Raw genomic sequence first — 162,521 nt, 5'->3', positions numbered from 1 at the left:
CCTTGGTCATGTGTCACCTGATGAGTATGAAAACCAGTTTTTAACTGGAAGCTAGAGGTCTACAAAATCGGGGGAAGATCAAACTGCCACTTTTGCTATTCGTAGGGATAATGACTTTTTGACGGAAAGTCATTGGGATTGGTGCGAAACAATGTGAAATTTAGGTAATGATTTACCAGTCGATTCATCATGTAATTTAATTTTAGGTTTGAAATTGAAGTTAAAAAAACCGGTGAACTAAATGATTCAAGTCGGAAATATCTCAGAAAATGACGTTCTTGAAAGCACGTGATTGGTCCTTAAACGGGCTTTAAAAGAGGCTCCATTAAATAATAAGCCAGTTTCTGAACTAGCTTTTAAGTATGAATTTTTTTTTACCGTTTATTACATAATTAACAAGTTTTTGTATTTCATCGGCATTTACTTCCGAGGGTTCAGAATTTGAGAGGTCAGAATTATTAATTTGATACTGTTCAACGTCGCTTCGATCAATTAATTTTAAGATTTCTCCTGATAATTTACCGTTGTTTCTTTTTCCCCAAACAGATACAACTATAGAGTCATCTTTTTTTAACATACTCTCCGTAATAAAGTGTTTTCTCGATGCTTTTTCTAAAAATAACTTAACGAAATTTAATCGATCTTCATTACTGTCAATATTCTTTATTGCTGTAGTATAACGATCAACCATCTTAAACACTTCTTCATTTGTGCTTAATTGGTTCGTGTTCACTGATTTTTTGGCGTCGATATTATAGATGCAGACATTCTTATTAAAGAGAAATGGTAGAACGCTATATTGATTACCAAACATACTGTCTATAGTTATCGTAGATGATCTACTACAATTAAATGAGTCTTCCACTAACAGAGATAATTTATCTCCTGCACTTTGATAAGCTTGGGCTTGTGTATTAGCCACAGCTAAAACCAAACCAATCACTATAGATGATAGCTTTTTCATTTTATATCCTTATATTTCATTACACTTAATAATTTCAAAATATATACTAAAGCTACTTTATAGTCAAAATGGACTTCCCAGACTTTACTAGACACCCAATGAGTTACATTGTAACTTCAACTAGAGGTGTTTATGAGCAAAGGCAAACGGTATACCCAAGAATTTAAAATTGAAGCAGTTAAGCAAATCACAGAACGTGGTTATTCAGTTGCTGAAGTTTCAGAACGGCTAGATATTTGTACCAAAACGTTATATCACTGGCGCAGCCAGTTATCAGATAAACCAAAACCAGTTAAGTCATCAGATGAACAACTTAGGATCGCTAAACTTGAGGCTGAATTAAAACGCGTCACGGAGGAACGGGACATTCTAAAAAAGGCCGCAAGGTACTTTGCCTGCAACCCCGAGTAAAGTACTGCTTCATCCGAGATCACCAAGATGAATTTTCTGTCAAAGCTATGTGTCGCCTTTTTAAGCTACATCGCAGTGGCTTTTATGCATGAAAAAAGCCCTTAAGTAACAGAGCAATCGAAGATAATCGTTTGCTCAAGCTAATTAAAGCGTTCTATGTGGCTAGTGGTGGTACTTACGGCAGTCCTTGGATACACGCAGATTTACGTGAAGCTGGTGAGCAATGCAGTGTTAATCGAGTAGCTAAGATCATGCGACAGAATAAACTCAAAGCGCAAATAGGCTATAAACGTCGTCATATTAAAGGCGGTAAAACATCTCGTATTGCAGATAACCTGTTAGCTCGCCAATTTAATCCTCCAGCGCCAAATCAAACGTGGGTGAGCGACATTACCTATGTTAGAACCTATGAAGGTTTTTTGTATGTGGCAACAGTCATGGATTTATTTTCTAGGCGCATTGTCGGTTGGTCGATGGATAAAAATATGGATAAGCATTTAGTGATTAGGGCATTGCTCATGGCGGTTTATCAGCGACAACCCAAAGCTGAGGTGATGGTACATAGTGATCAAGGTAGTCAATATGGCAGTGCTGATTACTTAGCATTTATGAAAGAGCACAATCTTGTTCCATCAATGAGCCGAGCAGGAAATTATCATGATAATGCGGTGGCTGAAAGTTTTTTTGCTACGATTAAAAAGCAAATAATTAAACGAAAGATATACTCAACACGTAATGATGCGAAAGCTGAGATATTTAATTTTAGAGAGATGTTTCACAATCCTAAAAAGCGTCACTCACATACAGGCGGTGTTTCACCTACTAAATTTGAGGAAGCATATTTTTCTGAATTACAAACTGTCTAGTGAAATCTGGGAAGTCCAAATAAAGAGAAAAACCCTATCAAATTATCATTTATATTGTCTTTTGTCATCTGGATTTGTTATTTTAGTTGTGTAGTCTCTCATTAAAACATAGAGTTTATGAGCTTGAAGGTTTTCAATGTTTTTTTAATTCATATTAATAGCTATTAGAAAAGAGTTACATGGGCTATATTTTAATGCTCGGGGTATCTTCCTATTGATTTAAAATGCTTGAACGTTTATCACGTTCAAGCTAGCAGTCATTTCAGGACTCGTGCGTGGCAACAGTCGAAGCCCTAGTTGACCTACCTTAGTTTAAAGTACAAAAGCTAGGGTAATCCACCTTGTCGATGTTCTCGATCGACAAAGTTAATCAAAATGTAAACTTGTTTTTAAATAGCTACTATGACTGTAAAGACGGGCTCTGTTCAAAATATGTTGATTAAGAAGCATCTACAATTTCTATATTTTTTATGTCGATTAAGTTTGACGAAGATATTTCAGCTCCACCGAATTCATGCTCTTTTGGCAAAGCAGTTCTATCAATGGCGAGAGTCGAAAAATCGTATAGATTTGTATCAGACAATTGAGAAAGACTAACACTTTGAGTACTCTTAAAAACACTTTCTACACGACCAGGAGACTCAATATCCCAAGTAGTTAACATTGCCTTTATTTTCTTTCTTTGTAAATTCTCTTGTGAGCCGCAGAGATTACAAGGGATGATCGGGTAGTCATTAATCTCTGCTAATTGCGCGATATCTTTCTCTCTGCAATAGGCAAGTGGTCGAATGATGATATTACGTTTGTCGTCACTGAGCAGCTTGGGCGGCATAGCTTTCAACTTTGCATTATTAAACATATTCATAAGCAAGGTTTCAACAATGTCGTCCATATGATGACCTAGGGCTATTTTGGTTGCGCCAATTTTTTCCGCAAAACCATACAATGATCCTCTTCTAAGTCGCGAGCACAAAGAACAGGTTGTTTTCCCTTCAGGAACTTTTTCTTTAACTACAGAATAGGTGTCTTTATCTACAATGTAGTAATCAATACCTTTTTGCTTTAAATAGTTAGGTAGAATTTCTTCAGGGAATCCTGGTTGTTTTTGATCAAGATTGACTGCGACGACTTCGAATTTTATAGGGGCAACATGTTGAAGATGCAACAAGATATCAAGCATTACAAAAGAATCTTTACCTCCGCTTATAGCGGCCATAACTACATCTCCATGCTCAATCATATTATAATCAGCGATGGCTTTACCTACTTTACTCCGCAGTTTCTTTTGTAGTTTATTTATTTTAACTGATTTTTGTTGTTTGTTTTCCAGCACCATATTATTTACCAATATCTTTAGTACGCATACACTGAGAGGGCTATTAATTTGTGCTGCATTATAAAGGTTATTCACGCTTGTGATAAGTAATAATAGTGAGAGTCGTTAAAACATTAGAGGGCGGAGAAAGTGCGCAAAGATATTTAAAGCAAGGTTAAAGTAGTAACCTTGCTTTAAATATATTATTGAATGTTTGAATAAAAAGGTTTATTACATTGCTAATGGGGAGGTATAACCCTCTGGTTTTAAAGCTAATACATCACAATTTAAACCATCAATCACATGTTCAGCGGTATTACCTATTAAAGCGGCTGAAAGCCCTGTACGCCCAATAGTCCCAAGAATTACTAACTCAGCATCTAATGATAATGCTTTATTTTGAATAACATCTTCAGGTAACCCTTCAGATACATGCGTATTGTTAGAGTCTATATTAAATTCTTTAGCATGTGCTGCCATTGCTGTTTGATGATGGTTTAACATCGATTCATTATATTCATTGGCATTAAATTCAGGTATTTCTATGGCTATATTAACGGGGGTACCAGGAAATGAATTTACCAAATGTACGTTTGCATCAATCAATTTTGCTAAGTTGAGGGCTTCTTCTGTGATTATTTTATTAAGTGATATATGTTCTTCTTCGTCACTGCCCACGTTAATTGCAGCTAGAATATTACCATCTTTCGGCCATGAATGATCTTTAACTAATAAAACAGGGCAGGGGCATTTACGCAATATGTGCCAATCTGTTGGGGTAAATATTACGGCTTTAAGTTTGTCATGTTCGTGGGTTCCCTTAATAACAATGTCATAACCTTCGTTTATAACCTGTTCAATGATTGGTTCGAATGGACGATTATGCCAAATAACCTTACTATCGATAATTAACCCTTCGTTATCAACAGCTGCAATTTTTTCAGCAATCCATAATTCACGATCTTTTATGACAGAAGCTCTCATGGCTTCACGTTCTTCACTAGAGAGCATTGTCGTCATCTCATAAGAAAAGTCATATATACTAAGAAAGGCGGTAATTGTCGCATTCGTTTTTTTAGCGAGTTCTATAGAACGTTCGAAGGCTTTTTGATCTTCCGTAGTAGGATCAAATATAGTGAGTATTTTTTGATATTTTTCCATGATTAGCCTCTTAAGTTAAGTTGTCTACTTAATAATAGTGTAGCCCTACAATGATAATGCATCAAAAAAGCATTTAATATTTTGTTTTAAATCAATTAAATAACACTATTAGTAGTCTTTTGTATTAGATGGCTAAATTGCAGCACATTCTCTTAACTTTTCAGCATCAAGTATTTTGATCAATTTTCCCTCGACCTGAATTATGCCACTTTTATGAAACCTATTAAGCAAGCGACTAATGGTTTCTACTGTTAAGCCTATATAATTACCGATATCACTTCGTGTCATTGAGAGCCTAAATTCTGATGATGATAATCCACGAGCATGGTAACGAATGCTTAAAGCGCTGATAAATGTAGCTAAACGTTGTTCTGCATTTTTACGATTAAGTAATGTTAACATTTCTTGATCTGCACGAATTTCTGTACTCATCATTCGTAAGATTTGCTTTTTAAGTTTAGGAACTGAATTTGAAAGATTATCTAGGGTGTCATAAGGTATTTCACATACCATAGAGGTTTCTAGCGCTTTAGCAAAGCTGGGATGAGTTGATGATGCTATTGCGTCAAAACCTAATAAATCACCCGCTAGATGAAACCCTGTAATTTGTTCTTCTCCGTGCTCATCAACAGTAAATGTTTTGAATGTACCAGAACGAATAGCAAATAAAGACTGCATTCTTTCGCCATCTTGAAACAGCTGATCACCTTTATGAATCGGACGTTTACGATCAATTATATTATCAAGTTCTTCTAATTCTTGATCATTTAATGAATATGGTAGGCATAACTCACTGATACTGCAGTTTTGGCAGTGGATATGTTGTTGTCCTGAGCATTGATTAGTAGACATGTTATCCCAGTATAAAAGCAACTAAACTATTTAATAGCGATGTTATTAGAACATCATGTCAGATGCAAATTTTAACGTTACAATCCCATAAATAATTAACAAAAGTGCCATTATTTTTCGGAAATTGTTATTCAATAGTACTGATTTGATTGAAATAGCACCAAATGAAAGAGTCATTAACGCTGGTAATGTACCTAAGCCAAAGAAAAACATAATAATTGCTCCAGATAATAATGATCCGCTTGCTAATGACCATGTTAGAGTAGAATATACTAAACCGCAGGGTAGCCAGCCCCAAATAGCTCCTAAAGCTAAGGCTTGCTTAGGTTTTTCAATAGGGATAAATTTTTTACTTAATGGCGATAGATATTTCCATATACCTTTACCTAACTGTTCAACTTTATTAAGTAACATAAACCATCGCCCAATATAGAGACCTAAGAGAATAAGAAATACACCCGCGATCATTCTTAAAATTGATACAGGAAAGCCAATATTTTTGGCGGCGAGTGACCCTGTTAACCCTGCGATTGCACCAATAAGTGAGTAGGTTGCTATTCTTCCTAGATTGTAAGACAAAATAATTGAGAGTTTATTACTTGCATTTGTTTCTTTATTGACCGCAGAAGATAACATAGTCGTAATGCCGCCACACATTGCTATGCAATGACCTGAGCCAAGAATGCCAATGACGAAGGCTGCAAAAAAATCTATTTCCATTTTTTTAATTAATCCCACTAATAAAAGCGCTAGATTAGCATGTTTTACTTGAGCGTAATCAACTTAATTGTAATTGACTTCTAAGTCATTTATTCATTTGACTCAGATCATTATTTACGTCAGGTAACTAGGATATAAGCTCGTTAAACTTTTATTTTATGACTCAATTTGTGAGTTAACAATGCTATGGAGTAATGTATGTTTAACAAGTCACTTATTAGTTTAGCGATCGTCAGTTTTTGGTTATCAGCAGGTATATCGTTTGCGGGTAATGGCCCTGAAATTTCCGAAAAAACAGAAGCTGAGACTATTGTGGTTATCGGTAAAACGCCGAGAAAAGTACAAGATGTCGTTGGGGCTGTATCTGTTATTAACAGTGAAACTATCGATAGGTTACTAGTACATGATATGGCAAGTCTATTTCGCTATGAAGCGGGTATCAATGTTATAAATTCGGGGAGTCGTTTTGGTGACTCAAACATTGCTATTCGAGGTATTTCAGGTAATCGAGTGACCACTGAAATAGATGGAATTCCTGTTGCAGACCAGTTTAGTGTGGGAAGTTATTCGAATTCTGGTCGTAATACTATAGATCCTGATCTTATCAAACAGGTTGAAATATTACGCGGCCCGGCATCAAGTACCTATGGAAGTGATGCTATCGGTGGTGTAGTTGCTTTTGTGACTAAAAAGCCTGTAGATTTATTAAGTCAAACTGATAGTGAAGTTTATCTTGATATTAAAACTAGTTTTCATTCTATAGATGAAAGTCAGTCAGTGTCATTAAATACTGCTTATGCTTTTGGTCAGTCGAGTGTATTGTTTTCAGGCTCTTTGCGTAAAGGGCATGAGCTTGATAAAAAGCTATCAGGTACACTCGCTAAAGATAGACAAGATAATAAGACAGAGTCGTTTCTTGCTAAGTATTATTATGATATTTCAGATACACAAGAAATTAATATTAGTTATGATTATTTCAACCGTATTACCGAGTCTGATACTCAATCTGTTTTAGGTTTAGAGCGATTTTCGTCAACTACGTCACTGTTGGGTGATGATGAAACTAAACGAACTAACCTTTCAATAAACTATAATTTTATTAGTGAGTTACCATGGGTGGAAGGCGGCAATATTCGTCTTTATGATCAAAAAACACAAACAACACAATTAACTGAAGAAGGGAGAGTCTCTAGAGGTAAGGACTTTTTATACCATCGAGATTTCTTTTATGATCAAGATATACAAGGCTTACGATTTAATTTGTATACAGGTGTTGAATCTAAAGCATTATCACAGCTTATTGGCTACGGTGTTGAATTAAGCCAAAATAAAACAACAGAATCTCGTGATGGTTTACAAACCGATATCACTACAGGGATTTCAACGAACAATATCCTCTCAGAAATATTTCCAGTGAGAGATTTTCCTATTTCTGAAGTTAAAGAAATAGGTATTTATTTGAATGATGAAATCACATTTACAGATTTCCCTATTACTTTTATCCCCGCTATTCGCTACGATAAGTACAAATTAACGCCAAAACCAGATGATATTTATTTAGAAGATAACCCTGCAACAACTGTTGTTAATATTACTGAAGATCGTATTTCACCTAAATTGAGTGTGCTGTACCAACTTAGTGAAGAAAGTAAAGTTTATATTCAATACGTTAAAGGCTTTAGAGCGCCTCCATTTGAAGATGCTAACATTGGCTTAGATATTCCTATGATGAAAATGCGGTCAATACCTAATCCGGATCTTAAGTCTGAAACATCTGATGGTTATGAAATTGGTTTTAGCTATCAAAATGAACAGCATCAATTCGATTTTGTTGCTTTTTATAATGATTACAAAGATTTTATTCAAACTAAGGTTAATTTAGGTTTTGATCCTGCTGTAGGACGTATTATTTTTCAATCTCAAAATATTGATAATACGCAGATTTTTGGTGCTGAAGTAAATTATAAAGGTAAATTTGATCATATGTTTACTGATAATGACAGTATTAATACTTATGTTAGTTTATTTTGGAGTAAAGGAGAGAATAAAGATACTAATCAGCCCATAAATGATATTGACCCTAATACGCTTTTATTAGGAGCTCAGTGGCTAAATAATACGAAAGATCTCTCTATAGCGCTCAATGCTAATATCGTTGGTGCAAAGTCTGATATTGATGATCCAAGCGATGTTTTGGCAAAAACGGCTGGCTATGCTACGTTTGATTTAATTGCTAATATTTATTTTGATAAACAGTTAACCTTATCTGCAGGAATTTATAACTTAACAGATCGTCAATACTGGCAGTGGTCAAATGTAAACGGTTTTGAGGCAACAGACCCATTACTTGAAAGCTTAGTTGCTCCTGGTATTAATGGCTCAGTGCAATTGAAATATATGTGGTAAATATCAACAAAATCACCTTGTTTTAGATAGGTGGTTAGGTGCTATTATTAGATTGAGTTATTAATATAATAATAGAGTAAAATAATTGTACCAAAGACTTAGAGCATCTGTTCTAAGTCTTTTTTCGTTCTGATAATTTCATTTTAATCATAAAAGCATTAGCGTGAACATAAAAAATTTTTTATGCCTAATTTTTACGCTATAGTGATGTTAGCATTCACCTATTGAATGAAAGAGCCATTCTTTCGCAGGGGAATAATTTTAGTTTCATCAATAAAAAGAAATGAATAATGAAAAAACTATTTAAATATTTATTAGTTCTAACTATATTCTTACCTGTTATATCACAAGCAGAAGAAAGCCGCTTATTAAGGCAACCTAGCATTAGCGATAATAACATTACCTTTGTTTATGGTGGTGATATTTGGTTATCTGATTTAAATGGCCAACAGGTTCGTCGAGTTACTAGCACTTCAGCTGTAGAAAGTGATCCTCATTTTTCCCCTGATGGTAAAGTCATTGCTTTCACTTCAAATCGTTCTGGAACCAGTTCTGTTTATACAGTCTCACTAGATGGTAGTGATATTAAGCGATTAACATGGCATGCAAAATCAGCTTACGCGCGAGGTTGGACGCCTGATGGACAATCCGTATTATATGCATCAGCAAGAGAAACTGCCCCTAAAAGTTATCATCGCTTATGGACAGTCCCACGTGATGGTGGTGTGTCACAATTAGTTAGTGAACAGTGGGCATATAATGGCTCGTTTGCTGAAAGTGGTAAACAATTGGTTATAGACCGAATGTCACGCTGGGATGTGGAATGGAGAAATTATCGTGGAGGGCAAAATACACCCTTGGTATTACTTGATTTAACAACATTAAATGAAACCCAAATACCAAGTGACTCTACTATTGATATTGAACCTGTATGGGCAGGTGATACTGTGTATTTTTTATCTGATCGCGACTGGGTTTCCAACGTGTGGTCATATACTCCTAAAAATCACCAAATTAAGCAAATTACCCATTTTAAAAAGAGTGATATAAAGCAACTGGCTTCAAACGGTAAATTATTGGCATTTGAGCAAAATGGTTATTTACATACTTACGATGTAAAAAGTAAAAAACACCAGCAATTAAACATTCAAATTTATGGTGATTTTCCTTGGGCAGAAACTAAATGGCAAGATGTCAGTAAATCAGCAAGTGAAGCATCTTTATCGCCAACAGGGAAAAGAGCGTTATTTTCATCTCGAGGTGAGATCTTTACTGTACCTGTTGAACATGGTTCGACCCGTAATCTCACACAAAGCTCTGATACAGCTGATCGTGCTCCACTTTGGTCACCACAAGGAGATAAAATAGCCTGGTTTTCTGATCAAGGTGAAAAAGGTTACCGTTTGATGTTACAAGATCAAGATGGATTATCTGCGGCAAAAGCAATTTCAATTGGCGAATCAAAAATGGCTTGGGAGCCTACATGGTCACCCGATGGAAAATTTATAGCGTTTGTTGATGATGACGTTCGTATTCGTTTACTTGATTTAACATCTGAGAAAATTATCACTGTAGACGTTGGGGGTAATAACTTAGAAAGGGGGGATAGTGGTTTAGTTTGGTCACCCGACTCTAAATGGTTAGCGTATTCAAAAACGGCTAATAATAGCTTCCGCCAAATTATGATTTGGTCTACTGATAATAATAAGGTTATGCCTTTAACTAATAAATTTGCTGATTCAATATCTCCTAGCTGGGACAAAAGCGGCAAACATATTTATTTCTTAGCAAGTACAGATTACGGCTTAAAAAGTGGTTGGGCTAATACGAGTACCATAGGGGCTAAGTCAGAATATGCGGCATATATTGTTAACTTAACAACAGGTGAAGACTCTCCCTTTATTGCTCGTAGCGATGAAGAAAAAGTTACGGAACCTGAGCATAATAAAGATAAATCTTCAGATAATAGCGATGAGAATGAAAATAAGAACAAAACTGAAAGCATAGCGCCTGTCGTCATAGACTTTAAAGATATTGAGCGTCGTATTATTGCACTACCAATACCAGCCGCAGACTACGAATTTACGATTAATGGACCTGAAGGTTCAGTGTTTATTGCAGAGAGTAATAAAAAAAATCGTTCATTTAAACTTCATAAATTCAGTGTAAAGGATCGCAAAAGTTCACTGTTTATCAGTGATGTTACCTCAGCAAAAATTTCTGCTGACACTAAAAGCCTATTAGTAAAAATCAAAAAATCTTGGCATATTCTTGATACAGGTAAAGAAGAGGCTAAACCAGAAAAAGCACTTAATGTTTCGTTAAAAATGAAACTAGACCGTTTGCAAGAATGGCGTCAAATGTTTGTGGAAGCGTGGCGTTATCAACGTGATTATTTCTATGATCCTAATATGCACGGTCGCGATTGGAACGAAGTGTTTGCTCGATATGAACCACAAGTTGCTCATATAAGACACAGGTCAGATCTTACTTATTTATTAGACCAAGTAAATGGTGAGCTATCTGTTGGACACAGTTTTGTCTTTGGTGGAGATTATCCAGAAGTAGAAAAATCGACAGCGGGTTTATTAGGAGCCAATTTTTCTCCAAGTAAAAAGCATTGGAAAATAGATCGTATTTTTACTACTGAAAGCTGGAATCCAAAATTAAGAGGACCACTTGATCAACCAGGAATGAAAGTAGAAAATGGTCATTACCTTGTTGGCATTAATGGTCAAGAGGTAAGCAGTCACGATAATTTATATCAATACCTTGATGGTACTCTTGGTCAACAAACGGTGCTTTATATTAATGAAACCGATAACTTTAAAGATTCATGGCAAGTTATTGTAGAGCCCATTGCTAATGAGGATTCATTACGACAGCGCGCATGGGTAGAAGATAATCGTCGTTTAGTTGATCAATTGTCTGGTGGAAAGTTAGCTTATGTTTGGGTACCTAATACCTCAACCCCTGGTTTTGTTTCGTTTAATCGCTATTTCTTTGCTCAACAGGATAAACAAGGTGCTGTGATTGATGAACGCTTTAATGGCGGTGGCTTACTTGATGATTATATGGTGGATTTATTGACTAGAAAATTACGAGCAAGTTTAACGAATGAAGTACCTGACGGTCAGCCATTACAATTACCTGCAGGCATAAAAGGCCCTAAAGTGCTTCTGATTAATGAATTAGCTGGTTCAGGTGGTGATTATTTTCCATGGGCATTTCGACAACAAAAAGTAGGCAAGTTAATTGGCGCTAAAACATGGGGAGGATTAGTAAAATCATCAGTCCATTATCGTTTAGTTGATGGGGGAGCTTTAACTGCTCCTGATAATGCTGTATTTGATCCTATCGCCAATGAATGGGTAGGTGAAAATAAAGGTATTGCACCTGATATAAATGTCTATCAAGATGCAAAATCGTTAGCCGAGGGCAAAGATCCACAGCTTGAACGTGCAGTAATAGAATTGCTTGAACAATTGGAAGGTCGTTCATCGAAAGTGATAACCCCTCCTAAATTTTCAACACCAGCGCTTAAACCTTAACTTCGTTTTGCTTATTAAAACGTCGACCAGAATGGTTTGATTGAATCAAGGTATAGAAAGTGAGGAGGTTTACTTTCTGGGGTAATACAAGCGGAAAATATACAGTGGGCTATAACAGCCCACTTTTATTGTATTAATACGTTTAAAAAAACAAAGCAAAATTTCTATGAAACACCCCTGTCGTGGAGGTGTTTACTGTAAGCCTTATCAGTACCATTGATATGATTAATGAGCCATTGAGTTAGAAAGTCGCTAATAATATGCAAGCACTCGTGACCTTCTTTGTTATAGCGTTCTACAAATTGATCTACTTGTTCAATCATATTTTTATGCTGTAGTTTATGAGTCTCTAGTTCCGGATAGTCATTTTCTGCCATTAACTTTTCTTCACGTTCAAAGTGATATTTGGTGTAATTGACTAAATCAGTCAGAGCTTCTTTTTCATAACTTTCACTCATTGCATAATCATAAGCGGTATTAACTTGGTTAAGTAAGTTCAATAGTTTTTTATGATCATTATCAATAGCTTCAATACCAACGCTATATTCATCTTTCCATTTAATAAGCGATTGATTTACTTTTGTTTTGTTATAGAGCATTGGAATAAATATTAGTACCAAAATCAGTATCCAAGAAACAGGATTAGTTAAGCTAGTTAAAAAACCTAAAAATATTGCCACAATAATCAGGCCGATAATGGCTGCATACATTAAAGCCTTAGTACGATTTTTCATTTTAATCCTCCTAAAATAACGTTGACGGAACTAATTATTAATTCGCTAGTATGAATTTATTTTATGCTTTAACTATTTAAAAAAATGTTTAATTTTTCCTTTCTTTGACCTTGATCAAGTTATTTTTTCTTATTAATCAAAAATTTTTAAACATTGATCTGCATCAGTCACATTGCCACGTAATTCAATAATAGTGTCTCCCAACTAGTTAAAGGTTAAATTTTATAAGTCAGTAGTTGAAAGGCTTAATGATTTAATTTGAGTGAAAGTTTCAATCGGTGTTAACGGGTTTAGCACTAAAGTTTTTATAATTAGATAATATTTATAAAACAAGTACTTATCTAGTTATCTTGGTATGTAAAGTAACATCTGGAGAAAACTGATGAAAACAATTAAATATGGTCTTTCAGCGATCAGCTTAGCGATAGGTATAGCTGCTAGTGGTTTTAGTATATCGACCCTAGCAAATGAACCAACATTATCAAAAGCTGATTATGAACAAGCTAAACTACAATATTTTCAACGCTGTGCGGGGTGTCATGGCACGTTGCGTAAAGGTGCTACAGGTAAAAGTTTAGAACCTGAAGAGACATTAAAAAAAGGTCAAACACGGTTAGAAAAAATTATTGCCTATGGTACTGAAGGTGGAATGAATAACTTTGATGATTTATTTACAAAAGAAGAAATAGCTAACTTAGCTACTTTTATTCAAATGACGCCACCAGTTCCGCCAGAAATGTCATTAGAGCAAATGCGTTCACACACAAAAGAATATGTAGCTCCTAAAGACTATCCGAGCAAACCACTACATGGTTTAAATTGGGAAAACTTTTTTGTGGTTATTGAACGTGATGCAGGTAAGGCTGCAATTATTGATGGTGATACTAAGAAAATCGTTACGCATATTGATACGGGTTATGCTGTACATGTCATTAAAGGAACTGAGCACCATAAAGTTGATCATGCTAAAGATGTCGGACGTTTTTGGTACACCATAGGTCGAGACGGGAAAGTGAATAAAATCGATTTATGGCAAACTCCGGATAAAATGTTAGTTGCTGAAACTAAAATGGCTTATGACGCTCGTGATATAGCAGTATCAGGCGATGGTAAATATGTAATTGCTGGAGGTTACTGGCCTGCACATTTCGTTATTATGGACGCTGTTACATTAAACCCATTAAAGGTAGTGTCAACTCGTGGGTATAACACTAAGGGTGAATTTATTAATGAAGCGCGTGTAGCGGCTATTTATACCGCCCCTAATGAATCATCATTCATTGTTGCTGTTAAAGAAACAGGGCAAATGTTACAAGTTGATTACTCTGATTTAGATAACTTAACAATTACGACTATTGCATCAGCTGAATTTTTACATGATGGTTTCTTTGACCCATCTGGCCGTTATTTTCAAATTGCGGCTAACGCCTCTAATAAAATGGTAGTAGTTGATACCAAAGAACGTAAATTGGAAGCAATGATTGATGTTGAATCTTTACCACACCCAGGCCCAGGAGCTAACTGGGTTGATAAAAAGTGTGGTCCGGTTGCTGGTACGACACATTTAGGGGTTGGCTTAGTTTCTGTTTGGGGTAACGATCCTATTGGTCATCCTGATCAAGCATGGAAATTATGTTATGAAGTAGAGACAGATGGCGCTGGTGTCTTTATTCGTACTCATGAAACATCACAATATGTATGGGCTGATCAGTTAAAACACCCTGAGCCAGAAATTCAACAGTCAGTTCAAGTTTTTGATAAAAACACCCATGAAATCGTTAAAACTATTCGTGTAACTGAAGAAGAGGGTAAAGCTGCGCTTCATATGGAATTTAATGATGATGGTAGTGAGGTTTGGGTATCGGTTTGGAATCGAAAAGATGCGAGAAACCCTACAGGGGAAATCGTGGTGTACGATGCTAAAACATTGAAAGAAAAAACACGTATTAAAGGATTAACTACGCCAACAGGCAAGTTCAACGTATTTAATCGTGCGAATCATAAAACTTAGTTTATTCATTTGGTTATGAATATTTAAGTATCGATATTTAAGTGATTTTATTTAAGTACCGATGTGAACATGGTTAATGCCATGTTCACGGTTTTTCTTTTTTGAAAGTAACACGAGTATATTATGGCAAATTCTAAATTCACTAAACCTAGCTTTTGGTCTCGTCGACTTATGTTAGGTACTACAGTTGCCGGAGCAGTCGTTTTCTTCGTAGTAGGAGTTATTTTCTGGGGGGGCTTTAATACGGCAATGGAAGCAACTAATACCTTAGAATTTTGTACTTCTTGTCATGAAATGGAAGATAACGTTTATCAAGAATATAAACCGACTATTCATTTTTCAAATAGAACAGGCGTACGTGCGGAATGTTCTGATTGTCATGTACCAGATCCTTGGGTACATAAAATGGTGCGTAAAGTTCAAGCATCAAAAGAGGTCTTTTACTGGTTAACGGGTAAAATTGATACACCTGAAAAATTCCAAGAGCATCGTTTATCACTTGCTAAAAATGTATGGCAAGCGATGAAAGATACCGATTCACGTGAATGTCGCAATTGTCATAATCTTGAATCGATGAATCCTGAATTTCAAAAACCACGTGCACGTAAACAACATTTAAATGCAATGGAAACTGGGCAAACTTGTATCGATTGTCATAAAGGCATAGCGCATCATAATGTAAGAGATAAATTAACAGATGAAGAGTTAGAAGCTTTAGAGGCGCCTAATCCTAAGTTTATTAGAGAAATTCCTGAAATATATAGTATTGGTTTAGCTAAAATAGAGGCTGAAGAAGCAGAACAAGTTGCAAGGGAAAAGGCAGCAAAAGAAGCTCAGAAAATTGCAGAGCAAGAACGAATAGATGCGGCAGTAGCACAAGCTTTAGCTAATGTAGGAGCAACTAAATCAACTGTTTCTACTCCTGCAACGGTTGAAATACCTTCTACTGTAAGTTCAATTCATGTTGATTGGTCTAAAGCTAATAGCACAGACTTAAACGTATTTTATCCCGGTACGGCATCAATGGAATGGATATTAGGGCGAAATCACGGTGGAAAACGTGCTTTTACTAAAGGTGACCGTTGTATTGCATGTCATGGCGACGAAATTACTGATATTGGTCAAGCAATTGTATCTGGAGAGAGTGATAAAGAGCTTGAGCCTAATATAATTCCAGGGAAACGAGGTAGTTTTCCTGTAACAATTAATGCAACTCATGATAATGAATATATGTATTTACGTTTTAGCTGGTCTGAAGGTCAACATGCTCCAGTTCCTTTTGTTGATGGGGGAAAAATGGATCCTGAACATCCAATGAAATTAGCATTTATGTTGGCAACAGATGATGTTGAGTATGCAGATAGAGCAGGTTGTTGGGCAACATGTCATGCTGATGCTAACTCTATGCCTGATACTCCAGTAAAAGAAACGTTAATAGGTTCAGACCTTGCTAGCAGACTAGATCTCAATAGTGGTGTTACTAAGTATTTAGCTGAAACACGTACAAATATTGAATTGAGAGGGCGTGGAGGTAAAGCATTAGGTGGTTGGGATAAACTCAAAGATGAAAAGGCCATTAATGCCGTATTGAGTAAAAATCAGTTTATGGACCTGTTACGTTATAAATCAGGAGCTGAAACTGTTGAAGATGGCAATATTTCAAAAGAAAGGAATATGCATGGTGGGCAAGGAGCAGAAGTTGAGGCTTCACTTAAAGCAGGTATATGGTCAGTGATCATCAAGCGAAAATTACTCTCCGATAAAATAGGGGATGTGTCAATTGAGGCAGGTAAAGTATATAACTTTGGCTTTGCCATACACGATGATTATTCAAGTGCTCGTTATCATCATGTCTCTTTTGGTTATAAATTAGCATTAGATAATGCTAATGCTGAAATAAATGTTAAAGCCCAATAACGCGTTGATTTATTAAAATTAACTTCCTAGCGTTAATTTTATTTTTAGGCTTTTTGCATAGTCAAAAAGCCTTTTTTTATGAAATGTTTTATCAAGGGGAGGAGGGAGACCTTTATGCTGATTACTCTGAGTAAGGTAAGAGTCATAACTATCAAACGGGTCTGTTTGATTGCTTTATTAATGATTAATTTTCAACTGTCGAGTAAAGAAATTGTGGTGGAAATATTCAAGAAAGAGTTTATTCCTGCCGATGTGAAAATTATTAAGGGAGATACTGTTATTTGGAAAAATATTGAAAAACGCCAGTACCATAATGTTTGGTTTAAGCATTTAACACAAGCAGAGCCAGATTATTTTTTCCCTGGTGAGTCATTTCAAATCACCTTTGATGAACTTGGGAAATATCATTATATTTGCGGGCCCCATCCTAAAATGACAGGGACAGTAACAGTGTTAAGCCCATAGATAATGTTTAACACAAGCCACGTATAAATCATTATCTATACGCATATTTTTCGATATGAATAAAAAAATAAAATGGTTTATTCAATAGCTTGATCCTTATCAAGTAAATGACAGTCTCATTTGCCGGTAAATTAATAAAAGCGTATCTTAACTATCATGTTTAGCAAGCTAAAGAACACTATGACAACTGTAAATATTAAAATATCAAATAGCTCTGAAAGAGAGTTATTTTATCAACAACAAAACAATGAAGTATCACTATTTGAATATGCTTATTCCCATCAACTTCCAGTATTAATTAAAGGACCTACGGGGTGTGGTAAAACTCGCTTTATTACACATATGGCGCAAAAATTAAATAAGCCATTATATACAGTTGCCTGCCATGACGATCTTACGGCTGGCGATTTAGTCGGACGACACCTTATAGGCCCTAATGGCACTTATTGGCAAGATGGGCCATTAACTAAAGCGGTTAGAGAAGGAGGAATTTGCTATTTAGATGAAGTAGTTGAAGCACGAAAAGATACTACTGTTGTATTACATCCTCTTGCTGATGATCGTCGCGTACTTCCACTAGAAAGAACTGGAGAGCTTATAGAGGCGGCTCCTGGCTTTATGTTGGTTGTGTCTTATAATCCCGGTTATCAAAATCTCTTAAAAGGTATGAAACCAAGTACGCGCCAGCGTTTTGTTGCGCTACGCTTTGATTATCCATCGCCGGAGATTGAACAAAATATTATTATTGAGGAAAGCGGTGTAGAACCACACATTGCGTTTAAATTAGTCGAATTGGCTCAAGCATTAAGAAAACTAGAACAGAGTGATTTAGATGAAGTTGCTTCTACTCGTTTATTAATTTATGCAGCCAAAATGATGTCTAGTGGCATGAATCCTATGGAAGTTTGTCGCTGTTGTTTAGCAGAACCTTTAACTGATGATCCTGATACTATTAAAGCGTTAATGGACGTTGCTAGTATTTATTTTTATGAACAATAACAATCTATTAATAAATGATAAAAAATTACCTGGCGATTTGGCTATGTGGTTTTTTATCTTGGCTGAATTAACTGTATTTGCCATGTTCTTTATTGGCTTTGCAATAACTGAATATTTAAACCAACAGTTATTTATTGAAGGAAAAGCTCAGCTTCATACTGCAAGTGGTGTGATTAATACAATTGCATTAATCACTAGTAGTCTTTTTGTTGCTTTGTCTGTGAATGCATTACATCAAAATAAAGTAAAACAAATTGTATGGTATTTAATTTTTGCTTTACTCTTTGCGTTTATTTATTTGTTTGTGAAAAGTTGGGAATATCAATCACTTTTCTTGCAAGGGATTGATATTGAAACTAATACATTTTTCACACTGTACTTTTTAATTACTGCCTTTCATTTTTTACATGTAGTTTTAGGCATGGTTATTTTAATTTTTATGCTGTTAAAGGCTGTAAAAAATGCTTATAAAGAAAACCATTCTGGATTTGAATCAGGCGCATGTTATTGGCACATGGTGGATATGTTATGGATTATTTTATTTCCATTAATTTACGTGATCTAATGAATAGAAAACATGGACTTAGTTATGACTAATACACAGGCGTTAATCAGTTGGGCAATACTTGTTTTTTTGACAGTGTTGTCGGTTTATTTAGGTCAAATAATTCACTCAACTACGCTGTTTAGTGTCTTCATTTTTGCCATTGTTTTTTTTAAAGGTCAGCTAATTACTGATATATTTATGGAGCTTAAATATGCCCCTAGCAGATGGCGAATTATAATGCTTGGTTATGTGTTAATTGTTCCCTCTATTATTTGTGCTATCTATCTGATATAGCTATAAAACTCAAACCATCTCGACATTATTAACCAATAAGTAAGAGGACGCTATGGATAATAACAAAGAACAAAAAAAGCGTTCAGCTATTATTTATCAATCTCTATATTTAATGAATTTATTATTAATTCCGGGGATCGCTTTTTTTATTTTAGTCTGGCAATTTTCAAAAAACCATAAAATAAAGGGCTGGCAACGAATCCATTTATTTAGATCGTTACAACTATCTCTAATTTCAGGTGGTTGTTTAGTTTTAATTCCCTTATTGATTGTTTTATTTAGTGATCATTTTAATTCATTATTAGCATTGCTTTTAGTCTATTTTGTTACTGCTCATGCACTCTTTGTGCTTGTAGGTATGCTTAACCTTTCACGCGCGATGGCGAAAAAACTGCCCCTTTTTTGATCTACATTATATTTACGTTTATTTGTCTAACTAATCGTTACACTCTTTAACAAAGTTGATTTCCATCAAGTAATTTGTCCTATATTGCAGTATATGATTGCGTTGGTTTTATTACTTTTCTAAGGGAAATACCATGTCTGAAAAATTTACAAAAGGTATGGCTCGAAATATTTATTATGGGGGGAGTCTTTTCTTCATTTTGATATTTTTAGGGTTAACTTTTCATACAACTAAAGAGATGCCTAAAAGGGATCATCGACATAATATTACTGAGTCTGTAGAGCGAGGTAAAGAGCTATGGGAAGAAAATAACTGTGTTGGTTGTCATTCATTAATCGGTGAGGGGGCATATTTTGCACCTGAATTAGGTAACGTATATGTTCGCCGAGGTGGTGAAGCAGGCTTCAAGACATTCTTGAATGGTTGGATGAATGCGCAACCATTAAACATTCCAGGTCGTCGTCAAATGCCTAACTTTCATTTAACTGATGATGAAATTAATGATTTAGCAGAGTTTCTGAAGTGGACTTCCGAAATGGATGTAAATGGCTGGCCGCCTAATGATGAGGGTTAATGTGATGAATACTTTGAAATATCAATCACAAGCGGTTGCAAAACCTTATTTTGTGTTTGCTTTAATCCTTTTTGTAGGCCAAATATTATTTGGTTTAATAATGGGACTACAGTATGTTGTTGGCGATTTTTTAGCTGGCGCAATTCCTTTTAACGTTGCACGAATGGTTCATACTAATTTACTGATAGTATGGCTATTATTTGGTTTTATGGGGGCAGCTTATTACTTAGTACCAGAAGAAGCTGAAACAGAACTTTATAGTCCTAAACTTGCAATTATACTCTTTTGGGTATTTGCAGTTGCGGGCGTATTAACTATTTTAGGTTATTTACTTGTCCCATATTCAACATTAGCTGATATAACGCTTAACCATTTATGGCCTACGATGGGACGTGAATTTCTTGAACAACCGACCATTACAAAATTGGGTATTGTTGTTGTTTGCTTAGGTTTCTTATTTAACTTGGGTATGACTATTCTGAAAGGCCGTAAAACCTCAGTTAACATGGTATTGATGACAGGTTTAATTGGCCTTGCATTAATGTTTTTATTCTCTTTCTATAATCCATCTAATCTAGCACTTGATAAATACTTTTGGTGGTTTGTTGTTCATTTATGGGTAGAAGGTGTTTGGGAACTTATTATGGGCGCAATCCTTGCTTTTATATTAATTAAAGTAACAGGGGTAGACCGTGAAGTTATTGAAAAATGGTTATATGTAATTATTGCTATGGCTTTGATTAGTGGTATTTTAGGTACAGGGCATCACTTTTTCTGGCTGGCAACTCCTGCTTACTGGCAATGGATTGGTTCTGTATTTTCTGCATTAGAGCCCTTACCATTTTTTGCTATGGTGTTATTTGCTTTTAATATGGTAAATAGACGTCGTAGAGAGCACCCAAATAAAGCTGCAACACTTTGGGCCTTAGGAACTGCAGTTATGGCATTCTTAGGTGCAGGTGTTTGGGGATTTTTACATACATTATCGCCAGTAAATTTCTATACACATGGTTCACAAATAACCGCTGCACATGGACACATGGCATTTTATGGTGCTTATGCCATGATTGTAATGACTATAATATCATACGCAATGCCTAAAATTAGAGGTATTGGTGAGTGTAATTGTAATCGTGCACAAGTGTGGGAAATGTGGGGATTTTGGTTAATGACCGTTGCAATGGTCTTTATCACTTTATGTTTAACTGGCGCTGGTGTACTACAAGTATGGCTACAACGCTTACCTGAAACAGGAGAAGCACTAAGCTTTATGGTTACGCAAGATAAACTGTCTATTTTCTATTGGTTGCGTGAAGTAGCCGGTGTTGTTTTCCTATTAGGCTTAATTGCTTATTTAACAAGCTTTTTCATTAAGGAGAAAGCAACAGCTTAATCATAACATCCGATGATTAATTTATTAAAGCCGTGGTAGTAATATCGCGGCTTTTTATTGAGGTAACTTATGGAATATAAAAAACACTTTTTGCAAAAAATAGCTAAGATAGTGGGAATTATATGTACGATAACCGCTATTGGTTGTGCTATTTATTTAATGACTATTTTAGATTCTGAAAATAAAGTACTTAAAGGCAGTATAGGCGCAACAACATTTTTCTTTTTTATGCTGGGGCTTGTCTTAAATGTTATAAGTAGTACTAATTTACCGAATTTAAAAATAGATAAAGATGATTTAAAGTGACGAAGATTTATTTGATTCAAATCACATCGTTATCAATTATTCTTTGCTAAATTATTACCATCAAAATAGATAATGCTCATTATGGGTGCTTGGTGATTAATGGAAGAGTGGGTTGGTGGTATTTGGCATAAGTACATTACCAAAAAAGCGAATACGAATTACATACAAGCAAAAGTAGATTTTTCAGATGTAAGTAAGTCTGTAGGCGTTGTATTTCGTGCTATGGGAGGGCATAGTGTTAAACGTATCGAAGCTGCCAGTGCTCGTGATTATTTAGTTCGAAGAACATGGCTGCAAAAAATTGCCGGAGAAAACCAACAAATTAGTTTAGCTTGGCAGGATGAAGAAAGTTTACGCTTACCAGAGTCTCTCGCGGTATTTCCTACTTCAGAATTAAACAGAGAACTTTATATTTGGTTAGCGATCCTCGCGGCTCATCATAAAAAAAGTTTTCAACATTGGGCAATTGATAATCAGCAACTTGTTGTTGATGTTTTGACTCGCTTTCCCGCATTAACTTCGCGTTATCAAAAACTTGCTCAAGCATTTATACAAACGCGTACAGATTACTGTAAACGTCCTCTTGCTGAACAACAAATGGAACAAGCCATTGTGAAAGCGGTTCTTGAACCTGGTTCAGTGAAAGATTTTCCTAGTGTTAATTATGCTCCTCAAGCTGTTTACTTATGGCTATATCCATCAGCACAGTTTAATCCTCAAGTGATGCCTAACTTCGATGAGGAAACAAATACAGAAAGTGAAGAATCAAACAATACGAGTACTAAAAGTCGATCAACGCGTAAAAAAGGTGAGCGGATAGAAGACGGTGAAAGCCGAGATGGTATGATGGTTTTTAGGTTAGAAAGTTTGTTCTCTTGGAGTGAGTTTAGTCAGCTTGACCGGGGGAGTGATGATAGTGATGATGACGATGAAGAAACTCTCAAAGTTGCCGAAGACCTAGATAAAATAACTTTGTCAAAACAGCAACAACAAAAATCAGCAAGTATTAAAATTGACATGGATTTACCGTCAGCTATTGAGGATGATATTCCTTTAGGTGATGGAATTAAACTACCAGAGTGGGATTATAAAAAGGAAGAGTTGATCGCTGAACGTTGTTTATTATTACCTATGTTACCTAAAAATAACGAGGCAACTAAATTACCTATTAAATTACAAAAAACAGCAAAGGTTATACAAGCGCAATTTGAGCAGTTACATAGTGTTCGCTATTGGTTGAAGGGACAAGTACAAGGTGAGGAGCTTGATTTAAATGCTTGGTTAGACTTTTATATTGAGCAACAAAAAGGTTCTACAAAAGAGCACGGGCTTTATCAAAGTTTTAGAGGTAACAATCGTGATATTTCAACATTATTGCTTGCCGATCTATCAATGTCTACTGATGCACACCTTGATAACAACAATAGAGTTATAGATGTTGTTAAAGATAGTATGATGCTATTTGGTGAAGCATTAAATAGCGTTGGAGATAACTTTTCAATGTATGGTTTTTCTTCAATAAGGCGAACGAATGTACGCTTTACAGTATTAAAAAATTTTAGTGAACGCTATAGCGATGTTATACGCGGTCGTCTTCAAGCTATTCGTCCTGGCTATTATACACGCATGGGAGCGGCTATTCGACAAGCAACTAAAATTTTAGACGAGCAAAAGACTACACAGAAATTATTATTAATCCTAACGGATGGTAAACCTAATGACATTGATCATTACGAAGGACGCTTTGGTATAGAAGATACACGGCATGCGATTTCTGAAGCGCATAAACTAGGTATAAAACCTTTCTGTATTACTATTGACCAAGAAGCAGAAGACTACTTACCTTATTTATTTGGCGTCGATGGTTATACAGTTATTCATAAGCCATCACAATTACCGATACGTTTACCACAGCTTTATTATCAGCTAACAAGGCATCAATAATGACAAGTGAAAAAGTTAAGTGTTTATATTGTCAAAGTGTTAATGCAATAACGAAAAGTCATTGTGATCATTGCGGTATGCCATTAGCTAAAAGTCATCCTGAAAGTGCTAATACAAAGATAAAAATGTTTAAACCTATTTATATTGTTATTGTTATTTTTGCTATTATTATGATGTTTTATCTGCCAAGGTAAATAGTTAAGGCTGTGTGTCCTTTTCGTTTTTTTCAGGCTCTGGTTTGTCATCATCAAATAAAATGCTAAGACCTTGTTTTTCTAAATCGTCAAACTGATCTGTTTTTACTGCCCAAAAGAATAAGTAAATGCTTATTGCAATTAATATTATCGCGATTGGAATTAGCACATAAATAATGCTCATTAAATTAACCTTTTTTAAGTAATCTCAGTGAGTTTGTAATCACTAAGATTGAGCTAAATGACATGCCGATAACAGCCATGTAAGGTGTCACATGTCCAGACATAGCAAGTGGTAAGATAATCGCATTATAACCAAAAGCCCAGCTATAATTTTGCCATATTATACGTTTGGTTTTAAAGGCTACATTACGTAGGGTCTTAATTGCTGATAATTTATTATTTAACAAAATAACGTCAGCGCCACTTTTAGCAACATCTGTACCGCCACCCATAGCAAATGATACATGGGCGGCACCAAAAACAGGTGAATCATTTACGCCATCACCTACCATTGCCACCGTATGGGTTTGCTGCTGTTTTAATAATAGTTCCATTTTATCAGCCGCTGATAAAGAGCTATGTACATGATCTACTAATACTTGCTGTTGAATTTTATCACACCCTGACTGGTTATCACCTGATAGCATCATGGTAATTATGTCTTGTGCTTTTAATTGGGCGATTAACGCTTTTGCGTCATCTCTTATTTTATCTTCGATTAATATACTTGCTACAATTTGATCATCTTTCATGAGCAAACAAGGGATGTTTGCGTAATCCTTTAATTGTTCGGGTGGCAGTAGCCATGCAGGCTTACCTATTTTATACAGCGTGTTATTTATTATACCTTCAACACCAGATCCTGATACAACCTTTACATTGTTAGCTTTATAATTAAAATCTCTGTAAGTAGTAAAAGCTTTAGCTATCGGATGTTCTGAATAGCTTTCTAGGGCGGCTGAAATTGCTAACACAGACGTTTTATCTAAATTTTCATCTATGACATTACATTGATAAATTTCAAAATCACCAGAAGTTAATGTGCCAGTTTTATCAAAAGCAATACAGTTTAATTTCGGCACTGTTTCCATTACATGGCCTGATTTTATCATTATACCGTCTTTATTAAGCCGAGTAGTAGCGCAGGTAAGAGCTGTTGGAGTAGCTAAAGATAATGCGCAAGGGCAGGTGGCTACTAATACTGACAGAGTGATCCAGAACGCCTCTTCAGGCAGATGTTGTTGCCAATATAATGCAGTCAAAATTGCGCATAATAAAATGATAGCGACGAAATACTGTGCAATTTTGTCTGAAAGTTTTGCTAATTTAGGCTTATGTGCCTGTGATGTTTCACTCAACCTAATTAGCTGGCTTAAAAATGAATGCTGGCTGTTATGTTTTACTTCTATGGTTATATTACCATCGCCATTAACCGTGCCTGCAAATACGTTATCACCAACCTTTTTATCTACAGGGCGCTGCTCTCCAGAAAGCATAGCTTCATTTAGTTGACTTTGACCATAAATAACAATGCCGTCAGCAGGAACTATTTCACCAGGTTTTACAATAACTAAATCTTGAGCTAGTAGTTTTTTTGCTGCAATAAACTCTTCGTTGTCATTAACGATTTTTGTTGCTGTCATTGGCATAAGTTTTAATAAATTAGCTGAAACTTCGGCGGCACGAGTTCTTGCTCTAAATTCTAGAAATTTACCTATTAATAATAAGAAAGTGAACATGGATACCGATTCAAAATACACTTCACCTTGCTGACTTATTGTTGCCCAAGCACTGGCGGAAAAAGCTAATGAAATTGCGATGGAAACAGGAACGTCCATAGATAAACGTTTAATTTTTAAAGCATTGATAGCCCCAACATAAAAAGGGAATGCACCATAAGTGACAATGGGACTGGTTAACAATAAGCTTGTCCACCTTAAATATATAAGATTATCTGCAGACATATCTGAAAAAGCGCCAAAATAGAGCCCTATAGCAATCATCATTACCTGCATCATTAAAATACCTGCAATACCTAAGCGTTTGATAAATCGCTTAGATTGAATAATATTACGAGCTTCTATTGTACTTGCTTTGAAGGGAAGGGCTTTGTAGCCTATTTTATCTATGGCAGTGAGAATATCACTGAGGTTAATTTTACTGTCTGTCCATTTTACCGTTGCACGTTGTGTCGTTGCATTAACGTTAATTGATATTATACCTTTGAGCTTTTCAAGTTGCATTTCAATAAGCCATGCACAAGCTGCACAGTTTATCCCTTCTATGGTGAGAATAGCTTCTTTATATAAATCTGTTTTAAAAGTAAATTCGTCTTGTAATGTTTCGTCATCAAGCAGTTTTTTTCTTGCTAACTCTTCTGGAATAAGGGCGTCGCCTTTAGGTGCCATATCAGTACGAAAACGATAGTATTCTGTTAAGCCATTAGCAACTATGGTTTCTGCAATTGCTTGACAACCAGTGCAACACATAGGTTGTGCTACTTTATCAATGGTAACCGAAAGCGAAATACCTTTTGGGATCACCTCGCCGCAGTGATAACAACTATCAGACATTAATTTGCTTCTATAGGATCAGGAATTAAATCAATAAATTGAGATTGAGGTAAGGTAATAACATTTTGAATTTTCCAAGTATCTTCAAAGGATGTTAAGGTAATGCGCCATTTTCCCGTAATACTTTCATCAAATTTATGTCTAAAATAGCCGTTACCATCTGGTGTAAGCGCTAGATAAAAATCTTTATCTTCTAGTGTCGGGTGATAAAAATTAACATTAAGTAAAGGGAATTTTTTTTCGATACCTGTAGGTTTGATAATTAATTGGTTATCTTGTAATTGCAGGGCAAATTTCATTCCTAATTTTTGTGCTAATTTAACTTTAGTTAGCTCTAAATTAATGGCTTTACCTTTTTTATAGTAGTCACCTACAACAAGTGCGTCAGGTGCGCTATTAGCTATAATAAATGTTGCAATACCAGCAACAACGGCGGTAAAAGGCAGAATAAATACTAACCATGCCCAAGGTTCTTTATACCAACTATTTTTCATTGTTCACAACTTTTAATTTACGTATTGCCATTATACTTTTTTTCAGTTTACTTTGGCCAATATTTAATAAGGCTTTAGTGAATATTTGTAAGCAAATTTAATTCTTATAAAATAAGGGTAACTTTGCATATTACCTTTATTTTATAATGAACTTCGTTGCTATATATGCATGAAAATAAAGTTTAAATTAAAAAGCCTTATAGTAAACTATAAGGCTTTAAGATAATCGATAAATTTTAATTATCTATTGGTGTGACAGACTATACACATAAGAACTTATTACATGAACTTTCTTATGGCCTAAAATCTCATCCCATGCAGGCATAACACCGGCACGACCGTTACGGATAGACTCTTGAATAACACGCTCTGAGCCACCGTATAACCAAATATTATCAGTTAAGTTAGGTGCGCCAATTGGTAAATTCATTTGATCACTACCTGTTCCGTCCTGACCATGGCATGCACTACACATCGCAAAATTAGCTTTACCTTTAGCAACTGAGCCTTCTTTTGCTTCACGGCCACTTAGGCTAAGTACAAAAGCGGTCATATCTTTAACACCTTGCTCACCACCAAGCATACTTTCCCAACCAATCATTCCTTGGCTATGGCGACCATGCATAATGGTATGCTTAATATCGTAAGGTTTGCCGCCATATAACCAATCGTTATCGGTAAGGTCAGGAAAACCTGTTGTACCCCGTGCATCAGAACCATGACATTGAGAACAATTTTGTAAAAATAAACGTTGTCCTACTTTACGAGCTGTTATCGCTTCTTCGTCACTTGCTGTACCTAAGTCTTCAATATCGCGTTTAGCAAATGCGTCGAATATTGGACCATATTTAGCATCAGCTGACTTTACTTCCATGTCATATTGTACGATTAGGTTATTTTCTTTTGCATACTCGGCTTTAGCTCTAGATTCTTCTAAATTCAGTATACCTTGGTTTGAACTTGTCCAACCAAAAAGGCCTTCCCAGTTACCTAAACCAGGGTATACAAGTAAATAACCAAAGCCCCAAATAATCGTTAATAAGAAAAATGTACTCCACCATTTGGGTAGTGGGTTATTTAATTCTTCTATGCCGTCGAAGTTGTGTCCTGTAGATTCACCTTCTTCAACATCTGCAAAGTTCTTTAAACACATACGTAATAATAGGTAACAACCTAATAATGTACCTAGTGAAAGAACTGATATCCAAATACTCCAGAAGCTAGACATTATTAGTCTCCTGCTTGTTAGTTTCTTCTTTGTGATCTTCTTCAAAAATTGAGTTAGCTGCTTTGTCAAAAGCAGACTTACGTTTTTTACTGTATGACCAGATCACAATGATGATAAAAAGTGTCAAAATTATGAGTGTAATTACGCCTCTTAGCGTCCCGTAATCCATATTATTTCAACGCATGCCCGAGTGATTGCATATAAGCGATCAGGGCTTCCATTTCTGTTTTACCTGCTACTTCTGATTTTGCATTAGCAATATCTTCAGCAGAATATAAAGGTATAGCGTTGCCTTCTTCATCTTTATGGGTTCTATTACGTGTTAAGAAATTAAAGGTCTCTAATTTCTTAGCTGTTAATTCACCATCAAGCTTATTGACATCTAACCATTTAAATGAAGGCATATTTGACTCAGGAACAACAGAACGAGGATCAATTAAATGAGCTCTATGCCAGTCATCACTATAGCGACCACCAACACGGGCTAAATCAGGCCCAGTTCGCTTTGAGCCCCAAAGAAAAGGATGTTCCCACACGGTTTCACCGGCTACTGAATAATGACCATAACGTTCTGTTTCCGCACGGAAAGGGCGGATCATTTGGCTATGACACACATGACAACCTTCGCGAATATAAATGTCACGACCTTCCATTTCTAAAGCGGTATAAGGGCGTAAATTATCGACAGGTGTTGTCGTTGCTTTTTGGAAAAACAATGGAGTTATTTCTACTAAGCCACCGACACTTATTGCCATAATGGTAAGAATAAAGAATAAGCCTACACTTTTTTCGACTTTTTCATGTTTATTTGTCATGGTTCGTCTCCTTAGGCTGTTTCAATTGACTTAAGACTATTGTCTTTAGCATTAATTGTTTTAAACATGTTGTATGCCATTAATAGGAAACCAACAACAACGAATACACCGCCGACAAAGCGGATGAAATAGAAAGGGTATGAGGCTTGTAAGCTTTCAACAAAACTATATGTTAATGTTCCGTCTGTGTTAACTGCACGCCACATTAAGCCTTGCATTACACCTGAAATCCACATAGCGACAATATATAAAACAACCCCTGTTGTGTGTAACCAAAAGTGGGTGTTAATTAGCTTAATACTGTACATACGTTGTTGGTTAAATAGCACCGGAATTAAATGATATAGGGCTCCAATTGATACCATAGCAACCCAACCTAAAGCACCAGAGTGAACGTGACCAACAGTCCAATCAGTATAATGTGATAATGCGTTTACAGATTTGATAGCCATCATAGGGCCTTCAAATGTTGACATACCGTAGAAAGATAAAGAAACAATTAAGAAACGAAGAATTGGATCATGACGAAGTTTATGCCATGCACCAGAAAGAGTCATAATACCGTTAATCATCCCCCCCCATGAAGGTAAGAATAATACGATAGACATTACCATACCTACCGATTGAGCCCAATCAGGTAGAGCTGTGTAATGTAGATGATGTGGTCCAGCCCAAATGTATAATGAAACTAATGCCCAGAAATGAACAATAGATAAACGGTATGAGTAAACAGGACGTTCTGCTTGTTTAGGTACAAAATAGTACATCATACCTAGGAAACCAGCAGTTAATAAGAAGCCTACAGCGTTATGACCATACCACCATTGCATCATTGCATCGATAGCACCAGGATACAGTGAATATGATTTTGTCAATGAAACAGGGATAACCATGCTGTTACCAATATGAAGAACAGCAACGGTAAGTATAAAACCACCAAAGAACCAGTTGGCAACATAAATATGTGATGTTTTGCGCTTAATTAATGTCCCGAAAAAGACAATGGCATAACATACCCAAACCACAGCAATTAAAATATCAATTGGCCATTCAAGCTCAGCATACTCTTTACTTGAGGTATAACCTAAAGGTAAGGTAATTGCCGCCAAAACGATAATTGCTTGCCATCCCCAAAAAGTAAAAGAGGCCAGCTTTCCGCCAAATAACGTAGTTTTACATGTACGTTGTACGACATAATAAGAAGTTGCAAATAGCGCACTTGTACCAAAAGCGAATATTACTGCATTGGTATGAAGTGGACGAAGACGGGAATAGGTTAACCATGGAGTATCAAAGTTTAATGCAGGCCAAATTAATTGAGCCGCAATAATAACACCCACTAGTGTACCTACAATTCCCCATATTACAGTCATGACAGTAAACTGACGTACAACATCGAAGTTGTAGTTTACTGCTGACGCATCATTTTGAGTCATGTTATGGATTCCGCAGTTATAATTATTAATCAATCGAAGGGATCGTTCATTCACTTACCCATACTTTAGTTATAGACTAAATTGATGAGTTTGCATTTTGGTTCTTAACCCCGCGCGAATAATAGTGTTTTATGGCTAAAATGTCACCCGAGAATGTGGTAAAGTTTGTTCTAAATCAAAAAAAAACGTACGTCTGTCTAAAAAAAGCGCAATAAGCAGAAAAATGTTAATAATTCAAGGACCCCAATTGTGAGAGCAAGTGTTTATTTATTGATTGTGGGAGCTTTTCTTTTGTGTATTACGTCATGCTCTAAACCCGATAAAACTGATTCAAAAAACGCTATTTTGCAAAAAATAGAACCCACTTGCTTAGTGAGTCAGTCTGCTTGCAAAATAATGACTCATTTTGGAGAGTTATCAGTGCTTTTTAGCGAAAAAAAGATAACACCTGAAAGTGAGTTTTCTATTTTGGTTGGCAATGACAAATTTAATGAGAATTTTAAAGTTACTGGTTTTATCGAAGGTAAAAGCATGTATATGGGAAAGATCCCTTTGTTTTTTTCAAATGAACAACAATTAGGCTATCACATCGCTCACACTATGTTAGGCAGTTGTTCTGATAAAAAAATGATTTGGGTTATACAGTTAACAGTTGAACCTTTATTAGATAACCAACACAAAGAACACTATAGTATTGAATTTACAAGTATTAGAGAATAGTTGGTAACGTTATCGTTTTTATTGAAATATTAGCTATATAAAAGCCAGACAGCTATTAATATCATAAGGCTACCAGAAATTTTATTTATTAACTTTACGTTATCTTTTTTTACTAAAAGTTTGCCGATTGATTTACCACCACTCGCGTAAATCATCATACAGATAAACTCTGACACCATAATAATGACGACTAAAATAAAAAGTTGAAAAGGTAACGGATAATTACTGTTGATGAATGGTGGTAGCAAAGCCACCATAAACGCCCAACCTTTTGGGTTGGCAATAGCGGTTATATACCCTTGAGAAAATAAAGCACTTTTGCTAACGCTATTACTTAATCGCGATTGTGCTGTAATAGCAAGCTTACCTTTTGAACGCCACATATTTATGCCAATATAAGCAAGATATAGCGCACCTAATAATTTAAACAGTATGAATAATTGAGGTTTAGTGGCTAGTAAGGCTGAAACACCTAAAACAGCTGCTATCGCTACTGTGGCTACACCTAATAATTCTCCATACATCATCCATAATGTTTTTCTTATTCCAATAGACATGCCTAGCGACATAGCAAGTGTCATGCACATGCCAGGAGTAATACTGACGAGAAAAAATGTTGGGATAAAAAGTGTTATTAATGCAAGATCTATCAAAGTGACTACATATATTTAGGCTAATACAATTGATTTTACTTGAATTAGCCTAATAATAAACTGTTTATTTAACTGCCTATAACAATTTATGAATTAACTTTTTATTGGATGCTCAATTAAATGAAATGATGAATTTTCGTTGCCAAAGACCATTAAACTACAATGTTCCCAACTTGAAGGAATGGTCCAAGTATGATTATCCTCAACAGTATATACATGATGTTTATTAGCACAACGAACATCTAATTTATTTAACTCTCCTTTGATATTTGTAATTGAAAATTCATTTCTAACTAACGGGTAATACCAAACCTTTTTATCACTGATATTCGCTTGCACTACAATATTGTCATTATTGTTAATTATGTCATCTATTTTAGCGATAATATCATCAAAACTAGCTAGGTAAGGTTTTGCTACTGCTAGCTCTTTTATTTTATTATAGGTCGTAATTGCGCGACTAAATTGATTTTTTTTGATTTGTATAAAAAATTTTCTGGCAAGTATCTGGTATGAACTTTCAGGGGATATACTTGAGTGATTTGTTGATATTAAATTTAAATGATGTATTTCTAAATCTTCATTAGTGATTTCTTTGGCATAAATGGCGGCTAAATTGTGGTACAAGTTTGACTCACTAAGGTGCATGTTTTTAAGTTTATGTAACTTTTCTAAATTATCCTCTACCTCCTTGTAATCTTTAATTTCTAGGGCTTTAGCTGCTTTTAAATAAATGGTTCTAAATCGTCGTCTAACTCCATTTTCTCCATCTCTACTCATTTTAAAATCCATTTTAACGGTATTGATACATTGTTGAATCGGCTGACCATTTTCTATAGCGGGACTGTATTGCCATTGTTTTACTGCTTTTAAGGATTGCTTATCAAAGTCACTGCTCCCTGAAGACTCAATCACTACCGCATTTGAGACACTCCCATCTTTTTCAACAACAAAACTCATTTTGGTCCACCCCTCTCTTTGCTCTCTAGCGGCGTTAATAGGGTATTTAGGATTAATGCGTTCTATCGGTTCCGGCGCTTTATACGTTGAAATATGTTTAACTGATTGTTTTGCAAAAGCAATAGGAGTACAAAGGCTTGTAAGTGTTAGAGATAATAATAATTTATTGAATGTCATAATAATTCCTTTTATTTTTAGAGATACTATCAAAAATAAAGATTACCAACAAACACATAATAAAGTGCATCCTTACTTGTCTAACGAAACACTAAAGAATATTTAGTTAATCAGTTTATCTGCTAGCTAAATAATTCAGTTATCGTTAATCTGTTAGGAAAATAATATTTAGAAGGAAAATACTTTGACTAAGTTATCAATACTTAATGCCTCACTTTTACTGACGGCAAGTACTTTAGTGAGTGGCTTTGCCATGGCAAATAATTTTGATAAAGCCTATAACTCATTTGATACTACAAAAATTAAAGCAGATATTAAGTTATTATCGTCAGATGAATTTGGAGGTCGAGAACCATCAACACAAGGAGAGACCTTAACTACAAACTTACTTATTAAAGAATTTAAACGTTTAGGCTTAGCACCTGGTAATGGAGATAGTTATACTCAAGCTGTTCCATTAGTAAGTATTACAAGTACAACCACTGAAAACTTAACAATTGGTGATATTGAATTTGAATTCCCTAAAAACTTTGTGGCAAGTTCTAGAAAAATGGACAAGCAGTCTTCACTAAAATCTTCAGATCTTGTGTTTGTGGGGTATGGTATTAATGCGCCTGAATATCAATGGAATGATTATGATAATGTCGATGTTAAAGGTAAAACCGTTGTTATATTAGTTAATGATCCTGGTTATGCAACGCAAGACAGTAAGTTATTTGACGGAAATACGATGACTTATTATGGCCGTTGGACATATAAATATGAGGAAGCGGCTCGACAAGGCGCTGCAGGGGCGATAATCATTCATGAAACTAAACCTGCTAGTTATGGCTGGAACGTTATTGAAAGTAGTTGGACCGGCGCACAATATCATCTACCAGCAAGTGAAGTAAATGAAGCTACGGTTGATGTTGAAATGTGGATCAGTAACGACAAAGCAATAGAATTATTTAAAAAATCAAATCAAGACTTTGAAACATTGAAAAAATCTGCTGCAAATAGGAGTTTTAAAGCAGTCCCTTTAGGTTTATCTGCTAGTGTTTCTGTTGAAAATACGTTTGAAAGATCAAATTCTAATAACGTTATTGCAACCATTAAAGGAAGTGAGAAACCAGATGAACATGTGGTTTATATGGCTCACTGGGATCATTTGGGCAGTACTATTGTTGATGGTAAGCGCGAAATTTATAATGGCGCCCATGATAATGCTACAGGTACCGCGGGGTTAGTTCATATCGCTAATGCATATAAAAAACTAAATAAAGCACCTAAACGTTCGATTACCATAATAGGCGTGACAGCTGAAGAGCAGGGAAGGCTGGGGTCACGTTATTTTGCCAATCATCCAACTATGCCACTTAATAAAATTGTTGGTTTAGTAAACATGGATTCGTTAGATATAACAGGGCTTAAAACCGATGTAACGGTTGTGGGGTATGGTAAATCTGCTTTAGAAGCTTACTTGGCCAAAGCAGCTAAACGCCAAAACCGTACATTAAGCCCAGAATTAACGCCAGAGCGTGGTTATTATTACCGTTCTGACCATTTTAGTTTAGCTAAAAAAGGTGTTCCAGCTTTAAGTGCTGGTGGCGGATCAAAATGGCTTAATGCTGAACAAAAGGCCATCGGTGATAAAGTAAGTGCTATGGTTGCAAAGTGTTACCACCAAACGTGCGATGAATACGATGAAAACTTTGGTTGGGAAGGTATGATAGCTGAATTACAATTGTTTTTTGAGACAGGCTACTTGTTAGCTAACTCTGAAGAATGGCCAAACTGGAACGAAGGTACTGAATTTAAAGCTCTTCGTGACGCTATGATGCAATAAATCTTTTAGTTAGCACCATATCTTTTTACATATAAATGCCCGCTATTTAGCGGGCATTTATATTGGTTCTTAGTCCTTGTTTATAATAAAAGGCTTGAACCTGTGAGACATGCAGATGTGAAAGAGTGCACAATCTAGAGAATTGCCTACTCATAGTATAAGGAATAATGAACTTACAAGATTATAAATGCAAAAAGCCCGCTAAAATAGCGGGCTTTNTACAAGATTATAAATGCAAAAAGCCCGCTAAAATAGCGGGCTTTTATATTGGCTCCCCAAACTGGACTTGAACCAGTGACACACGGATTAACAGTCCGTCGCTCTACCAACTGAGCTATTGGGGAATAAACTTTTTTTACTTCTTATTATAAAAGAAGAGGCTATTGCCTTGTAACCGCATAATATGCCATTACTTAAATGTGGCTCCCCAAACTGGACTTGAACCAGTGACACACGGATTAACAGTCCGTCGCTCTACCAACTGAGCTATTGGGGAATTAAGTTTTCACTTAATGTGCTAGCGAGTGGCTAACGGGGCGGAATATTAAAGGGCTGTTGCGTTACTGTCAACATTAAATTTAGAAAAAAACACTTAATTTGTTCGTTTGCTTATTTTACGCGCAGGGTGAAGCAGAAAACGGCGAGTTTTGTTGTCAAAATATACAAGCAATTGGTAAATCTTGGAATTTTGTAGTTATCCACGATAACTGTGGATAACTTTGTGTATGAATGTGTAACAAATCGTAGTGTTAACCATAAAATGAGGTCTGTAGTCGAGCTGTATAAAAATATAGTATCTGATAAAAGTTTATATTTAACAAATGGTTATTGTGTTTTTGTGTTTTTGTTAAGCAGGTCGGTATAAAAAACAATCAATAAAAAAAATTATAACTATCTCTTGTGAATCTATCTCTAGCGCAATCCCTTTAATTGTTGATTTTAACTGTGATAAGTTAAAAATTAACACTTTGAAAATTAATATTTAAATAGCGACTCTTATCTCGATCTTTTACAATAGATTTGCTTTTATCAAGAAGAAAGAATGTAATGCCCAAGAATGTAAAAAATGAATCCGTAAATTTATTAGTCGATCCTGTCGCTGATACATTGAAGCGAATGACTATTCCTATGATTTATGGCATGTTGCTATTAATGACATTTAATTTGGTCGATACTTTTTTTGTCGGCTTGTTAGGTACTCAACCACTCGCGGCAATAAGCTTTACTTTTCCTATAACATTCACGGTTATCAGCTTAACTATTGGTTTAGGTATTGGTACATCTGCTGTTATTGCTCGTTCATTAGGTCAAGGTGATGATAAAACGGCAAAATGCGCAGGTACATCCGCGCTTATATTAACGGGGATTATTGTTGGCTTGCTATCTTTAGTAGGTTTTATTTATACGGATGAAATATTTACACTCTTAGGTGCAAATGATGCGCTATTACCTTTGATCAGAGATTATATGGATTATTGGTTTTTAGGCAGTATATTTTTAATTGGCCCGATGATTGGTAATTCCATATTAAGATCTTCGGGTGATACCAAAACACCAAGTATCATTATGGGGATTGGTGGAATAGTAAATGCTATTTTAGATCCTATTTTTATTTTTGGTTTTGGGGCTGTCCCTGCTATGGGAATAAAAGGCGCAGCAATTGCTACCTTATGCTCTTGGGCAATAAGTTTAGCTTATGTCTTATATATAGTTGGCTATAAAAAACGTTTAATTCATACAACCTTTGTATTTCTTACCACATTTATAAGATCAAGCCGAACTATTTTAAAAATAGGTTTACCTGCCGCAGGTGCTAATATGTTAACGCCAATTGCTGCTGCAGTTTTAACTGCAATTGTAGCAAAATACGGAGTCGCAGCAGTTGCCGCTTTTGGTGTCGGCTCAAGAATAGAATCTATTGCCTGTTTAGTGTTATTGGCTTTATCTATGACGCTACCACCGTTTATTAGCCAAAATTTTGGTGCTGGAAATATGAAACGTGTTGAGCAAGGGTATATCAGTTCGATAAAATTTGTTCTTGTTTGGCAAATACTTGTTTACTTATTATTGGTTATTTTGGCGCCTTGGATAGCGAATATGTTTACTAGTGAGAAAGCGGTGGCAGATTTGATTAAACTTTTCATCTGGATTTTACCACTTGGCTATGGTTTACAAGGAGTCATAATTTTAACCAATTCATCATTTAATGCCTTACATAAACCTATAACATCGTTAGTATTAAGTATTATTCGCTTATTTGTTTGTTATGTCCCTTTAGCTTATTTAGGTAGTCAATTTTATGGGATAGAAGGCTTTTTTATTGGTGCATTACTAGGCAATATTGTTATGGCATTAATTTCTTATAAAACCTTTATGAAACAGTTTCGTGTTGAAGCATTAAAAGCCGAGGTTACATTATAATGAAAGCTATGGATTTACAGTCAGATTATATTCCTAATGGCGATCAACCTAAAGCTATTGAACAGTTATTAGCTGGAATTAAAGATGGTTTGGCCCATCAGACCTTATTAGGAGTAACCGGTTCAGGTAAAACTTTTACAATGGCTAATGTTATTGCAAAGCTTAATCGACCAACAATGATGCTCGCGCCGAACAAAACTTTAGCCGCTCAATTATACGGCGAAATGAAAGAGTTTTTCCCTAATAATGCGGTAGAGTATTTTGTTTCTTATTACGATTATTATCAACCTGAGGCTTATGTACCAACCACAGACACTTTTATTGAAAAAGATGCTTCCGTAAATGAACATATTGAACAAATGCGCTTATCAGCTACGAAAGCCTTGCTCGAACGTAGAGATGTTATCATTATCGCGTCAGTTTCTGCTATTTATGGTTTAGGAGATCCTGATTCTTATTTAAAAATGATGCTACATCTTCGCCAAGGAGATATTGTCAATCAACGAGATATATTAAGGCGATTGGCTGAACTGCAATACCAACGAAACGATGTTGCATTTCAAAGAGCTACTTATCGGGTCAGGGGCGATGTTATTGATATTTTCCCCGCAGAATCTGATCGCCTTGCTCTTAGAATTGAATTATTTGATGAAGAACTTGAACGTATTAGTGAATTTGACCCATTAACAGGACAAGTAGAGCGAAAGTTAGCGCGAGTTACAGTGTACCCGAAAACGCATTATGCAACGCCTCGTGATAAAATTTTATCTGCTGTCGAGCAAATTAAAGTTGAGTTAAAAGAACGTTCTAAACAATTAAAAGATAATAATAAATTAATTGAAGAACAACGTATTGTGCAGCGCACTCAGTTTGATATCGAGATGATGACTGAATTAGGCTATTGCTCAGGGATTGAAAATTACTCTCGTTATTTATCGGGGAGAAACTCTGGTGAAGCGCCACCAACGCTATTTGATTATTTACCTGATGATGGTTTACTCATTATTGATGAGTCACATGTAACAGTTCCACAAATAGGGGCTATGTATAAAGGTGACCGTTCAAGAAAAGAAAACTTGGTTGAATATGGGTTCAGGTTACCGTCAGCATTAGATAATAGACCGATGAAATTTGATGAGTTTGAGGCATTAGCCCCACAAACCATCTATGTATCGGCGACACCAAGTCAATATGAAATTGATAAATCAGCAGGTGAAGTTGCTGAACAAGTCGTACGACCTACAGGTTTATTAGATCCTATTATAGAGGTTCGCCCTGTTGAAACCCAAGTGGATGACTTACTTTCTGAGATTAAAAAGCGAATAGAAATTGGCGATCGAGTGCTAGCGACAACTTTAACTAAAAGAATGGCGGAAGATTTAACGGATTACCTAGATGAACATGCGATTAAAGCTCGTTACCTACATTCAGATATAGATACGGTTGAGCGTGTTGAAATTATTCGTGATTTTAGATTAGGAAAATTTGATGTTCTTGTTGGTATTAACTTGTTGCGTGAAGGCTTAGATATGCCTGAAGTCTCTTTAGTTGCTATTTTAGATGCAGATAAAGAAGGATTTTTACGGTCTGAACGCTCGCTTATTCAAACAATTGGTCGTGCAGCTAGGAACATTAATGGTCGAGCTATTTTATACGCGGCTAAAATTACAGGATCTATGCGAAAAGCGATTGATGAAACAGAACGAAGAAGAGAAAAACAACATCAATATAATGTAGCTCATAATATCACACCCAAAGGGGTTAAACGTAAAATATCTGATGTGATGGATGTTGGAAGCGAAGTTCCATTAGATAAAGTTGCTGAAAAATCGTTGGAATATCAGCTACTAACAACCCAACAAATTGACGATAAAGTGAAAGAGCTTGAAAAAATAATGATGGATCATGCGCAAAACCTTGAGTTTGAGCAGGCGGCGGCAACACGAGATAAGATAACTAAATTACGTCAACAGCAATTAGTCACATAAGTTAAAAATTTAATGTAGTTCAAACATCGTATATCGCTGAATGATTTCTGCGATAGCGTCACAACTACAGTGCGGTAGGTGGCTTATATCGTTTATGATTTTGTCTTGAATATCCGCAGGAAATAACATTAATTGCTCAAGATATAAATGTGCTTGGGCAGTGTTGTCATCTTTTAAATATTCTTGCAGTCGACTTGCATGGTTTTTCCAAATGGCACTCATAGATAATACTCAAATAAATGAGGAATAGTAATACAAGTATAGTGCATATACTGGTATTCAATAGATATAAAGGCTATTAAAAAAGCCTTTATTATATAGCTTTCTTAAGATAAATGTTTTGTTGTATTGTCTAATAACTCATCCAAACTACTTTTTAAGTTTAGCAACTCAGTTTTTGATAATTCTGTTAAGGTAAATAGTTTAGCTGGTATTAACTTAGCTTTGTTCTTTAAGTGCTTGCCGTGTGCGGTAAGCTCAATAAAAACAGCACGTTCATCTTCATTACTGCGTGTTCGTTTAATTATTTCAAGTTTTTCCATTCGCTTGAGTAAAGGAGATAAAGTCCCTGAATCTAAGTCAAGGTGATTACCTATATCTTTAACTAGTATTGGAGTATTCTGTTGCCACATCACCAGCATGACTAGATATTGTGGATATGTTAATCCTAATTCTTTAAGTAAAGGCGCATACAGCTTTGTTAAGTTTTTATTGAGTTTATATAAACGAAAACAAAGCTGATTATCTAAATGTAATTGTTCGCTCATCTCACACTCACAATAGACTTTCGATCTCAGAAGACATTGCTTCAGGTTTAGTTATTGGCGCAAAACGTTTTACCACGTCCCCATTTTTATTAATTAAAAATTTTGTGAAATTCCATTTAATACTTTCAGTACCTAAAATACCCGGAGCTTCTTTCTTTAGAAATTTATATAAGGGGTGTGCATTTTCACCATTAACCTCAATTTTGCTAAATAAATCAAATTGAATATTAAATTGTAAATCACAAAACGACTTAATATCGCTATTGCTTCCTTTTTCTTGTTGCTTAAATTGATTACATGGGAAGGCGAGAATCTCGAATCCACGTTCTTTATATTCTGAATAGAGTTCTTGAAGTCCTTTATATTGAGAAGTGAAACCACATTCACTGGCGGTATTAACAATAAGAAGGGTCTTGTTTTTATATTTAGATAAATCAATAACTTGCCCACGATAATCATCGGCAGAAAATTGGTAAATAGTATTTTTCATTAGCTGTTCTTTTTAAATTGCTTATAATTTAGTTGTGCACAATATAAAATAATATTGATTCTTATGCAAATTATTAATGAGATTGCGTAGAATAACTTATCAAATTTGTAGTGTGGGGATTTATGAAGAAAGTCGCATTTATTGGCCTTGGGGTTATGGGCTATCCAATGGCAGGTCATTTAGCAAAATCGGGTTATCAAGTCAGTGTGTACAATCGTACAAATGAAAAGGCGAAATCTTGGCAAAATAACTACACAGGTGACGTAGCATTAACGCCCAAAGAGGCTGCTTTACATTGTGAAATTGTGTTTGTTTGTGTCGGTAATGACGATGATGTAAGAGAAGTTGTACTGGGTGAAAATGGCGCCTTAGCTGGCATGAGTAAGAATTCTATACTGGTTGACCATACCACAGCATCTGCTGAACTTGCCCGTGAATTGAATCAATATTGCCAGCAAAAACACATTGGTTTTATCGATGCTCCCGTTTCTGGCGGGCAAGCCGGCGCAGAAAATGGTGTATTAACTGTTATGTGTGGTGGGGAAGAGTCTTATTTTGATAAAATCTCTCCGGTGTTAAGTGCTTATGCTCGGTTTAGTCAGTTAATGGGAGATGTTGGGAGTGGCCAATTATCAAAAATGGTTAATCAAATTTGTTTTACCAATGTGGTTCAAGGATTGGCAGAAGGGTTAAATTTTGCACAAAAAGCAGGCCTTAACACGGATAAATTGATTGAAACTATCTCAAAAGGAGCTGCTGGGTCTTGGCAAATGGATAATAGAGGTAAAACCATGTGCGCTAATGAATTTGATTTTGGATTTGCAGTAGACTGGGTAAGAAAAGATTTAGCCATTGCATTTGCTGAAGCAGAAAAAATTGGTGCAGATTTATCTGTGACTAAAATTCTTGATGGCTATTATGAAGAAATACAAGCTATGGGTGGCAACCGTTGGGACACTTCAAGTTTAATTGCCAGATTAAAAACTAATAAGAGTGAATAATGCATTATTATTCTAGCTATTAAGCCATCGAGAACATGTATTAATGGTTAGTATTTTAATTTAATTTTTGGTCTAAATGATTGGTGTTTACACAAAAAAATTGTGTATTTGTACATATTTACATAAAAATAATAAGAAACACCAAAAAAAAGGATTTTATTTTCATTCATCTATAATGAATAAATACTTAAAAATTTAACTGTTCGGTAAATAAACAGTAGATAAAAAAGCTTGCAACCGCATGAAAGTCAAGGCATGTTATGAAACCTTTCACCCCATCTATAATAAAAATTAAACTGTTAAGGTAATACTTTTTGTATGTCAGAATTAAATCAAATTAAGCCGCCGAGCTTTATCGATTCATTTATTCCCGTAGTTGCTTTAGTCATTATGTTGGCTACCGGTGTAATATATTTTGGTGATAATTCTTCTTTTGGCCCGAACCAAATAGCATTATTAGTAGCAATGGGCATTGCTGTTATTATTGGACTGAAAAACGGTCATAAATGGGCATCAATCGAAAAAGCTATTGTCCATGGGATTTCTATTTCATTAGGGGCAATACTTATTCTTTTGGCTGTTGGTTCATTGATAGGGACGTGGTTACTTAGTGGTACAGTGCCAACTATGGTTTACTATGGATTAAAAATTATTGATCCTAGTTGGTTCTATGCAGCTACTTGTCTTGTTTGTGGTATCGTTGCTATGAGCATTGGTAGTTCATGGACTACGGCAGCAACAGTAGGTGTCGCATTTATTGGTATTGCTACAGGTTTTGAATTATCAACATCTGTTACCGCAGGCGCTGTTATTTCAGGTGCGTATTTTGGTGATAAGTTATCGCCGTTATCTGAAACCACAAATTTAGCCCCAGCTGTAGCTGGAAGTGAATTATTTGATCATATTCGATATATGTTATGGACAACTCTACCTTCAATAACAATTGCTCTTGTCTTATTTTTAATCATTGGATTTAGTCATTCAACGAATACACCTGTTAATACAGATAGTATTGATACGTTAATTAATACGCTTGAGTCTACCTATAAGATTAACCCACTTAATTTAATTCCATTAGCTATATTGTTAACACTGGCTTATAAAAAGGTGCCTGCTTTTCCGGCTGTCGCTATAGGAGCTATTATTGGTGGGATCTGGGCGCTTATTTTTCAACAAGAATTAATTTTAACAATGGCTGCTGAGGGCATTAGTGGTATTAAAGCCTATATCATGGTGGTGTGGTCTGCATTTTTTGACGGTGTTGTTGTTAAAACGGGCAATAGTGAAATTGATGAATTACTAAGCCGTGGCGGTATGTCTAGCATGTTAAATACTATCTGGTTAGTAATGTGTGCATTAAGTTTTGGTGCCGTACTTGAGCACTTGGGTATGCTGAAAAAATTTGTTGAATCTATATTATCAGCGGCTAAATCAACGGGTAGCTTAATTGCAAGTACCGTTGCTACTTGTATAGGGACTAATTTAATTACAGCTGATCAGTATATGGCAATAGTTATGCCTGGACGTATGTATAAAGAAGAATATGAGCGTAGAGGACTTCATCCAACAGTATTAAGTCGAACGTTAGAAGATTCGGGGACCATCACCTCTCCGTTAATACCATGGAATACTTGTGGTGCTTTTATGTTTGGTGCGTTAGCATTAACATCTTATGAATATATTTATTATTGCTTTTTCAACTTAATTAATCCGATCATTGCAATTATCTATGGCTATATTGGCTTTAAAATTAGAAAGATTGGTGATCAGTAATTCCAATTTTAATCATTAATCTCTCTATAAAAAGCCTGCAATAAGTTTTGAATAAAAATATTCATTTCGCCTTATTTCAGGTTTTTTCTTTTTTATTTTTGTAATCATGTTTGAAAGGAACATTTAATGACTGAATTTAATGCTCGCTACTTGAAAGATTATCTCCCAAGCGACTTTTCGATAAATACGATTGATCTGACTTTTGAATTAGATGACAACAAAACTAAAGTCACTAGCGTGATGTCGATTTCTAAGAATACATCCGAAGCAAATAAAATAATACTTAATGGTGAACAGCTTAAGTTAATTGCGGTTTATTATAATGATACCGCATTAAATGCCTCTGAATATCAGGTGGATGATGACAGTTTAAGTTTTTTAATAAAAGATAACGAATGTACGGTTAAAATTGTTACTGAAATTGACCCTGAAAATAATACGTCACTAGAGGGCTTATTCAAATCTGGCGGGGCATTTTGTACTCAATGTGAAGCAGAAGGTTTTAGAAGAATAACTTACTATCTAGATCGCCCAGATGTTATGGCAAAATTTACTACTAAGGTTATTGCTGATAAAAACCTCTACCCGTATTTATTATCAAATGGTAATAAAATTGATAGTGGCGATTTAAATAACAACCGCCACTTTGTTACTTGGGAAGACCCTTTTCTCAAACCCTGTTATCTATTTGCTTTAGTTGCTGGTGATTTTGATTTATTACAAGACAGTTATAAAACCACCTCAGGGCGTGATGTTCGTTTAGAAATTTTTGTTGATAAAGGTAATAAAACCAAAGCTCACCATGCGATGGCATCACTTAAGCATTCAATGCGCTGGGATGAAGACACTTTTGGTTTAGAGTATGATCTTGATATATATATGATTGTTGCTGTTGATTTTTTCAATATGGGAGCAATGGAAAATAAAGGCTTAAATGTTTTTAACAGTAAGTTCGTTTTAGCGGATAAAGAAACGGCCACAGACACTGATTACTTTAATGTCGAAGCTGTTATTGCTCATGAATACTTCCATAATTGGACTGGTAATAGAGTTACCTGTCGTGATTGGTTTCAACTAAGCCTTAAAGAAGGGTTAACTGTTTTCAGAGATCAACAATTTAGTGCCGATATGCATTCAGCTGCTGTGACGAGAATAAAAAATGTTCGAGTAATGCGCGCCCAGCAGTTTTCAGAAGACGCTGGACCAATGTCACACCCAATTCGTCCCGAAAAAGTTGTTGAAATGAATAATTTTTATACCCTAACCGTGTATGAAAAAGGTTCAGAAGTTATTCGTATGCTACATACATTACTTGGGAAAGATAAATTTAGACAAGGTCTTGATTTATATTTTCAGCGCTTTGATGGTCAAGCAGTAACTTGTGATGATTTTGTTACTGCTATGGCTGACGCTGCCAAGATCGATCTTATCTTATTTAAACGTTGGTATAGTCAGTCAGGTACTCCTATCGTAAAAGTAGAAGAGAGTTTTAATACTAATTCCGGTGAATACCAAATTAATCTTAGCCAATTGACTTTACCCACTAAAGATCAAGCAACAAAATATGCTTTGCATATCCCTATCGCAATCGAACTCATTAATAATGAGGGTACTCAAAGTCACTTATTAGAGCTGAAGAGTGATAATCAACAGTGGCGTTTTAGTGGTTTTCACGAAAAACCTACGTTAGGTTTTTTAGCTAATTTTTCAGCACCCGTTAAAGTTGACTTTGAACAAAGCAATAGCGACTTAGCAATTATTATGACAAGTGCAAAGGATAAGTTTTTACGCTGGGATGCTGGTCAGAAACTTTTTAGTAATACTATATCGCAAATTATCACAGATACGAATTATCAGATCCCCGCGGAGTTAATTGACATACTCGCCACACAGTTATGTGATAATAGTGATCCTGCATTAATTGCTGAACAGTTTACGTTACCGAATTTTCATGAACTAGTTGAACAATTTAAACCGATAAATCCAATCAAGTTGGTCGACGCATTAGATAAATTAAAGCTTTTTATTGCTAAGGGCTTAGAAAAGCAATTGTTAAGTATATATCAAGCACTCGCAGATAAACCTTATCTTAATAATGCTCAATCGATTGGAGATCGCGCATTAAAAAATATGTCATTATCCTATCTAGTTCTTTTACCCGAACATCACGACTTAGTTAAACGCCAGTATTTAACTTCAGATAATATGACAGATGCATTAGCCGCACTGCAAAGTTCTGCAACGCAGACAGTTGAATCGTTTGATGCCATGATGGCATCTTTTGAACAACGTTGGGAAAACACAACGTTAGTAATGGATAAATGGTTTAGTTTACAAGCTGCATATAAGGGTAGTAACATATTTGAACGTTTAAAAAACCTTACAGAGCACTCTTTGTTTAGTTTAAAGAACCCTAATCGTGCACGATCGTTAATAGGTGCCTTTGCACAAAATAATTCACGTTATTTTCATTGTGAAACGGGAAGAGGTTATCAATTCTTAGCCGATCAAATTTGTTCATTAAATGCTATTAACCCGCAAGTTGCTTCTCGATTAATTACCGCGTTAATACAATATCAAGACTTTGACGAATACAGACAAAATTTAATGAAATCTCAGTTAGAGCGAATTGCTATTTTGCCAAACTTGTCAAAAGATTTAAAAGAAAAGCTAGACGCAGCTCTATAGATAATTTGTATTATGAAGTACTATTTTTCTATAAATATGACTTCGGAAGAATTCTTCCCTTATTACCAAGGGAAGATTTTAGCTGTCGTCGTTACTACCGATATGGGTATCAAAGTACAATTTCCTGCTATGCACCTCAGAAAGTATTTAACTTCAACAGGTATAAAAGGGCGGTTTTGTCTGGAAACTGTAAATAATAAATTTATTTCCTTAACGAGAATCTTAAATTAGAGTTTATATTCCAAACAGTGGTCAGACCAATGGTTGTGTTAATTAAGAAGACTGTACCTTCAAAGTGTAGGGATATTTATCTTGCAAGCTATGCATAAATGTAGGTTGTGGCGTGGTTTTATGTCTTTGTTTCAAACGGGTGTTTAAAACGAGTTTATGAATTGTGCCATAGTTGGTTTTAATTGCTTTATAAACAAGGCACTCATCTGGTCAGATTAGTGCTTGCACCATAGGCCAAATGATGCAATTATTGCTTTATACCACTATAGTGGATAGTAAGAATTATAATATGATAAAAAACTGTTTCAGGTCTGGGGAGAACATAATGAGACAAAGTCCAATAACAAGATTTATCAAAAAGCCTTTAGCAGCAAGTATTGCAACTGCATTACTTATTTCATCAGTTGGACCAGCATCTGCAGCCAACTTTGAATTAGGCGATTTTGATATAAGCTTCAACTCTACATTTTCAATAGGGGCAAGTTGGCGTACCGAAAACAGAAATTGGGAAGATAATGTTGGTATCTCGAACAATATTAATAATGGTTTCAATTTTTCTCAATACCATCCCGCGCTAAATGCAAATCCAACAAGTGATGTTATTTGGCAAGGTCAGGGCAGTTATTCGAACAATGGTGATTTAGGTAACTTAAATTATGATGCTGGAGATTCTTTCTCTCGCTTATTTAAAGGTACGCATGAATTAGATATTCGTAAAGATAATATTGGCGTATTCCTTCGTGGTATGTATTTTTACGATTTCGAAATGATGGATAGTGATCGCCCTTGGAGCAATGCTATTTCGGGTGAAAAAGTAGATCCATGTAGAGATGATGACGCTAAAGATCAAGTATGTCGTGATATTCGTTTACTTGATGCGTATTTTTATGGTGACTTTGATATTGGAGAAATGCCTTTCTCTGTTCGTATCGGTCAGCAAGTTATTGGTTGGGGGGAAAGTCTTCTTATTTCTCACGGTATTAGTGAGATTAACCCGATTGACGTTGCGAGGCTAAAAGCACCAGGTGCTGAGCTTACCGAAGGCTTTATTCCTTTTGGTGCCGTTTGGGCTTCATTAGGTGTTTCAGAAAACTTTAACATTGAAATGTTTTACCAATATCAATGGGAAAAAACAATTTTGCCTGCACCAGGTAGTTATTTCTCTACTAATGATTTTGCTGGGGACGGCGGTCATTATAATAATATCCAACTTGGTTTTACAGGTAACCCAGATATTGATTTAGACACATTAATCGTTGGTATGAATCAAATTGGTGATATGATGCGCTCTGGTGACCCCGCCACTATGGGGGCTGCAAGTGCCATGTATATGGCTTATCCAACTAAGCTTACATTGAAGGCCCCAGGTGAATCTAATTCAATGGATCCTGAAGATGGTGGGCAATACGGTCTTCGCTTGTCTTGGTATTTACCAGAGTTTAACGAAACTGAAATTAGTCTCTACTATGTAAATTATCATAGTCGTCGTCCATTTTTCTCTGGTAAAACAGCTGATTTTTCCGCTGCAGCAATTGGCGCAGATTTAGCCTTTTTAGCGTCTAACAATATCACAGAAGATAATTATCAAAACTTAGGCACATTTTCTCAAGTAATATTGGCTTACCCTGAAGATATCAAAATGTCGGCATTTAGTTTTAATACAACTATTGCGGATTTTGCGGTATCGGGTGAAGTGAGCTACCGCCAAGATGAACCACTACAAATTGATGATGTTGAATTGTTATTTGCAGCTATGCCTCAGCAATTAGCACACCCTGATTCAGTGAATTATCGACCAGACCTTAATGGCATTTCTCAAATGGACATTTTTGCTCCAGGTGAAACTGCACAAGGTTATATTTTAAGTGATACAGTACAAGCTCAGATGGCATTTACAAGATTTTGGGGCCCTTCATTAGGTGCTGGCCAATTTACTACGGTGTTAGAAGTAGGTGGTATTAATATTAACGATATGCCAGATCAAGATGTTTTACGCTTAAATGGTCCTGGTACGGCAAGGAATGGCGGAATTGAAGGCCTAGAAGGCTTAGAAGTTGCGCTTCAAGGTGGTAGAGAAACCAATCCATTCCCTGATGAATTTGCATGGGGTTATAGAGTGGTTGCCAAGCTAGATTACTCTAATGTGATCTCAGGGGTTAATATGTCCCCAAAACTTATTTTCTCTCACGACGTGAGTGGTATTACACCTGATCCTATTTTCTTATTTGTTGAAGATCGTAAATCACTTTCTGCAGGGGTTACTTTTGATTACCAAAGTCAATGGTCAGCAGATATTACCTATAATAGTTTTTGGGGTGGTGTAGGTACTACAAACCAAATAGAAGATCGTGATTACATCTCATTCAATATAAAATATTCTTTATAAGGGCAGAATCAATGAAAAAAATTACATTATTATCATTTGCAATGTCTTTAGCATTCTCTGGCGCTTCTGTGGCTAAAGTTGATGCCGAGCAAGCAAAAAAGTTATCAAATGAACTTACCCCTATGGGGGCTGTTAGGGCTGGAAATTCTGATGGTTCTATTCCTGAATGGACTGGCGGTATTCAAACAGCACCTAAAGGATATACCGTTGGACAGCATCATATAGATCCGTATCCTGATGATAAAATTAAGTATACTATTACTTCTGCTAATGTTTCAGAATATGAAAAATTGTTAACACCTGGGCAGATTGCATTATTTAAAACGTATCCTGATACCTACAAGATGAACGTATATCAGTCTCGTCGTTCAGCGTCATTTCCAGAGCATGTTTATCAAGCAACTTTAGATAATGCTACGCGTTCAGAATTGATAGAAGAAGGTAATGGTATTACTCAAGCTGCTGTTGGTATTCCTTTTCCTATTCCAGCGAATGGTTTAGAAGCAATTTGGAATCATATTTTACGTTATCGTGGAGAGGCTATAGTTCGTCAAGGTGGACAAGTAACACCTACAGCTTCAGGTAGCTATACTTATGTTGGGTTTGATGATCAGCTAATGTTGCCTTATGGAATTAAAGGTGCTTCACCCGCTGAATTAGAAAAAACAAACATTCTATTTAAATTTAAACAGAAAGTTACAGAGCCTTCTAAATTAGTGGGTACAGCGTTATTGGTACATGAAACTATGGACCAAATTAAAACGCCTCGCCAAGCTTGGATTTATAACAAAGGTATTCGCAGAGCACAAAAAGCACCTACTGTAGCTTATGATGCACCTGGTACTGCAGCTGATGGCTTAAGAACTACTGATGATTTTGATATGTTTAATGGTGCGCCTAATCGATATAATTGGACACTAAAGGGTAAACAAGAGTTATTAATTCCATACAATGACTATCGCTTACACAGTGATAAGCTTAAGTATGATGATGTAATTCGTCCAGGACATATTAATCCTGAACATGTACGATATGAAAGACACCGTGTTTGGGTAGTTGAAGCTAACTTAAAAGATAATACACGTCATATATACAAAAAACGCGTATTCTTTATTGATGAAGATAGCTGGCAAGTTGCTGTAACTGACATTTATGATGAACGTAATGAATTATATCGCGTTGGTGTAGCACATGGATTAAACTATTATGAAGTGCCGACTCAGTGGTCAACGTTAGAAGTTTTCCATGATTTACAATCTAAACGTTATATTGCAATGGGTTTAGATAATGAAGCAAATATGTATGATTTTTCAGCTAAATTGAAAGATGTAGATTTTACTTCAAGAGCATTACAACGAGACAATCGTTAGTTAGTATATTTCATTTGAAATGGCTGACTATTGTCAGCCTTTTTTTATGTGCAGGTATTAGGATCAAGCAGTTGATGATAAAAATTTTCTTACTGGTCGTTTCGATCATTATTTCACAAGGTAGCTACGCAGCTCCATTGTCTACCGAGGCAATTATTTCCCCTTTGGCTAAAGATTCTCTTTTGCTTGATATTGAAAATGTAAATGAACAATTCTTAATAGCTGTCGGTGTACGTGGTCATATACTGCGCTCAACTGATGGCGAGAATTGGCAGCAAATGCCTTCGCCAACACAAACTACGTTAACGTCAGTTACTTTTGTTAATGGCAGACATGGTTGGGCCGTAGGACACGATGCGATAATTTTACATTCGCAAGATGCCGGTCTTACTTGGCAAATACAACATGAGAACCCTCAATTAGAAGTACCATTTTTACATGTACACTTTAAAGATGAAAAGTCAGGGGTAGCTGTTGGATCTTATGGTTTATTTTATCGAACTATTGATGGTGGAAAAACGTGGCAGCAAGAATTTCACTTATCACTATTGATAGAGGAAGACATAGAATATCTTGATGAGTTAAAACGTGAAGATGAGGCTGCGTATTTATCAGAACGCTCAAGAATATTGCCTCACTTTAACCGTTTCTATCAAGATGGACGTACAGCGTATTTAGTTGGAGAGTTAGGTTTAATTGCAAAGAGCAATAATTTTGGTGAAAACTGGGAAAGAATGGAAGATGTATATCACGGCTCATTTTATGATATTAACCGAACACAGAAAGGAAACTTACTCACCGTAGGGCTTAGAGGCAATGTATTTAGAAGTATTTCTAACGGTAATAACTGGGAGAATACACCGATTGAAACAACAGCATTACTAAATAATATAGTGTTGTATCAGGGAGATGTTGTATTTTTGTTAGGTAATAATGGAGTATTACTTAAAAGTGTTGATGATGGTTTAACCTTTACCTTAGACACGCAAGCAGATGGAAAAGCATTATTAGCGGGTGTAATTTTTAAAGAAAAATTGATTGTTGCATCTGAAGTTGGCATTAAAGTGATACAGGTTACCCCATAAATGAGACCAATAGAAAACGTTATTAATCGACTAGAGTTAACAATTTTCAGGCACCGAGTGTTTGTTATTATTTTATTTTTATTGATGTCTGTTTTTTTAGGGTATCAAGCTACGCAAATTAAACTTGATGCTGCTTTTACCAAAAATATACCGTTGAATCACGAGTATATGCAAACATATTTAAAGCATAGAGCTGATTTTGGTGGCGCAAATAATGTATTAATTTCGGTTTGTAATCAAGAAGGTGATATTTTTAATGAAAACTTTTTTACTTCGTTAAAAGGGGTTCATGATAAATTATTTTTTATTCCAGGTGTTGAACGTACTCAGGTAAATTCACTTTTTTCTCCTAGCACTCGTTTCATAGAGGTTGTGGAAGATGGTTTTGCTGGCGGTCCAGTAGTACCTGCAGATTTTGTAGCTGATGAAGCTGGTTTAGCCATAGTTAAAGGAAATATTGAAAAGGCAGGTGTCGTTGGCCGGATAGTGGCCGATAATTATAGCTGCGCAATGGTTAAAGCTGTGTTGATGGAAAATGATCCTGAAACAGGTGAAAAGCTTGATGTTATTGAGATTGCATCAAAACTTGAAAATGATATTAGACAAGAATACGAGAAAGACGGCATAACTGTTCATATCATCGGCTTTAGTAAAATGGTTGGCGATGTAGCTAATGGTGCTAAAGGTGTGGTCACTTTCTTTTTAATTGCGATAGCTATCACTACGGTAATGGTTTATTTATTTTCCAAATCAATCGCGTTAACTATATTACCTATTGCTTGCTCATTAATTGCTGTTATATGGCAATTAGGATTACTTTCAACGATGGGTTTCGGTTTAGATCCTATGTCGATATTAGTACCTTTCTTAGTCTTTGCTATTGGCGTGAGTCATGGGGTGCAAATGATCAATAGTATAGGTAAAAAAGTTGCTTTAGGGTTAAAAAGTAAACAAGCTGCTGAATATGCATTTAGAGTCTTAGCTATACCGGGAGGTATAGCATTGTTGTCTGATACTGTTGGCTTTATCACTTTATTATCAATTGATATTGGTATTATTAGAGAACTCGCTATTGCGGCTTCGCTCGGTGTCGGTATTATTATATTGACAAATCTAATATTATTACCTGTATTAGTTTCTTTCATTAATATCAAGGCAGAAAAGGTTAAAACGCCATCTAAAGCTCAAGCTGCTTATCAAACTAATCAAGAACCAGCTTTATGGCGCTTTATGCAATCGTTCAGTGAGCGTAATGTAGCGGCTGTTGTGTTAGTTGTTGCAGCAATACTTTTTGGCTTAGGTTTTCATTATTCAAAACAATTAAAAATAGGTGAATTACATGCAGGTGCTCCATCTTTGCATGAACACTCACGATATAATCAAGATACTTTTTTAATTACCGATAGATACGCGATTAGTGTTGACTATATGTCAGTAATCGTAGAAACCACAGCGAATGCTTGCACTAATCCAGACGTGTTAAAAACAATGGATAGTTTTCAATGGAAAATGGAAAATATTGCAGGTGTTCAATCTGCAGTTAGCTTACCTTCAGTAATGAAAATTATTAATTCAGGTTATTACGAGGGTAACTTGAAGTGGCGCATTATTTCGCCTAATCAATATGCATTGGCTCAAGCACTTTCTAATATCCCAAGTTCAACCGGTTTATTAAATAATGATTGTAGTGTTATGCCTGTGATTTTATTTTTACAGGACCATAAAGCTGAAACGATTAATAGAGTGGTTGATGCGGCTAAAATAGCTATAGCTGAGCTAAATAATGATTTGGTAACCTTCAAATTAGCTTCTGGCCCTATAGGCGTAATGGCTGCAACCAATGAAGCCGTTGAACAAGCCCAAACGCCAATGATGATATACGTTTATGGTGCTGTTATTATTCTATGTTGGTTAAGTTTTAAGAGCATAAAAGCTGTTGTGTCAGTTGTTGTCCCATTATTTATTGTATCAACCTTAGCACAATGGTTGATGACAGTGCTTGATATTGGTCTAACGGTATCAACATTACCTGTTATTGCGCTGGGTGTTGGTATTGGGGTTGATTATGGTATTTATATCTTATCTACAATGACGCAAAGGCTAAGTGCTGGTGATAATGTTCAGCAAGCTTATTTAGCTGCACTAAAAGAACGTGGCATAGCTGTTCTTATTACAGGTGTAACTTTAGCTATTGGTGTTTCTACGTGGTTTTTCTCTGATTTGAAATTCCAAGTTGATATGGGAATACTTTTAACCTTCATGTTTTTAGTTAATATGCTTGCTGCGGTAACTATTTTGCCTGCAATTGCTGCATTTTTATGGAAAAAACAAAAATAAAAGAAAATAATTTCATGGTTAATTAATGCATAAATAAACAAGAAAATGGCCGTTTGGTCATTTTCTATTTATAAGAAGTGAATAAACACGTGTTTATTTAGATAAATGCCTTATTTTTAAAGCCTTGAACAAAAAATAATCCTCGCAAAAGCCTAAAATTCTTAATAAGATCCCATTTGTAGTCTATTATTTTAGACACTATAAAAATTATACAACAAAATTATTTTAAGTGTTTTATCCAAAAAGGAAAAAGGCATGGCATTAGTAGATGGGTTACCCTCGGTGATATTGTCTAATGTATCACAACTGATAGAGCAAAAAGTACCTACAAAAACAGCTCCATTAGTAAAACAATTTGCAGAATTACTTTATAGAAATATATCAACACTCGACTTAGCACATAGAAATGACAGTGACATGTATGGTGCGACATTAAGTCTATGGAAAGAATTGAATGATCATCAGGTGAATACGCCGGTGATCAAAGTCTTTAACCCTATGGTGTCAAAAAATGGCTGGAAATCTAGTCATACTATTATTGAAATCATCATAGGGGATATGCCTTTTTTAGTTGATTCAATTCGTATTGCTCTTAACCGCTTAAATCTTTCACCGCACTTAATGTTGAATAGCCCAATAAAATTGGTACGCGACAATAAAGGGGCTATATCGCAACTAGCGCCAGCAGCAGATAAAAAGTTTAAAGCAACATCAACTGAAACTGTGTTCTTTATCGAGATCGATCGTCAAAGTGAACAAACGGCACTTGATGAGATAAAAGAAGAACTTGAATCGGTCTTGGGTGACATTTCAATCACTGTTAATGACTGGGAAGCGATGAAAAATCGTTTAGAAGAAGTTATTACTGACAGAACAAAAGCCAAATTACCTTGTGATAAACAAGAAAAAGATGATGGGTTAGAGTTTTTAAAATGGATGTTAAATAACAACTTTACCTTACTTGGTTATCGCTCGTATGATATTAAAACCTTAAAAGGTGATATGGCATTAACATCAAATAATGACACTAGTTTAGGGTTAATGAAGCTATCTTCAGGCACATCAGAGCGTTTAATCTCTAGCTTAACTGAATCAGCCCGCCAGCTAGCACTAGGTGAAAACCTACTTATTTTAACCAAAACCAATTCACGTTCACGCGTACATCGTCCTGTACATCTTGATTATATTGGTGTTAAGCGTTTTGATAGTAAAGGAAAGGTTACTGGAGAAGATCGTTTTGTTGGTTTATTTGGTTCTACATATTACACCAACAGCGCTCTAGATTTACCTCTAATTAATTCAAAAGTATTTGCCGTTTGTGAACTATCAGGATTTGCCGCGGGGACACATGCTTATAAAACACTGATTAATATATTAGAGACTTATCCTCGCGATGAAATCTTGCAAACAAGTATCCAAGACTTATTAAAAAATGTTATGGGTATTTATCAAATGCAAGAGCGTGACTATTCGGGCTTATTTATTCGTCGTGATGTTTTTGATCGTTTTTATTCATGTATGGTTTATGTACCAAGAGAGCGTTATAACACGCTATTACGTATAAAAACACAAGCGTTATTGCAAGAAGCTTTTGGTAGTGATGAACCTGTTGAGTTTACCACTTACTTCTCGGAATCAGCGCAAGCAAGAACCCATTATATTGTTCGTGTTAAAACAACAAAAGCAGATATCAACGTGAAAGAAATTGAAAAAAATCTAAATGAAGCCGCACGTAGCTGGGATGATAAACTCGCTTCTGCATTGAACTCTCACAAAGGTGAGGAAGTTGGTAAAGCGCTTAGTCGCAAATATATCGGTTTCCCACAATCATATAAAGATGAGGTTTTACCTGGATCTGCAATTGTTGATATTGAAAAATTTGAATTATTATCAAAAGACAATAATTTGGAAATGCTTTTCTATCAGCCTCAGGAAGAAGAAGCGGGTAGCCGTTTTGTTAAATTAAAGCTTTTCCACTTAGGTGAACCATTACATCTATCAGATGTTCTTCCAATGTTAGAAAATTTCGGATTGCGTGTTATTGGGGAAAGTCCTTTCGCTATCCGTACATCTGAAGGTGAAACCTACTGGATTTTAGACTTTTCTATGCTTTTAACGGGTAAAGAAGAGTTTAACTTAGAAAAAGTTCAAAGCTTATTTCAAGATGCGTTTGCAAAAGTATGGCAAGGTGAACTTGAAGATGATGGCTTTAACCGCTTAATTCTTGGTGCCGAAGTAGGTGGACGCGAAGTGTCTATCATAAGAGCTTTTGCAAAGTATGAGCGCCAGATTGGTGGTACATTTAGTCAAAGCTATATTGAAGATACCTTTGCAAATTATCCAAGTATTGCACAGCTGTTAATTAAATTGTTTTATGCGCGTTTCGATCCTAGTCGTAAAACGAATAATAAGTTAATACAGAAATTCTTAGATGATATTGAAGCATCATTAGACAAAGTGGCAAACCTTGATGATGATCGAATTATCCGCCGCTTTGCTGAAATGATAAAAGCCACTATTCGTACTAATTATTTCCAACCGTATCCTGATAATACATATAAGTCGTATATTTCATTTAAAATTACGCCAAGAAAAATTTCGGATATGCCTAAACCTATACCGGCGTATGAAATATTTGTTTATTCTCCTCAAGTTGAAGGTGTACATCTGCGAGGAGGTAAAGTAGCCCGTGGTGGTTTACGTTGGTCTGATCGTCGAGAAGATTTCCGAACTGAAGTACTTGGTTTAGTAAAAGCACAACAAGTTAAAAATACCGTAATTGTGCCTGTTGGTGCTAAAGGTGGTTTTGTATGTAAACAGCTACCTAAAGGTGATAGAAATGAGATATTTGAAGCGGGCAAAGAGTGTTACCGTACCTTTATACGAGCATTATTAGATATTACTGATAATATTGTTAATGGTGAAGTAGTTCCTCCTGCTAATGTAGTTCGTCATGACGAGGATGATCCTTATCTTGTTGTTGCCGCGGATAAAGGTACTGCAACTTTCTCTGACATTGCCAATAGTATATCTGATGAATATAACTTCTGGATGGGTGATGCTTTTGCTTCAGGTGGTAGTGTTGGTTACGACCATAAAGGTATGGGAATAACAGCTAGAGGTGCGTGGGAATCTGTTAAACGTCATTTCCGTGAAATGGACATTGACTGTCAAACTACTGATTTCACCTGTATCGGAATAGGTGACATGGCAGGTGATGTATTTGGTAATGGTATGTTGCTATCTAAGCATATCTGCTTACAAGCGGCTTTCAATCATCTTCATATTTTTATTGACCCTACACCAAACTCGGCTAAAACCTATAAAGAACGCGAACGTTTATTTAATTTACCTGGTTGTTCTTGGGAAGATTTTGACTTGTCATTAGTGTCAGAAGGTGGTGGTTTATTCAGTCGTTCAGCGAAGTCTATTGAATTAACACCGCAAATTAAAAAAATGCTAGATACTAAGAAGCAAAGTATGTCGCCGAATGAATTAATTCAATCATTATTGAAAATGAAGGTAGATTTAATTTGGAATGGTGGTATCGGTACTTATGTGAAAGGGGCTAAAGAGTCACATTTAGATGTAGGCGATAGAGCTAACGACAGTCTACGTATTAACGGTTCAGAATTACAGGCTAAAATTGTTGGTGAAGGTGGGAACTTAGGTTTCACTCAACTCGGTCGAATAGAATATGCTGCTAAAGGCGGTCGTATTAATGCTGATTTTGTTGACAACGCTGGCGGTGTAGATTGTTCTGATAACGAAGTAAATATTAAAATATTGTTAAATGGTTTAGTGCAAAATGGTGATTTAACCGTTAAACAACGTAATAAAATATTATACGACATGACCGATGAAGTGGGTGATATCGTTATCGAAGATTGCTATCGACAAACACACTCTATATCAATTACTGCTTTACGTGGTGTTAGCCAACTTAAAGAGCAAACACGCTTTATCAATGAAATTGAGCGTTCTGGTAAACTTGACCGCGCGCTTGAATTTATACCTAATGATGAAGAAATTGCTGAGCGCTTAGCGCAAGGAAAGGGGCTCACTCGACCTGAAATCTCTACTTTGCTCGCTTATTGTAAAATGGTATTAAAAGAAGATTTAGTTTGTCCTGAAATTACAGACAATCCCTATCATAACCAATTGCTAATAGAAGCATTTCCTGAACAATTGCAGAAAAAGTTCAGTACAGAGATGCAAAATCATCCATTACGTGCCGAAATTATTGCAACAAAGCTTGCTAATAAAATTGGTAACGATATGGGCTTTAACTTTGTTAATCGTATGCATGAAGAAACAGGTGCTTCTGTACATGAGATCGCTAATTGCTATTCTATGGCAAGTGCAGTATTCGAAATGTCGGATATTTGGCAAAGAATAAGTGATTTAGATAATAAAATATCGACAATGGTACAGACTGAAATGCTATTTCAGTTACGACGTACTGTAAGAAGAGCTACACGTTGGTTCTTACGCCATCGTAATAAATCACTGGATATTGCACAATCAATTGATTTTTATAGTAAAACATTCAAAGACTTAACTAAGAACTTATCTAAATATATGATTGAAGAGGAATCTGCTCAAATATTACGAGTTGAAGATGACTTAGTAAATGCCGGCGCACCTAAAATGGTTGCTAAACGTATTTCTCAATTAAGTAGCTTATTCTCAGTAATGGATATTGCAGAGTTAGCTGAAGAAGATGGTCGTAGTGTTGGTTTAGTTGCAGATGTGTACTTTAAACTAGGGGCGAAACTTGATTTACATTGGTTCTTAGATCAAATCACTAAGCAACCAGTGTCTAATCATTGGCAAGCTCTTGCTCGTGCTTCATTTAGAGAAGAACTGGATTGGCAACAACGCTCTATGTCTTCAGTAATTTTACGCTGTGACTCAAAAAGTAAAGACGTTAATGCCATGCTAGAAAACTGGTTTGATACGAATGCTCAGCACCTTGAGCGTTGGAAACATATTTTAGATGACTTTAGAATTGGTCAAACACATGAATTTGCGAAATTTTCAGTCGCATTACGTGAATTAATGTTGTTAAGTTTAAACTGCGATCCAACAAAATAAATGATAGAATCCCCACATAAACGTGGGGATTTTTTTGTCTAAAATTTACCTAATTAAAAATTAAATGTTATACCAATATATGTGTTTGGTATTATTGAGGTGTTATGCTTTATTCTGCTATTCGTAAAATTCTTTTCAAACTTGATCCTGAAATAAGTCATGAATTAACGATTAAAAGCCTCAAAAAAACAGGCGCTACACCATTAAACCTTGCATACAAGCAGGACGTGGTTGGAAAACCAGTACAAGTTATGGGCATTCATTTTCCAAATGCTTGTGGTTTAGCGGCTGGGCTAGATAAAAATGGCGAATGCATACGTGCCTTTGAAGCTATGGGCTTCGGCTTTATTGAAGTGGGAACTGTAACACCCAGACCTCAACCAGGTAATGAAAAACCTCGTATATTTAGGCTAACGCAGGCAAATGCTATTATTAACCGAATGGGATTTAATAATAAAGGGGTAGATTATCTTGTAGAGCAAGTACGCAAAGCAAAATATCGTGGAGTACTTGGCATTAATATTGGAAAAAACAAAGATACCCCCGATACTAAAGCAAAAGATGATTACCTATACTGTATGCGTAAAGTCTATAATTTTGCTAGTTATATTACAGTTAATATTTCTTCACCTAATACTCCAGGCTTACGTTCATTACAGTACGGTGAAGCGCTCAATGAATTACTATCTTCGCTTAAAGCAGAACAACTTTCATTAGCTGAACAATATGATAAATACGTTCCTATTACTGTGAAAATAGCCCCTGACTTAACTGCTGAAGAAGTAGACTCTATCGCTCAATGTTTAATTGCCAATGACATTGACGGTGTTATTGCTACTAATACCACTCTTTCACGCGAGGGCGTAGAAGGGCTTGAGCATGGTGACGAGCAAGGTGGTTTAAGTGGCGAACCGGTTAAAGAGAAAAGTACGGTAGTGATTAAGTTATTAGCTAATGCACTTGAAGGGAAGTTGCCTATTATTGGTGTCGGTGGTATCGCTAGTGCGAAAGATGCCCAAGAAAAAATAGATGCGGGCGCGTCTTTAGTTCAGGTATATTCTGGCTTTATTTATAAAGGACCTGAATTGATAAAGGAAGTTGTTTCGGCTATATAATAAGGCGTAATTTTTTACTGTTGCATTGACTGTTAATTGAACAAGGGGTAATCTGTGAGCTGGGTAAAAATTATCCAGTTTTATTTTAATAAGGATTGCTTTAATGAAATATATAATATTCCTATTAAGTACCTTACTGTTTACCACTTATTCTTATGCTGAAAATAAGGCTTGTGTTGATGGTAAAATGTCAATCAACGAATGGATTAATCTAGACGGTACATATTCTGACTATAATACGCCAGCAGTAATATCCAATGGAAATATCTGTTTTATTAAACCCCTTACCGGAGAAAATGTACAGTCATCGTATGAGATTATTTCGTTTATAACATCTCAGCTAACAAAAAATAATCAACGTTCTATTCCTGCTAGTCAGTTACCTAGTTTTTTATCATCTATAACTGATAAATATAATGTTTACCTTGTACATCCATGCCGGATGTTACTAAAACCAACATCAGAGTGTGAAAACTCTGACGAAGTGATTCTAGGTTTTGTCACAAAAAGCCAAAATAACCCTTTGGAAAGCTCTTTTGCTGTTATAAGTACAGATCAATTTATTGAATAGTAAAGTTCTTCGAGCCACTAGACTATGATTTTAGCCAATTAGCGGCATCGGTGAGTTCTTCAAAAAATTTTATTTCTCCCGATATAAACCAAGCGCCCACTTTGGCTAAAGTTTTTTGCCATGATTTGTTGCCATATATTGCAATTTTATTGAATTCATTATTATGTTTTAGCCCTAGTTTAAAGTCGTCCCAAGCGGCTCTTAACTCCCAACCTTCTAGCTCAGTACCGTCAATTAATACGTTAACTTTAGGCTCTTTAACCGAGGCTAATGCTGAATCAATTAAAGGAGTGATTACTTCATAATCAGCATGGGTTAAGGTACCTATAGCTTTTAATGATAAGAAAAATTCACTGTCTATGCGTTCTATACCAATAGATAGACCATGTTTCATACTATTCATATTTGCTCCTTAGTTAGTCCCTAAATTTCTCCACTAGCTTAAATGTAACAATACTAGCATTCACATGCTAACTATTAGTTAATTTGGCTAGGTGCTAATGGCTTATTCGCTTGTAATTTTAATTGTGCTTCGAGTTGCTCAATGCGTTCGAGTAAAATTTGTAACGAAGTATCAACCTGATTAACCGATGTTGCTACTTCCATTTGTTGTTTTTCGCGAGTATTTGCTGTTTGGCTAAGCGTATTAACTTGTTTAGAAAGTGCGGCAACTTCATCTTTAAGTTTCGATGATGAAGCTATTTGTTCAGAAATCGCATTGAGACTAAAGTCAGTGGCTGTTTGTTTTTCCTTAATTTCACTGACAATGCTAGCATTATTTTTCAAATTTTGGCTATTGCTATCGACATTTTTATTTAAAGCGATTGATTGTGAACGAAGTTCTTTTATTTCGCTTTGATTTCTACGCCAAGCACTTGCCCAAAGTTTATCCATTTCTAGCCAAAGTTCATTAGACTTTTCAGTTAATGCTTCTAGTTTTATTTTGAGTGCGACGGTTGATTCACCAATTTCTTCACCAGTTGCAGATAATTGCTGTTCTAGTTGAACTATACGTTGCTCAGCGTCAGCTTGTAGATCTTTTAGTTTAATATTCTCTAGGTAAAACCAATAACTTGCGCCAGCTAAAGCAATATATACTAATGCTAATGCAAACTTATTCGCTAATGATGAACTGTTCTTTATAGCAACGCCCGTATTAACTGGAGTCGAAGTAGGGGAGTTAATCTTTCGCGTATGAGGATGATTAGGTTGCGATGGTGCTTGATCTACATCTGCTGTGAAACTTGAAATTTCGGGTTCAATTCTATTAGTCAAAATACTTTCCTATACAACGATACAAATAAATAGCATCGTTAACTTTAAATCAATTTTGCTTTGGTTTTAACTAAAAATTATAAATAATTTAAAATAAAAAACCGAGAATAGATTTCTATTCTCGGCTTCAATATTTTCTATCGTGAAACTTGAAGAAAATGTTATTTACATTGAGTTATTAATAGCTATCGTTATGCACATTTTGCACTGCACGACCAGAAGGATCTGCCATGTTGGTAAAACTTTCGTCCCAAGCTAATGCTTCTTGAGTACTACATGCAACCGATTTTCCACCAATGACACAATCAGCGGCTGTCGCTAATGGATACTTTTCTTCAAATATACAACGATAAAAGTATCCTTCTTTACTATCAGGAGTATTCACTGGAAATTTAAATGCGGCATTTTCAAGTTGTTGATCCGTAACTTGGCTTTCCACATACGCTTTTAAGCCATCAATCCAAGAGTAACCTACACCGTCTGAAAACTGTTCTTTTTGACGCCATAAAATGTCTTTAGGTAAATAGCCTTCGAATGATTCACGTAAAATAGCTTTCTCCATTTTACCATTGCCACACATTTTATCTTGTGGATTGATGCGCATTGCCACATCCATGAAGTTTTTATCTAAAAAGGGAACTCGGGCTTCGATACCCCATGCAGACATAGACTTGTTGGCTCGTAAACAGTCAAACTTATGCAAACGGTCTAATTTACGTAACAATTCTTCATGAAATTCTTGTGCATTAGGGGCTTTATGAAAATATAAATAACCACCAAATATTTCATCAGCACCTTCACCAGAAAGTACCATTTTAATGCCCATCGCTTTAATTTTACGGGCCATTAAATACATAGGTGTTGATGCACGAATAGTGGTTACATCATAGGTTTCTAAATGATAAATAACCTCTTTAAGGGCATCGATACCTTCTTGCTCGGTAAAAATAACACTGTGATGTATTGTGCCAATACTATCCGCCACTGTTTGTGCTGCAACTAAGTCAGGAGAGCCAGCCAAACCACAAGCGAAAGAGTGAACTTTAGGCCACCAAGCTTCAGCTAAGTCGTTATCTTCTATACGACGTGAAGCAAACTTTTGTGTAATAGCTGATATTAACGAAGAATCTAGACCACCTGAAAGTAAAACGCCATAAGGTACATCAGTCATTAAATGGCTTTTTACCGAGTCTTCTAGGGCTTCGCGTAATTTAGTTTTATTAGTGTGGTTATCTTTAATTGCTGAAAACTTTTGCCAGTTACGTTGGTAGTATTTTTTAAGTTCACCTACGCGGCTATCAAGAATATGCCCGGGAGGGAATTCTGTAACTGTTTTACATACCGGCATTAAAGCTTTCATTTCTGAGGCTACGTAGAAGTTACCTTCATCGTCATACCCGGTGTATAAGGGAATAATACCGATATGGTCACGAGCAATTAAATAACTATTGTCAGTTTCATTGTATAAACAAAAAGCAAACATGCCTTGTAATTTATCAACAAAATCGACTCCGTACTCTTCATACAAAGGTAAAATTACTTCGCAATCAGAACCCGTTTGAAATTCATAATCTACATTTAGGTTACTAGCCAATGTTTTATGGTTGTATATCTCACCATTCACAGCAAGTACATGTGTTTTAGCTTTATTATAAAGAGGTTGGGCGCCATGTTCAGTATCAACAATAGATAAACGTTCATGCACTAAAATAGCATGTTCATTGTTGTATATACCTGACCAATCAGGACCACGGTGACGTAATAAGCGAGAACATTCTAGTGCTTTTGGGCGTAAAGCTTCAGCACCTGTTTTTATATCTAAAATTCCAAAAATCGAACACATTGAAGCGCTACTCCATTTTGTTATTGGTTAGTGAATCAGGATCACCAACAGGGTTACAGTTTGTATTTTTACAAATATCGCATTTGTTATTTCGGCGAGAGGGTTTGATGACTTTCACTAAAACTACAGGTAAGCATGATTATAAGTTTCGAATGCTTACATTTGTTAATGTGCCATTATTTTGAGAAAAATCAACAACTATTTCGACTTTCATTAGTTAAATTAGCTATAAGCTAACCTATCAAGACTAATGGGGACGATTTGTTGATTCTTAAATGGTTAACTTTTGCTCTTGCAAGGCAAAATAGGGGGTAGCTCTTGTGTTAAACATTACAATCTAATAAGTTAATCATACCACCATTTAACTGATTCATTATTTTATGCCGATCACTTTACAATTAACTCAAAAAGTTAACTTTGGACTTTTAAGTACAATTTTAGCAAAAAAAACAAATCAATTTTATAAAGAAGTATTATTAATTCAAATATTATTATTGCTATGTTTATTACTGATTTCTCCTTTTTCTAATGCCAGAGACCTAACTCAAATTACAGTAGAAGAATTACGAATAAGCAAGGCTCAAAAAGCAATGCCTGAAGTGTTTGATAAATTAAACAATCGTTATCAGCAATTTAAACAACAAATAACTTCTGCTCGAAATTATACTGCGTTAACACAGTTAATAATTCGTCACGGTCATGGCTTATGGCAAGATGCCGTCGTAGATTTTTCTCAACAAGCACAAATGGATGATCGCTCACTCTATTGGACTCGTTTACAAATGTTATCAGCTTTGCGTAAATCACAATTATTTGGTGATTTATTACCTATGCAGCAACAAAGCTTGGTATGGAAGTTTGAATTAATGTCGCGAGGACAACAAGATATAAAATTCGATAAAGGTGCCGCTAAGAAAATTTTAATTACCGGCTTTGATCCATTCTTTTTAGATAAAAATATTGATCAAAGTAACCCTTCAGGTATTACCGCACTGGCTTTTGATGATTTAACGATTAGCCTAGATGGAGTAACCGCTGAAGTTGAAAGTGTCATTTTTCCTGTTAGGTTTGCTGATTTTGATCAAGGCATTGTTGAAACATTATTACAACCTTATATGAAAAAAGTCGATATGATTGTCACCATTAGCATGGGACGAGAAAATTTCGATTTAGAGCGTTATCCCGCTCGACGCCGAAGTGCAAATGCACCCGATAATTTAAATATTTATACAGGGGCAACCGCTTCAAATCCACTTATACCATTATACAAAGGTTTACCTATTGAAGGTGCGGAGTTTGTAGAATTTAGCTTACCTGTTAACGCTATGAAGAAGGCACAAGGTCCATTCAAAGTAAATGATAACCGGAAAGTCAGCACGTTAAGTGGTAATGTTAATTTGGCTCAAAGTCTAGATGAGCTTAAGTCAGAAACTTCAGTAACAGGCTCTGGGGGAGGTTACTTATCTAATGAAGTATCGTATCGTAGTATTTTATTACGTGATAGCTATAACCCGCTGTTGCCAGTAGGCCATATTCATACACCGCGTATTAAGGCTTTTGCTCCCGAGGTATCAGAAAAAATAACATTACAGATAAAACAAATGCTAACGTTGGCTATAGCTGAAATTTAATTGGTATCTGTTTATAAATCGACATTAAAAAAGGTGCCAATTGGCACCTTTTTTAATGGATTAGATAATTGATGTTTTATATATTATTTGTTACATCAATAGACAGTTTAAGTCGTTGTCCTGGCTGTAAATACTTATTTCTATTGAGCTTATTCCAACGTTCTATGTCTTTAATACTGACATTAAATTTGTCAGCAATACGAGCAAATGAATCACCTTTGCGGACTCGATAAGTAATATTACGCATAACAGGGTTTTCATTTAACTGTGTAGTAATACTACTTTTTTCCACTTTACCTTTCTGCCAAACCACGAGTTTTTGGCCGAGTTTAAGTGTGTCACGTGGCGCCATAGCATTCCATTTTGCTAGGCTTCGATAATCAACATTATAAGTTCGGCTAATATCCCATAACGTATCGCCAGATTTAACAATATGGTATGACTTTGTTTTTCCTTGTTGGTTTTTGTTTTGTTTTGCTGCCAAACGTTGTGCTTGAGATAAAATATAAGTATCTGCTGATTGAGAAGCAACAGGTATAAGTAAGTGTTTTCCTTCCCTTATTTGAGTGCCACGAATATTATTGACCTGCTTAATGACACCAATATCGGTATTAAACTTCTTTGCAATTGCGCCCAAGCTATCACCTCGACGAATTTGATAACGTTGCCATGAAAGACGGTCTTTCGCACTTAATTTTTCTAATCCAAGTTTAAATTGTTCTACTTTAGTGTTTGGAATAACTAAATAGTGTGGGCCTTGAGGATCGGTTGCCCAGCGGTTATAACCTGGATTTAAATGTTGTAATTCTTTTAATGATAATTGTGCGAGTTCTGCCGCTTTTGCTAAATCAATTTGAGAGCCAATATCAACTTGGCTGATCACGCTGGTATTATGCAATTCGTATAATTTAACGCCGAATGTTTCTGGTCGTTTTACTAAATCTACTAAAGCGAGTAATTTCGGCACGTAAGCCCGTGTTTCTTTAGGTAAATCTAAAGACCAAAAATCGGTGGGCATATTACGTTGAGCATTTTTTCTAACAGCGCGTTTGACTCGACCTTCTCCTGAATTATAAGCAGCAAGTGCTAATAACCAATCGCCGTCAAAGTATTTATGTAAGTATTTTAAGTAGCGAATAGCACCTTTTGTAGAGGCGACTACGTCACGACGTCCGTCATACCACCAGTTTTGTTTCATACCAAAACGAGTACCAGTACCAGGAACAAATTGCCACATACCGGAAGCTCGGCCGTGTGAATAAGCAAATGGGTCAAATGCGCTTTCCACAATAGGTAATAATGCCATTTCAATAGGAATATTATTAGCTTCTAGTTCTTCTACAATAAAGTGTAAAAAAGGCTCTGCGCGTTTGGCTACTCTATCTAAGTAGGCTTGGTTTTTATTAAACCAGTCACGTTGTACTATCACTCGTCTATTTTGAGGAACATCAAAGGTTATTTTATCTCTAATACGTTGCCAAAGATCGTCTGTTACATAAGTTTCATTTTCAGCAAGCGTTATCTCTACATCATCAACAGGGTGAATTATTTCAAGAGTGCCATCAGTAGCATCTAATGCCTCGCTAATATCAATAGGAGAAGCAATTTCTTCTTGGCCAATGTGTGTATTGGTTGCATTAGTTGCTGCTACATTATCTTGTGTTAATTGGCATCCTGATAAAGTAAGGATAGTGATCAGAGAAAAAGATAAATACTTCATATAATAATATTCAATTTAATTTGGCCAACAGTGTTACTTATTTATGACGACTATTCAACAGTAGTCGCAGCTTGTCTTTAAAAATTATTTTTCCATTCGCGTATTACTGTAAACGATTCAAGGCCTGGCTTAACTGGCTTTCCTGAATATTCTTGAGCACTCGTGACAATAGTTTGGTTATCAGATCGTAAAAATGGATTAATTAAACATTCTGTTGCGATGGTGCTGGGTAACGTAATTTTATTCTGTTCTCGTAATGTACGAACATGATTGTAATAATCAATTAAATCAACATTATCCGGTTCAACAGTTAATGCAAAAGTTAAATTAGCTAATGTATATTCGTGAGTACAATACACGCGAGTTTGCGCGGGTAAATTACTCAATTTAGCCAATGACTGCAGCATTTGTTGCGGTGTACCTTCAAAAAGGCGGCCACAACCACCAGAGAATAATGTATCACCACAAAATAATATATCCTCACAAAAATAAGCAATATGCCCATTAGTATGTCCAGGTACATCAATTATAGAAAAAGTTAAGTCGAACATTTCTAATAAGACATTGTGACCTTCACTTAATTTTATATCGCTACAGTTTTCAGCTTCTAAAGCGGGACCATAAACAGTTAAAGGCCATTGCTGTTGTTGACAATAAGTGCGCAACTCTTCTACGCCACCTATATGGTCATTATGGTGATGCGTAATTAAAATACTATGTAGTTGTAAATTATGTTTTTTTATATAATCGATGCAAACTGCAGCATCACCAGGATCAACTAATACTAACAGATTATTTTTTTGAGAAGTAAGCGCCCAAATATAATTGTCTGAAAAGGCTTTTATCGGGTTAATCTTTATTAGATTGTTGGAATTAGTTGGCACTGCATTATATCCTCAATATACTGACACTATAACAGTATACTAATTTTTTATTTTGATGAAACCAGCATTAGCATTTAGACAGCCTCATTATCCAAGTTCGTGGAAAGATCTACCCAATGGGGAATTAGTACTTGATCATATAGATCAGGCGCTAGCCCCTTGGTGGTCAAAATTTTTTGGCTATCATTTACTTAAAATAGGTGCCTTAAGCGGTAATATAGATACCAGTTTGTCATCAATAAAACACCAAATAACATTAGCTGAACCTAAACATAAGGCAGACATTTCAGCAGATATTGATGATTTACCTTTATTAGAGCACAGTGTTGATGTGTGTCTACTTAGCCACGCACTAGAGTTTTCATTGGATCCACATCATGTTATTCGTGAAGCTAATCGGGTATTAATACCTAACGGTTATTTAGTGATTACTGGGTTTAATCCATTCAGTTTAGTCGCGTTAAATAAGCTTATGCCTTATCGGCGTGAACAATCACCATGGAATGAACGTTTTTTTTCTGCAATGCGCGTTAAAGACTGGCTTCATTTGATGGGGTATGAAATTTTGGATGATCAAAAGTTTTTACACTCAACATTAACGGGTAATATAAGCCAAGGTATTATTGCTAGAAATTGGCGCAAGTTTGCCAGCCGCTACTTACCTAATTTAGGCTCTGTTTATGTTATTGTCGCTAAAAAAAGGGTATTGCCATTAACGCCTATAAAACCCAAGTGGAAACTTAGAACAAAACTTGAAACTATTAATGTATCCACGATGAATTCATCCTCTAGAAATAGTATGGGCAAAACCAATAAACACTAATGGAAGTAAAATGTTAACTAACGATTTTGAAAAGCAGCTCAATCAATTATTAAAGCCAGAACAAATCAAAGATTTTTGTCCTAATGGCTTACAAGTTGAGGGTAAGAATGAAATAAAAAAAGTGATCACTGGCGTTACCGCTACTCAAGCATTAATCGAAAAAGCGATTGAAGAAAAGGCTGATGCAATTGTAGTGCATCACGGTTATTTTTGGAAAAATGAATCCTATGTGATTCGAGGTATGAAATATCAAAGAATTAAAGCGTTAATTGACAATGGTATTAATTTATTTGCTTACCATTTACCTTTAGATATTCATCCTGTTTTAGGAAATAATGCGCAATTAGCTAAACTATTAGGGATAGAAGTGACTGGACCTTTAGAACAAGGCAACCCATTAAGTGTGGCTATTGTAGGTCAACTTTCAACTGCCAGTAGCGGTGGAGCCTTTGCTCAGCATATCACCACGCAATTATCACGTGAATGCTTACACATCGCACCACCTTCAAATAAACCTATTAAGACCGTTGCTTGGTGCACCGGTGGTGGTCAAGGTTATATAGAGCAAGCTGCAGAACTTGGTATTGACGCATTTATTACTGGTGAAGCTTCAGAACAAACCACCCATGTAGCAAAAGAAATGGATATTCATTTTTTTGCTGCTGGTCATCATGCAACTGAGCGTTATGGCGCTAAAGCAATAGCGGATTACATTAACGAAAACATGCCTCTAGAAGCCAAGTTTATTGATATTGATAATCCGGTTTAAAGCTAGCTTCAAAAGTAATAGTGGTTAAAACAACGTTTTTAGCCACTGAACTAATTGACCAACATATTCATACCATGCGCGGGTTGTTTGCGCTAAACTTTTCGTGTTAGGCACATAATATCCCCAGCCTTTTTCATCATGGAAACCTTTAACCCAAGGACTAGCAGGTGCAGCAATCGCATTAACACCTTGTTGGTTAAAATAAGACATTGCTCTAGGCATATGATCTGCATTGGTCACTAGCACAACGTTTTTACCTTTTACTCTAGGGGCAATGAGTTCAGCTTCTTCCTCTGTATCCTTAGCAAAAGGCTCAACTAATATTTTCGAATTATTCACACCCAGTAATAAGGCAGCTTGTTTCACTTTTTCGGCATTAGCAACCACATCATCATGAGCAGCTCCTGAGGTAATTAGCGTTGCTTCTGGATGAATATTTAATATACGTATACCTTCAATTAATCGCTCTAATGAACAAGCTTTTAATTGTGATGTTATTGGCATTGTATTATCTGTTCTATGGCCACAGCCTAAAATTATAATGTAATCGACAGGTGCTTTTGAATGTGTAAATGCTGAGTATTGTGTTTCTATTGGTCTCATTATCCGATCTGAAATTGGTGATAATGAGATGGTTAATAGCAGTATAAAACCGGCAATTAAACACTTAAAACTCATAGCAGGTTTTTTCCGAAATAAAATAAGTGCAACCAATAATAATAATAGAGCAACAGAAAGTGGCATTATCATAGCTGTTACTACTTTTTTTAAGAAGAATAAGTCCATAAGTCTCTAATTAATATGAGTGAATTTTAAATTTAATAAAGTGGCTTAATAATAAGCTAGGCCTATTATAATGAATTTTATAAAAGTATTAGACATATTATCTATTCATAATGAAACAATATATTTCTTTTACTAATCGTAAGATATTCACTCTTAAATTGTGTAGTTAGTGTTCTTGGTGTATAAAATAAATACAATAATAACAAATTAATGGAATGTAAAATGATAGAACGAAAGAATGATTTTAAAGTGATCTTTCTAAGTTTATTAGTTTTTTTAGGAATTTTTAGTGCTTCAATATTTGCTGAAGAATCAAGCGAGGCTTTTTCTCTTAAAGTGGCTAGCGACCTTAAAAAGAAACATAACCCAATGGATACTTTTAATCTGTGGATGAAACTTAAATCAGGTAAAGCGACTTCGACGTATAGTTTTGAAGACGCTATAAAGTTGATTAAAGCAACGCCCGAATATGACATATTACATAAAAGTGCGTCGGCTTCTCCTTACACTTTAGCGCAGTTAAGAAAATCAATGGATGAGCATATTGAAGTAAAAGAAGAGTCAGATAAGAAAGCTTGGGAACAAGCTGTAGAGCCTATAAGCATGTATGGACGGCAATTAGCTTTAAAAGATGCACTAAATTTGACATGTGACTTATCTTATTTACAGCGATTTAAAGAGGACAATACTTGGTTTGTTACTGGGCAATGGAGAGAGTATGGTAAGTATGGATTAGATGAGTTGTTCGATCCGGTTTACCTACATAGGTTTTGTTATGAAGACTTATTTCCAAAGCTCAAAGAAATATATGATAAACAAGAAACACAAGAAGCGCTTGAGCTGGCGGTTAAAAAATATGTATCTAGAGCGCCGCTCTCAGGGAGTGCAACATGTAAAGGTTGTGAACCTATGCGTATGCTTTCAGATAGATTATGGGTTCCTAAAGGACAAAAATATTTTGAAGATAGAATTAAAGAGTTCAAAACGTTAGCACTAAAAAAAGCTTCACCTATTCAACAACCCTCGGTAACGCCCGAACCTGCAAGAACAAATAAGGCTACCGAAACAAAGGTTTCAAATAACAGTACAGATTTAAGTGGATGTCAAACAGGGAGTGGTAACAATAGTTTATTAAATGCTCTAGAAAAGCGCTGTTCTTATGATTTATCAACTCGTGATCAACAGTTTTTATTTGGCTTTGTACAATACTTTATTGATGGTTGTAAAAATGTATCAATTTACCCAGAAAATAGAACTAAGATTTACAACTTTAAAATGAATCAAACATATACAGGGGGAATAACAAATTATAGTGGTTCGTTAGACGATGCAGCCATGGATCCACTTAAAAGTGGTGGTGTGATGAATGCGGGGGTTAAAGCGGGTGAAGCTATTGGTTGTAATGCTCGTGGGGAAAAAATGTTAAATAATGTTCCTTATATTTTAGAGCAAGCAACAAAGTCTAAAGCAGGGGAGCCTAACTTTGTTAAAGAATGTGTAAGTTATTATAATGGAAAGTTTGATTATGATGAAAGAAAGTGTAAATGTGTTGCAGATATAATGATGACTGTAATGCCAGGCATTCACCAAACCTCTTTTTCTCCAGAACTATTTAAAGAAAGTATAAAACGAAGTCCGTTTCTATCAATGAGAATAATGGGAACATGTAAAGCTTTTAACTTTTAGTCTTTAATTTTTAAATACGTAGATAAATTAAATACACTTTTACCCAATTTAAACGGTGAAAGTGTATTTTTTTTAGCTATAAAAATTTTCAATAACAAAAGTAATTTACATGGCTTTTTGTATGTTTATGCCCTTTATTAATTACGACTAAAAATTAATTATAACCAGCCATCTAAAAGTCTATTGATATTAGCTAAATTTTCAGGCTTAATAGCCGTGCTTATCATTAGAACAAATACTCAAATATACTGTTTCTAAGTGGCATTAATTTAGTAAAAAAATGACTAAATTATAACCATGTTAAGCACCAGAAGAGGTGCGTTGGCCAGGTAGTTATCGTGAGGAACCACAATTCCAATGACTGATAATGAGGGGGACTAACGCCGAGGATAATAGTACAGGTGGAGTACTTATTGTTCGGTCACTAAGGTTGAATCCTTAGGATTGTCACCTCTACTTAATTGACTTAAGTAGAATAGGGTGGAGAGCTTCTGGCTGAAAAGACAAGTTCGTACCTTAGCGTATACCTTTCCACTCAGTCATGCTCTTCCTTGTAGTTTAATCGCTAGAATTCATGAATTATTTTAGCTTAGGGAGACTTTATCCATGTCAAAATTAACCGTTGCCAAGTTTGGCGGTACTAGTGTTGCAGATCATCAAGCGATGTTACGCTGCGCGAGTATTATAAAAAATGATCCAAGTAATCGTTTAGTTGTTGTTTCTGCCAGTGCAGGCGTAACTAATTTATTAGTGCGTTTAACTCAAAGTAAAGTTGCTCTACCAGAGCAAGCTGAAATAATTGAAGCGATCAGAAAAATTCAGTTTAACATCACCCAACACCTAAACTGTAAAGATGAACTTAATCATAGTATCAATAATTTACTGGATGAATTAACTACTTATGCGCAAGTGCAATCAACAAGTGCATGTAGTCGAATAGCTGATGCTATTTTATCTTTTGGTGAGCAAATGAGCTCACGAATTTTTGCGCAAGTTTTGCAATCGATTGGAGTTGATGGACATTACTTTGATGTACGTAATGTGATGAAAACCAATAGTTTATATGGTAAAGCTGTTGTGAATACGGTTGAGTTACATCAAAACTGTCAACAACAACTTGCGCCTTTATTAACAAAACAAGTTATTGTTACTCAGGGCTTTATCGGTCAAGATGAAGATCAATACACGACAACATTGGGGCGTGGAGGTTCAGACTACAGTGCCGCGTTACTTGCTGAAGCACTTGATGCCGACGATTTAGCTATTTGGACGGATGTTGTTGGTATTTTTACTACCGATCCAAGAATTACAGATCAAGCGCGTTCTATTAAAGAAATTAGTTTTGGAGAAGCTGCTGAAATGGCAACTTTCGGAGCTAAAATTTTACATCCAGCAACTTTAATACCTGCCATGCGTCATAACATTCCTGTATTTGTTGGCTCAAGTAAAGAGCCAGATAAAGGAGGGACTAAAATTCAACAAAAAGTTGATTCAGCACCAACCTACCGCTCTATTGCGCTTAGGCGAGAACAAACCTTAGTGACGGTTAAAAGCCCAGCAATGTTACATGCAAGTGGTTTTTTAGCAAAGGTATTTAATGTATTAGCTAAGCATGAACTTAGTGTTGACTTGATTACCACTAGTGAAATAAGTGTCGCGATGACGTTTGATAACCCGACAGGCTCAACACAGGCATTACTTAATTCAACAGTAGTTCAAGAATTAGAGCAACTTTGTGAAGTAACAGTAGAGCATGGCCTATCGTTAGTTGCTGTAATTGGCAATAAAATGCAGAAAACTAATGGCGTTGGAAGTCGTATTTTCGACACAATTGATGGGATTAATGTACGGATGATTTGTCATGGCGCGAGTGAACACAACTTATGTTTCTTGGTTGATGAACATCAAGCAAACCAAACGGTTGAGAAGCTACATAGCGCTTTGTTTGCTTAATTGGGCATCTATTCTATTTTGTCGATTGGCCTTTGCCGCCAGGGATGGCGGTAGTAGAGTAATGCAGGCGCAATTACCGATAAGGATAATAATCGACGGTTAACTGTTTGTCGGCATAAATATCGACTTACAGTTAACAGTCGGTTTATTCGTATTCAATCGGGTCAACGGCGTTATTGTCTCTAAATGCTTCCAAACGTTCTTCACAAGCACCACATTTTCCACAGGCTTTTTCTCGACCGTTATAACATGTCCAAGTATTGCTGTAGTCTAAATTCATGGCTAAACCATCGGTTAAAATAGCGGTTTTAGAAACATTTAAGTATGGGCTGAAAATCTCTACTGCTTCATAGTTAGCTATTTGGCAAACATCATTCATTTTTTCAACAAATTCAGGTCGGCAATCAGGATAAATTGCATGATCACCAGAATGCGCGCCGTAATATACTTGAGTAGCACCCACCGAAACCGCATAAGCTACCGCTAAGGAAATAAGGATCATGTTACGATTAGGCACTATGGTTGACTTCATGTTTTCAGCTTCATAATGGCCTTCAGGAATGTCTATATCGTCGGTCAACGATGAGCCGGCTAACAGTTGATTGATTGCTGATATATCAATTACTTTATGATTAACATTGAGTTGTTCACAGACTTTACTCGCACATTTTAATTCTTTTACATGGCGTTGGCCGTAGTCAAATGAAAGTGCGAACACTTCTTTACCGTCTTTTAATGCACGGTTGAGCACGGTAAATGAATCCATGCCACCAGAAAAAATAACAACAACTTTGTTAGTCATTTGTAGGCTCTCTTAGGTATAATAAATAACGCGCGCATTTTACGTTAAATTACCCAGGCAATAAAGCAAAGCATTCAATTATGACAGTTAAGTATAAAATTAATGAGTTATTTCAAACCATTCAAGGTGAGGGGGCCTTTACCGGACAACCTTCAATTTTTATTCGTCTACAAGGCTGTCCTGTTGGTTGCTCATGGTGCGATACTAAACATACATGGGAAATAGATCCCTCACTTGTTATTTCAAGTACAGATCTACTCAATAAAAAACAAGAATCTGAACATTGGTCGCAACTAAGTGCTGATGATATGGTTAAGTTATTTAAGCTACAAAATTACAGTGCGAGACACATAGTAATTACTGGCGGAGAGCCTTGTATGGTTGATTTAACGCCATTATGCGATACCTTTGAATCGCTAGGTTATTCATGTCAAATAGAAACCTCTGGTACTTTTGAAATAAAAACGAGTAAAAATTGCTGGGTGACTGTTTCCCCTAAAGTAAACATGAAAGGGGGGTATGCTATTTTAAACAGCGCCATGCAACGCGCTAACGAGATAAAACACCCTGTAGCAACAGAACAACATGTGGACGACTTAAAAGCATTGTTGAGCGAACATAATATTACCGATAAACCTATTTACTTACAGCCTATTAGTCAAAAACAACGGGCGACTGAGCTTGCCATTCAAACCTGTATTGAAAATAACTGGCGATTATCAATACAAGTCCATAAATATATTGGCATTGAATAACTTAAACATATGCTTTAGCCTGTTAACAGACTCTATCAACTTGAAGGATGCAGGTGATGAATAAGAAAAAAGCGTTTTGGACAATGTGGGTAACTGCTACGTTATTTATCATTTGGTTTTTCTTTGTTATAGGGGAGTTAAAGCAAATGGATTTGGGTAAATCAATAATTCTCACTATAGTTCTTTTGCTCGTTGCTATTCCAATATATTTTTGGATAAAAGATCATCATGATTTTGAATAATTAACGATAATCTGTTTCTATAAGCTTGAGCTATGCCTTCGGAAAGCTCATAGTAATAGTTACGCCTTGTGGATTATGATGATTCGAGGCTTTAATTTTCCCTTGATGAAACTGACAAATTAGGCGGGCGATATATAAACCTAAACCTAAGTGAGGTTGGGTATCTTTACTATTTTCTCTAACAGATACCATAGAATCAAATAAGCGCTCATGCATCTGCTCAGGTAATAACATACCGTTATTGCTAATATGAACCACTATTTCTTTTGCATGATCTTCTGTCGTAATAAAAATTTGTTGGTCCGTAGTAAATTCAGCGGCATTAGCAATAACCTTATCAAAAAGTTGCGCAATATGTTCTGGTGAACCATTCATAATGAGAGCTTTATCACTTGCATTAAAATGGAAATTTATTGTGTTATACACTTGCTGGTAGCCTTGAATGCATCCGTTTAATACTTGATTGAAATCGAAATTCACCCGTTCACTACTTATTAGCATTTGCTCTATTCGTGTTGCTTCACTCATACTGGTTAAAATCGCATTTAGCCTCGAAATGCCACCTTGAGCGCGGTCAATATACTGTTGGCTCTGTTGTGGAATATTATGTAAAGATAAGTTTTCAAGTGAAGTTCTAACAACCGCGATTGGTGTACGTAATTCGTGTGACAATCTAGATGACATGCCTTCTAGGTATTGATTATATTGGCTTAAACGGTTGACCACTTGGGAGAAACTACGAGAAAGATCGCCTATCTCGTCATTAGCCGTTGAAGCCGTAATGTTAGCGGTAATGCGACCATTTTCATCTATTGCATGCTCTGCTTGGTTTCTTAAGCGACTAATGCGATTAGAAATACGTGACGCAAATAGTAAAAAGACCACCGCGCTGATCAGTAAAATAGCAATAATAGCGCTAAACAGTTTTTCTAAGGCTTTATTTCGTAAAGTTCTAATACCATTAGTCGTTTCTTCAACAATAACCGCGCCATGAACTTGTTGATTAATAAAAATAGGGTAGGCGGCAGACAGAACCACGGCTTGCTGATCTTTAGTTAAGCGCCATTGTGACGAAGGTTCACCAATTAAGGCGGTTTCAATATGTTGTCCCGTTAAGTTCTGCGTATCATATAGATTATCAATAAAGGCTTTTGGGGGTTTGGTAAGAAACTTATAATATAGTGGGATTAACCATTGTTGTTCAACCTTTTGCCAGAGGCTTTGATTCTCAGTATTTAGATTTTCATCAGGTAAACGCGTACGTTGCCAGACACCTCCAGCTTTCGTTAAATCACCAGCACTTGCTAACACACGTTTATGTTGATCAACCACCCATATACGAGAATTAGTATGGCTCATACCTTTTACAATACGTTCAATTTCGGGGGATGGTACAACAATAGTACCTAAGGTTTCTTTCTGGCTAGGATCAGCAGAACCAATACTGGAAATTACTTCGCCACCGGGGCTGTCTACATCATGCACAGCAAAGGCAATTTGATCGCCAACCTGAGTTAATGGAACTCGTAATTCAATATTGTATCCTTGGGGAGTTGTTAACCAGTGACCTTGAATAAAGTTGGCAACTTCAGGAAATGGACCCGACAAATTAGTAATACGATAACTATCAAGCCAACCTACTTGTTTATTGGCGATAACGTAACGATTAAATATACCCTCATGATCGACTAAAGCGATTTCTAAATGATCATTATTAACGATACTTTGGGCATTTTTAGCACGAAAAATAACATTATTATCTACCACACTAATAAACAGGTATAAATATTTGCCATATTTAGCAATGGTTGCGGTAAATTTATGCTCTGAATCTTGTGTATTTAATACTTGATTGAAGCTATTTTGTTGATTGTATAAATGAATTCTACTATCGTAATTGGGCCAATCATTTGGTAGGCCATCTAACTGAATAGCTTGCTTTAATTCATAACCATAAAAGTCTTTTCCTTGTTCAACACTTGGTAAAAAACTCGCTTGATTATTAAACAAGTTCGGGCGCTCATGTAAAGCGGTGGCTAGGGCTCGCGCCGAACCTAAAATAGTTTGCTCTTGGCCAAAGCGTAGGTATTTTTCCATTTCCCAAACATATTGATAACCAAACCAAGGGACGGTAAATAATACGCTTGAGAGCAACAACAACTTTGCTCTTAGGCCAAATCTAATTCGCATAACGACACTTACTATTAATTATCAGCATTTGTTTTTAGTTTTTTATTTTATTGTTAACCGGTGTTGCGGTGCTATTTGAATTGGTACTTGCGTTTGTATTTGCGGTATTCCAGCGATAACCCATGCCATAAACGGTTTCAATACAGTCAAAAGACTCATCAATTTTAATGAACTTTTTTCTTATACGTTTAATATGAGAAGTAATTGTACTGTCATCTACGAATATTTTGGATTCGCTCATTAATTGCTGACGATTCTTCACAAAGCCTGGGTTTTTAGCCAGAGCATGCACCATCCAAAATTCAGTGATAGTAATGTCTAATGGTACCGACAGCCAAGATACGGTCATGCGTTGAACATCAATTTCTAAATGCTCTAAATTAAGGATATGTTCCTTAGTTGAAGGTTGTTTTAATGCATCTTCACGTCTAAATAACGCTGCAATTCTAGCGGTTAAATGTGGCAAACTAATATCTTTAGTTAAGTAGTCGTCCGCTCCAATACGTAAACCTGATACAGTATCAACATCGTTGTCTCTTGCCGTAAGAAAAATAATTGGTAGCGTAGTAGACAAGGTTCTTAGCCACTGACATAAAGTAAACCCTCCATCGTATTCTTGTTCTAAACCTATATCTAATATCACTAAATGAGGTAACTGTAATGTAAAAGCTTGGGTTGCTGTTTCTCGATTAGCAAATGTTTGAACTTGGTAGCCTTGCGCTCTTAATACATCAGCATAATTTTCTCTGATAGCGGCTTCATCTTCGACAATGGCAATTCTTTTCGACATAGGTGTAAATCTTAACAAATAGTGTAAGTAGGTGAACTATAACCAATATTAATGATGGCGTCTTGCATAAGTCGAAATTGCCATATTCTTGCCACAATTGATCTGCACATTGCCATTTTTATAGCGTTTGAATGCCTAATTCTTTTGTTTAAATAACATCATCTAAACAGAACTCATAAATAAAACTTAGGAAATATTATGAAAACATTCACTAAAAACTCAATTTTAAACGCAATGGTTATTACTTCATTAATTGCAACACCTGTTATGGCAAATGAACAAGCTATTACTTCTTCAGAAAATGAAAGCGGTTTGTCAGCTGAAGGTAAGGAAGGGGTTGGTTTAGGCGTAGGTGTTGTTCTTGGTGCTATTTTTGGTGGCCCTGCAGGCGCATTTATCACTGGAGTTGCTGGTAGTTTAATAGCGAAGGAAATAAATGCTAAAGAAGAGATAACCTTATTATCAAACAATCTTGTCAAAGAACAGCAAGCAAAAATTGCCTTAGATGAAAAATATGAGCGTCAACTAGATCAACAAGAACAAGCTTTTAGTCAACAGCTTGCCGCAGTTAAGTCGTCGTTATCTCAAACAAGCCAATTACAAGCAGAGAACTTATTGATGAGTTTACAATTTTCAACAGGCTCTAGCGAATTAAAAGCTCATTATAAAGCGCAAATTGATGCTTTAGCTAACTTGCTTAAACAGACCAATGACTTAGATGTAGACTTATCAGGTTATACCGATTTACAAGGCGATTCTAAATATAACCATGCTTTATCAATAGCACGTGTGAATTCAGTTAAAAAAGCTTTAATAGACAATGGGATAGAACCAGATCGTATTAAACTTTTCGCTTTTGGTGAAAATGCACCTGTTGTTGCTAATAGTGAAAAACAAGTGAGCTTTTATGACAGAAGAGTTGTAATTAAATTACGACCGAGTGAAAACCAAAACTTACATGATGTCGCTAATAACTATTAATGTATAAAAACCAATAGCCAATTGTTTATAGTCAACTTTAAAATACTTGGGAGGTGTAACATATAATAAATAATAAAAGTGAATAAGCTTAAAGACCAGTTATTTTGTATAATAACTGGTCTTTGTATTTTAGAACGATAATGATCTAAATTGAGATAAAAAATCATAAATGTATTTTTATGTTATTAAGCTACACTTACTAATAAGTTTTCTCATTGAATATAACGTAGGGTTTAGTAATGCAATATCAGCTAAATACTAATACGTTAAAGCCCAATGCTTTTATATCACCAGAGGTTATGAGTAAATTGTCATATTTATTAAATGTTATTGTGTTATTAGTGTTGTTAGTTAACACAGTGAATGCCCACGCTATAGAAGAAAGTCAGCTGTATTCGCCGGTTAATAAGGTAAATAATAAACTAATTTTTGGAACAACTAATAGCTCCGATACTCAGCTATTTAAGCAAGCGAATGCGATTTTAACTTATGCTTTTTCCCAGCTAAATTATGAATTTTCTTTGGTGAATTTACCTAATAAACGTAATTTGTTATGGGCAAATGATGAAAAACTTGATGGGATAGCATTTAGAGTGGATAAATTGGAAGATTTTTATCCTAATATTGTCAAAGTAGAAGAAGCACTATTTACTACAGAGCAATGGGTTTATAGTCGAAAAAATATTGAAGTTGATGGCTGGCAAAGTTTATATCCTTATATATTAGCGTATGAACAAGGTTCTTTATTTATTGAACAAAACAAAGATTATTTTCTAAATGTAATAGCGGTAACATCTACTGAAAATGCATTTGCATTAGTTGATAAACAACGTGCCGACTTTACCATAACAAGTCAGTCGACAGGAGATTTACTGCTTGAACGAAATAAAGATTATGCAGGTAAAATAAAACGTCAAAGTCCTGCATTGATAGAAATATCTATGTTTAGTTATATGCACCAAAAACATCAAGGATTAGCGGTTGAGCTAGCTCAAGAGTTAAAAAAAATGAAAGCAAATGGGAAGTATGACGCGCTAATGCACCAAGTTCGGTAAGTGATTTTTTAATTGTTAGAATTATTTTCTATAGTTTTAAATGTTTTACAGTTATCAGGAATTAAAAATTTATGGATAAATTGGTTGTTCTATTGCTTAGTTTTGTTGTTAGTTTTGATGTGCTATCAGCCGAAAGTAAAAATATTCCAATACAAGGTTCTTCAATTACTGTTGCCACAGTACCTAATAATCAGTTATTAAATTGGTATAAAAATTATATTTTAAAAGCCTATACCGATATTGGATACAAAGTTAGTTTTGTTGAATACTCTTTAGGTAAATCGGTTGTAGAAGGTAATAAGGGCAAAATTGATGCGCTCATTGTTCGTACCTCAGAAATAGAAGACAAACTCGTTAACTTTAGACGCGTGCCTACTGTTGTAGCGAAAGGAAAGTTAGTCCTTTATTGTCAAAAAAATGTAGAGTGTTCAGAAGACGTACTTAATGAGCGGCAAAACTTAATTGGCATTATTTCAGGTACTAATGTTACATCTCATTACATGCAAGATAAAAAGGCCAGTGTCTATCAAGTAAAAACTGCCGATAATGTTGCTTTGATGCTGGAGAAAAAAAGGTTTGACTATATTTTAACGATTGATGAAGACTATTTTGGGAATTACTCTAACCTTCCTCAGGAAGACTACAATCGAATTATCATTAAAGAAGTATTTGGCTATCATTATGTTCATAAGAAAATTGCTGGGCTAATACCTCAACTTACTACTTCTTTAGCTAATGCAATTAATGCTGTAGGCCCACCTAAGCTAGCCAGTAAAAATCAATAGACCTAGGCATTATTAATGCTTAATTATTTTATATGGGGGTAAGCTATTTAATAGATCTTTACCGTAACGTTTAGTCAGTAAACGTTTATCCATTATGGTAATAGTCCCAGTGTCTTTTTCATTGCGTAATAAACGACCTGTTGCTTGTACTAGCTTTTTAGAAGTATCAGGTACAGATAAAGACATAAATGGGTTGCCACCTTTTGCTGAAATATACTCAGCTTGAGCTTCTTCAACAGGAGATGTTGGTACAGAGAAGGGCAGTTTAGTAATAATTAAATTCGTTAAATATTTACCCGGTAAATCTAATCCTTCTGAAAAGCTTTGTGTGCCAAAAATAATACTGGGTTTGTCTTGGTCACAGCGTTTTTTATGATCTTCAATAATATGTTGGCGAGATTGTTCACCTTGCACTTGAATCGTCATTTTATGCTTTTCTCGTAACGACTTTGCGACTTGCTCCATTTGCCAATAAGATGAAAACAACACTAATGTTGATTTGTCTTGTGCAATCAGCTCAGGTAACTTAACAATAAGTTCATCAGTAAAATTAGGTGAACTAGGCTCATTATCCATATTGGCAATAATCAAAGCGGCATTATTTTTATAATCAAAAGGAGAGTCGACTCGTTGATATTGGCTGCCATCATCGATTGATAAGCCCACTTGTCTTCGAAAGTGGTCGAACGAATTTAAGGCTAAAATAGTAGCCGAGCATAATACGGCACCTTCACATTTAGACCACAACATATCTTCCAACGTAAAACCTACATCTATTGGTGAGGCCGATAAAATATAGTCTTGGCGTTTACCTTCTACTTTTTCTAACCATCTTGCTAAAGGCGCGCCTTTCTCGTTATCAGACGTTGCATACATTTGCCATAACGCTTGAAAATTTTCTAAGCGTTGCAGCATAAAGCCTGCTTCGGCTAATAGTGGCTCAGCCAAATACATTTGCGTGTCGCCGTCTTTAGTTGACTCCATTAACAAGTTATAAAGTTTATTGGTGTGGTTAATACATTTTTTGCTTAATTCTGCTAAGTCTTCAGCCCAATGCTTTAGGGTTTTAGGAATAATACCGTTGGGATAACGATAAACCGCGTCGTCATTTTCTTTTACGCTAGCAAAATAAGCTGGGGCATTATTATCAAAAAAAGTCACAACCTTTTGCATTTCGGTAATTGTGTCTTGGCAGTCATCGCCTAGTTTTAAAGCGGGTGAAATAGCTGATTGAGATTTTACCAATGCAGAAATTTTATCACCGGTTTCTTTTAACTTAGTTAGCCATTCTATTGAGCCTTTAGCAGTAACGTTGGCGCTGGAATGATCACGTGTTATTTTGGGTAAATGATGGGCCTCATCAATAATATAAAAGGTGTCTTCAGGTGCTGGTAATATTTTTCCTCCACCTAAGGCTAAATCAGCTAATAACAAACTATGGTTGATCACTAATACGTCTGATGCATCCATGGTTTCACGGGCTTTATGAAAAGGGCAATGGGCGTGCTCAGCTAAATGCTTTAAACAACTATGTTTGTCGCATTGTATTTGTTGCCAAATATGATGAGGAACAGGATCAGGCCAAGAGTCTAAATCGCCTTGCCAGCTATTATCTGTTAATTTTTTGTGCATGTTGTTTAAGGTTTTTACGTCAAGCGCACTAGGTTTTTGAGCGAAAGTAAAACCCGCTTGTGGGGAGTCGTCACTAGAAACAGCGGTTGCTAATTTTTGACGACATACATAGCGTTGTCGACCTTTTACTAGAGTAAAATTAAAATCAAGACCTGAATTTAGCTTTAAAAAGGGTAAATCCTTATCAACTAATTGCTCTTGTAAAGCAACCGTTGCTGTTGAAATACATACTTTTTTATCACGCGAAATAGCTAATGGAATTGCCCCTAAACTATAAGCTAACGATTTACCCGTGCCAGTGCCAGCCTCAATGGTGATAATTTTTCTCACTTTATCGTATTCACCAGCAAGAGTTTTAGCGATTTCGGCAATTAAAAACGTTTGCTGTTTTCTCGGATTAAAATTAGGTAAATTCTCGCCTATTGCTTTGTATGAAGAACGAATGGCTGTTTTTACTTTATCACTTAACATTTTATCACTTAAGGTTAGCCTAATGGTTTCCATTAAAGGCACTATCAATTACACTACTGTGTATATTAACAGTTTATTAGCGAAAAATAGAATCATTAATGCAAGTTTCTGCGGATAATAGCGCTTTAATTACTGGCGAAGGTATTTTACTTACTCGACAAGTCATAGATACCCGTCAAGGTACCTTAGTACATTTATGGTTAAAAACGACAACAGGTCCAGTAAAATTAGAAATTAGCAATGAAACTCCAGTGTTTTTTATCGAACAAAAAGATAACGAAGTCGCTCAAAAACTGCTTAAAAGTGTTCAATCTGATAAAACACTACTTAAACCTCTCGCGTTAAAAACATTTACTCAGCAGCATGTTACTGGCGTGTATTTTAACAAATTACGCGATTTTTATATCATCAAAGATTTATTCAAACAGCATAATATAAAGTGTTACGAAGATGATTTTAGGCCTGACGAACGTTTTTTAATGGAACGCTTTATTACAGGGCAAGTTTCTTTTGTGGGCAAGCCAAGCAATATAAGGACTAATGCGCTTAACCATTACGCTTGTTATCAAGAGGTTAAGTGTAAGCGTTGTGACGACCCTGCTTTATTATCAACATCATTATTACATACAGTGTCACTTGATATTGAATGTTCTATGACAGGTGAACTTTATTCTATCGGGCTTTATAGTGAAACCACACGAACTGTATTAATAATAGGCCAGCCACAAGCGCTTACAGCAGAAATTGATTTTGATTTAGTTTGGTTAAATGATGAAAAAGCACTATTAACGGCACTTAACCAATGGATAATAGAACACGATCCCGATATTTTTATTGGTTGGAACGTTATTAATTTCGATTTTGCATTATTACAAAAACGCTATGATTTACATAATATTCCTTTTACCTTAGGGCGAGACAAGTCTGAACCAAGATGGCGTAAACATGCCAATGGTGAGCAAAAGTTTATTGATATAGCAGGGCGTGTGGTAATAGACGGTATAGACATGTTAAGAAGCGCCACTTATAGCTTTCCAAGTTTTTCTTTAGATTATGTTGCTAATGCGCTACTGGGTATCGGTAAAAAAGTAGAAGATGTTGATAACCGCGTAGCTGAAATTACACATAACTTTCATCATAATAAACTTGCACTTGCCACATACAATCTTGAAGATTGTCGCTTAGTTAATTTAATTTTTGCGAAAACTCAACTGTTAGAATTTGCCATATTAAGAGCGCAACTTACAGGGCTATCACTTGATCGAATTGGCGGTTCAGTCGCTGCATTTACTAACCTCTATTTACCTAAATTGCACCGTAGTGGTTATGTAGCGCCGAATATGGGCGATGGTTTACAAGGTTTAGTGTCTCCTGGTGGTTATGTGATGGATTCTGTACCCGGCTTATACCGCAATGTATTAGTGCTTGATTTTAAAAGCCTATATCCCAGTATTATTCGTACCTTTAAAATAGATCCTATGGGCATGATCGAAGGGCTTAAATCACCAGACAATAGTATAGAAGGGTTTGACGGTGCTTATTTTTCTCGTGATAAACACTTTCTCCCCAATATTATTAAAAGCCTTTGGGCTGAACGAGATAAAGCAAAAAAAGAAAAAAACAGCGCACTGTCACAAGCGATTAAAATAATAATGAACTCGTTTTATGGGGTTTTAGGCTCAACAGGGTGTCGTTTTTTTGATCCGCGATTATCAGGTTCAATTACTAAACGTAGTCATGAAATTTTAAAAACTACGCAACACTGGATAGAAAAAGAAGGTTACCGCGTTATTTATGGCGACACAGATTCAATTTTTATTCATGTAGGTGAAGATAAAAATTCTGAACAAAGCCAAACTCTAGGCATAGAATTAGCTGAGTTAATAAATAATAAATTAAAAGAAAATTTAGCTAAGCGCTTTTCAATAGAAAGCGAATTAGAAATAGAATTTGAAACCTACTTTAGTCAGTTTTTTATGCCAACGATACGTGGGTTAGATATTGGCAGTAAAAAGCGTTATGCAGGGCTTGTAGAAAAAGCAGGGCAACAACAACTCATTTTCAAAGGTTTAGAAAGTGTACGTACTGACTGGACAGAATTAGCAAAAGAGTTTCAACGTACCCTTTACTTAAAAGTATTTAACCAAGAATGTGTTGTTGACTACGTTAAAGAGACTGTTGCTAAAACATATTCCGGCGAATTTGACGATAAACTGTTATACCGAAAGCGAATTCGTAGAAAGCTAGACCATTACGTAAAAAATGTACCTCCCCACATTAAAGCCGCTCGGTTAGCCGATCAGCAGAATAGGGAAAGTAATAAACCGCTAAAATTTCAAAATAAAGGCTGGATAGAATACTACTTAACCACTTCAGGGCCACAAGCTAAAGGCTATGTTAATGCACCTTTAGATTATCAATTATACGTAGAGCGGCAACTTGCTTCAGTTGCTGATGCTATATTACCTTTTATTGGTACTAGCTTTAACGAAATTACCGATGCCCAAATGAATTTATTTCATTAATGCACATTCAAGCGACCCAATTAAAAATATATTACAGATCTCTTTATAAACAACTGTAAGTATTTACAAGTTTACTTAAATCCGCCTTTCCACAACAAAGGCGGCAAATTGCCTTCTTTCACGCAAATGTAAAATAAACGCCTATTACATAAGATTTTGTAATTTAATATTTAATCAAGTAATCTTAGCTACAAAAAAATAATCAAGGTTGATACTGTACGTCTGTGAAAAGGCTGATCGTAACCGCCTATTAAGCTGTTAGTTGTACCAAGGGTTCGGTATGAAGTTATCTAAACGGAAAAAGTATAAGTTACATGAAATGCTTGCTATATGTGAAAAACACCAAGGTGAGTACCTTAAAGTAACTCACGGCTCAGGAAGTTGGGCTACAACATATTCAAATGAGTTTATTGATGCCGCTGCTAGTATTTATAACTTATATAAAACATCTGGCTTTCCTAATCCTATTCACCAACTTTCTCAAGATTTTCAACGTTGTAAAATAAAATCATGTAGGGGAAGCAAAATGGATGAGGATCGAGTGAAATACCTTTATAAAACACATTTGAAAAGTAAGCTGTAAAGTACAACTAACAAGCTAATAAATAAGGACAAAAAACAGTTTNTCGGTCTCTCAACAGAGGAGCCATCGTTCAATCGAACTGTCGTATAAAAAGGCTTTGGTTGCAGCCAAAGCTTGGGCCTCACTTCACCTAAACTGGTTTTAAAAAAGAACATGGATGTGGGTGTTATTATCCATACAAGTCGTTAAAGCAGGACAAAAAACAGTTGGCTGTTTTCGTTCCTCAACATTTTAGTAAACAATTTTTTGCCCATTATTAGGGCGTTGGTATGACTCCCCACGTCAACTTAAAAACACTGATCCCTGCTCAAAAAACAGAGCCATAATTCATTATTGATAAAATAAAATGAGTTAACGCATAGATGAAGCAAGTAAATTCGTCGGTTATCATGCTGATATTCGTGGATTATTAACCTGTTGGCTAACAGCGCTTACCTTACTTGTTCCGTCGTGACACCTGTTTTCAGTCTATGCTCGTGGTTCAATAGCGCGTAGCGCTATTGCCATCCTAACGCCCTCGGTTGTTGTGCCACACCCGATGCTTGATCCAATGCGCTAACTCAATACCTATACTCATGCGGGTAACCTTGAAATCCGTGTACGTGGATCGATAGGGGTTATGACAACCTCTCGTGATATTGCCCAAATATAGGCGATTATTTCTCTCGCTATCGCAGTAACCACGACATTGCGATGTTTACCTTTTTGCATGAGACGTTGATAACGTCGGCATAGCCTTAATTGTGCTTGCCAGGCAATATCAACGATTACTTTACTCAGTCCTTCTTGCCTTTTCTGTAGTTCAGTAGAGATATTGGCTTTATGTTTGTAGGTTTGAGCACCTTCGATAAGTAATCGTCTCGCACGTCCATTGCCACATTTAGTGATTTTCCCTAACCGGCGTGTATCTCCACTTGAACTTTCACTCGGCACTAATCCTAGGTAGGCCATTAGTTTTCTGGGATGATCAAAACGTCGTAGATCTCCTAATTCGGCAATTGTACCCACCGCAACTAGCATTCTAACGCCACGCATGGCTTGCACTGCTTTAACGCCACGCATGGCTTGCACTGCTTTAACGACAGGATAATAGCGCCATTGTTTCACTTGGTGTTCAAGTTCGTTCACCAAGCGAGTGACTCGTTTCATTCGCTCAGTAATGGTTTGTATCATTTCCTGTAAAACAATTTGTTGGCTTGGATGAGGTAACACCAATTCAGTGAGCCAACGTAAATGTTTATTCGACCAATTATCCTTTACTGCGCATTTAATGTTATTCCTTAAAAACACCCCCTTGAGCTGAAACTTAGCATCTTTTAAGTCTTTCATTGCGGTTTCACGAGCGCGCGATAAATCACGAATGGCTTCATCTTCAGGCTCTGGGACATAGATGGTTGTTAGCGTTTCAGCTTTAAATAGTAACGCTAGTTTTGCTGCATCACGTTTATCAGTTTTTACTCTATCACCTGATTTTTTAGGGATAAGTGAAGGCGCAACGATATAGCAACAATGACCTAAACTTGTGAGCAGTCGATAGATCCAATAACTGCATGGGCCGGCTTCATAAATAAAATGCAGTGTTGCTTTAGGGTATTTGGATTGTAGTTGTCTGGCTAGCTTAATGAAGGCAGCCTTGTTGGTATTTATTTTTCCAAACGATTCAGGTTTAGCGCCACGTTCGTCTTTTAAAACAGCGAGTTGGGTAAATATTTTATGTGTATCTAATCCGATAAAAATTATGCTACAGTTATTCATGCTAGCCTCCGCTTTAGTTCATTAACAAACTAATTATGGCTCTGATTTTTTAAGTTAACCCACGATATGGAGGCTAGCCTCATGGGGAGTCATTATGTCTATGTTTTCACAAGGAAGGAGTTTTGTGTGAAATCTAAAATTATTTTCTCATTATTTATTATTTTTATTTTTTTATCTGGTCTTACTGCCGGTTTCTTGGGTGGAATTATAAATTCAGCTTCTCCTGTTATTGGTCAAGTATGGGCTGGAGCTAAAGAAATGCAAGCAGCTATTTCGTTAATAGATAAAAATGAATTAAGTAGAGCTAGAGATTTATTGTGTAACTCTATTCAAACAAGACTTGTTATTATGGATCAACTTCAGCCCGTTAAAAGTGAAACCACATCCAATATTCATAAAGCACTCGAAGGTTACCTTTATGAAGATATTAAAAAAGATAAACCAGAGTTTCGTGCAACTTGTATATAACAAGTTGCTCAAACGGACAAATTACAGTTGGTTGGCGCTTCGCGCATTATAACCAACCATAATTTGCCCCTTAGCAAAGCGTTATATTTTTCTAATGGTCGGCGTAATGTCCACCAATAGCGAATATATAAACATACTCTTCATCGAACTTGTAAATGAGTCTGTCTTTTTGAGAAATTCGCTTCGACCATAAACCAGACAGGTTATGTTTTAGTGGCTCGGGTTTTCCTAATCCACTACTTGGATCTGAGCGAAGCATTTCTTTTAATATTTTACATAGCGCTTTATGTAATTTTTTATCTTTTTCTCTTAACTGCTCATAAGTGAGCCACGTTTTACCTTCAAAGATTAATGATCTCATCTAATTGCTCTTGTGATGGTTTGTGGCCTTTATTACTCTTATGTGTATTCATTGATTCAGCTATTTGTTGCATCAAGCTATTACTTTGTAATACGTGTAATGTTTCTTGTTCTCTTTCCCAGTCATCAGCACTCATTACAATAAAAGCATCGCCAGCACGCCTAGTTACTTTAATAGGTTCATGCTTGCTAACTGTCTGTTCAACGTATGTTTTTAAGTTGTCTCTAAACTGATTTACACTTATGCTGTCCATAGTAAGCTCCAATATTATGTACGGTATTGTCGTACATTGTAGTTTAAAAAATATAACAAGTCACTTAAAAGGACAAATAACAGTTGGCTTTTGCTCCTGCGTCGCTAATTTTAGCCAACATATTATTTTCCTCTGATTGAGGCGTTAGCATAACAAGGAGGTTTTGCAATTATGGTTCTCATTCAAAGTCGATATCAAAATATTTTCAATCGATTTTACTTAGGCTCCATTAATTATTTTTGGGCTCTTTTACCTTTAATAATACTCCCATTATTTTTTGACAAACATTCAAATAATCTAGGTATTGAACTTTACGTTATATCATTTATTGTTCCGCTTGTTGCAATAACTCTGTGGTTAGTAGTTTTCAATTCAGGTCAAAGCAAAATAATTGAGTATGGTCTTGAAGCAAATGAAAATGGTATAAGTTTCATAAAATATGGCTCTAAGCAAACTATTAACTGGTCTGACTTTGCAGGGTTTGTAATTATAAATAGGTTGCCACGTTTAATTATACTTAAAGGTGCTAACGATCAAAATATTGAGTTCAGCTATTACACGTTTTCCTCGGAACAACGAAAAGAGCTTTTTCAGGTTTTATCTACAAAGTAATGCTAACTAGTCGTTAAAGCAGGATAAATAACAGTTGGCTTTTGCTCCTGCGTAGCTTATTTTAGCCAACATATTATTTGCCTCTTAACGAGGCATTATGTTTTTAAATGGAGTTAATATGAAATATCGGATATTTATTTTAAGTGTTTTCCTAGCTGGTTGTGCCTCAACCGAATCACAAGTGAAAATTGATAATATCGAGCCAACTAATACTAATTTAGTTGAGTTTGCCGCTGAACATAAATCAAATTTAATTAATCTGGCATGTAGTCCAAAAAATGAAGAAGCTGGTAAAAGTGTACTCTGGGTAACTAAATGCAATGAGTTAGCATTCAATTATTTAAAAAGTCAGTTAAATAGTGGTGTAGCCTTTCAGCGTCCAATAAGTAAAAATCCATTTGGTATGGCTGCTGATTTTACGGCTAAAATTTTAATGTCTAATCCATCAAATTTTAAAGCTGTTAGCTTAGGGCAGACATTTAAGTTTAGTATAAACAAAATATAACAAGGTTTTAAAGTCGGACTCGTAACAGTTTGCTCGGTTCCACTTCGTTCCACATTTTAGCAAACTATTACAAGCCGCTTAAAATGGCGTTATATGCCAAGGAAGTTGTGGTGCAAGAATCTGAAAAATATGTGGATAAAATTAAGAGTAGCGCGGCTAATTTATATGTTGTTGCGGCTTTTTATTTAGGGTTCGCGTTTTTCGATACCTCTTTGATTCCATATATTATTGCTTTAGTTGTGCTTGGTATTCCTATTTTAAAATGGAAATCTCGGATTGCTTCATTACTTACAGTAATATTTGGTGGCGTAACTCTATTTATATTCTTAAACAAAGCCTCTGTTGATAGTTTTGTATTAATTGGCGCAGTTGTAGTTATTGGGTCAGGTTTACACGCAGGTTATTACTCTTTTAAATTGCATAAATTAGCTATAGAGTAATTGGCATATAACAAGTGCCTCAAGGCTCGCAAGCTCGCTCGGACAATTAACATGGGCTATTGTCGCTGCGCTTAATATTTTAGCCCATTATTAATTGCCGCTTAGGCAGGCGTTATACCTCAAGGAGTGAGCTATGAGTTTTGAGTTAATTTTCTTCTCTATTTTTATTCCATTTTGTTTATTCATATTTTATTCATTTGCTAAAAGTAGTGGTTGGTCAAAACTTAGTGAGAAATATAAAAACAAGGAAGAATTTAAAGGTGTAATAATCAAAAATATTACTGCAAACTTTAAAAGCAACAATTACAGCAATGTAATCTTAAATATTGGCTTTAATGATCAATTCATGCACTTATCAATTAATCCTTTTTTTAAGCTTTTTACGCCAAACTTACTTATTCCCATTCATGATGTTTTTTTTCTAAAGCAAAAGGTAATTTGATATTCAAATTTAAAATAGAGTTTAAAGAATATCCTGACATATTCATTTGTATAACAAAAAGATNGGCTCTGATTTTTTAAGTTAACCCACGATATGGAGGCTAGCCTCATGGGGAGTCATTATGTCTATGTTTTCACAAGGAAGGAGTCAATTATGACCAAGGTGCTCAAAAATATTATTTCATTTCTACTAGGTAGTTCTTTTGCTTATATCTTTGTATGGTTATCTGGTGTTGTTGTAGCTATGCCTGTCCCAGAGTTTCTTCGACCATATAAGGAATTCGTGGTTTCCTACTATCCCAATATATTAATCGTATTATTTGCGTCAATTTTATCTTTAATTATTGTTTTAATAGTTCGCAAAGCATTTACTTTATTCACTAAGCAAAACTTATTTTACTTTACTCTGCCAATAGTTTTATTCTTAGCATCAATTTTCGTATTTTTAAGCTTTGCTGTAGCACCTATAATGTATGCAGCAATTCCTACCTTGTTAGTAGCTGTATCGTTAAGTAATGGCGCACAAAAAACATAACAATACGCTTAAGAACGGACAAAAAACAGTTGGCTTTTGCTCGTTCCTTGCTAATTTTAGCCAACTATTTTTTGCCTGTTAATATGGGCTTTATAACTCATCACACGGTAGCGTGTAAGGATGCACAAATGAACATAAACGCAACGTCTGCAAGCCAAGTCATACTCATTAATTTCTTAGTTATGCTGTATTTTACTTTGAAATTTTCTCGGGGGAAATCTGATAACTTACCACTTGTAGGATTTTATACTTTTCTCTTAAGTTTTCTTTTCTTTCCTGCGAGTTGGCTTTATTGCTGGTACTGGTCAAGAAAGAGATCTAAAGCGGAAAGTGAGTTATTAGCAAAACCAGCATTCAGACTGCGGAATTAGTTGGGGCTTAGCGTTTGGAAATAAAAATAGACGACTTATCAGGTGGTGAAGTTATAGCGCTACTGAAAGAGCATTTGGCTGATATGTACGCGACTTCGCCGCCTGAAAGTGTTCATGCTTTAAATGTGGATGCACTTAAATCACCTGAAATCACGTTTTTTAGTGGCTGGAATGATAACAAGCTACAAGGTTGTATTGCTATTAAACAATTAACACCTCAACATATCGAAATAAAATCAATGAGAACAGCTAATGCTTCTCGTAAATCTGGCGTGGGTACAGCGCTTCTTTCACATGCTTTAAATGCGGCAATAGAGAGAGGGTATCAAAAGGTGAGCTTAGAAACAGGCACTCAAGATTTCTTCCTGCCTGCTAGAAAGCTTTATGAAAAGTTCGGTTTTACCTATTGTGAACCATTTTCAGATTATAAGTTAGATCCGAACAGTTATTTTATGACAAGGAAATTGGGAGATAAACTCCTTATCAACACACTATAACAGTGATTCTATGCATTGAATCATTTAATGGGAAGTTGCCCAAAGCTAGAAATATATAGTGTTATTAAATTCATTTAAACAGATAGAGAAAGTATAAAAGTAATGTTAGAAATATATATAGCGTTGAGTGTTGTTATTGGCTTAGTCGACACTTATGGTGGTTACATTACGACGAAAAATAATGGTGTGGTTAATACTAGTGGGAGAGTGGTAGTACTTTCTTTTATTGGTTTTTTCTGGGCAATCACGTCTGCTTTTGCATTATTTACACTCGATTTTCAGCCGTTGCAATTATTGATCCCTGTTTTGTATCTTACTCATAATATACTCGGTTGGTGTTATGGAATATGGATAGTTTCAAAAATAGACACGGATAAGCTAGAGCAAATAAAAGTGCCTTTATGGTATGCAAAATTTTGTTTTAATTTTGGTATTGTTTTCACACTGTGTTCTATTTTTATTTTATTGAACAGTTAGAAATAACTTTTGTATTTAACAAAGGAGTCTTTATTTGAAAGTTGATGATATTCGAGTGTTTATTCCGAGTAAGTCATACGAAACGTCTCAATCGTTTTATCAAGCGTTAGGCTTTAAAATGGATTATGTTAGCGATGATTTATCTTTATTTGAAAATGGTGAATGTACTTTCTTTCTTCAAAATTTTTATAATGAAGAATTTGCGAAAAACCTAATGTTTCAGTTGGTTGTAACGGATATAGATGAAGCTTATAACACGATTTCTAATTTAAACGGTTTTGAGTTTAGATATGAACCTATTAAAAAAGAGCCTTGGGGCAAAGTTATTTATTTGTGGGGGCCGTCAGGTGAACTATGGCACATTACAGAATTAACGAGTTAAGCATATTTAAACTCATATTTAGTTTCAGGAAAAATTTTTAGAAGGGGTCGTTTAAATGAATAAGGTGTTTTGCTTATTTTTATTATTGTTTACGTCAATTGCCGTTAACTCGAAAGAAATAGCGATTACATTTGATGACGCTCCGTTACCCGATTCAAATTTGTATTCTGGTGAGCAAAGAACCCAAAAATTAATAACCGCATTAAAAAAGTTAAATGTACCAGATGTTTTCTTTTTTATAACAACGAACAACATCACAAATAAAACCCAAAAACGCGTAGAGGCTTATGCTGAGGCGGGATTTTATCTTGGGAATCACAGTCACCAACACTTATTTCCTCATCAAAAAGGGATTGAAACTTATCTTCAAGGCATAACTGAAGCACATAAGCAATTAAGCCATTTTGATAATTTAGTGCCTTTTTATCGTTACCCTTATCTTGATGAAGGAAAAGATAAAAAGACGAGAGATCGTATTCGCCAACATTTGCAGGAATTAAATTATAACAATGGCTATGTAACGGTTGATAATTTCGATTGGTATATGGATGCTTTACTGCAAAAGGCTTTAGCTGATGGCAATAAAATCAATTATGAAGCACTAAAATCTGCCTATATTGATATTCTATGGGGATCTATTCTTTTTTATGATGAACTTGCTCAAAAATCTATAGGACGGTCACCAAAACATATTTTATTGCTACATGAAAATGACATAGCCGCTTTGTTTGTTGGTGATTTGATTGAGCATATACGTATGCAAGGGTGGAAAGTAATTTCGCCTAAAGACGCCTATGAAGATCCTATCGCTATTAATGTGCCCGACGTACTGTTTAATGGTCAAGGTAGAGTGGCTGCTATTGCAAAAAGTAAAGGCTGGGATGAAAAGTATTTAAGAAACCAAGGCTCTAATAAAGCTTACCTAGATAAATATTTTGATGCTAAGAATGTTTTTGAAAAATAATAATTGGAATACTGCTAATTAAAAGGAAATTAGGCAATGCGATACACAGTGATAATGATAAGTTTTCTAGTGTTATTAAGCTTTAATGTGGAAAGCCGAGAAAACAATGCCTTACAGGCAACTAAGATGCAGGTAAAGCATTCGAAAATTAAAGTGCTTAATTTCGGTACTTTTCATTTTGGCCCCACATCTGATGCGCATAGCACTGAATTTGACGAAGAAGATAAAAACTTACATAAAGACGTAAGAGCGATCTCTAAAATGATCGCAAAATTTCGTCCAACTATTATTTGTGTCGAATCTCTCCCTGAAGAAAATGAAAAACTTAACTTACTATACCAACAATTTTTAAAGCAACCATCTGAGTTAATAATCTCAAGTGGTGAAACTAGTATGATCGCGTTTGATGTTGCTAGGCTTAACAAAATTGACAAAATTTATGGCATAGATAATCACATGGGATATAACTACAGCGTAGGTGATTTCATTGAAAATAGTCCTGAACTTACCAATTCGATAGATCCTGAAACCTACTTAGAAATTACTAATAATCCCTTTAAAAATTATCCAGAACTTGCCGAACTCGATAAAAAGTATGAGTCGCTTTCTTTACTTGATAAATTGAGGTTCATTAATCATCCAATAAATCTTGATGCATCAATCAATGCCAATGCCGATAAACTGTTATATGTTGGTATGGATGATAAATTTGAGGGGGCAGACAATGCAGCACTTTTTTATCACAGAAACATGAAAATTTATTCTAACCTTAACCGGATTAAAATGAATAAAAACGATCGGGTATTTATTCTCATGGGATCGGCACATACGGCTTTTTTAAGAGAGTTTATAAAGCGAAGCCCTAAATTTGAAATGGTTGATACTTTAGACTATTTAAAAGCTGAATAAGTAAGTTTGACAATAAATAATCATGTGCATTTTTACCTTCGTTAGTCATTGATTTTTAAGGGTAAATATTTAATTTTCAAACTCTTGAAATAATATTTGCATATTCTAATAAAAGTGCTAAATTTAGCGCGTTATGCCGCGCCGTTGATTATCACGAACTCAAAATCCGTCCTATATCTACAGAAAAAACATCCTTTTACAGCATAACATTTTAAATAGTATGACTTAATTTCTTTGAGGGTTACCGATTGTGTATAAAACACTTATTGTTGTAGATAATGAGCATGTAGACCTGGGTGAAGGCCGACCTGATGTTATCAGTTTTGAAAAATATTTACGTGAATATCCTAAATTAAATGAACCTAAAACACGCATTATAAATTTGTGTGATACAGAGCAATATTTAAGTAAAGGTTATTATTGTTCATTACTTGCTGAAGCGCGGAATCATTTTGTGCTACCGAGTTTAAAAACCATTAATGGATTACGTAATATCACTCATGATAGCGATAGTAGCGCAGTTTTTTCTCATTTGTTGAGAGGCTTAGATACTGTCGTTAATAAGCACATATTATTTGGTAAAACCGATAATAGCGAACTTGATAAGTTAACAGCTAAAATTTTTGCTTTATATCCGGCGCCTTTGCTTAATTTGAATGTTCAACTTGCTGATGGCAAGCCAAATATAGCTATTACTCGTATTTCTTTTTCGGATCTTAATGAAAGTCAACAGCTGACATTTCTCCAACACCTTGACGAATTTAAACAAACAGTTTGGCGTATTAATAACAAACGAAAAAACTTTCGTTGGGATATGGCTATATTAGTTGATCATGAAGATAAAGTGCCACCAAGTAATAAGGAGGCTATCGCTCGCTTTGTTAAAGCTGCTTATAAGTACGGTATTAATGCGGAAGTCGTAAGTATTGATCAGTTAGATGATATTGCGCATTACGATGCGTTATTTATTCGTGAAACAACTGCAATTGACCATCATACGTATCGATTAGCACGCAAGGCTGAAGATTTAGGCTTGGTGGTTATTGATGACTCAGCCTCTATTTTGCGTTGTTGTAATAAAGTGTATTTGCACGATGCCTTTAATTACAAAAAAGTACGTAGCTTAAAAACGCAAGTGGTTAGTGATCAAAGTTCTGAGACGATAAGTTTATTAGAAAGTATGTTTAATTATCCTGTGGTATTAAAAATGCCAGAGGGATCATTTTCTAACGGTGTTTTTAAAGCTAAAGATCGTGAGGAATTATCAAATAAGCTTAATGAACTCTTTAAAATGAGTGCGCTGGTATTAGTGCAAGAATATTTATATACCGAATTTGATTGGCGTATTGGTGTATTAAATGGCAGAGCTATTTATGCATGTAAATATTTAATGGCACGTGATCATTGGCAGATTTATAACCATAATGCGAAACGCTTTTTTTCAGGTGGTTTTGAAACTTTACCTACATTTGAAGTGCCAAAATATGTACTTGATGCCGCGTTACGTGCTAGCAGCGTTGTTGGTATGGGGCTTTACGGTGTAGATATAAAAGATGTAGATAATAAAGCGTATGTGCTTGAAGTTAACGATAACCCAAGTATTGATTATAAAGTTGAAGACGCTTACTTAAAAGATGAATTGTATATGCAAATAATGGCTGAGTTTCATCGTCGATTAGAAGATCGTGGTCGTTAAAAATGCACAAAACTAAAGGTCAGTTTTTCTATCGTTTTGCCACCGATAACGATTTAAATGCACTCGTGTCATTAGAAAACACGTGTTTTGAATATGATAAATTAAGTAAGCGGAGTTTTCGTCATTGGATTAAAGCAAGCCATGGAATTTTGGTGTTAGCAGAAACCATTGGAAACGACGAAAATGCAAGTGAACTTGTTGGGTATGGTTTAGTTTGGTGTCATAAAGGCACTCGTTTAGCTCGTTTATATTCGCTGGCGGTTAATCCTAAATGGCGAGGGAAAAATATTGCTAGTGAATTACTTACTGAACTTGAAACTGAAACATTACAACGTAATCGCTATTATTTACGGCTAGAAGTTTCAAAGAGCAATTACAGCGCATTGAGTTTATATAAGCGTTTAAATTATCGTGTTTTTGGCGAATATAGTGATTATTACGAAGATCATAGTGACGCTTTTCGTATGCAAAAACAGTTGTTACGAAAGCAACCATCTGATTTTCAACATGCGACAAACTGGTACCAACAAACAACAGAATTTACTTGTGGACCCGCCTCTTTAATGATGGCGATGAATAGCTTAGATAACACGATATTGATGGAGCAAGGTTTAGAACTTGATTTATGGCGTGAGTCTACCACTATTTTTATGACATCGGGTCATGGTGGTTGTCATCCAATAGGTTTAGCTAATGCGGCTAAAAAACGCGGTTTTAATACTAAGACTTTTATTAATCAGCAAACGCCATTATTTATTGATGGCGTAAGGTCTAGCCATAAAAAGCAAATAATGGAAAGTGTTCACCAGCAATTTGTTGAACAAGCTGAAACGTTAGGTGTGGATATAGAATATTGCGATATTAATCAGTCGCAACTCACTAAATTTTTGAGTGAGGGTTACACGATTATTATGTTAATTAGCACATATCGATTAGATGGTAAAAAAGTGCCACATTGGGTAACAATAACGGGATTCGATGATCTTTGTTTCTATGTTAATGATCCTGATTTAGATGCTAAATACCAATTACCTATAGACTGTCAGTATTTACCTATTTCACGCGATAATTTCGATAAAATGTCGATGTTTGGCTCAGGGAAACTTCGTACGGCAGTTGCTATTAAGCTACCTAATGATAAGCTAAATTAATTCTTACGATTTTAAATTTTTGGACAATGATGGATTTTAAACAAGCACAAAATGATATGCATACCTCATATGTTGGTGGTGCAACCGGGATTTTGGTTTCTGGTTTAGTGTGGTGTATGGCAGGGACCGCCGCGTTACTATACTCAAACGAAATCAGCATGTTGGCTTTATTCTTTGGCGGTATGTTTATTCATCCTTTAGCCATGTTGTTGTCAAAAATACTCAAGCGCTCTGGTAGTCACCAATTAGAAAATCCATTAGGTAAACTTGCATTAGAGAGTACCATTATATTGTTTGTAGGGTTATTTATAGCATTTGCTGTGGCTAAAATTCAGACTCAATGGTTTTATCCAATTATGTTGCTAATTATTGGTGTGCGGTATTTAATTTTTAACACGTTATATGGAAATAAAACGTATTGGGTTTTAGGCGCAATTCTAATGTTTTCTGGTATGTTGTGTATATTAATGGGGTATAGTTTTGTGGTTGGTGCATTTATTGGGGGGATAACTGAGTTATTATTTTCAGTTGTGATCTTTAAGCAAACTAGGGCATTAGACCTAAAAATAACCTCTCAGGTAAAATAAATAGAAAATGTCAATTAGTCGCGCACGTCTTGATCGCTTTGTCAGTGAAAAATGTAACATTAGTCGACGCGATGTGCGTTTATTCGTTGCGCAAAAGCGTATTATTATTGATGGTGAACCGGCAAGTGACATAAGTGTCATCATTGATAAGTTTTCAAAAATTGTGTTAGATAATAAAGTATTACAAAATAATACGCCATGCTATGTCATGTTACATAAACCAACAGGCGTGGTTAGTGCAACTAAAGATAAACAACATAAAACAGTGATTGATTTATTAACTATTCAAGAGAAAGACCAATTACATATTGTGGGGCGTTTAGATTTAAATACTTCAGGTTTAGTGCTATTAACCAACGATAGTCGCTGGTCTGAAAGGATAACATCACCAGATAAAAAAGTTAAAAAACGCTATCTAGTGACCCTTAAAAACCCGTTGACTGATGATTACATTTCAGCTTTCGAAAGCGGCATGTACTTTCCATTTGAAAATATCACAACACAACCTGCCACCTTAAGGATATTGTCTGATCATATCGCGCAAGTTGAGTTAACAGAAGGGCGCTACCATCAAATAAAACGTATGTTTGGCCGTTTTCGTAACCCCGTTATTGGCTTACATCGGGAGTCTATCGGCAATCTTGCATTAGACGATAGTTTATTATCAGGACAGAGTCGCTATTTAACTTCATTAGAAGTTGAAAAAGTTTTTCAATCTTATGATAAATAACGCTTTTTAATTAACCATCCAGCTACATAACCTTCCTTTATTACTTAGTTGAATAAATTTATTGTATTTATTGTTTTAGATGGCTAGACTTCTATTGCTTCGTTTTTGTTCAGTCACTGATAAAACGTATTAGTTAAAGAATCAATATCATCACTAATAGCATTATCGCATTTTTATATTGATAGAAGGCTCATAGGGCAATATGCCCGTAAATCATTAATTTAGTTTGGAGACAAAAAGCATGAAATTAGAATCAATTGCCCTTCATGAAGGTTATAAGTCTGAAGAAACCACAAAATCGGCTGCGGTACCTATTTACCAAACGTCTTCATATACTTTTGATAATACCCAACACGGGGCTGATTTGTTTGATTTAAAAGTCGCGGGAAATATTTATACTCGAATAATGAATCCGACTACAGATGTGTTAGAGAAACGAATGGCAGCCATGGAAGGGGGCATTGGTGCCTTATGTGTTGCTTCTGGTATGGCTGCTATTACATATGCTATTCAATGTTTATGTGAAGTTGGTGACAACATTATTAGTACGAGTGAAGTGTATGGAGGGACTTATAATCTTTTTGCTCATTCATTCCCTAGACAAGGTATTGAAGCGCGCATGATCTCTCATAATGATTATGACGCTTTTGAAAAAGCCATTGATCATAAAACTAAAGCGGTTTTTTGTGAGTCTATTGGGAACCCCGCAGGCAATATCGTTGATATTCCCCGCTTAGCGGCGATAGCACATAAACATGGTGTGCCTTTAATTGTTGATAATACGGTGGCAACGCCATATTTGTGTCGTCCATTTGAACTTGGCGCTGATATTGTCGTGCATTCACTCACTAAATATATTGGTGGTCATGGTACAACCATTGGTGGTGTTATTATTGATTCTGGCAAGTTTGACTGGGTAGCTAATAAGACGCGTTTTCCTGCTTTCAACGAGCCAGATCCTTCATATCATAATGTTGTTTATACCGAAGCATTTGGTCCTGCGGCGTACATTGGCCGTTGCCGAGTGGTTCCTTTGAGAAATACTGGAGCTGCGCTATCACCAACGAGTTCATTTCAGCTTTTACAAGGACTTGAAACATTAGGCTTACGTATGGATCGTCACTGTGAAAATGCTGAAAAGCTTGCTGCATTCTTGCAACAACATAAAAAAGTTAAATGGGTTAATTATGCCGCATTACCTAGTAGTCCTTATTTTGAACATTGTAAAAACATAACTAAGGGAAAAGCCTCAGGTATTATAAGTTTTGGTGTTGAGGGCGGTATTGAAGCCTGTTCAAGGTTTATAGATGCATTGGAGATGATTTTACGGTTAGTTAATATTGGTGATGCGAAATCTTTAGCATGTCATCCTGCTTCAACTACTCATAGACAGTTAAGTGATGAAGAACTTGCTTCTGCAGGTGTAAGTGTCGACTTGATCAGAATTTCTGTGGGGATCGAGCATATAGACGATATTATTGCTGATGTGAGTCAAGCATTAGATAAAGCATAATTGCTTGAACGTACTTTAATTTGTAATTTTAATTAGATTGTTATTCTTATTTTTTAAGGCTTAGTCATTTTAAAAACTAAGCCTTATTTTTAATTAGAATATGAAAGGGACGTAATAGTTTTATCTTCTTATCATCATTGCTATCAATCGCAAGAAACGGTTAGTTTATCTTTTAAAAAAGATTATATTTTTAGTTTGGTGTAGGTTAGTGATGTATAACTTATAATAAATTAATCGTTGGTATATTTATTAACTTCTGGCGTCTTTAAGTAGCTCGAAAGAATAATAAACTACAGATTAACAACCCAAAGGACACTTAGATGAAATTTAAACAATATATAAAACTGTTTAGTGTTTTATTGTTATTATCGCCTTTTGCTCATGCGGAATTTGAACGAAAAATTGCTATTGATGAAAGTAGTACAAGTAAGCATAGTACTACCGTAAATGGTAAAAAGTTTGATTACACAGCAACGGTAGGTACACAACCTGTATGGGATGAAGAGGGTAACCCAACAGCAACTCTATTTTATACTTATTATCAACGTTCAAAAGTAAAGGATAGAGCAAGTCGACCATTACTTATTTCATTCAATGGTGGTCCTGGTTCAGCGTCCGTTTGGATGCATGTTGCTTATACGGGTCCTAAAGTTCTCAATGTGGATAGTGAGGGGTACCCATTACAGCCTTATGGTGTAAAAACGAATGAATTTTCTATTTTAGATACTGCCGATATCGTTTTTGTTAACCCTGTCAATACGGGGTATTCTCGTGTATTGCCTAATAAAGAAGGTAAAATGCCATCAAAAGCAGAACAACAAAAAATGTTTTTTGGTGTAAATGCGGATGTTAAATATTTGGCTGATTGGATCAACACCTTTGTTACTCGCATGAACCGCTGGCAGTCACCTAAGTATTTGATTGGTGAAAGCTATGGAACGACACGTGTTTCAGGTTTAGCGTTGGAATTACAAGCACGCCAATGGATGTATTTAAATGGTGTTATTCTTGTTTCACCAACAGAAATTGGCATTAAGCGTGAAGGGCCGGTTGAAGCGGCTAACCGATTACCTTATTTTGCCGCTACCGCTTGGTATCATAAAGCTTTAGCTGATGATCTACAAAATCGTGACTTGTTAGAAATCTTACCTGAAATAGAAACTTTTACTGTTCAAGAGTATTTACCTGCTTTAGCTAAGGGCGGCTTTATTAGCGCAGAAGAAAAACAAGCAATTGCTGAAAAAGTTTCTCGGTTTTCAGGGTTATCAGTACAAGAAGTGTTACGTAATAATCTAGATATTGAAGCGTCTTATTTTTGGAAAGAAATATTACGTGACCGCGAACAAACTGTTGGACGATTAGATTCACGCTATTTGGGTATAGATGAAAAAGCTACGGGCAGCAGACCAGATTATAATGCTGAATTAACTTCATGGTTACACAGTTTTACACCAGCAATAAATTACTATTTACGTGAAGAACTAAATTACAAAACAGATATTAAATATAATATGTTTGGTAATGTGCATCCGTGGGATAGATCAAATAATAACACTGGTGAGCAACTGCGTTTAGCAATGGCGCAAAACCCTTATTTAAATGTCATGATACAATCTGGTTACTATGATGGAGCAACGAACTATTTCGATGCTAAATATACGTTATGGCAACTTGATCCCAGCGGTAAGATGAAAGATCGTTTATCTTTTAAAGGTTATAAAAGTGGACACATGATGTACTTACGTTATGAAGACTTAAAAGCATCTAACCAAGATATTCGCGAGTTTATGAAGGCAACACTTCCTAATAAAACAACACCGGCTAAATATCATTCAAAAAAATAATTTAACATAAAAACGTTTGAATTATTTTTGATCTAAAAATTGCCAGCACTGCTATTGTGCTGGCATTTTTATTTTCTTTACTACTAAATTTTTACCCAAATACAGTTAAATTCATTTTAATCAATAAACTCATTGTAATTCAGTGTTTAGATGGCTAGACTTCTAGTATAAATTTTGACTTAAACATCAATTTGCTTGATTAGTAGGAAAAACAATGAAGAAAGAAACTCAGTTTATTAATGCAGGCCGACAAGCTAAATGGACTAAAGGTGTTGTTAACCCGCCTGTAGAGCGAGCATCCACTGTTGTTTTTGACTCAGTTAAGCAAATGAAGCACGCGACGGCTAATCGTGGTAATCAAGTGCTGTTTTATGGACGCCGTGGTACAAGTACCTCGTTTGCCTTTGCAGATGCCATGACCGAAATTGAAGGAGGCGCGGGCTGTGCAATTTACCCATCGGGTACTGCTGCTATCACCAATGCTATTTTAGCTTTTGTTAAGACCGGCGATCATATTTTAATGGTTGATAACACGTATGAGCCAACTCGTGATTTTTGCGACAACGTGCTTAAACGAATGGGCGTAGAAACAACCTATTACGATCCTATGATTGGTGCTGGTATTGAAGATTTAATTCAAAGTAATACTCGTATTTTATTTTTAGAGTCTCCTGGCTCAATCACCATGGAAGTACAGGATGTACCAACATTGGCTGCTATTGCACATAAACATAATTGCATGGTTATGCTTGATAATACGTGGGGGGCAGGCGTTAATTTTAAACCTTTTGATTTTGGTGTTGATATTTCGATTCAAGCAGCTACTAAATATATTGTAGGGCATTCAGATGTAATGCTTGGAACCGCTGTAGCTACGGAAGAGTATTGGCCTACACTTCGCGAGAACAGTTATTTAATGGGGCAGTGTACATCACCTGATGACTTATATTTAGCAATGCGTGGTATTCGTACATTAGCAGTTAGGCTTAAACAGCATCAAGAAAGCGCATTAAAAGTTGCCAATTGGTTACAAACACGAGAAGAAGTGGGTAAAGTACTGCATCCGGCTTTTGAATCTTGCCCAGGCCATGAATTTTTTAAACGAGATTTTATCGGTAGTAATGGCTTATTTTCGTTTGTATTAACACGCGGCGATCAGCAATCATTAAATGCTTTACTTGATGGGATGAAGCATTTCAAAATGGGTTATTCGTGGGGCGGATTTGAAAGCTTAATTTTAGGTAATACTAATGTTGGTCGAATTCGAACAGTAACAAGTTGGGATGAAACATACCCATTAATACGTTTACATGTTGGTTTAGAAAATGTGGATGATCTTATTGACGATTTATCTCATGGTTTCGAACGATTAAATCAAGCATTAGAAAATAGAAATGATTGATTTTATTTGGTGTGAATTAATTCAATAAGTTATTTGTAGTTAGGATATTTATGACAACATCTGTAGGTGATTATTACATTGGCATTATGTCTGGCACTAGCTTAGATGCAATTGATGTCGCTCTTGTATCAATTAAAGACAATAAAACACAGTTAGTTTCGGCAATTGAAGCACCTTTTGAACATGAGTTAAGAGAGCAATTATTGACCTTATGTACTGATGGGCATGTTCATTTAAAAGCTTTAGGTGAGCTAACGGTGAAGTTAAGCTTAGCGTATTCAGATGCTGTTAACTTGTTATTAAGCCATCATAAAGTCAGTTCTGAACAAGTTTTAGCCATTGGATGCCATGGTCAAACTGTTTTTCATTCACCAGAAGGTAAATATCCTTTTTCCATGCAGCTAATCAATGCCAGTGTATTAACGGCTAATACCGGTATAACTACGGTGTCAGATTTTAGAAGTATGGATATTGCGCTTGGCGGGCAGGGTGCACCATTAGTACCAACTTTTCATCAAAGTCTGGTCAATAATACGAATCCAAATGCGGTGTTTTTAAATATTGGTGGTATTGCCAATGTGTCTTTAATAAACGGCGACAATTTAACTGGCTTTGATACAGGACCAGGTAATGTGTTAATGGATGGTTGGATGCAACAAAAGTTTGGGCTTAAGTATGATGATAATGGGACTTTAGCAAAACAAGGAATAATTATTGAACCCTTGTTAATGGCTATGATCAATGATGATTACTTTCATAAAAAAGGTGTTAAAAGTACAGGTCGCGAGTATTTTAATTTATCGTGGCTAACTTTACATTTGACTCAATTTTCAAATACATACCCTGAACAAGTGGTACGTAATGAAGATGTATTGGCCACTTTAGTTATGTTAACAGCTAAGACTATTGCTAACGCTTTAATGCATTTATCAAACACTGTGGTTTATGTTTGTGGTGGTGGCGCCAAAAATAGTTATTTAATTGAAAAACTCAATGATTTATTACCCAATAGTCAAGTGACCACAACTAAGTCATTAAATGTGGATCCTGACTATGTTGAAGCCATGGCATTTGCATGGTTAGCATATCGTTGTATTACGAAACAAACGGCTAATGATTGCGCGGTAACAGGTGCCAGCAGAAAGGCGGTTCTTGGGCAGATTACTTACAATAGTTAATATTAAATGAGCGCAATTAATCTTACTTGGTTTGGTTATAACAATTAAACAGATCCAACTGAGTTTCGTTCAATCACTGTAGGCTCAAAAATGTTTTGTATTTTGAGATTTTTGACATTATAAACAGATTTTAGGGCAAGCTTTGCAGCCATATGTCCCATTTCATAAATAGGGTTATGGATGGTTGTTAATGTTGGGTATAGATAGCTTGCATAAATAATATTATCGAATCCGATAATAGATAAACCTTCAGGCAAATTGTAGCCATGTTCACGTGCATATTTCATTGCACCTGAGGCCATTTCATCATTTGCACATGCAAGAGCTGTTAATTGATCGTTATTTTTAATGAGTGTACGTAAACCTGCAATACCACCGGTTTCTTTAAAGTCCCCCTCAAAGTAGAGTTTGTCATCAAAAGGAAGGTTAAATTCTTTCAATGCTCTTCGGTGACCTTGTAGTCGGCTTCTAGAATCAGCTTTAAATTCGGGACCGCCAATAAAACCAATGGCAGAATGGCCTTTTTCAATTAACGTTTTGGTGGCTAAATATCCCCCCATTTCATTATTTAGACTAATACAACGATCTTTGAGGTTCTCTACATAACGGCTCATGATGAAAATAGGGGTAGATTTTTTACTAAGTTCGATTAGATATTCATCACTTACCGCTTCAACATGTAAAATAAGTGCATCGCAGTTTCTACTTAACAGAAACTCAATACCATCTATTTCTTTTTCTTGCTCACTATGGCCTGTAGTAATTATTACATGTTTACCCGCAGCTCTTAATTCAGACTCTATACCACTCATCATTTGGCCAAAAAATGGACCATGTAATTCGGAAACTAAGATACCAATACTATTACTTCGGTTAGAAGCCAATGACTGAGCGATTGAATTCGGTCTATAGCCAAGTTGGTCCATGGCATCTTGTACTTTTTTACGTGTTTTTTCGCTTACCCGTGTATTTTTGTTCATGACACGGGAAACTGTAGCAAGTGAAACACCCGCTAGTTTTGAAACTTCGTAAATAGTGGCCATAAAATCCTTTAGTTCAATAAATTATAATGGTTAAAGCTAAACGCTTAATACGTTAAAGTCGATTCTTTACTAACTTGTTGAATTACTTTTGACAGCCCTTCATATTATCATAAGTAATTCATTTAGTTATATAGTTTTTATTTAGCGTTGCTAACTTGTCAATAGCCCATTACTGCTTATTTAAAGCTCTACGTGTTGTTAACTCTTCGCCAATTACTTTATTTTGTTCAGTTGTTAATGGATAAAAATACATAAGGGCAGCACCAATAAAGGCAAATGCCGCAGGTATCCAACTCATCAGTAATTGCATGCCAGGTAATGAGGCTTCAACCGTTGTTCTATCCATACCGTTATAGCCATAACCCGCCAGTACTACTAATACAAGAGCACCGGCAAAACCGCCCCCTGTTTTTTGCACAAAAGTTCCTGCTGAGTAGATAAGACCGGTTGCTCTGCGTTTATTTTTCCATTCGGAATAGTCAGCTGAATCACCAAGCATAGTAAAGAATAAAGTTGGCATCATTGCCGCAAAAAACTCTGCAGTACAGCCTAAAACAAATAATGCGGTGACATTACCTTGAGGTACCCAATATAAAGAAGCTGTAAATGCACCACTGATAATTAATGACCAGATAAATAACTTTCTTTTACCTATTTTATTCGCAATAAAGCTGGTGACTAATGCACCAAGAATTGAGACAATTAACAGTGCAACAAAGTAAGTTCCAGCTAATAATTCATTACCGACATGATATTTAAAATAATAGGCGATAACACCCATTTTAATACCATTAAACATCATAGTTAAGAACCCCATGCCAATAAGAATTAACCAAGGCTTATTGGTTAATAAGTCCACCATATCACGTTGCGTACTACTTAAATGATCGTTGTTACGATTTATTAAGTGTTGTATGCCAAACCACATGGCTACCATAACAATCACAAAAAAAGTTCCGGTGTATAAACCACGGTAATAGAAAAACAGGGAGATTGCTGTTAAAGGCAAAATAATAAAAGGAAGATTTTTAGTTAAATCGATTAACTCTTGCTTTAGTGATTGGCTATCATCTATCTGAGGAATAACTCGCTCTTTGGTACTTACGAAGGTAATTACCATTAAAGCAATTAATAACCCTGCAAACAAATACATTGTATGCTGATATCCTATCGCGTCGTTGCCAGCACCAAAATACGCGACTAAATCTGGTAAGAAGCCCATCACTAATAAGCCGCCTGCAAATGCGCCTGCAAATCTAAAGCCCGACAGACTTGTTCGTTCAGTATCGCTAGGTGTCATTACTCCCATAAGTGCAGAGTAGGGGACATTGTTTATTGTATAAGCTAATGTTAAACCAATATAAGTTGCATAGGCATAAATGAGTTTTCCATTTTCACTTAAGTCGGGGGTTGTAAAACAAAGCACCATAAACAATCCTAAAAATGGGGCAGACCATAAAATCCAAGGTCTAAATTTTCCATGCTTAGTATTCGTTCTATCTGCGATCATCCCCATAATGATATCTGTTATACCATCAGTTAATCGTACCACTAAAAATAGCATTGCGGCAGCAGCGGCAGTTATGCCGAAGGTGTCTGTATAAAAAACAGCTAAGTAAGCTAATGCACCGCGCCAAACCAGATTAGCTGCAGCGTCCCCCATGGCATATCCGACTTTTTCATACTTTGGTAATTTATTCATAATTTGATCTTTATAGTTATAATTTTGATTAAAGTAATTTTTAGTTTATGAAAAAAATTTATTAGCTTAATTTATTGCTACGTCTTCATTAACTACGCTCGCTGATAAAGCTTTTATAAGCTAAGCCGCTGGCTTTAATAGTGCGTATTTGCGTTTTATAGTCGACGTATACGATACCAAAGCGTTTTAAATAACCTTCGGCCCATTCAAAGTTGTCCATCAAGCTCCAAGCAAAATAACCTACCACATTTACTCCTTGATTAATTGCATCGTCAACAGCATTTAAATGGCGATTGTAATAATCAATTCTACGGGTGTCATTAATTTGATTATTTTCTATTACATCATCTATAGCGGCACCATTTTCTGTAATATAAATAGGTGGAAGCTTATAGCGTGTATTTAAGTCAACAAGTAAATCAGTAAATGCTTGTGGGTAAACTTCCCAACCAATATCGGTACGTTCGACATTTTCGGTATTAACTTCTTCAAACCATTCAGTGGGATGATGCTTATAACGTGCGCGGGTATAAAAATTAATGCCTAAAAAGTCTATGGGTTGAAAAATAATATCCATATCACCATCGAGTATCTGTGGTTTATGCTCGGCAGGTAGTTTATCGAAGAGTTCTGGGTAGTTACCATCAAAAATTGGTTTAGCATACCAATAATTAAAGTTTTGATTGGCGATTTCTGTCGCTGCTTGGTCTTCAGGAGAATCTGTTAATGGATATCCTGGAGTAAAATTTAAAACGATGCCGTTTTTAGTATTAGGACTTAATTTGGCCAGTACTTGCATGCCTAAACCATGAGCTAAAAGAATATGGTGAGCAGCTTTTTTACCATATTCTTTACCTACCTTTCCAGGGGCATGAATACCAATTTCATAGCCTAAATAGGCACTACAAAAAGGTTCATTGAATGTTGCATAAGAATATACTCTGTTTCCAAAAGCTTGTACCACTTTTTCGGTATATTCTTGAAATTTGTAAGCTGTATCTCGGTTTAACCAGCCGCCGTTATCTTCTAGATGTTGTGGTAAATCCCAATGATATAGAGTGACAAAAGGTTTAATACCTTTTTCATTCAGTTTATCAAGGATATTAATGTAAAACTGCATGCCTTCGTTATTAACACTGCCATCTTGATGTAAAACTCTTGGCCATGAAACAGAAAAACGATAAGCATCAACATTTAATGAATCTATAAGTTCAATGTCTTCTTGCCATTTAGTAAAATGATCGCAAGCAATACTACCATCAGAACTATCAACAACTTTCCCTTCAGTAGCGCAAAAAGTGTCCCAAATACAGGGCAATCTATGATCAATACCGCCTTCAATTTGAAATGAAGCTGTTGCAACACCGTAGGTAAAGTTTGATGATGACATAATAGAATTGTTATTTATTTTTATAATGCTCATTGGTTTCTTTGCAACTCCCAAATAGTTAGCAATGTGTTTAATTGTTCTAATGTTTGGTTTAAATACTATTGGAAGCGCTTACATTTTATTGTGTAATGTAACCCTTTAAAAATAATTTCTTATGTATTTATATTTTATGTGTTATAAATGAAAGCGCTTACATTTGTCATGTTAGTGTTTCAATAAACATTCGTCAATATATTTATTGAAAATAGATAGTAATAAGTATTTTATATACGCTAAAACGCATTAAATTATAATAACAGTTAAAATTATTTTGGGGGGCTTATGGCCAGTACACCTGTCAATGTGGACTTAAAAACATCATCAAATAGTGAAGGAAACTACACTTTCGCATTGGTAACACTCACATCCTTATTTTTTATGTGGGGATTTATTACTTGTTTAAATGATATTTTAATTCCGCATTTAAAAGGAATTTTTGAATTATCGTATAGCCAAGCAATGCTTGTTCAATTTTGTTTTTTTGGTGCTTACTTTTTAGTTTCTGTTCCAGCAGGCAAATTAGTAGGTAAAATTGGCTATCAAAAAGGTATTGTTGTTGGGTTAATTGTTGCAGCAGTTGGATGTGTTGGCTTTTATCCTGCAGCTTCTTTACATAGTTACCCCGTATTTTTATTTGCATTATTTATTCTTGCAAGTGGAATAACGATATTGCAAGTGTCAGCTAACCCTTATGTGAGTATTTTAGGAAAAGCGAAAACAGCACCTGCTCGATTAACAATGACCCAGGCTTTTAATTCGCTAGGTACTACAATAGCGCCGTTTTTTGGTGCATTTCTAATTTTAGATAAAGTTATTGATACCATGAGTAAAGTTGAACAAGCTAACTCTGTACAGTTACCTTATTTAATCTTAGCTTCTATGTTACTTATTCTGGCAGCTATATTTGCTTATATAAAGTTACCTGTGATTGAAACAGAGACTGTTTCAAATAATCAATCTTTTCAAAATAGCGCAATAGGGAATGCTAGTGCTTGGCAACATAGCCATTTGGTTTTAGGTGCCGTTGGGATATTTGTTTATGTAGGTGCGGAGGTTTCGATTGGGAGCTTTCTTGTTAACTTTCTTAATGAGCCTACCATTGCTGGAATGAAAGAATCTGAAGCGGCAAAATATATTGCTTACTATTGGGGCGGGGCTATGGTTGGTCGCTTTGTAGGTGCCATAGCTTTACAGAAAATTACTGGAGGCAAAGCGTTAGCGTTTAATGCTTTTTGCGCAGTTATTTTATTGCTAGTTGCTGTTTTTACTAGTGGAGCATTGGCGATGTGGTCAATTTTATTGATCGGCTTATTTAATTCAATTATGTTCCCAACAATTTTTAGTTTAGCGCTGACTAATTTAGGTAAACTTACTAGCCAAGGCTCAGGTATTTTGTGTTTGGCGATTGTAGGTGGTGCGGTTGTTCCTTATATTCAAGGATTAATAGCCGATGGCTTTGGTATACAGCTATCATTTATTTTTCCTATCATTTGTTATCTATTTATTGCGTACTACGGATTATTTGGGTCGACACCTAAGTCTCAGAAGGCTCTATTGAAAGATGCAAATTAAGCGGACGTTGTAAAAATAAAATCAAGCAACGAATGTTGTTGCTTGATTTTATTGTTTTTTTTACATGTTAATCATTAATAAATTGACAATACTCTTTTAAGAAATATTCATGGCTTGGTGCATTTTTAGCAGATTCTTTTACTTTTTTAGACATAAAGCTTAGATTACTATTCAAATAATCAAGGGGCATGTTATCAGCTCTTGCATTATAGGTTTTAGGTGTAATAGCAAAACCATTAAAAATAGCTAACCAACTGTCTTTACCGAATATTTCAAACGGATAGCGTAATATTTCACCATTATTTTGATAACGCTCAAGCTTCTCTGCAAGCAATTGAGGTAACTTCATTTCACGACAATATTGCCAAAGAGGTGAGTCGTTACGTTGATTTGCTTTATAGTGCAATATGATGAAGTCCCTAACTCTTTCATATTCCATTGTAGTTACTTCATTAAAGCGAGTGATAGTTTCTTGGTTATATGAGGTACTATCGAACGACTGTATCACTTTTTCAATGGCTGTTTCTACTAGGGCAATACTGGTGGACTCTAAAGGCTCTAAAAAACCACTAGAGAGACCAATCGCAATACAGTTTTTGCTCCAGGCTTGTTTTCTTCGCCCAGGTGTAAAAGTGAACATGCGCGGCTCATGCAATATTTCACCTTCTACATTTGCCAATAAACAAGCTTTTGCTTCTTCGTCGCTGGTGTATCGGCTACTATACACATAACCGTTACCTTGACGGTGCTGTAGCGGAATACGCCATTGCCAACCTGCCTTTACTGCTGTAGATATGGTACGAGGGGGTGGGGCGTCGACACTTTTGCTTTGAACAGCTACAGCTCGATCGCAAACAAGCCATTGGCTCCAATCTTCATAACCTGTGTTTAATGCCTCTTCAATTAATAATGCCCTAAAACCTGAGCAATCGATAAATAAATCAGAATGATGTGTTGTTTTATCATCAAACACTAATGAATTTATATCGCCGTGGCTATCAAGTGTCACATCAACAATTTTATTATCGATTAATGTCACATTATTCTTTAATGAGTACTCGCGCATTAATTTGGCAAACAGCGCCGCATCAAAGTGTAATGCCCAATCAAAAATGTCTAACTGGCTCTCTGGTTTATCCTTAGGAAAGGTAAATTTATTTTCATTGGCAAGCCTAACTCCTAAGGAGAAATCGGTTAATGGTTGTTGTCCGCCGTTTAAAGTATATCTTAACCAATAGTGATGAAAATCAACGTCTTTCGTGCCTTGACCGTAGAGACCAAAAGGGTGGATAAACGTCGTATCTATTTTATACCAATCTTTAAATTCGATACCTAGTTTGCAGGTTGCTGCTGTCGATTTTAATACCTCTAAATCTGAAAATCCGAGTTTTTGATAAAATCGTCTTAATGTGGGAATAGTGGCTTCGCCAACACCGATTGTACCAAGCTGAGATGATTCAACGAGGGTAATGTTAACGTTTTTTTCTTTAAAATGTTGGCTTAGTGCTGCTGCGGTCATCCAACCGGCAGTACCTCCGCCAACAATAACAATACTGTTAATTTTTTTATTATTTGTCATGCATTTTGACCTTTTTATTTCGCAATGCCGATAGGCTTTTATACCTTAATAATAAAAAACCGTCACAAGCTGTGACGGTTTTAATCGCTTTATATCTATAATGCTACTGTTTATATTACAACAGTAAACATAACTTAGAAACTAACGCGAGCGCCAAGCGTCCAGCGAGCTTCATATATATTTTGGAACGCTTTTTGATCAGAGAATTCAATATAGGTTTGTTGAAACTCTTCCAAAATATTTGAGCCATTAATATAAACGCTTACGTTCTCATTTACATTATAAGTGGCGCTAATATCAAGTTGTGAATAATCATCTTGGTATAATGATTGGCCACCAGTATCAGCTGTACCATTGGTAATTAAGCGTGGGCTACGAGAGTTCCATGCTAAACGAGTAGAAAATTCTTCTTGTTCATACCAAAGTACAAAGTTGTACGTGTCTTTTGACATTCCTTCAAATGGTAAGTCTTTACCATAAATGTCTTTACTTTCTTGTGAGCTATCACTGTAAGTGTAGTTAGCATCTATACCAAAGTTAGCAAAAATACTGTCAGAATCAACAACATCACTCAAAGCAAGTTTACCACCGATTTCGTAACCCGTTACGTTACCACCAGCACCTTGTACGTTAGCAGTAAACGGCCATGGTCCACGACTCACACCATCTGAATCAGGCTCATCAACCATAATAGTGTCACTTTGCGTAAAGCTTTCAATATCGATTTTATAGGTTGCAACATACGCCATTGATGCTTCACCTGCATAGTATTCTGCAGAAAGTGAATAGTTTGTTGAACGCCATGGATTTAACTCTGGGTTACCGTTTAAAGTACCGTTGACAACACGCATACAATTACAATCGTTGTCAAAAATTAAACCAACAGATTTACCGTCACCCCATTGAGCAAGGTTTAATGCTTGCATATTTTTAGAATAGGCACCACGTAATACGATTTCTTCTGAGGCTTTATAAGCAACGTTTAATGAAGGTAAATAATCAGTAAAGCTTCTATCTGTTACCGCATCACCAATATCCGGACCTAATCCTGAATGTGGTAAGTTAGGTCCTACTAAGTTTTGTTTAACGTATAGATCTGATTTAATTACTTTCATACCTACGTTACCGCTTAGGTTTTCATATTCAAAATTAATTTGAGCAAACGCAGAAGTTTCATCTAAAGCAACATCATAAGTACGACCACCATTTTCAGTGCGTTGTACATTGCCAAAAGTATCTAAATGCCATTGACGTGGGTCACGGAAGTTTTCTGGGTCTATAGACCATAGTCCCGGTATACCTGTTACACCACCAAAATCAGTTTGCCATGAAACAGAAGTGTGTTGATCTAAGCGAGTAGGGTTAAGCAAGGTATATGGTGTCCATGTGCCATTTACCATTTCACCAGCGCCTGCTGTATCTTGACATGTACTTTCTGTATAGTTTTGATCTACTGCTTTCCATTGAGCGATATCACAACCATCACCAAATTCAGAAGTATAGGTAAATTGGTCATGATCAACTTCACGTTCCATAAAACGAATACCAAAATCAATACTTGTAATAAAAGCATGGTCTTCTAAAGCATAGTTCCACTTGGTACTAAACGTATTGATTGTACCTTCATCGTCAGTATTACCTTCAGATGAAAATGCGCCAATGTGATAAGAGTCAAGGTCAGCCATATAATCAGCTACTGAACGTACACCTTTGCCACCATCAACCATTTGATCAAATCCACCAAAGGCTGGGTGAGTGCCTGATGCATCATAAGTTAATAAGAAGTCACTATCTTGGATACCTTGAGAGAAAGTACCCATACAACCACCTAGATCGCCAATGATCTCTTCACCATTATTACAATATTGAGCAGGGGTTAAATTACCAGGACCTGTAACTATTGAGCCTGAATCAATACTTAAAATATCACCTTCGCCATAGGCATGGCGCATTTTTGCAGTGGCTTTAGAGCGTGTGGCACGAACTTGACCCGTTAACGCGCCGCCATTGTCATAATTAAGTTCTAAGTTAAAATTGTGAGAAATTTCTTCGTTAACGTTTACTTGGGTAAATGTTTGTAAACGATAAGGAGCTATTTCATAAGCATCAACACCATTCCACGTTACGCCATCAGCATCAACGTAAGAGTCGCCAGTATATGAAGTAGGGATGGCATAATCAGCGTAACCCTGCCAGCGAGAGTTATGGTTAAAGCCTCGGCGGTTGTTAAAGCGATCTTGTGAGGTATAAAAATAGTCAGCAACTATTTCAAAGCCATCTCCTAGATCCGCTTGAAATGACAATTGAAGTGCATCACGTTCACGCTCTTCTTGCTTATTAAAGGCGGTAAAACCATGGGGTACAATGTAGTGATCTGCACCAGGAGTTCCAGCTCCCCAAGCATGAGAATTACTCGTCCAGCCGATACCACCATTTTCAGAAGTATCGTTATGACCATTATAATCTGTAGCTAAAGTAACATCTGTGGTTACAGCTGCTACTAAAAAGCCAAAATTATCCGCATTATAATTAAATAATCCATTAATATTGGTATCGTTTGTGTCACTGATTGAACCACGAATTAATTCAGCACCACCGGCAAATGTAAAGCCTTTTTCTAGATCGAATGGACGACGAGTTTTTAAGTCAATAGCACCGGCTATACCTGAAGCGGTATTTTTAGATTGCGCTGATTTATACACTTCAACTCCGGAGAAAAGTTGTGCGGGTAAATCACCAAAATCAGCACCTGAAGTATCGATAGTTGTGGCACTTAAAAAGGTTTCACCATTCATTGTTGTACCAATTTGAGGAAGTCCACGTATTTGAACAGGGCCACCTTCACCTGCAACACGTTCAATTTGTACACCTGTAATACGTTGTAATGAATCTGTAATTGTGACATCTGGAAGTTTACCTATATCTTCTGCAGAAATAGTATCAACTTGTGATGAAGCAAAACGTTTCGCATTAATACTTGCTTGTGTACTACCACGTATACCTGTTACTTGAATAACTTCTATTTCTTTTTCTGCTGATGCTTCTTCTGCATGAATAGCTGCCATAGGCATAGTGCCTAATATAATGGACAAACTAGTCACTAATTTAGTTTTTTTAAAGGACTTATTATTCATTGGATTCTCCCTCGATTTTCAATATTTCGTATTTTATAAGTTTTTATAATTATCTCTGTAAGCGCTTACATTATATTTAAAAAAAATAGTTAACCAAATATGATTAACCTAAATTGAAAGCGCTTACAATACGTTATGCTCAATGTTTGTACACGTCAACTTTTTTCGTTAATAAAATTAAAATTATTTCTAAATTCATAAGGGGTAATATCAATAAAAACAGTATAAACTCATGTTTTATATAGGGTTATTTTGTCTTATGAATAATTTGTAATTATTGCATATAGAGCTTTTATTCTAATTGTATTTGAAATAAACATTGAAAAATATGAGTTATATTAGTTAGTATTGAAAGCGCTTACATTTTTGCTTTAGTGATAAGTTATAAAGATGTTTGCCTTGTAAATTATAATAATAATGAGATCAATGAGAATTCTTATGGAAAAATCTACATTCAATAAGCAGTTAACATTAAAAGAAAAAATAGGCTACGCCTGTGGTGATGTCGCTTCGAATTTTTATTGGCGTGTATTTGATGTTTTTCTTTTTATTTTTTATACCGATGTATTTGGGATCTCTGCAGCTACTGTGGGAACCATGATGTTAGTTACACGGCTAATTGATGCTTTTTCTGATCCGTTAATGGGAGCACTTGCTGATAGAACACAAACCCGTTTTGGTAAATTCAGACCTTATTTACTATGGGGGATCATACCTATTGTGGCTGCAGGAGTATTAACTTTCACTGTTCCTGATTTAGATGATAATGGGAAAATAATTTGGGCTTATGCAACGTACATCTTCATGATGTTGGCTTATACCTTTATTAATGTCCCTTACGGTGCTTTACTAGGCGTCATCACTGGCAACTCTCAACAACGAACCACTTTAACGAGTTTTCGCTTTATTGGTGCTTTTTCTGGGGGGAGTTTAGTTGCTTACTTAACACCTGAACTGGTAGTAGCGTTAGGACAGGGAGATACTGCGGCTGGTTGGCAATACACGATGGGGCTTTATGGTCTTGTAGCTGCTGGTTTATTTATCTTCACATTCTTTTCAACTAAAGAGCGTATATCGCCACCCAAAAATCAACAAACCTCTGTTATTCAAGACTTAAAAGACTTAACAAAAAATAAACCATGGATTGTATTATTTGTATTAGCACTGGTCATCATGATGACCATATCTTTGCGGGCAAGTACTGGTACTTTTTATTTTAAATATTACGCAGAGCGTGAAGACTTGATTGGTAGCTTTTCTATGGTCTATATGCTGGCGTTAATGTTAGGGGCCGCTGCGACTCCCATAATGACAAAGTTCTTTGATAAGAGAAAATTATTGCTTTGTTTAATGGGTATTGTTGCGGTGTTATCAGCTGCCTTTTATTTTATCCCGAAAGATAATATTGCTTTGATGTTTATCTTACAAATAGCTATAGGCTTTGCTTTAGGACCAAAATCACCTTTAGTATTTTCTATGTATGCTGACTCAGCAGACTATTCTGAATGGAAAACCGGTAGGAGGGCAACAGCTATGATTTTTTCAGCCGCTGCATTTGCTCAAAAGCTTGGTGGTGCTTTTGCTGGTGCAATGATTGGTTGGTTGCTTGCTTCAATGGGATATGTAGCTAATCAAGTGCAAACAGGTGATTCGCAACAAGGTATTTTGTTATTAATGACCTTTATCCCAGCTGCTTTTGCTTTTTTAGCTGTGTTTTTGATTAGGCTATATCCGCTTTCTGATGCAGAATTGTTAAAAGTACAATTTGAGCTGGCATCTAAAAAGTCATCAGCAGATGGAGGGCATGATAATGACTGATAATGTCAATTATAATGTGCAACAAGCGAATGATTCTCACTTGTCAAAAGTCGTACTAAATAGCCCGTTGTCAATGCCCAATGCTTGTGCATTCTTATGGAATCCTCAGATGTTGCTTCAAGCTAATTGTCGTGGTTACGTGGTTGCTCAGCATATGCAACCTGAGCCTGCAAAATATTCTTATGCACCTAATATTGAAGCAAAGACTTTTATTCAACCCGAGCATAATTATTTTGCCCATCACCCAGGACGTTTTTTTTATATAAAAGATGAAGCTACCGGAGAATTATTTTCGGCGCCTCATGAACCTATGCGCGTTAAAGTGGACTCTTACCAATTCATTGCAAGTAGTAATGAAATTAAATGGCAGATTTCTCATTTACAATTGAATATCACTATAATTGTAACGTTAACCGCAGAAGATGTAGTTGAACGTTGGTCTTTGACAGTTGAGAATTTATCAAAAGAATTTCGAATAATCAGTGTTTATCCTTATTTTTCTATAGGTTATATGTCTTGGATGAACCAATCAGCAAGCTTTAATTCTGAGCTAAATGCCATTGTTGCTGATTCTGTGACCCCTTATCAAAAAGTCGAGCAGTATTTTGAAAATAAAAACCTTAAAGATAAAACCTTTTTAGCGTCTAATAAAAAGCCTGACTCTTGGCATTGTAACCAACAATTTTTCGAAGGAGAAGGCGGTTTACATAATCCTGATGCTATACAAGATAAAACATTAGGAAATATAGAAGCGATCTATCAACAACCAACGGCGGTAATGCAATTTCGTGAAAAACTTGTTAGTGGTAGGAAAGTTGAATATGAATTTCTATTTGGTCCAGCATCTACTGAATTAGCTATTCAGCAAATGAGAGAAAAGTATTTTGGTGGCAGAAATTTAGATTTTCACGCCAAGCAATATATTAAATATCTTAATCAGGGAAATGGTTGTTTACACTTAGAAACAGGAGATGTTGAGTTTGATGAGTTTGTTAATCATTGGTTACCACGTCAGATGTTTTATCATGGTGATGTAAATCGATTAAGTACAGACCCGCAAACACGAAATTATATTCAAGATGCTATGGGAATGTGTTTTATACAGCCGAATAAAGCACGCTTAGCATTTATTACCGCGTTATCTCAGCAACATAGCAATGGCGCAATGCCTGATGGTATTTTATTACACGAGAAGGCAGAACTAAAATATATTAATCAAGTCCCTCATGCAGACCATGGTGTCTGGTTGCCTATTTGTTTATCTGTTTATTTAAGCGAAACAGGGGATAAGTCACTTCTACATGAACAAATTCCTTTTAATGACATAACTCAAACACGGTCCTTTATTGAACATATTGAATTGGCGTTAGACTATTTGCTTAATGCGACTGATCATCGAGGGCTTAGTTTTATTGAACAAGGTGATTGGTGTGACCCCATGAACATGGTGGGCTACAAAGGTAAAGGTGTGTCAAGTTGGCTTTCACTAGCCACTATTTATGCTGTGAGATCTTGGTGCGAAATTTGTGAGCAATATAATCTAAACATTGATATAGACAAATATCGTGAATATTTATTTGCTGAAAAAGCAATGATAGCGGCTGTTAATAAACATTTTTGGGATGGGCATTGGTATGCACGAGGTATTACAGATAACAATGTGGTGTTTGGTGGTCATAACGATAGTGAAGGCCGTATTTATCTAAACCCTCAAAGTTGGGCTATTTTATCTAACTGTGCTGATGATGAACAAACAGAAAAGTTAATTTCTAGCGTAAAGGAACAATTATCGACCCCATTTGGCATGATGATGCTAGCTCCTAGTTATACGGCAATGAGAGAAGACATTGGCCGCTTAACTCAAAAACATCCAGGTGTGTCGGAAAATGGTTCAGTGTATAACCATGCGGCCATATTTTATATTTATAGTTTATTGAAAATTAATAAAATTGATCAGGCCTTCGATTTATTAAAATTAATGGTACCTTCGAGTGAAACAGCACTTAAAACGGGTCAATTACCGTTATTTATTCCTAACTATTATCGCGGTGCATATCATCAGTTTCCTGAGCAAGCGGGTCGCTCCAGTCATTTGTTTAATACGGGGACTATCGCATGGTTTTACCGCTGCTTGGTTGAACATTTATGTGGTATTACCGCAAAAGGGGATAAAATTTATGTGAGTCCACAGTTACCTAAAAAATTATCATCAATAAAGGGTACGCGAATAATACGTGGAATATCGTTTGAGTTTTATATAACGGCGGCTGATATTGATGCGATAGAAGTCATTCATAATGGTAATAGAATTAACGGCACTATTTTATCAAATATTGAGAACGATAAAACTAATAAACTATACATTAAACTTCCCAGAAAAGAAGATGATTAGCATGAGTGATAATGTAAAACGTAGTGCCCATCAAAATAAATTATTTCATGAGACTAAGCCGAGGTTAATTATTGTAATGGGGGTTAGTGGTAGTGGTAAATCAACAGTTGCACTACAAGTAGCATCAGGTCTAGATTTTACTTTTCTGGATGCTGATGATTTTCATACGCCAGAAGCAAAACAATGTATGAGTCAAAATATTCCCCTTACAGATGAAATGAGAAAACCATGGATAGAAAGTCTGTGTTTTTCATTGATTCAATATCAGCAAAGTCAAACATCTGTAGTATTGGCATTTTCTGGCCTTAAAGCAATGTATCGTAAACCTTTTCGTACTTTAGGTTTTTCTTCGACATTTATCTTACTTAATGGATGTGAATCACTCATCGCAAAAAGATTAGAAGCACGTCAAAACCACTTTGCTAATAAAGCCTTATTAGCAAGTCAATTTGATACGCTAGAACTCCCTTTAGATACAGAAAAGGATATTGTCACTCTTGATGTGTCCTTATCTGTTAACAGGCTTGCTCACTCTATTATTAATATAGTACGAAAGGATAATTCTAAATGAAAATATTGGCTGTCACATTCCCTATTATTTTTTTACTCGTTGGTATACTACCATCGAAAGTATTGGCTAAAAAATATATTTATCATGCAGATAATGAAATTAGTATTGATGGTGTACAAGAAACTGAGTGGCAAAAAGCGAATTGGCAACCTATGAACCAACTTATGTTGGGGGAAGCCCCGTCAAGTGAAGATTTTACTGGTAGGTTTAAGTTGTTGTGGGATAGAAATTACCTCTATATTTTAGCTGAAATAACCGATGATATTTTATTTGATCAACATCCAGATCCATTGTTTAAATACTGGGATGACGATTGTTTAGAAGTGTTTATTGATGAAGATGCATCAGGTGGCGATCATCAGTATAACTTTAATGCTTTTGCCTATCATATTGCGTTAGACAATCAAGCTGTTGATATTGGCGAATTATTAGACGGTAAAAAAGAAAATTTTATTTTATTGAACGATCATCTAAACAGTGTTTGGAAAAGAAGTAGTACTTCCCCTTATAAAATAACTTGGGAAGTGGCTTTGAAGGTTTTTGATGATTCTTATCGTCACTCAAATAGAAAAACGATAAAACCTCAGCAATTAATTGAAGGTAAAAATATCGGATTTATGTTGGCTTATTGCGATAACGATGGCAGTAAAGAAAGAGAGCATTTTATTGGTTCGGCTAACATCATTGCGCACAATGGAGATAAAAATCTAGGTTATAAAACGGCTGACGTTTTTGACAAATATATACTCATTAAAAATTTAAAATAAAGGATATTAAACTTTATGTCATTTCATAAAATTAGTTTATTAACAGGGGCTATATTACTTAGTGCTTGTGGTGAAAAACCACTGACAGTAAATAATGATATAGCTAATGAGAAAACCATTAACACTACAGCCGCAGTCAATAAAAGAATAAATATTGAAGAGAATGTTGAGCGTTTGCTTGAACAAATGACGTTAGAGGAAAAGATATCGTTGACTCATGCCAGCGGTAAATTTCATGTTAACGCTATTGAACGTCTTGGAATTCCTGAAATGTGGCTTTCGGATGGTCCTCATGGCGTTCGACATCAAATTGAACGACATAGCTGGGATTCAGCTGGTTGGACTGATGACCATTCGACTTATTTACCTCATTTAACGTCTGTTGCCGCTAGTTGGGATATAGAAATGGCACATTTACATGGCAGTGTTTTAGGTGCTGAAGCCAGAGATAGAGGTAAAGATATTATACTTGGGCCTGGAGTGAATTTAGCGCGATTACCACTTTATGGACGTAATTTTGAGTATATGGGAGAAGATCCCTTTTTAGGAGCAAAATTAGTCGTCCCAACCGTTAAAGCAATTCAAGCGAATGATGTATCAGCTAATGCAAAGCATTATGCTTTAAATACTCAAGAACTTAATCGAACAGGTGTTAATGCCAAGCCTGATGAGCGTACTTTACGAGAAGTATATTTACCCATATTTGAAGCTGCGGTTAAAGAAGGTGGAGTTTACAGCTTGATGGGGGCCTATAATGAATATTACGGTACGAATGCGAATCAAAGTAAACATTTAGTTATGGATATTTTAAAAGGTGAGTGGGGCTTTGATGGTGTGCTTTTAACGGACTGGAATGTTGATATTAATACATATGATGCTGCAATGAATGGATTAGATTTGGAAATGGGCACCAATGTAGATAACTATGACGACTACTTTTTAGCTAAGCCTCTACAGAAAATGATAGAAGAAGGCAAGATACCAGTATCTGTGTTAGATGATAAAGTTCGACGAATTCTTCGGTTACAACAACGTGTAGGACTATATGATGATAATCGTCTTAAAGGAGAAAGAAACACCAAAAAACATCAAAAAATTGCCAGAAAAATAGCAACAGAGGGTGTTGTATTACTGAAAAATGAAGTAGTTGACGGGAAGCCTGTGCTACCTTTGAATCAAAAAGCAATTAAAAATATTCTAGTGTTAGGTCCTAATGCTGATAAAAAGCATGGCACAGGTGGTGGCTCTTCAGAAGTTAAGTCTTTATATGAAATTACGCCACTAGCAGGCTTAAAGGCTAAGCTTGGTGATGATGTTAATATTCAAGTAATGCGAGCTCGTAGTAGTGTTTTAGCGCCAATAGCGAGTGATTATGTGGCAAGCCGTCATTGGACAGGGACTGCGGCATGGAATATTAGCTATTTCTCTGATAATACCTATAAAGAGCTGCTTTCTGAATCTTGGATTGTTGATTCAGCGTTTAATGTAAATAAATTAGCTAAAGAAAACCAAAGCCAGAAAAAACAATTTATAAAAATGAGTGCAGATATAAAGCCACTAAAAAGCGGTATTCATACTTTAAAAGTAGATAGCTTGGGAGATTTTGAACTTAAAATTAACGATAACGTTGTTATTTCACTTAAAGGTAACAAGGATCAAAATGTTGAGCTAAAGCCTGCTAGTTTTGATATTTCATTAACTGAGAATGAGGTCTATGCGTTTGAGATTAATTATGAGGGTAACCAATATTTCACTTTAGGTTGGGATGCCCCAGGTAATTTATTTACCGATGAAAAAGAATATTTAGCCGCGGCAACTCAAGCTGATGCTGTAATATATTTTGGCGGATTAAGTCATGGTGATGATCGAGAATCAATAGACCGCCCTGATATGAAATTACCCAATAGCCAAGATGAAATTATAGCTAAGTTAATTAAAGCAAACCCTAATACGGTTGTGTTTTTAGTCGCAGGATCTGCTGTAGAAATGCCATGGGCTAAACAAGCTAATGCTATTGTTTGGGGCTGGTATGGTGGAATGGAAGCAGGACATGCTTTTTCTGACATATTGTTTGGTGATATAAACCCAAGTGGAAAAATGCCTATTACCTTACCTGAAAAACTTGAAGATGTTGCCGCTATAGCGCTAGATGATTACAACGCAACTGAATCATTGTATAAAGAAGGAGTCTTTATTGGATATCGTTGGTTTGAGCAGCAAAAAATCACCCCTTTATTTCCTTTCGGGCACGGTTTGTCTTATACCCAATTTAACTTTTCAGATATGAAATTATCCAGCGAAACATTACACAAAGATGAATTGTTAACGGTTTCAATTACTATCACAAATATTGGTAAAGTTGCTGGTTCTGAGGTAGTACAACTCTATTTGCATGATAAAGAGGCAAGTGTTGAGCGTCCTATTAAAGAATTAAAAGGCTTTACTAAAGTGTTTCTCGAGCCAAACGAAAGCAAAACAGTTTTAATAACATTAAATAAACGTGATCTTTCGTTTTGGGATATAAATACTAATAACTGGCTAGCTGAAAACGGAGAGTTTGAAGTTATGTTGGGTTCTTCTTTATCAGATATACGTGCTTCAAGCGTTTTTAATTACGTAAATTAGTATTTAGCGTTGCTATAAAAGCTAAAAGGCAGCCCAATAAGGCTGCCTTTTTTAATGTGGTGGGTGTGACTGAATTCGAATCAGCGACCTCTTCGATGTCAACGAAGCGCTCTAACCAACTGAGCTACACTCCCATAGTACCTATTTTCACAATGAATAAAGCTAGGTAAAACATTATTCATAACTACTGATTTATATAAAAATATCGGGTAATCAATGTTGAAACAATCAACGGAGCGCTATGTTAGCTATCTGAAAAAAGAGTTGCAAGTTGTTTCGTTAAATTATTTAAAATATCCATTTAATTGGTTATTTATAATGCAACTAGCGCTTTTTCAAGCCTTGTTTGTACTACTTTTAACCGCCATGCTAAAAAGATAGCCGCGCTGGTTAATCCCGAAATAAAACCAATCCAAAAGCCATAAGGGCCAATAGGCTCTATGAACCAATCTGTTAATCCTAAAATTAAACCAATACCTAAGCCAATGATCCAATATGAACAAAAAGTAATATATAAAATGGACTTGGTATCTTGATAGCCACGTAAGGCACCAGCCGATATCACTTGAATGGCATCTGAAAACTGAAATAGGGCGGCTAAAAACATTAAGCTAGCGGCTAGTTCAACTACCTTTGTATCGGTTGAATAGATAGTCGCTATTTGTTCCCTAAAGGTGAGGGATAATGCTGCGGTAAGAACAGCTATCAGTAAACCAAGGATAACAGAATGCTTGCAGAGGGCTTTTGCTGCATTTAAATCTTTATTACCTACAGCAAAGCCTACTTTTATGGTGACAGCCATGGCAATACTTAAGGGAACCATAAAGACCAGTCCAGAGAAGTTTATGGCTATTTGATGGCTTGCAACGATCTCAGAGCCAAAAGGAGCAAGCAATATAGCGACAACTGAAAATAAGCTCACTTCAAACAGTAGTGACATCGCAATTGGCACACCAAGGACTAAAATCGCTTTTATTGCATTGATGTCAGGCCAGTATATTTTGCCAAGTAATGGAGCATGCTTTAATTTTTTTGTGGTAAGACCGTAAATAAGCATGCCAACAAACATTGCCCAATATACAATTGCTGTCGCTAAACCACAGCCAGCACCACCTAATGCGGGCGCACCAAATTCCCCATATATGAAAATATAATTAGCAGGGATATTTATAAGTAAGCCAATAATACTGATAATCATTGTTGGTTTAGTGTGGGATAAACCTTCCGCATAATTTCTTAAGACAACGTATAAACAAAAACCTGGTCCACCCCAGACAATGTAACCAAGGTAATCAAACATGAGAATTTTAAGATCTGATTCTAAACCTACCTTTTCAAATAATATGGGAGAGAGGATATAAAATAAGCCAATAATGCTGACCCCAAGGAATAATGCAATCCATGCGGTCTGAAATGTTTGATTTGCTATATCGTTAAATTTTTTGGCCCCGGCAAGTTGAGATACAATACTGGCTAGTGCCATAATTACCCCATAAATGGTTAATATTAACGGTAACCAAATACTGCTTGCTACAGCGACCGCTGCCATATCAGTTGCACTAACACGACCAGCCATTACCGTATCTGCAAATCCCATTAAATTTTGAATAAGCTGGGCGATTAAAATGGGGTAGGCGAGTTTCATTAAACTCTTGGTGTCTTTAAGGAATGCGCTAACGATCATGAAGCTCTAACAATTTATACTAAAAAAGATAAGCCGTGATCATATAGATTTAATTGTAGCGTGCAAAGGTTTGTCGACTTTATTTTAAAACACACAAAATATTAAGCAGAATATCCATAAGGATATAGATATTAGAAAATTTGTTCGTCATCACTATCAATAGCTAATTGAATCTTTTGATGGTAATCGTCGATATGCATATTTAAATGAATGTCTTTACAACAAGATGGGCACTCTTCGTAATAATCCTGATCACCTTCTGATGTGTCTAAGGCTACAAACAGGTGATGCCCGCAATGGGGACATTCAATGCGTTGCTCTGTAAGTGATTGAGACATAAAACCTCCACATATCAATATAAATGGGACTATTCACCCTTTAATTATGGTGTAAATATGTGAGATTGCGAGTTATGTAGCAGTAATAAAGCAGATAATTAAGTAACGTATTGATAATGTTTGTTTACTATTTATTGACTATATCAGGGAAATGTTGAAGTTGTGCATTGGTTATACATAATTCAAGAGCTTTAATTAACTTTTCACTATCATGATAATGTGAAATCTTTTCATTTGCGAGATCACAATTTATCACAGGCAATATATTCGATGTTACTTTTCTACTATGGCAAATTGCAGAGTCTATGGGTAAGCAACCAATATTATTTTTAATCCAAGTTAACTTTTCATCGAGCGTTAATTTGCCAGCAGGACTGTCTTCTTCAACAATATTATCAATAAATACGCAGTGTCCATTACTTTCATTAATCGCATTAACAATATCACGAATTAATAAAGGTGGTATTACACTGGTTAAAAAACTGCCAGGCCCTAAAATAATCAAGTCTGCTTTTAAAATTGCTTTTTTAGCTACCTCTAAAGTTTTTACTAGGGGAGCTAACATCAGTTTTTCCGGCATTACAGGCATTTTGTCTACGGAAAGCTCTCCAACACGACAACGACCCTCAGGGTAAAATGCCATTAAATCGGTAGGGGTTTCTGACATAGGTAATACTGGTGTTTTTACACGTAATATTCTTCGAACTAATTTTATCGAATCTAAAGGCCTAGATTGGATTTTTCCTAAGCCGTATAAAATTAAGTTACCAAGATTATGACCGCCTAATTCATCTTCACCTTCAAAGCGAAAATCAAATAATTGACTGCCAATAGAGTTATTGTCGACTAACTGGGTTAAACAATTACGTAAATCTCCCCATGCAATTGAACTAGTGCGTTTTCTAAGTCTGCCTGTGGATCCGCCGTTATCTGTAGTGGTCACTATACCTGTTAATTGATTTTCTAAAAATGAAAGGGTGGAAAGTACTCGACCAAGGCCGTGACCACCACCAATTGCAACTATATTTAGCTTGTTTAACGGCATATATGACTTTCGAACAAATAGGGAAGTGCTAACAATACCGCTAATTAGCTAAAAAATAAAGTAACAATAATGTCAGAGCGCTTGTTCAATGGTATAGTGGTAGTCGTAAATATCTATTAGCTTACCAAGGCGTTAGAGACTTATTTAAAAAGCTATACGATAGATATTGTGCTAACGCTAAGCGCTTGATAACACAAATTTTAGTCAAGTTGATGGAATACTAAACACTTGACTGTGTTCTTATAAAAAAAAGACTATAATTTTAAATTAATAGTTGACAGTAGAGGGGGCTCTGCTTAGAATGCGCCTCGCTTTCAACGAGTAGATGTTGCACTTGTTTGAGCTGCAAAATTTGATACTAGGCCATTAAATTTTGTGAAAGAGGGGCTATAGCTCAGCTGGGAGAGCGCTTCGCTGGCAGCGAAGAGGTCTGCGGTTCGATCCCGCATAGCTCCACCAAGAATTTTAGAATTGTTTAACGTTAAATTGTTAAAGAGTTCATTAATTAAGTGAAAACTTAATTGACACGTAATTGTGTCCCTATCGTCTAGAGGCCTAGGACACCGCCCTTTCACGGCGGTAACAGGGGTTCGAATCCCCTTAGGGATGCCACATTAAAAAGGGTAAAGTAAACTAGGTCTTATTTTATCCTTGTTTATTACTTGAAGTTTAATTGTAAGTGATAAATAAAAACTGTTTGACGCGTAACTAGGCTTAATTAGCTGTATGTTACTGAATAGGGTGAATAACCTTATTCAAAGCTCAGTGTATTGATAATGATTAATCATTAAAGGTACTCAACGAGTTTCTGCGTCCCTATCGTCTAGAGGCCTAGGACACCGCCCTTTCACGGCGGTAACAGGGGTTCGAATCCCCTTAGGGATGCCACTTTTAAGTATAAAAAAGCCGACATTATGTCGGCTTTTTTATGTGTTATTTTTATCTTGTCCTGAAATGTGTTTACACATTTAGGACTTATTTTATGAAAACTACTAAAACTGACCCTCCTAAATAATCAATGTATTTAGTAATTTGTGCTTTCAATAAACTCCCCATATTGTTTAATTAACTCTTTTGAAAATGAACTATTTTTACTAACCATATAAATTGGTCGTTTTATCATTAGTGGCGAATCTATGATAAATAGTTTTTTTTCTTTGATATATGGCATTACAAGTTCTAGAGGGAGATAAGCAAACCCACCTTTAGATAAAATGACTTCTAGAGCTATCATTGCTGTCGATGTTTTAAGTAATGGTTGAAATTTATGATAATGATTATGCTCTTTGCTAAATGTTAACCCCCAATCTACGAAAATATACTGATGTAATATATTGTTTTGATCAGAAGAAGAGCCAACGAGTGCTAATTCAAAATGAGCAATGAGTTGGTTGTTATAATCTTCATCTTTAATAGGGTCTGTTAATAAGCCTAAGTCTAGAGTTTTATCACTTAATTTTCGCTGTATGGCTTCTCGTACTGAAATTTCGGTGCCTAGTGTTACGTTGTCAAAAAATACGATAGATTCATGAATTCGCTTACTTAAAAAAGCATCCCAGATATTAGGAGTCGCAGCAATGTTAAAATTAATTTTTTGTTGCTGAGTTAAAGCAAGGGTTTGTTTTGATTGTTCTAATTGCTCAACCAGTAAGTAAGCATGTGTAAGTAGGGCGTCACCAGATGCTGTTAATTTTAAATTATTTTTATTGCGAATAAATAATGCAGTTGCATAATATTCTTCTAATTGTTTTATACGTGCACTCACAGCAGCTTGTGTAATAAATAAGTTTTCAGAGGCGCGCCCAAAATGCTTAGTTTCAGCGACTTGAATAAAGGTTTTAAAAAGTCGAATATCCATCAAAATAAATCATTTTTATTAAAGTTCCTCTAATTTAAGCAAAACTTGTCGATACGACAAATTATTTTTGTTTTCTTGAGGGGATAAATTCAATTACATTCAGCCAAAGAGTTCATTGTGTAGGAATTAGTGTTTAAAAAATTTCTGAATAATTAAGTAAAAGTACTACAACTAATGTTAGCTGAGCAGCATTTAAGGTAGTAAAAAAGCTAATAGAATTGATCTTTAATTAATGAAAATATTCTTTAATTAACCTAATTTTTTATGTGAGGTATACAAATGGATACGACAATTAGAATAGGTAGCCGACTTTTTTTGGGTGATATTACATTTTCACATGGAATATCACGTAGTGGGTATTTTAATAAACGTGAATCGCATGATCTTGAAATGTATGGTTTAACTCTAGAAGGTCTTTATTCTGGCGTTTTAACGGCAACAAATGAAGAAGAGCAGCAATTTGTTGAGCAAGTGATGCAAGATGAAGAAAGTAGCTTATATCCTGTTAAACTATGGAAAAAATATTTAGCAGCAGTACAAAAATCAAAACGTCGACATGGCTTTATGGCTAGTGAGTCAAAAAGTTCAGCACCAGCACCAGCAATTGCAGAAGTTGAGATGGACGATTTTTAATCGCTTATGTGAAGTTGTTAATAAGGCTTACTTGTAGAATATAAAAAAGAGTTAATTATGTGTAGTTTCACAGTAATTAACTCTTTTTTCATTTACGCTAATTTCTAAATGTTATTGATTAAGTTTTTATTGATTATCTCCATACTTTCTTCAGCAAAACCAACACCAGCCTCAGTATAAAAGTTAAATACTTTATCTACACCGAACTCTTCTAGTTCTTGTCTTTCATCATCATATCGGGCTATAGCCGCTATTTTTCCTTGAAATTGTAGACGTTTTAACTGAGTAGTGATACTCATGCTGTCTTGCATTGAAGGTAAAGCTAACAATACAAGCTTAATGCTATCTAGATTTATATTCTCCCAAAAATCCACATCTTCAGCATCTCCAGTATAAGCTAAAATGTTGTTATTATTTAACCATTGCACTTTATCTTTATCAGTATCCAACCCCCAAACTTTCCCGGGATTATGCGTATTAAGCGCTGTAAATGCCCCCATACCAACACGGCCCATTCCAATAATGATAATTGGTGCATCTGTAGGTTGTACAAAATGATCTTCTGGGAGGCGAGTGTTTGATTCATATTTTTTAAACCAGTCTTTATGATTTGCAAAAAATTCATGAGCTGAACTATATAAAATATTGGTAATAAGGAATGAGATAGTAACGGCTATTGATAAAATGACTAACCACTCGTTGCTTAGCCAGTTTTCTTTAACACTCAAAGCACATACGATTAAACCAAACTCACTAAAATTGGATAAGGTTAATGCAGTTAAAAATGCAGTTCTTCCACGAACCTTTAGTTTGATTAGGATAAAAAAGAATAATGCAAACTTTATTGGTAGTAACAAGGTTAGTGCTATAGCAATACCAAGCATTTCCCAAGTTGGTAATGCGGTAAAACCTATAGATAAAAAGAAGCCAATTAAAAATATATCTTTAAAACTTAATAATGATTTAGTGATTTCACTGGATTTACTATGAGAAGCGATATACATACCAGCTAGTAGGGCACCTAAATCACCTTTTATGTTAACGAGGTCAAAAAGTTCATAGGCACCAAAAGCCAGAAAAAAGCCAAATAAAGGCAGCAACTCACCGTGGCCAACTTTGTCAATGAGTTTATTAATAAAGCCTTTTAAAGGGATAGCTAAAAGTAATAATAAGGCCCAATAGCTAGGGGTTTTTCCTGTCGCAATAACGAGAAATAGTACGGCAATTACGTCTTGCATTACTAAAAAGCCAATAGCTATTTTACCATGTCGAGTTCGCATTTCGCCTTGTTCTTCTAAAAGCTTAACGACGCAAACTGTACTACTAAAACTTAGCGCGAAAACCACAAGAGCAGCACTAGTTGTACTGAGATCAATGAAATATATAATAGATAAAATAGCAAATAGCTTTAACGCAATGAGTGAGCAAATAACCCAAACGATGGTGTGACTAATACTGCCTATCCAAATTTCATTTTTAAGTAAATCTTTAATATTTAACTTAAGCCCAATGGTGAATAACATTAAAGTTATTCCCATATTGGATAATTCAATAATAACTGAATCAGCCTGATAGCCTATTGCATTTAAAATAAAACCAGCGGCTAAAAATCCTATTGAAGGGGGTAAAGTGACTAATTTACTTAATAAACCACAAGCAAAAGCGAATAATATCCAAATAAATTCCATAAAATTATTTCATCATCTGTTTTAACTGTTCACCAACAAAATCAGCAATTAATGGTTGTGCTTCTACATTCGGGTGAATGCCATCTGCCATCATTAAACTTGAATCTTGTGCAATTTTCTCCATAAAAAAAGGAAACAGAGTGACAGACTTCTCTTGAGCTACTTCATCAAATACTTGTTCAAAGAGTTGTAGGTAACGAGGACCATAGTTTGGGGTTATTTTAATTTTAATTAGTGACACTTTAATGTCTTGTGCCTGAGCGATAGTAATCATTTGTAACAAATTGCTTTTTATTTTTTTCGGAGCATAGCCTCTAAGGCCGTCATTCCCGCCTAATTCAATTAATAAGTGATCAACTTTTTGATCGGCTAATATCGCAGGAAGCCTAGATAAACCACCACTTGTTGTCTCTCCACTAATACTGGCATTAATAAGTTGGTAGGGGGCTTTTTCTTCTTTTAAACGCTCATTTAGTATGTACGCCCAACTTTGTTCAGGTGCCATTTGATACCCAGCACTAACACTATCGCCTAAAAGTAAAATTGATTGTGTGGCCCAAGCAGTGTTAAATAACGTATAGAGAGTTATTAATAAACTAAAATACAATGGATATTTTTTCATGCAGTCAGCTCCCGAAATTATTTTAAAAGTTAATGCGTTAACCAAGTCTGTCCTCTTAGAAGAGAAAACACTAGAATTATTACAACCAATTGAACTGAGCGTTAATGCAGGTGAATCACTCGCTATTGTAGGCTCTTCAGGTTCAGGTAAAACGACTTTATTGTCTATTCTTGCAGGACTTGATGTACCAACGAAAGGTCAAGTTTATCTTAAAAACTACCCATTACACCAGCTAAATGAAGAACAACGTAGTCAAGTACGTGCTGAACACGTTGGATTTATTTTTCAACAATTTCTGTTAGTTAACAGTTTAACTGCACTTGAAAATGTCATGTTACCTGCTGAGTTGGCTAATTTACCTGATGCAAAAGCTAAAGGTCTCGATTTATTAAAACAAGTGGGGTTAGCACAGCGGGCTGATCATTATCCCTCGCAATTATCGGGTGGAGAGCAACAGCGTGTTGCAATAGCCCGTGCTTTTATAACGCGACCTGATATTCTCTTTGCTGATGAGCCAACTGGTAATTTAGACTCAAAAACAGGTAAGCATATTGAAGATTTATTGTTTGAATTGAATGAAAAGTTAGGGACAACGTTAGTGTTGGTAACACATGATTCGAAATTAGCGGGGCGTTGCAAACGCCAAGTTGAAATGGATAGTGGGGTGCTTACTGAAAAATTAAGCGTTAAGTCTAATGAAGAAGACGTTTCTAATTCTCAAACACAGTCGTCAATAGCGTAAAGTGAGATTAATATAATGGAGATAAAAAAAAGTACGAGTTGGTATAGTCATTCACTACGCTTATTAAAAAATGAAATTCGACGTGGTGAACTTACCATTATATTTCTTGCTATTGTACTTGCTGTGGCAACGGTATTCTCACTTGCTGGTTTTACTGAACAAATTAAACAGGCTATTGTAACTAGCAGTACGAATACTATTGCTGCCGATCGGGTGTTGCGACTTAATAGCCCTGCTTCCACTGAAATACTCTCAAAAAGTAAAGAAGAAAAGTTACGCGTTGCTAGAAAGATAGAAACAGAATCTATGGCTTTTGCAGGTGATAATATGTTACTTGCTGAAATAAATGCAATTTCCAGTGAATACCCATTACGTGGTGAACTGCGTATAAAAACGTCTGAAGACCAGCAAGATACTATTCTTGTAAATGGGCCACCTGAAGGTAGTGTTTGGGTTGAAGCAAGTGTGTTAAGTAGAATGCAAGTTGACATAGGGGACACTATTGAAATTGGCGTTTTACCTTTAACCATTGGTGGAATTGTTACAGATATACCTGATCGCTCTTATCGTGCTTTTATTGCAGGCCCATCAATATTTTTAAATATTGACGACATGGAAAAAACAGAGTTAATTCAGCCTGGTAGCCGCCTTGAATATAAGTATTTATTTGCAGGTGAGCAAGATAATATCGAATCATTTGAAAAATGGTTAACCCCTCAATTAAACGATACGCAAAGATGGTACGACGCCAAAGCGGCACAAAATCGTTTATCACGTGTACTTGACAGTGCAGAAAAATTTCTGTCGTTAGCCAGCATGTTAGGTATCGTCTTAGCGGCTGTTGCCGTTGCTGTGGCAAGTCGACGTTATGGTCAAAGACATCAAGCAACTGTTGCTGTATTTAAAGCGTTAGGTGCTACTATTAACCATATTAGTAAAGTGTATATTATGCACTGGGGCTTATTAAGCGTTATTAGCATAACTGTTGGGTTATTGTTGGGGTATGGACTTATTTTATTAGGCCAAGAGGCCGTTAAAAACTTTATTGAACTTGATAATACAACTTTAACCTTAATGCCATTTATAACGGCTATTGCTACTGGCTTAATTTGTGCTATTGCCTTTGCAATACATCCACTTAGTGAATTGATGAAAACATCGCCGTTACTTGTTATTCGAGGAATGTCTCAGCTAACCAAAAATAAAATGAGTTTGCATCATGCTATCCCACTTGTTGCATTATTCGTTTTGCTATTTATGTTTAGTCAAGATTTGAAAATGAGTGCCTCATTATTATTTGGAGGCTTGTTAGTCTCGTTGGTTTTACTTGGTTTTGGGAAGCTGCTTATGACCGCTAGTAGAAGTGCAGGTACAAAAGCAGGTAAAGCCCTTCATTTAGCTCTAGCAAATTTAAAACGTCGAGCCAACGAAAATAGTGTACAACTGGTAAGTTTTACTATTGCTATTCAATTATTGTTACTGATAACAGTAATGAAAACTTCAATCATAGAAGAATGGCAAGAACAGTTTCCTGAAGGAACTCCGAACCATTATTTGATGAACATAACAGAGCAACAAGTACAGCCTTTATCAGATTATGTCGAACAAGAAGGTATTGCCAACCAAGGTTTTTATCCTGTTTATCGTGGGCGATTAGCAGCAATTAACGATGAAAAAACAGTATCAAAAAGAAACCGAAATACTGGTAACGACAATGAACTAGCTACTGAAAAGTCAGATAGTGAAGAAGAAGGCCGTAGAGGTATGGGACGAGAGCTCGGGTTAACATGGTTTAACGAAGTACAGCCTAATAATGAAGTCATTGAAGGTACTTGGTGGGAAAGTAATGACCAAATGCCACAAGTATCTGTTGAGAGTAATGTTGCAGAGCGATTAGATATTAAATTAGGCGATGAGCTTACGTTTACACTGGCTACTAATACTCTTAAAGTTCCTGTCACTAGTATTAGGAAGGTTAACTGGCAAAGCAGGCAACTTAATTTTATTATGGTGTTTAATAAGGCGGCACTGGAACAAATAGAAACAACATCAATTTCTGCTTGGATGGTACCAGAAGATAAAAAAAATGAGGTTTATAAGTTTTTATCCGAGTTTCCAACTATTTCTATTATGGATTTTGGTGCGATTATGAAGCAGCTTAATAAAATGATAGAACAGGTTTCTGTGGCGATTGAACTTATATTAGTACTTGTGATTTTAGCGGGTAGTTTAGTCCTTGTTGCACAAGTTCAAGCAAGCATGGAGGAACGTGAAAGAGAGCTTGCTATTCTACGCACACTTGGCGCCAAAGGCAGTTTACTGAGAAATAGTGTGTTGTTTGAATTTGTTGCCCTTGGTGCAATTGCGGGATTAATGGCAAGTGTAGCTATGGAAATTGCCGTTTACTTATTACAAACGCAAGTATTTCAAATGGATCCTAGTTTTCATTTTGATGCTTGGGTTATTGGTATAGGGGCAGGGGCAAGCTTTGTTGGTGTTATGGGGATGTTAAGTTGTTGGCGTCTACTTTCACTTTCAAGTGTTACTCTTATTAGAAGAACAATGTAAAAGGTATTGAAATAGCAAGAAAAATAGTTCATTTACGTTTCTTGAATACAAGTAATCAGATATAGTACACACAATAAAAGTAACCAGGTATCACTGGTTACATACACCAATTGAACGAATAAAATATGTCCAATATAGACTATAAGAGCGGAATTTTAAAAGCGTTGCTAGTTACAGCATCATTATTTGTTGTGCTTGCCGGAATTAAAACTGCCACGAATATTTTAGTTCCATTTTTACTCTCTGTTTTTATCGCGATTATTTGTAACCCGTTAGTTAAAAAAATAGAGCGTTTTAAAATACCTAAACCACTTGCTGTTGTTGGTGTGATTATCGTTTTTGTTGCTATTGCACTTTCTTTAGCAGGGTTAGTTGGTAACTCATTAACCGAATTATCGCAATTATTACCTGAGTACAGAGAACAGTTACAAAATGAATTCACGTGGATTGTTGATAAATTAGCAACTTTTAATATAACTATTTCATCTGCTTTGTTAGTTGAATATTTCGATCCTGCCGCAGCAATGGGGCTAGCCGCTGATATGCTGAGTGGTTTGGGCGGCGTAATGGCTAATCTGTTTTTAATTATTATTACCGTGATTTTTATGTTGTTTGAAGCGCCTAGCCTTCCTGCAAAAGTACATTTAGCTTTAGATGATCCAGAAATGAGAATGCAGCAAATCGATAGATTTTTATCATCAGTGAATCATTATTTGGCGATAAAAACCTTAGTCAGCATCGCAACAGGTATTTGTGTATCAATGATGTTATGGGCAATCGGTTTAGATTTTTACTTATTGTGGGGAGTATTAGCGTTTTTGCTAAATTATATTCCTAATATCGGTTCGATAATCGCCGCGGTACCAGCCATGTCTTTAGCTGTTCTACAGTTAGGCTTGGCACCAGCTGGTTTTATTGGTTTGGGCTATTTGGCAATTAATACCGTTATGGGGAATGTGGTTGAGCCGCGATATTTAGGGCGAGGCTTAGGGTTGTCAACGTTAGTGGTATTTCTCTCTTTAATCTTCTGGGGCTGGTTATTAGGTACTGTAGGAATGCTATTATCAGTTCCATTAACGATGATCATAAAAATAGGCTTAGAAAGCTCTCAAGACGGTAAATGGCTTGCTGTTCTACTTTCAGGTGATGAAGAGACAATTATTCCTAATGATTAAACTTATTTCTTATTTTTGTTACCTAACTTAAACATGCCGTCAGACGTAAATTGTACGGCTTGTTGACGTTTTTTACCTAATAAAATGGTACCATCATCAAGAAATAAGAAGTTTTTCCAACAACGTTTGAAGTTAATCCATGTTGTTTCAATAATAAGGTTACGATTAATACAATAATACACCGTCGTATTATTATCCCAGTTTAAATAATCGCTGATACTTTCAGGTAAGTCAGGCGCATCAGATTCCCATGTGCTTTCCCATTCGCCATTGTCAATCCAAGCCGCTTTATTGGCTGGCCAATCACCTTTTTTGAAAAAATCAGGGTGGTCAACTTGTTTACTTATAGACTCATCCCATACATTATTTGCGCGTTTTTGGGCTAACGGTTTAATTAATTTTTTAAACTTATCTTCTAATGGCATACTTTGATGACGAAAAATCCACGCATACTTAAAATCGTTGAGTTCTATATAGTTCATTGTTTCCCTAATTTGGTTGAATAAAATGGCCAGGACGCTTGGCTAAGCTTTATATAGAGGTTTGATCACTAAAGCAACTCTATTGCTTAAATATCAATAACAATAATTACTCCATTTATTTTCACTAATTTAGCGCATCATTGCATCATAATAACTCAATGTTATAAGGTATATAAAAAGATTAAATCATAACTAATTGTATTTATTCGAATTATTCTTTTGGCAAGTTACTTGAATAGTATGCAATTAATAGTAGTAGAGTTATGAAGTAAGCCTCTCATGAATTTATCAATGAATATGACAACCACTGACAATGCTAAGTTTAATGTATTGTTAGTTGAGAATGATCCTGCAAAATCTAATCAATTAATTAAAGCATTAGGTAGTAACAATTACGATATAGTTCATGTCAATCAAGAACAGTTATTACAAGAGCAAAAAGCACATGGAAAAAAATCATTACTAGAATATGTTGAGCAAGAAGCGCCCGATATATTAATTTTAGATATTGAATCTCCAGATAGAGATGTTATTGATAGTTTAACTCTCCTAGATAATACATCACTTATGCCGATAGTAATGTTTTCAGATCAAACAGATACTAGAGTTATTAATAGTTTAATCAAAGCAGGTGTCAGTGCTTATATATGCGGTTCAGTAGATAGTCGACGCATTGGCAGTCTATTAAATATAGCCATGATTCGATTTAATGAAAATCAAAAACAGGCAAATAGGAAGATCAGTCACCCCCGTCTAATAACAGATCCAAAGATAATTGAACAAGCAACACAAGAATTGATTCAACTAAAGGGAATAACAGCTAAAGAAGCTTATTTGGTGATAAACAAAACAGCGATGAGTAATAATCAGAGTATTGAGGATGTTGCCAAAAATATTATCTCACTTGCCAAAATGCTGGGTAATTCTTAATGTTAAATGTCGACTTATTAGAAAAAACTCATATAACACTTGGCTATATCCCATTAACTGATAGTGCACCGTTAATTATCGCAAAAGAGCAGGGGTTCTTTGCTAAGCATGGTCTTAATGTTACCCTTGAAAAACAGCATTCATGGGCAACGTTAAGAGATAAACTTCATGCAGGTGTTATAGATTGTGCTAGTTTATTAGCCCCTATGCCAATCGCAAGCTCCTTAGGACTTGGAGGCGTTAAAACACATGTTATTACGCCAATGATTTTGAGCCAAAATGGTAACGCCATAACCCTCTCTAAGCATTTTTATCAACAACTTCAGGCACAAAATCCGACTCATTTAACATTACCATTAGGTGCTAGTGCTTTATTACCCATTATTAAAGCACGTAGAATAAAAGGCGAAAAAGTTAGACTGGCAACGGTATATCCTCATAGTTGTCACTATTACCAAATATTAACCTGGCTTGAAAATAATAATATTAATACTGAAGCGGTTGATATTCGTATCATTGCTCCTAGTAATATGATTCAAGCTCTAGCGGCTAATGAAGTCGATGGTTTTTGTGTTGGTGGCCCTTGGAATGCAAAGGCTGTACGAGACGATGTTGGTGTTACTGTTGCCACATCGTGTGATATTTGGCCTAATATGCCAGAGAAGGTTTTAGCCTTATTAGCTAGCTGGCAACATCAGCACCCAAATACCACTATACAACTTGTTAAAGCCTTATTCGAAGCTTGTAAGTGGTTAAATAGTATTGTTAATCGATTTGAAGCTGCACGTATTATGAGTAATAAAAAATACTTAGGTGTTGAACTCGGCGCTATCGCACCCTCGTTAATTAGCAGTTGTTTAGTGAGTAAAGACGAACCTCCCAGACAAGTTATTAATTATAACCGTTTTTATGCACCTGATTCCCCGTTAATGAATAAACCTGATATATATTCAGGTGAATGTTTGTTCAGTTATATGAGAAAATTCAAACATATTGATAACGACATCATTAAAGATAACTTTATCAGCACTGTATACAGGCAAGATCTCTTTGTTGATGCTTTGAAAGCGAAATAGCGTTTCTACTGCTTTTTAATCCGCTAAGTTTTTAAGCCAATACTTTGCTTTCATTCGATAAGTAAACATAAAAAACTTTACGACTTCTTCGGAGTAGGCTGTAAAAGCTACCCAAAACAAAGGTAAGTTAAAATAAAATGCAGCAATAAAAGTTAGCGGAATACTAACAAACCACATACCAATGGTATCAATGAATAAGCAATATTTATTATCGCCACCGGCACGGAGTATGCCTATTGCAACGGTCATATTATAAATTTTTATACAAGTACCTAAGGCGATAAGTAAAAACACCTCACTGGCAAGTGCTAAAGTTTGAGAGGGTAGTTGGCTAAAGGGCATGAAAATGTATGACTGCATACTTAGAGCACCAGCACCAAAAGTAATTGCCACAATTGGTGCAGATATTGAAAAGCCTTTTGCTAATCGCCATGCGTAAGCAAAGTCGTTTTGCCCTAGTTTGTGTCCTATTTGAATTGAACAAGCGCTGGCAAAACCAAAAAATAAGGCGATAAAAAGCCCCTCTATTGGGGTTAATAAACTCATTACCGCTAATTCTTGCGTGCCCAGTTGTCCGTAAATTAACTGATAAATAAAAGTACCTGACGACCAAACACCGTAACTAAGCATCATAGGCACTGCTATTTTGAATAATTTAATCCACTGATGATATTGATTAAAATCAGATAGCGCTAAAAACTTTGGATTAGCATTAGAACTGATCTTGGTAACAGCATAGAGGATAATAAGTAAATGAACAGCACGAGAAATAGTTGTCGCCCATGCTGCGCCGTCAACTCCAAGCGCTGGAACTCCTAATCCTCCATTAATAAACCAATTATTAAGCACAATATTTAGTAATATCGCGATAACACCAAATACCATAGGTGTTTTGGTTTTTGACATGGCCCTAAATGCGCTTTCTATCACTTGCACAACAGCAATAAATAATAAGCCGGGTATACATATTTTCAGATAGGAAGCACCTAAATTGATAACCTCGTTATCATTAGACGCAAGGGAAACCACATCGTCAGCAAGATAAAAGTTAGCAATGATGATCGGGATTAAAAAAATAATAGCAATTATAATCGCCATTACTGTTGTTTGAGAAATTCGCTTTAATGCGTTTGCACCAAAATATTGTGCACCAAGTACCCCAACACCACCGGCTAGTCCAGTCATGAGTACTAACAGTACAAATTGTGCTCTATTTCCTATACCTACAGCAGCCACAGCAGTGTCACCTAAGTGGCCAACCATAATTATGTCTACCATTCCAAGCATAGTAACCAAAATATTTTGCAATGATATTGGCCAAGCAAGCTTTGCACTTTGCTTGATGGTGGCAAATCGAGATGATGGCATAGGTACTAATGTCTATAGGAATTATTTAGAAACGCCATTTTATCCTAAATTAAAATAAATGTAAGAGCTTACATTTATAAGCAGTGGTTTTTCTTATAAAAAGTAACTTATTGTATATATATTCTTTAATCTTTATCAATTTTGATTGGGAAGATACAAATTATCGTATAAACAATGGTTTTCATCTTAAATGTAAAGCTATGTAAAGCTAATTGTTTCAAAATGAATGCCTTAGTATCATGTGTTTGAAATGCTATATGGTTAAATACCATTTTTATATAGGTAGAAATTATAACGATGAGTCGTAATATAAAGTTAAAATATTTACTGCCAACGGTTGCTATGCTTACGGCTTGTGCCGGACCCAGTGCTGTTACCGATGCAGTAAAGCAACTTGAAATCCCTAAGCATTGGGTAAGTAAACCGCTTAATAATATAGCAAGTATTGGTATAGATAATTGGGTCAATAGTTTTAATCATCCTCAACTTTCGCAGCTTATTCGCCAGGCGATAGATAATAATTATAGTTTTAAAGCGCAAGCAGCTGCATTAGCTATTGCCAAAGAGCGCATAATTGTTGCTGATGCTTCTGATCTTCCCGAGTTATCATTAACATTAAATCAATCACGCCGAAAAACGGTTGAAACTTCCGGTAGTAGCTATAGTAATTCAGCAGATATAAACCTTAAGCTTAGCTATGAATTAGATTTATGGGGAAAACTGTCAGATGAACAGGCTAAAGCCCAACTCACTTATGCAAGTGAATTAGCAAAATATCAACAAGCTGAGTTAACTTTGGTTGCTGATGTTACCATCGCTTATTTTGCTTTAGTTGAAGCTAAATCGTTACTGACTTTATATCAGGAAAGAGCAAGAAACTTACAAAGTAATTTGGATATGATCCAGTCGTCTTATCGTTTAGGTTTGACTGACGCGCTTGATGTTTATTTAACTCAAAATAATGTCAGTAGTGAATTAGCGAGAGTCGCAGAACAACAGCAGCAAGTTTCGAGTAAGAGCCGCGCATTAGAGCTTTTGTTAGGAGAATACCCTGATGCTGATATTGCATCGGATGTTGAGTTAATGTCTTTAGATACAGAATTAGTACAAGGCATACCATCTGATATCTTAACCAGACGTAGTGATATCATGTCTTCTTGGTATGATTTATTGGCCACAGATGCCAGTCTAGCTATAGCACATAAACAACGATTTCCACTTATTTCTTTAACAGCCTCAACCGGTGACAGCTCTAATGAATTAGGAAATTTATTAGACGGTGGTGCAATGGCATGGTCGCTTATTGGCAATTTAACTATGCCATTATTTAATGCGGGTCGTTTAGCTTCGCTTGAGGAACAAGCAAGATTAGCGGTTATTCAAAAAGAACAACTTTATTTACAGGAAGTGTATCAAGCATTTTCAGATGTTGAGAATAACCTTGCCAATGCTAATAGCCTTAAGCAACGTTATGAACATTATAAAAAAGCGAAAGATAATGCTATTTCAGCCGAAAAAATATCATTCGATCAATATTTAAAAGGACTTGTTACTTATACTACGGTACTTGAATCACAACGTCGTGCATTTGATGCACAATCCACATTAATTCAATTACAAAACCAACTATTAAGTAATCGTATTTCACTATTTGTTGCTTTAGGCGGTTCGCCATTTAGCGAAACAGCCAGCTTACAGAGTAAATAAACATGTTTTTAAAAAGTAAAAAAATTATCCCATTAATCGTAATTTCAGCTTTTCTTCTGATTGCTTATATCGTGGCTAAAAATCCGCCACAAACACAACGTGGAAGACCAAGTGATGCGCCCCAATTAAATGTCGATGTTATGACGTTAAATAAGACTGAAACCACGATTTATATTGATAGTTATGGAAAAGTACAGCCGAGAACTCAAAGTATTTTACTGCCCCAAGTTTCTGGTCAAATTATAGCGATAAGCCCCAACTTTAGAGACGGTGGCTTTTTTGAAAAAGGAGATATATTAATTGAATTGGATGATCGTGACCATAAAGCTGAAATTCAAATTGCAAAATCAGCATTATATACTGCTCAGCAAGCATTAAGTGAAGAACAAGCTCGTGTTGAACAAGCAAAACAAGATTGGCAACGATTAGGTAATGAAGGTCAGCCTTCAGAATTAGTATTACGTAAACCACAATTACAATCTGCACAAGCGAAAGTGTATTCAGCTCAAGCGAGTTTAGCTAAATCAGAGTTAGCCCTCGAACGTACTAAAGTGAAAGCGCCATTTACTGGACGAATTTTGAAGAAAGAAGTAGATATAGGTCAAGTGGTCTCTTCAAATACACAGTTAGCTGAAATATACGCGGTTGATTATGTAGAAGTTCGTTTACCTATTCAAAACAAAGACTTGTCATACATTGACTTACCTGAAAGTAATCGTTTTCAAGGCAAAGCAAGTCATCAACCTCATGTTGAATTATCTTCTGACTTATTAAACACACCACAGACTTGGCAGGGTAAAGTTGTACGTACGGAAGGTGCGTTTGATACCGCTTCACAACAGTTATTTGTTGTTGCCCAAATTGATGATCCATACGGATTAAATCAAACAGAAGGCTTACCTTTAAAAATTGGCCAATATGTGAAAGCCAATATAGTAGGCAAGGTATTAAAGGATGCCTTGGTTATACCTAATAAATCGATTTATCAAGGTAGTTATGTTTACACTGTTGAAAATAAAGTGCTTAAAAGAAAAGATGTATCGTTAGCATGGCAAAACGATGATATAGCTCTTGTTAAAACGGGACTTGTTGAAGGTGAATTATTAGTATTAACACCATTAGGACAAGTTAATTCAGGTACTCCTGTTGCTATTAATGCCAAAGATGGTGTTGCTATGGAAAAAAAGCCACAAGGTAATCGAAAATCAGCTGAAGGTGCACGTACAGGCCTGGGTAATAAAGGTGAGCGCAATAAAGCTGGTGGCCAAAAAGAACAAGGGCAAAACTCTAAATCAACAAATACTGAAGGTGTACAATCATGATAGCTTGGTTCGCACGTAATCATGTTGCCGCAAACCTGTTAATGATCACAATATTCTTATCAGGTTTACTTTCTTTAAAAGGCAATATTCCACTTGAAGTTTTTCCTTCATTTGAATCTGACATTGTTAATGTTAGCGTTACTTTACGTGGCGCAACGCCTGAAGATGTTGAACAAGGTGTCGCCATACGTATTGAAGAAGCTGTTCAAGATCTAGAAGGTATTAAGCATATTTCATCTACCTCAGTTGAAGGTTCTGCTCGAGTAAGAATTGAAGTTGACTCTGGGTATGATGTTCGAGAATTATTATCAGATGTCAAAAGTCGTGTTGATGCCATTAATACATTTCCTGTTGAAGCAGAAAAACCTACCACTTCAATATTACAGCGTACTCGAGAAGTTATCGCTGTAACGGTTGCATCAATTCATAGTGAAAAAGAGATCAGAGAATTTGCTGAAACTGTACGTGATGATTTATTAGCTATTCCTGAAATTACTCAATTAACCTTAGATGCAGTTCGTAACTACGAAATTAATATTGATGTTAGTCAAGATAAACTTAAGCAATACGACATTACAATGACTGATATTGCGAATGCCGTTAAAGCTAGCTCTCAAGATTTATCTGCCGGTAATGTCCGTACTGAAGGGGGGGATGTTCTTGTTCGTTCAAAAGGTCAGGCTTACCGCAAAGATGAATTCGAGAAAATTATTGTAAAAACCAATGAAGACGGTACGTTCTTAAACTTAAGAGATATAGCTATTGTTGACGACGGTTTTGAAGAAGAACCATTACGAGCGCGTTTTAATGGTAAACAAGGTGCGATGATAGAGGTTTATCGAATCGGTAACCAAAATGCTATTGAAGTTGCTGATGCTGTTAAAGAATACATTAAAAGTAGACAAGATACTCTACCTGAAGGTTTTGAATTAAACTATTGGCGTGATCAGTCTGAAATAGTTAAAAGTCGTCTTAACACTTTGGTTACTAATGCGATTCAAGGTGGGTTTTTAGTTTTATTACTTCTTACATTATTTTTACGTCCATCGATTGCCTTTTGGGTGTTTATTGGTATTCCCATTAGTTTTATGGGGGCCTTTATCTTAATGCCTTTATTTGGTGTTTCGATTAACGTAATGAGTCTATTTGCTTTTATTCTAGTGTTAGGGATAGTCGTCGATGATGCTATCGTGACTGGAGAAAACATTTACCGACATACGCAAACCGCTAGTTCTGGACTAGAAGCTGCAGTAAAAGGCACAGAGGAAGTGGCAGTACCTGTTACTTTTGGGGTGCTTACGACGGTTGCAGCCTTCTTACCACTTGGATTCATTGAAGGTATGCGTGGGGCGATTTTCGCTCAAATTCCTGTTATTGTTATACCTGTTTTATTGTTTTCATTGATAGAGTCTAAATTTGTACTACCTTCACATTTAAAAAACTTAAGGTTGCGTAGTGAAAAAACTAAGCAATCAAAATTTGGTGCTTGGCAAGAGCGTTTCGCCGATGGTTTCGAACATGGCATACTAAAATACTATAAACCTGTGCTTAAAAAAGCGATTTCTAATAGATTAACGACCTTAGCGTTGTTTGTGGGGACGTTTATTTTAATTTTAACGTTTATTACTACGGGCTGGGCAAAATTTACTTTCTTCCCTCGCATTCCAAGTGAAGTCGTTCGAGCAACATTAACCATGCCTGTTGGTAGTAGCTACGATGTGGTTGATGGCTATGTTAAACGCATGGTAGATGCTTCTAATACACTGAAAGAAAAATATCGTGATGAAGAAGGTAATAGCATTATTCTCAATAGCATGGCGATTACCCGAAACGAAACAGGGCGCGTATTTTTTGAAATTTTACCTGCAGATCAAAATAATACGGGCATTAGTTCACAACAATTAGTACGGGAATGGCGAGAATTAATAGGCACATTACCAGGAGCTGAAAGTTTAACGTTTCGGGCTGAAATTGGTCGTGGCGGTAACCCAATAGATATTCAGTTAAGTGCGAATGATTTAAGTACACTTAAAGAGTTAGCTAAACAAGTTAGCGATCAAATTGCGACTTATCCAACAGCCTTTGAAATATCTGATTCTTTATCGAACGGTAAAGAAGAAATTCAAATTGAATTGACTGAACAAGGTCACGCACTTGGAATGACACGGACCTCTGTTACTAACCAAGTTAGAACGGCGTTTTTCGGTACTCAAGTACAAAGAATACAGCGTGGGCGTGATGATGTAAGGGTAATGATACGTTTTCCATTGTCTGAACGTAAATCATTAGCAAACCTTGGAGAAATGCTAATTAATACACCATCCGGTGGCCAAGTGCCGCTGTCACATGTAGCCACGTTTAATCCAGGAAAGAGTCCGTCTGCTATAAATCGTATAGATAGATTCCGTACAGTTAACGTCACTGCTGATGTAGATAAAACAGCCACGAATATGACCGTGTTAAATGCTGACTTAAAAGTGTATTTAGATGACTTAATGAATAAGTACCCTGGTGTTAGCTATACATTTGAGGGTGAAGCAAAAGAACAAGCTGAATCGTTTAGTAGTTTAGGGCTTGGCTTAATGTTTGTTTTCTTTATTATTTATTGTTTATTAGCCATCCCTTTTAAATCTTACATTCAGCCATTAATTGTAATGTCAGTTATTCCTTTTGGCGCAATCGGTGCAATTTTAGGGCATTGGATTATGGGCATGGATTTAACGATTATGAGTATGTTGGGTTTAATGGCATTAATTGGCGTTGTCGTAAATGATAGCTTAGTGTTAGTTGATTTCATTAATAAAAAGCGTGAAGAAGGTGCTGAACTAATGGAAGCGGTATTAACAGCGGGGCAATCTCGTTTTAGACCGGTATTATTGACATCATTAACCACATTTATTGGTTTAATGCCGTTATTATTTGAAACAGCTACTCAGGCACAATTTCTAATTCCAATGGCGGTGTCGCTAGGCTTTGGTATAGTATTTGCGACTTTTATTACCTTAGTGCTGATCCCTGTTAACTACTTATTGGTTGAAGATTTAAAACGCTATATGAAGAAAGGCTCTACTGCGCTTAAATCTATAACGACCTAATATCAAATAATTAAAAAGGAATTTCACAAAAAGGGTATTGATTGTTGGTGTAAATAGTTACACTAATATCAATACTCTTTTTTATATATTTGGAGCTAACCACATGGCTGAAGAAACCATTTTTTCTAAAATTGTAAGACAAGAAATACCCACTCCTTTGCTTTTTCAAGATGAATTAGTGACCGCTTTTCGTGATATATCTCCACAAGCAAAAACACATATATTAATCATACCTAATAAGTTAATTCCAACGGCTAACGATATTGAAGTTGAAGACGAACTAATTATGGGAAGAATGTTTACGGTGGCTAAGCAACTTGCAAAAGAAGAGGGCATAGCTGAAGACGGCTACCGACTGATTATGAATTGTAATCAACATGGTGGCCAAGAGGTTTATCATATTCATATGCACCTTGTTGGAGGGCAACCTCTCGGAAAAATGCTTAATATATAGGCTTTGTTATAACCTAAAACTAATTAATTGATAAAATCCTAGTAACAAAGGCTGTACATTTTATTAAATATTGATACTATGCCGCACGAACCAAGGGGTGCCATTATAAAGTTTTCTTTGTAATTGGCTGAGATGTGATATTTGCAAACTCTTTGAACCTGACCCGGATAATTCTGGCGTAGGAATGGTTAGTGATTCTATTGTATTCTCAATAGTTACGCTTATTTATCTTATGCCAGTAATGCCTATTACTTATTGAGATAATTATGACGTTTAAAAAATCTTCATTAGCAATTGCCATTACTGTAACTCTTTTCTCTTTACCATCGTATGCTGAAACTTCAGAGCAATCACTTGAAACGATCACAGTAACATCAAACTTTAAAAAACAATCCCTAGCTTCAACTCCCACAAGTATTGCGATCATTGATCAACAACAATTAAAAGATCAAAGTGTTCAACATTTTGATAATGTATTGTCTAGCATAGCCAATGTGAATTTTTCAGGAGGTACTGCAAGGCCTAAATATTTACAAATACGTGGTGTAGGTGAACGTTCTGAGTATCAAGGTGCGCCAAATTCTTCTGTTGGCTTTATTATAGATGATATCGATTTATCTGGCTTGGGCATGGCAGCTAACTTATATGATGTTAACCAAGTTGAAGTATTACGAGGTCCTCAAGGAACACGCTTTGGTGCTAATGCATTAGCAGGGCTTATCTATATACAATCGAACCAACCAACAGATGTCAGCGAGCATGGTGTTTCTACAAGCTTTGGTGATGATCAATTAATGACATTATCTGGCTTTAGTTCAGGGGCTTTATCTTCAAAAGTTAATTATCGTGTAAGTTTGGAGCAACACCAACAAAATGGCTATAGCGATAATATATTTTTAGGCAGAGATGATACAAATGCTATTGATGAACTGACTGGAAAAATGAAGATTAATGCGCAAGCAACAGATGACTTGAGTATATATTTTACGTTGTTATTTGCCAATATGGATAATGGCTTTGATGCTTGGACATTAGATAATAATGGATATACAACCTATTCTGATGAACCCGGTGTAGATAATCAAAAGTCACTAGGTAGTTCGCTTAAATTTGAATATACAGGGTTTAACGGGGTTGATTTAACCGCTATTTCTAGCTTTACGACAACAGATCATCAAAATTCATATGATGGAGACTGGTCTAATGCTGAATATTGGGCGACTAAATCATGCGATGGTGAACCCTGTGTATATGATTACTTCTGGTCAAAAACTGCAGAGCGTGACGTATTATCGCAAGAATTTCGTTTTAATAATAAAGCAGGGAATAAGATTTTTAACCAACGTACTGATTGGTTATTAGGCGTTTATATTAGTCGACTTGAAGAAGATAATATTACAGACGAAATCTATAATGGCTGGGCATCAGACACTTTATTTGCTCACTATAAAGCAGACAATTTTGCTGTATTTGGGCAATTAGATAGTCAATTATCAAACCAATATCAATTATCTGTTGGTTTACGTGTCGAAAAACGCGAAAGTGACTATAAAGATCATACGATCGCTGGCGGCATTGGTGATGTGTTTAATCCAAGTGAAACTATGTGGGGCGGACATATCGCTGTAAGTAAACCAATTAACGATAATCATAATGCTTATGTTCGAATTGCTCGTGGTTATAAAGCTGGTGGCTTTAACATGGGTTTACCTACTCAACTTGCGCAGTTTAAAGAATTTGATACAGAAACATTAATTAATTATGAATTAGGTTTTGATTCATCATTTGCTGATAATAGTGTGCGAAGTCGTTTAGCATTTTTCTATATGGATAGAAAAGACCAGCAGGTTAATGCATCACAGCAAAATCCGGAAAAACCACAGCAATTTACTATCTATACAGCAAACGCTACGAGCTCTTCAAGTTATGGTATGGAAATGGATTTGACTTGGGACGTGACTAATAGCTTATCTTTTTATACCACTTTAGGTTATTTACGAGCTAAGTATGACACCTATGCGTATTTTGATAAATATGGTTCTAGTATCGATATTTCTGATCGTGAATTAGCTCATGCCCCAAAATTTACTTATAGCTTAGGTGGAACCTATCGAAGTGATTTCGGCATTTTCTTTAATGCATATATGTCGGGCAAAAGTAGTTTTTATTTTTCAGACAGCCATTCCGAAAAATCAGAGAGCTCAGACACTGTTAATGCACGAATAGGCTATGAAACACAGGCGTGGTCATTGTATTTATGGGGCAGAAACTTAACTGACGAAAAAGTGGCTACTCGTGGTTTTTACTTTGGTAATGAACCTGATATTGACTGGGCACCTAAAAAATATCAACGTTTTGCAGCACCGAGACAGTTAGGTTTAACTTTTGATTATCGTTTTTAATTCTAAACCTTTTAAAAAGTAGGAACATTATGGATATTTCAATCGAAATTAGTTTATACCCATTGGCTCAAGAAAAATTTAAAACCGATATATGGGCATTTATTCGAAAGTTACGAGGCGTCGATGGTTTAAACGTGGTTACCAATGGCATGAGTACACAAGTGTTTGGTGAATACGATCTTGCAGTAACTCATGTAATGAATGAAATTAAACTTGTGCATGAAACTATTGGTAGTGCTGTTTTTGTTTGTAAGTTTATTTCAGGTGATAAATCAGAAGTTGAAGCAGAAAGCTAATGGCTGACATTATCCATTATTATGCTAATTTACCGCTAGTTGAATGGCTAGCGGTAATAGCTTCACTGCTTTATGTTTTTCTTGCGGCTAATAATAATATTTGGTGTTGGCCTGCAGCGCTTGTCAGTACGGTTTTATATACCGCTATTTTTTACGAGTTTTATTTGTGGTCTGATAGCTTGTTGCAAGTTTATTACTTTGCAATGGCAATTTATGGCTGGTTTTGTTGGCGTAAAAAGACAAATGACAGCGAAGAAATAGAACAATTAGCAGTAGGGCAGTTAGCAGCAAGCTTTCACTTGAAGGCAATTATGATTTGTTTCCTATTATCTTTAGGACTTGGTTGGCTTATGGCTAATTACACGCCAACACATTTTCCTTATTTGGACGCTCATACAACGGTGTTTGCTCTGTTTGCTACTTATTTGGTTGCACAAAAAATAGTAGAAAATTGGTTATATTGGATCGTAATAGATATTGTTTCTATATATCTTTATATTGAAAAAGGCTTAATTCCTACTGCTTTTCTTTTTGGGCTCTTTGTTATTTTTGCAACTTATGGTTACCTTAAATGGCGTAAATTATTTTATTCTTCAACAAAATCGAGTTGTTTAGCTTAAGTATGCACAAAAATATAAAGTTACTTGATGAGCTACCTTTTTTTCAACAGCGAACAATAATTTCAGTTGCAGAAATCACTACAGGACTAAGTCAACAATCTTTTAAAGTGAGATGCCTTAATGATCAATTATTTTATGCAAAATATTTTGATAAATATAATACTGAATATGCCCAAATAGAAAAAGAGGTATTACTTAACAGTGCCTCATCACCCATTACCACGTCATTGTTATATAGTGATGAGCATTGGCTAGTCACTCCTTTTATTGAAGCTAATGATCTTAGTAAATTAAATTTGCCAATCAAAAATAAGCTTAATATCGCTTTGGAGTTAATGTTAACGTTCCAAAAGTTAATAATACCTTCAAAAAAAATAAAACCTATTTCGTTTATTGCACACGGCGATTATTATATTAATGCATTAGCATTAAATAAAAACCAACAACAAATATTACGCTCTTTATTAAGTGATGACGATGCAATAAAAGCTCAACAGCTAACCTTATGTCACGGAGATTTCAATTTTACTAATATGCTTCTAAACTCACCATTAACAGGGATAGCGTCAGATGAGATCCCTATTTTAATTGATTTTGAGTGTTGTTGTTATAGTGAGGTTGAGTATGACATTGCTATGATGATTGCTGTTAATAATTTACTTAATTATTTAAGTGTTGATACGGTTATTGCACAAATCAAGGTCTACTTAGCACAGAGAATGGTTAATATTTCCACTAAAAAGGTTATGCGTTACCTTGGTAAGTCATTGCTTCTTAATGCTTTATGGTATATTTGCCGTTTTAATAGAACAAATGACAATAAATGGCTGATTCTAGCTAAACAACAGTTTCAACAAGCTGATGTCTTAAATAATAATAAGACGAGTATAGTTGATAGGTTGAAATTACATTTACCTGCATAATTTATCGTTAGGTTAAATGAGACAATAAGCCTAAAAGATACGATTAATTACATCGTGTTATTTACGTGTATAACCCATAATTAACATTACTATGATTGCTGAGTTTTTTATGTGAATTGGAAAAATATTATTGAGAATAAAGATAGATTATTTTGGCTAATGCATACTGCTGGTTGGTTTGGCTTTGTGCTTGTTCATTACCTAAGTTCTTTACTCCATGATTTACGTGACTTATTCATTATTATCATTTTCTTAAATGCCTATGCCGGATGGATGTTTAGTATTCCGCTACGCTATCTTTATCGAAAAATATGGAATTCTACACCATTAAAAATTGCCCTCACTGTCTTATTGGCCTCTTACTTTACGGGATTATTGTGGCAAATTGTAAAGAATATTAATTACTGGGAAATTTATAAGCATGGGTATCGTCCTGAGTTATTGATACATTACCTGAAAAACTCAACATTTTCTTTCTCTATAATGCTGTGTTGGAGTGTACTGTATTTTGGTACTAAGTATTATCAAATGCTACAAACTGAAAAACAGAATGTATTAAAAGCTAATAGTGTAGCTCATCAGGCGCAACTTAAAATGCTTCGTTATCAGCTAAACCCTCATTTTTTATTTAATACCTTAAATGCTATTTCTACATTGATTTTGGTTGAAGATAATAAAACAGCAAATGGTATGGTAACCAAACTAAGTGAATTCTTACGTTACTCCCTTGATAAAGATCCAATGAAGCGAGTAACACTCGATCATGAAATTGATGCGTTAAAGCTGTATTTAGATATTGAAAAAGTTCGGTTTGAAGAGCGCTTGCAAATTGAGTTTAATATTGCTTCTGACTGTCATCAAGCTTTGGTTCCCAGTATGATTTTGCAACCACTTGCTGAAAATTCAATTAAGTATGCGATTGCAGAGCAAGAAGATGGCGGAACGATAACTGTTAATGTGAGTCGATTTGGCAATGATCTCTTAATTGAACTAGCTGATAATGGCCCTAGCGGTAACTTTATAGAGGGCAATATTTTTAGAGAAAAAGGTGTCGGTTTAGCAAATACCCGAGAGCGTCTTCAAGCACTTTATCCGGGTAATTTTTCATTAGTAATTGCCCCAAATAATCCAAATGGTGTTAAAGTAAACATAAGATTACCTTTTGATAATGGAAAATAGTAATGAACAAAGCGTTATCAACAGTTATTGTTGATGATGAACCGCTTGCCCGTAAAGGATTAGCAGTTCGTTTAGCTGAGCACGATGATATTAATATAATCGCTCAATGTAGTAATGGTCGAGAAGCTATTGATGTAATTAAGAAACATCAACCAGAGTTAATGTTTCTTGATATTCAAATGCCAGGACAAAATGGCTTTGAAGTTATGCAAACAATTATTGATCAAAACTTACCCCTACCTATGGTGATTTTTGTGACGGCGTTTGATCAATATGCAGTTCAAGCTTTTGACGTTCACGCCCAAGATTACTTATTAAAACCTGTGGATGAAGACAGATTAGCTCAATCATTAAGTAAAATCAGAGAATACCTTCAAAGCCAGAAAAATGCTGAACATAAGTCAAAGCTTGTACATTTAGTCAGTGATGTTACGGGTAATGATTATAAAAAAATATTAGAAGAATTAGAGTCTGATCTTCCTGTTACGTTATCAAATTATTCAGATATACTCGCAATTAAAGATGGTAGTGAAGTGAGTAGGGTACCAACTAAAGATATTTTATGGATTGATGCTGCGGGCGATTATATGTGTGTGCATACGGAAGATAATACACACATATTAAGAAAAACAATGAAACAATTAGAGGAGTTACTTGATCCTAAGTTATTTGTCAGAAGCCACCGCTCAACAATTGTAAATCGGCATTATATCGAAAAATTTTGTAGTCAGTTAAACGGTGAATACTTTTTAGTCATGAGTAATGGTAAAGAGCTAAAAGTTAGCCGTAGTTACAAAGACAAAGTAAAACTAGCTGTAAATAACTGATTTAAATTTGTGATTGTTTAGGTACTGACAATATATCGGTTTGTGCTTTAATTAAACTTTTACTGACTCCTTTTTGATGATTTATTGATTGGCGTAAGGGAACTTCTACTACGGTATTGTTTTGTTCGCCCATCATTAAATTCGTTTTTCCTTCGGCTAAAGCTTGTACAGATGCTACACCAAGTTTTGTTGCGAGCAAGCGATCTTTTGCTACAGGCGATCCACCTCTTTGTATATAGCCGAGAATACAAGGAGTGCAATCAATCCCCGTCAGCTCGGTTAAATTTTTAGCTAATTCAGTTGTACCTTCAGGCCATAAATTTTCAGCAATAACAATTAAGTAACTAGAATGTCTATTACTTTGTGCATTTTTAATGCTATTACTGAGTTCGTTTAGTCTTGTTTCTTTGTTTACACAATCGAAGTTCTCAAACGAAAGTACTTGTTCGGCAGCTGAAGCAATTCCCACATTAAAGGTTATAAATCCGCTATGACGACCCATTACTTCAACGATAAACACTCGTTCAAAAGCATCTGCGGTATCTCTAATTTTGTCGATGGCTTCAATTGCGGTATTAACGGCGGTTGAAAAACCTATGGTAAAGTCTGTTTGGTCAACATCATTATCAATCGTACCAGGTATTCCAATTACTTGGCCTTGCCAATATTTAGCTATCTCTAGTAACCCTGCGAATGAACCGTCACCACCAATTACTATCAGTGCGTCTATTTTATCTTTCATTAATGTAGATACGGCTTGTTTAATGCCATTATCACTTAACATAGCAGGGCAACGAGCACTTTTTAAAATGGTACCTCCACGACCAATAATACCATTAACGTCATCAACATGAATTTGTTTTGATTCACCATTTATTAAACCGTTATATCCGTGATAATAACCCGTTATGGTGTACTTATACTGTAAGCATGTTAATACTATGGCACGAAGAGCGGCATTCATCCCTGGAGCATCTCCACCACTTGTTAGTACTGCTATATTTTTCATCTTTTATACCATTAAAATGTCTTGGTAGTTTTACCGTTACTTTTATGTTTAAAACTTAGTATGCATTATAAATACTAAAACAAGGTTGATTAAAAACAAAAAAGGTAGCTTTCGCTACCTTTTAAATAAAAATTTATTGATACTTACAACTAGAGTTATTTTGCTATTGCTTTAGTCACTGTCAATATTTTAAGAGTGTTTGTAGCACCTACCGTTTCCATCATATCACCATGAGTTACAATAACCTTATCTCCTTCAACTAAATCAGCTTTTTCGATCACTGTAGCAAGTACTTTTGCAGATAAATCATCGTTACTGCATGAGGTTGAGTCAAAGTAAATAGGGTATACACCACGATATATTGCGGCATTATTCAAGGTTTTCTGATGACGAGATAATGAATAAATCGGTAAACCTGAAGTAATTCGCGACATAATCTTACATGTCTGGCCTGACTCGGTTAATGATATTATTGCTTTAACGCCGTCTAAATGGTTGGCAGCATACATTGCTGATAGTGCTATCGTTTCAGAAATTTCAGTAAATGTAAGCTCCATTCTGTGATTAGAGATATTTACTGAGCGGTGAGTTTCAGCACCTACACAAACAGAAGCCATTGCCGTTACAGTTTCTACTGGATATTTACCTGCTGCAGTTTCTGCTGATAGCATTACTGCATCTGTACCATCTAATACAGCATTTGATACATCCATGACTTCAGCACGTGTTGGCATTGGCTGTTCGATCATTGTTTCCATCATTTGAGTTGCAGTAATTACTGCGCGGTTTAAACGACGACTACGCGCTATAATATGTTTTTGTTTACCAACAAGTGCAGCATCACCAATTTCAACACCTAAATCACCACGAGCAACCATCACAACATCTGAAGCTAAAATAATACCATCAAGCACGTCATTATCGTTAACTGCTTCAGCACGTTCAATTTTTGATACTAAACTTGCATTACAATTTGCTTCTCGGGCTAATAAACGAGCTTCACGCATATCAGCAGCATCACGAGGAAACGAAACCGCTAGAAAATCAACATCAATTTTAGCGGCTAACTTGATATCTTCTTTATCTTTTGCGGTTAACGCCGGGGCCGTTAAACCTCCACCTTGACGATTGATACCTTTATTATTTGATAAAGGACCACCAACAGTAACTTCAGTAAATACAGAAGCACCTTCAGTACTTAATACCTTTAACTGAACACGTCCATCATCTAATAGCAAAATATCGCCACTGCTAACATCGTTAGGCAGTTGTTTATAATCAATACCTACTTTTTCTTGGCAACCTTCACCTTTGGGTAAGTTGGCATCTAGTTCAAATTTATCACCAATGGCTAATTTTATTGGGCCATTTTTAAAAGTAGACACTCGAATTTTTGGGCCTTGCAAATCACCTAGTATACCTACGTAGATACCTAATTCTTTTGCTAATTCACGTACCATAGTTGCACGAGCTATGTGATCTTCAGGCGAACCATGTGAAAAATTTAATCTAACTACATTTACGCCAGCAGCTAGTACTTTTTTAAGAGTATCACGGTCTTCTGTTGCAGGCCCTAATGTGGCAACAATCTTCGTTCTTCTAGGCATTTTAATCCTTACAATTTTTTATTAATCATTAAATATTAAGAGCAACAAATACTACTCTTTGCGCTCAAAACGTGAGCTACGTAAACTGTCTTTTACTTTTTTTAAGTTATCTCTGAATTTTGTGCCACGTCTCAAGGTAAAACCTGTTGCTAAGATGTCAATTAACGCTAATTGTGCGATACGCGACGACATTGGCATATATAAATCTGTATCTTCGGCTACGTCAATTGATAAAACGATATTACACTCCTTAGCCAAAGGTGTCCCCTCAGTTGTTATACCAATAACTGTTGCATCGTTTTCTCTAGCAAGACTGGCTACTTCAACAAGAGATTTTGTTCGTCCCGTATGGGATATCAATACAACAACATCGCCTTGACAACTGTTTATAGCACTCATACGTTGCATTAATATGTCATCAAAATAAACGACAGGTACATTGAAACGGAAAAATTTATTTTGAGCATCGTGAGCCACAACGGCTGACGCACCTAAACCAAAAAATGAAATTTTATTTGCTTGTGTTAATAAATCAACGGAACGATTAATAGTCGATGTGTCTAAACTTTTACGGGCTAATTCAAGGTTTGCCATTGTAGATTCAAAAATTTTAGCTGTGTATTCGTCAGCGGTATCATTTTCGTCAACATGGCGGTTCACATAGGGGGTACCATTCGCTAAACTTTGTGCTAAATGTAATTTAAAGTCGGGATAACCTTTAGTGTCTAATCGGCGACAAAAGCGATTAACAGTAGGTTCACTTATGTTGGCTTGTTTAGCCAGCGCAGCAATACTTGCATGAATGACTGTACTTGGTGATGATAAAATCACCTCAGCTACTTTTCGCTCAGACTTACTAAATGTGTCTAGTTCATTAGCAATTTTTTCTAAAATATTCATTTGTTTTAGCCCTAGATCTTTTATTCACTGTAATTTATTTTCTGTAGTAATAACAGTAAAAATGAAAATTTATTTCATAATGTGAGCTAATATAAATCAAAACGACATTTTTTTGCAAATGAATATTGCGATACAATGCCTTTAAATACCTTATATTATATAGAATAAAATGTTTTACTATATGTTGTAAAATTACAAAAAGTACTTTACTGAGAATGAAACTCGCGCTAAATTAGTGCATAAATGTAGTTAAGTTTCATTACATACTAAAATTTGAGAAGTTATCTTATGGAAAATTTTGATTTTCAGTCTGCAAGCGAGATTGTTATTTTTGGCGCTCTAGGTGATTTATCACGTAGAAAATTATTACCCGCTCTATATCAATTAGACTTAGCAGGATTACTAAATCCAGAAAGTCATATTGTCGGTGTTGCTCGTCAAGAACACACTATTGAAGAGTTCGAAGCCTTTGTTATGGAAAACTTAACTTCTTTTGTAAAAGAAGGATTAGATAGTGATATTATTGAGCGATTTAAGTCTCGCTTGGTTTATCAAAACCTCGACTTTAAAGAAATCGACTCATATAAGAACTTAGCCGATACCTTATCAAGTGGTCACGATACTCGTGTTTATTATTTTTCTACACCTCCTGCTATATATGGCGATATTGGAAGTGGCTTGAACGCGGCAAATCTGATCACTCCTAATGATCGCGTAGTTATGGAAAAACCTATTGGCCATTGCCTTGAATCATCTAAAGTTATTAATGACCATGTATCAAAATATTTTGACGAAAAACAAATTTATCGTATTGATCATTACTTAGGTAAAGAAACCGTACTAAACTTACTCGTATTGCGTTTTGCTAATTCATTATTTACGAATAACTGGGATAGAAATTGTATTGACCATGTGCAGATAACTGTTGCTGAAAGTGTCGGTATAGAAGGGCGCTGGGGCTTTTATGATGAAGCAGGCCAAATGCGAGACATGATTCAAAACCATTTGTTACAGATATTATCCTTATTAGCAATGGAACCGCCTGCTGACTTAGGTGCTGATAGTATTCGTGATGAAAAGCTTAAAGTTATACGTGCTTTAGTACCCATTACTCGTCAAAATGTAAAAGAAAAAACAGTACGTGGGCAATACGCTGACGGATTTTTAAATGGTGTAGCGGTACCTGGTTATTTAAATGAAGAAGGTGCCAACGAAAACAGCAATACCGAAACTTTTGTTGCCGTTAAAGCTGAAATTGATAATTGGCGTTGGAAAGGTGTTCCGTTTTACCTAAGAACAGGTAAACGAATGCCGGCTAAACACAGTGAAATAGTTATTCATTTTAAAGAACAACCTCATAATATTTTTAGTGATAGCTATGCTGATTTACCTTCGAATAAATTAACTATTCGGTTACAGCCTGACGAAGGAGTTGAGTTACAAATGATGAACAAAATTCCTGGTATAGCGTCGCAAATGAAAATACATGAAAACAAGCTCGATCTTAGTTTTTCAAAAACATATAAGAATACTCGTGTTGTCGATGCTTATGAGCGTTTAATGCTTGAGGTTATCAATGGTAATCAATCGTTATTCGTACGTCGTGATGAAGTAGAAGCCGCATGGACATGGGCTGATGGCATTATAGAAGCGTGGAAAGAAAGTAACGAAGCCCCTAAATCTTATCCAGCAGGTTCTTGGGGGCCTGTGTCATCAATATCACTTATTGCGCGTGACGATAGACAGTGGGTTGAATAAATGTATCAAATTAATGAGTTTCCTCAAAAGTCTGATCTTGACCAAGCTTTGGCTAATCAAGTAGCAGAATTATTAACCCAAGCGGTTAAGAGTAAAGGTAAAGCAAGTATCGCAGTATCTGGTGGTTCAACGCCGAAAGGTTTCTTTAATGCGCTGTCTAAAATGGACTTACCATGGAGTGACATTACAATCACGCTAGCGGATGAACGTTGGGTTGATTTTGACAGTGAAGCCAGTAATACACGTTTAGTGCATGAAAATTTACTTCAAAATAAAGCGGTAGCGGCTAAATTTTTTCATTTAAAGCAAGGCGATGAATTAACCCAAGAAACCTTAGCGGATCTGAATATAGCGGCTAAGTCGATGTTGTTACCACTTGATGTGTTAATTTTAGGTATGGGTGAAGATGGGCATACGGCTTCACTATTTCCTTGTAGTGATCAAATAGATGAAGGTTTAGCTAAATGCACTTCACCGTTATTACGGGTAATGCCTAAATCGGCACCCCATGAAAGAATTAGTTTTAGTTTTATTTATTTAAAACAAAGTAAAAATACCTTTTTACATATTAGTGGCGCTGGAAAAAAGGCGGTATTAAATAAAGCTCTAGCAGATAGCGATTTAAGAGAAATGCCAATTCGGGCATTTTTACAAGACCCTGACGTGAATACACAAGTGTTTTGGGCGGAGTAATTTATGAATAAACAAATAACAGCGATAACGAATAAAATCATAGAACGCAGTAAAGAAACACGTGCAGCTTATTTAGCTAAAATTGATGCACAAAAATCTCAAACTGTTCATCGTGCAAATTTATCATGTGGTAATTTAGCTCATGGTTTTGCTGCATGTGGTAAAGAAGATAAGCAAATTCTTCGTGGCCTTAATCATTCAGATGTTGCAATAGTGTCAGCATATAACGATATGCTTTCTGCACATCAGCCTTATGAAACTTACCCTCAAATTATTAAACAAGCTATACGTGAAACCGGTGGTGTAGCACAATTTGCTGGTGGAGTACCAGCTATGTGTGATGGGGTAACCCAAGGCCAACCGGGTATGGACTTAAGCTTAATGAGCCGCGATGTTATTGCTATGTCTACAGCCGTAGCACTTTCACATAACATGTTCGATGGCGCAGTAATGCTTGGAATATGTGATAAAATTGTTCCCGGTTTATTGATTGCTAGTATGACTTTTGGTCACTTGCCTACCGTATTTATTCCTGCTGGACCTATGCCATCGGGTATTCCTAATAAAGAAAAAGCGCGTGTACGTCAGCAATTTGCAAAAGGTGAAATTGGTGAAGATAAGTTATTAGAAGCTGAATCTGCATCTTATCATACTGCTGGTACTTGTACTTTCTTTGGAACAGCAAACTCTAATCAGTTAGTTGTCGAAATAATGGGATTACACTTACCTGGTGCCTCTTTTGTTCCTCCTAATACTCAATTAAGAGAAGAGTTAACTAAAGCCGCATCAAGACAAGTGACTCGTTTAACACAACAATCAGGCAATTACATGCCTGTTGGTAAAATGGTTGATGAGCGCTCAATTGTAAATGCTATTGTTGCTTTACTTGCTACGGGTGGTTCAACCAATCTTACCATGCATATTATCGCATTCGCCAAAGCCGCTGGCATCATTATTAATTTCCAAGACTTTAATGACTTGTCCGATGCGGTACCATTAATTACCCGTATTTATCCTAATGGCTCTGCCGATGTTAACCACTTCCAACAAGCAGGTGGTATGGCGTTATTGTTTAAAGAACTACTAGCCGCTGGCTTACTTCATGAAGATGTAGAGACTATTTGTGGTAAAGGATTATCTCAGTACACTAAAACACCACAAATGAAAGATGGTCAATTAATATGGCTTGATACCTTTGACAAATCGGGTGATCCCGAAGTTATTGCTACTACTGAAAAGCCCTTCAAAGCGGACGGTGGTTTGAAAGTATTAAAAGGTAATTTAGGTACATCAGTAATAAAAACCTCTTCTTTACGTGATGGAAGCTTGATTATAAAAGCGCCTGCTGTTGTCTTTGAAGACCAACATGAATTAGATATTGCATTTAAAGCGGGCGAGCTTGAAAAAGATTTTATTGCCGTTGTTCGTTTCCAAGGCCCTAAAGCACGCGGCATGCCTGAACTACATAAATTAACACCACCTTTAGGCGTGTTACAAGATAAAGGTTTTAAAGTTGCACTAGTTACCGATGGTCGTATGTCTGGTGCATCAGGTAAAGTACCTGCCGCTATACATTTATGTCCCGAAGCGTTAGACGGTGGCTTGATCGCGAAAATTAAAAATGGCGATATGATCACACTTAATGGTGATACTGGAGAGTTAACACTTGATGTTAATGAACAGGAATTAGCAACAAGAGAAAATGCACAATTCCAAGTAAATGGTCATCATCAAGGTATGGGGCGTGAGCTGTTTGGCTTTATGAGAAGAAATTTAAGCTCAGCTGAAACTGGCGCTTGTTCGTTATTTGATGAGTAATATTATGACCGATCAAGTAATTAATATTGTTGCAGATATCGGAGGAACAAACCTTCGGATTGGTGTTATTAACGAAAAAGGTAACGTTGATTTACTGACCGTTTATCAATGTAACGACTTTGATGATCTAAGTGCAATTGTTCAGACTTTTTTGGTTGAAAAGTCTATTGTAGCTAAAGAAATTAATGCCTGTTTCGCTATTGCTTGTCCAGTAGATAATGATCTTATCAAGATGACTAATCTACCGTGGCAGTTCTCAAAATCTGAGCTTAAACAAATACTTGGATTTAAAAAGTTATTATTTATAAATGATTATACTGCTATAGCACATGCGATTCCTTTTTTGAACGATGAACAAAAAGTCAAGGTTGGTGGCGGTTCCGTTATTCAAGGTAAGCCTATTTCTATATGTGGTCCTGGAACGGGTTTAGGTGTTGCTAATGTAGTACCTGTAGGCAGTCATTGGGAAGCGTTAGGCGGTGAAGGCGGACATGTAGATTTTGCCCCTGTTGATGCTACTGAAATTGCAATTTTAGAAATATTATTAAAAAAATATAATCATGTTTCTTATGAACAAATATTATCAGGATTAGGATTAGAGCAGATATATCATGCACTATGCGAAATTCATCAACGTGATTTACCTAAGCTGTCTGCACAAGAAATTTCAACTAATGCACTTAATAAACAGTGCGATATTTGTCAACAAACACTGGAACAGTTTTGTAAAACTTTAGGTAGCTTTGCCGGAAACTTAGCGTTAACACTTGCTAGTTTTGGCGGAGTTTATATTGCAGGGGGAATCGTCCCTCGCTTTACTGAATATTTAATTAATAGTGAATTTAGAAGTCGGTTTGAAGATAAGGGTAGGTTTAACTTATTTAATTCAAGCATACCAACTTTTGTGGTTACAGAATCACAACCGGGCATATTAGGTGCATCGGCATATCTTCGCCAACATAATAAAGAGGAATTATGACGTTAACTAAAAATTGGCAAATACCATCAAAAGACTTATTTTCAATGGGGCCAGTAGTACCTGTATTAGTCATTGAAAATGTGGAAGATGCATTACCTATCGCTGAAGCTTTATTAGCTGCAGAAGTTAAAGTTTTAGAAGTTACTTTACGTACACCTTCAGCACTTGACGTTATCGCTAAGATAGCGAAAGAACTACCTGAAGCTATCGTAGGTGCCGGTACTGTAACTAATCGTGAGTTATTGCAACGCTCAGCAGATGCTGGTGCTAAATTTGCTATAAGTCCGGGCTTAACCAAAGATCTACTTCAAGCGGGTAATGAAGGCGATATCGCATTAATTCCTGGAATTTCTTCTATTTCAGAATTAATGGATGGCATTGATCTGGGATATGATCATTTCAAATTCTTCCCTGCTGAAGCATCTGGTGGTGTAAAAGCGATTCAATCGATTGGTGGACCATTCCCTGATATTCGTTTTTGCCCAACTGGCGGTATTAACATTAACAATATTCGTGATTACTTAGCATTAAAGAACGTTGCGTGCTGTGGCGGTTCTTGGTTAGTTTCTGATGAAATTATTGCTAACAAAGATTGGAATAAA

134 protein-coding genes, 6 tRNA genes, 2 pseudogenes and 2 riboswitches (1 of these 144 running past the window's edge) are annotated in these 162,521 nt (G+C 35.8%); of the genes and pseudogenes, 92 read left to right on the top strand and 50 right to left on the bottom strand.

The annotated features are described in order from the left end of the window. Window positions 1-349: 349 nt before the first annotated feature. Window positions 350-964 carry a hypothetical protein gene (locus IE155_RS05510; RefSeq protein WP_189377122.1) on the bottom strand — a complete coding sequence of 205 codons (615 nt, stop codon included), beginning with the start codon at window positions 962-964 and terminating at the stop codon, window positions 350-352. 132 nt (window positions 965-1,096) lie between these two features. Here IE155_RS05510 and IE155_RS05505 point away from each other — a divergent pair. Then, window positions 1,097-2,241 (top strand): annotated as a pseudogene (locus IE155_RS05505) (IS3 family transposase). 439 nt (window positions 2,242-2,680) lie between these two features. On the opposite strand, the gene ttcA reads toward IE155_RS05505, so the two are convergent. The 4 genes from ttcA to IE155_RS05485 form a co-directional block, all read right to left on the bottom strand. Further along, window positions 2,681-3,577, bottom strand: coding sequence for a tRNA 2-thiocytidine(32) synthetase TtcA (ttcA, locus tag IE155_RS05500; protein ID WP_189377120.1), 897 nt, complete (start codon window positions 3,575-3,577; stop codon window positions 2,681-2,683). A gap of 210 nt (window positions 3,578-3,787) precedes the next feature. Continuing rightward, a complete protein-coding gene (gene uspE, locus IE155_RS05495; RefSeq protein ID WP_189377119.1) occupies window positions 3,788-4,717 on the bottom strand; it encodes a universal stress protein UspE in 930 nt (309 codons plus the stop codon). A 132-nt stretch (window positions 4,718-4,849) separates the two neighbouring features. Continuing rightward, window positions 4,850-5,569, bottom strand: coding sequence for a fumarate/nitrate reduction transcriptional regulator Fnr (fnr, locus tag IE155_RS05490; RefSeq protein WP_189377117.1), 720 nt, complete (start codon window positions 5,567-5,569; stop codon window positions 4,850-4,852). A 45-nt stretch (window positions 5,570-5,614) separates the two neighbouring features. Next, the gene (locus tag IE155_RS05485) at window positions 5,615-6,289 is read right to left on the bottom strand and encodes a sulfite exporter TauE/SafE family protein (RefSeq protein ID WP_189377115.1); all 675 of its coding nucleotides are present in this window, start codon (window positions 6,287-6,289) and stop codon (window positions 5,615-5,617) included. A 198-nt stretch (window positions 6,290-6,487) separates the two neighbouring features. Between IE155_RS05485 and IE155_RS05480 the strand changes: the two genes are divergently transcribed. Then, a complete protein-coding gene (locus IE155_RS05480; RefSeq protein WP_189377114.1) occupies window positions 6,488-8,695 on the top strand; it encodes a TonB-dependent hemoglobin/transferrin/lactoferrin family receptor in 2,208 nt (735 codons plus the stop codon). A 290-nt stretch (window positions 8,696-8,985) separates the two neighbouring features. Further along, window positions 8,986-12,246, top strand: a complete 3,261-nt coding sequence (locus tag IE155_RS05475; protein ID WP_189377113.1) for a S41 family peptidase — start codon at window positions 8,986-8,988, stop codon at window positions 12,244-12,246. Between the two features lie 164 nt (window positions 12,247-12,410). On the opposite strand, the gene IE155_RS05470 is transcribed toward IE155_RS05475, so the two are convergent. Continuing rightward, on the bottom strand, window positions 12,411-12,980 hold the full coding sequence (locus tag IE155_RS05470; protein ID WP_189377111.1) for a bacteriohemerythrin: 570 nt from the start codon (window positions 12,978-12,980) through the stop codon (window positions 12,411-12,413). Between the two features lie 382 nt (window positions 12,981-13,362). Between IE155_RS05470 and IE155_RS05465 the strand changes: the two genes are divergently transcribed. From IE155_RS05465 to IE155_RS05410, 13 genes and pseudogenes are all read left to right on the top strand, one after another. Further along, the gene (locus IE155_RS05465) at window positions 13,363-14,991 is read left to right on the top strand and encodes a cytochrome D1 domain-containing protein (protein WP_189377109.1); all 1,629 of its coding nucleotides are present in this window, start codon (window positions 13,363-13,365) and stop codon (window positions 14,989-14,991) included. Window positions 14,992-15,162: 171 nt separating this feature from the next. Beyond that, window positions 15,163-15,666, top strand: a pseudogene (locus IE155_RS18130) (NapC/NirT family cytochrome c); the annotation flags it as partial. Between the two features lie 348 nt (window positions 15,667-16,014). Next, window positions 16,015-16,908, top strand: coding sequence for an ethylbenzene dehydrogenase-related protein (locus IE155_RS05460; RefSeq protein ID WP_506054832.1), 894 nt, complete (start codon window positions 16,015-16,017; stop codon window positions 16,906-16,908). A 114-nt stretch (window positions 16,909-17,022) separates the two neighbouring features. Then, window positions 17,023-17,373 carry a cupredoxin domain-containing protein gene (locus IE155_RS05455; protein ID WP_229817057.1) on the top strand — a complete coding sequence of 117 codons (351 nt, stop codon included), beginning with the start codon at window positions 17,023-17,025 and terminating at the stop codon, window positions 17,371-17,373. A 180-nt stretch (window positions 17,374-17,553) separates the two neighbouring features. Beyond that, window positions 17,554-18,372, top strand: a complete 819-nt coding sequence (locus IE155_RS05450) for a CbbQ/NirQ/NorQ/GpvN family protein (RefSeq protein WP_189377105.1) — start codon at window positions 17,554-17,556, stop codon at window positions 18,370-18,372. Further along, a complete protein-coding gene (locus IE155_RS05445; protein WP_229817053.1) occupies window positions 18,362-18,937 on the top strand; it encodes a cytochrome c oxidase subunit 3 family protein in 576 nt (191 codons plus the stop codon). The genes IE155_RS05450 and IE155_RS05445 overlap by 11 nt, the downstream gene beginning before the upstream one ends. A 12-nt stretch (window positions 18,938-18,949) precedes the next feature. Further along, on the top strand, window positions 18,950-19,213 hold the full coding sequence (locus IE155_RS18125; RefSeq protein WP_373295353.1) for a cytochrome C oxidase subunit IV family protein: 264 nt from the start codon (window positions 18,950-18,952) through the stop codon (window positions 19,211-19,213). A 52-nt stretch (window positions 19,214-19,265) separates the two neighbouring features. Next, window positions 19,266-19,619, top strand: coding sequence for a hypothetical protein (locus tag IE155_RS05435; RefSeq protein WP_189377102.1), 354 nt, complete (start codon window positions 19,266-19,268; stop codon window positions 19,617-19,619). Window positions 19,620-19,752: 133 nt separating this feature from the next. Beyond that, window positions 19,753-20,193: a c-type cytochrome gene (locus IE155_RS05430; RefSeq protein WP_189377101.1), complete on the top strand. Its 441-nt coding sequence runs from the start codon at window positions 19,753-19,755 to the stop codon at window positions 20,191-20,193. Between the two features lie 4 nt (window positions 20,194-20,197). Beyond that, on the top strand, window positions 20,198-21,586 hold the full coding sequence (locus tag IE155_RS05425) for a cbb3-type cytochrome c oxidase subunit I (RefSeq protein ID WP_189377099.1): 1,389 nt from the start codon (window positions 20,198-20,200) through the stop codon (window positions 21,584-21,586). Window positions 21,587-21,655: 69 nt separating this feature from the next. Continuing rightward, entirely contained in the window at window positions 21,656-21,892 is a 237-nt protein-coding gene (locus IE155_RS05420; RefSeq protein WP_189377098.1) for a hypothetical protein, read from the top strand. A gap of 99 nt (window positions 21,893-21,991) precedes the next feature. After that, window positions 21,992-23,836 (top strand): nitric oxide reductase activation protein NorD, encoded by a 1,845-nt coding sequence (locus IE155_RS05415; protein ID WP_189377096.1) that lies wholly within the window; start codon window positions 21,992-21,994, stop codon window positions 23,834-23,836. Next, complete coding sequence (locus IE155_RS05410) at window positions 23,836-24,030, top strand: DnrP protein (protein WP_189377095.1); 195 nt, start codon at window positions 23,836-23,838, stop codon at window positions 24,028-24,030. The genes IE155_RS05415 and IE155_RS05410 overlap by 1 nt, the downstream gene beginning before the upstream one ends. A gap of 4 nt (window positions 24,031-24,034) precedes the next feature. On the opposite strand, the gene ccoS is transcribed toward IE155_RS05410, so the two are convergent. From ccoS to ccoN, 7 genes are all read right to left on the bottom strand, one after another. Next, a complete protein-coding gene (gene ccoS, locus IE155_RS05405) occupies window positions 24,035-24,214 on the bottom strand; it encodes a cbb3-type cytochrome oxidase assembly protein CcoS (RefSeq protein ID WP_189377094.1) in 180 nt (59 codons plus the stop codon). 4 nt (window positions 24,215-24,218) lie between these two features. Continuing rightward, entirely contained in the window at window positions 24,219-26,606 is a 2,388-nt protein-coding gene (locus IE155_RS05400) for a heavy metal translocating P-type ATPase (protein ID WP_189377092.1), read from the bottom strand. Further along, on the bottom strand, window positions 26,606-27,100 hold the full coding sequence (locus IE155_RS05395) for a FixH family protein (protein ID WP_189377090.1): 495 nt from the start codon (window positions 27,098-27,100) through the stop codon (window positions 26,606-26,608). Before IE155_RS05395 ends, IE155_RS05400 begins: the two co-directional genes overlap by 1 nt. Before the next feature lie 244 nt (window positions 27,101-27,344). Then, window positions 27,345-28,328 (bottom strand): cytochrome-c oxidase, cbb3-type subunit III, encoded by a 984-nt coding sequence (gene ccoP, locus IE155_RS05390; protein ID WP_189377089.1) that lies wholly within the window; start codon window positions 28,326-28,328, stop codon window positions 27,345-27,347. Further along, complete coding sequence (locus tag IE155_RS05385; RefSeq protein WP_189377087.1) at window positions 28,321-28,497, bottom strand: cbb3-type cytochrome oxidase subunit 3; 177 nt, start codon at window positions 28,495-28,497, stop codon at window positions 28,321-28,323. Before IE155_RS05385 ends, ccoP begins: the two co-directional genes overlap by 8 nt. Before the next feature lies 1 nt (window position 28,498). Then, complete coding sequence (ccoO, locus tag IE155_RS05380) at window positions 28,499-29,143, bottom strand: cytochrome-c oxidase, cbb3-type subunit II (protein ID WP_189377085.1); 645 nt, start codon at window positions 29,141-29,143, stop codon at window positions 28,499-28,501. Window positions 29,144-29,154: 11 nt separating this feature from the next. Further along, the gene (gene ccoN / locus IE155_RS05375) at window positions 29,155-30,579 is read right to left on the bottom strand and encodes a cytochrome-c oxidase, cbb3-type subunit I (protein ID WP_189377083.1); all 1,425 of its coding nucleotides are present in this window, start codon (window positions 30,577-30,579) and stop codon (window positions 29,155-29,157) included. Window positions 30,580-30,828: 249 nt separating this feature from the next. Between ccoN and IE155_RS05370 the strand changes: the two genes are divergently transcribed. Continuing rightward, window positions 30,829-31,299 carry a hypothetical protein gene (locus tag IE155_RS05370; protein WP_189377082.1) on the top strand — a complete coding sequence of 157 codons (471 nt, stop codon included), beginning with the start codon at window positions 30,829-30,831 and terminating at the stop codon, window positions 31,297-31,299. Between the two features lie 29 nt (window positions 31,300-31,328). On the opposite strand, the gene IE155_RS05365 is transcribed toward IE155_RS05370, so the two are convergent. Together IE155_RS05365 and IE155_RS05360 are read right to left on the bottom strand one after the other, a co-directional pair. Next, window positions 31,329-31,952, bottom strand: coding sequence for a LysE family translocator (locus tag IE155_RS05365; RefSeq protein WP_189377080.1), 624 nt, complete (start codon window positions 31,950-31,952; stop codon window positions 31,329-31,331). Between the two features lie 93 nt (window positions 31,953-32,045). Next, a complete protein-coding gene (locus IE155_RS05360; RefSeq protein ID WP_189377078.1) occupies window positions 32,046-33,089 on the bottom strand; it encodes an energy transducer TonB in 1,044 nt (347 codons plus the stop codon). 253 nt (window positions 33,090-33,342) lie between these two features. Between IE155_RS05360 and IE155_RS05355 the strand changes: the two genes are divergently transcribed. Beyond that, window positions 33,343-34,917 (top strand): M28 family metallopeptidase, encoded by a 1,575-nt coding sequence (locus IE155_RS05355; RefSeq protein ID WP_189377147.1) that lies wholly within the window; start codon window positions 33,343-33,345, stop codon window positions 34,915-34,917. Between the two features lie 268 nt (window positions 34,918-35,185). Here the strand turns inward: IE155_RS05355 and IE155_RS05350 are convergent. Both IE155_RS05350 and IE155_RS05345 read right to left on the bottom strand, forming a co-directional pair. Continuing rightward, window positions 35,186-35,261 (bottom strand) — tRNA-Asn (locus IE155_RS05350). Between the two features lie 76 nt (window positions 35,262-35,337). Continuing rightward, window positions 35,338-35,413: transfer RNA gene (locus IE155_RS05345), tRNA-Asn, on the bottom strand. A 551-nt stretch (window positions 35,414-35,964) separates the two neighbouring features. Between IE155_RS05345 and IE155_RS05340 the strand changes: the two genes are divergently transcribed. Both IE155_RS05340 and uvrB read left to right on the top strand, forming a co-directional pair. Beyond that, window positions 35,965-37,338: an MATE family efflux transporter gene (locus IE155_RS05340; protein WP_189377077.1), complete on the top strand. Its 1,374-nt coding sequence runs from the start codon at window positions 35,965-35,967 to the stop codon at window positions 37,336-37,338. Beyond that, window positions 37,338-39,326 (top strand): excinuclease ABC subunit UvrB, encoded by a 1,989-nt coding sequence (gene uvrB, locus IE155_RS05335; protein ID WP_308433811.1) that lies wholly within the window; start codon window positions 37,338-37,340, stop codon window positions 39,324-39,326. The genes IE155_RS05340 and uvrB overlap by 1 nt, the downstream gene beginning before the upstream one ends. 9 nt (window positions 39,327-39,335) lie before the next feature. Here the strand turns inward: uvrB and IE155_RS05330 are convergent, their stop codons facing one another. From IE155_RS05330 to IE155_RS05320, 3 genes are all read right to left on the bottom strand, one after another. Further along, window positions 39,336-39,548 (bottom strand): hypothetical protein, encoded by a 213-nt coding sequence (locus tag IE155_RS05330; protein ID WP_189377075.1) that lies wholly within the window; start codon window positions 39,546-39,548, stop codon window positions 39,336-39,338. Window positions 39,549-39,652: 104 nt separating this feature from the next. Next, entirely contained in the window at window positions 39,653-40,093 is a 441-nt protein-coding gene (locus tag IE155_RS05325; protein WP_189377073.1) for a MarR family winged helix-turn-helix transcriptional regulator, read from the bottom strand. A 7-nt stretch (window positions 40,094-40,100) separates the two neighbouring features. After that, window positions 40,101-40,583 (bottom strand): glutathione peroxidase, encoded by a 483-nt coding sequence (locus tag IE155_RS05320; RefSeq protein WP_189377072.1) that lies wholly within the window; start codon window positions 40,581-40,583, stop codon window positions 40,101-40,103. Window positions 40,584-40,705: 122 nt separating this feature from the next. Between IE155_RS05320 and IE155_RS05315 the strand changes: the two genes are divergently transcribed. The 11 genes from IE155_RS05315 (at window position 40,706) to IE155_RS05265 (ending at window position 60,237) form a co-directional block, all read left to right on the top strand. Continuing rightward, a complete protein-coding gene (locus IE155_RS05315; RefSeq protein ID WP_189377070.1) occupies window positions 40,706-41,584 on the top strand; it encodes an NAD(P)-dependent oxidoreductase in 879 nt (292 codons plus the stop codon). A gap of 318 nt (window positions 41,585-41,902) precedes the next feature. After that, window positions 41,903-43,357 (top strand): Na+/H+ antiporter NhaC, encoded by a 1,455-nt coding sequence (gene nhaC / locus IE155_RS05310; RefSeq protein ID WP_189377069.1) that lies wholly within the window; start codon window positions 41,903-41,905, stop codon window positions 43,355-43,357. Window positions 43,358-43,483: 126 nt separating this feature from the next. Continuing rightward, a complete protein-coding gene (gene pepN, locus IE155_RS05305; RefSeq protein WP_189377068.1) occupies window positions 43,484-46,045 on the top strand; it encodes an aminopeptidase N in 2,562 nt (853 codons plus the stop codon). Between the two features lie 12 nt (window positions 46,046-46,057). Next, the gene (locus IE155_RS05300) at window positions 46,058-46,276 is read left to right on the top strand and encodes a DUF2835 domain-containing protein (protein ID WP_189377066.1); all 219 of its coding nucleotides are present in this window, start codon (window positions 46,058-46,060) and stop codon (window positions 46,274-46,276) included. A 325-nt stretch (window positions 46,277-46,601) separates the two neighbouring features. Further along, window positions 46,602-48,662 carry a DUF1302 domain-containing protein gene (locus IE155_RS05295; RefSeq protein WP_189377064.1) on the top strand — a complete coding sequence of 687 codons (2,061 nt, stop codon included), beginning with the start codon at window positions 46,602-46,604 and terminating at the stop codon, window positions 48,660-48,662. Window positions 48,663-48,673: 11 nt separating this feature from the next. Continuing rightward, a complete protein-coding gene (locus IE155_RS05290; protein WP_189377062.1) occupies window positions 48,674-50,032 on the top strand; it encodes a DUF1329 domain-containing protein in 1,359 nt (452 codons plus the stop codon). Window positions 50,033-50,106: 74 nt separating this feature from the next. Beyond that, complete coding sequence (locus IE155_RS05285) at window positions 50,107-51,117, top strand: WD40/YVTN/BNR-like repeat-containing protein (protein WP_229817049.1); 1,011 nt, start codon at window positions 50,107-50,109, stop codon at window positions 51,115-51,117. Further along, window positions 51,118-53,454 carry an efflux RND transporter permease subunit gene (locus IE155_RS05280; RefSeq protein WP_189377058.1) on the top strand — a complete coding sequence of 779 codons (2,337 nt, stop codon included), beginning with the start codon at window positions 51,118-51,120 and terminating at the stop codon, window positions 53,452-53,454. It abuts the gene before it with no gap. Between the two features lie 255 nt (window positions 53,455-53,709). After that, the gene (locus IE155_RS05275) at window positions 53,710-58,551 is read left to right on the top strand and encodes an NAD-glutamate dehydrogenase (RefSeq protein WP_189377056.1); all 4,842 of its coding nucleotides are present in this window, start codon (window positions 53,710-53,712) and stop codon (window positions 58,549-58,551) included. Window positions 58,552-58,655: 104 nt separating this feature from the next. Beyond that, window positions 58,656-59,666 (top strand): quinone-dependent dihydroorotate dehydrogenase, encoded by a 1,011-nt coding sequence (pyrD, locus tag IE155_RS05270; RefSeq protein WP_189377055.1) that lies wholly within the window; start codon window positions 58,656-58,658, stop codon window positions 59,664-59,666. A gap of 103 nt (window positions 59,667-59,769) precedes the next feature. Further along, window positions 59,770-60,237 carry a hypothetical protein gene (locus tag IE155_RS05265; protein ID WP_189377053.1) on the top strand — a complete coding sequence of 156 codons (468 nt, stop codon included), beginning with the start codon at window positions 59,770-59,772 and terminating at the stop codon, window positions 60,235-60,237. 22 nt (window positions 60,238-60,259) lie between these two features. On the opposite strand, the gene IE155_RS05260 is transcribed toward IE155_RS05265, so the two are convergent. The 3 genes from IE155_RS05260 to asnB all read right to left on the bottom strand — a co-directional run bounded on the left by IE155_RS05260 (window position 60,260) and on the right by asnB (window position 63,355). Next, complete coding sequence (locus IE155_RS05260; protein WP_189377052.1) at window positions 60,260-60,640, bottom strand: SpoIIAA family protein; 381 nt, start codon at window positions 60,638-60,640, stop codon at window positions 60,260-60,262. A gap of 74 nt (window positions 60,641-60,714) precedes the next feature. Then, window positions 60,715-61,512, bottom strand: coding sequence for a hypothetical protein (locus IE155_RS05255; protein ID WP_189377051.1), 798 nt, complete (start codon window positions 61,510-61,512; stop codon window positions 60,715-60,717). 178 nt (window positions 61,513-61,690) lie between these two features. Beyond that, window positions 61,691-63,355 (bottom strand): asparagine synthase B, encoded by a 1,665-nt coding sequence (gene asnB / locus IE155_RS05250; protein WP_189377050.1) that lies wholly within the window; start codon window positions 63,353-63,355, stop codon window positions 61,691-61,693. Window positions 63,356-63,735: 380 nt separating this feature from the next. Between asnB and IE155_RS05245 the strand changes: the two genes are divergently transcribed. Beyond that, complete coding sequence (locus tag IE155_RS05245; protein WP_229817046.1) at window positions 63,736-64,986, top strand: PA0049 C-terminal domain-containing protein; 1,251 nt, start codon at window positions 63,736-63,738, stop codon at window positions 64,984-64,986. A 76-nt stretch (window positions 64,987-65,062) separates the two neighbouring features. Here the strand turns inward: IE155_RS05245 and IE155_RS05240 are convergent, their stop codons facing one another. Together IE155_RS05240 and gloB are read right to left on the bottom strand one after the other, a co-directional pair. Next, the gene (locus IE155_RS05240) at window positions 65,063-66,706 is read right to left on the bottom strand and encodes a lytic transglycosylase (protein WP_189377048.1); all 1,644 of its coding nucleotides are present in this window, start codon (window positions 66,704-66,706) and stop codon (window positions 65,063-65,065) included. Window positions 66,707-66,783: 77 nt separating this feature from the next. After that, entirely contained in the window at window positions 66,784-67,590 is an 807-nt protein-coding gene (gene gloB, locus IE155_RS05235) for a hydroxyacylglutathione hydrolase (RefSeq protein ID WP_189377046.1), read from the bottom strand. A gap of 55 nt (window positions 67,591-67,645) precedes the next feature. On the opposite strand from gloB, the gene IE155_RS05230 reads away from it, so the two are divergent. Together IE155_RS05230 and IE155_RS05225 are read left to right on the top strand one after the other, a co-directional pair. Then, window positions 67,646-68,413, top strand: coding sequence for a class I SAM-dependent methyltransferase (locus IE155_RS05230; RefSeq protein ID WP_189377045.1), 768 nt, complete (start codon window positions 67,646-67,648; stop codon window positions 68,411-68,413). 10 nt (window positions 68,414-68,423) lie between these two features. Beyond that, on the top strand, window positions 68,424-69,182 hold the full coding sequence (locus IE155_RS05225; RefSeq protein ID WP_189377044.1) for a Nif3-like dinuclear metal center hexameric protein: 759 nt from the start codon (window positions 68,424-68,426) through the stop codon (window positions 69,180-69,182). A 24-nt stretch (window positions 69,183-69,206) separates the two neighbouring features. Here IE155_RS05225 and IE155_RS05220 read toward each other — a convergent pair whose 3' ends face one another. Beyond that, window positions 69,207-69,968, bottom strand: a complete 762-nt coding sequence (locus IE155_RS05220) for an ElyC/SanA/YdcF family protein (RefSeq protein WP_189377043.1) — start codon at window positions 69,966-69,968, stop codon at window positions 69,207-69,209. 222 nt (window positions 69,969-70,190) lie between these two features. Here IE155_RS05220 and IE155_RS05215 point away from each other — a divergent pair, with 222 nt between their 5' ends. Together IE155_RS05215 and lysC are read left to right on the top strand one after the other, a co-directional pair. Next, window positions 70,191-71,654, top strand: a complete 1,464-nt coding sequence (locus IE155_RS05215) for a hypothetical protein (protein WP_189377042.1) — start codon at window positions 70,191-70,193, stop codon at window positions 71,652-71,654. 303 nt (window positions 71,655-71,957) lie between these two features. Then, a riboswitch (Lysine riboswitch) is annotated at window positions 71,958-72,153 on the top strand. A gap of 107 nt (window positions 72,154-72,260) precedes the next feature. After that, entirely contained in the window at window positions 72,261-73,607 is a 1,347-nt protein-coding gene (lysC, locus tag IE155_RS05210) for a lysine-sensitive aspartokinase 3 (protein ID WP_189377041.1), read from the top strand. A gap of 145 nt (window positions 73,608-73,752) precedes the next feature. On the opposite strand, the gene queC is transcribed toward lysC, so the two are convergent. Then, on the bottom strand, window positions 73,753-74,409 hold the full coding sequence (queC, locus tag IE155_RS05205) for a 7-cyano-7-deazaguanine synthase QueC (RefSeq protein ID WP_189377040.1): 657 nt from the start codon (window positions 74,407-74,409) through the stop codon (window positions 73,753-73,755). A gap of 80 nt (window positions 74,410-74,489) precedes the next feature. On the opposite strand from queC, the gene queE reads away from it, so the two are divergent. Together queE and IE155_RS05195 are read left to right on the top strand one after the other, a co-directional pair. Then, the gene (gene queE / locus IE155_RS05200; RefSeq protein ID WP_189377039.1) at window positions 74,490-75,164 is read left to right on the top strand and encodes a 7-carboxy-7-deazaguanine synthase QueE; all 675 of its coding nucleotides are present in this window, start codon (window positions 74,490-74,492) and stop codon (window positions 75,162-75,164) included. Window positions 75,165-75,220: 56 nt separating this feature from the next. Next, window positions 75,221-75,406, top strand: coding sequence for a hypothetical protein (locus tag IE155_RS05195; protein ID WP_189377038.1), 186 nt, complete (start codon window positions 75,221-75,223; stop codon window positions 75,404-75,406). 30 nt (window positions 75,407-75,436) lie between these two features. On the opposite strand, the gene pdsS is transcribed toward IE155_RS05195, so the two are convergent. Together pdsS and pdsR are read right to left on the bottom strand one after the other, a co-directional pair. Then, window positions 75,437-77,596: a proteobacterial dedicated sortase system histidine kinase gene (gene pdsS / locus IE155_RS05190; RefSeq protein ID WP_189377037.1), complete on the bottom strand. Its 2,160-nt coding sequence runs from the start codon at window positions 77,594-77,596 to the stop codon at window positions 75,437-75,439. A 34-nt stretch (window positions 77,597-77,630) separates the two neighbouring features. Next, complete coding sequence (gene pdsR, locus IE155_RS05185) at window positions 77,631-78,386, bottom strand: proteobacterial dedicated sortase system response regulator (RefSeq protein ID WP_189377036.1); 756 nt, start codon at window positions 78,384-78,386, stop codon at window positions 77,631-77,633. A gap of 198 nt (window positions 78,387-78,584) precedes the next feature. Between pdsR and pdsO the strand changes: the two genes are divergently transcribed. From pdsO to IE155_RS05170, 3 genes are all read left to right on the top strand, one after another. Beyond that, a complete protein-coding gene (gene pdsO, locus IE155_RS05180; RefSeq protein ID WP_189377035.1) occupies window positions 78,585-79,367 on the top strand; it encodes a sortase-associated OmpA-like protein PdsO in 783 nt (260 codons plus the stop codon). Between the two features lie 239 nt (window positions 79,368-79,606). Continuing rightward, window positions 79,607-80,422 carry a transporter substrate-binding domain-containing protein gene (locus IE155_RS05175; RefSeq protein WP_189377034.1) on the top strand — a complete coding sequence of 272 codons (816 nt, stop codon included), beginning with the start codon at window positions 79,607-79,609 and terminating at the stop codon, window positions 80,420-80,422. Window positions 80,423-80,493: 71 nt separating this feature from the next. Continuing rightward, window positions 80,494-81,207, top strand: a complete 714-nt coding sequence (locus tag IE155_RS05170) for a hypothetical protein (RefSeq protein ID WP_189377033.1) — start codon at window positions 80,494-80,496, stop codon at window positions 81,205-81,207. Between the two features lie 12 nt (window positions 81,208-81,219). Here IE155_RS05170 and dinG read toward each other — a convergent pair whose 3' ends face one another. Then, window positions 81,220-83,310, bottom strand: a complete 2,091-nt coding sequence (gene dinG / locus IE155_RS05165) for an ATP-dependent DNA helicase DinG (protein ID WP_189377142.1) — start codon at window positions 83,308-83,310, stop codon at window positions 81,220-81,222. 98 nt (window positions 83,311-83,408) lie between these two features. Between dinG and IE155_RS05160 the strand changes: the two genes are divergently transcribed. Next, on the top strand, window positions 83,409-85,835 hold the full coding sequence (locus IE155_RS05160) for a DNA polymerase II (RefSeq protein WP_189377032.1): 2,427 nt from the start codon (window positions 83,409-83,411) through the stop codon (window positions 85,833-85,835). Between the two features lie 280 nt (window positions 85,836-86,115). Continuing rightward, window positions 86,116-86,418, top strand: coding sequence for a hypothetical protein (locus IE155_RS05155; protein WP_189377031.1), 303 nt, complete (start codon window positions 86,116-86,118; stop codon window positions 86,416-86,418). 573 nt (window positions 86,419-86,991) lie between these two features. Here the strand turns inward: IE155_RS05155 and IE155_RS05150 are convergent. Next, window positions 86,992-88,173 carry an IS110 family RNA-guided transposase gene (locus tag IE155_RS05150; RefSeq protein WP_189377030.1) on the bottom strand — a complete coding sequence of 394 codons (1,182 nt, stop codon included), beginning with the start codon at window positions 88,171-88,173 and terminating at the stop codon, window positions 86,992-86,994. A 126-nt stretch (window positions 88,174-88,299) separates the two neighbouring features. Between IE155_RS05150 and IE155_RS05145 the strand changes: the two genes are divergently transcribed. Continuing rightward, the gene (locus tag IE155_RS05145) at window positions 88,300-88,641 is read left to right on the top strand and encodes a hypothetical protein (protein WP_189377029.1); all 342 of its coding nucleotides are present in this window, start codon (window positions 88,300-88,302) and stop codon (window positions 88,639-88,641) included. A gap of 91 nt (window positions 88,642-88,732) precedes the next feature. On the opposite strand, the gene IE155_RS05140 is transcribed toward IE155_RS05145, so the two are convergent. Together IE155_RS05140 and IE155_RS05135 are read right to left on the bottom strand one after the other, a co-directional pair. Continuing rightward, window positions 88,733-89,002, bottom strand: a complete 270-nt coding sequence (locus tag IE155_RS05140) for a Txe/YoeB family addiction module toxin (protein ID WP_189377028.1) — start codon at window positions 89,000-89,002, stop codon at window positions 88,733-88,735. Further along, window positions 88,983-89,255 carry a type II toxin-antitoxin system Phd/YefM family antitoxin gene (locus IE155_RS05135; RefSeq protein WP_189377027.1) on the bottom strand — a complete coding sequence of 91 codons (273 nt, stop codon included), beginning with the start codon at window positions 89,253-89,255 and terminating at the stop codon, window positions 88,983-88,985. The genes IE155_RS05140 and IE155_RS05135 overlap by 20 nt, the downstream gene beginning before the upstream one ends. Window positions 89,256-89,426: 171 nt before the next feature. On the opposite strand from IE155_RS05135, the gene IE155_RS05130 reads away from it, so the two are divergent. The 18 genes from IE155_RS05130 (at window position 89,427) to IE155_RS05045 (ending at window position 105,489) form a co-directional block, all read left to right on the top strand. After that, window positions 89,427-89,867, top strand: a complete 441-nt coding sequence (locus IE155_RS05130; RefSeq protein WP_189377026.1) for a hypothetical protein — start codon at window positions 89,427-89,429, stop codon at window positions 89,865-89,867. A gap of 97 nt (window positions 89,868-89,964) precedes the next feature. Next, window positions 89,965-90,372 carry a hypothetical protein gene (locus tag IE155_RS05125; protein ID WP_189377025.1) on the top strand — a complete coding sequence of 136 codons (408 nt, stop codon included), beginning with the start codon at window positions 89,965-89,967 and terminating at the stop codon, window positions 90,370-90,372. Window positions 90,373-90,455: 83 nt separating this feature from the next. Next, complete coding sequence (locus IE155_RS05120) at window positions 90,456-90,812, top strand: hypothetical protein (RefSeq protein WP_189377024.1); 357 nt, start codon at window positions 90,456-90,458, stop codon at window positions 90,810-90,812. Window positions 90,813-90,945: 133 nt separating this feature from the next. Next, window positions 90,946-91,254 carry a hypothetical protein gene (locus tag IE155_RS05115; RefSeq protein ID WP_189377023.1) on the top strand — a complete coding sequence of 103 codons (309 nt, stop codon included), beginning with the start codon at window positions 90,946-90,948 and terminating at the stop codon, window positions 91,252-91,254. A gap of 153 nt (window positions 91,255-91,407) precedes the next feature. Then, window positions 91,408-91,788, top strand: coding sequence for a hypothetical protein (locus IE155_RS05110; protein WP_189377022.1), 381 nt, complete (start codon window positions 91,408-91,410; stop codon window positions 91,786-91,788). A gap of 385 nt (window positions 91,789-92,173) precedes the next feature. Then, on the top strand, window positions 92,174-92,656 hold the full coding sequence (locus IE155_RS05105; RefSeq protein ID WP_189377021.1) for a GNAT family N-acetyltransferase: 483 nt from the start codon (window positions 92,174-92,176) through the stop codon (window positions 92,654-92,656). A 102-nt stretch (window positions 92,657-92,758) separates the two neighbouring features. Next, window positions 92,759-93,133 carry a hypothetical protein gene (locus tag IE155_RS05100; protein ID WP_189377020.1) on the top strand — a complete coding sequence of 125 codons (375 nt, stop codon included), beginning with the start codon at window positions 92,759-92,761 and terminating at the stop codon, window positions 93,131-93,133. 34 nt (window positions 93,134-93,167) lie between these two features. Next, window positions 93,168-93,515, top strand: a complete 348-nt coding sequence (locus IE155_RS05095) for a VOC family protein (RefSeq protein ID WP_189377019.1) — start codon at window positions 93,168-93,170, stop codon at window positions 93,513-93,515. A 55-nt stretch (window positions 93,516-93,570) separates the two neighbouring features. After that, window positions 93,571-94,479 (top strand): polysaccharide deacetylase family protein, encoded by a 909-nt coding sequence (locus IE155_RS05090; RefSeq protein WP_189377018.1) that lies wholly within the window; start codon window positions 93,571-93,573, stop codon window positions 94,477-94,479. A gap of 36 nt (window positions 94,480-94,515) precedes the next feature. Further along, the gene (locus tag IE155_RS05085; protein WP_229817044.1) at window positions 94,516-95,388 is read left to right on the top strand and encodes a DUF5694 domain-containing protein; all 873 of its coding nucleotides are present in this window, start codon (window positions 94,516-94,518) and stop codon (window positions 95,386-95,388) included. A gap of 250 nt (window positions 95,389-95,638) precedes the next feature. Further along, window positions 95,639-97,084 carry a RimK family ATP-grasp domain-containing protein gene (locus tag IE155_RS05080; protein ID WP_189377017.1) on the top strand — a complete coding sequence of 482 codons (1,446 nt, stop codon included), beginning with the start codon at window positions 95,639-95,641 and terminating at the stop codon, window positions 97,082-97,084. A gap of 2 nt (window positions 97,085-97,086) precedes the next feature. Next, a complete protein-coding gene (locus tag IE155_RS05075; RefSeq protein WP_189377016.1) occupies window positions 97,087-98,235 on the top strand; it encodes a GNAT family N-acetyltransferase/peptidase C39 family protein in 1,149 nt (382 codons plus the stop codon). A gap of 26 nt (window positions 98,236-98,261) precedes the next feature. Beyond that, the gene (locus IE155_RS05070; protein ID WP_229817042.1) at window positions 98,262-98,822 is read left to right on the top strand and encodes a DUF7010 family protein; all 561 of its coding nucleotides are present in this window, start codon (window positions 98,262-98,264) and stop codon (window positions 98,820-98,822) included. 7 nt (window positions 98,823-98,829) lie between these two features. Further along, window positions 98,830-99,552, top strand: a complete 723-nt coding sequence (locus IE155_RS05065) for a 16S rRNA pseudouridine(516) synthase (protein WP_189377014.1) — start codon at window positions 98,830-98,832, stop codon at window positions 99,550-99,552. 241 nt (window positions 99,553-99,793) lie between these two features. Beyond that, window positions 99,794-101,065: an O-acetylhomoserine aminocarboxypropyltransferase/cysteine synthase family protein gene (locus tag IE155_RS05060; RefSeq protein WP_189377013.1), complete on the top strand. Its 1,272-nt coding sequence runs from the start codon at window positions 99,794-99,796 to the stop codon at window positions 101,063-101,065. Between the two features lie 320 nt (window positions 101,066-101,385). Beyond that, window positions 101,386-102,909: a S10 family peptidase gene (locus tag IE155_RS05055; protein ID WP_189377012.1), complete on the top strand. Its 1,524-nt coding sequence runs from the start codon at window positions 101,386-101,388 to the stop codon at window positions 102,907-102,909. A gap of 214 nt (window positions 102,910-103,123) precedes the next feature. Continuing rightward, a complete protein-coding gene (locus IE155_RS05050) occupies window positions 103,124-104,311 on the top strand; it encodes a cystathionine beta-lyase (RefSeq protein ID WP_189377011.1) in 1,188 nt (395 codons plus the stop codon). Between the two features lie 50 nt (window positions 104,312-104,361). Next, entirely contained in the window at window positions 104,362-105,489 is a 1,128-nt protein-coding gene (locus IE155_RS05045) for an anhydro-N-acetylmuramic acid kinase (protein ID WP_189377010.1), read from the top strand. A 44-nt stretch (window positions 105,490-105,533) separates the two neighbouring features. On the opposite strand, the gene IE155_RS05040 is transcribed toward IE155_RS05045, so the two are convergent. The 3 genes from IE155_RS05040 to IE155_RS05030 all read right to left on the bottom strand — a co-directional run bounded on the left by IE155_RS05040 (window position 105,534) and on the right by IE155_RS05030 (window position 109,657). Beyond that, window positions 105,534-106,532: a LacI family DNA-binding transcriptional regulator gene (locus IE155_RS05040; protein WP_189377009.1), complete on the bottom strand. Its 999-nt coding sequence runs from the start codon at window positions 106,530-106,532 to the stop codon at window positions 105,534-105,536. A 169-nt stretch (window positions 106,533-106,701) separates the two neighbouring features. Beyond that, window positions 106,702-108,234 (bottom strand): MFS transporter, encoded by a 1,533-nt coding sequence (locus IE155_RS05035; protein ID WP_189377008.1) that lies wholly within the window; start codon window positions 108,232-108,234, stop codon window positions 106,702-106,704. Window positions 108,235-108,322: 88 nt separating this feature from the next. Continuing rightward, window positions 108,323-109,657, bottom strand: a complete 1,335-nt coding sequence (locus tag IE155_RS05030; RefSeq protein ID WP_189377007.1) for a GH1 family beta-glucosidase — start codon at window positions 109,655-109,657, stop codon at window positions 108,323-108,325. Between the two features lie 288 nt (window positions 109,658-109,945). On the opposite strand from IE155_RS05030, the gene IE155_RS05025 reads away from it, so the two are divergent. After that, window positions 109,946-111,235 carry a sugar MFS transporter gene (locus IE155_RS05025; protein WP_189377006.1) on the top strand — a complete coding sequence of 430 codons (1,290 nt, stop codon included), beginning with the start codon at window positions 109,946-109,948 and terminating at the stop codon, window positions 111,233-111,235. A gap of 67 nt (window positions 111,236-111,302) precedes the next feature. Here IE155_RS05025 and IE155_RS05020 read toward each other — a convergent pair whose 3' ends face one another. Continuing rightward, a complete protein-coding gene (locus IE155_RS05020) occupies window positions 111,303-112,814 on the bottom strand; it encodes a tryptophan halogenase family protein (protein ID WP_189377005.1) in 1,512 nt (503 codons plus the stop codon). A gap of 134 nt (window positions 112,815-112,948) precedes the next feature. Then, window positions 112,949-115,948, bottom strand: coding sequence for a TonB-dependent receptor (locus tag IE155_RS05015; RefSeq protein WP_189377004.1), 3,000 nt, complete (start codon window positions 115,946-115,948; stop codon window positions 112,949-112,951). Window positions 115,949-116,386: 438 nt separating this feature from the next. On the opposite strand from IE155_RS05015, the gene IE155_RS05010 reads away from it, so the two are divergent. The 5 genes from IE155_RS05010 to IE155_RS04990 are packed head-to-tail and all read left to right on the top strand — an operon-like array spanning window position 116,387 to window position 124,121. After that, window positions 116,387-117,766 (top strand): MFS transporter, encoded by a 1,380-nt coding sequence (locus IE155_RS05010; protein ID WP_229817040.1) that lies wholly within the window; start codon window positions 116,387-116,389, stop codon window positions 117,764-117,766. Beyond that, window positions 117,759-120,158, top strand: coding sequence for a GH36-type glycosyl hydrolase domain-containing protein (locus tag IE155_RS05005; protein WP_189377002.1), 2,400 nt, complete (start codon window positions 117,759-117,761; stop codon window positions 120,156-120,158). The genes IE155_RS05010 and IE155_RS05005 overlap by 8 nt, the downstream gene beginning before the upstream one ends. Window position 120,159: 1 nt before the next feature. After that, window positions 120,160-120,729, top strand: a complete 570-nt coding sequence (locus IE155_RS05000; protein WP_189377001.1) for a gluconokinase — start codon at window positions 120,160-120,162, stop codon at window positions 120,727-120,729. Continuing rightward, window positions 120,726-121,496 carry a sugar-binding protein gene (locus tag IE155_RS04995; protein ID WP_189377000.1) on the top strand — a complete coding sequence of 257 codons (771 nt, stop codon included), beginning with the start codon at window positions 120,726-120,728 and terminating at the stop codon, window positions 121,494-121,496. Before IE155_RS05000 ends, IE155_RS04995 begins: the two co-directional genes overlap by 4 nt. Before the next feature lie 15 nt (window positions 121,497-121,511). After that, complete coding sequence (locus IE155_RS04990; protein WP_189376999.1) at window positions 121,512-124,121, top strand: beta-glucosidase; 2,610 nt, start codon at window positions 121,512-121,514, stop codon at window positions 124,119-124,121. A gap of 57 nt (window positions 124,122-124,178) precedes the next feature. Here IE155_RS04990 and IE155_RS04985 read toward each other — a convergent pair. The 4 genes from IE155_RS04985 to IE155_RS04970 form a co-directional block, all read right to left on the bottom strand. Then, window positions 124,179-124,255: transfer RNA gene (locus tag IE155_RS04985), tRNA-Val, on the bottom strand. A gap of 179 nt (window positions 124,256-124,434) precedes the next feature. Next, window positions 124,435-125,805, bottom strand: coding sequence for an MATE family efflux transporter (locus tag IE155_RS04980; protein ID WP_189376998.1), 1,371 nt, complete (start codon window positions 125,803-125,805; stop codon window positions 124,435-124,437). A 131-nt stretch (window positions 125,806-125,936) separates the two neighbouring features. After that, a complete protein-coding gene (locus tag IE155_RS04975; RefSeq protein ID WP_189376997.1) occupies window positions 125,937-126,143 on the bottom strand; it encodes a CPXCG motif-containing cysteine-rich protein in 207 nt (68 codons plus the stop codon). A gap of 127 nt (window positions 126,144-126,270) precedes the next feature. Continuing rightward, the gene (locus tag IE155_RS04970) at window positions 126,271-127,188 is read right to left on the bottom strand and encodes a gluconeogenesis factor YvcK family protein (protein ID WP_189376996.1); all 918 of its coding nucleotides are present in this window, start codon (window positions 127,186-127,188) and stop codon (window positions 126,271-126,273) included. 383 nt (window positions 127,189-127,571) lie between these two features. On the opposite strand from IE155_RS04970, the gene IE155_RS04965 reads away from it, so the two are divergent. The 3 genes from IE155_RS04965 (at window position 127,572) to IE155_RS04955 (ending at window position 128,076) form a co-directional block, all read left to right on the top strand. Next, a tRNA-Ala gene (locus IE155_RS04965) sits at window positions 127,572-127,647 on the top strand. Window positions 127,648-127,724: 77 nt separating this feature from the next. Beyond that, window positions 127,725-127,800, top strand: a tRNA-Glu gene (locus IE155_RS04960). Window positions 127,801-128,000: 200 nt separating this feature from the next. Next, window positions 128,001-128,076, top strand: a tRNA-Glu gene (locus tag IE155_RS04955). Between the two features lie 136 nt (window positions 128,077-128,212). Here the strand turns inward: IE155_RS04955 and IE155_RS04950 are convergent. Continuing rightward, window positions 128,213-129,046 carry a LysR family transcriptional regulator gene (locus tag IE155_RS04950; RefSeq protein WP_189376995.1) on the bottom strand — a complete coding sequence of 278 codons (834 nt, stop codon included), beginning with the start codon at window positions 129,044-129,046 and terminating at the stop codon, window positions 128,213-128,215. Window positions 129,047-129,325: 279 nt separating this feature from the next. Between IE155_RS04950 and maoP the strand changes: the two genes are divergently transcribed. Next, window positions 129,326-129,679, top strand: coding sequence for a DUF413 domain-containing protein (maoP, locus tag IE155_RS04945; RefSeq protein ID WP_189376994.1), 354 nt, complete (start codon window positions 129,326-129,328; stop codon window positions 129,677-129,679). Between the two features lie 104 nt (window positions 129,680-129,783). Here the strand turns inward: maoP and IE155_RS04940 are convergent, their stop codons facing one another. After that, window positions 129,784-131,367 (bottom strand): cation:proton antiporter domain-containing protein, encoded by a 1,584-nt coding sequence (locus IE155_RS04940; RefSeq protein WP_189376993.1) that lies wholly within the window; start codon window positions 131,365-131,367, stop codon window positions 129,784-129,786. A 4-nt stretch (window positions 131,368-131,371) separates the two neighbouring features. Next, window positions 131,372-131,989 carry an arylesterase gene (locus tag IE155_RS04935; protein WP_189376992.1) on the bottom strand — a complete coding sequence of 206 codons (618 nt, stop codon included), beginning with the start codon at window positions 131,987-131,989 and terminating at the stop codon, window positions 131,372-131,374. On the opposite strand from IE155_RS04935, the gene IE155_RS04930 reads away from it, so the two are divergent. The 3 genes from IE155_RS04930 (at window position 131,988) to IE155_RS04920 (ending at window position 136,474) form a co-directional block, all read left to right on the top strand. Continuing rightward, window positions 131,988-132,731: an ABC transporter ATP-binding protein gene (locus tag IE155_RS04930; protein WP_189376991.1), complete on the top strand. Its 744-nt coding sequence runs from the start codon at window positions 131,988-131,990 to the stop codon at window positions 132,729-132,731. The genes IE155_RS04935 and IE155_RS04930 overlap by 2 nt on opposite strands. 15 nt (window positions 132,732-132,746) lie before the next feature. Continuing rightward, a complete protein-coding gene (locus IE155_RS04925; RefSeq protein ID WP_189376990.1) occupies window positions 132,747-135,299 on the top strand; it encodes an ABC transporter permease in 2,553 nt (850 codons plus the stop codon). 125 nt (window positions 135,300-135,424) lie between these two features. Then, entirely contained in the window at window positions 135,425-136,474 is a 1,050-nt protein-coding gene (locus IE155_RS04920; protein WP_189376989.1) for an AI-2E family transporter, read from the top strand. Between the two features lie 2 nt (window positions 136,475-136,476). Here IE155_RS04920 and IE155_RS04915 read toward each other — a convergent pair whose 3' ends face one another. After that, window positions 136,477-136,956 (bottom strand): DUF2947 family protein, encoded by a 480-nt coding sequence (locus IE155_RS04915; RefSeq protein WP_189376988.1) that lies wholly within the window; start codon window positions 136,954-136,956, stop codon window positions 136,477-136,479. A gap of 279 nt (window positions 136,957-137,235) precedes the next feature. On the opposite strand from IE155_RS04915, the gene IE155_RS04910 reads away from it, so the two are divergent. Together IE155_RS04910 and IE155_RS04905 are read left to right on the top strand one after the other, a co-directional pair. Then, window positions 137,236-137,886 (top strand): ANTAR domain-containing response regulator, encoded by a 651-nt coding sequence (locus IE155_RS04910; protein ID WP_189376987.1) that lies wholly within the window; start codon window positions 137,236-137,238, stop codon window positions 137,884-137,886. Beyond that, complete coding sequence (locus IE155_RS04905) at window positions 137,886-138,962, top strand: CmpA/NrtA family ABC transporter substrate-binding protein (RefSeq protein ID WP_189376986.1); 1,077 nt, start codon at window positions 137,886-137,888, stop codon at window positions 138,960-138,962. Before IE155_RS04910 ends, IE155_RS04905 begins: the two co-directional genes overlap by 1 nt. 15 nt (window positions 138,963-138,977) lie before the next feature. On the opposite strand, the gene IE155_RS04900 is transcribed toward IE155_RS04905, so the two are convergent. Then, window positions 138,978-140,330 carry an MATE family efflux transporter gene (locus tag IE155_RS04900; protein WP_189376985.1) on the bottom strand — a complete coding sequence of 451 codons (1,353 nt, stop codon included), beginning with the start codon at window positions 140,328-140,330 and terminating at the stop codon, window positions 138,978-138,980. 297 nt (window positions 140,331-140,627) lie between these two features. On the opposite strand from IE155_RS04900, the gene IE155_RS04895 reads away from it, so the two are divergent. The 10 genes from IE155_RS04895 (at window position 140,628) to IE155_RS04850 (ending at window position 153,155) form a co-directional block, all read left to right on the top strand. Then, the gene (locus IE155_RS04895; RefSeq protein WP_189376984.1) at window positions 140,628-142,037 is read left to right on the top strand and encodes an efflux transporter outer membrane subunit; all 1,410 of its coding nucleotides are present in this window, start codon (window positions 140,628-140,630) and stop codon (window positions 142,035-142,037) included. A gap of 2 nt (window positions 142,038-142,039) precedes the next feature. Then, window positions 142,040-143,359, top strand: a complete 1,320-nt coding sequence (locus IE155_RS04890; RefSeq protein ID WP_189376983.1) for an efflux RND transporter periplasmic adaptor subunit — start codon at window positions 142,040-142,042, stop codon at window positions 143,357-143,359. Further along, complete coding sequence (locus tag IE155_RS04885; RefSeq protein ID WP_189376982.1) at window positions 143,356-146,454, top strand: efflux RND transporter permease subunit; 3,099 nt, start codon at window positions 143,356-143,358, stop codon at window positions 146,452-146,454. The genes IE155_RS04890 and IE155_RS04885 overlap by 4 nt, the downstream gene beginning before the upstream one ends. 103 nt (window positions 146,455-146,557) lie before the next feature. Next, on the top strand, window positions 146,558-146,908 hold the full coding sequence (locus tag IE155_RS04880; protein WP_189376981.1) for an HIT domain-containing protein: 351 nt from the start codon (window positions 146,558-146,560) through the stop codon (window positions 146,906-146,908). 83 nt (window positions 146,909-146,991) lie between these two features. Beyond that, window positions 146,992-147,110: riboswitch (TPP riboswitch) on the top strand. Between the two features lie 64 nt (window positions 147,111-147,174). After that, window positions 147,175-149,310 carry a TonB-dependent receptor gene (locus IE155_RS04875; RefSeq protein WP_189376980.1) on the top strand — a complete coding sequence of 712 codons (2,136 nt, stop codon included), beginning with the start codon at window positions 147,175-147,177 and terminating at the stop codon, window positions 149,308-149,310. Window positions 149,311-149,339: 29 nt separating this feature from the next. After that, the gene (locus tag IE155_RS04870; RefSeq protein ID WP_189376979.1) at window positions 149,340-149,606 is read left to right on the top strand and encodes a hypothetical protein; all 267 of its coding nucleotides are present in this window, start codon (window positions 149,340-149,342) and stop codon (window positions 149,604-149,606) included. Further along, the gene (pnuC, locus tag IE155_RS04865; protein WP_189376978.1) at window positions 149,606-150,226 is read left to right on the top strand and encodes a nicotinamide riboside transporter PnuC; all 621 of its coding nucleotides are present in this window, start codon (window positions 149,606-149,608) and stop codon (window positions 150,224-150,226) included. Before IE155_RS04870 ends, pnuC begins: the two co-directional genes overlap by 1 nt. A 2-nt stretch (window positions 150,227-150,228) precedes the next feature. After that, window positions 150,229-151,149 (top strand): aminoglycoside phosphotransferase family protein, encoded by a 921-nt coding sequence (locus tag IE155_RS04860; protein WP_189376977.1) that lies wholly within the window; start codon window positions 150,229-150,231, stop codon window positions 151,147-151,149. Between the two features lie 111 nt (window positions 151,150-151,260). Then, complete coding sequence (locus tag IE155_RS04855) at window positions 151,261-152,328, top strand: sensor histidine kinase (RefSeq protein ID WP_229817037.1); 1,068 nt, start codon at window positions 151,261-151,263, stop codon at window positions 152,326-152,328. Between the two features lie 2 nt (window positions 152,329-152,330). Continuing rightward, window positions 152,331-153,155 carry a LytR/AlgR family response regulator transcription factor gene (locus IE155_RS04850; protein WP_189376976.1) on the top strand — a complete coding sequence of 275 codons (825 nt, stop codon included), beginning with the start codon at window positions 152,331-152,333 and terminating at the stop codon, window positions 153,153-153,155. Window position 153,156: 1 nt separating this feature from the next. Here the strand turns inward: IE155_RS04850 and IE155_RS04845 are convergent, their stop codons facing one another. From IE155_RS04845 to IE155_RS04835, 3 genes are all read right to left on the bottom strand, one after another. Then, on the bottom strand, window positions 153,157-154,164 hold the full coding sequence (locus IE155_RS04845) for a 6-phosphofructokinase (protein ID WP_189376975.1): 1,008 nt from the start codon (window positions 154,162-154,164) through the stop codon (window positions 153,157-153,159). A 155-nt stretch (window positions 154,165-154,319) separates the two neighbouring features. After that, entirely contained in the window at window positions 154,320-155,771 is a 1,452-nt protein-coding gene (pyk, locus tag IE155_RS04840) for a pyruvate kinase (protein ID WP_189376974.1), read from the bottom strand. Between the two features lie 51 nt (window positions 155,772-155,822). Next, window positions 155,823-156,671 carry a MurR/RpiR family transcriptional regulator gene (locus tag IE155_RS04835; protein ID WP_189376973.1) on the bottom strand — a complete coding sequence of 283 codons (849 nt, stop codon included), beginning with the start codon at window positions 156,669-156,671 and terminating at the stop codon, window positions 155,823-155,825. Window positions 156,672-156,959: 288 nt separating this feature from the next. On the opposite strand from IE155_RS04835, the gene zwf reads away from it, so the two are divergent. The 5 genes in view from zwf to IE155_RS04810 are tightly spaced (at most 4 nt apart) and all read left to right on the top strand, a layout consistent with a single transcriptional unit that may run on beyond the window. After that, on the top strand, window positions 156,960-158,429 hold the full coding sequence (gene zwf / locus IE155_RS04830; protein WP_189376972.1) for a glucose-6-phosphate dehydrogenase: 1,470 nt from the start codon (window positions 156,960-156,962) through the stop codon (window positions 158,427-158,429). Then, window positions 158,430-159,122, top strand: coding sequence for a 6-phosphogluconolactonase (gene pgl / locus IE155_RS04825; protein ID WP_189376971.1), 693 nt, complete (start codon window positions 158,430-158,432; stop codon window positions 159,120-159,122). It begins immediately after the preceding gene. Window positions 159,123-159,125: 3 nt separating this feature from the next. Continuing rightward, window positions 159,126-160,940, top strand: coding sequence for a phosphogluconate dehydratase (edd, locus tag IE155_RS04820; RefSeq protein WP_189376970.1), 1,815 nt, complete (start codon window positions 159,126-159,128; stop codon window positions 160,938-160,940). 4 nt (window positions 160,941-160,944) lie between these two features. Then, the gene (locus tag IE155_RS04815) at window positions 160,945-161,919 is read left to right on the top strand and encodes a glucokinase (protein WP_229817035.1); all 975 of its coding nucleotides are present in this window, start codon (window positions 160,945-160,947) and stop codon (window positions 161,917-161,919) included. After that, window positions 161,916-162,521 carry the 5' portion of a bifunctional 4-hydroxy-2-oxoglutarate aldolase/2-dehydro-3-deoxy-phosphogluconate aldolase gene (locus IE155_RS04810; protein WP_189376968.1) on the top strand. It continues 42 nt past the right edge of the window, so the window shows 606 of its 648 coding nt (coding positions 1-606); it begins with the start codon at window positions 161,916-161,918; its stop codon lies beyond the right edge, outside the window. Before IE155_RS04815 ends, IE155_RS04810 begins: the two co-directional genes overlap by 4 nt.

It is taken from the genome of Thalassotalea profundi, from assembly GCF_014653195.1.
Classification (GTDB): Bacteria; Pseudomonadota; Gammaproteobacteria; order Enterobacterales; family Alteromonadaceae; genus Thalassotalea_B; species Thalassotalea_B profundi.
Note: the sequence above shows the minus strand (reverse complement) of the source record. Positions and strands in the feature narration are given on the sequence as shown.

Excerpts from the sequence above, each read along its gene's own strand:
- IE155_RS05510 (WP_189377122.1), bottom strand. The coding sequence starts at position 964 with ATGAAAAAGCTATCATCTATAGTGATTGGTTTGGTTTTAGCTGTGGCT.
- ttcA (WP_189377120.1), bottom strand. The coding sequence starts at position 3,577 with ATGGTGCTGGAAAACAAACAACAAAAATCAGTTAAAATAAATAAACTA.
- uspE (WP_189377119.1), bottom strand. The coding sequence starts at position 4,717 with ATGGAAAAATATCAAAAAATACTCACTATATTTGATCCTACTACGGAA.
- fnr (WP_189377117.1), bottom strand. The coding sequence starts at position 5,569 with ATGTCTACTAATCAATGCTCAGGACAACAACATATCCACTGCCAAAAC.
- IE155_RS05485 (WP_189377115.1), bottom strand. The coding sequence starts at position 6,289 with ATGGAAATAGATTTTTTTGCAGCCTTCGTCATTGGCATTCTTGGCTCA.
- IE155_RS05480 (WP_189377114.1), top strand. The coding sequence starts at position 6,488 with ATGTTTAACAAGTCACTTATTAGTTTAGCGATCGTCAGTTTTTGGTTA.
- IE155_RS05475 (WP_189377113.1), top strand. The coding sequence starts at position 8,986 with ATGAAAAAACTATTTAAATATTTATTAGTTCTAACTATATTCTTACCT.
- IE155_RS05470 (WP_189377111.1), bottom strand. The coding sequence starts at position 12,980 with ATGAAAAATCGTACTAAGGCTTTAATGTATGCAGCCATTATCGGCCTG.
- IE155_RS05465 (WP_189377109.1), top strand. The coding sequence starts at position 13,363 with ATGAAAACAATTAAATATGGTCTTTCAGCGATCAGCTTAGCGATAGGT.
- IE155_RS05460 (WP_506054832.1), top strand. The coding sequence starts at position 16,015 with ATGGAATGGATATTAGGGCGAAATCACGGTGGAAAACGTGCTTTTACT.
- IE155_RS05455 (WP_229817057.1), top strand. The coding sequence starts at position 17,023 with ATGCTGATTACTCTGAGTAAGGTAAGAGTCATAACTATCAAACGGGTC.
- IE155_RS05450 (WP_189377105.1), top strand. The coding sequence starts at position 17,554 with ATGACAACTGTAAATATTAAAATATCAAATAGCTCTGAAAGAGAGTTA.
- IE155_RS05445 (WP_229817053.1), top strand. The coding sequence starts at position 18,362 with ATGAACAATAACAATCTATTAATAAATGATAAAAAATTACCTGGCGAT.
- IE155_RS18125 (WP_373295353.1), top strand. The coding sequence starts at position 18,950 with ATGGACTTAGTTATGACTAATACACAGGCGTTAATCAGTTGGGCAATA.
- IE155_RS05435 (WP_189377102.1), top strand. The coding sequence starts at position 19,266 with ATGGATAATAACAAAGAACAAAAAAAGCGTTCAGCTATTATTTATCAA.
- IE155_RS05430 (WP_189377101.1), top strand. The coding sequence starts at position 19,753 with ATGTCTGAAAAATTTACAAAAGGTATGGCTCGAAATATTTATTATGGG.
- IE155_RS05425 (WP_189377099.1), top strand. The coding sequence starts at position 20,198 with ATGAATACTTTGAAATATCAATCACAAGCGGTTGCAAAACCTTATTTT.
- IE155_RS05420 (WP_189377098.1), top strand. The coding sequence starts at position 21,656 with ATGGAATATAAAAAACACTTTTTGCAAAAAATAGCTAAGATAGTGGGA.
- IE155_RS05415 (WP_189377096.1), top strand. The coding sequence starts at position 21,992 with ATGGAAGAGTGGGTTGGTGGTATTTGGCATAAGTACATTACCAAAAAA.
- IE155_RS05410 (WP_189377095.1), top strand. The coding sequence starts at position 23,836 with ATGACAAGTGAAAAAGTTAAGTGTTTATATTGTCAAAGTGTTAATGCA.
- ccoS (WP_189377094.1), bottom strand. The coding sequence starts at position 24,214 with ATGAGCATTATTTATGTGCTAATTCCAATCGCGATAATATTAATTGCA.
- IE155_RS05400 (WP_189377092.1), bottom strand. The coding sequence starts at position 26,606 with ATGTCTGATAGTTGTTATCACTGCGGCGAGGTGATCCCAAAAGGTATT.
- IE155_RS05395 (WP_189377090.1), bottom strand. The coding sequence starts at position 27,100 with ATGAAAAATAGTTGGTATAAAGAACCTTGGGCATGGTTAGTATTTATT.
- ccoP (WP_189377089.1), bottom strand. The coding sequence starts at position 28,328 with ATGTCTAGCTTCTGGAGTATTTGGATATCAGTTCTTTCACTAGGTACA.
- IE155_RS05385 (WP_189377087.1), bottom strand. The coding sequence starts at position 28,497 with ATGGATTACGGGACGCTAAGAGGCGTAATTACACTCATAATTTTGACA.
- ccoO (WP_189377085.1), bottom strand. The coding sequence starts at position 29,143 with ATGACAAATAAACATGAAAAAGTCGAAAAAAGTGTAGGCTTATTCTTT.
- ccoN (WP_189377083.1), bottom strand. The coding sequence starts at position 30,579 with ATGACTCAAAATGATGCGTCAGCAGTAAACTACAACTTCGATGTTGTA.
- IE155_RS05360 (WP_189377078.1), bottom strand. The coding sequence starts at position 33,089 with ATGACATTCAATAAATTATTATTATCTCTAACACTTACAAGCCTTTGT.
- IE155_RS05355 (WP_189377147.1), top strand. The coding sequence starts at position 33,343 with ATGGCAAATAATTTTGATAAAGCCTATAACTCATTTGATACTACAAAA.
- IE155_RS05340 (WP_189377077.1), top strand. The coding sequence starts at position 35,965 with ATGCCCAAGAATGTAAAAAATGAATCCGTAAATTTATTAGTCGATCCT.
- uvrB (WP_308433811.1), top strand. The coding sequence starts at position 37,338 with ATGAAAGCTATGGATTTACAGTCAGATTATATTCCTAATGGCGATCAA.
- IE155_RS05330 (WP_189377075.1), bottom strand. The coding sequence starts at position 39,548 with ATGAGTGCCATTTGGAAAAACCATGCAAGTCGACTGCAAGAATATTTA.
- IE155_RS05325 (WP_189377073.1), bottom strand. The coding sequence starts at position 40,093 with ATGAGCGAACAATTACATTTAGATAATCAGCTTTGTTTTCGTTTATAT.
- IE155_RS05320 (WP_189377072.1), bottom strand. The coding sequence starts at position 40,583 with ATGAAAAATACTATTTACCAATTTTCTGCCGATGATTATCGTGGGCAA.
- IE155_RS05315 (WP_189377070.1), top strand. The coding sequence starts at position 40,706 with ATGAAGAAAGTCGCATTTATTGGCCTTGGGGTTATGGGCTATCCAATG.
- nhaC (WP_189377069.1), top strand. The coding sequence starts at position 41,903 with ATGTCAGAATTAAATCAAATTAAGCCGCCGAGCTTTATCGATTCATTT.
- pepN (WP_189377068.1), top strand. The coding sequence starts at position 43,484 with ATGACTGAATTTAATGCTCGCTACTTGAAAGATTATCTCCCAAGCGAC.
- IE155_RS05300 (WP_189377066.1), top strand. The coding sequence starts at position 46,058 with ATGAAGTACTATTTTTCTATAAATATGACTTCGGAAGAATTCTTCCCT.
- IE155_RS05295 (WP_189377064.1), top strand. The coding sequence starts at position 46,602 with ATGAGACAAAGTCCAATAACAAGATTTATCAAAAAGCCTTTAGCAGCA.
- IE155_RS05290 (WP_189377062.1), top strand. The coding sequence starts at position 48,674 with ATGAAAAAAATTACATTATTATCATTTGCAATGTCTTTAGCATTCTCT.
- IE155_RS05285 (WP_229817049.1), top strand. The coding sequence starts at position 50,107 with ATGATAAAAATTTTCTTACTGGTCGTTTCGATCATTATTTCACAAGGT.
- IE155_RS05280 (WP_189377058.1), top strand. The coding sequence starts at position 51,118 with ATGAGACCAATAGAAAACGTTATTAATCGACTAGAGTTAACAATTTTC.
- IE155_RS05275 (WP_189377056.1), top strand. The coding sequence starts at position 53,710 with ATGGCATTAGTAGATGGGTTACCCTCGGTGATATTGTCTAATGTATCA.
- pyrD (WP_189377055.1), top strand. The coding sequence starts at position 58,656 with ATGCTTTATTCTGCTATTCGTAAAATTCTTTTCAAACTTGATCCTGAA.
- IE155_RS05265 (WP_189377053.1), top strand. The coding sequence starts at position 59,770 with ATGAAATATATAATATTCCTATTAAGTACCTTACTGTTTACCACTTAT.
- IE155_RS05260 (WP_189377052.1), bottom strand. The coding sequence starts at position 60,640 with ATGAATAGTATGAAACATGGTCTATCTATTGGTATAGAACGCATAGAC.
- asnB (WP_189377050.1), bottom strand. The coding sequence starts at position 63,355 with ATGTGTTCGATTTTTGGAATTTTAGATATAAAAACAGGTGCTGAAGCT.
- IE155_RS05245 (WP_229817046.1), top strand. The coding sequence starts at position 63,736 with ATGCCGATCACTTTACAATTAACTCAAAAAGTTAACTTTGGACTTTTA.
- IE155_RS05240 (WP_189377048.1), bottom strand. The coding sequence starts at position 66,706 with ATGAAGTATTTATCTTTTTCTCTGATCACTATCCTTACTTTATCAGGA.
- IE155_RS05230 (WP_189377045.1), top strand. The coding sequence starts at position 67,646 with ATGAAACCAGCATTAGCATTTAGACAGCCTCATTATCCAAGTTCGTGG.
- IE155_RS05225 (WP_189377044.1), top strand. The coding sequence starts at position 68,424 with ATGTTAACTAACGATTTTGAAAAGCAGCTCAATCAATTATTAAAGCCA.
- IE155_RS05220 (WP_189377043.1), bottom strand. The coding sequence starts at position 69,968 with ATGGACTTATTCTTCTTAAAAAAAGTAGTAACAGCTATGATAATGCCA.
- IE155_RS05215 (WP_189377042.1), top strand. The coding sequence starts at position 70,191 with ATGATAGAACGAAAGAATGATTTTAAAGTGATCTTTCTAAGTTTATTA.
- lysC (WP_189377041.1), top strand. The coding sequence starts at position 72,261 with ATGTCAAAATTAACCGTTGCCAAGTTTGGCGGTACTAGTGTTGCAGAT.
- queC (WP_189377040.1), bottom strand. The coding sequence starts at position 74,409 with ATGACTAACAAAGTTGTTGTTATTTTTTCTGGTGGCATGGATTCATTT.
- queE (WP_189377039.1), top strand. The coding sequence starts at position 74,490 with ATGACAGTTAAGTATAAAATTAATGAGTTATTTCAAACCATTCAAGGT.
- IE155_RS05195 (WP_189377038.1), top strand. The coding sequence starts at position 75,221 with ATGAATAAGAAAAAAGCGTTTTGGACAATGTGGGTAACTGCTACGTTA.
- pdsS (WP_189377037.1), bottom strand. The coding sequence starts at position 77,596 with ATGCGAATTAGATTTGGCCTAAGAGCAAAGTTGTTGTTGCTCTCAAGC.
- pdsR (WP_189377036.1), bottom strand. The coding sequence starts at position 78,386 with ATGTCGAAAAGAATTGCCATTGTCGAAGATGAAGCCGCTATCAGAGAA.
- pdsO (WP_189377035.1), top strand. The coding sequence starts at position 78,585 with ATGAAAACATTCACTAAAAACTCAATTTTAAACGCAATGGTTATTACT.
- IE155_RS05175 (WP_189377034.1), top strand. The coding sequence starts at position 79,607 with ATGCAATATCAGCTAAATACTAATACGTTAAAGCCCAATGCTTTTATA.
- IE155_RS05170 (WP_189377033.1), top strand. The coding sequence starts at position 80,494 with ATGGATAAATTGGTTGTTCTATTGCTTAGTTTTGTTGTTAGTTTTGAT.
- dinG (WP_189377142.1), bottom strand. The coding sequence starts at position 83,310 with ATGTTAAGTGATAAAGTAAAAACAGCCATTCGTTCTTCATACAAAGCA.
- IE155_RS05160 (WP_189377032.1), top strand. The coding sequence starts at position 83,409 with ATGCAAGTTTCTGCGGATAATAGCGCTTTAATTACTGGCGAAGGTATT.
- IE155_RS05155 (WP_189377031.1), top strand. The coding sequence starts at position 86,116 with ATGAAGTTATCTAAACGGAAAAAGTATAAGTTACATGAAATGCTTGCT.
- IE155_RS05150 (WP_189377030.1), bottom strand. The coding sequence starts at position 88,173 with ATGAATAACTGTAGCATAATTTTTATCGGATTAGATACACATAAAATA.
- IE155_RS05140 (WP_189377028.1), bottom strand. The coding sequence starts at position 89,002 with ATGAGATCATTAATCTTTGAAGGTAAAACGTGGCTCACTTATGAGCAG.
- IE155_RS05135 (WP_189377027.1), bottom strand. The coding sequence starts at position 89,255 with ATGGACAGCATAAGTGTAAATCAGTTTAGAGACAACTTAAAAACATAC.
- IE155_RS05130 (WP_189377026.1), top strand. The coding sequence starts at position 89,427 with ATGGTTCTCATTCAAAGTCGATATCAAAATATTTTCAATCGATTTTAC.
- IE155_RS05125 (WP_189377025.1), top strand. The coding sequence starts at position 89,965 with ATGTTTTTAAATGGAGTTAATATGAAATATCGGATATTTATTTTAAGT.
- IE155_RS05120 (WP_189377024.1), top strand. The coding sequence starts at position 90,456 with ATGGCGTTATATGCCAAGGAAGTTGTGGTGCAAGAATCTGAAAAATAT.
- IE155_RS05115 (WP_189377023.1), top strand. The coding sequence starts at position 90,946 with ATGAGTTTTGAGTTAATTTTCTTCTCTATTTTTATTCCATTTTGTTTA.
- IE155_RS05110 (WP_189377022.1), top strand. The coding sequence starts at position 91,408 with ATGACCAAGGTGCTCAAAAATATTATTTCATTTCTACTAGGTAGTTCT.
- IE155_RS05100 (WP_189377020.1), top strand. The coding sequence starts at position 92,759 with ATGTTAGAAATATATATAGCGTTGAGTGTTGTTATTGGCTTAGTCGAC.
- IE155_RS05090 (WP_189377018.1), top strand. The coding sequence starts at position 93,571 with ATGAATAAGGTGTTTTGCTTATTTTTATTATTGTTTACGTCAATTGCC.
- IE155_RS05085 (WP_229817044.1), top strand. The coding sequence starts at position 94,516 with ATGCGATACACAGTGATAATGATAAGTTTTCTAGTGTTATTAAGCTTT.
- IE155_RS05075 (WP_189377016.1), top strand. The coding sequence starts at position 97,087 with ATGCACAAAACTAAAGGTCAGTTTTTCTATCGTTTTGCCACCGATAAC.
- IE155_RS05070 (WP_229817042.1), top strand. The coding sequence starts at position 98,262 with ATGATGGATTTTAAACAAGCACAAAATGATATGCATACCTCATATGTT.
- IE155_RS05065 (WP_189377014.1), top strand. The coding sequence starts at position 98,830 with ATGTCAATTAGTCGCGCACGTCTTGATCGCTTTGTCAGTGAAAAATGT.
- IE155_RS05060 (WP_189377013.1), top strand. The coding sequence starts at position 99,794 with ATGAAATTAGAATCAATTGCCCTTCATGAAGGTTATAAGTCTGAAGAA.
- IE155_RS05055 (WP_189377012.1), top strand. The coding sequence starts at position 101,386 with ATGAAATTTAAACAATATATAAAACTGTTTAGTGTTTTATTGTTATTA.
- IE155_RS05050 (WP_189377011.1), top strand. The coding sequence starts at position 103,124 with ATGAAGAAAGAAACTCAGTTTATTAATGCAGGCCGACAAGCTAAATGG.
- IE155_RS05045 (WP_189377010.1), top strand. The coding sequence starts at position 104,362 with ATGACAACATCTGTAGGTGATTATTACATTGGCATTATGTCTGGCACT.
- IE155_RS05040 (WP_189377009.1), bottom strand. The coding sequence starts at position 106,532 with ATGGCCACTATTTACGAAGTTTCAAAACTAGCGGGTGTTTCACTTGCT.
- IE155_RS05035 (WP_189377008.1), bottom strand. The coding sequence starts at position 108,234 with ATGAATAAATTACCAAAGTATGAAAAAGTCGGATATGCCATGGGGGAC.
- IE155_RS05030 (WP_189377007.1), bottom strand. The coding sequence starts at position 109,657 with ATGAGCATTATAAAAATAAATAACAATTCTATTATGTCATCATCAAAC.
- IE155_RS05025 (WP_189377006.1), top strand. The coding sequence starts at position 109,946 with ATGGCCAGTACACCTGTCAATGTGGACTTAAAAACATCATCAAATAGT.
- IE155_RS05020 (WP_189377005.1), bottom strand. The coding sequence starts at position 112,814 with ATGACAAATAATAAAAAAATTAACAGTATTGTTATTGTTGGCGGAGGT.
- IE155_RS05015 (WP_189377004.1), bottom strand. The coding sequence starts at position 115,948 with ATGAATAATAAGTCCTTTAAAAAAACTAAATTAGTGACTAGTTTGTCC.
- IE155_RS05010 (WP_229817040.1), top strand. The coding sequence starts at position 116,387 with ATGGAAAAATCTACATTCAATAAGCAGTTAACATTAAAAGAAAAAATA.
- IE155_RS05005 (WP_189377002.1), top strand. The coding sequence starts at position 117,759 with ATGACTGATAATGTCAATTATAATGTGCAACAAGCGAATGATTCTCAC.
- IE155_RS05000 (WP_189377001.1), top strand. The coding sequence starts at position 120,160 with ATGAGTGATAATGTAAAACGTAGTGCCCATCAAAATAAATTATTTCAT.
- IE155_RS04995 (WP_189377000.1), top strand. The coding sequence starts at position 120,726 with ATGAAAATATTGGCTGTCACATTCCCTATTATTTTTTTACTCGTTGGT.
- IE155_RS04990 (WP_189376999.1), top strand. The coding sequence starts at position 121,512 with ATGTCATTTCATAAAATTAGTTTATTAACAGGGGCTATATTACTTAGT.
- IE155_RS04980 (WP_189376998.1), bottom strand. The coding sequence starts at position 125,805 with ATGATCGTTAGCGCATTCCTTAAAGACACCAAGAGTTTAATGAAACTC.
- IE155_RS04975 (WP_189376997.1), bottom strand. The coding sequence starts at position 126,143 with ATGTCTCAATCACTTACAGAGCAACGCATTGAATGTCCCCATTGCGGG.
- IE155_RS04970 (WP_189376996.1), bottom strand. The coding sequence starts at position 127,188 with ATGCCGTTAAACAAGCTAAATATAGTTGCAATTGGTGGTGGTCACGGC.
- IE155_RS04950 (WP_189376995.1), bottom strand. The coding sequence starts at position 129,046 with ATGGATATTCGACTTTTTAAAACCTTTATTCAAGTCGCTGAAACTAAG.
- maoP (WP_189376994.1), top strand. The coding sequence starts at position 129,326 with ATGGATACGACAATTAGAATAGGTAGCCGACTTTTTTTGGGTGATATT.
- IE155_RS04940 (WP_189376993.1), bottom strand. The coding sequence starts at position 131,367 with ATGGAATTTATTTGGATATTATTCGCTTTTGCTTGTGGTTTATTAAGT.
- IE155_RS04930 (WP_189376991.1), top strand. The coding sequence starts at position 131,988 with ATGCAGTCAGCTCCCGAAATTATTTTAAAAGTTAATGCGTTAACCAAG.
- IE155_RS04935 (WP_189376992.1), bottom strand. The coding sequence starts at position 131,989 with ATGAAAAAATATCCATTGTATTTTAGTTTATTAATAACTCTCTATACG.
- IE155_RS04925 (WP_189376990.1), top strand. The coding sequence starts at position 132,747 with ATGGAGATAAAAAAAAGTACGAGTTGGTATAGTCATTCACTACGCTTA.
- IE155_RS04920 (WP_189376989.1), top strand. The coding sequence starts at position 135,425 with ATGTCCAATATAGACTATAAGAGCGGAATTTTAAAAGCGTTGCTAGTT.
- IE155_RS04915 (WP_189376988.1), bottom strand. The coding sequence starts at position 136,956 with ATGAACTATATAGAACTCAACGATTTTAAGTATGCGTGGATTTTTCGT.
- IE155_RS04910 (WP_189376987.1), top strand. The coding sequence starts at position 137,236 with ATGAATTTATCAATGAATATGACAACCACTGACAATGCTAAGTTTAAT.
- IE155_RS04905 (WP_189376986.1), top strand. The coding sequence starts at position 137,886 with ATGTTAAATGTCGACTTATTAGAAAAAACTCATATAACACTTGGCTAT.
- IE155_RS04900 (WP_189376985.1), bottom strand. The coding sequence starts at position 140,330 with ATGCCATCATCTCGATTTGCCACCATCAAGCAAAGTGCAAAGCTTGCT.
- IE155_RS04895 (WP_189376984.1), top strand. The coding sequence starts at position 140,628 with ATGAGTCGTAATATAAAGTTAAAATATTTACTGCCAACGGTTGCTATG.
- IE155_RS04890 (WP_189376983.1), top strand. The coding sequence starts at position 142,040 with ATGTTTTTAAAAAGTAAAAAAATTATCCCATTAATCGTAATTTCAGCT.
- IE155_RS04885 (WP_189376982.1), top strand. The coding sequence starts at position 143,356 with ATGATAGCTTGGTTCGCACGTAATCATGTTGCCGCAAACCTGTTAATG.
- IE155_RS04880 (WP_189376981.1), top strand. The coding sequence starts at position 146,558 with ATGGCTGAAGAAACCATTTTTTCTAAAATTGTAAGACAAGAAATACCC.
- IE155_RS04875 (WP_189376980.1), top strand. The coding sequence starts at position 147,175 with ATGACGTTTAAAAAATCTTCATTAGCAATTGCCATTACTGTAACTCTT.
- IE155_RS04870 (WP_189376979.1), top strand. The coding sequence starts at position 149,340 with ATGGATATTTCAATCGAAATTAGTTTATACCCATTGGCTCAAGAAAAA.
- pnuC (WP_189376978.1), top strand. The coding sequence starts at position 149,606 with ATGGCTGACATTATCCATTATTATGCTAATTTACCGCTAGTTGAATGG.
- IE155_RS04860 (WP_189376977.1), top strand. The coding sequence starts at position 150,229 with ATGCACAAAAATATAAAGTTACTTGATGAGCTACCTTTTTTTCAACAG.
- IE155_RS04850 (WP_189376976.1), top strand. The coding sequence starts at position 152,331 with ATGAACAAAGCGTTATCAACAGTTATTGTTGATGATGAACCGCTTGCC.
- IE155_RS04845 (WP_189376975.1), bottom strand. The coding sequence starts at position 154,164 with ATGAAAAATATAGCAGTACTAACAAGTGGTGGAGATGCTCCAGGGATG.
- pyk (WP_189376974.1), bottom strand. The coding sequence starts at position 155,771 with ATGCCTAGAAGAACGAAGATTGTTGCCACATTAGGGCCTGCAACAGAA.
- IE155_RS04835 (WP_189376973.1), bottom strand. The coding sequence starts at position 156,671 with ATGAATATTTTAGAAAAAATTGCTAATGAACTAGACACATTTAGTAAG.
- zwf (WP_189376972.1), top strand. The coding sequence starts at position 156,960 with ATGGAAAATTTTGATTTTCAGTCTGCAAGCGAGATTGTTATTTTTGGC.
- pgl (WP_189376971.1), top strand. The coding sequence starts at position 158,430 with ATGTATCAAATTAATGAGTTTCCTCAAAAGTCTGATCTTGACCAAGCT.
- edd (WP_189376970.1), top strand. The coding sequence starts at position 159,126 with ATGAATAAACAAATAACAGCGATAACGAATAAAATCATAGAACGCAGT.
- IE155_RS04815 (WP_229817035.1), top strand. The coding sequence starts at position 160,945 with ATGACCGATCAAGTAATTAATATTGTTGCAGATATCGGAGGAACAAAC.